Raw genomic sequence first — 225,347 nt, forward strand, 5'->3', positions numbered from 1 at the left:
CTGGTGGGCGAATTGAGCGCGGGCGAGCGCCAGCGGGTCGAGATTATCCGCTGTCTGCTGCAAGACCCCAAACTGCTGATCATGGATGAGCCAACCAGTGTTTTGACCCCTCAGGAGGTCGAGATTCTGTTCCAGACGCTGCGCAAGCTGTCGGCCGAGGGCACGGCGATTTTATATATCTCGCATAAGCTCGAAGAAATCCGCGCGCTCTGCGATGAGGCCACGATCCTGCGGCTTGGCAAGGTTGTGGCGACCTGTACGCCCCGCGATGTATCAGCCGCGCATATGGCCGAATTGATGGTCGGAAAATCACTGGCGACGCCTGCACGCGCGGCCAGCGATGCGGGCGAGGTTTTGCTTGGTGTGTCGGAATTGAGCTTGTCGCCCGCCACCCCTTTTGGCACTCCTTTGCGCGATATCTCCTTTGAGGTGCGCGCGGGCGAGGTTTTGGGGATCGGCGGGGTTGCGGGCAATGGGCAAGATGAATTGCTGGCCGCACTATCTGGCGAGGTGAAAACTAGGGCAGGCGCTGTCAATTTGAATGGCATCTCCATCAGCGGGCTTGGCCCGAATGCGCGCCGCAAGGCGGGGCTGCTTTGCGCGCCCGAGGAAAGGCTTGGCCATGCCGCCGCCCCTGATATGAGCCTGACAGAAAACGCCGTGCTGACGGCGCGGGTCAGGCTGGGTTTGGACCAGAAGGGTTTTGTGAACTGGGCAGGCGCGAAGAGTTTCGCACAGCAGGTTATCCAGCAATTCGACGTGCGCACGCCAAGTGCTGATGTGGCGGCACGGGCCTTATCTGGCGGCAATTTGCAGAAATTCGTGATTGGGCGAGAAATCTTGCAGAACCCAACGGTTCTGATTGTGAACCAGCCGACATGGGGCGTCGATGCAAGTGCCGCGGCCGCGATCCGACAGGCCCTGCTGGATCTGGCGCAAGGTGGCGCGGCGGTTGTTGTGATCAGCCAAGACCTTGATGAATTGCTGGAGGTCTCCGACAGGTTCTGTGCGCTGAATGAAGGGCGGCTATCCGAGCCGCGCCCTGCACGTGGGCTGACCATGGAAGAGATCGGGCTGATGCTTGGCGGCGCGCATGACTTGCAAGGCGTCGAGAGCGGGGTGGTCGCATGATCAGGCTTGTCAAACGCCCCGCCCCCTCGCGGCTTTGGAGCCTTGCCACCCCCGTTGTAGCGGTGATCCTGACAATGATCGCGGGCGGCATCATGTTTGCGGCTTTGGGCAAAGACCCGTTCGAGGCGATCCGCGTGATCTTCTGGGACCCTCTGTTTCATGAACGCTTTGCCAGTTATTCGCGCCCGCAGCTTTTGATCAAGGCAGGGCCGCTGATCCTTATCGCAATCGGTTTGAGCCTCGGGTTTCGGGCGGGCATCTGGAATATTGGGGCCGAGGGGCAATATATCATCGGCGCGATTTGTGGCGCGGGTTTCGGGCTGGCCTTCTACCCCTCCGAGAACCCACTGATCTTTCCGGGAATGGTGATAGCCGGCGCGCTTGGGGGGTGGGCTTGGGCCATGATCCCTGCGATTTTGAAAACGCGTTTTCGGACGAATGAAATTCTGGTCTCGCTGCTGCTTGTCTATGTGGCGGAGGCCATTCTGGCGACGGCAGCCACTGGCTTTTTACGCAATCCGGAAGGCTCGGGCTTTCCAGGCAGCCGCAATCTGGCGCGCCATGCGGGAACCGACAACCCTGAATTGATCGCCAATACGGGCATGCATTGGGGGGTTGTCGCGGCCTTCATCGCTGTGATCGCGGCCTATGTGCTGCTGAACCGCCATATCTTGGGCTACCAGATCAAGCTTGCGGGCCAAGCCCCGCGCGCGGCCCGTTTTGCGGGTGTGAACCCGACACGCCTGATCATCCTATGCCTTGGCGTCTCGGGGGCTTTGGCGGGCATGGCGGGCTTGTTCGAGGTCTCAGGCCCTGCGGGGCAGATCAGCATTGATTTCGGTGTCGGCTATGGCTTTACGGCGATCATCGTGGCCTTTCTGGGGCGGCTACATCCCGTGGGGATTTTGCTGGCAGGCCTGCTGATGGCGCTGACCTATATCGGCGGTGAGCTGGCGCAATTGATGCTGGGGGTTCCTGCAAGCGCAATTCAGGCCTTTCAGGGGATGCTTTTGTTCTTCCTTCTGGCGCTGGACGTCTTGTCGAATTACCGCATCACATTCGGCGCGGAGGCCAAGGCATGATTGATCCCGTCACGCTTATTGTGGCCCTAATCGCCGCATCTACGCCGATCCTGCTGGCGGCGATCGGGGAATTGGTGGTCGAAAAGTCAGGCGTGCTGAACCTCGGGGTTGAGGGGATGATGATCATGGGCGCGGTCTGCGGTTTTGCGATTGCGGTCAATACAGGCTCACCTTGGATCGGCTTTGTGGCGGGTGCCATTGGCGGGGCGGCCTTATCGATGATTTTTGCCTTCCTGACCCAAGTACTGCTGTCAAATCAGGTGGCGACAGGGCTGGCGCTGACCTTGTTCGGGCTTGGCCTCGCCTCACTGATTGGCGAGGGGTATTCTGGCATCAACCCGCCATTGACGCCCGACCTCTTCCCGCAAGCGATGCGCGAGATCCCTGTGATCGGGCCAATCCTGTTTGGCCATGACATCATCATCTATTTCTCGATCCTCTTGGTCGCGGCGGTGTGGGTCTTTCTGTATTCAACCCGCGCAGGGCTGATCCTGCGTGCGGTTGGCGAAAGCCATGATGCCGCACATGCCTTGGGCTATAAGGTCATCCGCATCCGCTTTATGGCCATCGCTTTTGGCGGAGCCTGTGCGGGGCTTGGCGGGGCCTATCTCAGCCTTGTACGCGTGCCCTCATGGACCGAAGGCATGACCGCAGGCGCAGGCTGGATTGCGCTGGCCATCGTGGTCTTTGCAAGCTGGAAACCATGGCGCGCGCTGATCGGCGCGTATCTGTTTGGCGGCATTGCGGCCCTTCAATTGCGCCTGCAAGCCGCCGAAATCAGCGTGCCCGTCTGGGTGCTGGACTCTTCGCCCTATATCGTGACGATCATCGTTCTTGTGATCATCTCTTCCGACAAAACACGCTCCGCGCTCAATGCGCCTGCCGCTTTGGGGCGTGTTTTCCATTCGACCCGATAACTGCTTTAAACTATCTAAAACACCACAATCCAACTTGGAGGATACTCAATGAAAACCATGACGAAACTTCTTGCCTCAGCCGCGCTGGCCATCGGCGTTGCAGGCAGCGCCACTGCGCAAGACGACCCGTTTCAGGTCGGCTTTGTCTATGTCGGCACAGTCGGTGACCTTGGCTGGACCTATGAGCATGATCAGGGCCGCTTGGCCGTGGAAGAAGCCTATGGCGATGCCGTTGAAACCACATTCGTGGAAGCCGTACCCGAAGGCGCCGATGCCGAGCGTGTGATGACCCAGATGGTGCTTAACGGTGCCGATATGATCTTCACGACATCCTTTGGTTATATGGACCCGACAAATAACGTCGCGGGCCAATTCCCTGATGTCTATTTCGAGCATGCCACAGGCTATCGCCGCGACCATGACAACGTCTCGACCTATTCGGCGCGTTTCTATGAAGGCCGTTCCGTCATCGGCCATATCGCGGGCCATATGACCGAGAGCAATGTCATCGGCTATATCGCGTCCTACCCGATCCCCGAAGTTATCCGTGGCATCAACTCGGCTTATCTCGCAGCCAAAGCGGTGAACCCCGATGTGGAAATGCGCGTTGTGTGGGCCTTCACGTGGTTTGACCCAGCCGCTGAAGCCGATGCAGCACAGGCGCTGATCGATGCAGGCGTCGATGTCATGATGCAGCACACCGACTCCACAGCGCCTCAGACGGTTGCTCAAGAAGCGGGCATCATCTCCTTTGGTCAAGCCTCGGATATGTATCAATTCGCACCTGCGCCACGCGTCTCCTCGATCATCGATGATTGGGGCCCCTATTACGTGCGCCGCGTTGGTGAAGCGATGGAAGGCACCTATGAGCAATCCGATGTCTGGGAAGGCATTGCAGAAGGCATGGTCGAAATCGGCGAGATGACCGAGACCATCCCAGAAGAGGTCCGCGCCTCCGCCACCGCTTTGATGGAAGCGATCGCTGCAGGCGAGGTGCATTCCTTCACTGGCCCGATCCACCGCCAAGACGGCTCGGTCTGGCTGGCCGAAGGCGAGACAGCCGATGACGGCACCTTGCTTGGCATGGATTTCTACGTTGAGGGCATCACTGGCGATATCCCCAACTGAGCCTTCGCCAGATAATGAATTGGAGAGGCCCGCCATCGGCGGGCCTTTTCTTTTTTACGGCGTCTATAGGCTGCGCCGAGGGCAGCTGCGCGGGACGAAGCGCATCGCGCCCGAACCGAGGGGAGGGCGAGAAGCGCCCGCCCCGTGGGGGCGGTTCGGGCGCTGCCCGTGCTTTGCACGGGCAATTTGGATAGTCGCTGCATCCGTCATTCTGACCTCAAGACCAGCCCTTCGCTGCCGTGACACGAATGTTGGGTTTGCCCCCTTGAAACTCCCCCCGCCAGCATGCAGCAGTTCCAGCATGACTTATGATTTCATAATTATCGGCGGCGGCATTGCTGGCACATCTGCGGCGGCGCGGCTTTCGCATTTGGGGACGGTTCTTCTGCTCGAGGCCGAGCCTGCCTTGGCCTATCACGCCTCGGGCCGCTCGGCGGCTTTGTTCGAGGCCAATTACGGACATCCCGTCACGGTCGAGCTGAACAAGGCCTCGAAAGACTATCACATGAGCGTCAATGGCGGCGTGCTGAGCCCGCGTGGTTTGATGTTTCTGGGCGGTGCCGAGGATAGCGCGCAATTCGCACGCGATGTGAAGACCATGCATCTCAACGAGATCACGGTGGATGAAGCGATCGCCATGGTGCCGATCCTCAACCCCGATCATGTGACCCATGCCGCCCATCATCATGCGTCTTGGGATATCGACACTGATTTGCTGATCCAAAATTTTGTCAAAGAAGCGCGTGGCAACGGGGCCGAGATCCTTAGTAGCGCTGAGGTCAGCGCAATCTCCAAGGATGGCGCGCTTTGGCAGGTTACGGCCAAGACAGGCCAATACACCGCGCGCATGCTGGTTAATGCGGCAGGCGCTTGGGTCAATGAAATCGCGCAGATGGCAGGTGTTGCAAGCCCCGGATTTTCGCCTTTGCGCCGCTCCATGGCGCGGATGCCTGCGCCCGGTGGTCATGACGTCAGCGGCTGGCCCATGCTGATCGGCGCAGGCGAGGCTTGGTATGCCAAACCCGATGCAGGCGCTTGGATCGTCTCTCCTGCTGAGGAAGACCCCGTCGATGCCCCGCATGATGCATGGGCCGATGATATGGTCTTGGCCGAGGGGATCGCGCGCTATCAGGAATGTGTGACAGAAGAGGTCACGCGCATCACCTCGACTTGGGCGGGCTTGCGCACCTTTGCGCCCGACAGGGCTTTGGTGATCGGGCGGGCCAATGATGATCCGTCTTTCTTATGGTTCGCAGGGCAAGGCGGCTACGGATTCCAGACAGCCCCCGCAGGCAGCCAGCTTTTGGCCGATATCGTGGCTGAGCGCACCTCCGAGCTTGCGCCAGAGGTCGTGGCGGGGCTGTCGCCCGCGCGCTTCGCATGAGCCGCACGCTAAACCTGCCCGATGCCCCGCAGCCCGAGACGGACGGACGGATGTCTGCCCCCTCAGCCCTGCGAAATCGCGAGAGCATCGCCCATGCCATGAAAGCGCATGCCCCGCACCAAGGACGTGCCTTGGAGATTGCTTCGGGCACGGGCGAGCATGTGATCCATCTGGCAGCAGTAATGCCAGATATCGAGTGGCACCCCACCGATCTGGACGCGCAGCGGCTGGTCTCGATCAAAGCATGGGTAGAGGCCGAGGGGCTGCCCAATATCCTGCCGCCTCAACACCTCGATGCGGCCCAATCGGGTTGGGCGCAAAGGCATGACCCTTTTGACGTGATCTTGATTGTGAACCTGCTGCATCTGATCTCGGACAGCGAAGCAGGTGTCATTCTGAACGAGATCGGGCAGGCTTTGGCCACTGGCGGGGTGGCCTTTATTTACGGGCCGTTCCTGCGCGACGGGATCGCCACCAGCGAAGGCGATGCGGCCTTCGATGCCAGCCTACGCGCGCAGGACCCGATGATCGGCTATAAGGATGTCAGCAATATCGAGGCCCACCTGAACGCGGCGGGCCTTGCGCGGCTGACCCGCCTCGAGATGCCTGCCAATAACCTGATGCTTGCCTTCGAAAAGCCGAGCTAACAGGTCTTAACCATTCACGCGGATGGACGCATTGCTCGGATCATAGGGGCTGTCTTCAACCACCTCGGCATCCCAGAGTTTGGTCTGCATCCGAACTTTCAACTTCGTGCCAGTAACCGCCAGATCAGGCCTGACATAGCCCATGCCGATCTGCTTGCCGAAATGCACCGAATACCCGCCCGAGGTCAGACGCCCAACCTTGGTCTCGCCGTCATAGAGCGCCTCGCGTCCCCATGGGTCGGCATCCTCGGGGCCGTCGATCAGAAGCGTCACGCATTTGGAACGAATGCCCGTTTCCAGCATCGCCTCTTTGCCGTGGAAGTCTTTTTCCAAATCGATGAAACGATCCAGACCTGCCTCAAGCGGGGTCGCGTCGCGGCCAAGTTCGGTGCCAAAGGCGCGATAGGATTTCTCCTGTCGTAGCCAGTTCTGCGCCCGCGCACCCACAAGCTTTAGCCCATGCTTTTCGCCCGCTGCCAAAAGCTGGTCCCAGAGGTAGCCCTGCATCTCGATGGGGTGGTGCAATTCCCAACCCAATTCGCCCGTATAGGCCACGCGGATCGCACGCACAGGGCACATGCCCAACTCGATATTGCGCATGGAAAGCCATGGGAACCGCTTGTTGCTGAGCACGGTTTCGGGCTCGGCATCCTTGACCAATTCATTTAGGATATCGCGGGTTTTCGGACCTGCGATCGCAAAAACGCCCCATTGCGTCGTGACATCATGGATGTCGATATAACCACCCCCCTCGCCCATGAAATCTTCGGCCGCTTTCATCAGGAAATCGGCGTCATAAGCGGTCCACGCCCCTGCGGAGACAAGGTAGTATTCATTCTCGGCCAAGCGCACGATCGTGTATTCGGTGCGCGTTGTGCCATGTGCCGTCAGCGCGTAGGTCAGATTGATCCGACCCACCTTGGGCAGTTTGTTGCAGGTAAAGTGGTCAAGGAAATCCGTGGCGCCCGGACCGCGCACCAGATGTTTGGTAAAGGCTGTGGCATCGATCAAACCCGCACCTTCGCGGATCGCTTGCGCCTCATTCTTGGCATAGTCCCACCAAGCGCCACGGCGGAAGCTGCGGCTGTCATGATCGAAGCTTTCAGGCGCATCTTTGGGGCCGTAGTAATTCGGGCGTTCCCAACCATTCACACAGCCAAATTGCGCACCAAGCGCCTTTTGGCGGTCATAGGCAGGGGCCGTGCGCAAGGGGCGGCAGGCTTCGCGTTCTTCATCGGGGTGGTGCAGAATATAGACATGCTCATAGCATTCTTCATTCTTGCGCGCGGCATATTCTGTGGTCATCCAGCTGCCATAGCGCTTGGGATCAAGCGAGGCCATGTCGATCTCGGCCTCACCCTCGACCATCAATTGCGCAAGGTAATAGCCCGTGCCACCCGCCGCCGTGATGCCAAAGGAGAACCCTTCAGCCAGCCACATATTGCGCAAGCCCGGTGCGGGGCCGACAAGCGGATTGCCATCAGGCGTATAGCAGATCGGGCCGTTATAATCGTCCTTCAAACCCACCGTCTCGGAAGACGGGATGCGGTGGATCATGGACATATATTCTTCCTCGATCCGATCCAGATCGAGCGGGAAGAGATCGGCGCGGAAACTTTCGGGCACATCATAGAGGAAGCGCGCAGGCGCGTTGCGCTCATAGGGGCCAAGGATCCAGCCGCCGCGTTCCTCGCGCACATACCATTTCGCATCAGCATCGCGCAGAACAGGATGCTCAGGCTGGCCCGAATTGCGATACTCGACCAAGGCAGGGTCAGGCTCTGTGACGATAAACTGATGCTCAACGGGGATGGCGGGGATCTTGATCCCCAAAAGCCGCGCGGTGCGTTGCGCGTGGTTGCCTGTTGCGGTCACGACATGCTCGGCTGTGATCACTTGCTGCTCGTCAGACGGGATCAGGTTGCCGCCCTTCTCGACCATCTTGGTGACGGTGACCTCCCATGCCTCACCCGTCCAGTGATAGCCATCAACCTGCCATTTCCGCTCAACGGTGACACCGCGCTGACGGGCACCTTTGGCCATGGCTTGGGTCACATCGGCTGGGTTAATATAGCCATCGGTCGGGTGGTAGATCGCGCCTTTCAAATCTTCGGTGCGCACCAAGGGCCAGCGCTGTTTGATCTCGTCTGGCGTCATCCATTCATAGGGAATGCCCACGGTCTCGGCGGTGGAGGCATAGAGCATATATTCATCCATACGCTCTTGGGTTTGGGCCATCCGCAAATTGCCCACCACGGCAAAGCCTGCATTCAGGCCTGTTTCTTCCTCGAGGGTTTTGTAGAACTTGACCGAATAGTCATGAATATGGGTCGTGGCATAGCCCATATTGAACAAGGGCAGCAGCCCCGCTGCGTGCCATGTCGAGCCCGAGGTCAGCTCGTCACGTTCCAGAAGCATCACATCTTCCCAACCCGCACGTGCAAGGTGATAGGCGATCGAGGTGCCAACGGCACCGCCGCCAACGACAAGGGCTTTTACATTGGTTTTCATCGGGGACTCAGAGCTCCGGCAGAGGGATGTGACGTGATCTTGTCATGCCAGAGAGAGGCCCGCCAAGCCCCACCCGCCCGACGCATATCGGCTGGAAAACGACATCGACAGGCACGCGGTCTCATTCCGCCCTTGGCAGCGCCTTTACAACATGGATGGCAAGACCAGATCGGGCGGCCTATGGCCATCATCAAAGGTCTTGATATTGATCAATACCTTCTCGCCCATCTCCACACGTCCCTCCAAAGTGGCTGAGCCCATATGAGGCAGCAAAACCGCATTGGGCAATTCGCGCAGACGGGGATTGATCTCATGGCCATGCTCGAACACATCAAGGCCCGCACCCGCCAATTCAGAGGCGCGCAGCATCCGCGTCAATGCGTTTTCATCAATCACTTCCCCGCGCGATGTATTCACGATCACCGCTGAGGGCTTCATCAGTTTCAACCGACGCGCATTCATCAAATGGAAGGTTGAAGGCGTATGCGGGCAATTGATCGACAAGACATCGATCCGCGCCAGCATCTGATCAAGGCTTTCCCAATAGGTGGCCTCCAGCGCGCTCTCGATCTCGTCATGAAGGCGGCGGCGGTTGTGATAATGGACCTGCATGCCAAAGGCGGATGCACGGCGCGCAACCGCCTGCCCGATGCGCCCCATCCCCAGAATGCCCAAACGTTTGCCGCCGATACGCCCGCCCATAAAGGCCGTGGGTTCCCACCCCGACCAGCGGCCGCCCTGCATCACGGACATGCCTTCAGGCACGCGGCGCAAGACCGACAGCATCAAAGCCATCGTCATATCAGCCGTATCATCCGTCATCACATCAGGGGTATTGGTAACCAGAACCCCACGCTGGCGCGCGGTGGCCACATCGATGTGATCGATCCCTGCCCCGTAATTGGCAATCAGTTTGAGCCGCTCACCCGCCTGCCCCAGCATGCCCGCATCAATGGTATCGGTGATACAAGGCACCAAGACATCCGCACGCTGCATGGCCGAAACAAGCTCCGCCTTGCTCATCTTGCGGTCATCGGAATTAAGCTCGACATTGAAAAGCTCGCTCATCCGCGTCTCGACCGCCTCGGGCAACCGTCGCGTAACGACAACACTCAAGCGCTGTCCTGGCATGTCGCGTTCTCCCTCGCTAGCATTTTGCCGTTGTTCATGACACTCTCTGATCCGCAGGCGAGGTGCAAGAAGAAGGCGCGCCTGCGACTATGAAAGATTTAGGACGCGGTGGAAAAACGCCGCGCGGGATTTGTAGGCGGTAGAGTAGAATGCAGCGCGTGTACCTTATGGTTCTGGCGGGTGTTTTGGGTGTGATGGCTGTCTCGGCCATGGCGCAAGATGTGTCATCGACCGCCCCCCAACAACGGCCTGAAACCTCCGCCTCCGAGCCATCGCCCATTGATATCGCAGTGGCCTCCATGGCCACGCCCGAGCGGCGGGTTGGCCCCGTCACAGGCTACCCAATTCCCCGCTTTGTCTCGCTTGATGCCTCCACGGGCAATGCAAGGCGCGGCCCTTCGCGAAGCCATCGGATCGATTGGGTCTTCCAGCGCCGCAGCATGCCAATGATGGTCGTAGCCGAGCATGGCCATTGGCGGCGCGTTGTGGATCGTGATGGTGCAGGCGGCTGGATGCATTACGCGTTGCTGTCAGGCGCGCGCTCCGCAATCGTGGAGGTCGATCTGGTCGAGTTGCGCCACCGCCCCAGCGCCGATGGATCGCCCCGCGCCCAAGTCGAGCGCGGCGTGATCGGTCGGCTGGCCGAATGCCAGATCGAGTGGTGCCTGATGGAAGTTGGCGGCTATTCGGGCTGGGTGCCCAAAACAGCGATCTGGGGCGTGGAGCCAGACGAAGTCTTCGAATAACGCCTGCCCCTCACGCCACCTTATCCAAGCCACGCCCTTTCAACAGCGCCTCGACACCGGGCATGCGCCCGCGAAACGCGGTATAAAGCGCGTCTGCCTCTTGGCTGCCGCCCGCTGACAGAATGAATGTCTCAAGCTTCTTGGCCATCTCAGGGTCAAACGCGCCACCCGCTTCCTCAAAGGCGGCAAAGGCATCGGCATCCATAACCTCCGACCACATATAACTGTAATAGCCCGAGGAATATCCATCACCCGCAAAGACATGCGCAAATTGCGGCGTCGCATGGCGCATGGTGATTGCCTTGGGCATCCCAATACGCGCCAAAGTCTCGGCTTGGGCGGCCATCGGATCACTTGGGGCGGCCCCGTCATGGAAATCCAGATCAACAAGGGCCGAGGCCACATATTCGACGGTTGCAAACCCCATATCATAGGTCTGCGCCGCCAAAAGCCGCTCCAGCAAATCGGCCGGCATTGGTGCGCCTGTTTCCGCATGGCGGGCATGCTTTTCCAGAACCTCGGGCACTTCCAGCCAATGCTCATAAAGCTGGCTCGGAAGCTCCACGAAATCCCGCGCCACAGAGGTGCCCGAGATCGAGCCATAGGTCACATCCGAGAGCATCTGATGCAGCGCATGACCAAATTCGTGAAACAGGGTGCGCGCATCATCATAGGATAGAAGCGCAGGATCCCCTTTGGCGAAATTGCATACATTCACCACGATCGGGCGCGTCTCGCCGCCAAGCTTTTTCTGACTGCGCATCGCCGAACACCACGCGCCCGACCGTTTGGAGCCTCGCGCGAAATAATCCCCGATAAACACCGCCACATGCTCACCGCCCCGCGTCACCTCCCATGCACGCGCATCTTCATGGTAAAGGGTGACATCCAAGGGGCGGAATTCCAGACCAAAGAGGCGTCCTGCACAATCAAAGCTCGCCTCAATCATCGCATCAAGTTGCAGATAGGGTTTGAGGGCTGCCTCATCCAGATCATGCTCGGCCTTGCGGCGTTTCTCGGAGTAATAGCGCCAATCCCATGGCTCAAGATCGCCATTGATCCCATCCGCATGCATCATGGATGTCAGCACATCGGCATCCGCCTCGGCTTGGGCTTTTGCAGGCTCCCAAACCTGCATCAAGAGATCACGCACAGCCTCGGGTCGGCCTGCCATTTCGGTCTCGAGTTTATAGGCGGCAAAATTCGGATACCCCAAAAGCTTCGCGCGAGCCTCGCGCAAGGCCAGCGTCTCGGCCGCGATCTCGCGGTTATCCGTCTCCCCACCATTGGCACCGCGCGCGGCCCAATCCTTGAAGGCCCGCTCACGCAAATCACGCCTTGGGGAAAACTGCAAAAACGGCACGATCAAAGACCGTGACAAAGTCACAACTGGGCCATCCACCGCTTTTTCCTTGCCAGCGGCATGGGCTGACGCCACGACGAAATCAGGCAGGCCCTCCAGATCAGCGGGTTCAAGTTCCATGAACCAACTGCGCTCATCCGCCAAAAGGTTTTGCGTGAACTGCGTCCCCAACACCGCCAATCGGCCCTTCACATCGGTCAACTGGCTGCGCGCCTCACCTTTTAGTGCAGCGCCTGACCGTACAAAGCTGCGATGCGTCAGGTATAGCACCCGCTCCTGCTCCGCGCTCAAGCCAAGGCTGTCCTTGCGCTGCCATACATCATCAATCCGCGCCCAAAGCGTCTCATTATTGGTGATCTCGGAGGAAAAGGCCGAAAACTTCGGCGCAAACTCACGCTGCAAAGCTTCGCGCGCAGGCGTCGAGTCTGCCCCCGCCAAATTGAAAAACACCCCCGCCACGCGGTCCAACAAGCCATCCGCCTGTTCCAAAGCCTCAATCGTATTGGCAAAACTCGGAGTGTCCGCCTGTTCCGCAATCACCTTGATCTTCGCGCGCGCCTCTTCAAGGGCTGCATCCATCGCAGGTCCAAAATCCTCATCCGTGATCTGCTCGAAAGGGGGCAGTTCAAACGGGGTTTGCCAGTCTTGCAAAAGCGGGTTTGTCATTGGGTCAAATCTCCTTCTCCCCAGAGATAGAGCCAGACCACCCATCTTGCGAGGCCCGCTCCTTCATCTTTCCAAAAATACGACCCTATTCCGCTCAGATATCACCGCAGACAGGGCAATCGGCCTTACGCTTGAGCGTCAGGATGCGCGTCTCGGCATTCAAGCCATCATAAATCAGCATCCGCCCACGCAAGCCCTCGCCAGCACCCGTCAGGCTTTTTACAGCCTCCAAGGCCATCATTGTGCCCACCACACCGGGCAAAGCCCCGATCACGCCTGTCTCGGAACAGGTCGCGGCCATGCTGGGGTTGGGGGCTTGCGGAAAGACGCAGGCCATACAAGGCGCGCCAGCCGCGGGGTCATACAAGGTCACCTGCCCTTCCCAAGCCGAGATGGCGCCGGCCAGAACAGGCCGCCCCGTCGCCACAGCGGCGCAGTTGATCAAGGCGCGCGCCTCCCATGTATCCGTGCCATCCAACACCAGATCATATTCACCGATCAGGTCTTCGGCGATGTCCTCGCTCAAAGCGCGATTATAGGGGCGGATCTCAACACCCGGGTTCAACGCTTTCATCGACATCTCGGCAGAAAAAACCTTGGGCATATCTTGGCGCGCATCGGTATGGATCACCTGCCTTTGCAGGTTCGACAGGCTCACATGATCGGCATCAATAACCCCGATCCGCCCGACACCCGCCGCCGCAAGATACAGCAGAATGGGCGAGCCCAAACCCCCTGCCCCCACGACCAACACCTTGGCCTCCTTCAGCGCCCGCTGCCCCCGTCCGCCAATATCGGGCAAGGTGATATGGCGGGCATAGCGCTCCAATTCCTGATCCGAAAACAGCCCGCGCGCGCGCGGCTCCACCGCAGCATCCCGCGCGGCTTCAATCGTTTCGGCCCTGCCGCGCACCCGCCGCAACACCGTGCGATACCCCAGAAACACACTGCCCAATACGCCCAAAAGCAGCCATTCCCCAAGCGAGCCACCCGTGCTCTCCAAAAGCGGATGCCCCTCGGGCAAGACGACATGCAGCGCCAAAATCGCCAGATAAAGCAGCCCCAGCATATAGAGCCGCGCTTGAACAGGCGCCTTCATCAGATGCCCCAACCCCCAGATCGCCCCTGCAATGATTGCGATCAACACCATCAGCTGCGACCCGTTGAGCCAAAACCACCGCCTCCGCGCGCGGTATCCTCCAAAACATCAACCCGCTCGAAACCCGCCTGCACAACAGGCGCGATCACGGCTTGCGCAACCCTATCACCATGCTGGATATGAAAAGGCTCTGCCCCGAGATTGATCAAAATCACCCCAAGCGGGCCGCGATAATCGCTATCCACCGTCCCAGGCGCATTCGGAATCGATATTCCATGTTTCAAAGCCAGCCCCGAGCGAGGGCGGATTTGCATCTCATACCCCTCGGGGATCGCAACCCGCAAACCCGTGGGAACCAGCTTCCGCTCCAATGGCGCAAGAACAATCCCCGCTGCCCGCTTCTCGGATGGGAAATTCGCGCGCAAATCCGCGCCCGCCGCCCCATGCGTTGCGTAGCTGGGAAGACCGAGCGCCTGATCGGCCCAATCTTCATGCGTCATATGCAATGTGATGCGCATTCTGGCTCTCTTCTCTATCCCATAAATACTCAAAAAAGAGCTATGCCGAACCCGCGCAGGGTCCAGCACTTTTACTCAAATCGCCTCGGAAATCCGCAGGGCCAATCTGCGGGCAGTTTCCGCTTTTGACAGGCGCGGCCATTCCTCGGCCCCTGCATCATTGACCAATATGACCTTATTCTCGTCCCCGCCCATAATCCCCGTCTCGGGCGAGACATCATTGGCAATGATCCAGTCACAGCCTTTGCGCAAACGCTTGGCGGTTGCATTCTCGACCACATCATTGGTCTCGGCCGCAAAGCCCACAACCAGATCAGGGCGGTTGGAGGCGCGTTGCGCGACAGCCGCCAGAATATCGGGGTTCTCGGCGAAAGCCAAAGCTGGCGCCTTGCCGCTGCCGTCTTTTTTCATCTTCTTGTCAGTTGCATTCTCGACGCGCCAATCTGCAACAGCGGCAGCAAAAACTGCCGCATCCGCAGGCAAAGCTGCCTCAACCGCCTCGGCCATCTCATGCGCGGTTTCCACCTTGATCACCTCAACACCAATGGGGGGCGCGACCGTGGCAGGGCCTGTCACAAAACTCACCCGTGCGCCCAGATCGCGCAACGCCTCGGCCAATGCCGTGCCCTGCGCCCCAGACGAGCGGTTGGCGATATAGCGCACTGGATCAATCGGCTCATGCGTGGGGCCAGAGGTCACCAGAACATGCTTTCCCTTCAGCGGCCCATTCCCCAGAGCGGCATCAACGGAATCTATAATTGCAGGCACCTCGGCCATCCGACCGGGGCCGAATTCACCACAAGCCATATTCCCTTCATCAGGGCCGACCACCAGAACACCATCACCCTGCAAACAGGCCAGATTGCGCTGCGTGGCGGGATGCTCCCACATGCGCACATTCATGGAGGGGGCAATCAGCACCCGCTTGTCTGTCGCCATCAACAGCGTGGAGGCCAGATCATTGGCCAGCCCGCTGGCCATCTTTGCCATCAAATCCGCAGTGGCAGGTGCCACCACGACCAGATCAGCGGCGCGGGACAATTCGATATGGCCCATCTCGGCCTCATCGGTCAGATCGAACAAATCGCGATAGACCTTTTGCGCGGCCAGTGCCGAAACCGAAAGCGGCGTGACAAATTCCTCGGAGGCGCGGGTCAGAACTGGCGTCACTTGCGCACCCTGATCACGCAGACGGCGGATCAGATCGAGCGATTTATAAGCGGCAATGCCACCGCCGATGATCAGAAGAATGCGTTTGCCGCTGAGCATGGCCAGTTGTCCCTTTTCCTGCGGCTAGGTTAGGGGCGGGAGCAATGCGGGGCAATGCCGAAATGCGCCTATCGGAAGACCGCGCAAGGGTCGCCACGCTCGGGCGCTGTGGCACTCAGCCATGCATCATAAAGTGCCGCATCTGGCACGCGCCCGTCTTCTGTCTGGCCAAGGCTGAACACGGAAACCGTCGGTGCGGCAAAGCGCAAAAGGCGCGGCGCGCCGATATAGCGACGCGCATGGCCATTGCCCGTGATCACCAGAACTGGCCCACCGACCGTATCCAGCGCCTCCAACACGCGGGCGGCCAGCTCCGCATCGCGCAGGCGTTGCGCCTCAACGAAAGCGGGCAGGATATCAGCGGGAAGCGCGTCACAATGGGCGGCCATTTGCTCGGCCTCACGTGTGGCTTGTTCTTCAGGCGGCAGCGGCTGGTCCAAACCAAACCGCGCGGCATCCCCGTCAAAAGCTTGCGCCGCCCCAAGATCAAAAGCCGCCCGCGCGCTATCGCGGTCCACCCATGCCCCGTAAATCTCAGCATCCGCGGCCATCTCGAAAAGGGGGGCGTAAAACTCGAAATCGGGCCAGCCGGAATTGTCCCAATCCAACATGGCGCGCAGACCATCACGACCACCCTGCGCAAGGGTTGTCGCAACATCACCAGCGCTCTCAGCCGTGATCATCTCAAAGATAAGGGCGCTTGGCGCAAGGGCCAGTGCAATCTCATGCTGGTTGCGATGATGGGTCGGGTTGTCGTGAATTTCGCCCAGAAAGATGACATCAGGCGCGCGATCGGAAATCTGGCGCAGCACATCCTGAACCGTTCCCTGAGCTGAGGCAGAAAAGGCCAGACACGCACATAAAACCTGAAGAACCAGAAATCTCACCAATAAACCTCCCCACTGCCTTTGGGAAAAACCTAGCCCGCGTCGGGAAAAAGCACGAGAATAATTAAGCGCTAAAGCGGATCAACGGCGCAAAGCACCACGAATCTCAGAAAGGTTGAAGGCCCCCAGCAGACGCCCGAAAAGATAGTAGCTGAGAAGCCCAAGCCCCACCAAAAGGACCAATGCAAGATAGCGCCAGCCTTCGGTGCCAAGGCTTGGCCCCAAGACCAGACCTGCAGCCCATAGCACGCCCCCCATTCCGATTGCAGCAAACGCGATCCGCCACAAACGCCTGCGATAGCGTGCATCAAATTGCGCCACCTCGCCCATGGGCTTTACCCCCCGCCGCAACAGCCAAACCATGACCCAAGCCGCAACAGTTGTGCCAATGGCCGCGCCCACAAATCCCAGCACAAAGGCCAGACCAATGGCCACCGCCGCATTCACAACCATTGCCACCACGGCAAAGCGGAACGGGGATTTGGTATCTTCGCGGGCGAAATATAGGGGCTGCAGAACCTTCTGCATCACAAAAGCGGGCAGGCCCGCCCCATAGACAGCAAGTGCAAGGGCCGTTTCCGCCGTATCATCTGCCCCGAAAGCCCCGCGTTGAAACAGCACCGATACCAAAGGCACCGAGATCACGATGAGGGCCACCGCGGCAGGCAGGGTTAGCGCCATGGAAATCTCGCCTGCGCGGCTGAGCGCATCACGCCCACCTGTTGCGTCTTCGGCGCGCAAACGGCGTGATAGCTCTGGCAGCAGAACCACACCGATTGCGATCCCGACAACCCCCAAGGGCAATTGATAAAGCCTGTCGGCATAGCTGAGCCACGCAATCGCACCATCAAAGAAACTGGCCACTTGGCGGCCAACCAGCAGGTTGATCTGCATCACGCCACCCGCCAGCATGGCAGGTGCAGCAATCATCGCGAGACGTTTGATCTCTGGTGTCAGACGCGGGCGACGCGGGATCAGCCTGACCCCTGCCCGTGCCGCCGCGACCCAAAGCAAGACAAGCTGCGCAACACCTGCAATCGGCACACCCCAAGCAAGGATCAAACCCTGCACTTCCTGCGCATTGGCGACATCGCCCGACGACACCATCAGGTGGCCCGCATAGAGTGCTGCCACAAGGATGACATTCAACAAAACAGGGGCGGCGGCAGCCGCCGCAAACCGCCCCGATGCATTCAAAACGCCCGAGGCAAGCGCTGCCAGCGAAATGAACAGAATATAGGCAAAGGCAATACGGCCATAGCTGACCGCCAGATCAAAACGCGCATCCCCCACAAAGCCTGAGGCCATGGCGAAAACCAGCCACGGCATGGCAAGCTGCGCAATCAGGGTGAAGACAATCAGGATCGAGGCCAGCCCCGAAAACGCATCCCTTGCGAACTCACTCGCGTTTTCCTGCCCTTCCAGTTTTTTGGCATAAAGCGGCACAAAGGCCGTGTTCATCGCACCTTCAGCGAAGAAGCGGCGGAACATATTGGGCAAGGAAAAGGCCACCAGAAACGCCTCGGCCACTGGGCCTGCCCCCAAAAACAGCGCGATCATGATATCGCGGGCAAACCCGAACACACGGCTGAGCAGGGTCCAGACCCCAACGGTCAAAAAGCTCGATGCCAATCGGATCGGGCGCGCTGCCATCCGTTCAGCCCCCCGCCCGTTCCGCCACGCGCGCAATCGCGTCACGCAGCTTGCGCTCTAGGCTTTCCTGCCGCGCGCTCGCATGGAGTTTCAATCCGAACATGTCTTTCACATAGAAGGTATCGACCACCTGAACCCCATAGGTCGCGATCACGGCGCTGGCGATATAGATGTTATTATTGGCAAGCGTGCGCGCCAGATCATAAAGCAGCCCCGGACGGTCGCGGGTATCCACCTCGATAATCGTGTAAATCTCCGAGCCTTCATTATCGAAGGTGATATTGGTTGCCACCTCGAAGGGGCGTTCGCGCTTCTTGATCTTGTCGCGCCCTTCCAGCGCAACCGAGGTCACGACCTCGCCCGCAAGGATCTTGTCGATCATGGATTTCAGGCGGGGCAAACGGGCCTCTTCAAAGGGGTTGCCATCCGCATCCTGCACCCAGAACACCGCCGTGGCATAGCCATCCTTGGATGTATAAGTGCGCGCATCAACAACATTGGCCCCAACAAGGCTGAGAGCGCCCGCCAGACGGCTGAAAATGCCCGGATGATCGGCCAAAGCGAAACAGACGCGGGTTGCGTCGCGGTCACTGTCCAAACGCGTATCAACACGGATTTCATTTTCCGAGATTTCGCGCAGCATATTTGCAAAGGTTACATGGCTGGCCAGATCAAGCCCTTGCCAATAGGGCCCGTAATGGCGGTCGATCTCGGTCTTGAGTGCGGGCTTGGGCCAATCGGCCAACTGCGAGCGCAAGGCCTTCTTGCCCTCGCCCTCCAATTTGTCGCGATTGATATCTTCCAATCCCGTTTCAAGCGCATCAGCCGTGCCACGGTAAAGCCCCCGCAACAGCGTGGCCTTCCAATTGTTCCAGACATTCGGCCCGACACCGCGAATATCGCACACTGTCAAAACCGTCAGCAGATCAAGCCGCGCCTTGGTCTTTACGGCTTTCGCGAAGTCCCTAACGGTGCGTGGATCGGCGATATCGCGCTTTTGCGCCATATCCGACATCAACAGGTGATAGCGCACGAGCCATTCCACCGTTTCGCATTCATCAGGCTTGAGCCCCAATCTCGGGCAAATCGAACGCGCCATGCGTGCGCCCAGAATGGAGTGGTCTTCCTTGCGGCCCTTGCCGATATCATGCAGCAGGCTGGCCACGAAAAGCACCTTGCGGTTCACCCCCTGATCCAGAACACGGCTGGCAACGGGCAATTCCTCAACCAATTCGCCGCGCTCGATCTGCGCCAAGGTCGAGATCACCTGAATGGTATGCTCATCCACGGTATAGCTGTGATACATGTTGAACTGCATCATCGCGACGATCGAGGCAAATTCGGGGATGAAAGCCCCCAGAACATTCAATTCATTCATGCGCCGCAAAGCGCGCTCGGGATTGCCGTTTTTCAGCATCAGATTGAGGAAAATGCGATTGGCCTCGGGGTCGCGCCGCATATCGTCATCAATCAGGTCCAGATTGCTGGCGATCATCCGCATCGCATCGGGGTGCAACAGATACCCCGTGCGCAAGGCCTCCTCGAAAATGCGCAGTAAATTGACCTTATCCGATAGGAACTCAGCCTCATCCGCCACGGTCAGACGGTTCTGTTTGACGTCATAACCCGCCTTGACCTTCTTGCGCCGCGAGCGCCCGCGCAAAAAGCCAAGGATCGCAGGCGCGCGCTTGATATGGCTGGCTTCGAGGGCTGTCAGGAAAATGCGGGTCAATTCGCCAACGCGCGTGGCATGGCGGAAATAATCCTGCATGAAATGCTCGACCCCACGGCGTCCGCCATAATCGACATAGCCCATCCGCTCGGCCACCTGCACCTGCATGTCAAAGCTCAAGATATCCTGCGCGCGCCCTCCAAGGATGTGTAAATGACACCGCACCGACCACAAGAACCGCTCGGCCGCGTCGAAAGTATCGAACTCCTCGCGGGTGAAAACATCGAGGCCCACCAATTCTTCGGCACGCGCCACACCATGCTGGTATTTCGCGATCCAATAGAGGGTTTGCAGATCGCGCAAACCGCCTTTGCCCTCTTTGACATTGGGCTCCAGCATATAGCGCTGGCCGCCCTGTTTTTTATGCCGGTCTGATCGTTCTTCCAGCTTGGCCTCGATGAATTCCGAAACTGTGCCTGAGAACAGATCCTTCTCAAGCGCTGCCCGCAGCTCCTCACCAAGTGCTTCATTGCCGGTCAGAAACCGCATCTCGAGAAGCGCTGTGCGGATCGTGAAATCCTCTCGGCCTAAGCGCAGGCATTCCTTGATCGTGCGGCTGGAATGACCCACCTTCAGCCGCAAATCCCACAGCATATAAAGGCTCGACTCGATCACGGATTCGACCCAGCCCGTGACCTTCCAAGGCGTTAGGAAAAGCAGGTCCACATCCGAATGCGGCGCCATTTCACCCCGACCATATCCGCCCACAGCCATCACAGCCATGCGCTGGCCCTCGGTCGGGTTGGGATTGCGGTGAAGCTTTTCAACCGCCACGCGCAGCACTTGGCGCACAAGGCCATCGGTCAGCAATGTATAGGCGCGCGTGACACGCCGTGCCGAAAGCGGGGTGACCGAGAACGCCTCCTCTATCGCTTGGCGGCCATCCTTTTGTGCCTGCGACAAGACCTGCACGACCGCTGCGCGAATTTTCGAAGGATCTGTTTCATCGGCAATCGAGGCATCGATCGCAGAGGCCATGGCCTCTTCGTCAAAAATAGCATCAGCCGGGCAAATCAATTCGCCCGGCGTGGATGGGATGAGGGGGAGGCTGGGGTTCTGTTCAGAAACCGGCACTTCCAAGGATACCTGGGGCGGGGTCAACGACTACCATCTGATTTTCTTGCACCTGAATGACGGCCATGGCGCGTTCATTTGTACCGTCTGCTATCAGGCGGAATACTCCGTTGGCTCCCCTAAAGCCAGAGGAACTCGTCAATTCCGCTCCGCCAAGTCTTCCTTGGGTTGCAGCCGTTTCAACAACGGCACGCATTGCGTCATAGCCGATTGGCGCAAGCACATGGGCAGTTTCGCCATAAGCCGTGCTATACCGTGCCCTGAAGGCCGCATCTGCATTCGGATCGGGAATGGCGAACCATCCACCTTGAAGGCCCGCAATTTCCAAAGTCGCAGGCGGCGTGTCCCAACGGGTCAGGCCAACAAAACGTGTGGCTTCGGTATCGAGCCCGTTCTCCGGCAACAGCTGCGCAAAAAGCGGCAAGGCCCCTGTTGCGTCCGATGTCAGAACAAGCGCATTTGCATCGCCCGCTTGCACTGTTGAGGACACAGCCTCCAATGCCCCGACAACGCCTGCTTGGCTGAATTCATATCCAACCTCGCCTGTCAAAATAGCGCCCGAGCTGGCCACCGCATCGCGCACTGCGTCGCGTGCAATTTCGCCTGCAAGGTTGCGGGCATGCAGGATCACAAAGCGGTTGCGGCCTTGCAGGGTTGTGTACCCAACCATACGGCGCGCTGTATTGGCAAAGGTATGCCCCAGCACAAATACATTGCCACCCGCGATCTCGGTATTATTGGACAGGCTCAAAACATTGATATTATTGCGCGCAACAGCCACCCCGACAGCGGCCGCCGCATCCGAGCGGAGCGGCCCGATAATCACATCCGCCCCTTCCGAAACCGCTTGCTGTGCCACCGTTGCCGCTTGTGCTGCATCCGCGGCTGTCGGGTAGACCGTCAGATTGACCGTAACGCCTTGCACATCCCCCATGGCGAGCCGCGCGGCATTCTCAAGGCTTCGGGCGACAAGATCATCGCCTGCATTGGGTGAGCCATAGGGCAGCAACATCGCCACCTGCACCGTTTGGCCGACACGCGGGCCAGTCGACCCTGTCGTCCCGCCCATTTGACAGGCGGACAAAACAAAGCCCGCAAAAATGAGCAAGGATATCTGCCACGACTTGCGCAGCGCTGACAAAGCGAAGATCATCAATACGTCTCCTAGGGGCACATCAAAGGGGCAGTTCAAATTCGATGGGCAAAACCTAAAGCTTCACCGTCACCAAGTAAACGCCACCAATGGATCATTCGATGAATAACAGCCCAGATGCCTCTCCAGCGACACGCAATACCTCAGGGGCTGCGCAAAAAACCACGCTTGTTCCGGGGCTGTATTTTGTTGCGACACCTATCGGCTCGGCACGCGATATCACCTTGCGGGCATTGGATATTCTTGCATCCGCCGATGTGATCGCCGCCGAAGATACCCGCACTGCGCGCCATCTGATGGAGATACATGGCGTGCCACTCGGCGACAGACCGCTTGTCGCGTATCACGACCATAACGGGCCAGCAGTGCGGCCAAGACTGATCGCAGCACTCAAAGAGGGAAAATCGGTCGCTTATGTGTCTGAGGCAGGCACGCCTTTGGTCGCCGATCCCGGTTTTCCACTGGGCCGCGCCGTGATCTCGGAGGGTCTTGATGTATTCTCCGCGCCCGGCGCTTCGGCCGTTCTGGCAGCTTTGGCGGTTTCTGGCTTGCCCAGCGACAAATTTCTTTTTGCAGGCTTTGCGCCAACATCAAAAGGCGCGCGGCGGACTTGGCTTAAAGAGGTCACAAATGTCGAGGCGACGGTGATATTGTATGAAAGCCCAAAGCGCATTCATGGTTTGTTAGATGCTTTATGCGATGTGATGGAACATGACAGGCAGATTGCGATCTGCCGTGAACTGACAAAACGATTCGAGGAAATCCTGCGCGGCACATTGCATGACATCCAAGAAGCGATCGCGTCTCGCAGCCTCAAGGGCGAGATTGTCTTGGTGATTGATCGCGCCTCAGCGCGTGAGGCGGACGAAGTCGAGGTCGCGACCGCCCTTCGTGATGCGATGGGGCGATTGCGCCTGAAAGATGCAGCCGCTGAGGTCGCGGCCGAATACGGACTGGCGCGGCGGGATGTGTATCAAATGGGTTTGGCTTTGGAGGATGAGGAATGACTGGGCAGGTATCTTACCTCGCGGGATTGGCCGCCGAAGACCAAGTCGCCGAAGACTATCTACGGCGCGGCCATCAAATACTGTCTCGACGCTGGCGCGGCCCATTGGGCGAGATTGATCTTGTGGCGCAAAAAGACGGTGAAGTGGTCTTTGTAGAAGTGAAAAAGGCGCGCAGTTTTGCAGCCGCAGCCGAGAGTCTAACTGCCCGCCAGATCAAACGCATTTATTCAAGTGCCGAGGATTATCTTGGCCGATTGGCAACAGGTCTGAATACGGCCTGCCGCTTTGACGTGGCCCTGGTGAACAATATCGGCCAGATCGATATTTGCGAGAATGCCATTCAAGGGTGATGCTGCGGCATTGAACTCCCTCGCGTCGCGGGCCATGTAGTCTAGAGCACGCAAAACGGGAGAATGCATATGCCCCTCAAGGTCGCGATCCAGATGGACCCTATCGGTCCAGTTGATATTGAAGCGGATAGCACATTTCGGCTTGCCGAAGAGGCGCAGAGCCGTGGGCATGAGCTTTTCTATTATACGCCTGACAAGCTCGCTTATTCAGAGGGTCGGGTAACGGCACGCGGATGGCCGTTGGAAGTTCGCCGTGTCAAGGGTGACCATTTCAGCCTTGGGGCCGAGACCGAGATTGATCTGGCCGATTGGGATGTGGTCTGGCTCCGCCAAGACCCCCCATTCGATATGGGCTATATCACGACAACTCATATTCTTGAGCGTATTCACCCCGACACTTTGGTCGTGAACGATCCTTTCTGGGTTCGCAACTACCCCGAAAAACTGCTGGTCCTCGACTTCCCAGATTTGACCCCGCCAACCACAATCGCGCGCGATCTCGGCACAATCAAAGCCTTCCGCGAGAAACATGGCGATATCATTCTCAAGCCGCTTTACGGCAATGGCGGAGCAGGTGTGTTCCGCCTCGATCCAAATGACCGCAACCTGAATTCGCTGCATGAGCTTTTCACGGGCATGAACCGCGAGCCATTGATCGGGCAGAAATTTCTGCCCGATGTCTCCTCAGGGGATAAGCGGATCATCCTTGTTGATGGCGAACCCGTCGGAGCGATCAACCGCGTGCCTGCCGCGGGCGAAACCCGCTCGAATATGCATGTCGGAGGGCGCGCCGAGAAAATTGGCCTGACCGAGCGCGAGCATGAGATTTGCGCGCGGATCGGGCCATTATTGCGTGAGAAGGGCCAGATTTTTGTCGGAATCGACGTGATTGGCGATTACCTGACCGAGATCAATGTCACCTCACCAACTGGTATTCAGGAGCTTGAGCGCTTTGATGGCATCAATGTGGCCGCCATGATCTGGGAACGGATCGAAGCGCGCCGCCGTGGTGAGGGCTGATTTGCGCCGCGAACGCCGCTAGTTCGATGCGCCGATGAGGCGGTAGCTGACGGCCTCGGCGATCTGATCTGCCCCCACATTTTCTTGCCCCTCGAGATCGGTAATCGTGCGCGCCACCCGCATGACCCGATGATAGCCGCGCGCAGTCAGGTTCAGCTTTTCTGCGGCCCGCGCAAGAAAGGCCTTTCCCTCTGCATCTGGCATGGCGATCTGGTCGAGCAGCTTGCCTTCGGCATCGGCGTTTACCCGCGCGGACACGCCCAATTTCGCGAAACGCGCGCTCTGGATATCGCGTGCGGCCTTCACCCTTTGGGCAATCTGCGCCGAGGTTTCACCGCCTGCTGGCAAATCCAGATCAAGATAGCTCACAGGCGGCACCTCAAGACGCAGGTCAAATCGATCCATCAAGGGGCCAGAAATCCGACCGAGATAGTCGCCGCCACAAATCGGCGCGCGCCCGCAAGCCTGATTGGCATCATAGAGATACCCGCATTTGCACGGATTGGCCGCCGCAATCAGCAGGAAACGACAGGGATAGGTGACATGGGCATTGGCGCGCGCCACAACCACATCCCCCGTCTCGATCGGTTGGCGCAGGGTTTCGAGCACGGTGCGCGGGTATTCGGGAAACTCGTCCAGAAATAAAATGCCGTTATGGGCAAGGCTGATTTCCCCAGGTTTCGCGCCGCGCCCGCCGCCGACAATGGCGGCCATCGACGCGGTGTGATGCGGCGCACGGTAGGGGCGCGTTCGGGATATCCCGCCTTGCGAGATCAGCCCTGCCAAGGAATGGATCATGGATGTCTCAAGCGCCTCGGCCGCGGTGAGATCAGGTAGAAGTCCCGCCAAGCGGGCGGCCAGCATGGATTTCCCCGACCCGGGAGAGCCGACCATCAGGAAATGATGCCGCCCTGCCGCCGCGATCTCCAAGGCGCGCTTGGCCCGTTCCTGCCCGCGCACCTCAGACATGCATTTGGTGCTTTGCGCCTCAACCACCTCACCCGGAATTGCGGGGGGCAGTGGGTTGCGATCGGTCAAATGCCCCAAAAGCTGTGACATCATCGGCGAATGCGTCAGAATAGATCACGGCCGAGCTGACCTCGACAGGGATGTCGAATATCGCGAAAGGCAACCATCCGCGCAAAGACCAACTGGAGTAGGATTTTTGGCCAATCAATAATTTATACGTCATTTAAAAAATTCCTTTGAGAACTGCGCGCCCTGATAAAACCCAAAACTTTCAAGCAGCGCAAATCTCGTTTTCTGATGGATAGGATCAGGGAAGGTGATTGACCCGCTCGATCCGCCAATTTTCGTTTTCATGGATCAGGCAGGTTACCGAAAGCGGGTCCACGACATGCCCGAGCGCTTTATAGGGCGTCATATTTCCTGCGCGCGCAATCTGGGTCATGATCGTGCCCATATGGGCCACTGCGATGATATCGCGGGGTTTATGCGTGGCCATAAGTCGGTCAACCACGGCGGAGGTGCGGCGTTCCACTGCGTTCCAGCTTTCGCCCTCGGGGGCTGCGATATCGCCAGGATTCTCCCAAAAACTGCGGGACAGATCGGGGTCGCGCTCAGCCACTTGGGTGAAATGCAGCCCATCCCATATGCCGAAATCAAACTCGCGGATATCGGGGTCATGCGGCAAACGATTGCGCCCTTGAGACAACCTATCAGCGGTCGTGACCGCGCGATCCAAATCCGAGGAAATAATCAGTGCCTCGGCTGGCAGAAACGCGTTCAAACGTTCAATCGCAGCACTATCTGACAAATCGGCGGGGACATCGCGCCACCCTGTGAAGGCCTTTTGATGGGTCGGGCCATGCCGCACCCAGAACCAGCGTGTTACCATGGGCCGAAGCCTTCGGGCAGATTGCCTTTGAGCACCATCGGCAAGCCAGCAATCACCAAAACCACCAAATCAGCCTGTGCGGCCAAAATCTGGTTGAGTTGACCATGCGCATCGCGAAATTCGCGGGCGAGTTTATTCTCGGGTACAATTCCATGCCCGACCTCATTGGTGACAATGACAGCGGGGTTGGGCATCAACTCCAAAACTTCGCATAATTCTTCGGCCTCGCCTTCCCAGTTGCGGGTCGCGAACATGATATTGCTCAGCCAGAGGCTGGCGCAATCCACCAAGGCCACCTCGTCGCTATCAAGCTGCGCCAATTCCTTTGCCAGCTCCAGCGGCGTCTCGACCGTGCGCCAGCCAAAGCCTGCGCGCGCTTCGCGATGTGCCTCGATCTTGGCTTTCATCTCATCGTCAAAGGCTTGCGCCGTTGCGAGATAGGTTTTGGCGAGACCACTGTCATGCACCATGGCTTCGGCAAAAGCCGATTTGCCCGAAGACGCGCCACCGATGACGAGGGTTATTGCGGGAAGGGCCAAGTTAATTTTCTCCTGAAAGTGATCCAACTCAATAGTCGCTCCGTAATACTCATAGAACCGCAAATCACGCGGGCCAAGAACATCGCCGACCTTGGGGGGTTCAAAATGGCTTTGGATATGAGTAGTGACCACTCGCTTTCGCGCCGTGCAATGAAAGCCGAGTTACTGGATGCAGAAACCGAACTTCGCCTCGCCTATGCGTGGCGCGATCATCGGGACGAGGCCGCATTACACAGGCTGATTACTGCCTATATGCGGCTTGCGATCTCGATGGCATCAAAGTTCAAGCGCTATGGCGCGCCGATGAATGACCTCATTCAGGAGGCGGGTCTGGGCCTGATGAAGGCCGCTGATAAATTCGACCCCGATCGTGGGGTACGTTTTTCGACCTATGCGGTCTGGTGGATCAAGGCCTCAATCCAAGACTATGTGATGCGCAATTGGTCCATGGTGCGCACTGGGTCGACTTCCTCGCAGAAATCTCTGTTTTTTAATCTGCGCCGCGTTCAAGCCCGCCTTGAGCGTGAGGCCCAAGCCTCGGGCGAGCGGTTGGACAAGCACCAGCTGCGCCAGATGATTGCCACAGAGGTTGGCGTGCCGCTGCATGATGTGGAAATGATGGAAGGGCGTCTTTCGGGTTCGGATTATTCGCTCAATGCGACGCAATCCTCGGATGATGAGGGGCGCGAATGGATCGAAACCCTTGAAGATGATGCCGAGCAGGCCTCGGAAGCGGTTGAGCAATCGCGTGATCGCGAAAAGCTACGCCAATGGCTGCTTAATGCGATGAGCATGCTGAATGACCGCGAACGCTTCATCATTCGGGAACGTAAGTTGTTGGATCAGCCCCGCACCCTCGAAAGCCTTGGCGAGGAATTGAAGCTGTCCAAAGAGCGCGTGCGCCAGTTGGAAGCTGCGGCCTTGACCAAGATGCGCAAATCGCTGGAAGCCCAATCCAAGGAAGTGGTGGCCTTCTTCGACGCCTGAGCGAATGACGGGACTATACTAGAAAATGGCGGCGCTTATGTGCCGCCATTTTTCGTAATGCCTAGCGGTTGCGCAGCTTTGCAACCACGCGCGACCAGCCGCCGGGGCTGACCACAAAGGACATCAAGAAGCCCGCGACAAAGCCGCTTAGGTCCGAGACAACGCTGCCGAAATCCCCCTGCAAAAGCGCAAATAGCACTTGGATCGCCAGTAGAATCCCGATGAAGCTAAAGGCGCGATATTGCGTGGCCCCCGTGCCTGCAAGATTCACCCAAAGCAGAAAGGTAAAAGCGCCGATCAAGCCATAAACACCGGGATAGCCGCCAATCAGCGGATAGGGGCTGTTGAGCAAAAGCGTAAAGCCCAAAGCGCCGATAATGGCTGAACCGAAAAACACCACCAAAACGGCCCAAGCGGCAAACACCTCGGCCACCATTTTGCCAATCGCAAGAATGAAGACCGTCACAAACAGCGCATGCACAAAGCCCTGATGGATCAAGGGATAGGTCACAAAGCGGATCAGGAATTCGCTCGGATAGCCGTTATTGGCAATCATCCAATCCACGATCTCGTTAAATACACCGAAATCATTGATCGCCGCCAAGCGCCACCCAACACCGCCCTGCCCGCCAAGCAGGCCTGCCGTGGCCAGTTGAAACATCATCTCAAGGCCGAAAATCACCACCGCCAAAGCGATGATGACCTTGGGCAATTGGTTGAAAGGCGAGACGTTGTAATCTTGCATGATCAGTCCCTTTGGTTGACGCATCCGCGCCCCGTGGGTAAGCGATGCGGCAAAGATTGGCCAGAGGATTGGCCAAGGCAGCCACAAGGATCCTGTGACATATGGGCGAGACGAGTTTTACACCCCGCGTCTTTTCGGGCATCCAGCCCTCGGGCGGATTGACCCTTGGCAATTATCTGGGCGCAATGAAGCGCTTTGTGGATATGCAGGATGCGGGCACGCATGAAACCATCTTTTGTATGGTTGATCTGCACGCCATCACTACATGGCAGGACCCAGAGGCTCTCAAGCGCAACACGCGTGAGTTATGCGCGGGCTTTATCGCGGCAGGGATCGATCCCGAGAAATCCATTCTCTTCAATCAAAGCCAAGTGCCCGAACATGCGCAGCTTGGCTGGGTGTTCAATTGCGTGGCGCGCATGGGGTGGATGGGGCGCATGACGCAATGGAAGGATAAGGCAGGCAAGAATGCCGAAAATGCCTCGCTCGGGCTGTTTGCCTATCCTGCGCTGATGGCCGCCGACATCCTGACCTATCACGCCACGCATGTGCCTGTCGGCGAGGACCAGAAGCAGCATCTGGAACTGACGCGCGACATTGCAAATAAGTTCAACCATGATTTCGGCGTGGAGTTCTTTCCCGTGACCGAACCTGTGATTGAAGGCGCCGCCACGCGGGTAATGAGCCTAAAGGACGGGTCCAAGAAGATGTCGAAATCCGACCCATCTGACGCCAGCCGTATCAATATGACCGATGATGCCGATGCGATTGCCAAGAAAATTCGCAAAGCCAAGACCGATCCCGACCCACTGCCAGAGGCAATGGACGGTCTGAAGGATCGCGGCGAGGCGCGCAATCTGGTCAATATCTACGCGGCCTTGGCCGAGGTGGAGCCGCAGGTGGTTCTGGACGAGCATGCAGGTGCGCTATTTGGCCATTTCAAAATGGCCTTGGCCGATCTGGCGGTGTCCAAGCTCTCGCCGATTTCATTTGAAATGGCGCGTTTGATGGAAGATCAGGCCGAGATCGACCGCCTTCTTGGCCGAGGGGCCGAGCGCGCCCGCGAGATCGCAGCGCCCATTCTCAAACGGACTTACGACATTGTGGGCATGGTCAGCAGCTAAACCTGATCTGTTCATGAAAGCACAAAAGCCCTGCATCTGCGGGGCTTTTGCTTTTTGACGCGCAACTCCAAGTTAGGTGCATAAGGAGTTTTGACCATGAGCTATTCTGCACCCAAGGCCATGACAATTGGCCATGTTCACCTGAAGGTCTCGAACCTCGAGCGCTCCATTGCGTTTTACCGCGATGTGATGGGGCTGGAGCTTCAGGAACGTTTCGGCGATCAGGCGGCTTTTCTTTCCGCGGGTGGGTATCACCACCATATCGGGCTGAACACATGGTCCAGCCTTGATGGCCCGCCTGCCTCCAGACGCAGCCCCGGGCTCTATCATGTGGCATTTCTCTATCCCGATAGGGCCGATCTCGCCTTGGCCTATGCGAATGTCATCAATTCGGGCGTTCGTATTGAAGGCGCGGCTGATCACGGCGTGTCCGAGGCGATCTATTTCAGCGATCCTGACGGAAATGGCATCGAGATTTATTGGGATCGTCCGATGGAAGACTGGCCGCGCCGTGAGGATGGATCAATCGCCATGACCAATGCGCGCCTTGACCTCGACGCGCTTTTGGGGCAAGTACCGCATCCGGCCTGACACTGGGGTCGTTCCTATTAAATGATCGTTAAGTTTGCCGTTATATCAACGGCACTCAACAGCTTTCCAAACGCTTGATGGCGCGTCCTTGCGGATGTTCGGCCAAAGGGCTCCTTTTTGAACGGAGGCAACAAATGACGAATACGCATACGAAGACCAATTTGCAGCTTGGCATGGATGAAGCCACCAAAGCGCCCAAGCCTGCTGCTGGGAAAACAGAAAAAACAGCGCCCTCGATGCAATATCAGCAGGGTTTTGCGGCTGGACGTTAACACCAGCCTGCCCCTATTGTCGGCGTCAGGAGGAATGATCCATGGCGACCGGCACCAATATCAAAACCTATTTCAATGGCACATGGCATAGCGGCGACATCCCCGTGATGAACGCCGCTGACCATGGGTCATGGCTGGGAAGCACCGTTTTTGACGGCGCGCGCCATATCGATGGTTTGGCCCCTGACCTGATGGCCCATTGCGAGCGGGTCAACCGCTCGGCCGAGGCGCTGATGATCACGCCCAATCACACCGCCCAAGAGATCTTCGATATCGCATGGGCCGGTCTCAAACTTTTTGAAGAGGGCACGCCCGTCTATATCCGCCCGATGTATTGGGCGATCCATGGCGGGCATATGGGAATTCTGCCGCAAGCGGGCTCAACTGGGTTCTGCATCAGCCTTGAAGAAATTCCGATGGCGCAGCCCGACCAAGCCGCCACTTTGACCACCACCCAGTTCCGCCGCCCCGTGCTGGCCGATAATGTCGTCAACGCAAAGGCAGGCTGCCTATACCCCAATAATGCAAGGATGCTGGCCGAGGCTGGCGCCAAAGGCTATTCCAATGCACTGGTCTGTGATGCCGCTGGCAATGTCGCGGAAACGGCCACCGCAAATGTCTTCATGGCCAAGGATGGCGTTGTCTTCACGCCAATCCCCAATGGCACCTTTCTGTCAGGCATCACACGGGCGCGGCACATCAAAAACCTGCGCGAGAACGGGGTCGAGGTGGTCGAAACCGTGATGAGCTATGATCATTTCAGACAGGCCGATGAGGTCTTTTTGTCCGGCAATCTGAATAAGGTCACGCCGGTCTCGGAATTTGATGGCACGCATTACCAGCTTGGCCCGATCACCCGCCTTGTGCGCGAGATGTATTGGGATTGGGCAAAGACAGACGCGGCCTAGAGTGCACGGCGTGCTGCTCAAACCCGTTGCAAGACCCGCCGCTTCACGCCATGCTGCATGGCCGAAGGGATAAATGCCATGCGTAAGTTTCTGGTCGTACTCGACGATACCCGCGAATGCCTCAATGCAATGCGCTTTGCAGCTATGCGCGCTGCCAAAACGGGCGGCGGCGTGGAAATCCTTTCCGTGATCTCGCCCGAGGAATTCAATCATTGGATCGGGGTAGGCGAAGTGATGCGCGCCGAGGCCCGTGAACGGATCGAGGCGCATTTCAATGTATTCGCAAAATGGATGCGCGACCGCCAAGGCGTTGACCCGACCCTTGTGATCCGCGAGGGCGAGCCTGTGCAGGAAATTCTTGGCCAAATTCGCGAAAATCCCGATATCGGCGTGCTGGTCTTGGGCGCTGGCAGCGATAAGGGAGGACCAGGGCCCTTGGTGACGCAATTGACCAAGACAGCGGGCAGCCTTCCAGTGCCGATCACGATAGTTCCAGGCGAATTGTCGAAAGAACAGCTGGAACATATCACGTAAACGCGCTCGTTTAGAATGATTCCAAAACTTGACTTTCGGGCGTTGCGGTCGCATATCTGACAAAACCGCTAAGGAAATGGCATATGTTCATCCAGACCGAATCCACTCCGAACCCCGCAACGCTGAAGTTTCTGCCCGGCCAGACCGTGCTGGAAGCCGGCACCGCTGATTTCCCTTCGGCCGAGGCCGCCGAGAAGTCACCACTTGCTTCGCGTATCTTCGGTGTGAACGGTGTGACGGGTGTTTTCTTTGGCACTGATTTCGTGACTGTGACCAAGGCTGAGACCGTTGAATGGGATCATGTGAAGCCCGCCATTCTGGGCGCGGTGATGGAGCATTTCCAATCTGGCGCCCCCGTGATGGAGGGTGAGGCTGATGCATCCGGCGGCCATGCCGAGCATCACGGCGAAGATGGCGTGATCGTTGAACAGATCAAGGAATTGCTCGACACCCGCGTGCGCCCTGCTGTGGCACAAGATGGGGGTGACATCACCTTCCACGGATTTGATCGCGGCGTGGTTTATTTGCATATGCAGGGGGCTTGCGCTGGCTGCCCATCTTCGACCCTGACGCTGAAAATGGGGATCGAGAACTTGCTGCGCCACTATATTCCAGAAGTGCTCGAAGTTCGCCCCGTCGCGGTCTGACCAGCGATATAGGCCAATGAGCGACCCTATCATTCTTGCCTTTGATACATCGGCCGCGCATTGCGCGGCCGCTTTGCTACGCGGTGACAAGATCATCGCCGAAGCCTTTGAGCCAATGAGCAAAGGTCAGGTTGAACATCTGATCCCCTTGGTCGAAGACATGCTGGCCTCGGCAAGCATTGGCCTGAGTGCGCTATCGGCCATCGGGGTCGGGATCGGGCCTGGCAATTTCACCGGCATTCGGATTTCTGTCTCCGCCGCGCGCGGGCTTGCATTGGCGCTTGGCATTCCAGCCGTTGGTGTCTCCTCGCTTGAGGCATTGGCCCATGGCCAGACTGAGCCAGTTCTAGCCTGTGTTGATGCGCGGCGCGACCATGTCTATCTGCAACGCTTTGGCAAAGATGCCCAACGCGGGCCTGAACTGGCCAGCCTCAATGATATCTCGGATTGGGACAAGGCGGGTTTGCGCGTGATTGGCGGGCCAAGCCCTGACCTGGCAAGCGCACTCGACGCCGTGCAAATCCCCACACCCCTCTCGCCCGCGCCTGCCATCGCGCAGATTGCGGCGATGCGTTACACCCAACCCGATTTGCCACGCCCTGCGCCGCTCTATCTCAGAGCCGCCGATGCCGCACCATCGCGCGATGCACCGGTTGTGATCCTGCCATGACACCGAGCGCGCTGGCCGATATCCACCGCGCGGCTTTTACCCATGGCAGACCATGGCGCGCGTCGGAATTCGAACAATTACTATCGGCCAAGGTCAATCACCTGATCACCACGGACCACGGCTTTGCCGTGATCCAGCTGCTGCCGCCCGAGGTAGAATTACTGACCATCGCCGTTCACCCCGAGCATCAAGGCAAAGGATTGGGTCGCATTTTGATGCGGGAGCTATGCATATTCGCGGCGGCAAAAGGTGCGGCGCATGTCTTTCTTGAGGTGGATGCCCGCAACGAGGCCGCGCGCGCGCTCTATGAAAAAACGGGATTCGCCCAAAGCGGCACGCGCATAGCCTATTACAGCTACCCAGACGGGTCGCGAAGTGATGCAATTCTCATGACCCGCCCTTTGGATGCCGAACAAACAGGCAAACAAGGTAAAAACTAACCCAAGCCCACCCGACGCAACGTAAAGCTGCGAGAGAATCCGGTTGACCCCCAGCCCGCGCTTTGTCCTTATTCACGTGGGGATCTCATGATCTATGTTCAGCGAGGTTTGGCTGCCTTCTTGTGAAGGAAAACGCCGGCCCGCCACCAATCGGGAGTAAGTAAATGACAGTTACTACAAAATTGCTCGGCGCAAGCGCGGCTCTGGCTCTTTCTGCCACGGGCGCTTTGGCCGATCCTGCGCTGGTTTTTGACCTTGGCGGCAAGTTCGACCGCTCGTTCAACGAGGCCGCCTTCAACGGCGCCGAGCGTTGGGCAGAAGAAACAGGCGGCAGCTACCGCGAGATTGAATTGCAATCGGACGCGCAGCGTGAGCAAGCGATCCGCCGTCTGGCCGAGTCCGGCTCCAACCCGATCGTGATGGCAGGCTTTGCTTGGGGCTCCGTCCTTGATGTCTTGGCCGCCGAATACCCCGATACAGATTTCACCATCATCGACTCGGTCGTGGACCAGCCGAATGTGCAATCGGTGATCTTTCAGGAACATGAAGGCTCCTACCTCGTAGGCATGCTGGCGGCTATGGCCTCCGAATCCGGCACGGTCGGCTTTGTTGGCGGCATGGATATCCCGCTGATCTCGCGCTTTGCTTGCGGCTACGCCCAAGGGGCTGTTGCGGTGAACCCTGATGCGGTTGTGATTTCCAACATGACGGGCACAACACCTTCCGCATGGAATGACCCCGTACGCGGCGGCGAATTGACCCGTGGCCAGATCAGCCAAGGCGCGGATGTTGTCTTTGCAGCCGCGGGCGGCACGGGCTTGGGTGTTTTGCAAACCGCAACCGATGAGGGCATCTTGTCCATCGGCGTGGACAGCAACCAGAACTACCTGCATCCAGGCGCGGTTCTGACCTCCATGCTCAAGCGCGTAGACGTAGCCGTCTATAACGCCTTCACCGAAGGTGATGACCTCGTGCCTGGCATCCAAGTTCTGGGCCTTGCCGAAGAAGGCGTGGGCTATGCCCTTGATGACAACAATGCCGAGCTGATCACAGCCGATATGCAGGCCGCTGTTGATGAAGCGCGCGCCCAGATCATCGCAGGCGAGATCGCAGTTCATAACTACACCGAAGACGGCACCTGCCCCGTGCAGATGCAGTAAAACGGACTTGAACGGCGGGTTTGGTCATTGACCGCGCCCGCCGTTTTTGTTCCCACAAGGTCAGAAAGGGCCGCGCCGCAGCAAGGAGGCGGCCCTTTTCAGAGGCAGACTGCTCCGTTGCGGGGCCCTAGCCAAAGATGAGTATCTGAAATGTCCCTCTCCCCCGCGATCGAACTCAAAGGCATCTCGAAAGCCTTCGGGCCTGTTCAGGCCAATAAAGACATCTCGCTTTCGGTTCAGCCCGGAACGATCCACGGTATTGTGGGCGAAAACGGCGCTGGCAAATCAACGCTGATGTCGATCCTTTACGGCTTTTACAAAGCCGATAGTGGTGAAATCTGGATCAACGGAGACCTGACGCCTATCCCCGATAGCCAATCCGCGATCCGCGCGGGCATCGGCATGGTGCATCAGCATTTCAAACTGGTGGAGAATTTCACCGTCGTCGAAAATGTCATTCTCGGGGCCGAAGATGGTGCGCTATTGCGCCCCTCGGTCTCCAAGGCGCGCAGGCTTTTGACCGAGCTGGCCGAAGAATACGGGCTGGATGTCAATCCCGATGCCGTGGTCGAAGACCTGTCCGTCGGGCACCAACAGCGCGTCGAAATCCTCAAACAACTTTACCGCCACGCCGATATCCTAATCCTTGATGAGCCTACGGGCGTGTTGACCCCTGCCGAAGCCGATCAGCTGTTCCGCATTCTGGGGCGGCTAAAGGAAGAGGGGAAGACCATCATCCTGATCACCCATAAATTGCGCGAGATCATGGATGTGACCGATACCGTCAGCGTGATGCGCCGTGGCGAGATGACGGCCACGGTCAGGACCGCAGACACCTCGCCGCAGCAACTGGCGGAATTGATGGTGGGCCGCAAGGTTTTGCTGCGTGTGGACAAAGCGCCGGCCCAACCCAAGGACACCATCTTGACGGTCGAGAACCTCAAGGTCACAGATGAAGCAGGGGTTGAACGGCTGAAAGGCATCTCCCTTGAAATCCGTGCGGGTGAAATCCTCGGGATTGCGGGCGTTGCGGGCAATGGCCAATCCGAGTTGCTGGAAGTTCTGGGCGGCATGATCCCCGCATCGGGCGGCACGGTGACCCTGAATGGTCAATCCATCGACCTGACGGGTAAAGCCTCGGATGCAGGATCACGCCGCGCCCGCGGGATCGCGCATGTGCCCGAAGATCGCCAAGCCGAAGGGCTGATCATGCCCTATGAGGCATGGGAAAACGTGGCCTTCGGTTATCACCATGATCCGAAATACCAGCTCAACAGTTTTTTGATGGATCACGCAGCGATCAAGGCCGATTGCGCCGATAAGATGGAGCGCTACGATGTGCGCCCGCGCAATCCCCGCCTGCCTGCGCGCAATTTCTCGGGTGGAAACCAGCAAAAAATCGTCGTCGCCCGCGAGATGGAGCGCAACCCCGACCTGCTGCTTGTGGGCCAGCCCACGCGTGGCGTCGATATCGGGGCGATTGAATTCATCCACCAACAGATCATCGCCTTGCGCGATCAGGGCAAGGCGATCTTGCTGGTCTCGGTGGAGCTTGATGAAATTCTGGGGCTGAGCGACAGGATCGCCGTGATGTTCGATGGCCAAATCATGGGCGAGCGCTTGCCCGATCAGACTGATGAAAAAGAACTGGGCTTGCTGATGGCCGGCATGAAAGAGGGGGCCGCGTAATGGAACGTATGCCAAAATGGGCGGATGTGGTTCTGGTTCCCTTGGTCTCTGTGCTGCTGGCACTGATCGTATCGGGATTGGTGGTTCTCTATATCGGGGAAAACCCGCTTGAGGCGATGGCAGTCATGGTGCGCGGTGCGGTCGGGTCCAGCTATGGCTGGGGCTATACGCTGTTTTACGCCACGAATTTCATCTTCACAGGGCTGGCCGTTGCCGTGGCCTTTCACGCGCGCCTGTTCAATATCGGCGGCGAGGGGCAAGCAGCCTTGGGTGGCCTCGGGGTGGCTGTCGTGTGTTTGTCAGTGCCTTGGCCGCATTGGTCCATTGCCTTGCTGGCGGCCACGCTTGGCGCAGCCGTTTTCGGGGCGGCATGGGCGGCGGTGCCTGCATGGCTTCAAGCCAAACGCGGCAGCCATATCGTGATCACCACGATCATGTTCAACTTCATCGCCTCGGCGCTCTTGGTCTATCTACTTGTGAATGTCTTCCGCGTTCCGGGTTCCATGGCGCCTGAGACCGCGCGGTTTGCCGAAACCATGCATCTGCCCAATGCCTCGCAATTTGCGGGCTTTCTGGGTTTCCGCCCCTCAACCCCTTTGAATGTTTCCTTTTTCCTTGCGCTTCTGGCATGTCTATCTGTCTGGCTTTTGATCTGGCGCACGCGTCTTGGCTATGAAATCCGCGCCTATGGCCATTCCGAGACTGCCGCCGTTTATGCAGGCATCAATCCCGTCAAGATCGTGATGGTGACGATGCTGATCTCGGGAGCGCTTTCGGGGTTGATGGCGACCAATGCCGTGATGGGCGAGGCCGAGCGTCTGGTCATCGACAATGTCCAAGGTGCGGGCTTTGTGGGGATCGCCGTGGCCTTGATGGGCCGCTCGCATCCCGTTGGGGTAATTTTGGCGGCCCTTCTATTCGGGGCCTTGTATCAGGGCGGTGCCGAGCTTGAGTTCGAGATGCCCGCCATCAGCCGCGAGATGATCGTGGTGATCCAAGCGCTGGTGATCCTGTTCACAGGCGCGCTGGATGCGATGGTGCGCATGCCGATGGAGAAGATTTTCCAAAGCCTGCGCTTGCGGCGCGAAGCAGATACACGCGTGGCGGGGGAGTAATCGACATGGATTTTCTGACCATCCTTCAAATCCTCGATTCAACCGTCCGACTGGCCACGCCGCTTCTGCTGGCCTGCCTTGCGGGGCTGTATTCCGAGCGCGCAGGCGTTTTCGATATCGGGCTGGAAGGCAAAATGCTGGCGGCGGCTTTCTTTTCGGCAGCCGTGGCCTTCACCTCGGGTTCGGTCTGGGTGGGGCTACTGGCGGGGATCGCGGCCTCCATGGTGCTGGCGGCTTTGCATGGGGTGGCCTCGATCACCTTCCGTGGGAACCAACTGATCTCAGGCGTTGCGATCAATTTTCTGGCCGCTGGCCTGACAGTCGTGATTGCGCAGACTTGGTTCAACCAAGGCGGCCGCACCCCATCGCTGAGCGGGGCTGCGCGCTTTCAGGAAATCACCCTTCCAGGAGCTGAGGCGCTCTCATCCATGCCCGTAATCGGGCCGATCTATTCCGAGCTGATCTCGGGCCATTCCATTCTGGTCTATGTGGCGCTGCTGATCGTGCCTTTGACATGGTGGATCCTGTTCCAGACCCGTTTCGGCCTGCGCCTGCGCGCGGTCGGGGAAAACCCTGCGGCGGTGGATACGGCAGGCGTTTCTGTGGTGGCGATGCGCTATGCGGCCGTGCTGATTTGCGGGCTGCTCTGCGGCTTGGCGGGGGCCTATCTGGCCACGGGGCTTGCCGCAGGCTTTGTCAAAGACATGAGCGCGGGGCGCGGATTTATTGCGCTGGCCGCTTTGATCTTTGCGAAATGGCGGCCTTGGTATGCGCTGATGGCCTGCCTGCTCTTCGGCTTTCTTGATGCAGCCGGCAGCCGCTTCCAGAATATCGAGACCTCCTCGACCCTGATCCTGATCCTGCTTATCGCGGCCGCTGCTGCCCTGATCTGGACGGCGCGCAAATCCAAGCTTGATCTGGCCATCTTGGGCGGTTTGGCCGCGATCCTGCTGGTCGTTGCAGCCCTTGTCATGGTTGGCATTGGAATGGGCGGCATCGTGATCATTCCAGTCCAGTTCATGCAGGCGCTTCCTTATATTCTGACCGTGATCATTCTGGCGGGCTTTGTCGGCAAAGCCATCCCACCGCGCGCAGGAGGCGAGCCCTATGTCAAAGAACGTTGAGACGCTGGCAGATGTCATCCGCGCAAAAGCGGGGGATGAACCGCCCGTTTTAGGCTTGGTTCTAGGGTCGGGGCTTGGCCATCTGGCCGAGGCTGTTGACGGTGTCGCGATCGACTATTCCGACCTGCCCGGTTTCCCGCATGCAGGCGTTTCGGGGCATAACCCCAAACTGGTGATCGGCGATCTGGAAGGCGTCCGCGTTGCCGTCTTTGGCGGGCGCGCGCATTATTACGAAAGCGGCAAGGGCGACGCGATGCGCTTTCCCCTTGAGGTGCTCAAGGCGCTTGGCGGGCAATCCCTGATTCTGACCAATGCGGCAGGCTCGATGCGGGATGATCTTCAACCTGGTGAGTTGATGCTGCTCAGCGATCATATCAATTTCTCGGGCCTAAACCCGCTGATCGGTGAGCCGACAGATGCGCGTTTTGTGCCGATGAAAGACGCCTATGACCCCGCGATGCGTGCGGGGCTAATGGCCGCCGCAAAGGCCGAGGATCTGCCGCTCGAGAGCGGCGTTTATGCGTGGTATTCAGGCCCCTCCTTCGAGACCCCTGCCGAGATCCGCGCGATCAATATGCTGGGGGCCGATGCGGTTGGCATGTCGACGGTGCCCGAAGTTATCCTTGCGCGATTCCTTGGGCTGAATGTGGCCGCGATCTCAACCATCACCAATATGGCGGCGGGTCTCTCGGATGAGAATATCAGCCACGAGCATACCAAAGCGATGGCCCCTCTGGGTGCAGCCAAACTGGAACGCATTCTCAGGCGCTATTTACGAGACCTTTAAATCGATCCGATATGTCGCATGGTTTGACAATGGGCGTGATGCACTGTCTTTGATAGAGCGAACGCCTTCACAACGGTTTCCCATAGTTCGCAAATGCAAATTTACCTTCCCATCGCCGAGGTCAGCGTCAATGCCTTCCTGCTGCTTGGCATCGGGGGGATTGTTGGCATTCTGTCGGGCATGTTCGGCGTGGGTGGCGGCTTTCTGATCACGCCACTGTTGTTTTTCGTTGGGATCCCCCCCGCGGTGGCTGTGGCGACATCGGCAAATCAGGTTGTGGCCTCCTCGGTCTCGGGGGTGCTGGCCCATCTCAAACGGCGCACGGTTGACCTGAAAATGGGCGGTGTGCTTTTGGCAGGCGGCCTGATCGGGGCGGCTGCGGGTGTGCAGGTTTTCAACATTCTGCGGCAAAGGGGCCAAGTCGATCTGTTGGTCGAGCTTTGTTATGTGGTTTTCTTGGGCATTATCGGCAGCTTGATGTTTGTCGAAAGCCTGAGGGCCCTGCGCAAGACACGCGCGGGCGGGGTTGCCCCGCGCCGCAAGCATAATTGGGTTCACAACCTTCCCCTAAAGATGAAGTTTCGGACATCCGGTCTTTATATCTCGGTGATCCCGCCGCTACTGGTGGGGCTATTGGTCGGGGTATTATCGGCCATTATGGGGGTTGGCGGCGGGTTTATTATGGTGCCCGCGATGATCTACCTGCTTGGCATGCCCACCAAGGTCGTGATCGGCACATCGCTGTTCCAGATCATCTTTGTCACGGGCTTTGCCACGATCATGCATGCCACCACCAATCGCACGGTTGATCTGATCCTTGCGCTGTTCTTGCTACTTGGCGGGGTGATCGGCGCGCAAATCGGCACGCAGCTTGGCACCAAATTGCGGGCCGAGCAGCTTCGCATTCTGCTGGCCGCAATCGTTCTGGCGGTTTGCGCAAAAATCGCCCTCGACCTGCTCTTGCAACCGACCGAGTTGTTCTCGCTCTCCAATTCTCTGGGAGGGATGTGAGCATGCGCCGCCTAGCCCTTGCCCTGTTATTGTTCTTGGCCGCGCCTGTGGCGGCAGAAGATGTCGTGGCCAGCCTCAGCAGCAATGAAGTGGCCATCACCACAAATTTCAACGGCTCGGAGATTCTGATCTTTGGGGCTGTGCGCCGCGAAGCGCCAATCCCGCTTGATGCCCCTCTTGAGGTGATCATCACGGTTGAGGGGCCAAGCCGCCCTGTTGTGGTGCGCCGCAAGGATCGCGTGTTGGGGATTTGGGCCAATACCGAGATGGTGGATGTAGCGGCAGCCCCCACCTTTTACGCCGTCTCAACCACCAGCCCGTTTGAGGAGGTTTTGAGCGATGACAATGACCAGCGCCACCGCATCTCGGTGCCGCGCGCGATCCGCGCAGTCAGCTCTGGTGTGGAAGATCAAAGCGCATTCATTGAGGCCCTCATTCGCATCCGTCAGGACGAAGACCTTTACCAATATAACGAAGCTGCGGTGACATTGCGCCAATCAACCCTGTTCGATACGGCCGTTCAATTGCCCGCCAATCTGGTCGAAGGCGATTACCGCATGCGCATTTTCCTGACCCGCAGTGGTGAAGTGATCAGCCAATTGGAAAGCGATATCAGCGTGCGCAAAGTAGGCCTTGAGCGGCTGACCTATAATCTCGCACAGAACCAGCCGCTGCTCTACGGTATCTTGTCTCTGCTGATCGCAATCGCGGCGGGCTGGTTGGCCTCAGCCGCCTTCCGCTTGATCAGAACCTAGCGCTAGCCTCGCCCGACAAAGGGCATTTGGGTGGCCATGATCGTCTGGAACAACACATTGGCCGAAAGCGGCAAATCCGCCATTGCCAGAACCGCATCGGCCACATGGGACACATCCATGCTTGGTGGCGGGGTTTCACCGCGGGCTTTCGCGGCCTCGACGATACCTTCCAGAAGGTCTGTCATCGCATTGCCGATATCGATCTGGCCACAGGCCACATCAAAGGCGCGCCCATCCAATGCCAACTGCCGTGTCAGCCCTGTGATCGCGTGTTTGGTTGCTGTGTAGGGTGCGGCCCCCTCTCGCGGGGCATGGGCCGAAACCGAGCCATTATTGATGATACGCCCGCCGCGGGGATCTTGATGGCGCATGATCCCGAAGGCTTGACGTGCGCATAAAAACATCCCCGTCAGGTTCACATCCACAGCCTTTTTCCAATCGGCCACTGGCATTTCATCAATCATCGCAGCAAGCACGAAAACACCTGCATTATTGAACAAACAATCCAGCCTGCCTGTCTCGGCCACAAAGCCCTGAAACGCGGCCTCAACCGCCTCTTCATCCGTGACATCGGCTGGCAGGGCGAACGCCGCACCTTCATAACGGTCGGCGATATCTTCGAGCATCTCGGCGCGGCGGGCAATCAGGCCCACTTGCCAGCCAGCATCCAGAAGCTTTTCGGCGACCGCACGGCCAATTCCAGCGCTGGCCCCTGTGACAATTGCTGTTTTCATTCCGAATTCTCCGCTTCCAAAGTCAAAGGGGCAACAGGTGCTTCCAGATCATCCGCCGAGAGAGGGGTTGAGGGTTTCGACAGCATGTATCGCTGCACCCAGATCAACCGTTCCTCGGCACGGGTGATGGCGACATAGGCCAAGCGTTTCCACAAGGCCTGCCCCGCCTCGATCCGCCCTGCCCGAGACGCCGCGTAAAGATCAGGTGCAAAGACCTGCACATCGCGCCACTGGCTGCCCTGTGCCTTGTGGATTGTCACAGCCGCGCCATGCAGAAAGGCAGCCCCCATACGGGCGGCATAGGGGATGAAGGGTTCTTCCTCATCGGGCTTTTCGATCTTCACAATCGAGGCGGCGGACAGGCGCGGGCTTTCGGCCCCCACCACATGCAATTTCGAAAATCCAGGCTTGGAGCCTGCCCCGAGATAGACAACCTGCGCGCCCTTGATCAAACCGCGCGCCTCAAGATCAATGCGCTTCTTGCGGTGTTTGATCGGCAATTCGATCCCGTCACAGATCAGCGGCTCGCCCGATAAAAGCTCGGTATCGGAGGCACCATGCACGCGGCGAAACCCGTTAATCAGGCGAACGCGCGTGGCATTGCGCCAAACCAGCACGGGGCTGCGCGCCATCAGATCGCTATTGGCACGCGGCGAGACGACCACCCGCTCATCACGGCGGGCGGCGTCTTCGATCATCCGCTCGAACTCCTCGAAGCTGAGATTTGGGTCCGCCAAAGCATGGGCCAGATCAAGGATCGGGTTATCGGCCTCTTGGCGGTGGATGCGCCCCAATTCAAGACGCCGCTCGGCCCCGAGCTTGTCAAACACCATCTCGCCCGATTGCCCGACAGGGGCCAATTGCGCAGGGTCTCCGAACAGGATCAGTGTTGGAAAAATCTCGCGCAAATCATCGAATTGCTTTTGATCGAGCATCGAGCTTTCATCGACCAGACCAATATCCAGCGGGTCCTCGCGCCGTTTCCAGCCTGTGATAAAATCCGAGCCGCGCACCCCCGCCGAGGCCAAGGCCGCAGGCACCGATTTATGCGCCTCATAGACCGCCTTTGCGCGGTCCAGCATCTCATCGCTCAGGCCCTCAATCTCAGGGCGTTCCCCTTGGCCTGCCAACCATTCAGCGACCTTTTCATATTCGGGATCATAGACTGGCGTGTAAAGAATGCGGTGGATCGTGGTGGCGGGCACACCGCGCGTGCGCAAAACGCTGGCCGCTTTATTGGTGGGGGCCAGCACGGCGACTGTGCGGCGATCCTTGCGTTTGCGCCCCTCCCAATCCCCTGAAATCAGATCAATCCGCGCGCCTTCCAAGGCTTTGACCAAATGCGCCAGCAGCAGGGTTTTGCCCGAGCCTGCCTTGCCGACAACCGCCACAACACTGGCCTTGCCCTCACTTGCGGGTTGGGTCGTTTCATTGTCCAGATCAATCCCCATTCCCAGCAGCATTTCGGTGATGCGGTCATAGGCTTCGGCCTGATCGGGAGAGAAGGTCACAGCAGGTAATGTCATGGCCAGACCCTACCTCGTGGCCATGACACACGCCACGCGAAAACGCGCCTGCGCGGCCCGTTAACCAAGTCATCAAAACAGATCGTTTCAAATTCTAACATTTTTTGTATGCGCGGGGCCTAGTATGACCCTGTCTCGGTCCGTTGGAGAGGAAAACCCCTCTAACCAAGGCCCGGAGAATCCGGCCAACACCCTTATTGCCGGAAGATTTTCATGGAACATGAACAAGAACGGCTCACCGAAGCCGTGCTCGAAGCGATTATGACATCGGGCGCATCGGAAAGCAGCGCTGTGACATCGCTTGCGCGTGATTGGCCAGATCTGCCTGCGGCCGAAGCGATCCGCGGCTGTCTGATCGCCTGTGACAACATCTTATCGACCTTCACAGGCGGTGAAGACCGCAAGGATGTGGGGCTGGCGCGCAAAACCGCCCTCGAGATCGCAACCCGCATGTCGACGGCTGTGGCCGAAGGCAAGCACCCCGTATTGATGCGCGATATCGCCGAGCAGGGTTAACCCTGCGGAACAGCCAGAACAGCGGCGCAATCGCCCGAGGCGATCAATCCAGGCCAATGGCGCGCTACCAATATGCCATCGCGGCCCGCAAATAGCTTGCGCGGGGCAGCACCTGTGCAATCCAGCGGCCAGATATGGGCAATATCCTGCCCCTCGCTAACCTCTGCCCCCAGATCGACCAATGGCTCATACATTCCGTCCGTTTCGGCGAAGGTGAAGCAGCTGGCATCGGGCATATCCAGATGCTGGGTGGGGGTCATCATGACCTCGCCCCCAAGAATGCCCGCATGTTTCAGCAGATTGCGTACGCCCCGTTTGGCAATGGCCACGGTTTGGGCGCGCGCCGCCCCTGTGCCGCCCAATTCGGTGGTCACAAAGGTTTTGCCCGCGCGCTCCACCGCGCCGTCATACATGCCGCTATCATCAATCTCGAGCATCTTGACCGTATAGGGCGCGCTGAAGGCCAAGGCGGCTTCGGCGCATCGGGTCTCCTGCGCCTTGTCATCAAGCACATGCGAGGCCGCAAAGGGCAGAAAATCGAGGGTTTTGCCGCCCGAGTGAAAATCCAGCACCAGATCCGCCATCGGGATCAGCGTTTGCGTGAAATAGGCCGCGATCTTTTGGGTCATGCTGCCCCGCGCATCGCCGGGAAAGGCGCGGTTCATATTGCCTTGATCAATGGGCGAGACACGCGCGCCAGCCCGAAATGCTGGCGTATTCATTTGCGGCAAGATGATCACCCTGCCCTCGATCTCGCTTGGCTCAAGCGTCAGGGCCAGATCACTAAGCGCAATCGGCCCTTCATATTCATCGCCATGATTGCCGCCCGTCAAAAGGGCTGTAGGGCCGTCCCCGTTGCGGATCACACAGATCGGCACCATGACATGCCCCCATGCGCTGTCATCGCGGCTATGGGGGAATTTCAGGAAGCCGTGATGCTTGCCATCACGCTCCAAAGGGATTGTGGGGGTCATTTGACGAACAGCTCCCGTGGCAGGCTCGACAGGCATTCGACGCCAGTTTCAGTGATCAAGATCGGCTCGGTGATTTCCAGTCCACCATCATCGAGCCAAAGCGCGGGCATGAAATGGAAGGTCATTCCGGGCTGCAAAACCGATTTATCGCCACGCCGAAAGCTCATCGTGCGCTCGCCCCAATCGGGCGGGTAGCTCAGCCCAATGGCATAGCCGCAGCGGCTGTCCTTCTCGAAGCCCAATGCATTAAGTTTGGCATTGAAAGCATTGGCGATATCTTCACAAAAATTTCCGGGCTTGGCTTGGGCAAGACCCGCTTCAACCGCCTCAAGAACGGCGGCCTCGGCGCGGCGGTAGGTCTCGGGCGGCTCACCCAGAAACAGGGTGCGCGATTGCGGGCAATGATAGCGACGATAGCAGCCCGCGATCTCGAAGAAAGTCGCCTCGCCTGACGCCATCGGCTTGTCATCCCATGTCAGATGTGGCGCGGTCGCATCCATGCCCGAAGGCGTCAAAGGCACAATGGCGGGGTAATCCCCCCAATGCCCATCCGCGCCTTGAATGCTCGCATGCGATATATCGGCGACAAGCGCGTTTTTCGGCAAGCCCGGCTCGGCCTTGTCGAGGATCACCTGATGCATCCGCTCAACAATCTTGGCCGCGCGGCGCATATAGGTGATCTCTTGCTCGGATTTCACCGCGCGCTGCCAGTTCACAAGGCCTGTGGCATCGCGCAATTCCGCCTCGGGCAAGCCCGCCTCGAGCGTTTTATGCGCAGCGGCTGAATAATAGTAATTGTCCAACTCCACCCCGATCCGCGCCGTTTCACCGCCCCTTTGGCGGATCAGTTCAGCCAAGGTTTCATGCGGATGCTTTGCAGGGTTCTGGACATAGGTATCATCATATCCAATCACGGCCTCATCGCGCATCCAGACAGTTCTGAGCGCGCCAAGCCCGTCCATGGCCCGCCCCCACCACAATGGCTCGCCGCTATGCCCCAACAGCACCGCTTGATGGACATAAAAGGACCAGCCGTCATAGCCCGTCAGCCACGCCATATTGGACGGGTCGGTAACGATCAGAAAATCCAGATCGCGCTTGGCCATCTCGGCGCGGGTGCGCTCAATACGCGCGAGGTATTCCTCGGTCGGGAAATTGACGATGCGGGACATGGGCGCGGACCTCCTTGTTTTGCCCCACTCTGGCAGCAAGCCCGCAGCGAAGTATGTGAAGACACGTCATAGAAGGGTCAAAAAGCGTCGCGATAAAACAATCGAAGTCGTAGTTAAAAATGCTAGACTGGTCGCAATAGCGGGACAGGAGGAAAGACCATGCTCACCAATGACACACTTTCGAAATGGGATCGGGAGAGCTTTTTCCACCCCTCGACACATCTGGCCCAACATGCGCGCGGCGAAACACCCAGCAAGATCATGAAAACCGCAAAGGGCTGTTTCATCACCGACCGTGATGGCAACAAAATGCTGGATGCTTTTGCGGGGCTTTATTGTGTGAATATCGGCTATGGGCGCATGGAAGTGGCCGAGGCGATTGCCGATCAAGCCCGCGAGCTGGCCTATTACCACGCCTATGTCGGACATGGCACCGAGGTGTCGATCACCTTGGCGCAGATGGTCATGGACCGCGCGCCGGATCATATGTCGAAGGTCTATTTCGGCTTGGGTGGCTCGGATGCCAACGAGACCAACATCAAGATGGTCTGGTATTACAATAATATCCGTGGGATGCCGCAAAAGAAAAAGATCATCAGCCGCTGGCGCGCCTATCACGGCTCGGGTCTGGTGAGCGGGTCTTTGACGGGCTTGGCGCTGTTTCATAAGAAATTCGACCTGCCGCTGGAAAACATCCTGCACACCACATCGCCCTATTATTTCCGCCGCGATGACCTTTCGCTGAGCGAGGCGCAATTCACCGCCAAATGCGCCGCCGATCTTGAAGAGATGATCGAGCGCGAAGGCGCAGATACAATCGCTGCCTTCATTGCCGAGCCGATGTTGGGCACAGGTGGCATCGTGCCCCCGCCTGCGGGCTATTGGGACGCGATCCAACCGATCCTTGCCAAGCATGATATCCTGCTGATCGCCGATGAAGTGGTCACAGGTTTTGGCCGTCTTGGCAGCATGTTCGGCTCACCCCATTACGGATTGAAGCCCGATATCATGACCATCGCCAAGGGTCTGACCTCGGCCTATGCGCCGCTTTCGGGGTCGATCATCTCGGATAAGGTCTGGAAGGTTCTGGAACAAGGCACCGATGAAAACGGCCCGATCGGCCATGGCTGGACCTATTCGGCCCATCCCATCGGGGCGGCTGCGGGTGTGGCCAATCTCAAACTGGTCGATAGCCTCAATCTGGTCGAGAATGCGGGCGATGTCGGCCCTTATCTGACCGAACAGATGCGCCAAGCCGTGGGCGAGCATGCCTGTGTTGGCGAAGTGCGCGGCGAAGGCATGCTGACAGCCGTGGAACTGGTCGAAGATCGCGACAGCAGAACCTTCTTTGACCCCGCAAAGAAAATCACACCACAGATCGTGGCGGCCATGGGGCGGCGCGGCGTGATTGCACGCGCCATGCCGCAAGGTGATATCTTGGGCTATGCGCCACCGCTTTGCCTGACCCGTAAGGAAGCCGATACCGTGGTTTCGGCCACCAAGGACGCACTCACAGAAGTGCTTGGCTGATCATATGAAAACGGGCGGCCCAACGCGACGCGAAGCGCGCGATGGGGCTGCTCAAGCCAGCTTGATCGGGGGTAACACCTGCTCCAACTCGGCGCGACGGGCCTCATATTGGGGCGGCAGTTTCAGTGCCTCGCCCAAGCTGGATGGATCTTCATCCACTGCAAATCCTGGCGGATCGGTTGCGATCTCGAACAACACACCTCCGGGTTCACGGAAATAGATTGCATTGAAATACTGGCGGTCACGCACCTCGGTGACGGCATGGCCTTGCGCCAGCAATGCGTCACGCCAATGCAGCTGCACCTCGTCTGTTTCCGCGCGGAAGGCGATATGGTGGATCGACCCCGCCCCTTGCTTGGCCTTGGTCGCACCATCCTTGCGGATCACATCGATGATCCGCGCGCGCGCGTCACCCGGGGCTTGAAGGCGCAGGCGTTCCTCGCCCGCCTCGTTAACATGGCCCGCTTCCTCATAGCCGAAAACCTCGGTCAGCACCTTGGCCGTGGGCGCAATATCTTCCACCCAGAGCGTTGCGGAATGAAACCCATCAAGCGCGCTTGAGGCTGTGCTATCTGTTTCAATCAATTCGACAATTGCATCATCGGGATCGCTGAGCCTGATGACCCGCGCGCCAAAGCGGTCGGGCTGCACATCAAACTGCGCACCGCTTGCCTGCAAACGGGCAACCCATTCATCGAATTTCCCCTTTGGCACCGCATAGGCATAGGTATCGGTCGTGCCGAACCCCGCACTGCCCTTCTTGGCATTCACGAAGGGGAAAAAGGTCATGATCGTGCCGGGAGAGCCCGCCTCATCCCCGTAATAGAGATGATAGACATCAGGCGCGTCGAAATTCACGGTTTTCTTGACCAGCCGCTGACCAAGTGTGCCCGTGAAGAAATCAACATTGGGTTGCGGCGGGCCGGAAATCGCCGTGATGTGATGAAGCCCTGGGATCGTCTTGGTCATTGGATTACCTGCGGGTAGGTTACGAGGACGTGCAGGCCTCTAAATGGAGCCCGATTGCCTGTGTAATCAACCCGCAGAAATCATCATGTTCTGTGCGTCAGCTCACACAGCGCAAGTTCAATCGATCAGATAAGCCAAACGCAGACCACCCCAATGGCGTCCATTCACAGTGATCGGAGCCGAGACATCCTTCATCATCCGGAAATCGCCATTGCCCATATCGCGGCGATAAGCCTGCAAAAGGAAAGGCCGCTGGCTTCTGCCCGCTTCAAGGCCGACACGGTCATCAAAAATCCGACGGTTCCGCGAATTGGCCGCGTTCCAAGCTGGCTCGCCCGCACGCTGGGGCTGGCTGAACTTGAGGTTATGGCTCGGGATATAGCCGTTGCGATCAATCGCTGCACAAAAGACCACTTTTGGCGAGAATTGCAGCATCGGCTCCTGGATGGCGGGCAGAACTGCATCGGTGAAATGCGCGAATTGCGTCATATGCTGGAGCGGCTCACTGCCTTGGATTGGCTTGTAGCGCTCGTCAAACAGGGCCACGATCGAGATCTGCCCTTTGGAAACCGCCTCTTCGAAAATATTCGAGACCAAACCCGCCATTTTCTTTACGGCTTCCACATAAGGCGTGTCGACAGTTTCAACACCCAGACGTGCGAACATGCCTGTGATCGCTTCCGAGCTATCGGTGATATCAAGCAGCTTTGACGTTGCCTGCGTGATGCTCTGGGTGGAGCGCTCCACCATATCGGTCAACTCGCCCACTTCATCTTGGGTCGTCGTGATGGACTGCTCGATATGGGTTGCTTCCTCAACGATCTGTTCCTGCGACACGCGCACCTCATGCAGCGTACTCGGCAGAGACGTGACTTCGCCACCAACGGTGTCGGTCTGCTCGCGGATGCCCGTGGCCAGTTCCGTGGCCGAGGTCACATAGCTCATGACGCGCTGCACTTCTGCGGTCAAAGCCTCGATCGTCTGGCCAATATCAGCGGTCGCGCTGCTGGCCTGTGTGGAGAGGTTCTTTACCTCGCCCGCAACAACCGCGAAACCACGCCCATGCGCGCCCGCCCGAGCGGCCTCAACAGCGGCGTTGAGCGACAGAAGGTTGGTGTGGCGTGCAATACCCGCGACATGATCAGACACTTTGGCCACGCGGCCCAAGGTTTCGGTCACTTTGGCAAGGTGGTCATTGATCAGCGAGACTTGCTCGGTCAATTGGGTCACATCATCAACCATGCGCGTCAGGCTTTTGGTCGTGCCGATGATACGCTCTTCGGCTTGGCTCGATGTCTCCAATGCAGACGAGGCCGAGACAATGACATGCGCACCGCTATCTGCCATGCGCGCCATGCGGTCGCGGATCGTGCGGAACCCGTCGCGCTGATGGACAGAAACGGCCGAGACATCCTGAACATCCCCACTGACGGCAGCAATCGAAACCGCGAGGTCTCCGATCTTGCGCGCGATCTTGGTGATCGTCTCGGACTCCTGCGCGGCATCTGTCGCTGCTTGTACATCACGAATATCGTCTGAACGAACTTGCTTCATGCCGGTCTCTTTTTTGCTGAATTGTCTAGGTGTAGAACGTCACGCAGACGCCATCCTTTAGGATCACGCTCCATTTAGAGAAAGAATTTGCAACATTCAGGCCAAGGAGGGAGCGGCGCGCGCAATCTCGGGAGGTCGCAATGACACGAGGCCAAAGTGACAGGATAAACCACCGCGTCGCTGTGGCGCGCGCAGGCGCGGAAGCTCGGATTTTTTTGGGATAGAGGATGATGGTGGAGCCTAGCGGGATCGAACCGCTGACCTCCTGCATGCCATGCAGGCGCTCTCCCAGCTGAGCTAAGGCCCCATCATTGGTCACCAAAACTCCGTTTCAGCAACGGGTGCGGTGTAGGGTTTCGCGTGGGGCAGATCAAGCGAAAAATCCGCCCGACGCGTCATCAATTAAAAACGAAGATCAATCGTCGTCATTGCTGGCAACATCTGCCAGATCGTCAAGGGCGACGGTATCATCATCGTCATCCTCAAGCACATCATCGCCGTCGATATCTACATCGTCTTCTACGTCGATTTCGATATCGTCGTCTTCAAGTACGATTTCTTCGTCATCAGACTTTGTTTCTTTGGCCGCGGACGCAGCAGCAGGTTTCTCAGCCATAAGGCTGCGAGAGCCTTTGCCTGTGTCCAAGGTCACTACTTCGCCAGTATAGGGACTGACGATCGGGTCTTTGTTAAGGTCGTAGAAGCGCTTGCCAGTTGTTGGGCACAAGCGTTTAACGCCCCATTCCTCTTTGGGCATGACACCCCCTTCAATCATAGGTATCGAGAGAATTGCGGTCACCTGCCACAATGTGCTTGGGGTGTCAAAGGCTTTTGGCCCTGATCCACCCCGATCAGGCTTGCCGCTATATAGGTGTGTGATGACGACAGGGAAAGAGCTTAAATTGCATGTCTTGTCAGGTGACCCGCCTGTCGAGGTAAAATTGCGCCGCTCGCCGCGTGCAAGGCGGTTTTCTTTGCGTGTGTCCCATGCAGATGGGCAAGTCAGCCTGAGCCTGCCCAAATGGGCCCCCGAACGCGAAGCTTTGGAGTTCTTGCACAGCCGCGAGGATTGGGTGCGCGCGCAATTGGCCAAGCGGCCCGATGTGAAACGCCCCGAAATAGGCGGAACGATTCCCGTTTGTGGAACCCTGAGGTCGATCTTGCCCGCAACAGGGCGGGTGGCCCGATTCGTTGATGGCCAGATCACAGTGCCAAATACACATCGCACGGCCCCTTTGGTGGCGGCTTTGCTCAAATCCCTCGCCCGCGAGCGGCTGATCGAGGCCAGCGACCGATATTCCGCAATGCTCGGCCTGCCCTATGCGCGCCTTGCGCTCAGGGATACCAAGAGCCGTTGGGGCAGCTGCTCAACAGCGGGGCATTTGATGTATTCATGGCGGCTGATCATGGCACCGACCGAGGTGCTCGATTATGTGGCCGCCCATGAGGTCGCGCATTTGGCAGAGATGAACCATTCTGACAGGTTCTGGGAAACCTGCGCTTCGCTTTATCCTGATTACAAGGCTCAGCGGGCTTGGCTGCGCAAACATGGCTCGGAATTGCTGGCATGGCGATTTGACAGCTTGCCAGAGACACCCAAAATGTGATCACATTTCGCCATGCTATTAAACCCTCGCCCCCATGAAACTGGCGCAGCCGTTGCGCATGAACGTGTGTACCGCACATTGCGCACCCGCATCATGCATGGAGAAATCATGCCCGGCCAAGCGCTAACCTTGCGCGGCCTTGGCAAGGAATTCGACGTCTCCATGACACCCGCCCGCGAGGCGGTGCGCCGGTTGGTCAGCGAAGGGGCTTTGTCTTTCTCGGCCTCGGGGCGCGTCTCGACGCCGGAATTGAGCAATGAACGGATCGAGGAACTGGCCGCTATTCGTGCCCTGCTTGAGCCTGAGCTGTCAGCCCGTGCGCTGCCGCGCGCCCATATGGCGTTGATCGAGCGTATGGAGGCCACCAATGCCACCATCTCGACCGCCATCGCGCGGCGCGATGCTGTTGGGTATCTGAAATCCAACCTCGAATTCCACCGCACCTTATATTTGCGCGCCCAAGCGCCTGCGATGCTGGCTTTGGCTGAAACAGTCTGGCTGCAACTCGGGCCAACAATGCGCGCGCTTTATGGGCGGCTGAACAGAACAGAAGCGCCCAATCACCATCGCCTGATCCTCGCAGCACTCAAAGCCGGTGATGAGCCCGGTTTGAGGCTGGCAGTTCGGGCAGATGTAACCCAAGGGCTGCGTTTGCTGGCCAGCTAAAAAACATCGTGTTTGTTATTAACGCGCCGTTAACCGTAATGCTGTTTATTGAGGGGGCGGTTATATAGCGTTCCCTATTTGATACAGCGTTCCCCAGTCTAAGCCGCGCACTGGATATTTGGCTCTGGTCGGGTCCCCTACCCCACCAAAATGGCCAGCTCCAGCAATCGATGCCGGATGCCGACCCTGCATCCGGCATCGCCCCCTTTTGGAGAATGGGGAGTAGACATTGGGTTTCTCGCAATGGGAGCGCATCGGCGGGCCGCGGTGCGACGATCCACCCTCACCACTGCGCCCTTTATGTCAGCCAAGCCCCTCTATGTGTCATGATCCGCAATAGCATTCGCCAAATCGTCGTGCCGTGGGGCGGCCCGCCGATGCGCGGCGGCCTGCGGCCTTTATTCCGCGCGGGAAATACCCAGATCGGAACCAAGACAACATCACACGCCACGAAAAAACGCCTCCCGTTTTGAACGGAAGGCGCTCTAGGTTTAGCAATCCTGCCTTAATCAGGAGTGGATCGCCCCATCACCGCAGGCAAGTGCCGCTTCTCGCACCGCTTCCGAATAGGTCGGGTGCGCGTGGCATGTCAGGGCAAGGTCTTGGGCCGAAGCGCCAAATTCCATCGCAACACACACCTCATGGATCAGATCGCCCGCCATTGGCCCGATGATATGCGCGCCCAGAATGCGGTCCGTATCTTTATCCGCCAGAATTTTCACAAAGCCATCGCCTGCAAAATTCGCTTTGGCGCGGCCATTGCCCATGAAGGAGAACTTGCCAACCTTATAGGCATGGCCCTCTTCCTTCAGTTGTTCTTCGGTTTTGCCAACCGTGGAGACCTCGGGATGGGTGTAGATCACACCAGGGATGACGCCATAATTCACATGGCCATGCTTGCCGGCGACCACCTCGGCCACGGCCATGCCCTCATCCTCGGCCTTATGCGCCAGCATGGGACCCGCGATACAATCGCCGATCGCATAGACACCTTTTACATTGGTCGCCCAATGCGCATCGGTCTTGATCTGGCCGCGCTCGGTCATCTCAACGCCAAGATCGGCAAGTCCCAGACCATCAACATAAGGCTTTCGCCCTGTCGCCACCAAGACAACATCGGCATCAACCACATGCTCGCTGTCATCTTTGCGCAGTTTATAGGTCACTTTGGCCTTGGACTTCGTCGCATCCACCTTCTGAACCGCAGCGCCCAGTGTGAAGGACAAGCCCTGTTTGGTCAGCAAGCGCTGGAATTGCTTGGCGGTTTCACCATCCATGCCCGGAGTGATGTGATCAAGGAATTCGATAACCGACACCTCGGTGCCAAGCCGCGCATAGACCGAGCCAAGCTCGAGGCCGATGACGCCTGCACCGATCACAACCATTTTCTTTGGGATCTTCGGCAGGCTCAACGCGCCTTCCGAAGTGACAACAACCTTCTCATCTATCTCGATGCCAGGCAGGGCCGAAGGCTCGGAGCCGGATGCGATGATGATATTCTTGGCCTCATGGACCTCATCACCGACTTTCACTTTTCCAGCCTCAGGCACCGATCCCCAGCCTTTCAGCCAGTCGATCTTGTTCTTTTTAAACAAGAACTCGATGCCCTTGGTGTTCTGACCAATGACGTCATCCTTATAGGACTGCATCTGGGTCCAATCGACCGAGGGGCTTTTGCCCTTGAGGCCCATTTTTGCAAAATTATGCTCGGCTTCATGCAATTGATGGCTGGCATGGAGCAGCGCCTTGGAGGGGATACAGCCGATATTCAGGCAGGTTCCGCCAAGCGTATCGCGCCCTTCGACACAAGCTGTTTTCAGGCCAAGCTGTGCACACCGAATGGCACAAACATAGCCGCCTGGTCCGCTGCCGATTACGATCACGTCATAGCTTGCCATATCTGGCCTCCTTTAGGCTTTGCATATTTGGCGGAATACGCTTGTGACAACGCACAAACAACCCGCTTTTATAGTGCTTATGGCCGATTTGCTTCAAAAAATCCAATTTGAAACGGCTTGTGATCACAAATTAGAAAAGGGCCGCGAATGTCATCACAACGGTGGCACCGAACCCCAGCATCCAGATCACCGAGCGCCAAGGTGCCAAACCCTGCGCATAAGCGGGGACATAGAGGATACGAGCGCCGAGATAAATATGCGCGCAGGTCTGAGTCACGGTATTTGTGCCCTCGCCCAAAGTGACCACCAAGACCGCGATGGCGAACATGATCAGGCTCTCAAAATGATTATCCATCGCCCGCTTCAATCGGCCTGCAAGCCCTGTGAGCAGGCGCTGCTCATCCCGCGCGCTCATGGCGTATTTCGGTCCGACCTGCAGATTTGCCGAAATGGAATAAAGGATGAATTGAACAAATTGCAGGATCAGGGCGAGGCCCAAGACATGGATTTCAACAGGCATGACGCATAACTTTCCTTGGCTGCTTACCGCAATTTCGGCGGTTTTGATGGGTCCATACCAGGGGCAGAGCCTGGCACGTGATTTGTCTGTTCAGGCTCGGGCAAATCAAAGCGCAAGCCAACGCGGGCCAAGCTGGCTGCGACCTGGTCGCTCGCCTTGAAAAACGCGACATCAAGGCTGCCTGCCTCAATACCCGAAAAGGTCAAGGCTTCGGCAACCGCGCGGGCCAGCGCGGGTTCAGCCCCGGGAAGCGGGTTGATAAAGGCCACCAGATGCGCTTTTCGCCCGCCTGAATATTGCGCCAAAGCCAGATAGGCCATCTTGGCCAAGCCGCCTGCGGCGGCAAGCTTGGCATCAATCGCTGTCAGCACGGCTTCGGGCACACCCGCAGGCGCGCTGAGTTCTTCGGGGGCCTCTTCGATCTCATCGGGGCGGGCAGAGAGGGTTTCCGCAAGCCAAACCATCGCGTCACCATCCAGAATGATCGACGAGGGCGCGACGCCGAGATTAAGGCCAAGCCCCATGGATTGGGGCGCCAGCATCTGGGCCAAAGACCTCCCCGACAAAACCGCATAAGGCGCGGCCGCCCCTTCGACAAAAGCCGAAAGGCGCTCCTCCTGATCAAAGGCCAAGACAAGCGATTGCCCATCAACGGGAAACACCTGCGGGCGGATATTGTCGCCCTCAGGCTCCTCGGCCAGCAGCAGAAACAACTCCACCCCTGCCAGTCGGTCATAGAAACGCAGCCGCGCTGCATCATCCTGAGGGGCGGCCTCCATGGCCTCATGGGCGGCATCAAGCGGCGTGATCAAGAAAGCACCTCCTTCAGTCGGGTGCGCAGAGCGGGCAAAAGCTCCTCGGCGAACCACGGGTTTTTCTTCAGCCAAGCCGTATTGCGCCAAGACGGATGGGGCAAGGGAAAGACATCGGGCGCATATGCGCGCCAATCAGCCACGGTTTGGGTAACGGCCGCTTTTCCGCCCAGATGCCATTTTTGGGCGTATCCGCCGACCAACAACGTCAGTTCTATGTCTTTAAGCTGTTCCAAGACCTGCGCGCGCCATGTTGCGGCGCAAATGGGCGGTGGCGGCAGATCACTACCTTTGGCGTCATAACCCGGAAAACAAAACGCCATGGGCAAAATGGCGATGCGGGCGCGATCATAGAAAACATCCGCCCCCAGCCCCATCCAGTCGCGCAGCCTATCGCCTGACGGGTCCGAGAAGGGCCGCCCTGATTGATGCACCCGCAGCCCCGGAGCCTGCCCTGCAATCAAGACCCGCGCTTCGGGCCTGACCCAGAAAACAGGCCGCGGGATATGGGCCGTTGCTGTCTGCTCAAAACGCTCCGCACAGAGCGTGCAGTTGGCGATGGCCTCGGAAAGATCGGATTGATCACGCATACCCTTTGCTAAATCAACATCCCAGCAGGTTCAAACGCAGCGGGATCAAGCCGCCAAAGGTCGTGCCAAGACCCTGTGGCAGGGCCAAAGCCCGATCTTATATCGGAAACTTGATCAAAGTTTAGAAACATGGCGAAAAGCCAGCGCTTGCGGGCTGCATTTGGCCCATTACTTGCAGGCTTTGGGGCGTGCCAGACGGCGTCTAGAGCGGCATTTCGTTATTTCCTTGGAACATTTGATACCATTGGACATAATGGTGACAAATTAGTTCTTTAGATACATCGAGTCAGCCGCGCGCTAAGACACGGCACTCACGTAGCAGTTGTACTGGCATAAACATCCGATGCTTGAATTCATCAATGTCTCGAAGTCCTTCTGGACCGGAACGCAGCGCAAGGTCATCCTTGATCGCGCGTCCTTTCGCGTTGAGGTCGGAGCATCGCTTGGCATCCTCGCACCCAATGGCACGGGTAAGACCACGCTTATCAATATGATGGCGGGCCTTGAAAAGCCCGATGAGGGCGAGATCGTGCGCACCTCACGCGTGTCTTTCCCGCTTGGCTTCATGGGGGGTGTGAATGGCAAGCTTAGCGGCACCGAAAACTCCCGCTATATCGCTGAGCTTTACGGCCTTGATCCTGATTATGTCGAAGCCTTCTGCCGCTGGCTCTGCGGTATTGAGGAATATTTCGACATGCCCTTGGGCACCTATAGCTCGGGCATGCGCGCGCGGTTCAGCTTTGCGCTGATGCTGGCGCTGGAGTTCGAGATTTACCTTATCGACGAGGGGATGCCGCAAACCACGGACCCCGAATTCAATCGCCGCGCTGGCAGTATCCTTGCCGACCGCTTGCAGAAATCGACTGTGATCATCGTATCGCACCAAGCACAAACAATTGAAAAATTTGCCAAACAAGCCGCCGTCCTGAGGGATGGAAAGGTCTATGTGTTTGACACCCTCGAAGAGGCTCAGCAGCTCTATGACTACGCCACCTAAAGCCAGAAAATATCGCATTCGCAGAAGCGCCAGCTCCCTCCCTCAGGGCGGTGCGGCGCAGCCAATTGCCGATCCCGCTGGCGCTCCACAGCCTGCACAACAGCCCGCAGCAAACGTCGCCTCCGCGCAGCCCGAGATTTTCGCGCCAACCGAGGATGGTTTTGGCAATCAGAGCTTTCCCGGCTCGGCCGCGCATGCACGCGCGCAGGCTCGACCTCAAGCTCAAACTCAGGCTCAGGCTCAGTCTCAGGCGCAACCGCAGGCTCAAGCGGCCCAAGACGGTATGGAAATCTCTCCCGAGCAGGAATTGGCCGCTATTCGCCAAGAAGGCCTGACAGGCCGCCAATTGAGAATGGCGCGCCGCGCCGCACAGAAACAGGGCCTGTCGCCTGCATCCGATTTCGACGCTGTCAGGCTTCTGCGCAAACGGGGCATCGACCCGTTTGGCCGCAGCAATATGTTGGAGCTGATCCAGACTGAAAGCGGCCTTGGCGCATCCAATGCGGGCGGTGCTGGAGGCGGCGGAGGTGCCCCCTTGGGACGCATCGCAGCGCCTGCGCCTGACAACGGGCCACAAAACCTGCCCGCGACTGTGCGCCAGCCCCAATTGCCCTCAACCCAAGTCGGCGCCCCGCCCATGCCCATGGACGAGGCCAGCCGCGCGATGGAAATCATGCGCGTGCAACGCGATATTGCCAGCCGCCGCCGCAAACGTTTGGCGCTGCTCGGTGTGCGACTGCTGTTCTTTGTTTTGCTGCCAACGCTCATCGTGGGCTATTATTTCTTTGCCGTGGCGACACCAATGTATGCCACGAATTCGGAATTCATCATTCAGAAAGCCGAAGCCCCCAGCCCCAGCACAGGCGGGCTTGGCGGTTTGATGGCGGGGGGCGGCTTTGCCACCGTGCAGGAAAGCATCACCGTTCAGAGCTACCTGACAAGCCGCGAAGCGATGTTACGCCTCGACGAAGAGCTTGGCTTCCGAGCGCATTTCTCCGGCCCTGACATGGACCCTCTGACGCGGCTGGCCCCCGATGCCACCGATGAGGAAGTCTATAAAACCTATCTCCGCCATCTCACGATCGGCTATGACCCGACCGAGGGTTTGGTGCGCATGGAAGTGCAAGCCGCCGATCCTGTGGTAAGCCAAGGCTTCTCGGAGGCCCTGATCCAATATGCCGAGGAACGCGTTGACCAGATGAGCCAGCGTCTGCGTGAAGACCAGATGGCAGGCGCGCGCGAAGGCTATGACGAAGCCGAGCAGCGCATGCGCGAGGCGCAGGATCGTGTGCTAGAATTGCAAGAACGGCGCGGCGTTCTTTCCGCAGATGCCGAAGTATCCACCGTCTTCCAACAAATCTCGAATTTCGAGATGCAGGCACAAGAAGAACGCCTGCGCTTGTCGGAACTGAATTCCAATGCACGGCCAAACGCGACCCGCGTCGAGGTGGCTGAACGCAATATCGCGCGGCTTGATGCCTTGATCGAGCAATTGCGCTCGGGCCTCGTCGAATCTGAGACAGGGGGCGCGTCTTTGGCGCGCGTCCAATCGGAACTCATTATCGCCGAATCCGATTTGCAGACCCGTCAGGATATGCTGGGTCAGGCTCTGCAACAGATGGAAACCTCTCGGGTTGAAGCAAACCGCCAGACACTATACCTGTCGACAGGCGTGTTTCCGGTTGCTCCGGATGAGGCGGCCTATCCACGGTCCCTTGAAAATACGCTGCTTGCCTTCTTGGTTTTCGCTGGCATCTACCTCATGGTGTCAATGACGGCCTCAATCCTTAAAGAACAGGTTTCAGCCTAAGACCCATGCATGATGTTTCAGTCGGAAAACTCACGGTTGGCAATTCCCAGCCGCTGACCCTAATCGCCGGTCCCTGCCAATTGGAAAGCGCAGATCATGCGCAGATGATTGCAGGTGTCATGAAAGAAGCCTGTGACAAGGCGGGCGCGCAATATATCTTCAAGGGCAGCTTTGATAAAGCGAACCGCACGTCGCTGAATGCGGCCCCACCTTTGGGACTCGAAAAGGGGCTAGACGTTCTGGCCTCGGTCAAATCCGCAATCGGCGTGCCTGTCCTGACCGATATCCACGAGAAAGAGCAATGCGCCCCCGTGGCCGAGGTTGCAGATGTGCTGCAAATCCCTGCATTCTTGTGTCGCCAGACAGCGCTGCTTTTGGCGGCGGGTGAAACGGGCGCGGTAATCAATGTCAAAAAGGGGCAGTTTCTGGCCCCTTGGGATATGCCCAATGTGGTCGCGAAAATCACCAGCACAGGCAATGAGCGTATTTTGCTAACCGAACGCGGTGTCAGCTTTGGCTACAACCGCTTGGTGGTTGATATGCAATCCCTGCCCGAGATGGCCAAAACAGGCTATCCGGTCGTGATGGATGCCACCCATGCCGTCGCACAACCCGGTGGATTGGGCGGCGCATCGGGCGGGCAGCGCGAATTTGCGCCTGTCCTTGCACGGGCTGCCGTTGCCATTGGCGTGGCCGCTTTGTTTACCGAGACCCATCAGGACCCTGACAATGCCCCCTGCGACGGGCCAAATATGATCCGCCTATCGGATATGCCCGATTTGATCAGCATGCTTATGGAGCTTGACCGTTTGGCCAAGGCCAACCCAATTCGAATTTAATTAAGAGATAGCGAGATACTCATGGCGAAACCGCAGAACACCGTCACCCAAAACACATGGGAGTTCTTGCGAGACCCGATGATCACGCCGACAGGGTTTCGCGAATATGACGCGCGCTGGCAGTTTCCCGATGAGATCAACCTACCGGGCATCACAGCCCTCGGCCTCGGGCTTGGCACCCAGATGCATGAAGCGGGCATCGAGCCGGTAATCTCGGTCGGCAACGACTATCGCGACTATTCCCTCTCGGTGAAAAACGCACTGATGCTTGGCCTGATGCAAGCAGGCATTCAGGTGAAGGATATTGGCCCCGCCGTCAGCCCGATGGCCTATTTCTCGCAATTCCATCTCAACACCCCCGCTGTGGCGATGGTCACGGCCTCCCATAATCCGAATGGCTGGACGGGCGTGAAAATGGGCTTCCAGCGCCCCTTGACCCACGGCCCCGCCGAGATGGGCAGGCTGCGCGATATCGTGCTGAACGGCGAAGGCGTTGCGCGTGAGGGTGGCGGGTATGAATTTGTCGAGGGCGTGCGCGAGGCCTATCTTGACGATCTGGTCGGTGATTTCCGCATGACCCGCAAATTGCGCGTGGTCTGCGCCACTGGAAATGGCACGGCCTCTGCCTTTGGGCCTGAGCTGTTCGAGCGGATCGGCGTTGAGGTTGTGCCCTCGCATAACCAGCTTGACTACACCTTCCCCAATTACAATCCGAACCCCGAAGCGATGGAAATGCTCCATGACATGTCGGCATCGGTGAAAGAAAGTGGCGCGGATTTCGCGCTTGGCTTTGATGGCGATGGCGACCGCTGCGGCGTGGTCGATGACGAGGGCGAGGAGATTTTCGCCGATAAGGTCGGCGTGATCATGGCCCGCGATTTGGCCAAACTCTACCCTGGCTCGACCTTCGTGGCGGATGTGAAATCAACGGGCCTGTTCGCCTCGGATCCCGAATTGCTAAAGCATGGGGCTAAGGCCGATTACTGGAAGACCGGCCATAGCCATATGAAGCGCCGCGTTCATGAGTTAGGGGCTTTGGCAGGGTTCGAGAAGTCGGGGCATTACTTCCTCGCCGAGCCTATTGGGCGTGGGTATGATTGCGGCCTGCGGGTGGCAGTGGAAATTTGCAAGCTGATGGATCGGAACCCCGATAAATCCATGTCGGACCTGCGCCGCGCCCTGCCCCAGACTTGGGCGACACCCACCATGTCGCCCTATTGCGCCGATACCGAGAAATACGACGTGTTGGAGCGGTTGGTCGCAAAGCTGGTGGCACGGCATGAAGATGGCGGCAGCCTTGGCGGCCGCAAGATTTCAGGCGTTGTGACCGTCAATGGCGCACGCGTCATGCTGGAAAATGGCGCGTGGGGCCTTGTGCGGGCCTCCTCGAATACGCCCAATCTTGTGGTGGTCTGTGAAAGCCCCGAAAGCGAAGCCGAAATGCGCGCGATTTTCGCCGATATCGATGCCGTTATTCGCACCGAACCCTCTGTCGGAGCCTATGATCAAACGATCTGAGTTCGGCAGATAAAAAAACCGATAAAAATTAAAGGTGAGGCCTTGATCCTAACCCAAGCCCAGCGTAACTAGCGCGGCACGGTTGGGGTGTAGCCAAGCGGTAAGGCATCGGTTTTTGGTACCGTGTATCGTAGGTTCGAATCCTACCACCCCAGCCAGATTACCACTAAGTCATTGATTTGATTGAGGCGCGATGCGCGTTTGGGAAAAAGATTCCCAGCTGCATCTCGTAGGTGCATCTCGTCTATGCATCTCACTCGGTTTGCGACTGAAAATTTCGACACCTTCGAATCCGAGGGGAAGTTGAGATGACTGGCCTAAATTATGTCACCCGCCGCGGCGCCATCTATGTCTGGCGCAGGCGCCTGCCCGCCTGGGTGTCCAAAACGTCGTATCTGCAAATCAGCCTTCGGACGCCGAAGTTTTCCACAGCTCAGATTCTCGCCAATCTTGTGAACGCCGGTTTCGCGACCTGTATAAAAGGCATGAAGAGCCAGCGGATCACTCAAGCAGAGGCGCAGCGCTTCTTGTCTGATTTGGTCGTGCAGCAGCTCGAAAAAATTGAAGAAGAACGCTACTATGAGCCGGATGCCCCATCGCCAGAAGATTGGCGACAGCGATATCTCGATGAGAGAGGTCGCGCTGTTGCTGCGCGCCTCGTGGCCGCCCGTGGGGGCGCTGCCGATCTCTTTCCAGAAGATGTCGCTGACTTAGAGAAAGACGGGTTCTCAGGGCGTGACATCGACAATGTCCGGAATGAAGTCGCCGTTCTGAAGGCCGAGATCGCGTCGCAAGCCTACAAGGACGAGAGCCGGTCAATGGCTGACATCGCTTTGGGACGTCCTGATTGTGACGCCTTCGCACTGCGCAAAGTGGGCGCGTTGCGTCTCTTGGCAGAAGCGGAAGCCTTGGAACAGTCTGACCGTTTGAAAACCAACACACTGGCTCCGGTTTGGGAGCCCGCTATGAGAGAGAGGCAGGAGCCTCAGGCAGCATCAAAACCACAGCAGGCGGAGACCAACAAACGGTACAGCGCTGTGATGACCTCGATCGTGGCCGACTACATTTCCAGCCGAGACCGTTCCGTAGATGATCCAGCGGAACAGAAGAAAATCGCCAAGGATGTAACGCAGCAGAGGGCAATCTTGTCTCAATTTGCTGAAGCGACATAGGTCGAAAAGTTCACAGACCTGCGCCAAAAAGACCTGTATTACTATGTCAGCGTTTTGGAGAGACTGCCGAAAATCTACCGTAAGAACGCTGAGGACCAAGCCCGGAAATTGGAAGAGATCTTGGAGCGTGCCGAGGAACTGCCTGCAGACCAAGTCGGCCTTGCTCCAGCAACGATCAATCGGAACGTCACAGCACTTCAGGGCTTTTTGAAGTTCGCAAAGTCGCGTGGGACAAAGCCTGCTGAAACTTTGGACCTATCGTGTTTGCGCAAGCCCTGCGACGATGACGAACGAAGTGCGCGGCTGGCATTCTCAGAAAATGACATGGCAAGTATTGCCCGTCACCCCGTTTGGACAGGATGTCAAAGCTCAGTTCGTCGAAACGAAAAGGGGGCGATGGTCATCAAGGATGGGCTTTATTGGGGGCCGATTGTTGCCAGCCTGTCCGGGACCCGGCGGGAAGAGATCATGGGGATGACCCTGGATGAGGTTGACCTGACGCATAAATATCCGCACCTCCATATTCGGAAAAACCGCAATAGGCGGCTCAAGAATGCAGCTTCGGAACGATTGGTCCCCTTGCATGACGCACTGGCTCAACTGGGCTTCCACGATTACGTGGCTGATCTCAAGGCGCGCGGCGAGGTTGACCTCTTTCCGGAGCTGAAACCGCAGACCGAGAAAGGCAGTTTTGGAGATGTATTTTACGGCAAGTGGAAGCAGATTACAGACAGCCAACTTGGCGAGCGTGCGCAACGCCGGACATTCCACAGTTTCCGCCACCGCTTCATCTCTGTGTTGCGTCATGAAACGGATGCGCCAAAAGACCTCGTTAAAGATCTGGTCGGTCATAAACATCATGATGAAACCGATGGACGGTATCGTAAGATGACCGATTTTCGGGATCAAATCCTCGGAAAACTCGTACCGGTCGTGAACCAATTACCTGCCGATACTTGGCTGGACCAGTTGAAGTAGGACACATCAATTTCCGGGCAGCACGGGTTTCCAAAGGGGCAGCGCATCCTCTTTGGTGGGGATTTGAAAGGGGCGAAGCCTCTTCACCGGATCGGGATAACGTAAGTTATGCCGAGTAGGTTATGTGATCAAGCCGTCCTTCATTAAGTATATGACAAACATAATTTATTTGGGAATGATTTTGAACTTTCATGAAAGGCGCGAATGCTTGCCCCATGACAGATACAAAACCCAAAATTGTCCGAGATGCGACGGCATCCAATCCAAATGCCGTGTCCGTTCGGATCGAGCCCAAACCGATGTCGAAAGCAAAGTTTCAACGGCGGCATGATTTCCGGATCGGCGCCCAGCCTGATTACGTGGATGGCGACCGGACGGCGTTGAACCGCAACCTTATGAAACTGCGTCCCTTACCGGACATCCAGCGCGAGAACGAAGCGCTGCGGAAGCGCGCGGGCCGAACCCGCAAGATGAAATCCAATGCGGCTGTGGTCACGGCGGGCATCATCACCTTTGGCCACAATGCGCAGGACGTGTTCAATCGGTTGCCGATTGAAGTCCAAGACCGGGCCTTCACGGAACTGGCCCAAGAGATCGCAGCGCAGCTGAACACGCAGTTGGAAGCACTGGTGGTGCATCTCGATGAAACCGCGATCCACGCGCATTTTACGATGCGGGCGTTTAACGACGATGGCGAGCCCATCAGCAACGCGACACGGCTCGGTGACATGGCGGCGTTGCAGGATTTGGCGGCCGAGGTGATGCAGCGCTACGCTCCGGAAATCGAGCGCGGAAACAGAAAGAAAGCCCGGCTGGACGCCGGGGCCAATTACCCAGACACGCTGCACCGGACGGTGAAGCAGTTGCATGAGGATCTGCCGCGGGAAAAGGCCGCGCTGGAGGCTGAGATCGAGGACAGCGAAGCGAAGGTCGCGGAGCAGAGGGCGTCTTTGGAAAAGACCCAAAGGCTCTTAGAAAAGTTGGAAGCAAAAAAGGAGCTGACGGAAAAAGAGGTCAAAAGAAAAGAAACCTATAGCCGAAGGCTGGAAAAGAAGCAGGCGAAGATGGCTGTCGAAATGGAAGCGCTGGAAGTCCGCAGGATCGCGTTGGAAACAGCCATGGCGCGAGGCGCAGAAAACATCGAAAGAGAAAAAGAAGCGGTGAAGGTGGCGCGGCAAAAATCTCAGGATGAAATGGCCGCTGCGCAGGGGGCCAAAGAGGCATATGAACAGGGCGTGAAGGCACTCGAAGCGGTCCTGAGCGAGGCAGACGCCGAAACGCTCATCTATGATCCCGATAGCGGCAAGACCACGATGGACGATCCGACACCGTTGAAAGCGGCACCGCCAAAACTGCGGACACAGATCGTGGCCTTGGCGAAACGTCTTGCATTTGTTGAAAGCAATCTGTTCGCGCGGATTTTCCGGCTAGACGTGCAGATCTACCGGATCAAGACGTTCCTCGCGCGGACTGACATCGCCCCTGATACGCGGCAGGAGGCTAACGCCATTGTCCGGGATGTGGCTGAGAACGGGCCCGGTCTCGGCTAAGACACAAAAAACGACGATAGAGCTTGAACCGGAACAGCAACGCGCAGATATAAGTCCCATGACTTTGATACACACACCAATGATTATCGCAGCGTTCAAGCTGTAAACCAGGCTGATCGGCCTGGCCGATCAACGTGTGTTCCATACATCCCTAGATCCATTGCGCCGATTGAGCCTTAGTTTTTGGCCCTCAAAAGGCATGGACAGATGACACATCACCTAGAAACATTCACCGAACTTCTTCCCAAACGACCCGACCTCGAAGAGCTTGTCTGACGTCAGCGCCTATGGGTCCAAATAGGGTTATTTGCCAAGAGAGGGTTTGTTGCTCATCGTAACCACCGAGGAGTGGGTGATGAGAAAGACAACAAAGACACCTGGCGAGATCAACCACTTTCCCTATGATGTGTCAGTTGATGTTGACGGTTTTTCCCGGGTTCATGATATTCTCCGGATCCACCGCACGCTTCAACGTCGCCATTAGCGCATAGGCTGCGCCGTGTTCTTCGACCATGTATTTCTTCTTGCCCGTACCGACGCCATGCTCGCCGGTTACGGTCCCGCCAAAAGACAATGCGACTCGGTTTACATCAGATGCAAGCTGCTTGGCTTTTGTCAGTTCTTCGGGATCGTTGGGGTCAAACAGGATCAACAGGTGAAAATTGCCGTCCCCCACATGCCCAACGATTGGGGCGATCAAACCAGCCTCGTCGACAATCTCCTTGGTGCGAGCGATGCAGTCCGCCAGTTCAGAGATGGGGACACAGCAATCAGTGACAACGCTCTCGCAGCCTTTGCGAAGGGACTTCCCCGCGTAATAGGCGTTATGCCGCGCCGCCCACAGGCGCGCGCGGTCCTCGGCCTTTGTGGCCCACGCGAAGTCCGAAGCGCCAAATTCCTCACCGACACCTTCGAAAAGCTCCACCTGCTCCTTCACGCTGGCGTCTGAACCATGAAATTCCAGAAAAAGATGGGGTTTTTCTGGCAGATTCAGATCCGGATTGAAGATGTTCATCCCTTTCATCTGGACCTCATCCAGCAATTCGATCCTGGCCATTGGAATACCCATCTGGATGGCCATGATGACGCTATTAACGGCGGCGTCGACCGTTTCAAATCCGCAGGTGGCGGCAAGTATCGTCTCTGGTTGGCCGAACAGGCGCACTGTCAGCCGTGTAATGATCCCAAGCGTGCCTTCTGAGCCAACAAAGAGATGCGTAAGATCATAGCCGGCCGAGGATTTTCGCGCCCGCGATCCAGTTTCGATTATCGTGCCATCGGGCAAAACAACTTCTAGCGCCAAGACATTCTCGCGCATCGTGCCGTAGCGAACCGTGTTCGTGCCTGATGCGCGTGTGGCAGCCATCCCGCCAAGCGTTGCATCGGCGCCAGGGTCGACGGTGAACATCAAACCGGTGGCGCGCAGTTCCTGGTTTAGCTGTGTGCGTGAAACCCCAGGCTGCACAATCGCGTCGAGATCGCTTTCATGGATTTCAAGAATCTTGTTCATCCGGCTGGTATCAACACTGATCCCGCCATGGGTCGGGATGACGTGACCCTCCAGTGATGTGCCGATACCGAACGGCACAACCGGCACCCTATGTTGCGCGCAAATCTTCACGATCGCCGAAACCTCTTGGGTGCTTTCCGGAAACGCGACTGCGTCCGGCAAAGCGGGTTCGGAATAGGCCTCATCCCTGCCGTGGATTTCCCGGATGGACTCGCCGGTGGACAGACGATCTCCGAGCAGGTCTTTCAAGGCGGCAATAGCCAAAGCCGTATTGTGCTGTGTCATACCAATTCCCTATTTCTCATTTTAATGTTCGATCAGCTTTGTCGGCGCGCTTTACTGGAAAACCCCGTCATAAGCCTCGCGCAGAACGTTTTTCTGCACTTTGCCCATGGCGTTGCGTGGCAGGGCTTGGACAAACTCGATGCGCTTGGGTTGTTTGAAGCGGGCCAGATCATCTTTGATCGAGTTCGAGATGTCTTGCGCCGAAATCTCGACACCATCCTGGGCGACAATGACTGCCACGACAGCTTCGCCAAAATCCTTGTGCGGGACACCAATGACCGCGCTTTCAACGACGCCCGGCAGATCGTCGATCACCAGTTCGATCTCTTTGGGATAAATGTTGTAGCCGCCCGAGATGATCAGGTCTTTTCCGCGTCCAACGATGTGAACATAACCGTCTGCGTCGATGCGCCCAAGATCCCCAGTGATGAAAAACCCATTGTCGCGCAACTCTTCCGCAGTTTTATCAGGCATCTTCCAATAACCTGCAAATACGTTGGGCCCGCGCACTTCCAACACGCCGATTTCGCCCTGCGGCAAGGGCGCGCCAGTTGCCGGATCGGTGACGATCACCTCAACCCCTGGCAAGGGGAACCCCACCGTTCCGGCGCGTCTATCGCCGTCATATGGGTTCGAGGTGTTCATGTTGGTTTCGGTCATCCCATAGCGCTCCAAAATCGCGTGTCCGGTCACATCGCGCCAGCGATCATGTGTTTCGGCCAGCAATGGAGCCGAGCCGGATACGAACAGACGCATGTTGGCTGAAGCCTTGCCCAGCCCTTCGGTTTCAAGAAGGCGCACATAAAAGGTCGGCACGCCCATCAAAACCGTGGCGTCCGGCATGTAACCAAGGATGTCATCGGCATCGAACTTGGACATGAAGATGCAGGACGATCCGGCCAAAAGCGTGATATTTGTTGCAACGAATAATCCGTGCGTGTGAAAAATCGGCAAGGCGTGGATCAGGACATCATCCGCGCTGAAGTGCCAGCTGTCTTTGAGTGTCTGCGCGTTCGACGCCAACGCCCGATGCGTCAGCATGGCCCCTTTGGAGCGTCCCGTCGTGCCCGAGGTATAGAGGATTGCGGCCAGATCGTCGGGCCCGCGCGGGGCGGGCGTGAACCCGGGGGCTGCTGCATCGCGTCGCTCTGGCAGCGATCCGCCTTCATCAGCGCCAATGGTCAGAACTTTGGCCACACCTGCGTCTTTTGCGACAGCTGATAGCTCATCTTCGCACTTTGGATCGCAGACAAAAATCCACGGCTTCGCATCGGTCAGGAAATAGGTGATCTCGGAAGCAGTATAAGCTGTGTTGAGGGGCAGAAACACGCCCCCTGCCAGAACTGTTGCAACGTAAAGCTCTAACATTGCCTGCGTCTTTGGGGCCTGCACGGCCACGCGGTCGCCGGGCTTAACGCCTGCGTCCACCAAGGCCTGCGCCATACGTTCGGCGTTGGCGAAAAACGCCTTGTACGAGACCTCTTCGCCGGTCTGATGATTGTGCAGAAACAGGCTGTTTTCAGCGCCTAGGCTTGCTGCACGCAATTTCGCGGCCAAGTGGTTTCCGTGATACATGGGACGTCCTTTTACCCTTTGCTTAGTGCGGTGACACTGGGTGATGCCGAAACATCGTTTTTGCTTGCGTAGGCCTGATGGTTTTGTTCGATCGTCTCACCGTCATAGAGATAGTTGACCATCACACCCCACGAATTGGCGATGCCGCGCGGGCTTTGATCGGCGCCCGGATGAACGCGCAACAGGGTCGCCCCGTTGCCGAGGTGAAAATGGGCCACCGGGTCGGCTACCGTGCCCGACGCCCTTTTGGCTTGCGTCAGAAAACGCGCTGCAAGCTGGGTGATGAAGTCATCTTGCGGCAGGTCGTGTTCGCCAAGCTCGCTTAGCGTCTCCTTGTCGGTATCGCTTAGCAAGGCGTCACCGTTCTGCAGGGATTGCGCGACCCACTTCCTAAAGCCCGGAACAGGCGACAGCGTCACGAATGTCTTGAGGTTCGGGCGCAGTTTTTGCAGTTCCGCCACAACCTGTTTAATCAGGAAGTTCCCGAACGAGACCCCGCGCAAGCCCGCGTGGCAATTGGAAATCGAATAAAAAGTTGCGACCGTGGCCGTGTCGAGATCGGTCCGCTTGCGATCGGCCGCAAGGATCGGCCCGATTGCATCCGGAACCTCGCTCAGCAAAGCGACTTCAACAAAGATCAGCGGATCGTCCAGCATCGCGGGGTGGAAAAAGGCAAAGAGCATCCGGTCGGGATCACCAACGCGCTGGCGCAAATCATCCCAGTCAGCGATTTCGTGAACCGCCTCGTAAGTGATGACCTTTTCCAGAATTTGCGCCGAGGTTGACCAATTGATCTGCCGCATCTCCAGAAAGCCGCGGTTGAACCAAGACGCAAAAAGGTGCTGAAAGTCCGAATCCAGCCCGCGCAGCTGTGGGTTCTGTTTCGCATGCGCGAGCAAATCAGCCCGCATCGCGACCAATTCAGCAGTTGCCCCGGGGACGCGGTTGATGGTGCGGATCAACTCTTGGGTTTGCGGCTCAGCCACGAAATGCAGTGCGCGTGCAGCGTCGATGTCTCCGGGGGTCCAATCGGCGACGGCTGCGGTCAACGCTGCATCATCGGGCCCGAATTCTTGGCTGACAGCGGAAAAGAACGCCGCCTTCTCTGCGACGTCTGCCGCCGCGTAAATGTCGAGGATCTGACGCGATATCTTCAGCCCCTCAGCCTCGCTTACGTCGCGAAGCAGTGAATGACACAGCGACACTAGGCTGTTTGCGGTGTCTTCTGCGGCCTGTGGCCGGCTGCGACCGGCACCAGCAATTCTTGCAAGGATTTCGCTTAGAAAGCTCTGCTGCGCCATCGAAATCAGTCCCGTGAATGGGTCAGGTTCGGATCAAGGGTCAAAACGGCCCCCGACGATCGCTCCACCATGTTCTTGTGCTTGAATAATCAAAGCATTCAATCGAGCGGAGCACCTGTTTTCTCCACACCGTCATCCCCGGCCCAGCGGGCGAATAGATGGATAAGGATGATGATCATAGACAAGGGCACCGCCACCGAGATCCAAACCATTGGAATCCCGAGCGTGTCGGCGGTTAAACCTGACTGACGGGCAAGGTATCCTCTGGCAAACCCGCCACGCAGGCCGATGAAGCAAAAGTAGATGACCGGCAGGATAAAGGTCAGCACCGCGGCGCTTTGGACACCCTTTGCGAACAGTGCCAGCACATGCGGGGCGCTGGGAAAAACGCTGTCCATAAGGACGGCATCCGATTTAGTCTTGAACGACAAGGTCGCGCCCAACAATCCGGTCCAGACCATTGCATAGCGTGCGACATCTTCGGTCCAGACAGGGGGAGAAGAGAAGCCATAGCGCGCGATAATCTGCACGACGACCGTCAGGAACATCACACTTACCGCAAACACGGCCACGCGGCGCATCATCAAGTGCAGGCGGTCGCTGGTGCTGATGATGAAATGTTGCATCTGTCTTCTCCGGTTGTGCAATGGGCGAGCCACGTCACGCGGGGCTCGCCCATATCGGTTTAGCGGTTCTCTTCAGAGAGTGTCTGCCACAGGGCTGTATCTTCGGCCGACATCAGGTCCGACTGGTATACAGCCAAAGAAGCCTCGCGGAACACCGCACGCTCTTCATCTGTCAAGCGCTGTACAGTCACGCCGTTCTCTTCAAGCGCTGTTAATCCATTTTCTGACGCTTCTTCGAGCCATGCACGTGCAGAGGCGTCTGCTGTCACAACGGCGGCGTCAACAGTCGCGCGTTCTTCGTCTGACAAACCATCATACCAATCCTTTGACGCCAGTACGGCACGCAAAGGCCAGATCACATCCGCGGTTGCGAAGTTCCTCACGAAATCTGTTTGACCGAACATCACAGGTACGAACGGTGAATTCAGGTAACCGTCGATCACGCCTGTTTGGAGACCAGCGGGTACTTCGCCCCAAGGCACAATCGTGCCGCTAGAGCCCCATGCCTCGTACATAGCGATTTGTGCATCGTCCAAAGCGCGCATACGCAGGTCAGCCATGTCAGATGGGGAACGCACGGCCTGAGTTGTCGTGATCACACCAGATGCTGGCCCAAGCGGTGCCAAAGCAAGTAAAATGGCGTTCTGCTCAGCAAGACTTTCGTTGATACGTGCGTAGAAGTCACCGGCTGCCAAAGTGCGATCCATGTGCGCGATATCAGTAAAGATATATGGCAGGCGGATGCCATATATGAACGGGTCCACTTGCGCGACGGCGCGCACGTCTGACAGGGAAATTTCTAACAAACCTGTCGAGACTTGATCAAATTTCTCGGCCTCATCACCAACGGAGCCGCGAGGTAACTCACGCACGTCCATGCCCGCCTCGGTCAGGGCTTGGCCGAAAGCGAATGCCCAATTGTACGAGCCCGATGTGTCCAGTTCTGGCGCGCTATCGAGCGCAATTTTCACTTCTGCTGAAGCGGACGTACTCATCGCGAGTAGTGCTGCAATTGTAAGTGCCTTAAGTTTCATTGGTGGTCCTCCCTTTGGATTGGTTAGTTCACGGAAAACCCGAACAGGCGTGGCAACGTGAGGCTGATTGCGGGCCAATAGACCAGCGCCAGCAAGAGCAGCACCTGAACGAGAATGAAGGGCAGCACAGCGTAGGCCAGCCGCCAGTAGTTAAGATTTGTCAGCGCCGAGACGACCACAAGGCATTTGCCCAAAGGCGGCGTGATCAGACCGATGCACAGATTGAAGCACAGCACGATACCAAGCTGGATCGAGCTGATGCCTTGCTCCATCGCCTGTGGAGCGAAAAGCGGGATCAACAGAGTGAGGGCGACGGGCGTGTCCATGAACATGCCCGCGATGAGGAAGATGAACACGAGGAAAAACAGGTATTTCGTACCTGTCAGCCCGAAGGACTCCACCCAATTTGCCAGCGCCTGAGACCAGCCAAGCTGTCCCGCCAGATAGCCCAGCACCGAAATCGCAGCGAGAATAATAAAGATCGTTCCGGTCATTTTTGCCGTGGCCTCGATCGCATCAACGATCATGCGCCAGTTGAGGCCCTTGTAGAATTGCCCCGCCACGAGCGCGAAAAACACGGCGATGGCCGACCCTTCGGTTGGTGTGGCCAAACCGAAGACCAGAGAGCCAAGGATCACAATCGGCAGGCACAAGGCGGGCGCGGCATTTAGCAGGCTTGGCACGAACCGCGGGAGGTCATCTGACCGCCCGCCGGGATGGCCTTTGAACCGCGCAATGATCGCGTTCAACCCCATGAGCGCGGTAGCGAGCAACAGTCCCGGCACAACCCCAGCGATGAACAGGGCCGCGACGGAGGCGCCCGTCAACCCGCCGTAGATGATCATGATGATCGAGGGTGGAATGATCGGACCGATCATAGAAGAGGCTGCTGTGATCGCCCCCGCGTAGTATGGGTCATAGCCGCGTGCCTTCATCTCGGGTACGAATGTGCGCGACAGGGCTGCACTATCGGCAATGGCGGATCCGGAGATGCCCGCGAAGAAAACGCTGGTGAGGATATTGACGTGCCCAAGGCCTCCCCGGAACCGGCCCACGATGGACATGGCAAAATCAATCAGGCTGCGCGTGACACCGGCGCGGCTCATAATCTCAGCGGTCAGAATAAACAGCGGCATTGCCATGAAGGCAAAGACGTCAAGCTGCGAAAAGATTCGCTGCGGCAGAACTGAAAGGAACTGGGTTTTATCAACGGCAACGAAGGTCAGAACCGACACCGCCCCCATCAGATAGGCAAAGGCCGTGCCGCTGATAAGTAGAAGAATAAAGATTATTGGTATCAGCCACATATCAAACCGCCGTGCGCAAATCGTGTGAATTGGGATCGTTGGGTTTTGTCAGATCCGATGGATGGGTCACGATCGAGCGCAAATCGATTTCCGAGGGGGCAAGGGTCTCCATATCGGCCAAGGGACGGGCCGTTTCTGTATTGGCAGCAAACAGACCTTCGGCCGCCTTGGCTGCGCTGAGAAGCTGTGCGTCGCCTCGCACCGCTCCCAGTATCTGAAGCCCAAAGGGCATCCCATACGCATCGCGTCCGCAAGGCAACGTAATCGCGGGGCCGCCGCTAAGCGAGCCGCGATAGCACAGTGCCAGCCAGCGATAGTAGATGTCCAAGCCCCGCCCGTCGATATGGGTAGGGTGTGATTGAGTCCACGCAAAGGGAGACACCGGCGAAGTCGGCAGCACAATCACATCAACCTCGCGCATCAGCGCATTGAAGCGGCGCAGAATGCGGGTCTGCTCATTGTGCGCCCAACCGCGATCCGCCAAGGACATGGTCTGACCGAGCGCAACATTCTCTTTGATATGCGGGCCGAAGCTGTCGGGGTCTTCTTGGACACCCGAACCAAAGGCGACACCAAAGCTTTCAGCGCGCAGGATGTCAAAACAGCGATCCATGTCCCCAAGATTAAGATCCACGGGGCGGCACTCTTTGACGTGCGGGCGCAGGGTTTCAACACGGGCTTTAAAAGTCTCGCGAATGGCGGGGTCGACAGGGGCACCGCCAAAGTCTTCGCTGTACCCGACACGCAAGCCCTGCAAAGGCACTTCGGGCAAGTCGTCAAAGCGAGCCTGCACTGGAACCGACAAAGGATCATCAAGGTCGTGCCCGCGGCACACCTCTAACATCAATGCCAAGTCATCAATCGTACGTGCCATTGGACCCAGCACCGAAATTCCAGACCACCCCAAGGGGCGCGTAGGGTGGGCGATTACACCAACTGACGGGCGATAGCCAACGATGCCGCAAAGGGCCGCGGGCATCCGGAGCGAGCCACCCGTATCAGAGCCGGTGCACAGCGGCAGCAGGTTGGCCGCCAGCGCCGCTGCCGAGCCACCCGACGAGCCACCCGCAACCAAATTGGCGTCAAACGGGTTACCCGTCGCACCCCAGACGGGATTACGACTGTTTCCTCCGGCCCCCACCTCGGGAACATTTGTCTTGGCAAGAATCATGGCGCCCGCTGCGCGCAGACGTGCGACCATTGGCATATCCTCGTCAGGCACATGGCTTCGTGCGCGGATACTGCCATGTGTGGTCAGCAGCCCCTTCGTGTCCTGCAAATCCTTGACGCCAATTGGCAGGCCGTCCAAAGGCCCCATCGGCGCGCCAGACCGCCAGCGCTTTGTCGCACCTTCGGCACGGGCAATGGCCCCTTTGACGTCCATCGCCGCCAAGGCATTAATTTTAGGATTGTACTGCTTTATCTGCTCTAGACAAGCTGTCAGGTATTCAACCGGAGTCAGGGTTTTGGCCGCAAAAGCAGCTAGAACCTCACACGCGGAGAGAGCGCAAAGCCTAGAGCCGCTCACGAGCGCGCACGATGCATTGAGGTGAAACGAATAGACACAATAGCCCTCCCAAGCCGTGTGTTTGGTTAAGGTAAGAGAGGATCTTGGCAATTAAAAATGAAAAATTCGCCGGAAACATTAACCAAATGGAATGTTTTTGATGTCTTGCGTTGCTTGCTCCAGACACTTCAGGAACAAGATAAGCGCCGCATTCTGTGCGAAATGCTCCTTGCGCCAAAAGCACCGCGCCTCTGATAGCAAATCATGTGTATCCAGCGGCAGCGTGACGAGCTCGCCTCGCCTCGCCTGTGTCTGCGCCAGCCGCTGTGGCAGCAACCCAAGGGCAGGCATGACCCGCAATAGCTCGACATTCAGCGCCAGCGACAGGGATGAAATTGTATTCGTGGGTGGTGATAGCCCATTGGCGGCAAAAAGCGCGTCCACGGCCTGTCGGGCTACCGAGTTTGGTTTCGGGAGTATCCAAGGGAAATTTGCAACATCCGCCCACTTGACGGCCGTCTCTTGTGCTAGCGGGTGATTAGGCCCTGCGACAACGACGACAGGCTCGGAGAACAAGGCCATTTGGTTAATACCGGCCAGCTCCTGAGGCTGCCAAACCCGTGCTATCAACAGATCCAGGGCGCCAGCTTCGAGTTGCGGCAATAGTTCGACGAAATGTCCTTCGGACACTGAAACGTTTGCCTGTGGTGTGCTGCGCTTGAACAAGGAAATCGTGCTGGGCAAGAGTGTCGACGCAACCGAACTGACGACACCAACCCCAACAGAACCTGACACACCGCTTGTCATCGCTTCGATATCAAAGGCGGCGCGATCAAGTTGCCCAAGCGCTTGACGCGCATGTTCAGCAAGCCTCGTGCCAATTGGCGTCAGGTAAAGCCTGTTGCGATCCCGGGTCACGACGGGCAAGCCAACTATCTTTTCCAACTCGGCAATTTGTTTTGACACGGCGGGCTGGGTCACCCCAAGCGCTTCGGAAACCCGCGCGACGAGTTTCAGATCCGACAACGCAACAAGAGCACGCAAGTGACGAAGTGTAATCCCCTGTTGAAAACCCTTACGCAAAACTTGCGCTACCTCCGCATCCATAATTTGTGCCAACGCCGCATCTATACTGCCATATGTTACCTTGGACAGGCAAATGATTGGCTTTCAAAACTCTGGAACCAACCATGTCTAATAGAACGAAGTTCAGCAGCACACATGCGTTGCCAGCGCTTAGTTTATAACTCTCCTTGCTACATCTTCTTAGGCGACAGCTGATGCAAGGCATCGTTTGTGGATTTTCCCCTTCGCTCTACATGATGCATTGGGTCAAGGTGTCGAGGCAGTCGCTATGCCACTGCGGGCCGTGGCCGAAGGTACCAATACCAGACGCGGTAGGCTTCAAGCGCGATCAGGGGGCCAAAGTGGATGAGGGCTGGTCCCGCGCCGTTCCAATCGTTCAAAGCGGCCCAGTGCACCAGTGTCAACACAGCTGCGGCATAGGTCCAGCGTTGCAACCACTTCCACCACGTGCCCATTTTGCGCACGAAGTAATCCATTGATGTAAGCGCCAGCGGTACGAAAATGATAAACGCGATCCAGCCTGTCCAAATGTAAAGACGTGGCAGTTCATCGACGACTGTTGTCAGTGACGCCTTATCCAGAAGGTAGAAAATTGTGTGCCCCGCCACGGCGATTGATTGCGGCGATACTCTTTTGCGCTCCGACAGTGACAATCTGGAGATTGTGGGGATCGGGCTGAACAATATTATGGCGGTTGCGATGAATGACGCGGTTCTGGTGGCCGATATGTTGCGCGCTCAGGATGTGAAAATGGCGGTTGATGCGCTCAAGGCCAAGGACGCGGCACAGGCAACAGATTTCCCCAAAGATCACCGCCCTTGGGGCTGGTTTGAGAGCCTTGCAATCGGCAATCGGTTTCAGGTCAAACGCATCCATGTCCATCCTGGTGCAGCGCTGTCTTTGCAAAGCCATCATCACCGCGCTGAGCATTGGATTGTGGTATCGGGCACCGCAGAGGTGACGATTGATGATCATGTCCAATTGGTCAGCGAAAACCAATCCGTCTATATCCCGCTTGGGGCTGTTCACCGAATGCGCAACCCCGGCAAGGTGCCAATGATCCTGATCGAGGTTCAGACAGGGGCCTATCTGGGTGAGGATGATATCACCCGCTATGAAGATGCATATGCAAGGGATGATCGGCCAAAAGGATCAGGCCGCATGTCTTGCGCCCGCGCGCTATTTCTACGTCGCTGCGTTGACCTCTGTGGCGCTCGGTTCATAGGTTGCCTGATGTCTCAGTTTCCGATTCTTTGGTCATTCCGTCGCTGCCCCTATGCCATGCGCGCGCGCTTGGCACTGTGTAGCGCAGGGCTTTGTGTTGAACTGCGCGAGATATTGCTGCGCGACAAGCCACAGGCCTTTCTTGAGACGTCTCCTTCGGGAACAGTTCCCGCCCTTCGCCTGCCTGACCGTGTCTTGGATGAAAGCCTCGATATCCTGACTTGGGCGCTTGGCTGCAATGACCCCGAAGGACTGTTGGACATGCCAGATGAGGGCTGGCAGCTAATCAAGGCCAATGACGGGCCGTTCAAGGCCGCGTTGGACCATACCAAATATGCCTCCCGCTTTCCTGACCTCGACCCTGAGGCAGAGCGCGCGAAGGCGGCCAGCTATCTTATCGATCTCAACCAACGGCTTGCAGGCCAGTCAGCCCTTTTCAGCGACCGCTACACGCTTGCCGATCTTGCTATTTTGCCCTTTGTTCGCCAATTCGCAAATTCGGACCGCGCATGGTTTGACGCGCAGGCTTGGCCCGATCTGATCACTTGGCTGGATGGCTTTCTGCAAAGCCCTCGCTTCGCCGCGATCATGACCAAATATGAACCTTGGTCAGACGGGGATGCGCCAGTGTTTTTCGGCGCAACGAAAGACCAGCCCAACGGTAAGGTAATATGACGGAATTCGACCTTACCCCAAGCTGGAGCTATGTCGCTGACGGGGTCATGGGCGGTGTCTCCAAAGGGGGGATGACGCAGGAAATCTATAACGGGCGCATGGCCTGCGTATTGCGCGGCGCGGTCTCGCTTGAGAATAACGGCGGCTTTGTTCAAATCGCCTTTGATCTGAACCCTAAGGGCAGCAGTTTCGATGCAAGCGCTTGGAGCGGTTTGGTGCTGGATGTTTGTGGCAATGATGAAAGCTATGATCTGCGCCTGCGCACGTCCGATCTGATCCGCCCTTGGCAGTCCTTTCGCACTGGGTTTGAGGCCACGCCCCTGTGGCAAAGCAAGCGCATTCCGTTTGAGGCCTTTGAGCCACACCGCACGGATGCCGAATTTCACGCATCAAAGCTCAAACGGATCGGTATTCTTGCCATTGGTCGGGCCTTTCAGGCGGAGGTCGCGATTGCATCTTTGCGGCTTTATCGCGACTAGCCTGCTTGCCCTGACAAGGCCGCCCGCTATTTGATCGCCAATGAACAAGCTACAATCCCTCCCGCAAGAGCATATCAGCGACATCGTGCAGATGGCTTTGTCTGATCATATCAGCTTTGCCGATATCGAACGCGAATACGGGATCGGCGAAAAACATGTCAAATCGCTGATGCGCAGCACGCTTAAAACCGGAAGCTACAAGGCTTGGCGCAAGCGCGTGCGCGATTTCTCGGATCGCCGCGCGCAATATAAATAGCCGCGACAGGTCGTTCCGCCCTTGGATCATGGACAAGAGGCGGGGAGCGGCTATCTCCTGACCATGAGCATAAAACCAGATGATAGAAGCCCCCTCGCCGTGCCTGCAAAGCGGCTGACGCGCTTGGGCCAATTGGGCGCGATGACGGCGGGCGTGGCAGGCAATATGGCCGCCAATGGCGTTGTCCAATTGGGGCGCGGGCAGCGGCCGTCGATGCGGGGGCTTTTGCTCACCCCAAGTAATATATCCCGCGTGGCCGACCAATTGGCAAAGATGCGCGGCGCGGCGATGAAAATCGGGCAGCTGATGTCGATGGATACGGGCGATGTTCTGCCGCCCGAGTTGGCCCAGATCATGGCGCGGCTCAGGGATAATGCGCATTCCATGCCCCCTGCCCAACTCAAGCAGGTTCTCAATACCGAGTGGAAAGAGCGCTGGCTGGCCGATTTTGCCAAATTTGATGTCCACCCAATTGCCGCGGCCTCCATCGGGCAGGTCCATCGCGCGCAACTCAAAGACGGGCGCGATATGGCCATCAAGGTACAATATCCGGGCGTCGCCAAAAGCATCGATAGCGATGTGGCCAATGTGGGCGTGCTTATGCGGATGTCTGGCCTGCTGCCCAAAGGGTTCGAGCTTGCCCCCTATCTTGAAGAGGCACGAGGGCAGCTGCACCAAGAGACGGATTATACGCGCGAAGGTCAGCAGCTGAACCAATTTGCAGATCTATTGGCGGATGAACTGAGATTCACGGTCCCCCAGCTCTATAGCGATTGGTCCACGCGCCATATCCTTGCGATGAGCTATGTCGCGGGCATCCCGATTGAACAGGCCGTGGATGAGCAACAGGAAACGCGCAACCAGATTGCGCATGACCTGATCGAGCTGACCTTGAAGGAGTTATTCGTTTTTGGCGTGATGCAGACCGATCCGAATTTCGCCAATTACCTCTATGATCGCGATACGGGGCGGATCGTGTTGCTGGATTTCGGGGCCGCGCGTGATCTCGACCCTGTCATCACCGAGCAATATCGCAGATTATTGCGCGCGGGGTTGAAGGGCGATGAGGCGACGCTGGGGCAGGTCGCGACCGAGATCGGCTTCGTGACCCAAGATACCGCGCCGCGCCATCGCGCGAAAGTCATCCAGCTAATTGGGCTTGTCTTTCAGGCCCTCAAGGCCGAGCCATTGGTCGATTTCACCAAAACCGACATGTCGCGCGAAATGCAGGCCGAAGGGTTGGCCTTGGCCGAGGACGGCTTTGTTCTACCGCCCTTGCCGATTGATGTGCTCCTGCTGCAGCGCAAATTTGGTGGGGTGTTCCTGCTGGCCGCGCGGCTCGGGGCCAAGCTGGATGTGATCGGCCTGTTGGAGCAGTATCTGGAAGAGAATTGAGCAGTAGGGATACGGTGCGCCACACCCCGACCGCAGTTTTTGCGCAGCGTCAGAACCGTATCTGGATGCCGAAAACACCTGCGGTTTCACTGCGTCCCGCAACATTGCCGCGATTTGTGCTGCGCACCAGACGCATCGCAAATTCGGCATTGTCGGAAATCGGCGCATTATAGCCAATCGAGAAATCCCGCTGCCTGTCACGTGGTGAAAGATCGACGGCAAAGCCTTGTGTCACCGACCCGCCCGATGCAGTGCGAACACCTACATTCATCAGCCCCACGCCCGAATTGATTGCGGCGGGCAAGGATAGCCCAAGGCTCAACCGATCCCCATTCTGGAAGATATCGCGCTGTTCCAGCCGCAGATCAAAACTGTTGAAACTGACCGAGATCGGGGCGGAGAAGATCATCGACTGGTCAATATCAACCAAACCGTATTCCGCATTGAAATGCAGGCTTGTGCCTTGGCCAAAATCCTGATTGAGCCCGAGAGAGACTGATTGCACCGCAGCCCCAGATTGGCCCGAGAGACCACTGAAACCGAACAGGCTTCCGTCATCTTCATAGACAGCGGCCCCAAGGCTCAGGCTGGCGCCATCACCGATATCGAAGCTGCTTTGCACACCAAGGCCAAGGTTCGACAGTGATGCCACATTTTCTGGCGCGACCAGTGATGCGGACCAAACAGAGTCTCCAAGATCAAAGGCCATGAGGCTTTCAAAGGTCGGGCTGACATAATCAGGGCCTGTGGTCGGCGCCAGCCGCTGCACGGCGTAATCAGTCGACATGCTTTGACGCTGCATCTGGGTTCCAGCACTTTCAGGCGCTATGCTGACAAAAAGCGCGGACGCATCCAATGAAAACTGGCCCGCCATACGGTCTTGCACAGCTACGCCAACCCCTTCGAGGCTGCGCTGAACCGCGTCACCAATGGCACTGCCCGTGGCATGCACAAGCGTCTCGACCTCAACAGAGGAGCCATCGGAGAATTGCGCGGTCGGTGGTCCGATCGGCAGCAAGGCCGCACGCACATTCAAAAACCCATGCCCGAATTCATTGGAATAGGCATGCATGAACGTGTCCTCACCTGGCAGCAGGTCCATCTCGCCATCAGGGGTGAAGAAGCTGTTATCAGCTGTCGCCAGCAATCGCGTGCGCAATTGATGCGGCGTCAAATCTGGGAAGGCTTCCGCCAAAAGCGCCATCGCGCCCGCGACTTGAGGTGCGGCAAAGGAGGAGCCTGTCACAAATTCATAGGACCGGCTGCCGCCCGAACTTGCCGCATTCCACGCCCCATCAGCAACAAGGCACCAGCGCGCCGAAATCCCGCATGGCTCAGACACCATGGTTGCCGACAAAATCCGTTCATCATCGAAAACAGGCACAGCGTTGCCTACGGCCAACCAGCCTCGCTCGAGGGAGGGACGCAGCGAGGGCAGCGCCTCCATCAGATCTGCGCGTCCAGCGGAATTGTCATTCGAGACCGCAAAAACCGCAACGTTATTGGCGGTATAGCTATCAAGGGCAGCGAGGTATTGCTGGCCGGAACTGGTTCCGAAAACGCTGTTGAACCCGCTGACGGTTGCAGGCGCGATAAAGCCCCATGAGTTGTTTTGCACAATGGCGCCTGCTTGGTTTGCCGCGCGGGTGGCAGCGGCAAGGCTGGCCGTCGAGTTATAGCTGCCAAACAGCAAATCAGCGCCAGGGGCCACACCGATCATCCGACTAGAGGACCCTGCCGCCACGGAGGCAACCGAAGTGCCATGGCTGGCCACAGGCACGGAACCGCTGGTTGAAACCGAGTTGGAGGCGAAGGCCTCATGCGAGGTCAGGAACCCTGAATCCACGATTGCGATGGTTTCACCTGCACCGCTCAGCCCGACTGTATGCGCATATTCAACACGCGAGGAGGCAAGGGGATAGCTGCTATACACCGTGGAGGGCGCATTATTGAACCACCAGTTATTCTGCTGGAAGGTATATCGTTGGTCGCCCACACGCAGGGCCTCGGCAAAGGCCTCAAACGGCTCAAAGCTTTGGACGAAGTAACTTGTCAGAGTGCTCGCGCTTTGCGGCACAATGGTAAACGAAACAGAAGTCGGAGTGTCCTTGCCAGCATCACCACCCCCGCCACCGCCATTGCAACCGGACAGAACCAGCGCGGCGGCCAAGGCAATTGGCAACCCTCCGATCGAAGAACGATCAGACATAATGAACCTACAATGTTAAGAAGCCTTTTGGCTCGCTATTGCCCTGAACAACCCATCTGCGAGTGACCGATTTCTCCGGTCAAAACCGGCTCTTGGCCGGCGGGTCGAACATCCGTAAAGCCGGATGGTGCATATTCAGCTTTAGGAAGCTTTTCCTAATGCGAGGTAAATGCGACGCCTGTTTCGATCTGTTGCGAACGGCGTGAATTTGGGGCGTTGGCGCTGAAAAACGGTCATAATACGATACTCACTACTGAAGACTATGTAGTAAGACCTGCAATCATCATGCCAAAACTCGAAACAATCATGAAGATAAAGTTTCTTCGGCACATCCGTTAAAAACCGTTAATTCACATAGTGTTAAATCTTGCGCCAAGGTCTGGAGAGGCAAACGGCTGCGGAAACAGGCTGCAGTATCGTGGCCTTACAGAAAACGAAAAGGCCCGCCATGAATACCAGGCGGGCCTTTTGCCAAAATCGTTAAACTTTTGCGAATTTACAGAATTGCGCGTTCACGACTGATGATCGCCGCATGCGCGCGGTTCCTTGCGCCAAGCTTTTTACAGACCGAGCGCATATGCATTTTCACGGTCACCTCGGTGGTGCCCATATCGCGCGCGATTTCTTTGTTGGTCATGCCATCAGCGGCAAGGCGGAGAACGAAATGCTCTTTCTCCGTCAATTGCGCCGCGGCGGCCTGTTCGCCACCCGATGTGGGCGTGATCTCTTGCATCGGCACGAAAATCTGGCCCGAGTCGATAAGCTGAATGACACTGATCAAGGATTGAAGCGGCATCGTTTTGGGGATGAGCCCCTTAACACCCAGATCAAGCGCACTGTTGAGGAAATGGCGGTCCACCTGCCCCGTGAATAGGACAACCTTTGCGTCGCCTGCTTTCTCGATCACGGTGCGCACGCTGGCCAATCCAACCATTCCGGGCATTTTGAGATCAAGAAGCACAATATCATGCTTATGGGCGGCCAAAGCGCTGATCGTTGTATCGAAGGTTTCAGCAGTGCCGACTGTATACCCTGCCCCTGTGCGGAGCAAATTGGCCACAGCTTCACCGAGTAGCCGGTGATCATCAGCGATCAGGACTCTCAATTCTTCACTATTATCTTTGCCGTCGGCTATCATTACGTTATCCCATCTTTAAAAATGCGCAGCGTGTGAAAACTTAGCTTCCGCAGAACCGTAAAAACGAAAGTATCACATCGGCTGTGATCCTTAGTGACCTAAAGCATCAATCGGACCAAATTCCTAGATGCGGGCCAAAGCCACATACGAAGTGGTGTTTCGTTCTACGTTAGATACACTAAAATACCTTTCGATAAAACAATTCCTCACGACTGAGTGATATCCGCACTTCTCGGACATAGTAGGAATCCCCAATAAAACGCAGAAATTTTTTAACAATCGCCGCCGCTTCCGGCCTTTACGCAACTTCTGGCTTCCGAGCTTCTGCACAGACCTCGATTTTATCGCTGACCGGTGATTTGGCATCGGGCGCGCGTAGTTTTTCCGATCAAGATCTTCTCGACCTCCCGCAGGTTTCTTTCGAGACATCCACCCTGTGGACCGAAGGTGTTTTGGAGTTTTCCGGCCCCAGCCTGAAATCGGTTCTCGCGTCCTCAGGCGCGGGACAGGGCAATATTGTTATGACGGCCGTGAACGATTACTCGGTTGAAATGCCTCAAGACATTGTCAGTGACGAGCTGCCGATCATCGCCAACCGTATGAATGGCGAACCCTTCTCAGTGCGCGATAAAGGCCCGCTATGGGTTGTCTTCCCATATGACAGCGATACTGAATTGCAGCAGGAACTTATTTATTCCTACAGTATCTGGCAGCTGAACCGAATTGAGGTTCTTGGCTGATGAGCTCCAAGTTGAAGCCGCTTTCCCTTTTGGAAGGGCTTCAAGGAAGAACCCGGAGAAACACCGGGTTCATCCTTCTTGTGCTATTGCTGGTCTCTTGCATCGGCTTGCTGGCCAGCGCGCTGAAATTCGATGATCGCTTGGTTGCGGTCCGCGCAGCCGATAGCGACAATCAGGGCTGGCTGGTCGCCCAGTTGGAGGTTGATTATCAGGCCTTCATTATCGCACTCGGCGCGGTAACACAGAATGCCGATCTGGATTCAGGCGCAAATCTGGTTGAGCTGCATAATGATGCGGTTCTGCGGTTCGACATTTTCTATTCCCGCACATCCGTTTTAACGGCATCGCTTGCCGACGAGCTACTACCAACGCGCCTCGAGACAATGCTTCAGAGCTTGGTCGCGGTCAGGAACGAGCTGGCGCAGCAAATTGACGCCATCGAGCCCGGCGATGTTGAAGCAATGCGCGCGCTCGCTGCCGAAGTCGGCCTCCATGAGCCGCTTGTGCGTGATGTTTCGACCATGGCGATGCAACAATTTATCGATATCGCACAAGATGCGCGTCTGGCCGAGAAATCGCTTTGGCAGCGCTTCTTGCTCGAGTCGCTGATTTTGCTGTCGATGACCTCTATCGCGGCCTTTCTGGCTGTGCGTTTGTGGCTTGATCTGGAGCGCCGCACCCTACAGGCCGAGAGGGCCGCGCTTACGGTTTCCAAGGCTTATGAAGCATCTCTCAGCGCTGTTATTGTGACCGATTTGGAAGGGCGCATCCTGCTATGCAACCGCGCGGCCGAGCGCATCTTTGGCCGCTCGACAGATGAACTGGTCGGCTCTTTGGTGGAAACGACCATTGTTCCAAGAACCCTTTTGCGCGTGTATCGCCGCGCTTTGGAACGAACACGCAAGCTTGACCCGACCAAACTCCTTGGAAGCTCCCCCTATCCCAGCGAAGGCCGCCGCGCCAATGGCGAGATCTTTCCGATCGAGCTGAGCCATGCTTTGGATATGGACCTTGAGGGCGACCCGATCCTGATCTCATTTGTGCGAGATATCTCGGATCAGGTGGCCGCTGAGAACAAATTGCGGAGCGCCGTGGAAGAAGCCCAGAAATATGCGGTCGCGCGTGGAATGTTCCTTGCCAGCATGAGCCATGAAATGCGCACACCGCTCCATGGCCTGATCGCCTCGCTGGAGCTGATCGACAAGTCAGGTCTGGATGACGCAAATCTCAAACTTCTCAGCACCGCACGCGATTGTAGTGAACGCGCTCTGACCCAGATTAATGATGTTTTGAACCTGACACGCCTGAACGAGAATAAAGAGCGCAAAAACGCGTTCTCGGCCGCCAAGGTGGCCCGCGATGTGGTCAATGAAATGCAATCCATCGCGCGGGAACGCGGCAATGTGTTGAACGTTACAATCCAAGACCCCGCCTGTGAGCAACAGGTCGTGGGATACCCCTCCGCCTTTTCCCGCGTGCTCTATAACCTTGTCGGAAATGCCGTGAAATTTACCGAGGACGGCAGTATCTCCGTCGAAATCGGGTCACGCAAGCAGGACAATGACGCCCTTGAGATTACGGTATCGGTCACCGATGAAGGGCCCGGCATTCCCAAAGAAGATCACGAGCGCATTTTCGAGATGTTCGAGACATCGCGCTCTGCCCAAAATAACGGGGATGCTGGCACGGGTCTGGGCCTGCCGATTGCTAAACTTGCCGTTGAGCGTATGGGCGGCGAGCTGAGCCTGACAAGCGCGCTTGGTCAAGGCAGCCGTTTCGAATTCAAGATTTTGGTTGAACAAGAGAACGAACACGTCCTCCAGATCTCCGAAAGCGATACAAAGGCCTTTGACACAGCGCGGTCCAATCTTCCGCTGGCAACGGGTGTCCCGCGCGAAATCCTTATTGTGGATGATAACGAGGTGAACCTGACCGTCATGTCGGAAATGGTCAAACGCCTCGGCTATGTGCCCCATTTCGCGCGCAATGGCCAAGAGGCCGTTGATTTGGCCAATGAGAAAGCCTTCGAGATCATTTTGATGGATGTCAGCATGCCCGTCATGGACGGGCGCGATGCAACCATGCATATTCGCAAGGGCGGTGCCTCAAGCGATGCTTTCATCCTAGGCGTCACAGCCTTGATCGAAGCGGAAGACCCTGACTGGTATGAAGAATTTGGAATGGATTCCGTTTTGGTGAAACCTGTCTCGCAATATGACCTGACCAAGACATTGGCCGAAATCGAGGATGGTATTCTCGAAACGGCCGAGCCAGAGCCACAATCACAGCCTGAGATTGTCGCCGATTTCGTTGATGCAAGCGCACCTCAAGAAGAGGCAGGCACTGACAATTTCGATTTCACTCAACTCCGCGGTCTTGTTGGCGAAGACACGGCACCAAGGCTGGTCGCTGCAACGCTGAATGATGTGCGCACCGCGCTGCTTGCCCTGCGTGTCAGGGATAATGAGACCGCCGTTCTGGCGCATCGGGCTGCGGGTTCAACCGCCGTGGTCGGATGGTCGGGGTTGAGTTCCAATTTGCGAAAAATCGAAGATGCCGCCCATGCAGGGCGCGGTCGTGAATTGACCGATCTGGAACCGCAACTGGAGCAGCTTTTAATGCATGCGGAACAGCAAACCCAGACAGCAAATGTTCCCAGCGTGCACTAAATGATCGCGCAAAGGCCCACGGATACCCGAGGGCCGCTGTTCTATTCCAGCGCGTCACTCATCATATCGCGCAGCCGCATGATCGCGGCCTTCTTGATCTGCGAGACCCGCCCCGTGGTAACATCGAGAACCGCCGCCACCTCATGAGCTTGGCGCAGGCCCAGACGCACGCCTTGACCTCTTGGTTGTCAAACTCGACCAGCTGCGCGCTGAATTTGATTGGGTTGTTGGCGAGAGCCTGATCACCCAAGCCGTTGTGCTGGCGCAAACTGGCCATTCCGAGACAGAAGTGGCGAAATCCACAGGCATCTCGGGCGATGAAGTTGAAGCCATCCAGCGCTTCCGCCGCGTACGCCGCCACTAATTTCTTTCGCCGTTAGCTATCTGCGGCGTCGCAGGACTCGATCCGTGCAGAGCTTGGCAGGCGGTCACACCAATCAACAAACATCACCCGCGCTCTGGCCTGTGCCTCGGCGCGGGCTTCTGTATCCAGCTCCATCGATAATGCATCGCGCAAGGCGGCACCGTATTCGACATTGAAGGCGGCCGAAATCATGAACCAGGCCAGCGCTTGTGTGCGATCTCGCGGCAAAGCAGCACGGTTTTAGGCGCGCGGGCGGAATCACATTTCGTCCGAATGCTTCGCAAGATGGCTGATCCAGCAGGCGCGCTTCAGGCGGTGATTTCCACCAAGTCGAAATCCCGCCCGTTCTTGAGATTGGGAATTTGCGCGCGGGCGCGCTCGACCTCGGTCAGATCGAGCTCAAGGATCGCGCAGCTTGGCGCAGCATGAGGCCCGAGATCGGCCAAAACCTCGCCCCAAGGCGAGATGACCAATGAATGGCCCCATGTCTCCCGCCCGTCTTCATGCTGGCCCGCTTGGGCGGCAGCAATAACGAAAGCGCCTGTCTCAATGGCGCGCGCGCGCAACAGCACCTCCCAATGGGCGCGCCCTGTGGGCACGGTGAAGGCTGCTGGAATGAACATGACCCGCGCCCCAAGCTGGCCATAGCTATGATAGAGATTGGCAAAGCGCAGATCGTAGCAAATGCTCATCCCCCATGGCCCCCATGGCGTGTGCACCAGAACCGCGCGATCCCCGGGTGCAAAGCGTTTGGACTCCCCGATCGGAGCCTGCCCTTCAAGCGCGACATCAAACAGATGTATCTTGTCATAGGCCGCCACCTCGCGTCCCTCAGGGTCGATCAGCACCGAATGATTGAGAAAGCGCCCGTCAGGCCCCAGCACAGGGGTCGAGCCAGGATGGAGCCATATTCCCGCTTGTTGTGCCGCGTTGCGCGCAGCCGCCAGATAGGGATCAGCCTCGGCAGGGCCGACCATTTCGGCAGCTGCTTTGCCATCGCGGTTCATCAAACCCGCCACTTCGGGCAGGCAGAGAAGCTCCGCCCCTGATGCAGCGGCCTCCTGTACCAACCGTTCCATCACCGCGATATTGGGGACATGGCTGGCCGCCGAGCACATCTGCCCGATGGCGAGTTTAAGCGTGGGTTTGAGCTCGGTCATGGGGCTAAGATTGCGGCAAGCCTGCGCAAAGGGGAAGCATCAATTTGCGCGACGTCTTTCAGCCCTCCCGCGTCAATGTCCGCTCTACTGCGTCCTTCCACCCTGCATAGCGAGCGTCACGAAGGGCGCTGTCCATGTTTGGCATAAAGTGGCGATCCAGCGCCCATGTTTTGGCGAAACCGGCTTGATCAGGATAAACGCCCGCCTGCATCCCCGCGACCCAAGCCGCGCCCTGCGCGGTTGTCTCCAGCACTTTCGGGCGGTCGACAGGGGCGCCCAGAATATCGGCCAGAAACTGCATCGTCCAATCCGAGGCGCTCATCCCGCCATCGACGCGCAAGACCTGCTCGCCCCCCTCGCCTTGCCAATCAGCGCGCATCGCTTCCCACAAGTCGCGGGTTTGGAAGCCCACGCTTTCCAAGGCGGCGCGTGCAAATTCAGCGGGGCCAGAATTCCGTGTCAGCCCATAGATCGCGCCTCGGCAATCAGGGTCCCAATAGGGCGCGCCGAGCCCTGTGAAGGCAGGCACCAGATAGAGCGATTGTTCTGGGTCCGCGGCTTCCGCCAAGCCTTGGGTCTCGCCCGCTTCACGGATGATCTTGAGGCCATCACGCAGCCATTGCACCACAGCGCCCGCAATAAAGATCGAGCCTTCCAAGGCATAGGTTGGCTTGCCATCGAATTGATAGGCGATGGTTCCCAAAAGGCGGTTCTGGCTTTCGACCAGGTTGGCGCCGGTATTGAGCAGCGCAAAACAGCCCGTGCCATAGGTTGATTTCAGCATACCAGGCTCGAAACAGGCCTGACCAAGCGTGGCGGCCTGTTGGTCGCCCGCAACGCCCAGAATGGGCAACGGCGCGCCAAAAAGATCGGGGCGGGTCATGCCGAATTCCGCACCTGTGTTTTTCACCTCGGGCAGGAGCGACATCGGGATATTCAGAAGCGCGCAAATCTCTTCATCCCATTTTCCCTCGCGGATATTATACAACAAAGTCCGCGCGGCATTTGTGGCATCCGTCACATGCGAATTGCCCCCCGTCAGCCGCCATATCAGAAAGCTGTCCACCGTCCCAAAAGCCAGATCACCCGCCTCGGCCTTGGCGCGCATGCCATCAACATTGTCCAGAAGCCAAGCCAGTTTGGTGCCCGAGAAATAGGGATCCAGCAGCAGCCCCGTTTTCTGGCGGACCATCGCCTCATGGCCCTCGGCCTTCAGACGCGCGCAAAGATCCGAGGTGCGGCGGTCCTGCCAGACGATGGCGTTATGCACAGGCTTGCCCGTGGCACGATCCCAGACCACCACGGTTTCGCGTTGGTTTGTAATGCCGATGGCAGCAATATCCGATGGCCCCAGCCCTGCCCGTTCAATCGCTCCGCGGCAGGTGCCCGCCGTAGAGGACCAGATATCCTCTGGGTCATGTTCGACCCAGCCAGAATGGGGGAAATGCTGTGTGAACTCTTCCTGAGCCGATGCAATCGGTGTGAGCGATTTATCAAAGATGATCGCGCGGCTCGACGTGGTTCCCTGATCGATGGCCAGAATATGGGTCATCGCTTTTCCCTCCCGTTATCTCTTTCGCAAAGCCTACCCCAGTTTACGGGGCGGGCAAGTCATTGCGCATGCATAAACGCGTCGATCGCCGCGATCTGTTCAGGCGAGAGCCGCAACCCCAACTTCGAGCGGCGCCAGACCACATCTTCAGCCGTGCGGGCATATTCCTTGTCCATCAGCCAGCGCAGCTCTGCCTCGGTCAGCGTCGCGCCGAAATCAGTGCCAAGTGCATCGGCAGAGGTCGCATCCCCCAAAATCGTCCAAGCATCGGTGCCATAAGCCCGCACAAGACGCTTGGCCCATCTGTCAGACAGGAAGCCGTGTTTCGCGCACAAAGCCGCAACCAGATCATCCACGCCATCGACAGGGAAATCACCACCAGGCAGGGGCACGCCTGCGCTCCAATCCCCTTTTGCCTTTGGTAGGAACGGGGCCAGTTCGGCAAAGGCGCTTTCGGCCAGACGCCTATAGGTTGTGATCTTGCCGCCAAAGATATTGAGCATTGGCGCGCCTGCATCATCAAGCGAGAGAACATAATCGCGCGTTGCTTCCGTCGCGCTGCTGGCGCCGTCATCATATAGGGGGCGCACGCCAGAATAGGTCCAGACGATATCCTGTTCCTTAATCGGCGTTTTGAAATACTCACCCGCGAAACGGCGCAGATAGTCGCTTTCCTCAGGCGTGCAGACAGCATCGCGCGCGCTGCCCTGATGCTCCTGATCGGTGGTGCCGATCAGGGTGAAATCGGTCTCATAGGGAATGGCAAAGATGATACGCCCATCCCCACCTTGGAAGAAGTAGCATTTGTCATGATCAAACAGGCGCTTGGTCACAATATGGGAGCCACGCACCAAGCGTACCCCTTCCGAGGAGTTCTGCCGCGCAACATTCTGCACAATATCGGCCACCCAAGGCCCGCCGGCATTGACCAAAGCGCGCGCCATATAATCCTTTGTTTCGCCCTCCGTCTCGACGGTGATGCGCCACAGATCATCCACGCGCTCGGCGCTGACCACCTTGGAACGCGTCATGATTTCCGCGCCCCGCGCCTCAGCATCACGCGCATTCAGCACGACAAGGCGGGAATCCTCGACCCAGCAATCCGAATACTCAAACGCGCGGGAAAAGCTCTCCTTGAGGGGGGCCCCCTCAGGCGTGTTGCGCAGCGAAATCGTTTTCGTGGCAGGCAGAATTTTGCGTCCTCCCAGATTGTCATAAAGGAACAATCCCAAACGGATCAGCCACCAAGGCCTGAGCCCCGTGTGATGGGGCAGCACAAAGCGCATCGGCCATGAGATATGAGGCATCGCACGCAGCAGCGTTTCACGCTCGATCAAGGCCTCGCGCACCAGTCGGAATTCGTAATATTCAAGATAGCGCAGCCCGCCATGAAACAGCTTGGTCGAGGCACTGGAGGTCGCACCTGCCAAATCTTCCATCTCGGCCAAGGCAACGCTCAAACCCCTGCCCGCTGCATCCCGCGCGATCCCGCAGCCATTGATGCCGCCACCGATGACGAAAATATCGAATACTTTGCCCAAACGCTCACTCCTGATCTTGTTTGGTGTGTTTCAAGTCATGTTCGCTTTGTCAATTTTCAGCGTGGCGCTTCGCGGCTTTATGGTCTGGGAAGCACATCAGACGCGGCCGCCCGCGTGCCGATATCGAATGTGAAACCGATATTTATGAACAGAAACCGAAAGGGTTTCCGCAATCAGGGCTGCCCGACCCGCGCAATAAGCGCCTCCACCTCTGGCCCAACAGCCTCGACGATCAGCGCCACACCCTCCCGCGTGGGATGGAGACCATCGCCTTGCATATAGCTCTGGTCCAAGCGGCTGTCTGACGCTTGAGTCTCCAATGCGCCCAAGAAGCTCTCGATATAAAGGGTGCCAAATTGCGCGGCGAGGTCAGGATACATCGCGTTGAAATCGCGCTGGAACTCGGGGCCATAATTTCCGGGCGCATTCAGCCCGATCAACAAGACCTCAACCTCCGCCTCCTGTGCGGCGCGAAGGATGCCCGCAAGGTTCTCGCGCGAGGCCTCGGGCAGGATACCGCGCAAAAGGTCATTGCCGCCAAGCGCCACGATCATCGCATCCACATCAGGCGTCAGCGTCCATGCCGCGCGCGCCAGACCGCCCGCCGTGGTATCGCCCGAGACGCCTGCATTGAGGATCACAACTTCGTGGCCCCGCTCGGCCAGCCAGCCCTCAAGCTGGGGCACGAACCCGTCTTCCTGTATCAGGCCATAGCCTTGGGTCAGGCTATCGCCCAAGGCCGCAATGGTGACGGGTTGGGCAACAGCCATGCCTGTTCCGAACAGAATTCCCAAGAAAACCTTGTTGATCCAGCGCGCAACACCATATGCCTTTACAGGCATAGAGGCAGTGAATTTGAACATGGCAAACCCGATCCTTTCTCTCTCCGAGGCCGCGCTTTCCCTAGATGGCAATGCAGGCCGCGTTGATATCCTACATGGCATTTCCCTGTCGATCGACAAGGGTGAAACCGTTGGATTGGTGGGGCCGTCTGGCTCGGGCAAGTCATCGCTGCTGATGTTGATGGGCGGGCTTGAGCGGGCCACGGGCGGGCAGGTGCTGGCCTTGGACCATGACCTCACCAGCCTATCCGAGGATCAGCTCGCGCGGTTTCGCAGGCAGCATATGGGGGTGGTGTTCCAATCCTTTCACCTCATCCCGACGATGACAGCCCTAGAAAATATTGCCACTCCGCTGGAATTGGCGGGCCATAGGGACGCGTTCGAGCGGGCCGAGGCGGAACTGGAGGCCGTGGGGTTGGCGCATCGCGCAGATCATTATCCAAGCCAGATGTCGGGAGGCGAGCAACAGCGCGTGGCCTTGGCCCGCGCCGCAGCCCCGCGCCCGTCGATCCTTTTGGCCGATGAACCCACGGGCAATCTGGACGAGACAACAGGCGCGCAGATCATGGATTTGCTACTGGGGCTGCGCGACAAATACGGCTCGACCCTTGTTCTGGTGACCCATTCGCGTGAATTGGCCACGCGCTGTGACCGTGTGATCCGGCTCCGCGATGGCCGGATTGACGATACCGATATGAAAGCTGCCGAATGAGGATGGCGTGGCGCATCGCGCGACGGGAACTCCGAGGCGGCATTCGCGGCTTTCGGATTTTTCTGGCCTGTCTCGCCCTCGGTGTAGCCGCGATTGCGGCTGTGGGCACGGTGCGTCAATCCATCGAGGAAGGCTTGGCCCGCGAGGGGGCGGTGATCCTTGGGGGCGATGCCGAGATGGAGTTCACCTATCGCTTCGCCAGCGAGGATGAGCGCAGCCATATAGCCCGCATCGCCGAGGCTGTTTCCGAGACGGTGGATTTCCGCTCAATGGCGGTGATGGATACCGAAGAAGGACCCGAACGCGCGCTAACCCAAATCCGTGGTGTCGATGGGGCCTACCCTCTTTATGGCAGCGTGATGCTTGGCCCCGAGATGCCGCTGGCCGAGGCCTTGGCACAGCAAGACGAACGCCATGGCGCGGTGATGCAGCAGGTTCTGATCGACCGTATGGGGATGGAGATTGGCGATATCTTCCGCCTTGGCACGCAGGAATTCGAGCTGCGCGCCGCTTTGCTGACCGAGCCTGATGGCGCCTCGGGTGGATTCTCGCTCGGGCCGCGCACGATTGTCTCACTGGCAGGGCTGGAAGGCACAGGCCTGCTGGAGCCGGGCACCCTGTTTAACACCGAATACAGGTTGCGCCTGCCCCAGGGGGCCGATCTTGCGGCCCTTGAAGATGAAGCGGAGCAATTGTTCCGCGACCAAGGCATGCGCTGGCAGGATGCACGCAATGGCGCACCGGGCGTGCAGCGCTTTGTCGAACGCATCGGGGCCTTTCTGGTGCTGGTCGGGCTGGCGGGGCTTGCCGTGGGCGGGGTCGGGGTGTCCTCGGCGGTGCGGGCCTATCTTGAGGGCAAGGTCACCACCATCGCAACGCTCAAAACCCTTGGCGCATCCTCGGGCACAATCCTTGCGGCCTATTTCCTGCAAATAGGGGTTTTGACGCTGATCGGGCTGGCGCTTGGACTTGTGCTTGGCGCGCTGGCACCCTTGGCGCTGTTTCCAGTCATTTCCGCACAGCTGCCCGTGCCCGTGGCCTTCAGTCTTTACCCCGCCCCCTTGGCCGAAGCCGCGCTGTACGGTGCACTGACCGCCCTGATTTTCACGCTCCTGCCTTTGGCACGCACCGAACAGGTCCGTGCGGCCTCGCTGTTTCGCGATGCAGGCGGCGCATTCATGACATGGCCGCGCCTGCCCTATCTGTTGGTCATCGGGTTTTTGGCCGTAGGGTTATCTGCGGCGGCCATTGGCTTTTCGGGCACGACCTTCCTTGCCACTTGGACCATCGGCGGAATTTTGGGTGCGCTGCTGCTTCTGGCGCTTGCCGCTTGGGGGATCAAATCCCTCGCACGGCGGCTTGGAAAATCGCGGGCCTTACGGGGGCGCACGGCGCTGCGGCTGGCCCTTGGATCGGTTGGCGGTCGCGGCTCGGAGGCGGCTTCGGTTGTGCTCTCGCTTGGCTTGGGGTTGAGCGTTCTGGCCGCCGTGGGGCAGATCGACTCGAACCTGCGCGCCGCGATCCAAGCTGATCTGCCTGATGTTGCGCCCTCATATTTCTTCGTCGATATCCAAACCGACCAATTGCAGCCCTTCCTTGACCGCGTCGAAGCCGACCCCGCTGTCAGCCGCGTCGAAACGGCACCCATGCTGCGGGGCGTTGTAACGCAAATCAACGGGCAGCCTGCCCGTGAGGTTGCGGGCAATCATTGGGTGCTGCGCGGAGATCGCGGGGTGACCTATTCCACCACCGCCCCGCCCGCCGATCAGATCACGCAAGGCCAATGGTGGCCCGATGACTATTCAGGCCCACCCTTGATGGCCTTCGCCGCCGAGGAAGCCGCCGAAATCGGGCTGTCTCTCGGAGATGAGATAACAGTCAATATTCTGGGGCGCGATATCACCGCCAGTTTGGCTGCCTTTCGCGAAGTTGATTTCTCGAATGCGGGGATCGGCTTTGTGCTGACCCTGAACGAGGCTGCCTTGGCAGGGGCGCCCCATACCCATATCGCTACCGTCTATGCCGAGCAGGAGGCAGAGGCCGCCATTTTGCGCGATGTCGCGGGTGATGCGCGCAATATCACCGCGATCCGTGTGCGCGACGCGCTGGACAATGTGGCCGATGCGTTGCGCGGGATCGCGGCGGCAACCTCCTATGGCGCGCTGGCCACCTTGATCACGGGCTTTGTCGTGCTGATCGGGGCGGCTGCCGCAGGCGAACGGGCGCGCGTCTTTGAAGCGGCGGTTTTGAAAACCCTCGGAGCGGTGCGCGGCACTGTCTTGGCCAGTTTTGCCATCCGTTCCGCCATTCTGGGTGGGGCCGCAGGTTTGGTGGCCATCGCCACGGGCGCACTTGGCGGGTGGGCCGTAATGACCTTCGTGATGGAAACAACCTATCGGTTTGAGCCCGTATCTGCCTTTGCCATCGTTATCGGGGGCGCTTTGGCCACCCTGATCGCAGGGCTGGCCTTTGCGCTGCGACCTTTGGCGGCCCGTCCTGCGCGCATTCTGCGTGCCCGCGAATAGAGCCATTGCGAAACCCGCGCCGAGAGCGCAGATAAGATCACATGATCAAGGGTATCAAATCCGTCTTTGGCAGCTCCAAGCCATCCCAGCCTGCGGCTGAGCAAGCCGCCTCGGTGGATGCGCCGCGCCCTGAAAAACCCAGCTATCTTGTGGGGGATATTCATGGTCGGGCCGATTTGCTGGAGCAGATGCTCGAAAAGATTGACGCCCATATCGGAGCCATCCGCGCCACGGACCCGCAGCTTGTCTTTTTGGGTGACTACATTGATTTCGGGCCAGACAGCCTTGAGGTGTTAAAGCGGCTTCATGAACTCAGCACCAGCTTTCACGAAAATGTCACCTGCCTGATGGGCAATCACGAACGGATGCTGCTGGATACATTGGAAAATCCCGCAAAGCGCGGCCCGCGTTGGTTGCGCTCAGGCGGGGTTGAAACCCTCAGATCGCTTGGCCTTGATCCTGTTTCGGATGGTGAGCAATCAGACGGGCTGGCCAATGCCCTTGCCCGTGCCCTTCCCGATGGCGTGGCCGATTGGCTGGCGCAGCTTCCTCTTACATGGGTGTCAGGCAATCTCTGCGCGACCCATGCAGGTGCCGACCCCTATCGCTCGCTCGAGACACAAAGCGCGCGGATTCTGCTTTGGGGGCATCCCGAATTGGAAAGCCGTGCACGGGTGGATGGAAACTGGATCGCCTATGGGCATCACAGGGTCACGATCCCCTTTCTGGGCGAAGGGCGTGTGGCCCTGAACACAGGTGCGCATGAAACGGGCAAACTGGCGGCCTGCGCCTGCCTGCCCGATGGCCATTTCGATTTTCTGATGACCTGAGCGCCTCAGCGTTTGAGGTTTTCCTCAGCCCCGTCCTCGATCTTGATTCGCCAGAGCGGCACCCGCGACCGAAAGGCCGCGCGCCCGATCATATGGGCGGCCACTGGCGCTGTAAGCAGCAAGAAAACGATGGTCAGCACCGCGCGCGTGGTTGTCGCGAGATCGCCGAAATATATCGCCACCGCAATCAGCAATAGCCCCGAACCCAATGTGCCAGCCTTGGTCGAGGCATGCATGCGGATCAAAACATCGGGCAGTCGCAAAATGCCAAGCCCTGCCACAAAGCAGAAGAACCCGCCAAGAAGAACCAGAACAGACAGAAGCAATTCGATGATCATTGGTCTTGCTCCTTCGATGTCTCGGCCTGTTCATCTTGAACAGTGGCCTGCCTGCGTTCCACAAAGCGCGCCAGCGCGACAGTGGCCAGAAAGCCGATCAGCGCCAATACAATGGCCACATCGATGAAGGTCTGGTCATCTGATCGCAGCGCGAAAAGGCCACAAAATGAAACGATCAGAACCGTCATCATATCCAGCGCCACGACCCTGTCAGGAAGGCTCGGGCCTTTGACGAGGCGGATGAAGGCGAAGACCACCCCCAGCATGACGAGGATAAAGGCGATCTCGATGGATATTTCCAGAATACTCATATCTCTACTCCATCGCCTCTTTGACCCAGCGCTCCATGCCCTGTTTGATCTGCCTGCGAATTTCATCAGGGTCGTCGCCGAACATCGCGTGGATATAGAGCGTTTTGCCATCCTCGGTGACATCAAGGCAGAGCGTACCGGGTGTCAGCGAGATCATATTGGTCAGAAGAAGCACCTCCATCTCGCTTTGAACATCCAGCGGCATCGAGATAATTCTGGGGCGCGCTCTATGTCCGATCCGAGATCGAAGGCCGCGCCCGTGATGTGGTGGTGCGCCCCTTCAATAATCGGCATTTCTCGCGCTCGATTGGTTTGGCTTGGCGCAAATCCAGCGGTGCTGGCCCCGTATATGAGCGGATCGCAAGCTTGATCCGCGAAAATGTGCGCAACATCCCTGAGCTGATCGTCGAAAGTTAAGCCGTTCAATCCTTCTATAGGGTTGCGCCAACCGCCATGATCTGACCCAATCCCATTAACAATGAAAGTGACGGAACAGGGATGGATTATCGTATCGACGGTTTACAATACGCGAATTGGTCACGCGGAGTGTTCGAGGAAATGCGCGCAGGCGGTATGGACTGCGTGCATGTCACGATTGCCTATCACGAAACTTTTCGCGAAACCGTTGCGCGGATTGAGGAATGGAACCGCCATTTCGCAGCCCATGGTGATCTGATCCGTATGGCCTATGGCGCGGATGATATTCGCCAAGCCAAGCAAGAGGGCCGCACCGCGATCATCTTTGGCGCGCAAAACCCCTCGCCCATGGAAGACGATATCTACCTGCTCGAAATTCTGCACAGGCTGGGTCTTCGGGTCATGCAACTGACCTATAACAACCAAAGCCTTCTGGCGACGGGCTGTTATGAAAGCCATGATACAGGCCTCACACGGATGGGTCATGAAGTGGTCGCGGAGATGAACCGCTTGGGGCTTTTGATCGATATGAGCCATTCCGCTGACCGCTCGACCTTGGAGGCGATCGAGGCCTCAAACCAACCCATCGCAATCACCCATGCCAATCCCGATTGGTGGCACCCCGCCCTGCGCAACAAACCCGATGAGGTGCTGCGCGCTTTGACCGATGCGGGCGGGATGTTGGGCTTTTCACTCTATCCACATCACCTGAAAGATGGGCCGGCCTGCACGCTGCAAAGCTTTTGCGAGATGATCGCGGAGGCCGCCAATCGCTATGGGGCCGAGCATCTGGGTATCGGGTCTGATCTGTGCCAAGACCAGCCCGACAGCGTCGTCGAATGGATGCGCAACGGGCGTTGGACCAAAAGCACCGATTTTGGCGAAGGCTCGGCCGACCGCCCAGGTTTTCCACCCCAGCCCGAATTCTTCCGCAACAACAGCGATTTTCCGCGACTGGCCGAGGGTTTAGCCGCAGCAGGATTCGACAATTCTGAAATCGCTGGCATCATGGGGAATAACTGGCTCGGGTTTTTCGAGCGGGTATTCGGCGGTGCTGATGGATGATCTGACAACACATGCGCCTCTGAGAGGTCAAATGCGCAGGCCCGAACAGGTCATGCAATTGGATCGCATGGGGTCCAGTTTTCCCACACGGCTGAGTTTCCTACGCGCGCTAATACGGCGGCTCCACCGCAACAAGGTCAGGCTGGAACGGTCTGTTTGGGAGATGGATACCCAAGGATTTGGCCATGCTGTCTATTCGCTCGAATTGCTCGGGCATCACTATTCGCTGATCTGCTTTTCCCATGACCTGCCTAGCGAAGACCGCACCGACCGCGTTATTGCCGAGCGGTGGGATGCAACCTTCACCCTGTTTGACGGCACCCCCGATGCCGATGATATCGCCCGCCTGAAAACCCAAGTGCCCCTTCAGGAGGCAGGCCGCGTTTCCATGCGCGAATTGGTCATGAGCCGCGCGAATAAAAGCCTCCGCCTGTTCGAGCATGTCGCGCAATCGCTTGCGCAAGGCCATGCGCCAGATGCCAAGCTGCTTTGTGAAACGGGCTATCTGATGCGCACCACGGCTGTGTATGGCAATGGCAAATTCGGCTTGGCAGATCGCAATGATATCGCGCAACGCGATGGCATGTCGGGCCCCTTCGCGGTCGAGATGCTGACCGTCTGGATGATCCGCGAATTCTCCCTTGATCTGGTTGAGCATGTCGCGCGCGCCTTGAACCCCGACAAAGCAATCCCTTTGCCGATCGATTTGCGCCGGAGCCTCGGGATCGGCAATGCAACGGGGCTTGGCATGGCCCCTTTCCTGATCACCCATCCCGAATTGATCCATAAATGGGTCACGGCGCGCGAAACCGCAATTGCGCGTGTCCGCGAGGTCGTCAGCGCCACAGATCAAGAGATTAAGACGTTTTTACGTGTCCTTGGCAAAGCCCGCCAACATGCCGAAACTTGGCAGGTCGACGATGCCACCCAATCCAACAGGATCGCTGGTTTGCGCGCGGAATTGGCCCAGATCTCGGAACGGCTGACTCAAGACTGGCTGCGCGCCCCGCATCCGTGGGAAAGGCTAATCCATCTCACCGAAGATCTCGGGCTTGAGGCGCAAGAATGTTTGATCTCGGCAATGCTTGAGCCCTATGGCGACATGATCGACGCTTTGACCCAAGACATGGCCTTTGGCCCGCCCTTGCGGCTCGATCCCTCCATGAGGGTTGGGGCCCTGACTGATACATTGCAGAGCCATTACGATTGGGCGCTGCAAATCGATTTCACTTCGCCCGAGATGACGCATCAATTCTGGTATGTCTCGGAAGACAAGGCCGAGCCACGTTTGGGTGTTCGCGCCACGGAGCCCGGTTCTGATCTGGAATTGCCACTGGATATCGCGCGGCAAGTCCAAGGCCTGATGCAGTGCTTGGGCGGCACGCCCCCCGCCACCACAATTGGTGATTTCGTGGCAGCACATCCTGACCAGCGCCATATCGTTGAACGCATTCAATCCATCGCCTCACATCCCTATGGCGAAGTCCGCGCCAACCTGCTTGGCGAGGGCTGCCTTCCGATTGATCTGCTGCGCTTCAAGCTGGCCTTTTTCGGCGCGTCCCGCTTTGATCCGAAATCCGACCGCTGGACACGGGTGACCTTGTGCCAAGGCGCGCCACTGGCCAGTGAAATCGCTGAATGCGACCCTGATGCATGGGCCTTTTTTGCGCCTCCGCATGGGGCTGCTGCATGACACCGCCCTCGCTCAACGAAATCGCACGCAAGGTTGAGGCGGCGGCGAAGGGCAAGGGCTGGTCAATTGGGCAAGCCGCTGATCTTGGCTCTGCCGCGGCATGGCTCTCGGCGCAGGGCATTGATGGCATCCCAGCAAGCCTTGCCGCGATAAATGAGCCTCAGACCGAACCAACCAACACCATTGCGCAGTCGATCGCGGCGATTGACGCGGCACTGGCCAGCGGGGACGGGAGTGCCAAGATTCCCCTTATCTCACAACCATTGGTCCTGCTTGGACTATGTGGTTGGGCCGCGACGCAAAGCGCAAAGGCCTTTTCGCTGACAGGGCAGATCAGAGCAGAAATCGAGGCCGCGTCCCTTTCCTTCGGACCTGATTTCGCGCCCGATCAAACAGGCACTTACCTTTGCGCCAGATCAGATGACACAGCCCGCAAGACATCACGCCAGAGAACCCCACCAGACAGCCAAGCTTGGGATGAGATATCGGGTTTGGCCAGCAGAATTCTTGTTCCTGCAACCGAAGCCTCACGGGCCTTTGGGGCTGGCGAGGGTGGCCGAGAAAGCGAGACATTTTAACGATGAAAGACCTTGATATGAAGAATGCCGAAACCCTCAGCCTAGACGATGTGGAGGCACTTGCGCGCGATAGCTTGATGCGGGCTGGCGCATCAGATCAGGCCGCCGCCTCGGTCGCACGCTCGACCAGAGCCGCTGAGCGGGACGGTATGCGCAGTCATGGTCTGCTCTATATCCCGATCTATGCCGAGCATCTGCGCTGCGGAAAGGTTGATGGCGCGGCATCACCCGAGGTCGAGAAAACGCGGGCCTCCGCGCTGCGCGTTGATGCAAAATCGGGCTTTGCGCATCCTGCGATTGATAAGGGCCTTCCCGATTTGCTGGAGGCGGCTTCGCAAACTGGGCTAGCCGCGATGACCTTGCATAACAGCTATAATTGCGGGATTCTCGGCTATCATTCCGAACGCATTGCGGCACAAGGCATGCTTGCGCTTTGCTTCACCAATGCGCCCGCCTCGATTGCACCAACGGGTGGCCGCAAGCCCGTGATCGGCACCAACCCGTTTTCCTTGGCTGTTCCAGATGGCAAAGGCGGCGCGCAATTCGTGATTGACCAATCCGCCAGCGCCATCGCCAAATCCGAAATTATGCTGCGCGCGCGCGAAGGCCATATCCTTGAGGACGGGTGGGCCTTTGATGCAGATGGCCAGCCCACCACAGACCCCGCCCGCGCCCTTGAGGGGACGATGGCCCCTGCGGGTGGCCAAAAAGGGTTTGGCGCGGGCCTGATGGTCGAGGTTTTTGCCGCGGCTTTGTCAGGGGCAACCTTGGGAAAAGACGCCTCGCCCTTCTCGGGGCCGATTGGCGGACCACCCCGAACGGGCCAGTGTTTTTTCGCCATTGATCCCGGCGCCTTTTCTGGCGCTGACTTTGCGCAACGCATGGGCGCGCTGTGTCAGGCCTTGACCGAACAAGACGGAACCCGCCTGCCTGGAAGCCGCAAATTCAACCACCGCGCCAAGGCCGAGCGGGACGGGGTTGCGGTGCCAACATCCCTTCTGGAGCGGATCATCAACTCATGAAATCTCACGACCTCAAAGGGCTCAGCCTGAAAGGGCTGGAGGTGTTCGAAGCACTTGCGCGCACCGGATCAGTGGCGGATGCGGCAGAGATCACGGGCTTGTCGGCACCCGCCGCCTCGCAACAATTGCGCAACCTTGATGCCGCCTTGGGTGTCCAATTGGTGGATCACACACGCCGCCCCATGGTGCTTACCCCTGCTGGCAGAACCTTTTTAGCGCGGGTTGAAATGGCGCTGAATGCGCTGCGCTTGGGGCAACGTGATCTAAGCTCTCTCGACCTTTCCGAGATATCTTCGCTGCGGCTTGGGGTGATCGAGGATTTCGAGAATGAGGTTCTGCCCGAACTGGTGCCGCAGCTTGCCACGACCATGCGAAACTGCGCTTTCAGCCTGCAGTCAGGGGCCAGCCATGATCTGGCAGAGCAGGTCGCACGGCGTGATATGGATATCGCAATCTGCGCCGCCGTCCGGGAAACGCCTGAGCGAACGCTGACATATCCCCTTTTGAATGATCCCTATATTCTGGCACTGCCAAAGGGACGGTCGACCAAGGGCGGGTTCGATGAGCTGGCGGATCTGGCCTTTTTGCGCCGCGACCCCAATCAGGTTATGGGCCAGCAAATTGAGGCCTATCTGGACCGCCACAAGATCACGCTGCCGAAGAAATTCGAACTCAGCTCAAACCAGTCGATCAGCGCATTGGTTGCCTCTGGCAAGGGCTGGACGATCACGACACCCTTGAGCCTGTTGCGCGCCGCGCGGTTCTCAAACGAGATTGACGCCTTTCCACTGCCAATCGGGGCCATGTCACGCCAGATTGTGCTTTATGCGACGGATGACTGGACGGGCGACATCCCCAAGCAGATCGCCGCAAATTTTCGAGACCTGATTGAGCGTCATTTCACCCAAAGCGCGCGCCACGAGATGCCTTGGCTTGGTGAGAGTTTTGGCGTCATTTCAGAGTGAACGGCTTGAGCGCCATGCCCCTTGAAACCGCCCAAAACACCCGCCGCGGCGCAGTATCCATGGGCTCTGAACATTAATTTTCTCTCAGGCTGAAAAACAGAGAAGAGATTAAGCATTTGTATTTAAACAAATTAAAGCTCCAATGGTAAATAAATTTACTATTTCCGCGCTGCCGCGTGAATATTCCTTACAGAAATCCTGAGCCCAAGATTACAAACAGTTCTGGGCCCAGCGCTTTGCTGTAAGGTTGCCACAGGCGCGTGAAGGCTCACGAAACTGTGAGGGAGGACCGGTACCGCGTCAATCTGCTGTTTGAGGGGACGCAGATGAAGAGGAGGGGAAGAGGCAATCTCAAGCTAACATGACAGTACTCTTTTCCGTTGCGGAACAGAGTGCGGATCAAGTGCACGACCGCGCCCATGATCCCCATTGAGATAGCATATGTTCAAGCTGCAAAACCCTTAAAGTTGTGATGGAAAGCGAAAGCTCCAACACCGAATAGTCGCAGTTTGAATACAAAATGAGCCGTAATGCTTTAGGGAGCAATAACTTGCCAAACGACACGAATTTCCCCGACCTTTTGCAGGATGCACATATTGATCCGTCCAAATATGACGAAATGTATGCAGCATCCATCAATGACCCCGAAGCGTTCTGGGGTGAGCATGGGAAGCGGATTGACTGGATCAAACCTTACACCAAGGTCAAAGATACCTCCTTTGACCATGACGATGTTCATGCACGTTGGTTCGAAGACGGCACCCTCAATGTCTCGGCGAATTGCATAGACCGCCATCTGGCCACACGCGGCGATCAGACCGCGATCCTCTTCGAGCCTGATGAGCCGACAGACCCCGCACAGCACATTACCTATAACCAGCTGGCCGATGAGGTCGGGCGGTTTGCGAATTCCCTCAAGGAATTGGGCGTCTCCAAGGGTGACCGCGTCGTGCTCTATTTGCCGATGATCCCCGAAGCCGCATATGCGATGCTTGCCTGTACACGCATCGGCGCGATCCATTCGATCGTGTTTGCAGGGTTCAGCCCTGATGCGCTTGCGGCCCGTATCAATGGCTGTGATGCAGCTTTGGTCATTACATCCGATGGCGCGCCGCGCGGCGGCCGTGTCACGGACCTTAAGGAAAATGTGAACAAGGCCCTGTCCCATTGTGAAGACAGCGTGAAATGCCTTGTGGTCAAGCGGACGGGTCAGGATGTGGCTTGGACCGAGGGGCGCGATTTCTGGTATCACGATCTGGCCGATAAGGTCTCGACCGACTGCCCCCCTGAGGAAATGGCCGCCGAAGACCCGCTGTTCATCCTGTATACCTCTGGCTCCACGGGTCAGCCTAAAGGTGTGGTTCACACCACGGGCGGATATCTCGTCTATGCGTCGATGACCCATGAATATGTTTTCGACTACAAAGATGGCGATATCTTCTGGTGTACCGCCGATGTCGGTTGGGTCACTGGCCACAGCTATATCGTCTATGGGCCACTGGCCAATGGCGCGACCACTTTGATGTTTGAAGGTGTGCCGACCTATCCAGATGCAGGGCGTTTCTGGGAAGTCTGCGAGAAGCACAAGGTCAACCAGTTCTACACTGCGCCAACTGCGATCCGCGCGCTGATGGGCAAAGGCCCCGCTTTCGTCGAGAAATACGACCTCTCCAGCCTCAAGCTGTTGGGAACCGTGGGCGAGCCGATCAACCCAGAGGCTTGGAACTGGTATAACACCCATGTCGGCAAGGGACGCTGCCCGATCGTTGACACATGGTGGCAGACCGAAACTGGCGGCCATATGATGACCCCGCTTCCGGGTGCACATGCTCTCAAGCCCGGCGCGGCGCAAAGGCCTTTCTTTGGCGTGAAGCCGCTGGTGCTTGAGCCCACAACGGGCGAGATCATCGAAGGCAATGATGTAGAAGGTGTTCTGGTGATCGCAGATAGCTGGCCTGGCCAGATGCGCACCGTATGGGGCGACCATGATCGCTTCGTGAAAACCTACTTCTCCGACTACAAAGGCTATTACTTCTCGGGCGATGGCTGCCGCCGCGATGCCGAGGGCGATTACTGGATCACAGGCCGTGTGGATGACGTGATCAACGTATCGGGCCACCGCATGGGCACCGCCGAAGTCGAAAGCGCGCTTGTTGCGCATGAGACCGTCTCGGAAGCCGCTGTTGTCGGGTATCCGCATCCGATCAAAGGTCAGGGCATCTATTGCTATGTCACCCTGATGGCCGATCAAGAGCCAAGCGACGAGCTGAAAAAGACGCTCTCCGATTGGGTCCGTCAGGAAATCGGGCCGATTGCGAAGCCCGATGTTGTTCAATGGGCCCCTGGCCTGCCGAAAACCCGCTCGGGCAAGATCATGCGCCGCATTCTGCGCAAGATCGCCGAGAATGATTTCGGCAGCCTTGGCGACACCTCGACTTTGGCCGATCCATCCGTTGTGGATGATCTGATCGCCAATCGAGCTGGCAACTAAGCGGGCAGCGATCATGACAACACAAACCATGACCCAGCGCATCAACCTCATCCTTCTCGGCCCTCCGGGTGCCGGGAAGGGTACTCAGGCACGTATGCTTGAGGAGGAATTCGGTCTTGTTCAACTCTCCACCGGCGATCTGCTGCGTGGGGCGGTTGCGGCTGGAAGCCCTGCAGGTTTGGCCGCAAAGGCTGTGATGGAAAAGGGCGAGCTTGTCTCGGACGAGATCGTTCTTGCCGTTTTGAAAGAGCGGCTTGACCAGCCTGATGTCGCCGCTGGCACCATCCTTGACGGCTTTCCCCGCACCGCAGCACAAGCGGCGGCGCTGGATACCCTTTTGTCCGAGCGTGGGCAAAAGATTGATGCCGCCATCAGCCTGAAAGTCGATGACGCTGCAATGGTGACGCGCGTATCGGGCCGCTACACCTGCGGCTCTTGCGGCGAAGGCTATCATGACAAATTCAAACAACCCGCAACTGAGGGTGTTTGCGACAAATGCCAGAGCACCGAATTCAAACGGCGCGCTGACGACAATGCCGAAACGGTGCGCACGCGCCTTGAGGCATACCACGCACAAACGGCCCCCCTGATCGATTACTACGGTGCGCGCGACGCGCTTACCGAAGTGCCGGCCATGGGTGCCATTGACGAGATCGCTACATCACTCAGCGAGATCGTTTCCCGTCTAAAGGGGCGTGCGAGGGAATAAGAATTTCGTCATCCTTTTCTGGAGAAGGGTGGCGAATGGACTCGGTCAGTCGGGAGGGCAGGCTGGGTGGATAAACCGAAGGGAGAAAATCATGGCAGACAAGCCTGATAACAACGCATACTGGGCCGCGAACCTGCGCCTTATCACCATTTGTTTGGTGATCTGGGCGCTGGCGTCTTACGGCTTTGCAATTTTGCTCCGTCCGTTGATCAGTGGCATCGCGGTTGGGGGAACGGACCTTGGATTCTGGTTCGCACAGCAAGGCTCAATCCTCGTGTTTCTTGGTCTGATCTTTTTCTACGCATGGCGTATGAACAAGCTCGACAAGGAACATGGTGTGGACGAAGAATAAGGGACGGACCAAACCATGGATCAAACAACACTCAATTTTATCGTAGTGGGGCTGTCGTTTGCGCTCTACTTCGGTATCGCGATCTGGGCCCGCGCGGGTTCCACATCTGAATTCTACGCCGCCGGGCGTGGTGTACACCCAGTCATCAACGGTATGGCGACTGCGGCTGACTGGATGTCGGCGGCTTCGTTCATCTCGATGGCCGGTCTTATTGCCTTTGTTGGCTATAACAACTCGCTGTTCTTGATGGGTTGGACAGGCGGCTATGTGCTTATGGCCATGCTGCTCGCGCCTTACCTGCGCAAGTTCGGCAAATACACGGTTCCTGAGTTCATCGGCGACCGTTACTACAGCCAAACAGCACGTATCGTGGCAGTTGTCTGCCTCATCACCATCTCCGTAACTTACGTTATCGGTCAGATGGCTGGTGCTGGCGTTGCCTTCTCGCGCTTCCTCGAAGTTGAGCGTGATACCGGTCTTTGGATCGCTTCCGGCGTTGTTTTCGTCTATGCGGTTCTCGGCGGTATGAAGGGCATTACCTATACGCAGGTTGCTCAGTACTGTGTTCTGATCATCGCCTACACAATTCCGGCGATCTTCATCTCGCTGCAACTGACTGGTAACCCAATTCCGGGTCTTGGTCTGTTCTCCGAGCACACTGCAACTGGTCAGCCTCTGCTGGTGACACTTGACGGTCTTCTGACTGATCTGGGCTTCAATGAGTACACCGCAACCACGAACCCGTGGCTGATGGCGCTTTACACATTGTCGCTGATGATCGGTACAGCTGGTCTGCCACACGTGATCATCCGCTTCTTCACCGTTCCCAAAGTGTCTGACGCACGTTGGTCCGCGGGTTGGGCGCTGGTCTTCATCGCGCTTCTTTACCTCACAGCTCCTGCTGTTGGTGCCATGGCGCGTCTGAACATCATCACCACAATGTGGCCAGAAGGCGTTCAGGGTGAAGCGGTTGCAGAAGCTGATTTGCCTGATTGGTTCAACACTTGGGAGGTCACTGGCCTTCTTGCGGTTGAAGACAAGAACGGCGACGGAATGATCCAGTACTACAACGAAAATAACGCGGACATGCAGGCCCTCGCGGCTGAGCGTGGTTGGTCGGGCAACGAGCTTGTGACCTTCAACCGTGACATTCTCGTTCTGGCGAACCCTGAAATTGCACAGCTTCCAGGCTGGGTTATCGCTTTGATCGCTGCTGGTGGTCTGGCGGCGGCTCTGTCCACTGCGGCGGGTCTGTTGCTTGCGATTTCGTCGGCTGTGTCTCATGATCTCATCAAATCGACCTTCAATCCGAACATCTCGGAAAAAGGCGAATTGCTCGCTGCTCGTATTTCTATGGCAGGTGCGATTTTGGTGGCAACCTATCTTGGTCTTAACCCTCCTGGCTTCGCGGCTCAGGTTGTGGCTCTGGCCTTCGGTCTGGCGGCGGCAACGCTCTTCCCAGCCCTGATGATGGGTATCTTCTCCAAGCGGATGAACTCCACTGGTGCGACAGCAGGTATGCTGGCCGGTCTCGTAGCGACCTGTCTCTATCTCTTCACGTATCTGGGTTGGTTCTTCATTCCAGGCACAAACATGCTCGACTCGAGCCAGTATCTGTTCGGCATCCCGCCGACCCATTTCGGCCCGATCGGCGCATTGGCAAACTTCGTTGTCGCATACTTCGTATCGCGTGCAACTGCCGAGCCTCCGCAGGAGATCCAAGATCTCGTGGAATCCGTACGTACTCCCCGCGGCGCGGGCGGTGCGACCGGACACTAAGTCCTGAAACGTTCGGGGCCTGCAGCGTGCAGGCCCTGTTCACGACAAGGCGCATCTCCTATGATCGGGGTGCGCCTTTTTTAATCCTCGATGATGACTGGACCCATGCCGAGCGATCTCACCAGCTTTCTGTCTCAGATACGTCCCTATGACAGCCTGACGGCTGAGCAGTTTGCGCGCCTGACAGACGGGGCCGCCTTTATCGAGAAACAGGCGGGTGAGGTTGTTTACGCCTATAACGAACCTGTCGACGCGCTCTATGTGATTGAAGCTGGCCACATCGATATCACGACCGCCGAAGGTGAGATAATCTCGATCCTAGGGCCACAAAGCTCCTTCGGGCAGCGCGGCTTGTTGCGCGAAGGGATTGCCCCTTTCACTGCCACGGCCTCCGAGCGGACCCGCATGATCGCGATCCCCGGCAAGACATTCCACGCGCTGCGGCAAGAAAACTCCGTCTTTCAGCGGTTCTTTGAACGCCCCCGCACGGTGCAGGCACGGGCAGATGATCTGACCACCATGGAACTTGGTGATCTGATGACCAGCAATCCGGTCACCTGCGCGCCAGATACCCCCTTGATCGAGGCGGCCCGCCTGATGCGCGACCGCAATATCGCCAGCGTTGTGGTCACCGAAAATGAAAAACTCACTGGCATTCTGACAACCCGTGATTTGGCCAAAAACGCTTTGGCCGAAGGCTTGGGCTACGACAGGCCAGTTTCGCAAGTCATGACGAGCGCGCCTGTGACTTTGCCGCCATCGGCCTTGGTCTCGGACGCGCTACACGAAATGATGGAACGCAGCATTCCCTATATGCCTGTGCTCGACGGTGACCGCTTGGTCGGCATCCTGAGCCAGACCGATCTGACCCGCTTCCAAGCCCTGTCATCAGCCACCATCATTCAAGACATCACCCAAGCCACAACTCCTGCCGAGCTTGCAACCATCGTCCACCGCATCCCGCGGCTTCTGGTCCAATTGGTCGGGGCGCATCATGCCCATCAGGTGGTGACCCGCCTGATCACGGATGTGGGCGATGCCACAACACGGCGCCTTTTGAAACTGGCCGAGGACAAATTGGGCCCACCCCCTGTTCCCTATCTATGGCTGGCCTGTGGCAGCCAAGGGCGGCAGGAACAAACGGGCGTCTCGGATCAGGACAATTGCATGATCATCGATGATGCCATGACCCCTGAGGATGATGCCTATTTCAAAGCGCTCGCCACCTTTGTCTGTGACGGCTTGGACGAGGCAGGCTATTTCTATTGTCCGGGCGAGATGATGGCCACCACGGATCGCTGGCGGCAGCCCTTGCGGATCTGGCGCGAGTATTTTCAGGGCTGGATTCAGAAACCTGACCCCATGGCGCAAATGCTGGCCTCCGTGATGTTCGACCTTAGGGCCATAGGCGGCGAGGCTGAGCTGTTCAGCGGGCTTCAGAAAGACATTCTTGAGAATGCCTCGAAGAACTCGATTTTTGTGGCGCATATGGTGTCAAATTCGCTCAAACACACCCCGCCATTGGGGTTGTTCCGCGGCTTTGCGACCGAGCGTTCGGGCGAGCATAAAAATGCCATCGACCTCAAACACAACGGCGTCGTGCCTGTGGTTGATCTGGGGCGGATTTACGCTTTGCAGGGTCAAACAACCCAAGTGAACACCTTCGCGCGGTTGACCGCAGCAATTGAAACGGGGGCCGTTTCCCATTCGGGCGGGCGCGATTTGATTGATGCCTATGACGTCATCGCGGAAACCCGCCTCATCCACCAAGCCGCGCAAATTCGGCGGGGCGAAAAGCCCGATAATTTCATGAACCCGACGGACCTCTCCGAATTTGAACGCAGCCATCTGCGGGATGCTTTCGTCATCATCAAAACCATGCAATCTGCCGCCGCATCGCGCGGTGGTTATATGTCCTAACCAGAAAGACACCCATTCAATGCAAATGTTCCTGACGCTGATCGCCGTTTTTATTGCTGGTCTTGGAGGTGCGGGTATCGCACTTGCCTTGCGCAAGCTAACGCGCCTGAACTTGCCAGGCTGGATTACACCCGTGGCCGTTGGCGGCTCGATGCTTTTTGCAACCGTGTCGATGGAATATAGTTGGGCAGGCGCCACTCTGGATGCGATGCCTGAGGATACAATTGTCGTCAGCGAACGCCTCCAGCAGACATGGTGGCAACCATGGACTTTCGTGCGCCCATGGACAAAAGGCTTTATCGCCTTCAGCCCCTCCGAGACCCGAGAGACGGCTGAAAATTCAGGCATCCTTGTTGTTCAAACCCAATTCCGCGAACGCTGGCAGCCCGGCCTTGTGAAGCCTGTCTTGGTGGATTGCGCAGGGCTGCGCCGCGCGGAAATCCTGCCAGAGACCGTATTTGACGAGGCAGGCCAACCCACCAATGCCGACTGGCGTGATGTCGATAGCGATGATGGGTTTTTGGCACCTGTTTGCGAGGGGCAATAGCGCAAAGACCAATTGATGCATGCGGGAAGGAGGAGGCCCGCTGCTTATGTTCACTCACCTTAGTCTTCGCCTGCGGATATTTCTATTCTTCGCGCTGATCGCCATCGGCGGCTCGGTCCTTCTGATCGTGGGCTTGGTCTATGGCTATATGCGCCTTGGCGAGCAGCATGCGCTCTCCTCCTTTGTCATCGCAGGGCTTGTGGGTGTGCTTGCCGTCATTGGTCTATCCGCGTGGATTTGGACCCTTTTTGATGACCATATCGCCCGCCCCGTAGAGCGTTTGGCCGCCGATTTACGCGCCCGCGCACATGCCGATGTTGAAGGCGCAATCGATCAAGGTGCGGCCCGTTATCTGGGGGATTTGGGGCCCGCTGCCTCGGCCGTGGCCACCTATCTCACCGAAACCAAGAACGCGATGGCGCTTGCCGTGGGGCGTGAAACCGCACGCCTCAGCCTCGAAAAATCACGATTGGAAGCCCTTCTGGCCGAGATGCCCGATGGCGTTCTGTTTTGCACGGCTGACCATAAAATCGCCCTTTATAACGGGCAGGCGCGCGACATTCTGGGCAATCGGGTGACCTTTGGTTTGAACCGCCATGTGTCAGGCCTCCTCCATCCCGAACCGATCGAGATGGCCTATCGCCGATTGCTTGCCTCCAATGACCGCCACGGGGCCGATATTCTGGTGGCCACAATCAAAGGCGCGCGCTTGCTCGAGGCAAGAATACGGCTGATGTGGCTCGACGGTCAGGAAACCGCGCAGCCCGGCTATGTGCTGAATTTGCGCGATGTCAGCACGGGCCTGTCCGTTCAGGCCGAACGCGCCCATCTTCTTAATGAACTCCTAGACGGCGTCAGCGATATGGCGGCTGGTTTGCCGCAAGACGACGCAACTTCACAGCGCCTGACCGAACTGGCCGCGCGCATAACAGCCCGCAAAACACCCACGGACACGCAATGGTGGCCTCTTGAAGCTTTGGCCGCCAATGATCTGGGCATTGCCCTCGCCGCGCGATTAGAACGCAAGGGACTGTCGCTGCGGGCCGATCTGCCAAGCACCCGCATCCGCTGCGATGGCTTTGCCATGACACGCCTTTTAGAACGCTTGGTTCTCGGCTGGTCGGGAAAAGGCGCAGCAGAATTCGCGCTCGGCATGGCCTCCTCAGACGCGCAAAATCTGACCCTCACCCTCACGGCCAAGGGCAGCTGCCCTGACCAAGCCAGCCTGCAGACATGGCTGGATCAACCCCTCTCACCGGGAATGTCAGGGTTTTCGGGGCGCGATGTGTTGATCACCCATGCCACATCCGCAACCCCCCAAGACATCAAACCAGATCACGCGCGCATCAGCATCGCCCTTGCGCTTGCGCAAGTCACACCCATCGCCGCCCCGCCCCTTGTGCAATATGATTTCGACCTGCTCCAAGCCGAAATCCCCGAAGCCCTATCGGCAACCCCGCTGCGCCAGCTACCCTTCGTGGTCTTTGATACCGAAACGACAGGCCTCAATCCGCAAGTGGATGAGATTTGCCAAATCGCCGCCATTCGCATCGTCAATGGCCGGATTGTGGATAGCGAACGCTTCGATATGCTCGTCAATCCGGGGCGGTCCATCCCCCCGGCCTCAACTCGGGTGCACCATATCACCAATGACATGGTCCAAGACGCCCCCCCCGTTTCCGACGCGCTTGCTCGTTTCCACCGTTTCGCCGATGGTGCGGTTCTCGTGGCCCATAATGCGCCTTTTGACATGAGCTTTCTGCGCAGGCGCGAAACCGAGATCAAAGCCCGATTTGATCAACCCATTCTTGATACGGTGCTCTGCTCGGCCATCCTGTTTGGGCAATCGGCAGATCATACGCTGGATGCCCTGTGCGACCGCCTCGGGATCGTCATTCCAGAACAGGATCGCCACACCGCCCTTGGCGATACCATTGGCACAGCCGAGGCCTTCCGCAAGATGATCCCGATGCTTGAAGCAGCAGAATTGCCCAGATTAGGGGCATTGATCAAAGCATTTGACCGCCATGCGCGGCTTCTGGAACACCTGAATTGACGCCTGCCCGAACTTGCCCCAGCATCATGGCGTCAAGTTGGGGGATGATGGGAATGGCACGAGAACCGCTCTACCGCAAAACAGAAGAAGAAATGTTGCGCCGCATCCGCAGCGGAGACTGGGAAATCAGCCGCCGCCTTCCCAATGAATTCTCTCTCGCCGATGAATTCGGTGTCAGCCAAGGCACCATGCGGCGGGCGTTGATCACGCTGGAAGGCATGGGGCTGCTGACCCGCAAACCCGGTCGCGGAACCATAGTCGCCAAAGCCACACCCGCCCCTGACAAGACGGCAGGCCTGCTGCTGACCGATCTGGCAGGTGCCCCGCTGCAATTGACCGTCATGCGCGCCACATTCTCAACGGCCCAAGCAAGTCTTGGCCCCTCCCCCGCAATGCGCGTGGCCAAATTAGAGCGTATCCTCAAACGGGGCTCGGCACGGTTTGCCTTAGAGGAAACGCTCGTCTCAGCTGCGCTCTGCCCGAAACTGAAAGAAACCGCCTCACCCGATTTCGAGGCGCTGCTCACCGAGCATGATATCGGCTTTGAGCAGATCACGGCCACGGCAAGCGCGGCTGTAACCACAATGGGCCAGTCCGTGGCACTCGCCTGCGACCGCTACACCGCGCTTCTTTGCCTGACGCGCACCGCTTACGACGCCCAAGGCCAAGCCATAGCCCAGCAAAATTTGTGCATCATCTCGGAAGAGCTGCGCCTCTCAGCCAGCTGACGCGCCTCACACCATCTTTGCTTTCAAAATACTTCGGGGGTCTGGGGGCAGAGCCCCCAGCCGCATCCCTCAAATGCCATCGATACAGGCATATTTCGTATCGAGATAATCCTCGAGCCCTTGGCTCCCGCCTTCTTTGCCCATCCCCGATTGCTTGACGCCCCCGAACGGGGCCTCAACCGTTGTGATCAGGCCCGAATTGATCCCGATCATCCCGTATTGCAGCGCATCATTCAGGCGGAAGGCACGACCCAGATCATTAGTATAGGCATAGGCCGCAAGGCCGAACACCGTATCATTGGCCATCGCAACCGCCTCTTCTTCAGTGTCGAATTTGAACACAGGCGCAAGCGGTCCGAAAATCTCTTCCTTGGCAAAAACCATGTCTTGGGTCGCGCCCGTGACAATGGTCGGCATGAAGAAGGTGCCTCCCAATTGATGCCGTGATCCGCCCGTGGCCACCTCCGCCCCCTTGGACTTGGCATCGTCGAGCATTTCTTCGACCTTCTGGACAGCCTTATCGGTGATCAGCGGGCCTTGCGTGACCCCCTCTTCCATCCCATCGCCAACCTTCAGGGCGCGGGTCTTCTCAACCAGTTTTTCTACAAATGCATCATGGATGCCCGCTTGGACATAGACACGGTTGGCGCAGACACAGGTCTGCCCCGAATTTCGGTATTTCGAGATCATGGCCCCTTCAACCGCTGCATCCAGATCGGCATCGTCAAACACAATAAACGGCGCATTGCCGCCCAATTCCATCGAGACTTTCTTAACGGTATCAGAGGCTTGGCTAAGCAACAGCTTGCCCACAGGGGTCGAGCCCGTGAAGGTGATTTTGCGGACTTCCTCGCGCGCCATCATCGCGCCACCAATCGGCGGGGCATCGCCCGTCACAATATTGATCACCCCTTTGGGATAGCCCACCTCTTCGGCCAAAGCGGCCCATGCCAGACCGGAATAGGGCGTCTCGGCGGCGGGTTTGGCAACAACGGTACAACCAACCGAAAGCGCGGGCGCGATCTTGCGCGCCAGCATCGAGGACGGGAAATTCCATGGCGAGATCATCCCCACCACACCGACAGGGTGCTTCGTCACAAGAATGCGACGTCCATTGGCCCCTGCGGGCACGACCTCACCCTTGGCGCGGCGCACCTCTTCGGCAAACCAGCGCACATATTGCGCACCAATGGCGATCTCGCCTTTCGCCTCGGCCAGTGGCTTGCCCATCTCGATGGTCAACAGCTCGGCCAGCGATTGCTGGTTATCCATCAAAGCATCATGAAGCTTCCACAACAGGCCAACGCGGCTCATCAAATCCATGGCGGCAAATTCGGGAAATGCGGCATGGGCTGCATCGATTGCGCGCATCGTCTCGGCCTCACCCACATTGGGGATATGGCCGATCACCTCGTGGGTGGCGGGATTGGTAACCTCAATCGTCTTGCCGCTATCGGCTTGCACCCAAGCGCCATCAATAAAGACGGCTTCGCGCATCCAGGCTTTCCAATCACTCATGATCACTCTCCCAATTATGTTTCGAAGGACTACAGCGCGCCCATGATGCGGGCAACATCCAGCATCCGACACGAAAAGCCCCATTCATTGTCATACCAGCCAAAGACCCGCAGCATCCCGCCCTTGGAGCGCTTGATCTCGGGCCCTGCCACGATCAGCGATTCAGGCCGCGCGCGCAGGTCCGAGGAAACCAGCGGTTTCTCGGTAAAACCAAGGATCGGGCCCGCCGCCTCGCGCAACAGCGCGCAAGCATGCTCGGCCGAAGGGGCCTCACGGGTGATTACGGCCAGATCAATACAAGAGACGCTGGCCGTCGGCACCCGAATGGCCGAGCCCGTGATCCGCCCCGCAAGATGTGGCAGAACCAAATCAACCAGTTTCTCGGCGCTGGTGGTTGTGGGCACCATCGACAAGGCCGCCGCCCGCGAGCGCACCAAATCCCCCATCGGCATATCCACCGTGGGCTGGCTGCCCGTATAGCAATGCACGGTTGTCATCAGCGCCGTCTCAAGCCCGAAGGCCTCATCAAGCACGCGCACCAAAGGGGCGGCCGCATTGGTTGTGCAGGACGCATTTGAAATGATCTGATGGGCGGGCGACAACTCGGCCTCATTGGCCCCCAAGACAAGCGTCAAATCCGCCTGCGGCGATGGCCCCGAGATCAGGACCCGTTTCGCACCCGCCTGCAATCCCTGTTCGGCAACCGAACGGTCCACCGCGCGGCCTGTGCATTCCATCAAGATATCGACACCATCCAGTGCCAGCTTGGTCAGGTCACGCTCTTGCGTGAAGGGGATGCGGCGGCCATCAATGATCAGCTCCCGCCGCTCCGTCTCGACCGAGCCGGAATAGGGGCCAAAAACACTGTCATACTCGAACAGATGGGCGCAGGTCTCCAGCGGTGCAATATCGTTGATTGCGACCACGTCGATCTCGGGCCAAGCCGCAGCACCCCGCGCAGATTGCGACCAAGCCCGAAGGATGGAACGCCCGATCCGTCCGAACCCGTTGATGGCAATTTTGATCGGCGCTGGCATACGACTCTCTCTGGTCTGGTTTGGCTGCAGTCATGCACTTGCCACAGCCATGTGCAAGCGGTTGTGACGGCCCTTGGGCGCAGCATCACCAGCTTGCATCAAATAGCCGCCATTTATCGCCAGTTGATCAGGGGGGCGAGCTGGACACCGTAACGGTGCTCTTTCTCGAAGGAATTGGATAAGCCAAACAAAAAAAGCGCTAGAGGCTCAGAAAGACCCTCTAGCGCTTGTTTTCAATACACTGCCGATCAGGCTTTGGCGACAGCCTCAGCGGTGAGTTCGGCAAGGCTGATCCCTGCCTGCGTCATGGTCAGATAGGTGTAATCAGCCCCAGCATCGCGGATTTGCTGCAAGTGATCTTCATGCAGAGCATGCGCAACAATCGGGCCAGTGAAACCCCTTTGACGCAGCGAACGTGCGGCAATCAGCTTGGCCTCAAGATCGTCCATCGCAAGGATCGCGGCTTTGATCTGGCCCAAATTACAGCTGCGCAGGAAGTTGGCATCCTCGGCATCTGCGAAGAACACATTGCGCCCTGCTTTTTGATGCGCCTCGGCCTTGTAGTTATCGGCATCAAGGCCAAGCGGCTTCAGCCCTTGCTCCTGCATGAAGTCGTAGGAGGCGCTGCCTGTCCGACCCATGCCGAAAATCATCACATCCGCATCGCCCATATCGCGGGGCTGTTCATCGGGGTGGATGGTGTCCAGCTCAAGACGGCGCAGCTTGGCCTCGTAGCGTTCATAGAGAGGATGCGCAAAACGGTTGAGCGGGGCCGAGATCACGAAGGAGATCGACACGGCAATCGCCAAAGGCACGACATATTCAGGCAGAACGCCCGCGGCAACAATCAGGCCGAATTCGGAATAGGCCGTCAGGCTAAGGGCTGTCAGGAAGGCACTGCGCGCGCGCAGCTTGAACAACACCAAAAGCCCGAAGAACAAAATGCCCTTCAGCGCAAGCGCGATGCCCACACCGATGGCAAAGATCATCGCATTCCAATCGGGCAGACCCATCAGACCGATCTGCAGGAAGAAACCCACAAGGAAGACTTCCTTGAGCGACCAGAGCGAGTCGCTCAACTCTTTGGCGCGGGTATGGGTCGACAAAAGCACACCCATAACCAAAGCACCGATTTCCGAGGACAGACCCATCGCCTCAAAGCCCATGCCGCCGATCACCAGCGAGAGCAGCATGCCCATCAAAACCATCAATTCGTCATGGCCTGCGAAATCCAGAAGCCAGTGCAAAGCAGGGCGCAGAAGCGGCAGGCCAAACAAGAGAAGCGCCCAGATATTTGGTGTCTGACCAGACCAGACCGCCAGCACGATCAAGGCAATGATATCTTGCACAATCAGGATACCAATCGCCGTGCGGCCGTGAAACGCACTCAGCTCACGCTTGTTTTCCAGCAGCTTGGCCGCCAGCACCGTCGAGGAGAAGGACAAGGCGATCCCCAAGAGCAATGCGGTATTCCAATCAAGCCCCATGATCAGCTTGAGGCCAGCCACAAAGACCGCAACAGAAATCGCGAAATGCAAAACCGCACCGCCCAGAACCTGTGGCTGCGCGATCTGCTTGAGTTTGAGTTTCAGGCCAACGGCAAACAGCAGCATAAGCACACCCAGATGGGCGACATGCTCAAGGGTCTTGCCTGCATAGGAGGGCAAACCAAAAGAGGGACCAAAGATATTGATCGCGAAACCTGCGGCCAGAAAGCCCACAAGCGGTGGCAATCCAACCTGTCGGACGGCAAGCCCGAAAAAGAACGCAAAGCTGATTGTAACGACTTCAAACACAACAAAACTCCTATAACGCCCGCAAGCAGACAGGAGAGCGGTGTTATGGGCCTTCTCCGTCGGTCACGATCTCGATTTGCCGAAGATGTGCAAAAATCATGCCAAGGCTAAAGGCAGGAAGCCAGCCGCCGCTTGTGGCAAGGCCACGTTCTTTTCTGGGGTGGGATGGTAGCGGAGGAGGGACTTGAACCCCCGACACGCGGATTATGATTCCGCTGCTCTAACCAACTGAGCTACTCCGCCAAAGCCAGTCGCGGAACTAAGACAGGCGTCTTCGCGCGTCAACAGGAAAAATGCATCACCCTTGCACTCTGATGACACCTGCGGGCGGGATTACCTGCCCGCCATAGGTCACAGGCTCGGCCCGATGGTTGAAGATAAAGCGTGTCGAGCCAGATTGGCGAATGCGGATACCCTCGGGCAAGAGCTCGGACGTGATCCCCTCTGCCTCGCATGCGCGCGACAAGATGCGCTGGAACAGCACCTCATCGGGCCAACCCGCGAGGTAGTGCAGCTTGCCCGTGCGCAGCAAAACGGGCGCGCCTGTTGGTGTTTTCTCGATGACCTCTGCGCGGCTCTCAAGCTCCTCCAGCCAGAGCTTCACAGCACCCCCGCCCTCAACTGCAACGGGCATATCGGGCCGCATGGTTTCAACCCGCGCCACCAAAGCCTCCAACCCCGGAAGGTTCGGCGGCAAAGGATCAGGGATCGAAAGATGCTCGGTCTTGGCATTGGCGCGCGGGCCGATGATCAAGGTGCCTTCCGCTTGTTCCAACGCGCGCAGTAAATCCGCGCTCAGCGTGATTGCACCGGGAATAAGGACCAGCTTATAGCCTGACAGGTCCTGCGTATCAGGCGGCAGGATATCCAGCGACAGGCCCAATTTGCGCGCCGCGCGATAAGTCTCGAACACCAGACGGAAATAATCCAGCCCACGGCCCTGCGGCTGCACCTCCCAGCCCCAAGCCGAGGCATAATCAAAGACAAGCGCGACGGGGGCTTGAGACGCCTCAACATCGGGGGCTTGGGCCAGTTCTGCCATGACCTCGGCCGCTTCATGGAAGGCGGGGGCCTCAACGCTATCAGGGCGCAGCATGCCAGCATGATATTGCTCTTGCGCGAAAGGGGCCTGCCGCCAGCGGAAATAGCTGACCACCTCGGCCCCATGGGCAAAAGCCTCCCAAGTCCAGAAACGCACCATTCCGGGAAGGGGCGCAGGGTTATGCGGGGCCCAGTTTACGGGGCCAGGTTGTTGTTCCATCACCCACCAACGGCCCTGCCCCACCGCACGGTAGAGATCATGATGCAGAGCCTGAAAATCAGGGTCGCCCTGACGAGCATAGGCGCGCTTATGTTCGGGCGTTTCTTCCAAGCGGTCTTCGAGGAAGCCCAAAGGGTAGCTGTCCCAAGTGGCGATCTCCATCTGGCGGCCAAGCTCGAAATGGTCAAACTCGGTGATCCTGCCCATATAGTTATGGCTGACAGGCGCATCGGAGTAGCGGCGGATGATATCAACCTGCCCTTTATTGAACCGCGCGACCTGATCTGATGAGTAGCGTTTGAAATCCAGCGCGTGGGCAGGGTTCGGCTCGGTCACTGTCAGGTTTGGCAATTCGATCTGGTCAAAGCTGTCATACTCCATCGACCAAAAGACATTACCCCAAGCACGGTTCAGCGCCTGTGTGCTTTGATATGTCTGCGCCAGCCAATCGCGAAACCCTTGGCGCGCGGCATCAGAATAGGAAATCACCGTATCATGGCAGCCATATTCATTATCGGTCTGCCATGCGGCGACATGCGGGTTAGCGCCATAGCGTTTGGCCACCTCTTCGGTGATACGCATCGCCTCGGCGAAATAGCCTTGATGGCTGAAACAGTAATGACGCCGTGAGCCGAAGCCGCGTGGATGTCCCATGACATCAACTGCCAGCATATCAGGATGGGCATCAACAACCCAACGCGGCGGCGTGGCGGTAGGTGTACCCAGCACAACCTTGAGGCCAGCCTGCCCCAGCACTTCAATCGCGCGGTCCATCCAGCCCCAATCGAACTGACCGCGCGCAGGCTCCAGCCGCGACCACGCAAATTCACCGATCCGCACCCATGTCAGGCCCAGATCAGCCATGCGCGCGGCATCTTCGCGCCAGATATCCTCGGACCAATGCTCGGGGTAGTAGCAGGTTCCAAGCGCACGTTTCAGGGTCATAGGATCACCCGATATTCTTTCTGACCCCGTATCAGAGAGGGGACCGCAAAGGTGCAGCCCGCATCAGGTTCGGCCCCTTCGGCCAAATCTTGCGCCGCGCTGGTCACAAATAGCGTAGCAAGCTCATCACCGCCGAATGCGGGACAGGTTGGCTGGCTGGCGCTCAGCGGCACGGCTTTGAGCAAGCCACCTTCAGCGCTGTAGCACGCGACCCGCGCGCTACCCCATTCCGCGCACCACAGATTGCCCTGAGCATCGACAACCGCGCCATCGGGGTTGATGCCTGATTGACGGTGATCCAGAAAAACCTCCGCCTCGCCTATCGGCCAACCTTCCCCATCCAGCGCATAGCGCCAGATAAGATTTTCAGCTGTATCGGCGAAATAGGCGGTCTTGCCATCTGGTGCGAAACAGGTGGCGTTGGGGATCGTCACCTGCGCACGAAGCTGGCGTATTTCGCCGCGATAATAGCGATAGAGAGCGCCCGCCCCGCTTTCACAATTGATCCCCATGGTCCCGATCCAGAAGCCACCCTTTGGGTCAGCGCGGCCATCATTGGAACGAGTGACGGGGTTGTCAGATTCCAATGGAACCACCTGCCGAGAGCTGCCCGTTGCAATATCAAATCGGGTCAGATCCGTCTGGGTCGCGATCAGAAGGGTTTCTTCATCAATCCAGCCCGCCGCCGAGACATGACGATCAAACTGCCAGTCCAGCGGTCCATCCGCCGTGCGGCTGAGCAGCTTGCGGCCCGTGATGTCGAACCAGAATAATTGCCCCCGCACGGGATGCCAAAGCGGGCCCTCCCCAAGGGTGCAGGCCCGATCATCGAATATGGCCGCAGCGCTCACGCCGCCGCCCCGTCATAGGCACGGATCGTATCGCGCGCACGCGTGGCAACCTCCCCCACCCCCAAACCGGGCGCATAAAGCGAGGTTCCCAGCCCGAACCCATCCGCAGTGGCGCGTAGCCAATCGGCGAAATTTGCGGGGCCCACGCCGCCCACCATATAGACCTGCGTGCCGTGCGGCAGCACAGCGCGCAGCGCCTTGAGACCTTCAAACCCCATCAAATGGCTGGGGAAAACCTTCAGCCCATCCGCCCCCGCATTCAGCGCGGCGAAACACTCAGTCGGTGTCAAAACACCGGGCCAGCTTTGCAGGCCAAGACGCTTGGTCTCGGCCACAACCTCAGGGTCGAAATTGGGTGAGACGATCAGCTTGCCCCCCACCTCTGCCACCGCGCGGACATCAGCGGCACTCAGAACCGTACCTGCCCCGATCAACGCTTCCTGCCCGCAGGCTTCGGCCATGCGGCCAATGCTGTCGATCGGATCGGGTGAGTTCAACGGCACCTCGATCTTGGTGATCCCCGCTTCAATCAGGGCCTGCGCCACTGGCACGGCCTCATCAGGGGTGATGCCACGCAGGATCGCAATGATTGGTCGGCTCATGCAATGGTCTCCGACATGGAATGATAAACGGCTGTCAGCCCTTTCAAGGTCAGGGCATCGGCGGGCGAACGGCTCACGAAAACGCCTTGGCTCTCGAGGGCGCGCGCATAGAGATCAACCAGTAAAGGCGCACCGACAACCGCTACATTCTGACCCAGCCAATAGGGTTTTGCAGCAGCAAGCTCAGCGCCGATCAGCAAGCCCGACAGACGCGCGCGGGCCGCATCAGGTTCAAGCCCCGCCAAGACGCTTTCAGCACGGATCGAGAACATCATCTGCGCGATTTTCTCGGGCCGCGAGAGGGTCTCGCTCAAGGCCGCATCAAAAGCATCTGCCGCCAGCCCATCGGCCGCCAAGCAATGGCGCAGCACCGATTGGCGCGACAGCAAATCAAACATCTCACCCGTCATATAGGTCTGGAAGCTGACAACCTCGCCCGCGCTGATATGGACCCATTTCGTATGCGTGCCAGGCAGGCAGATCACCCCGTCAAATTCGGGCGTATCCGCCAGAAACCCTGCAATCTGGGTTTCCTCGCCACGCATGACATCGGCGGAGGGTTTGGATTGCGACAAACCCGGCTGGATGAAAAGGCGGATGCGCGGATCGGTGCCCGCAACGCGGTGGGGCGCCAGCGCAGAGGGCTTGGCAGGCACCGCGATATAGGGCGCCTCGGACCAGCCTTGGCGCGACCCGATCATGCCACAGGCCAGAACGGGCATAGGCCGCGCCCCAAGCCAAGGCTCGATCAGCGATAAAAGTGCAGGCTGAAACGCCTGCGCGGAGGTCATGCGCGCCATGCCATCATCGGATCGCGCTTCAACTTTCACGCTGCCATCGGCTTGCATCGCCCAGGCCCGCAGATGCGAGGTGCCCCAATCCACAGCGATCCAATCCGCATAATTCATCGCATCCCTCATCCTGTGGTCACCACCCCGCCATCGACCACCAAGGCCTGACCCGTCATCATACGGCTGGCCTTTGAGGCGAGGAACAAAGTGGGCGCGATGATGTCTTCGGGCTTGAGATGTTCCTTCAAGCTCATCTTGGCCATATGCGCATCCAGATCATCGGGATTGGCCCACATCTCCAGCTGTTTATCCGTCAGCACCCATCCGGGCATCAGGGCATTCACGCGGATATTGTCAGGCCCGAACTCACGCGCCAGACCACGTGTCATGGCCGTGATCCCGCCATTCGCCGTCATATATGAGGTATAGCCTGCCTGCCCCATCATATAGGAAATCGACGAGAAATTGATGATCGCGCCACCGCCCGCGCCCTTCATTCCGTCAATCACCGCCTGACAGGCAAAGAAATACGCTTTGAGATTGATCGCTTGCGACCAGTCCCAGAATTCTTCGGTGACCTCTTCGGCCTTATGCCTTTGATCATTGGCCGCGTTATTGACCAAAACCGTGATCGGGCCATGGGCCGTTGCAGCCTCGGCAAAGGCCGCGCGCAGGGCCTCAATATCAGTGATATCGCAGGGCAGGAAAAGTGGGCGTTGGCCCGTCTTTGCCTCCATCTGCTCAACAAAATCCGATGCATCCGAGCGCTGGACAAAGGCCACTTTCGCCCCTTGGTGCAAGAACCCCTCGGTCAGGGCTGCGCCGATGCCCGAGCCTCCACCCGTGATGAATACAGATTGCCCCGCAAGATCGGGGAAGGTGGCGGTCGTGCTCATGCGGCTCTCCTGTTGCGGCACCAAGTCGGCAGCATATCGCCATGCGCGGCAATCAGATCATCAATCAAGGATCGGATTTGGCGCAAATCAAGCTCGGCTGCGGTATGCGGGTCCATATAGGCAGCGTGATAGATATGGGACGGGTCTTCGTCCAGCAGGGCCCGCACCACCAATTCCTGAACATTGATCTGGCTGCGCATGATCCCCACCAGTTGAGGCGGGATATCGGAAACCACCGTTGGTTGGCAGCCATTGCGATCAACCAGCGTTGGCGTCTCAACCGCCGCACCCAAGGGCAATTGCGGGATTTGTCCGCGATTTGGAAGGTTCGCATAGACCGTCACAGGGGCGTTGGTGACAACGGCATTCATCATTTCAGCCGCAAATTCATGGCTTTTCGCAACCTCGATTCCAGCCGCAGTTTGCAAGGCCTTGGCCTGTGCCGCCCATCCTGCGGCCTGCTCAACGCAGCGCTTGGGGTATTCATCCAGCGGGATCGCGAAATCCTCGATCAAATCCTCACGGCCTTCCTTGATGAACCAAGGCACATATTCGGCCAGATGCTCGGAGCTTTCGGTACAGAAATAGCCGAAATGCTCCAGCACCTCATAGCGCACCTTATTGCCACAACGCGGCATCAAAAGCGGCGGCTTGGGCAAGCGTCCTGTTTGGTAGCCCTCCTGCAGCGCGGGATAGAGCGATTTGCCCTGATGGCTCAACTCCAGAAAGAAGGCCACATGGTTCACGCCCGCGACGCGATGCTTGATCTCATGTTTGGGCAGGTCGAGATCATGGGCGATTTCCTCGACGGTGTTTTGCACCGAATGACATAGACCCGCCTGTTTGAGACGCGGAAAACGCTCGGCCAATGCCCAAGTGTTGATTGCCATCGGGTTCACATATTGCATCAACAAGGCATCCGGACACAGCCGCATCATATCCTCGGCCACCTCCCACAGATGCGGCACAGTGCGCAAGCCACGCATGATGCCGCCCACGCCAAGCGTATCAGCAATGGTTTGTCTCAGCCCGTATTTGGCAGGAATATCAAAATCGATCACGGTTGAAGGGCCGTAGCCGCCTGTCTGAAACGCCGTGACTACGAAATCGGCCCCATCCAGCGCGCGGGCGCGGTCGGTCGTGGCCTCGACGCGCGCATCCGTTCCCATGGTTGCGATCATCTTGCGCGCCACCATTTCGCTTTCGGCCAAACGGGTGGCGTCAATATCCATCAAGGCAATATGGGCATCCGCCAAGGCCGGAAAATGAAGCATGTCACCCACGATATTCTTCATGAAAATCGTGGAGCCTGCTCCGATGAAGGCAAGTTTAACCATTGCGTTGCGCCCCTCCGTGGCGGCTTTACTTGACTGCGCCGAGGGTCAGCCCCGCGATGAAGTGTTTTTGCATAAGAAAGAACATCGCCACAGGCGGGATGGCGGCAACAATGCTGCCAGCGCTCATCAAATGATACTGCGCGACGAACTGGCTGTTGAAGGATGTAATCCCCGCCGTCACGGGTTGTGCATTGGGGCCTTGGGTCAGCACGATGGCCCAGAAATAATCATTCCAGATGAAGGTGAAAACCAAAACGCTGAGGGCAGCAATTGCAGGCCGCATCAAGGGCAGGACGATGAACCAGAATATCTGCCATTCCCGTACGCCTTCAACGCGGGCCGCCTCGATCAATTCATAGGGCAGCGCGCGGATGAAATTGCGCATGAACAGGGTGCAAAACCCCGTCTGGAACGCAATATGGAAAAGGATCAACCCCGTCTTGGTGTCATAAAGCCCCGTTGAAACCGTCAAATCGCGGACAGGCACCATCAGGATCTGGAAGGGCACGAAATTGCCCGCGATGAACATGAAGAAGATCAGCAGATTGCCCCGAAAGCGATACACACCAAGCGCAAAGCCCGTCATGCAAGACAGCGCCACCGCGCCGAGAACCGTTGGCACCGTGATCATCACCGAATTGAGCAAATAGCGCGGCATATCAGACTCGAAAAACACGCGGCCATAATTGGCAAAGAACTCGAAACTCGATGGCATGCCCCAGTAATTGCCTTGGGTGAAATCGCTCAACGGGCGGACGGAAAACAGCATCACCGCGATCAGCGGTAGGAGCCACATGATCAAGGCCAAGGGCAGGAATGCCTGATAGGCAAGCTGCGTGGAACGGGCGCGTTTCTGAATCGGGGTCGGGAACATCTGGTCTCTTCCCCCTAATGCCGCGCGTCGCGGTCATCGCGCCACATCTGCCACAAGAAATAGGCGATGAAGACCAGCATGATCATGAACAACACCACCGCAATCGCAGAACCATATCCCATGCGGAAACCGAACTCCGACAGCGCCTTTTCGAACATGTAAAAGCTCAACACGCGGGTCGAGCCGAAAGGCCCGCCATTGGTCATGATCGAGATCAGATCAAAGCTGCGCAACGCCCCGATGATGGTCACGACAAAGGCAATGAAGGTGGCGGGTTTAAGCTGTGGCAAAACCACATGCCACAGCATCTTCCAGCCCTTGGCCCCATCCAGCCGTCCCGCCTCGATCTGTTCGGGATCAACGGCGTTCAACCCCGTAAGATAAAGGATCATGCAATAAGCCGTTTGCGGCCAGAGCCCTGCAGCAATGATGCCATACGTGGCCAGCGCGGGGTCTCCCAGAACATTGATCGTGTCAAACCCGAAAAAGACCAAGATCGCGTTCAGCAACCCTTCTCGCGGCAGGTAGAACCATGAAAACACAAGGCCCACGACAACTTGGCTGAGCACAAAGGGAAAAAAGAAGAGTGATTTATAAAGGCGTATGCCCATGACCGTCTGGTTCAGGAACAACGCGATAAACAGGCCCGCAGGGATCGCCAGCAGATAGAGCGCCAGCCATCTCAGATTGTTCCAGATCGAGGTTTCAAATTGACGGTCGGTCGCTAATTCGCGGTAATTCTCAAGGCCGATATAGGTGGCCTCACCCAATCCATCCCAGCGATAGAGCGAGATATTGAAGCTCTGGAAAATCGGGATGATCACATAGACCGAAAAAAACAGGACACCCGGCAACAAGAACAGAAATGGCGTTACCGTCATGCGGTTGCGCTGGAGCCATGTTGCAGTAGGGGGAGAGGCGATCATCGGCCCTGTTTCCTGTAAGAGGCGCGCACCCCGCCGCAGGGCGGGATGCGCAATAGATTAGATGACTTTACTGGTAGATCCGCTCACGTGCGGCTTCCAGACGGGTCAGGATATCCTCAAGGTTATCGGGGAATACCATGAATTCCTGCAAACCTTCCATTCCCATGGATGCCATCTCGGCAGGGAAATCACGGTCGAAGAACTGCGCGATACCACCAGTGGCATTTTGCGACAGCATCTCAAAGCCCTGAAGGGTGAACTCGTCATCGGCAACGCTTGCATTGGCGTTGATCGGCAACTGGCCCAAGCCATCTGGCCCGTTGATCGCCGTTTGCACATCAGGCGAGGTCACATATTGCAGGAAGGCACGGGCTGCCTCGACATTCTGGGCGCCTGCGGGCACGTGGAATGTATCGGTCGGCGCGTCTTCACCCATGGCCATTCCGTCAACGATGGCAGGGAACTGGTAGAAGTCGATCTGCTCATCCGTCAGACCTGCTTCGCGCAGATGCGGCACCACAAAATTGCCCATCAGATAGGCGGTCGCTTCCCCATTGACGAAGAAGGGCAGCGCTTCCTGCCAGCTATAGGTCTGGTGATCTTCGATGAAGGCACCCATATCGATCAGGCGACGCCAGTTTGCGAAGGTCTCGCGCACGCGGTCATCGGTCCATGCAATCTCGCCCAAGGCAAGCTGCATATGGAAGTCAAAACCATTGGTGCGCATGTTGAGATAGTCGAACCAGCCACCGGCCGTCCAAAGGAATTTGGTGCCGATTGTGTAGCAGGCACGACCCGAATCCACGATCACTTGGCAATTGGCGATTTCTTCTTCGAAGGTTGCAGGCTCGCTGAGGCCTAATTCGTTGAAGATATCTTCACGGTAATACACACCCCATTGGTAGTAGGTGTACGGTACGCCCCATTGACGGTCATCCATGGTCATCGCGCCACGAACCGAATCGAGCCCTTCAAAATCGCCCGCATCCCACCAATCGGTGATATCCATGAACAGGCCCGCATCAACAAAGGGGCCCATGCGGTTCGCCGCATACCAGTTCACAACATCAGGCGCATTCGCAGAGAGCGAGTTACGGATCTGCGTCTTCCAAGCTTCGCGGTCGACAACGGTCAATTCAACAGTCAGGTCGGGATGCATGGCGTCAAAGTCAGCCGCCAAACCTTCCATGATGGCCCGCGGTGCGGGGTTCGACATATCCGATGTGATCCGGAGTGTGCCGGATAGAGGCGCCGAATGCGAATCTGCCAAAGCCATGCCAGACAACATCGTCGCGGCAGCCAGTGCAGCCGCACCAGTTTTGAAAATGGAAACCATAGTATCCTCCCTTTGGTTCCAGTATGTGAAACTTAGTTTCTTATATTGAAAACATAACGCGACTCGGGTTACCCTTGTCAACACATTCTGGCAGCGCTTTATGCGGGAATGGCAGCAACAAGGGAGGCAGGGTCGCAATGAACGCCAATAGCGGCTTGGAGAAATCAGGCGATGGAACAGTCGGTAAGGCTCTGGCTGTGCTCGATCATGTTGCGGGCTTTGGCCGCCCCGTGAGATTTGGCGAATTGCTCGATCAAAGCCCGTTTCCAAAAGCCACGCTCTATCGCTTTTTGCAGACGCTCACCAATCAGGGGATGCTGGGGTATGACCCCGAAAGGCAGACCTATAGCCCCGGAATTCGGCTGGTGCGTCTTGCCCATTCCGCATGGCAATCCGCGTCTCTTGCGCCAATCGCGCGGCCCCATATCGATGCGCTATCGGCCGAACTTGGTGCGACCGTGCATTTGGCGCAGCTTGATAATGCGCAGGTCCTTTATGTCGATAAACGCAACGCGCGTGACCCAATCCCGATGTATAGTCAGGCGGGCAAGGTGGGGCCTGCCTATTGCACGGGCGTCGGCAAAGCCATGATGGCCTATCTGCCCGAGGACACGCTGGAGCACGTTATCGCGCAGCAGAGCTTTCACCGCTTTACGCCACATACCCTCGCGACTGAAGCTGACCTGCGCGCCGAGCTGACAGCCATCCGCGCGCGCGGCTATGCCTATGACCGAGAAGAGCACGAGCCTGGAATTATTTGCGTGGCCGTGCCCATCCTGACCCGATCAAACCGTGTCTTGGGAGCGCTCTCGGTGACGTCTTCTACTGAACGCACATCACTGGACGCGCTCGACAAACAAGTCCCACAAATCCGAAGCACCGCTGATGCCATCGCAACGGAAACCCAAAGCTGGCAATTCCCTGACAGTGCCACTGGATAATTTTCATTAAAGGAGTGCCGCCATGTCTGGCGTGACGCTGAACAATGTCATCAAGAAATACGGGGCCACGCAGGTGATCCATGGCATCGATCTGGAGATCGAGGATGGCGAATTTTGTGTCTTCGTTGGCCCCTCGGGCTGCGGCAAATCCACCTTGTTGCGCATGGTGGCAGGGCTTGAGGAAACCACCGAGGGCAAGATCAATATCGGCGCGCGCGATGTCACCCATCTTGACCCCTCTGAGCGTGGCGTGGCCATGGTATTCCAGACCTATGCGCTTTATCCGCATATGACCGTCGCCGAGAATATGGGCTTTGGCCTGAAGATGAACGGCCACCCCAAGGCCGATGTCAAAGCCAAGGTCGATGAGGCCGCGCGCGTCCTCAAGCTGGAGCCTTATCTCTCCAGAAAACCCAAAGCCCTGTCAGGCGGACAGCGCCAACGCGTGGCGATCGGGCGGGCCATTGTGCGCGGCCCCGAGGTATTTTTGTTCGACGAGCCGTTGTCCAATCTCGACGCCGAATTGCGGGTGGAAATGCGGGTGGAAATCGCCCGCCTACATCAAGAGATCGGTGCCACGATGATCTATGTCACCCATGATCAGGTCGAAGCGATGACCTTGGCCGATAAGATTGTGGTTCTGCGCAGCGGCCGCGTCGAACAGGCAGGCCGCCCCTTGGAGCTGTATAACGACCCAGATAATCAATTCGTTGCAGGCTTTATCGGCAGCCCCGCGATGAATTTCTTCGATGCAAATGCCAAAGATGGCGTAATCGCAGTGCCCGCCTTCACGGGCCTTGAGATCCCCGCGCCGAAATCATTGGTTGGTGATCGGCAGATCAAGATCGGTCTGCGCCCGCATCATATGAGCCTGACGGAAGGCGAGACACACCGTGTCGAGCTATCGGAGCAATTGGGCGGGGTCAGCTATCATTATCTGGTCGCCCCTGATGGTGCAAAACTGATCGTTGAGGCCCATGACCAGCACGCCCCGAGGCCTGGAAGCATGACGGGCCTCACCATCAAAGGCGATCAAGCCCTGTTTTTCGATGCCGAAACGGGCCTGCGTATCCGCTAAAGCGTTAGGCGCTAATCCTAAGCTGAGCCTTCCGCCAAATCCCTAAGGATCGGGCAATCGGGCCTGTCATCACCCGCGCATTGATGGACAAGATCAGACAGCGTCTCGCGCATCGCGGCGAGTTCATGCATTTTGGCATCAATCTCGCTCAGATGGTGAAGCGCGATTGCCTTCACATCTGAACTGGCCCGCGCGCGGTCCTCGTACAGCGCCAAGAGCGCTCTGCATTCCTCAATGGAGAATCCCAAACGCCGCGCCCGTCCCAGAAAGGCGAGCTTGTGAATATGGCTCTGCTCGAAACTGCGATACCCGTTCTCCGAGCGCAACGGCGTGATCAGACCGATATCCTCGTAATAGCGGATGGTTTTTGACGGCAATCCCGTCAGGTTTGAAGCATCCGAGATATTCATGCCCCCAGCCCCACATGCCGAAGGCGCAGCGCATTCATCACCACAAGGACCGAGCTTGCCGCCATCGCACCCGCCGCCAGCATCGGGCTGAGCAGTGGTCCGCCAAACAGCGCCAAAGCGCCAGCCGCAACGGGGATCAGCGCGACATTATAGCCAAAGGCCCAGAACAGGTTTTGCGCAATATTGGCCATGGTCGCGCGTGAGATATCAATTGCATTGGCCACCGCCGAAGGCGCGCCCGAGACAAGCACTACATCTGCCGCCTCCATCGCAACATCCGTGCCTGAGCCAAGCGCCACACCAACATCAGCCGCCGCCAGAACAGGGGCATCATTGATCCCGTCTCCGACAAACGCCACCCGCAGCCCCTCGGCGCGCCATGCAGTCACGCGGGCCAGCTTGTCCTCAGGCCGCATCCGCGCCTCGAAGGTCGCGATCCCCAATTCCTTCGCCACCGCCTGAACAGGCCCCGCCGCATCCCCTGAGAGCATCGCAACGCGCTTGCCCATGGCGGTCAGCATCGCAACCGCCTGTGCTGCGTCATGCTTAATGGTATCCGCCAGCGCGATAGACCCAAGAAGCATATCGTCCTTGGCCACATAGATCAGCGTCTCGGCCCCCGAACCATCCTCAATATCAAAACCCTGTGCGCGCAGCATCACGGCAGAGCCAACAGTTACAGTCGCGCCCTTGATGATGCCTTTGGCTCCTTGGCCCGTGACACTTTCGAACGCATCGACCTGTTCTAGCACGAGGTCGCGCTGCTGCGCCTCGACCAGAATGGCGCGGCCCAAAGGATGCTCGGATTGCGCCTCGATACTAGCCGCCAATGTTAAAAGCGCTGTTTCATCCTCGGCCTCAATCCGCGTGACCTGCGGGCGGCCTTCGGTCAGCGTGCCCGTTTTGTCAAAAACCACCAAATCCACGTCTCGTAGGGCTTGCAAGGCATCCCCCTTGCGGAACAAGACACCAAGCTCGGCCGCGCGCCCCGTGCCCGCCATGATCGAGACAGGCGTTGCCAACCCCATCGCACAGGGGCAGGCGATGATCAGCACGGACACACCAATCACTAAGGCACTGGCCAGATCAGGCCCAAAGGCCCACCACCCAAAGGCCGCGGCCACAGCAATCGTCATCACAACAGGCACAAAGATCGCAGTAACCTTGTTGATCAAGCTCTGGATCGGAAGCCGCGTGGCTTGCGCGTTCTCAACCATCTTCACAATCTTGGCGAGGACGGTTCCCGCCCCCACCGCCGTTGCACGGTAAACCAAGGCCCCCGTTCCATTGACGGTGCCGCCTGTGACCACAGCGCCCGCTTCCTTGGCGACAGGCATGGGCTCACCTGTGATCATGCTCTCATCGATATAGCTCCCGCCCTCAATCACCTCACCATCAACCGCCACCCGTTCACCGGGGCGAAGGCGGAGAAGGTCCCCGACCCGCAATTGAAAGACCTTCACCTCACGCTCAGCGCCATCTTCAAGCCGCGTCGCGGTATCGGGGCGCAGGCCCATCAGCTTGGAAATAGCCGCCCCCGCCTGCCCGCGCGCACGCGCCTCAAGATAGCGCCCCAACAAGATCAGCGTCACAATCACAGCAGCCGCTTCGAAATACACAAAGCGGCTATTCTCAGGAATGATCGCAGGCGCAAAGGTCACCACGCTCGAGAAGGCCCAAGCCGCCGTTGTCCCCAGAACGACCAGCGAATTCATCTCGGGCGCGCCGCGTTTGAGCGCGGGCAATCCATGGCGAAAAAACACGCGGCCGGGGCCTGCCAGAACAGCGGTGGTCAAGACAAACTGAATAAGCCGCGCGGGGAAACTGCCGATATTGGCCATCACCCAATGATGAAAGGCGGGAAAAACATGCCCCCCCATTTCCAGAATGAAAACTGGCAAGGTCAGCACCAAGGCGATCAGAAAATTACGCTTGAGCAGCGCAACCTCATCCGCCCCATCCTGTTTGGGCATCTCAAGATCAAGCGGCGTCGCGGGATAGCCCGATTTTTCCGATATACTGGCCAAGGCTTGCCGATCCAGCGCACCTTCTGTCCAGATATCGGCCTGTTTGGTCGCAAGATTGACATGCGCCTCAACCACCCCTGGAACGGTTAGCAAGGCCTTCTCGGCCCGCGAGGCACAGCCGCCGCAGGTCATATTCGCAACCTCAAGCCGCGTTTCAATCAAGGGTATGTCTTTCGCCATTCGAAGCGGGCCTTTTATGAGTTCCCACTCCAGATAAGGGTTCCAGTGACGGGAAGGTCAAGGCCTTCAGATCAGGGAGAGCAAATATTCCCCATAGGCATTCTTGCCAAAAAGTGCTGCGCGGCTTTCAAGCTCGGCTGCCGTGATCCAACCTTGGGCAAAGGCGATCTCATCGGGGCTGCCCGTTTGCAAACCTTGGCGTGTCTGCAGGACCTGCACAAATTCCGCCGCTTCCAAAAGGCTGGCATGGGTTCCAGTATCAAGCCATGCATAGCCGCGCCCCATACGGCTTACGGTCAATTCCCCATCCGCGAGATAGCTTTCCAGAAGCGAGGTGATCTCCAACTCGCCACGCGCCGATGGCGTCACTGCGGCCGCCCGTTCAGACGCTGTTCCATCCAGAAAATAAAGCCCAGTCACGGCATAATTCGAAGGGGGGTCTTGCGGCTTTTCAATGATCGTTTCGGCACGGCCATCGGCATCAAAGCCAACAACCCCGTAGCGGCGCGGATCAGCTACATGATAGCCAAACACGGTGCCCCCCGTGGCTTGCTGATCGGCCTCGGCCATCAGCTCTGGCAATCCATGCCCGAAAAACAGGTTATCCCCAAGGATCATCGCAGAAGGCCCGCCTGCCAGAAAATCCTCGGCCAGCAGATAGGCCTGCGCCAGACCATCGGGCGAGGGCTGCTCGATGAAGGTCAAGCTCAGGCCCCATTGGCTACCATCGCCCAGTGTGCGGATAAATTGCGCCTGATCCTCGGGCGTTGTGATGATCGCAATATCGCGGATACCCGCCAGCATCAAAACCGAAAGCGGATAATAGATCATCGGCTTGTCATAGATCGGCAAAAGCTGCTTCGATAGCCCAATTGTTATCGGATAAAGACGTGTACCCGAACCACCTGCCAGAATGATACCTTTGCGCGCGCCCATCAGATCCCCGTTTCCCGTTGTTCTGGGCCGAGTGTTACCTGCGAATTCCACTCAGTGCCACATCCCGATGCGCAAGGCGTCATAGATTCCTGCATGAATGTTGCGCGAAGCCACCGCATCGCCAATCCGGTAGAGCGTAAATGTGCCATTCGGGTTTCTATGCGGAAACAACTCCCCCTTTCCCGAAGTCAGCGTGGAATAATCCACTTCGCCGCCATTCACCGCCTCGGTTTTGAGGGCGTGATACAGCTCATCCAAAGCCGATGTGCCATGCTCCACCACGATCTGGTCAACAATCCGCTCCTCATGCCAATCTTCCGCGAAATCCGACCCCAGAGTGGCTTTCAGGCGGTTTCCCTCGCGCGTGACCGAGACGACCCGCGTATTGATCGTGACCTTTGTGCCCGTTTCATGAAACGCGCGCATATAGGGCACATGGTTCATCCCACCGATCTCGGGGGCGAAGAATCTCTCGGGGCTGATCAGTTCCAGCTTAGCGCCTGCCCGCGCGATGACCTCGGCGGCACTCATCCCCTGATGGCCCCCATTGTCGTCATAAAGCAGAACCTCGGCCCCGGGCTTGACCGCCCCTGAAAGGATATCCCAAGACGAAACGGTCAGATCATCCCCCTCCATCTGTGGCGCTTGTGGCAAACCACCGGTTGCGATCACCACGATATCAGGGCTCAGGGCCTTAACATCTTCGGCCTCTGCATAGAGATTATAGGTGATCTTTGCGCCCATCCGCTCCAGCTCGGCCAAGCGCCAATCAACAATCCCCACCAGATCACGGCGGCGCGGATTAGCGACCAGCAGGTTCACCTGCCCGCCCGCCCGATCCGAGGCCTCCAACACCTCCACCTCATGCCCACGCTCGGCCGCAACCCTTGCGGCTTCCAAGCCCGCAGGCCCAGCCCCGACCACAACAACCTTTTTCGGCATGTCGGATTTCGGAATATCATGCGGGATATGCGCTTCCCGCCCCGTGGCCGCATTATGGATACACAGCGCCTCGCCGCCCTCGTAAATCCGGTCCAAACAATAGGTCGCGCCGACACAGGGACGGATACGGTCCTCCTGCCCCAAGGCGATCTTGCGCGCGATATGAGGCTCGGCAATATGGGCGCGCGTCATCCCGACCATATCCAGCTTTCCGCTGGCCACTGCATGGCGCGCAGTGGCGACATCGGCGATTTTGGCGGCATGGAATACTGGGAAATTCACGGCCTCACGGACCTCGCCCGCAAAATCGATATGAGGTGCCGAGGCCTGGCCCTGAATGGGGATCACGCGGGTCAAAAGCGCATCGCTGGCAATCCGGCCGCGGATCAGGTTCAGAAAATCAACCTTGCCCGAGGCCGCAAAGCGCCGCGCGATCTCCACACCCATCTCGCGGGTTATGCCCTTGTCAAATTCTTCATCGGCCGCCATCCGCAAACCCATGATGAAATCAGGGCCACAAGCCGCGCGGATCGCATCGATCACGGCCCATGCAAACCCCATGCGGTTCTCAAGCGACCCGCCCCATTCATCCTCACGCCGGTTCTGGTGCGGTGACCAAAAGGCGTCCACCAAATGCCCATAGGCTTCCAATTCGATCCCATCCAGCCCCGCCTCCTGCATACGCTGCGCGGCCGAGGCGTAATCGGAAATGATGCGCTCTATATCCCAAGCCTCCATCTCCTTGGGAAAAGCCCGATGCGCTGGCTCGCGCAATGCAGATGGGGCCACCACAGGCAACCAATCGCCCTTATTCCAATTCGTCCGCCACCCCAAATGGGTCAACTGGATCATCACTTTGCAATCATGCTCGTGACAGCTTTCAACCAAATCGCGCAAAGGCTGGACAATCTCGTCGCGATAGGCATGTAGATTGCCAAAAGCCTCGGGGCTATCAGCCGATACAATCGCCGAGCCCGCCGTCATGGTAAGGGCAAGCCCGCCCTTGGCCTTTTCCGCATGGTAGAGCCTGTATCTCTCCCCCGGCAGACCTGCTTCCGAATAAGACGGCTCATGCGCCGTCGACATCAAACGGTTCTTGAACGTCAGATGTTTCAGGTGAAACGGCTGCATCAATGGATCATCAGACATCAAAGCCCTCCCTATTGGCCCCAGCCTAGCGCAGCCCTTCCGCTAGCCCCAAGTCCAAACCCGACCAATATCGTCCCATTCCCACCACCCCCATCTTTGCTTGGTAAATACTTTGGGGGTCTGGGGGCAGAGCCCCCATCGCGGGCCGCGCGAAGCGGCCCGCCACTCTCACCTATTCACGCAATAACGTTATGCTCAGGCCCATAGGGGAAGCCCGTGATATTCTCGGCCCCGTCCTGCGTGATGATCAAGATATCATGTTCCCGATATCCACCCGCACCAGCCTGCCCCTCAGGGATGGTCAGCATCGGCTCCATCGAGATAACCATGCCCTCTTCCAGCACGGTGTCGATATCTTCACGCAGCTCTAACCCTGCCTCGCGCCCATAGTAATGGCTCAACACCCCGAAGGAATGCCCATAGCCAAAGCTGCGATATTGTAACATCCCGCGTTCCTCGAAAAACGCGTTGATGGCATGGGTGATCTCGGCGCAACTCACCTCGGGTTTCATCAGGCTCATGCCCAATTCATGCGCCTCAATATTGGCCTCCCAAAACTTCAAGCTCGCCGCGTCGACCTCCCCCACAAACAAGGTGCGCTCCAGCGCGGTGTAATAGCCCGAGATCATCGGAAAGGTATTGAGGCTCAGAATATCGCCATGCCGCAAAATCCGCGACGTCACAGGGTTATGCGCGCCATCCGTGTTCAGCCCCGATTGGAACCACACCCAAGTGTCGCGATATTCCGCATCGGGAAAGCGTTTTGCGATTTCCAACTCCATCGCGTCCCGTCCTGCCATGGCCACGTCAATCTCGCGCACACCCTCACGGATCGCATCACGAATGGCATAGCCGCCGATATCTGCCACAGCAGCACCTGCGCGGATCAGATCACGCTCAGCCTCGGATTTGACCATCCTTTGGCGCATCGTAAGCCCCGCAATATCGACCGAGGCTTTGGGGCTGAGAAACGCCTCCAGCTTGTGCTGTTGCGCCAAAGTCAGGTGATCGCCTTCGATGCCAAGCACCCGCCCCTCACCTGAGACATGCGCCACCGCCCGCCAGAAATTATCACCTTGCCAATCGGTATAGGTGATCGCCTCGCAGGCACAGCGCCGCCATGGCTGGCCCGCATCAATCCCCGCCGAGATCACCACCGCCTGAGAGGCCGTGACAACCAAGCCATAGGGGCGGCCGAAGCTGCAATATAGAAAGCCAGAATAATAGGCCACATTATGCATCGAGGTCAGAACAACCGCCTCAAGACCATGGCCATCCATGATCGCGCGCAATCCCATCAGCCGCGTTTCATATTCGGCCTGCGAGAACGGAAGTGCTGCTTTGTCGCCATTATGGAAGTGAAAAAATTCAGGTCGCATCATCGCCGACCCTCCTTTGACAGAAGACCCCGGCGTTCAGGGCGATAGGGTTCTTTTCAAGGTGACGCCATCACCCGAACCCACATCGTCTTTCTTGCCTGATTTCGTGATCCGCGCAAGTCCCCTCTGGTCCAATCGCGGGCTCCTGTCTAACGTCACATCCATGCTGCGATATATTTTCAAACGCGCCCTGTCCCTGTCGCTCTCCCTTGTGGTGGCGAGCCTTGTGATTTTCTTCCTGATCGAGGTGATCCCAGGCGATACTGCCAGCTTCATGCTGGGGCTGAACGCCACCGAAGAAGCCGTTGCCAATCTGCGCGCAGATCTTGGCCTCGATGGAACAGCCCTGCAGCGCTACCTGTCTTGGACAGGCGGCATGCTTCGGGGCGATTTCGGGATATCCTATACCTACCGCGTGCCAGTATCCGAGTTGATCCTTGATCGTCTCTGGGTCTCGCTGCCGCTGGCGGGTTTTGCGCTGCTGCTCTCCACGGCAATCGCGTTTCCCATCGGCCTGATCGCCGCCGCCAATCGCGGGCGCGCCGCCGATTACGGCATTATCGGCGGCACACAGCTTGGCATTGCGGTGCCGAATTTCTGGTTTGCGATGTTATTGGTGCTGGTTTTTGCAGTGAAACTGCAATGGTTCTCGGCAGGCGGGTTTCCGGGGTGGTCCAACCCTGCCGCAGCGCTCAAGGCTTTGGTTTTGCCCTCGATCGCACTGGCCCTGCCGCAAGCCGCCATCCTTGCCCGCGTGATGCGCTCGGCCCTGATCGAGACCTTGTCGCAAGACTATATCCGCACTGCCCGCGCCAAGGGCCTGTCGCGCCGCCAAGCCGTTCTGCGCTATGCATTGCGCAATGCCCTGATCCCTGTTCTCACAATCATCGGGCTGCAATTTTCCTTCCTGCTGGCAGGGGCCATCATCATCGAGAACGTCTTTTTCCTTCCGGGGCTGGGACGGCTGATTTTCCAAGGCATCACGCAACGCGATCTGATCGTGGTGGAAAGCGTGACCATGCTTTTGGTCTTCGCGGTGATCCTTGTGACCTTCCTTGTTGATATCGCCTATGCCATTGCCGATCCGAGGCTGCGCCGCCGATGAAACATTTTCCCATTTCCCTAATCTGGGGCGCTGCCCTGTCGCTGTTCTTCGTGCTTGTCGCCGCGCTGAGCCTGATCTGGGTGCCCTATGACGTAACCAGCCTGTCCATTGCCGACCGTCTGCAAGCCGCCAGCGCGGAACACTGGCTTGGCACCGATCAATTCGGGCGGGACCTGCTTTCGATGCTGATGGTGGGCGCGCGCACATCGATTGCGGTCGCGCTTGTGGCGGTTGGCATTGGCATTGTGATCGGCGTGCCCTTGGGGCTGACTGCTGCCGCCAATCGCGGCAGTCTGCTGGATGAGGTGATCATGCGCGGCAATGATCTGATCTTTGCCTTCCCTTCGCTGGTCATCGCGATCCTGATCACAGCCGTGTTCGGCCCCTCGGCGATCAATGCGATCATTGCGATCGGTATTTTCAACATCCCCGTTTTTGCTCGCGTGGCCCGAGGTGGGGCGCTCAGCCTCTGGACGCTGGATTACATTCTGGCCGCGCGTGTGGCGGGCAAGGGTAAGGCGCGGATCAGTGCCGAACATATCCTGCCCAATCTGGGCAATCTGCTGATCGTACAGGCGACCATCCAATTCTCACTTGGCATTCTCGCCGAGGCGGCGCTCTCCTATGTCGGGCTTGGCGCGCAGCCGCCAACACCGTCTTGGGGCCGCATGTTGGCCGAGGCACAGACGATGATTTACACCCATCCAATGCTAGCAATCCTGCCTGGTGTGACGATCATCTTGATGGTTCTTGGCTTGAACCTGATGGGGGACGGGCTTCGCGATGCGCTTGATCCAAGGCTGCGGAGGGCGCGGCAATGATGGATCTGTGCGCGCTGTCCCTGGCCATCCATGGTACGCCCATCCTGCGAGAAGTCTCGCTGGAGATCGCGCAGGGCGTGGTGTTTGGGCTAGTGGGCGAAAGCGGCTCGGGCAAATCCATGACGGCGCTTGCGCTCATGCAGCTTGCGCCTGACGGCTCCCAGATCACAGGCCAAGCTCTTCTGGATGAGACCGACCTTCTGGCCTTGCCCGAAGCGGATATGTGCGCGCTGCGCGGCAATGACATCGCGATGATCTTCCAAGAGCCGATGACTGCGCTCAACCCTGTCCAAACCATCGGAGATCAAGTGGCCGAAACCCTTCTGATCCATGGCGCGGCCACAAGGGCCGAGGCGCACAAAATCGCGCGCGACAAGCTGGACCGCGTGGGGCTGGCCCATATCGGAGCGGATCGCTACCCGCATGAGCTATCTGGCGGGCAACGCCAGCGGGTCTGCATTGCGGCAGCCATTGCGCTGCGACCGCGCCTATTAATCGCGGATGAGCCGACCACCGCACTTGATGTCACAACACAGGCCGAGATTTTGGACCTTTTGCGCGGGTTGGTTGATGAGGACGGGATGAGCCTGCTGCTCATCACCCATGATCTCGCGGTGATCTCGGAAACCGCTGATCATGTTGCGGTGATGCAAAAGGGTGAAATCGTCGAACAAGGCCCTGTGGCCAAGGTTCTGGCCGAGCAATCCCACCCCTATACCCGCGCGTTATTTGCAGCCTCCAAGCATCAACCCCTACGCGCGCAGCACTTGGCACCTGAGCCGCTCTTATCAGTACAGAATGCGGTCCGAACCTATGCGGGGCCTCGCATCGGGCTCAAACGCGGGCCTGCTTTGCGCGCCGTGGATGGGGTGAGTTTTGAGCTTCATAGGGGCGAGAGCCTTGGGCTGGTTGGGGAATCGGGTTGCGGTAAATCCACTTTGACGCGCGCCATTCTGGGGCTTGATCCGCTGCAAGGCGGCGATATCCATATTTTTGGGGAAAGCATAACCCCCGTGATGCCCGCCCATCTGCGCCAAGGTATCTCGGTCGTGTTTCAAGACCCCTATGGCAGCTTTAACCCCCGCTGGAAGGTGGACCATCTGGTGGCCGAGCCCTTCCATTTGCTCAAGGAAAAACCAACCCCCACCCAAGCCCGAGAGCGCGTGGCCGAGGCCTTGCGCGCCGTGCAGCTTTCGCCCGATGACATGGAGAAATATCCGCATGAATTTTCAGGCGGGCAACGCCAGCGCATCGCCATCGCGCGCGCTTTGATCACCGAGCCGCATATCCTTGTGCTGGATGAGGCCGTCTCGGCACTGGATGTCTCGGTGCGCGCGCGCATCCTTGATCTTCTGGCCGATCTACAGGCGCGCTTGGGGCTGAGCTATCTGTTTATCAGCCATGATCTGAGCGTCGTGCGTAGCCTGACCGACCGTGTCTTGATCATGCAAAAGGGCAAGATCGTGGAAGAGGGCCCGACCGAGACAGTTTTCACATCGCCGCGCGCGGCCTACACTCAAAGCTTGCTGGAGGCTGCACCAAAACTGTCTGCAGCTATGGGAGGATAGCATGAAACTCTGGTTCGATCCGTCTTTGGTGTTGATCAATGGCACATGGCAACACTCTGCCTCGGGGCAAAGCGTGGCCCTGCAAGACCCGTCCACTGGCAAGCAGATCGCGCAGATCGCCCGTGGCAACGCCGATGATATAGACGCAGCCGTTGCAGCCGCCCATGCCAGCCTTGAAGGGGAATGGGGGAAGATGCCTGCCTTTGAACGGGGCCGCATCCTTGAACGCCTTGGCAAATTGGTACTGGAACATGCCGATGAGTTGGCCTTGATGGAGGCCCATGACGTTGGCAAGCCGCTGCAACAGGCGAAAAACGATGTGACCGCACTGGCGCGGTATTGCGAATTCTATGCAGGCGCGGCGGATAAATTGATGGGCGAGACGATTCCCTTTCAACAGGGTTTTACCGTCTATACCCTGCGCGAACCCCATGGCGTCACGGGCCATATCGTGCCGTGGAATTACCCGATGCAGATCATTGGCCGCTCGGTCGGGGCGGCGCTGGCCACGGGGAATGCCTGTGTCCTCAAACCCGCCGAAGAGGCCTGCCTCACCGCGCTGGCCTTTGGGGATCTGGCCATGAAGGCAGGGCTTCCTGCGGGTGCCTTGAATGTGGTCACGGGCCTTGGGGCCGAGGCAGGCGCTGCCCTATCGGCGCATCGCGGCGTGCAGCATCTGTCTTTCACGGGCTCGGTGGCCACGGGGCGGCTTGTGCAGCGCGCGGCCTCAGAAAACCTTATCCCTGTTACGTTGGAATTGGGGGGCAAATCCCCGCAACTGTTCTTTGAAGATGCCGATCTGGACCGCGCCCTACCCTTCCTTGTGAATTCGGGCATCCAGAATGCAGGGCAGACCTGTTCGGCGGCCTCGCGCATTCTTGTCCATAAATCGCGTTTTGACGAAGTGACCCAAGCCATGGCCGAACGCTACAGCGCCTTGCGCGCGGGGCCTGCACTGGATGATCTGGATCTCGGGCCGCTGATCTCGGCGCGGCAGAAGGAGATTGTGCAAGGCTATCTCGCCCTCGCCAAACCAGAGCAAATCGCGGCCCAAGGCGTTATCTCCGAAAGCGCCTCTGAGGGTGGGCATTATGTGGCACCCACCCTTCTCAAAGGGGTGCACCCCGATGACCGATTGGCCCGCGAGGAGATATTCGGCCCCGTTCAAACCCTTCTGCCATTTGAGGATGACGAGGAGGCAGTGCGCATCGCCAATGGAACCGATTACGGGTTGGTCGCCTCGATCTGGTCCGCCGATGGCGGGCGGCAGATGCGGCTGGCCAAACGGCTGCGCGCGGGCCAAGTCTTCGTGAACAATTACGGGGCGGCTGGCGGGGTCGAGCTGCCCTTTGGCGGGGTTGGGCATTCAGGCCATGGGCGCGAAAAAGGGTTCGAGGCGCTCTATGGGTTTACAAGTTTGAAAACGGTGGCGGCGCATCATGGGTAAGTTTCCTGTCTTTTTCCTACTTCTGGCGCTGTCGGCATTGGCCGCCTCGGCCTTTGGTGCGGCGCATAACCAGTTGAGCTATTCTGTCGGGCCTGATTATTTCCTTAGCCTGAAATTCCCGCAGTTCGGCATCGCCGATGACACCGCCCCAAGATTGGGCGCGGCGATTGTCGGGGTTCAGGCCAGTTGGTGGATGGGCGTGATGGTTGGCCTGCCCGCTTTCCTTTACGGTTTGCTGAGCGTGCCAACCGCGCGCAGCTATTTTGCGGCAGGTCTTGGCGCGATCGGGCTGGTATTCCTGCTGAGCATGGCCGCTGCCTTCAACGGATTGATCCTTGGCCTTGTCGCGACAAGCACGGGTTTTCTGGACAATGCCATCGCCATACCCGACCCTGTTGATCGCGCGGATTTCCTGCGCGCTGGCCTGATGCATGAGGCCAGTTATCTGGGCGGTGGCCTTGGCGCGCTTCTGGCCTTTTGGCCGATGACCCGCGCCAAACGGCGGGATACAGAAATTTCAGCGGGAGCGGGCGCATGAGACTTGCAGGCAAAACAGCGATTGTGACGGGTGGCGGTTCGGGCTTTGGCGCGGGTATCCTGCGCAAGTTTGCAGAGGAAGGCGCAACCATCATGGTTGCCGATATCAATGCAGACGCGGCGCATGAAACTGCCAAGGATCTGGGCGGGATCGCACAAGTTGTGGATGTTGCCAATGGCAGCAGCGTGGCGGCCATGACCCAAGCCGCGATGACGGCATGGGGCCAGATCGATATCTTGGTGAATAATGCAGGCATTACCCATCTGCCAACGCCACTGGAAGATGTCAGCGAAGAAGAGTTCGACCGCGTCCTCGCCGTGAATGCGAAATCGGTTTATCTAACCGCGCGCGAAATCGTGCCCCTGATGAAAGCTGCAAAAACGGGTGCGATCCTGAACATCGCCTCTACGGCGGGTCTTTCGCCGCGGCCAAGGCTCAATTGGTATAATGCCTCCAAGGGCTGGATGATCACCGCGACCAAAGCCATGGCGGTCGAATTGGCCCCAGACGGCATCCGCGTAAACGCGCTCTGCCCTGTGGCGGGCGAGACGCCGCTTTTGTCCAGCTTCATGGGTGAAGACACGCCCGAGATGCGGGCGAAATTCATCTCGACCATCCCGCTCGGGCGCTTCTCGACACCTCAGGATATGGGCAATGCCGCCTGTTTCCTATGCTCGGATGAGGCCAGCATGGTCACAGGCGTTGCCATGGAAGTCGATGGAGGACGCTGCATTTGATAGGCTTCACCCGCCATAGCCTGCCTGCCGAGATCGAGGTTTTCGCAGGCTGTTTTCAAAGCCAGCCACTCGCCTTTGCCTACCTGCAGGACGCCGCCCCTGATCTTGATCTCGACCATGTCGAGGTGATCAGGGCCACCGACCCAAGGCAACGCCTGCGCGCCCATTTCGGCGATGAGGTCATCGACACGCTGACGGCGCAAACGGATGCTATGGATTCGATCATTCTGATCCTGCCTGCAGCTTATGAGGGCCTGAATTGCCCCCTTATCGGAAGCGAGACGCTCACCGCTCTGGGGGCTTGGCGAGGCGTTGTCACGCGGCTTGTCGCGATACCGGAGGGCTAGATCATGATGAAACCCGGACCACGCAATTCCATCACCGATGTGGCAGGCCTGTTGGTCGGCAATGCGCAGGACGATGACATCAAAACAGGGGCAACCGTTCTGGTCGGCGACAAGCCTTTCGTTGCCGCGGCCCATGTGATGGGTGGTGCGCCCGGAACGCGTGAGACCGATTTGCTGGCCCCCGATAAAACAGTGCAGGAGGTGGATGCGCTTGTACTTTCTGGTGGCTCGGCCTTTGGGCTTGATGCGGCCTCAGGCGTTGCAGATGCGTTGCGGGCGCAGGGGCGCGGATTTGCGGTCGGTGATCAGCGTGTCCCAATCGTGCCAAGCGCAATCCTGTTCGACCTGATCAATGGCGGGAACAAGGCGTGGAGCCAAAACCCCTACAAAGCTTTGGGTACCGCCGCGCTGTCAGCCGCAGCACAGGAGTTCGACCTTGGCTCATATGGCGCGGGCACGGGTGCTTTGACGGCCGATCTGAAAGGCGGGCTTGGCTCAGCCTCGGTCACGATCGGCGGCTTTACGGTGGGGGCGCTGGTGGCCGTGAACGCACTTGGCCGCGTGACCATGGGGGACAGCCCGCATTTCTGGGCCGCGCCTTTTGAGATGGCAGCCGAGTTTGGCGGGAAGGGCATGGGCCGCTCCTTTGACCCGCAAGCCGCCTTTCCCGTCAAAGGCGGGGATCAGCGCAATACGACAATTGCCATCGTCGCCACGGATGCCGCGCTAACCCAAGCGCAAGCAACCCGCATGGCCACCGCCGCCCATGACGGCATGGCGCGCGCGATCTACCCGTCCCATACCCCGATGGACGGGGATTTGGTGTTTTCCGCCGCAACGGGCGCGCAGCCCCTCGCCTCACCCGAGGCCGAGTTGCTGCAACTGGGCAATGCGGCCGCCCTTTGTCTGGCGCGCGCCATTGCGCGCGGGGTGTATCATGCGCAGCCAAAACCCTCGGATGTCATGCCGACTTGGTCCGAAAAATTCGGGATACAGGGGTAGGTTTCCGTTTTCGAACCATAAAACCGAAAAGGCCCCGACATTTCTGTCAGGGCCTTTCGTATTTCATGCGAAACCGGCTTTAGTGAAAGCGGGTCTGAACCTCGGCAATCGATGCGTCGATCATTTTGCCTGCGGAGCTGGCAGTCATCTGATCGGCGATCACTTTGGAGGCTGCGGCAATGGCCACATCCACGGCAGTGTCACGCACATCTTTAACAGCTTTCTGCTCGGCGCTTTCGATCTGTTCTTCCGCAGCTTTCAGGCGGCGGTCGATCGATATTTGCAGATCAAGCTTTGCCTGCTCGGCAGCCGCTTTCGCGTCTTCCCGTGCATGGGCAATGATACGCTCGGATTGCTCAGCCACTTCGCGCTGTTTGCGCTGGTAGGAGGCCAAGAGCTTTTGCGCTTCTTCCCGCAGGCTCCGCGCTTCATCAAGCTCGGATTGGATGCCTGCCGCGCGGCTGTCGAGCATGCCCATCAGCGTTGCAGGAACGTTCATGTAGAACAGCAACGCCAAGAACAGCAGGAAGCCGATCAGCACCACATAGTCGGTGTTGAACAGCGACGTGAAGTCATATCCGCCATAGCCAGCCGCAAGGGCGGGGCTGCCAGCGAAAGTCAGGATCAGGGCAAGACGTAGCATATTTCTCATCCTTTCATCCGATCGCTTACAGCGGCTGTAATCGCTTTTGCATCCGCATCGGCCGACCCGAAGGCAGACACGATCTCGGAGGCAGTATCACGCGCCACTTCTTCAACGCTTTGCAATGCACCTGCACGGATCTCGGCGATACGTGCCGCCGATTCCTCGGCTTTCGCATTGATCTGGACATCCGCCGCAGCCGTGGCTTCTGCGAGAGAGTCAGCAATCTCGGCACGGGTGGCCGCGATGATCTCTTGCGCCTCGGCACGGGCATCGGCCAGCGCTTTGGTATAAGCATTCTCGGCCTCGGCGGCCTGACGCTTCAAATCTTCCGCAGCAGCAAGATCATTGGTGATCGAGCCCTGCCGCTCAGCCAAGACGGCTGCAATTCTGGGCAAAGCCATGCGGCTTAGGACCAGGTAGATAACCACCAAGCTTACAACGAGCCAGAAAATCTGGTTCGGGAAGGTGGCGAAATCGAGCTGAGGCATACCGCCAGAAGCGGCTTCTGCGCCATGAGCAGCATCGACAACAGTTTGGGCTTCGTCGGCCATCATGTCCTCCTGGAACCTGGTTTACATCGGGCCATGCTGCCTATGCGCATGGCCCGACCGTAAGGATGGTTCTCGTAAGGCTTAAACGGCGAACATCAGCAGCAGAGCAACGAGGAATGCGAAGATCCCCAGCGCTTCTGCGAACGCGATGCCGATGAAGAGCGTTGCTGTCTGACCAGCTGCTGCAGATGGGTTGCGCAATGCGCCGGCGAGGAAGTTGCCTGCGACATGGCCCACACCGATAGCTGCTGCGCCCGAACCGATAGCTGCGAGGCCTGCACCGATGAATTGACCGAGTTCTGCGATATTGCCTTCCATTTCCGTGTCTCCTTACGTGGGAATTGGCTGAATTAGAAATCCTGTGCAGAGCCGCGTTAGTGATGCGGATGCAGCGCGTCTTTCAAGTAGACGCATGTCAGGATGGTGAACACATAGGCCTGAATGGCGCTTACCAGCACTTCCAGACCATAGATTGCGATGATGCCGAAGATCGGCGCGATGCCTGCAACGCCCAATGCGCCTGCGAAGCCCGCAAAAACTTTCAGAACCGCGTGGCCCGCCATGACGTTACCCGCAAGGCGGATCGAATGGCTGACGGGGCGAACGAAATACGAGATGATCTCGATGATCGCCAAAATAGGGCGCAGTGGCAGCGGTGCCGAGCTGACCCAGAACAAGCTCAGGAAGCCTGCACCGTTTTTGATGAAACCGACCAAGGTAACCGTGATGAACACGGCCGCCGCCAAGATCGCTGTAACAGCGATATGCGAGGTCGATGTAAAGCTCATCGGGATCAGGCCAAGGAAATTGGCAAGAAGGATGAACATGAACAATGTGAAGATATAGGGGAAGAAAGGCAGGGCATCTTTGCCAGCCACATCTTCAACCATTTTCCGAACAAAGCCGTATAGCAGCTCGGCGATCGACTGGCTGCGCGATGGAACAACCGCGCGACCGCGTGTGCCGAACACCATCAGTGCAAAGATCGCGATAATCGCCAGCGCCATCCAAAGTGTGGAATTGGTGGGCGTGTACCAGTGGATGTCACCTGCGCCAAAAAGCGGCTTGATTACGAATTGGTCCATCGGGTGGATGGCGAGGCTGCCCTCATAGTCATCAGCCACACCGAGAATGAACAGAACGGCTGCAATCGCGATCAGAACATAAGCGATAAGCTTGCCCGAACCAGCAGGCTTGTTCTCAACCGAGTTGGTGCTTTCCGATGCCACGTTCTAATCCTCTTCGTTCTTCGCCCGCTCATGGGCTTCAGCTTGCCGCTGAAGTTCTTGCGCTGATCGGATCATGGTTTTGACCCCCGCAACAAACCCCAACAGTATAAACACAATCATCAACCAAGGTTTGGTGCCAAACAGCACATCAAGCCCGAGGCCAATGCCGAAACCGATCAAAAGGCCGGTCACGAGTTCTATCACCATCCGCCACGCATGCTGCGCTTGGGAATAATGTTCCTCCATATGGGGTGCGTCTGGATCCAGCCGCGCCTTTGCTTGAGCCAGCTTTTCGTCCAGCGCCTTTAGGCGGTCGGTTTCAAGCTGATCAGACATAGGCCTGCCCCATCAAGGTTCACGGCAGGGTTTAGGCAGCCATGGCCTCGGAGTCAACGCGCGATCTGTATCTGCGTGCACCCACCAAGCCACTGTTAAATAATGATAAAATATCCATGCGACAAAACATGCCTAGCACCAAACCCAGCTTATGCCCCCCAAAGCGGCCATTCAGCTATATTCAACCATCTGGTTGACGATCCCCGCAAAGCCGCGTTTAGGCTATGCGCCATGCGCCCTGACCTCGATACCGTCTTCTCTGCCTTGGCTGATCCGACCCGTCGGGCGATCCTTGCCATGCTCTTGGAAGACGATATGGCCGTCACCGATGTGGCCGAGCCTTTCGAGATGTCGCTTGCCGCGATCTCGAAACATCTCACGATCCTTGCTGGCGCTGGTTTGATCAGTCAGGAAAAGCGCGGGCGGGTGAAATGGTGCAAGCTTGAGCCTGACGCGCTGAAACAGGCCTCGGTCTGGATGCAGGGCTTTGGCCAGTTCGAGCCTGTGAATCTGGATGCTTTTGAAGCCTTCCTTGCGAAAGAACTTGGCGAGGATGAGCGGCCCTAGGCCTCGCGCTTGAGCAAAAGCAATAGGGCAATCATCGTCAGGCCGATCCCGCCCAATACGATCACAGGCGGCACACCTTGGCCCATGCCGATTTCCCACAAGATCACCCATGTCGGCGTCAGATAGGTATAGGCCATCACCTTGGAAGAGGGCAGCCGCATCGAGGCAAACTGGATCAGGAACACCGTGGCAGCGCTTGCAAAGATGGCAATGTAGGCCAGCGTCACCCAAACAAGCGGGCGCAGGTTTGCGATATCGGTGGCCATGATATCCCCCGCCCCCCAGATCAAAAGGATCACGGCACAGGCCAGAAGCGTCAAAAGCGCGAAGACCAGAACAGGCTCACCTCGGTTGAGATAGCGCACAGCGGGCGTATAGAGCGCATGCGCGATACAGCCCCAGAAATAGATGAACTCGCCTTGGCCGATCTCGAACCCCAAAAGCGCCCCGAGATCACCGCGGAAAATCACCCATAGCGCGCCACTGGCACCGATAGCCAAGCCAAGCGCCATCCGCGTTGTGGTGACCTGTTTCAAAAGGAAATAGCCAAAAATCGCGCTCATTACAGGTGTCAGCGTAAATACGGCGGCCGCCGAGACGGGTGGGGCAGTTTTCAACCCCTCGAACATCATTACGAAGTAAAACGAGAACAGCCCGCCAAGAATAAGGTAGCGCCATGGTGCGCGCAGTGCATCCCGGGGGACGCCGCCCCGCGTAAAAACAATTGCCGCCATGACCGCGCTGGCAATCACAAACCGAAACGCATTTAGGGCGGAGGGTGCGATTTCATTGGCCACCTGTCCCCCCAACGAGAAGGACCCCGCGACCAAAGCGGAAAACAACAACATGGCCAGATGGCCTTGCCCCGCCTGATCGGATTGCAGGCTATGTGGCACTAATGCACCGGCCAAGTGGCGGCTTGCTCTTTCAAGTAGCGCAAGAAGGTCTGGACCTTCGCCGTGCGGTGCAAATCCATATGTGTGACCAGCCAGACCTTGGCCGACCATTCCTCCATCGAGGGCAGCATTTCGACCAGATCATCATCCTGATCAAAATGCCATTTGGCAACAAAGCCGATACCGATGCCGGATTTAACCGCCGCCGAAAGGCCTGTGAAATCACTGGTTCGGAAATAGATCGCGCTTTCAGGCACGTTATCATTCAGCCATCTGTAGAAAGCGGCGCGTGGCGGGTCTTGGGTGGCACCGATAAACCTGTGTTTCTCGACATCGCTTCCATCGAAGCGGCCGAAGCGCTCCACGTAGGCTTTGCTGGCACAAAGAACCATATTTTGCGTGAAGAACGGTTGCACGACATTGTCGGGCTCGTCGGGCGCGGCACCCGCACGGATCGCGACATGGGCCTCGCCATATTCCAGACGGAAGATGCGTTCATCCGTCATCAACCGCACTCGCAGATCGGGATGCGCCTCCTGAAACCCTGCAATCGCGGGCATGAAGAGAGGGGATAAAAACCCCAGAGAGGTGATCAGCAATTCCCCCGTGACCTCATCACCACGGCCCTTGATCCGCCCCGCAAGCTGGGTGAACTGATCCTCCGCCGCGCCTGCAACCTTCAAGAGGTCATGGCCCGCTTCGGTCGCGGTATAGCCGCGCGCATGTCGCTGAAACAGCTTTGCGCCCAAACGTTGCTCAAGCGCGTCGATATGGCGGATCACGGTGGCATGATGCACGCCCAAAACCTCGGCCGCGCCTGACACAGTTCCCATTCGTGCCACCTGATAGGCGGTTCGAATTTCATCCCAATGGTCAAAAGACATTTATGTGCACCCTTACACAGATCACCTGCAGTTTGGCGCAATTGTGTTTGGTCATGCAAGAACCATTTCTGGTCTCATATGTTAACCGCCCCCATAGGACATGACCAATGACCCATACCATTTTACGCATCGACGCCTCTGCCCGCCGCACAGGCTCGGTTTCCCGCGATCTTCTGGACCGCATCGTTTCACGCTTTGGCGACGACACAACTGTCATCACCCGCGATCCTGCCGAAGGCCTGCCTTTCTTGAATGAGGAATGGGTTGGCGCAACCTTCACTCCTTCTGAGCAGCGCAGCGCGGCACAAAACGATGTGCTCAGCCTGTCTGATACCTTGATCGAGGAAGTGAAGGCTGCAGATACCCTGCTTTTTGGCATTCCCATGTATAATTTCGGGGTGCCCGCCACCTTGAAAGCATGGATCGACCAGATCGCGCGTGTTGGCGTGACATTCCGATACACCGAGGCGGGGCCAGTGGGTCAATTAACAGGAAAACGCGCCATTGTGGCCTTTGCCTCGGGCGGTGCAAAAGCGGGTTCGGAGTTTGATTTTGCCACGGGCTATATGCGCCATATGCTGGCCTTTATCGGGATCACAGATGTCGAATTCGTCTTGGCAGACGGCATGAGCATTGATGCCGAAGGCACGATAGCTGCCGCTTTGGAACAGGTCGAAAAACTGGATATCGCGGCCTGATTTCACACGCGCCGTGAGGATTTTGACCAAACGATGTTCTGTGCTAGGCTCAAACCATGCACAGGCTGGCGATCCTCACGGCGGCAATACTGGCGCCTCTCTTTGCGCCCTCCCCTGCGGAGGCGCGCGATTGCGCGATTGAGTTCACAATCGAAATCACACAAGGCGTAGGCTCCATCCGCCCCGGGACCGAGCTTGCAGGTCAGGCCGAATTCAGCACACGCGGGCAACCCATCAGACAGGAAGGCGGCGCAACGGCCCATCTTGCGTCAGGTCAGATGCATCTTGGTCATGGGATTTCAGGCCAGATCTGGACTTTGATCACCACAACACGTGGTCATGCGGCCGAATTGGTGGGGATTTATGCCATTGATGTTGAAGGGCTCTCCTATGGCGGGATCGCCTATGAGGGGCCGATGGCCATCACCCTGTTCGGGCAAGCAGGATCACGGGACACCGCCGCAGCGCCCGTTACCCAAAGCGAATGGGACGCGTTGGATTTGCGCCGCGCCTTTACATTACACGCCCATGGCCGCGACATGCTGGCAGGCGATGTGACCCGTCTGGATGCGCGCTGCACTTGACTCCAGCCCGCCTGCGCGCGTAAACGGCCTCTAAATATCCGGAAGCACCAGCATTCCGGTCCTGCACTGTAAGTCAGGATCGCCCCCCGTCAGCGAGGTTTCGCCCACGGGGGCTTGTTGCGCTTTGCGGATCGGTTCCTACCTTTGGAGCCAGTTGAGATTGGATGAAAGGGCTGCGGCCAATGTTCGAGAATCTGTCAGAACGCCTTTCTGGTGTGTTCGAGCGCCTTACCAAACAGGGGGCGCTCTCCGAGGATGATGTGCGCACCGCAATGCGCGAAGTGCGTGTGGCCCTTCTCGAAGCCGATGTGTCCCTTCCTGTGGCCCGCAGCTTCATCAAAGCCGTTGAAAAGAAAGCCACAGGCGCTGCCGTCACCAAATCGGTGACCCCCGGCCAGCAGGTCATCAAAATCGTCCATGACGAATTGATCCATGTGCTGGCGGGCGACGAGGATGCGGGCACTCTGAAAATCGACAACCCGCCCGCGCCGATCCTGATGGTCGGTCTGCAAGGCTCGGGTAAGACGACCACGACTGCTAAGCTTGCCAAACGGTTGAAAGACCGCGAAGGCAAGCGCGTCTTGATGGCCTCGCTCGACACCAACCGCCCCGCCGCGATGGAACAATTGGCCATTCTGGGCCAGCAGATCGGCGTCGATACCCTTCCGATCATCAAGGGCGAAGACCCTGTGACCATCGCCAAGCGGGCCAAGACGCAAGCCAGCCTTGGTGGCTATGATGTCTATATGCTCGATACAGCTGGGCGTCTGCATATCGATGAAGAACTGATCGCACAGGCCGCAGCCGTGCGCGATGTCGCCAACCCGCGCGAGACACTTTTGGTGGTCGATGGCCTGACAGGTCAGGATGCCGTGAATGTGGCGCAGGAATTCGACGACAAGATCGGCGTCTCGGGCGTTGTTCTGACCCGTATGGATGGCGATGGACGTGGCGGTGCCGCCCTGTCGATGCGCGCCATCACGGGCAAGCCGATCCGCTTTGTGGGTCTGGGCGAGAAGATGGACGCCATCGAGACCTTCGAGGCGCAGCGCATCGCGGGCCGTATCCTTGGCATGGGCGATATCGTTGCCTTGGTCGAGAAAGCGCAGGAAAGCTTTGAGGCCGAACAGGCCGAGCGGATGATGAAACGCTTCCAGAAGGGTATGTTCAATATGAACGACCTGCGGACGCAGCTGGAACAAATGCTCAAGATGGGCGGCATGCAGGGCATGATGTCGATGATGCCGGGCATGGGCAAAATGCAAAAGCAGATCGAGGATGCGGGCTTTGACGATAGCGTCATCCGCCGCCAGATCGCGCTGATCAATTCGATGACCAAACGCGAGCGCGCCAACCCTGCGCTGCTTCAGGCCAGCCGCAAAAAGCGGATCGCCGCTGGCTCGGGCCAAGAGGTCTCGGAGATCAACAAGCTGTTGAAAATGCATCGCCAGATGGCAGATGCGATGAAGAAGATGGGTAAAATGGGCAAGGCTGGCATGCTCAAAGGCGGGCTTGGCGCGCTGATGGGCAAAGGCGGTGGCGGCATGCCTGCGGGCATGGACCCCAGCCAGATGGACCCCAAGGCCTTGGAAGAGGCCGCACGCAAAATGGGTATGGGCGGCATGCCTGGAATGGGTGGCGGCGGCTTGCCGCCCTTGTCAGGGCTCGGGAAAAAGAAATGACAGCCCGCCTGATCGACACCCCAATCCTTGAGACCGAGCGCCTGACGCTGCGTGCACCGCAGGCGTCGGATTTCGATTCAATCGTGCCTTTTGTGACGTCCGAGCGGGCGCAATATATCGGCGGCGGTGCGGATAAGGATATGGGCCATGCATGGCGCATTCTGGCGATCCTGACGGGTCATTGGCATTTGCGCGGCTATGGCAGCTTTGTTCTGGTGGATAAGGCAACAAGCGAAACCATTGGCTCGGCAGGCCCATGGCACCCCGGCGACTGGCCCGAGACAGAACTGGGTTGGACCATTTGGTCCGCCACGGCCGAAGGCAAAGGCTTTGCACATGAGGCCGTGCTTGCCTTGCGCCGCCATGCCTATGCCGATCTCGGGTGGACGACAGCCGTGTCCTATATCGATGTGCGCAACACTCGCTCGCTGGCTCTGGCTGCACGTCTTGATTGCTGGCATGACAAGGCCGCCGCCAAGCCCGAGCGCGACGAGGACATCCAAGTCTGGCGCCACCCCGCCCCGTCGGAGGTCTTGGCAGCATGACCCCCTTGCTTCCCCAAAGCATCGACACCGCGCGTCTGCATCTGCGCCTGCCACAGCTTTGCGATCTGGAGGCCTATGTCGCCTATTATACAGGGCCACGCACAGGCGGGGTTGGCGGGCCTAAACCGCGTAGACAGGTTGTTGATCGTTTCTTGTCCATGGCAGGCCAATGGCCTTTGCGCGGATTTGGACGCTATACGATCACCCATAACTCCGATGGTATTGGCCATGTCGGCGTGATGCAGGCCGATAACACCGACCCGATCGAGCTGACTTGGACGCTTTGGGATGGCCAACATGAAGGCCAAGGCATCGCCACCGAGGCCGCGCAGGCCGTGCTTGATGCATGGCAAGGACCTGAGCTGATTGTCACGGTGCATCCTGAAAATCACGCCTCTGCCCGCGTTGCCGAAAAACTGGGCTTTGTTCCCGATGAGACATCAGAGGCCTCACCAATTGGCATGAGGCCATTCCGCCACGCAGGGAGATTGCAATGACTGATCCCGTCACCCAAGCAGCCGAGGTGCTCAAGGAGCATCGCGAGTCGATCGACCGTCTCGATGCGATCCTCGTCTACACGCTCGGTGAGCGGTTCAAACACACACAGGCCGTTGGCAAGCTCAAGGCCGAACATGCCCTTCCCCCGTCCGATCCCTCGCGCGAGACCGCGCAGATCGCACGGCTAGAAGACCTTGCGAAACGGGCCGATCTCGACCCCGAATTCGCCAAGAAATTCCTGAAATTCGTTATTCGGGAAGTGATCCAGCATCACGAAGAACACCAAGAAAACGGGCAATGACATCAACGCCCAACCCAATGCCTTCAAAGGAGAACTAAACCCATGGCAATGAAAATTCGTCTCGCACGCGGCGGCTCCAAAAAGCGCCCCTTCTACTCGATCGTGGCTTCCGACAGCCGCATGCCACGTGATGGCCGCTTCATCGAGAAGCTCGGCACATATAACCCGCTCCTGCCCAAGGACAGCGAAGAGCGCGTGAAAATGAACATGGAGCGTGTTCAGTACTGGCTCGGAGAAGGCGCACAGCCAACCGACCGTGTATCGCGCTTCCTCGAAGCCGCAGGCGTTCTCGAGAAGAAAGAGCGTAACAACGCCAAGAAAGCCGTTCCTGGCAAGAAGGCGACCGAGCGCGCTGAAGAAAAAGCTGCGAAAATCGCTGCTGCTGAAGAAGCTGCAAAGGCCCCTGCTGAAGAGCCTGCAGTAGAAGAAGCACCTGCTGAAGAAGCTCCCGCCGAGGAAGCCGCGGCAGAAGAAGTAACCGAGTAATTTCGGGCTGCTATGATATCTCCGTCATCCGGCCCTTGGGGTCGGGTGGCGCCTTCCCCAAAAGGGAAACCCCTTCGCATCTGGTGAGAGCATGACCGAAAAAGTCTGCGTAGGCGCAATTGCAGGATCTTTCGGAGTGCGCGGTGAAGTGCGCCTCAAGAGCTTCTGTGCCGACCCCGGCGCGATCGGGGATTATGGCCCCCTGTCTTCCGAAGATGGCAGCCGCCAATTCACCGTGAAAATCACGCGTTCGGTCAAAACGGGCTTTGCCGCGCGGCTATCGGGCATTTCCAGCAAAGAAGAGGCCGATGCCATGCGCGGTGTCAGGCTGTTCGCGCCCCGCGATATGCTGCCCAATTTGCCCGATGATGAATTTTACTATGCCGATCTGATCGGCCTCTCTGTCATGGATACGGGCGGTGAGGATTGCGGACGCGTGCATGCGGTCCATAACCATGGTGCAACCGATCTGCTGGAGGTTCGCGCCAAAGGCCAAAAAGGCACGGTTCTTGTGCCCTTCACCAAAGAGATCGTGCCAACCGTCGATCTGGCAAGCAGCCGCATCATCATCGATCCGCCTGAGGGGTTGTTCGATGAGTGATGCGCCGAACCGATCCCATGGACGGATGTCGATTTCGGCAAACCTGAAACCGCGCGATCTGATGGCGGAAACACCCCGCCTCAAAGGGGCTTGGTGCGCCAAGGTGCTGACCTTGTTTCCCGAAGCCTTCCCCGGTGTTTTGGGCGCATCACTGACAGGCAAGGCACTGCAACACGGGCTTTGGGCGCTTGAGCCGATTGATCTGCGCATCTTTGGTGCGGGCAAGCATCGCAATGTGGATGATACGCCCGCAGGCGGCGGTGCGGGCCTTGTCATGCGCCCTGATGTGCTTGGCCGTGCCTTGGATATGGCCATGGCAGGAACGCCTGATGATCCAGCCCGCTGGCCGCGCGTTTACCTTTCCCCACGCGGCAAACCCCTGACCCAAGCCGATGCAGCCCGCTTTGCCAAAGCCGAAGGGATGACATTGCTCTGTGGTCGCTTTGAAGGCGTGGACCAACGTGTGATCGACCATTACGCGCTGGAAGAAGTCTCGATTGGTGATTTCGTCCTGACTGGCGGCGAGATTGCAGCCCAAGCCCTGATTGACGCCACCGTGCGCCTGATCCCCGGTGTTTTGGGGAATGCCGCCTCCACCGAGGAGGAGAGCTTTTCCAGCGGTTTGCTGGAACATCCGCAATATACCAAACCTGCCGAATGGCGGGGCTTGGAGATACCAGACGTGTTGCTCTCGGGGCATCACGGCGAGATCGAGAAATGGCGCTGCGCCGAGGGTGAGAAACTGACCCGTGAGCGCAGGCCTGATCTTTGGCAGGATTATCTGCAAAACAATGGCAAAGCCCCGCCTACAAAGGGTTGATCGCACCCCCATTCCCGCTTATACGCCACCCATCCGCAGCCGGAATCGGTTGATCGGATCTGCTATCTGTTTGCCCATGCGAAACTTCGGCGCAAGGCGCGGGCGGGATAACAGGCTAAAAAGAATAGTTTGCCGGACCTCTGGCGGGCGCCCCCGAATGGGACATAGGCGGACCCGGTCGAAGACCAGAGCTCTCGAGAGCACGAACCACTTCGCGGGAAAACCGTGAGCATATCAAAGGAGATGGTCCATGGACCTGATCGCACAAATCGAGGCGGATCAAATCGCCGCCCTCGGGAAAGACATTCCCGATTTCAAAGCTGGCGACACCATTCGCGTTGGCTTCAAAGTGACCGAAGGCAGCCGTAGCCGCGTACAGATGTATGAAGGCGTTTGCATCAGCCGTAAGAACGGCACTGGCATTGCCGGCAGCTTCACAGTCCGCAAGATTTCTTTCGGCGAAGGCGTTGAACGCGTTTTCCCGCTTTATTCGACCAATATCGACTCGATCGAAGTTGTTCGTCGCGGTAAAGTTCGCCGTGCCAAGCTGTACTACTTGCGTGAGCGTCGCGGTAAGTCCGCACGTATCGCCGAGAAGACAAACTATCGCGCACCCGGCGCCAAAGCCGCCAAAGCCTGAGGAGAGACACGATGAAAAAGGATATCCATCCCGATTATCACGTCATCGACGTCAAAATGACCGATGGCACCGTGCTGCAGATGAAATCGACTTGGGGCGCCGAGGGCGACATGCTCGCACTCGATATCGACCCGACCGCACACCCTGCTTGGACAGGTGGCGGCGCACGTCTGCTGGATACTGGCGGCCGTGTATCGAAGTTCAAAAAGAAATACGAAGGCCTCGGCTTCTAAGCCCAAGCTTTTTCGAGATGCAAAACGCCGCTCCTTTGGGGGCGGCGTTTTTCGTTTGCCCCCCCGCAGCAAGCAGATCTGCAACGACTGTCCCGATTGGGCTGTTTCCCGCTTAACACCGAGCGACACCTCCCTTATATTGGGTGAAAATCTGCTGTCCCTACAATATAGGGCAAAGCATAGGGATCAGGGGTCAGGCCGTGGCGCATATTATAGTTTTTGGAAACGAAAAGGGTGGCTCGGGCAAATCGACCACTGCAATGCATGTTGCAACAGCCCTGTCGCGGATGGGGCATACGGTTGGCGGGCTTGATCTCGACCTGCGCCAGCGCAGCTTTCACCGCTATATCGAAAACCGCCAAAATACGATCAAGACCAAGGGCTTGGACATTGCCTGCCCGATCTTGATGGAATTGCCCAATATCGAGCCTGATCAGTTATCCGAGGGCGAGAATATCTATGATCGCCGCCTTTCGGCCGCTGTGGCTGAATTGGAATCGAATTGCGATTTCATCATCATCGATTGCCCCGGCTCGCATACCCGCCTGAGCCAAGTGGCCCATTCCCTTGCGGATACTCTGGTCACGCCGATGAATGACAGCTTTGTGGATTTCGATTTGCTGGCGCGGATCAATCCCGAAACCTATGAGATCGCAGGCCCTAGTGTGTATTCCGAGATGGTCTGGCATTCGCGCAAGCTGCGCGCCAAGGCAGGCCTTCAGGCTTTCGATTGGATCGTGGTGCGCAACCGTTTGGGCGCACAGCAGATGCATAACAAACGCAAGGTCGGCAAAGCGCTCGAGAACCTGTCCAAGCGGATCGGGTTTCGCGTCGCTGCAGGTTTTTCCGAGCGCGTGATCTTCCGAGAATTATTCCCAACGGGCATGACATTGCTTGATCTGCGCGAATTGGGCGTTGATCGGTTGAACATGTCGAATGTGGCCGCCCGTCAGGAATTGCGTGACCTGATCAAAGAGATCAACCTACCCGGTGTTGAGGTGGATTTTTAGAACGCCCCGCCTTTGACCTGAAACATCGGATAGCGGCGGAACGCTTTAATCATAGCGCAGCTCGGTCGCCTTGCCGCGGAAGATTGTATAGGCCAGCACCGAATAGCCCGCGATAATGGGCACCACAAACATCGCCCCGATCAGGATGATAAACAGGCTCTCAGGCGCGGCTGCCGCCTCGTAGATGGTTAGCTGCTCTGGCACGACATAGGGGTAGAAGCTGTATGCCAAGCCGATATAGGCCAGTATGAACAGCCCCGTTGCCATGGCAAAAGGCAGCCATGATTTTGCGTCATTCTCAAAAGGCATACGGCGCAGCATAACCCAGAGCGCGGCAATCAGCGCAAAGGAGACCAAGGGCAGCGGCGCCAGCCAAAACACCTCGGGATAGGTAAACCATTTATCGAAGATACGGGTGCTGACAAAAGGTGTGGCCGCCGAGACGGCACCGATACCGATGATTGCCCCCCACAAGCTGCGCTTGGCCCAATCGATGGATTTGAACTGCAACTGCCCTTCGGTTTTATGCACCAGCCAGACCGACCCGATAAAACTATAGCCGACCACAAGGCATCCTGCGGTCAGAACCGAAAACAGGATATGCAAAGGGGTCGATGTCAGCCCCATGATATACATGCCAAGCATGTAACCCTGCGCCAAAGCCGTCATCAAAGACCCTGTAAAGAAGGCCCTGTTCCACAAACCCTTATGCTTGATGCTGGCCTTGGCGCGAAACTCGAACGCGACCCCACGCAAGATCAGCCCGATCAGCATGACGAATACGGGCAGATAAAGTGCTGTCAGGATCATGCCATGCGCAGTCGGGAAGGCCACCAACAGCAGCCCCACCGCCAAGACCAGCCATGTTTCATTGGCATCCCAAAAGGGGCCAATAGAGCCAATCATGCGGTCTTTCTCCTCGGCGCTGGCAAAGGGGAATAACAGCCCCACCCCAAGATCGAACCCGTCCAGAACCACATAGACGAGGATCGAAAACCCCATCAGAGAGGCAAAGGCCCATGGCAACCAGATGGTCGGCTCGCCGAACATATCAATCATGTTCTTACTCTCCAGGCATGAGGGCAATTGTGCCCGCGTCATTAATGATTTGTCCGTCTTCATGCTGCGGCTTCACATCTCCACGCGCAGCTTTGCGCGCGAGATAGACTAAGACCCCGATATAGGCCGCGAGCAGGGCTGCATAGACCATCAGGTAAATAACCAGCGTGCTCAGCACCATTGGCGCGGGCACATCGGCCACAGCCATTTCGATGGTCATAACACCTTGGACCAACCATGGTTGGCGGCCGATCTCGGTGGTGTACCAGCCAGCAAGCGTGGCCACCCAGCCCGAGAAGGCCATCGGCACAAGCACATAGAGCATGATTTTCGGCAGTCCCTCGACAGACAGGCTTTCCCCGTTTTGACGGCGCAAGCGCATCAGGGCAAAGCCCCCCCAGCTGAGCAAGAGCATCGCCATGCCCGTGCCGACCATCACGCGGAAGGACCAGAAGACGGGGGCCACAGGCGGGTGCAAAACTGTCCCGTCCTCGGCCACAAAATCATTCAAACCCGGCACTTCCCCATCCGCATGATGGGTCAGGATCAACGAGGCGAGGTTTGGAATACCGATCTCAAACTTGTTTTCGCGCGCCTCTTCATCGGGCAGAGCGAATAGGAGCAGGGGAACATGTGTCTGGGTCTCCCAGTTGCCCTCCATCGCGGCGACCTTCTGAGGCTGATATTCCAGCGTGTTCAACCCGTGCATATCGCCAGCATAAATCTGAATCGGGATCAGGACGGCCCCAAGAACAACGCCAAGCTTGAGCGTCGCCTTCACATCTTCCTTGCGGTCCCCCATCAGCCAGCGCAGCGCCGAGAGACCCGCCACCAGAAAGGCAACCGTCAGGCCCGAGGCCAGCAACATATGCACAAAGCGATAGGGCAAGGAGGGGTTGAAGATGATGGCAACCCAATCGGTGGCATGGGCAACGCCATCAATCATCTCGAAACCTGCGGGCGTGTGCATCCAACTGTTCAGGACCAAAATCCAGAAGGCCGACATCGTAGTCCCGAAGGCCACCAAACCTGTCGCGAGGATATGCAGCCAGCCTGGCACACGGGAAAAGCCAAACAGCATGATCCCGATAAACACCGCTTCTAGGAAGAAGGCCGTCAGCACCTCATAGGCCAAAAGCGGGCCTGCAATATTGCCGACTGTCTCCATGAAACCGGGCCAGTTGGTGCCGAATTGGAAAGACATCGTGATGCCAGATACCACACCCATCGCAAAGGTCAGGGCAAAGACCTTCACCCAGAACCGATAGGCAGCCATCCATTTCTCATCACGGCTGCGCGCAAAACGCACCCTGAGATAAAGCAGCACCCAACCAAGGGCGATGGTGATGGTCGGAAACAGGATATGGAATGAGATATTGGCCGCAAATTGGATGCGGGACAGCAGGAGGGTCTCCATGGATCAATCCTTCCTCTATTTGGCGGATTTGGTCTTGGCGCTCAGAAACGGGTTCAAATCCCGCCCCTTGGCCAGAAAATTGCGAAGCTTATTGCCTAAGGTCAGCAATTGGATCAGGCGGTCTGTCTCGAGCTTCTCCATCTCGTCATAAAAGCCCGTCAGCATTTCGATGAGTTCGCGCAGCTCCGATATCCGCGCCTCGGCATAATCATCACCCATCGGGCCATTCATCTCCAACTCACGCAGCTTGGTCAGCGTGGGGTCAATCTCGCGCTTTTTGCGCTCCTCCACGAGGATACGAACGATTTCCCACAGATCATCAGGGGTGGTGAAGTGGTCCTTCCGCTCGCCTTGGATATGGCGCAGCCGCACGAGGTTCCATGCCTGCAACTCTTTCAAACCCATACTGGTATTGGAGCGGGAGATGCCCAAGCCAGAGGTGATCTGATCAGCATTCAGAGGGTCAGCCGAGATAAACAGCAGCGCATAAATCTGGCCAACCGTGCGGTTGATCCCCCAACGGCTACCCATTTCGCCAAAATGGAGAACGAATTCCTGCTGAAGCGGAGTTAAGGTCATGTTTGTCACTATTTCCAAATTTTCAGTAATTTCTGAAATTACATATAACCTAGAAGTAGAAAGGGGAAGCCCCCTGCGGCAGCATGTCCAAAACTTGGGCGAGCGATATGCTCAAAAGAAAAGGCCCCGCTTCCGCAGGGCCTTTCCAAAACTTATTTGAAGAACGATTACTCGTCTTTCTTGAGGGCTGCGCCCAAGATATCACCGAGCGACGCGCCGGAGTCAGAGGAGCCATACTGCTCAACTGCTTCCTTCTCTTCCGCGATCTCACGTGCCTTGATCGACAGACCCAGCTTACGGGTCTTGCTGTCAACATTGGTCACACGAACGTCGATCTTGTTGCCCACGCCAAAGCGCTCAGGGCGCTGCTCGGCACGGTCACGGCTAAGGTCCGAGCGACGGATGAAGGATTTCATGCCTTCATACTCAACCTCGATACCGCCATCTTCGATCGCAGTGACTTCAACAGTGATGATCGAACCGCGCTTGACGCCGTCAACGGCACCAGGGAACGGATCGCCGTCAATAGCTTTGATCGAGAGCGAGATACGCTCTTTCTCGACATCCACTTCGGTGACGACCGCTTTGACCATATCGCCCTTGCGGAACTCGCCGATCACGTCTTCGCCACGGCCTTCCCATGTCAGATCCGACAGGTGAACCATGCCGTCGATGTCGTTGTCGAGGCCAACAAACAGACCGAATTCGGTGATGTTCTTGATCTCGCCTTCGACAGGCGTGTTAACGGGATGCGTTTCCGCGAAGACTTCCCATGGGTTGCGCATGGTCTGCTTGAGGCCAAGCGAAACGCGGCGCTTCGTGGTGTCGATCTCGAGGACCATGACTTCGACTTCTTGCGAGGTCGACACGATCTTGCCGGGATGAACGTTCTTCTTGGTCCAAGACATCTCGGAGACGTGGACCAGACCTTCAACACCAGGCTCCAGCTCCACGAATGCACCGTAATCGGTGATGTTCGTCACACGACCAGTGTGGTTCGATTCAAGCGGATACTTGGTTTCCACGGAATCCCAAGGATCGGCCTGCAACTGCTTCATGCCAAGGCTGATACGGTGGGTATCTTTGTTGACCTTGATGACCTGCACTTTGACGGTTTCGCCAATGGTCAGGACTTCTTTCGGGTCATTCACACGGCGCCATGCCATGTCAGTGACGTGCAGAAGGCCGTCGACACCACCAAGGTCCACGAAGGCACCATATTCGGTGATGTTCTTGACGACACCATCCACCACATCGCCTTCGGCCAGCTTGCCGATAACTTCGGCACGCTGCTCGGCGCGGGACTCTTCAAGGATCGCACGACGCGAGACAACGATATTGCCACGACGACGGTCCATCTTGAGGATCTGGAACGGCTGCTTGAGACCCATCAATGGGCCTGCGTCACGCACGGGGCGCACGTCAACTTGGCTGCCGGGCAAGAAGGCCACAGCGCCACCAAGATCGACGGTGAAACCACCTTTTACGCGACCGAAGATTGCACCATCCACACGCTCTTCAGCGGCATAGGCTTTCTCCAGACGGTCCCACGCGGCTTCGCGGCGGGCCATCTCGCGGCTAAGCACGGCTTCACCACGCGCGTTTTCGACATTGCGAAGATACACTTCGACTTCGTCGCCAACTGCGATTTCAGGTGCTTCACCAGGATTAGCGAATTCTTTAAGGTCGATCCGGCCTTCCATTTTGTAGCCGACATCGATGATGGCTTGGCCCGCTTCAATCGCGATGACCTTGCCTTTGACAACAGAGCCCTCATCGGGCGTGTCGATTTCGAAGCTTTCATTCAGGAGGGCTTCGAATTCCTCCATGGTTGCTTTAGCGCACATATAAGTTTCAGTTCCTTTACAAACGTTTATTCGGGCCAAGCGGTTGTCTCCGCTGGTCTTTGTGAAGTCTTGCGACGCAAAACAAAGAGGGCCGGAGGTTTCCGACCCTGCTCGATACTGCGTCCACGGGTGTTTCCCCGCCTTAGACAGGGCGCATTTAGCCCAGTTTCCTCAACAGAGCAAGGGGATTCGCGGGGGCTAGCCTTGTCCGGCTGCGTGCCTCTCGGCCACCACCGCCACGGCTTGGGCCACGGCCTGCTCGATGCTCAAGGTCGAGGTGTCGATCAAGATAGCATCCTCAGCGGGCTTCAGCGGCGCTTCGCTACGCTCCATATCACGCGCGTCGCGTTCTCGGACATCGGCAAGCACCGTCTCGAAGACGGCATCATGACCATTGCCCAACAATTCATTATAGCGCCGCTCGGCCCGCACTTCAGCACTGGCCGTCACAAAAAGTTTCACAGGCGCATCCACACAGATCACCGTGCCGATATCCCGCCCGTCCAGAACAGCACCACCCGCGCGCATGGCAAAGGCGCGTTGAAAATCGACCAAAGCCGCGCGCACTTCGGAAATGACGGCAACCTTGGAGGCCGCCTGCGCCACATCAGGGCCTCGCAAACTCTCAGGCTCGGCCAGATCATCGGCACTTAGCGTCGTGGCGGCCTCAATGGCGGGCAGCCCTGCGAGAACTTTCTTGCCCACGGCCCGATAGAGCAGCCCCGTATCAAGATGTTCAAAGCCGAAATGCAAAGCGACCGCACGGCTGATCGTGCCTTTGCCTGCAGCGGCGGGGCCATCAATGGCAACGGTAAAACTCATGGCAAAACCTGCGTGGTCAATTGCGGGTCATCCTGATCCGCGGTCGGAACATCCTCAAGGATGTCATAATAGCTGCCTTTATCGGCGCAGAAAATATGGCCTGCAATCTTGAGCGTGGTCTCGCTATCCAGTGTCCCCGCCATGATCGAAAGGTTCTCCCCCTGCCCATCCCAGAACAGGCTCGACCCACAAACCCTGCAAAACCCGCGCTGCGCCGTCTCGGAGGAGCGGTACCACGCCACATCCCCCTCAACGGCGATCTCTTCCCGCTTGCACGAGGTTGCTGCCACGAAATGCCCGCTGGTCTTGCGACATTGCACGCAATGGCAGGCAATCACCGGCCGCAAAGCCCCTGTGACGCTATAGCGAATAGCGCCACATAGGCAGGAGCCGGTCGCCCCGCCCATCAGGCAGCGCCTCTCTCAACCTTCGCACCAAGCTGCGACATGAGAGGCTCGAAAATAGGGAAGCTGGTTACAATAGGGCCGCCATCATCAATGCGGACGGGCTCCTTGCTGGACATGCCAAGGCATAGGAAAGACATGGCAATGCGGTGGTCCAGATGGGTCGCGCACACCGCCCCGCCCTGAACGCCGCCCGCGCCCCTGCCCTGTACGATCCACCAGTCAGGGCCATCCTCGACCTCAACGCCATTGGCGCGCAGCCCCACGGCCATCGCCTCGATCCGGTCGCTCTCCTTGACGCGCAGCTCCTTCACACCGCGCATGACGGTCTGACCTTCAGCATTTGCAGCCACAACCGACAGGATCGGATATTCATCAATCATCGAGGCCGCGCGCTCAGGCGGGACTTCGATCCCCTTCATCGCGGGCGAATATTTGGCCCGCAAATCTGCAACGGGTTCTCCCCCTTCACTGCGCAGGTTCTCATAGGTCAGATCAGCGCCCATCTCGATCAAGGTCTCAAACAAACCCGCTCGGGTCGGGTTAAGGCCGATATTTGGCACCAAAACATCCGAGCCTTCCACAATCAGAGCCGCACAAACAGGAAAGGCCGCCGAGGAAGGATCGCGCGGAACTGCAATGGTTTGCGCCTGCAATTCAGGCTGCCCCTTCAAGGTAATCACGCGCCCCTCAGGCGTCACCTCAGTGCTGATCTCGGCACCAAAACCTTCCAACATCCGCTCGGTATGATCGCGGGTGGCTTCTTTCTCAATCACCACCGTTTCACCGGGCGCATTCAAACCCGCCAGCAAGAGCGCCGATTTCACCTGAGCCGATGGCACAGGCACCTCATAGCGCACAGGCACAGGCTCCGCCGCCCCCATAATCGTCATGGGCAAACGCCCACCCGAACGCCCAAAAGAGCGCGCGCCAAACAAGGCCAATGGGTCGGTCACCCGCGCCATGGGGCGCTTGTTCAAACTGGCATCCCCCGTAAAGGTCACGGTAATCGGCGATGTCGCCATCACCCCCATAATCAACCGCACACCTGTACCGGAATTGCCGCAATCAATCACATTATCAGGCTCGGCAAAGCCGCCCACACCCACGCCTTGCACAGCCCAACTCCCATCCTCATGCCGTGTGACCTGCGCGCCAAAAGCCTGCATCGCCTTGGCCGTATCAAGCACATCCTGACCTTCCAACAGTCCTGTGATCTTGGTCTCACCCACAGCCATAGCGCCAAGAATCAAACTGCGATGCGAGATTGACTTGTCACCCGGAACCTCGGCCTCCCCAGCCAATGGGCCAGATTTATGCGAGATCATCGGGACAGGATCACCATGGGACGACATGCGATATTCCTCAATTTAAACGTCATCAGCCTGATAGACCGCGGCGGCAATCCCGTCCACACCCCTGACTTCATCTTTCCAAAATACGAGCGGGGGAAATGGCCCAAGGCCATTGGGGGCGGCATGCCCCCGCCTCAACGCTTGCGGAATGTCAGATAATGTGGCGAGCGGCCTTCGCGCAAAGCCTTTTGCTCGTAGCGGGTCGAAATCCAGTCATCCCAAGGCACGCGCCAATCTGATGGGCCTTCCGCCAACCACTCAAAGCCCTGTTTTGGCACTTCTTCCAGCGTCTGGCGGACATAATCGGCAATATCCGTGGCCACGCGAAAAATCGCACCGGGCTTGAGCACGCGGTTCAAAGGCTCCAAATGCTCAGCCGTGACAAAACGGCGGCGGTGATGGCGCGCTTTGGGCCATGGGTCGGGATAGAGCAAGAAGGCTTTCGAGATCGAGGCATCAGGCAAGACATCAAACATGTCCCGCACATCTCCGGGATAGACCCGCAGGTTTTCGACACCCGCCGTTCTGATCTTGCCAAGCAGCATTGCCACGCCGTTGATATAAGGCTCACATCCGATGATCCCGATATCGGGGTTTTGCTCGGCCTGATGAACCATATGCTCACCCCCGCCAAAACCAACCTCCAGCCAGACATCCTTGCCACCAAATATCTCATCCGTGCGCAGCGGTTGGCGCTCGGGGTTCACATCCCAATCCACAAGGCCCGGCGAGAGAGCTGCGAGGTCTTCTTCGAGATAGACCTCTTGGCTGTCTCGCAGATGTTTGCCCTTGCGGCGTCCGTAGAAATTTCGATGTGGTCGTTTCATGCTCATCACAAATGTTAAGGCCCCAACAAATATGTCGGGGCCTTTAGAGTCTATCTAGATCACAGCGCGCTTAAACAGCCGCTTTCAGGGCATCAACCAGATCGGTCTTTTCCCATGAGAAGCCACCATCAGCCTCGGGCTCACGCCCGAAATGGCCATAGGCTGCAGTGCGTGCATAGATCGGCTTGTTCATGCCCAGATGCAGACGGATACCGCGTGGCGTCAGATCCATCGCTTGCGCAACAGCACGCTCGATCGCAGCCTCATCAACTTGGCCCGTGCCATGCGTATCGGCATAGATGGACAAAGGCTTGGACACACCAATCGCATAAGACAGCTGGATCGTGCAGCGGCTGGCCATACCAGCAGCAACTACGTTCTTAGCCAGATAACGCGCGGCATAAGCCGCCGAGCGGTCAACCTTGGTCGGGTCTTTACCCGAGAAGGCACCACCACCATGCGGGGCCGCGCCACCATAGGTATCAACGATGATCTTACGACCCGTGAGGCCTGCATCCCCATCGGGGCCGCCGATTACAAATTTACCGGTCGGATTCACATGCCATTCGGTCTCGGCAGTCAGCCAGCCCTCGGGCAGGACTTCGGTGATGTAAGGCTCAACCACAGCGCGCACATCGGCAGATGTCATGGCAGGATCAAGATGCTGTGTCGACAAAACCAGCGAGGTCACACCAACAGGCTTGCCATTTTCATAGCGCACCGAAAGCTGTGATTTCGCATCAGGCCCGAGGGTCGGCTCGGCACCTGATTTCCGAACTTCTGCCAAACGGCGCAGGATCGCATGCGAATACTGGATCGGCGCAGGCATCAGGGCATCAGTCTCGTCAGTAGCGAAACCGAACATGATCCCTTGGTCACCAGCCCCTTCATCCTTGTCGCTTGCCGCATCCACGCCCTGCGCGATATGGGCAGATTGCTCATGCAAGAGGTTGGTTACTTCACAGGTGTTCCAATGGAACTTATCCTGCTCATAACCGATATCTTTGATACAAGCGCGTGTGATATCTTCGATCCGGCCCATATAGTCTTTCAGGGTTTCAGGATTGGACAGGCCAACCTCACCGCCGATAACAACGCGGTTCGTGGTGGCGAATGTTTCGCAAGCAACGCGCGCTTCGGGCTCTTCCGCGAGGAAAGCGTCCAGAACGGCGTCGGAAATACGGTCACAGACTTTATCGGGGTGTCCTTCCGAGACGGACTCGGAAGTGAAAACGTAGTCTTTACGGGCCATGAATTGCTCCATTTATGTTATGCACCCACGCCAGGAAGCCGTTGTGGGGCCTTGATTGGACCGCCTTACGCAGAACTGCCCAAAGGATCAATGGGGGTTTTGCGCCGAGCAATTGCGTATAGGCCAAGTGTTGCAAAAACAATGATCAATATCGGCCAATCCGATAGCCGCGCATACAGCGTAGGCGGCAAAGCGGGCGGCACAGAGACATCCAGAAACCTTGCCTGCCCCAAGGGTATCGACGCTCTGATCTGCCCGCGTGCATCAATCACGCCTGAAATGCCTGTATTGGCCGCGCGCAGCACTGGGATGCCTTGCTCGGCCGCGCGCAACCGCGTGATAGCAAGATGTTGATAAGGCCCCGAAAAAGTACCGAACCACGCATCATTGGTGATGTGCAGCATCCAGTCCGGCCGCTCGGTCTGGCGGATATATCCCGGAAAAATCGCTTCATAGCAGATCATCGGGAAAATCTCGCCAAGCCCGTCGCCCATATCAATGAGGCGCGGCCCGCTACCTGATGAATAGCCACCGCCCATCATTTCCGCGAGGCCACGCAATCCAAAACGCTGCGCAAGTGGTCGAAGCGGCATGTATTCCCCGAAGGGCACAAGATGGTGCTTGTCGTAAATATCGACGATTGCACCCATCTCATCCAGAACCGCCAAGGTGTTGAAGCCGCCGCTCTCCCCCAAACGCTGGCCACCAAGGATAACGGGCGCAGGGCCAGCGGCCTCCGAGATGTCACTGCGGGCTTGCTCGGACTGGTTGAGAATTGCGGCAAGCGCCGTCTCGGGCCAGACCACAAGATCAATGGCCGACCCGTCTTCTGCGCCGCGCGTCAACTCCACTGCGCGTTCATAAAAGACGGGGATCATATCTGCGCGCCATTTCAAATGCTGGGGCGCATTGGGCTGAACCAGCCGCACGCGGGAAGGTTGCTCAACCGCCCCGTCCTCTGCGGGCGCGGCGTAGGGAACCAGCCCGATCGCCGTGAAACCCGCCACCAAAACCGCCGCCCAAATCCGTGCAGCACGTCGCTGTCCCAACCATGCCACAACAGCCGCCGCCCCAAGCAGATAGGCGTTCAATCCGTGTGGCCCCAAGACGGCCGCCAGCCGCAAACTGCCTGTATCAATCAACACATGACCGGGATGGGCCCAAGGAAACCCCGTCAAAACAGTGGCGCGGGCATATTCCCCAAGCACCATGAGGCACGCAAAAGCGGCCAAGCGGATAGGCAGAGCAGCGTTTGAGAAAAAGCGCGCAGCCCCCCAAGCGGGAGCCGCCCAGAACAGAGCCAAGCCAAAGGCCATAAAGATCAGCGCAAAAGGCGCCATCCAGCCATGGCGGGCGGCGTCGACAAAGAAGGGCTCAACAATCCAATGCAGGCTTATCGCGAAATAGGCAGCCCCACCGACCCAAGCGCACAATACCGTTTGGCGCGTGGGTGCGGATTGAACAACCAAAGCCATAAGGGCCGCAAAGGCCGGCAGGCTGATATACCACAGATCAAAAGGGGCCTGCCCCAACCCCGCCAAAGCGCCTGCAAGGGCGCAAAGCAAAACCATGAAAGCCGTGGATCGCATTCCAAAACCCGCCACGCGATCCACCCTCGGGCTCAAGCGGTCAGCCCTTTGGGGATACGCACACGCAAGCGCTTGATACGGCGCGGATCTGCGTCGATGACCTCGAATTCGGCGCCTGAACTGTGGCGCACAACTTCACCACGGGTCGGCACGCGGCCCGTCAGTTTGAAGACCAACCCGCCGAGTGTGTCGATTTCCTCGTCCTCACCCTCTTCCAGAAGGCGCAATCCGATTTCAGCTTCGAACTCGTCCAAAGGCGCGCGTGCCAAAGCAAGGTAGGAGCCTTCTTTCTCAAGGGACCACGGACGGTCTTCTTCCACGTCATGTTCATCCTCGATCTCACCGATTACTTGTTCGATAAGATCTTCGATAGTGACGAGACCATCAACACCGCCATATTCATCAATGACCAATGCCATATGCGTGCGATCATTCTGCATTTTTTGCAGTAGCACACCGATTGGCATGGAGGGCGGCGCATAGAGCAAAGGGCGCATATTCTTGCACACGTCAAATTCATCTGGCTTGCCATTGAAGCCATGCTTGAGCGCGATATCCTTCAGGTGGACCAGCCCAATCGGGTTGTCCAATTCACCATCATAGACAGGAAGACGCGTATTCCCGCTTTCGCGGAAGACGGCAACGAGATCATCAAGCGATGTATCGCTGCCAATGGCAGTAATCTCGACGCGGGGAATCGATACATCTTCAACCCGCAACCTGCGCAGATTGGACATGCCGAACGAGGTCGGACCACTTGGCCTGCCCTCAGTCAGGGCGGCACCATTGGCTACGCTTACAGCAGTGTTGATCGTTGAATGGGGTGACGTGCCGAATAAGCGGGCCAGAAAGCCGGGCCTTTCAACAAGTGTCTCATCTTGGTCAGGCGCGCTCTGCGCCGCGATAGACGAGGGATCAGGATTTGAGCTCATGGCTCCTTTCCGATGAAAACAACCGGGCCTAAAGAACACCCGTTGCATTCAATATGGGTCAGGCACACCCAGTTTTGCAAGGATGCGTGTCTCCAAACCTTCCATCAATTGGGCGTCTTCGTCATTTATGTGATCAAAACCCAACAGATGGAGGGTGGAATGCACCAAAAGATGGGTGACATGCTGCGCCACCGGCTTGGATTGCTCGGCCGCTTCGCGCGCGCATGTCTCATAGGCGATGGCGATATCACCCAATTCATGCGGGGGGCCTGCGGTGTCAGGCTCAGGCAAGGCAGGGCGCTGACCCAAGGGCAGATCAATCTCCTCGGACGGCCATGACAGAACATTTGTGGGAACAGGTTTTGCGCGAAATTCAGTATTCAGTTCAGAAATTCGCGCATCATTGCAGGCCAGAATGCTGATACAAAAACCGCTCGGATCAAGCCCGAATTCTTCCAAAGCGGCGGGGCATGCGATCTCGGCCAAAGCCTCGATATCAACGCCTTCCCATCCGGCGGCCTCGATCAGAAGATCAACCTCCATCGCGCGGCTTAACGCTCGACCGTGTCGGAATCATAGGCCTGAATGATTTTCGCAACCATCGCATGGCGCACAACATCCTTGGCCGTGAAGTAATTGAAGCTGATGCCCGAGATACCATCGAGAATGCGTTCCGCATCTGATAGGCCCGATGTCACACCACGGGGCAAATCCACCTGACTTCGGTCGCCCGTGATCACCATCTTACTGCCTTGTCCCAGACGGGTCAGGAACATCTTCATTTGCATCGATGTCGCATTCTGCGCCTCATCCAGAACCACATAGGCATTTGCCAAGGTTCGGCCCCGCATAAAGGCCAGAGGCGCGATTTCGATGGTTTTCTCCTCGATCAGCTTTTGAAGCTGTTTGCCCGGAAGAAAATCATTCAGCGCATCGTAAAGCGGCTGCATATAAGGATCGACCTTGTCCTTCATATCGCCGGGCAGAAAGCCCAAACGCTCCCCCGCTTCAACGGCGGGACGCGACAGGATGATGCGATCCACATGCCCGTTGATCAGGCTGTTCACAGCCACAGCAACTGCCAGATAGGTCTTGCCCGTACCAGCAGGCCCGATCCCGAATGACAGCTCATGCGAGAAAAGATTGCGCACATAGTCTTGCTGCGCCTCGGTACGCGGTTCCACGGTTTTCTTGCGGGTCCCGATCTCGATATCCGAGCCTTTGAACATCTCGATCTGGTCGCCAGAGCGTGCACCCGTACCTTCGGCCGAGCTGCCCATTCGAATCACGGCATCAATATCGCCCGCTTCAATGGTCTTGCCACGTTCAAGCCGCGCATAGAGTTGGGAAAGCACCTTTTCGGCCTGCTCTTTCGCATCGCCGAAAACCGCAAGTTCATTGCCCCGCCGCATGATCTGGACAGAGAGTAACAGTTCGATTTGTGATAGGTTTCGGTCAAACTCGCCGCAGAGATCGATCAATAAGCGATTATCGGGAAAGGCGAGCGTAAGCTCGGCGGATGCATCGGGTGCCGTTGGCGGCAGGGTGGACAATGCCAAACAAGGTCTCCCAGAAAAATGTGGCCTAAACCGAGTGTGGCAAGCTCGGCAGCAGGACGCAACACCTAGATTGTCACAACTCTCGAAACATCAAAAAAGGGCGGTCCAAATCCTCGGACCGCCCAAATTCTAAACTCGGTTAAGCTGCTTCCAGCTTATCAGTTGGGTCTGAAATCCCGAATACCGCCGCCGCGGCCAATATCACCGACCACAGAATTGGTTGGCGCGATTGGCGTACAAACTGGCAGACCCGATACGGGGTCGCGCCGACGCGACCAATAGCCTTCAAAGCCGTCGTCAATCATCCAGATATGGCAACCATCGGGGTCAACATAGATGCCAGCTTGCAAGGTGGACAAGCTGCCCGCATCAAAACCTCTATCCTCACCGATTGCCAAGGCGCCGCCGTTACCAAGGCCGAGGCCCTCAACACCACAGGCCGACAAGAAAAAAGCGCAGCCGAGAAGGGTTGAGGCTTTTGCAATATGTCTCATGCTCATCAATCCTCTCATCGGTAGCACACGATTTCAACGCGGCGGTTTTGCTGCATATTTCCGGCGCTGTTATTCGGAGCCACGGGACGACGTTCGCCATATCCTATCTGGCGGGCAACCCGCGCCCCGACCGAGCGTGCTACACCCGCGACAGATTCGGCGCGGCGCTGCGAAAGGCGAATATTATATTCATCTGAGGCGCGGCTATCGGTGTGACCGTAAATGGCATAGGCAAACGCCCCTGCGCCACGGAAGAAGTTCTCAAGCTGCTGGCGACCTGCATGGGTCAACCTTGCGCTATCGGTTGCGAATAGAACATCAGCATTGGCTGTCGCGCAGGTGTTGACCGCCATGCAAACAGGCATCCCCGTCTGCGGGTTTACGCGGCCTTCCATATAGCCTTTCAACACCACCATCCGCGGCCCAGTGCATGCAACCATCGGGATCAATCCAGATGGTCGGGTTTACAGTGCCTGTCACGGTCACAGTCGTTTGCGCCTGAGCATGCTCGGTCGACAGCAAGGTCAAGCACGCAGCAACAGAGGCCAGAGCCACCGCGCCACGTCCAACTTTGCGGAGCTTCAAAAATTTCACGGCATCCCCCGTCCAGTAGCGATCAATGCGTTTCAGAGATCAAAAGTTTCAACACGTCACATCCCGATGAGCACGCGCTGCCATAAGATACCCTAGTTTATGTGCAATGGAAGGGGTTAATTACAACATATAGTCAATCAAATCGAAACAGATCACATCGAATCACGAAATCGTTTCGGGTTTTTGGTGCTCGAGCGGCCCTATTGGGCGCCTTAGAGCAGACGGCCTGCCAAAGAATTGACGGCAGTCGACTCAATCCTGACGGGCACAACTTGACCGATCAAATGCTCGGGCGCGTCAACATGGACGGAATGCAGGTATTCGGATTTGCCAACCAACTGGCCCTCATTCCGTCCACGCTTTTCAAATAGAACGGTAACATCCCGCCCGATCATCGAGCCCTGAACACTATATTGCTGTTTGGTGATCAGGGCCTGAACTCGCTGCAATCGATCATCTGCCTCGGCTTGATCAACCTCAGCGCGCTCGGCCGCAGGCGTGCCGGGTCGCGAGGAGTATTTGAAGGAATAGGCCTGCCCGTAGCCGACCGTTTCGATCAGATCGAGTGTGGCCTGAAAATCCTCTTCCGTCTCACCGGGGAAGCCCACGATAAAATCGCTCGAAAGCAGCAAATCAGGCCGTGCCGCGCGAATCCGCTCAATCAGGCGGATATAGCTTTCAGCGGTATGTTTGCGGTTCATCGCCTTCAAGATGCGGTCTGAGCCCGATTGCACAGGCAAATGGAGATAGGGCATCAGCTTGTCGCAATCTCCATGGGCGGCAATCAGGTCATCTTCCATGTCATTGGGATGCGAGGTGGTGAAACGAATGCGCTTGAGGTAATCCATCTTCGACATTTCACGGATCAAACGGGCAAGGCCCCATTCGCCCCCCTCACCTTCGCCGTGATACGCGTTCACATTCTGGCCCAGAAGGGTGATTTCACGCACGCCGCGCTCAACAAGATCACGCGCTTCATTCAGCAGGCGATCCACTGGGCGGCTGACCTCCGCGCCACGGGTATAGGGCACAACGCAAAAGGCACAGAATTTATCGCACCCCTCCTGAACTGTCAGAAACGCCGTCGGACCACGCGTGGGTTTGCGGCTTTTTGGCAGGTGGAGGAACTTGTCTTCTTCAGGAAAATCCGTATCGAGCGCTGTCTCGCCCCGATCCAGCGCTTCCATCATCTTGGGCAAGCGGTGATAGGTTTGGGGGCCTACCACAAGGTCCACCAAAGGCTGGCGGCGCATGATCTCGGCCCCTTCGGCCTGTGCTACACAGCCTGCAACCGCAATCTTCAAATCGGGCTTTTCATCATGCAAGGGGCGCAGACGGCCAAGGTCGGAATAGAGCTTCTCGGCCGCTTTCTCGCGGATATGGCAAGTGTTCAGAAGCACCATATCAGCCTCTTCGGCGGTGCCGACCTGTTCATAGCCTTGCGTGCCAAGCGTTTCCACCATCCGCTCGGAGTCGTAGACATTCATCTGACAACCATAGGTTTTGACAAATAGCTTTTTCGGTTCGGACATCGGAATACGCCTTGGGTGGAGATCAGAGGCCATGTATCCCATGTGCGACGGCTCTTCAACGGTTGGACATCTTGCGCCGCGCGCGGAATTGCTTTTTTAACCATTGCGCAGCACTGTATGCGCTGCACCACAAGACAAATCAGGCAAGGCTGTTACAAGAGCATGGAGCTTCAGGAATTTCCCGACATCAATTCGGTCCGGCAAATGCGTGCCGGCAGCTTCGGGAAAGGCCCTTTCGCGATTGTCATTGCCGAGGATAAAAGCGAGACGGCCGCGACGCTGCAACACGTGATCCAACTGGGCTTTCGCAAGGCCTTCCTCTTTGCGCCTGAGGGCATGACCCTTGATCCCGAGATGGAAGAACTGGCCGAGAAACTGGTCGTCATCCGTGATCGCACCCGTCGCCCGAATGCCGCGCGCGACGCCGTGAACGCCGTGATGGACGCTGTCTCGGGGGAATGGATCCATTACTGCTTTAATGGTGAATTCCTGTTCTATCCCTTTTGCGAAGACCGCTCGGTTGCCGAGGTTGCGACCTTTATCACCGAGGAACGCCGCGCTTCGGCCCTAAGCTATGTCATTGATCTCTATGCGGGCGATTTGCACACCTATCCCGATGCAGTTTCGCTGGATAATGCGCTGCTTGACGCCTCTGGCTATTACGCCGAGCCGCGGCGTGACGCGAATGATCAGGATATGGACCGCCAATATAACTTTTTCGGCGGATTGCGCTGGCGGTTTGAAGAGCATGTCACTGAATCAAAGCGCAAGATCGACAGGATCGGCCTGTTCCGCGCCGAGGCTGGTCTGCGGCTGCGCGATGACCACACGCTCAGCAATGAGGAAATGAATACCTATGCCTGTCCTTGGCACCATTCCCTGACCACAGCGATCTGTTCATTCCGCGTGGCCAAAGCGCTGCGCTCCAACCCCGGGTCGCGGGATGACATCCATGATTTCCGCTGGCACCGCTCCATGCGCTTCCAATGGTCCAGTCAGCAATTGATGGATTTGGGCCTGATGGAGCCAGGTCAATGGTTCTAGCACCAGCCAAAGGGCAAAGCTGAATGCGGCAGGCCCTTAGCGATGGACCGATGCTTGCCATGATGGCGATGCAAATGGTGATTTGGGCGGCGCTTTTTTACAGCTTTCCCGCAAGCATCCTGTATTGGCAAGCCGAATTTGGCTGGAGCACGGGCCAAACCATGGGAGCCTTCACGCTTGCCATTGCCATCTCGGCCCTTGGTGCCCCCGTGGCAGGGCGGCTGATTGATCGCGGCTTTAGCCCTTTGATCTTTCCGCTTGGCGCTGTGACTGGCGCGGCCCTTTTGATCGCGCTGACCCATGTGGAAACTTTAGGCCAGTTCTACGTGATCTGGGCGCTGATCGGCATCTGCATGAGCGTCACGCTCTATGAGCCATGTTTTGCCCTTCTCACCCGTGCCCGAGGGGCGCGTGCACGCGGGACAATCACTGCCGTGACATTGCTTGCGGGCTTTGCCTCGACCTTGGCCTATCCGATGATCTATGCCCTTGCCGAGCCTTTTGGCTGGCGCATTGCGATCTTGGCGATGGTGGGGCTTGTATTGGCCATCAACCTGCCACTGAGCCTGTTTGCCGTGAAACGCTTTGAGGTCGAAGCCCGCGCACGACAACAGCAGGAACCTGCACAGCCCAAATCCGCGGCAGCCCCCAAAGTGCTTTTGCGGGACAAGCGATATTGGTTGATCGCTGGCAGTTTCGCAGCCGCAACCCTGACCACAGGGGTCTTTATCAACCTGCTTTTGCCCTTGATGGCCGCACAAGGTGTTCCAAGCTCGCTATCCATTCTGGCAGCGTCCATGATCGGGCCGTCCCAAGTTTTGGGTCGCCTTTTGATGTTGGGGGCAGGCGCGCGGCTCTCCTCGATCAGGATCGCGCAAATCGCGATGGTCTCAATCGCATTTGGCGCGTTCATGTTTGCAGCCTCAGGGCAATTTGCGCTTTTGGTGCTTGTCTTTGCCCTTGCCCAAGGCGTGGGCTTTGGGGTGGCGGGCATTGTGCGCGCAGTGGTCACGCGGGACTATCTGGGTGAGGAAAATTACGGCGCAGTCGCAGGCGCGGTCGCGCTTCCCTCGCTGATGATCTCGGCCTTGGCACCCGCTTTGGGGGCCTTTGCACTGGATCAAAGCGGGCCATTGCCTGTGATCCTGCTTTGCCTGATTGCCCCTATTCTTGGCGCAATTGGCCTCGGGCGTTTGGGCAAGTCAGCATAAAAAAGGCGCAGCCCGAAGACTGCGCCTTGTCTGATACCCGAAAGGGAGGGATCTCAAGTTCAGACGGTTTCGGCCTCTTCTGCCTTTTTCGCGGCCTCAATCGTCTGAGGCGCGGCAGCGGTGATTGCGATCTGGCGCGGTTTCAGGGCCTCAGGCACTTCGCGCACAAGGTCCACATGCAAGATACCGTTTTCATAAACGGCCCCTGTCACGCGCACATGATCGGCAAGCTGGAAGCGTTTTTCAAAGGCGCGCGTGGCGATGCCGCGATGCAAATAGGTGCGAACGGTCTCGTCCTTGCCTTTGCGGGCCGCGACGACAAGCTCGGTCTCGCGCTGCTCAATCGACAGCTCCTCTTCCGAGAAGCCCGCCAGAGCGATCGAAATCCGATAGGCATCTTCATCGGTCTTTTCGATATTATAAGGGGGGTAGGTGCTGGGGCCCGCATCCTTGGTCATAACCTGATCAAGCAGATCTGCCATTCGGTCAAAGCCAACAGTGGCACGGTAAAGTGGTGAAAGATCATAGCTGCGCATAAGTCATCCTCCTAGAGAAGCGATAACGCGTTGTAATCAAAGGCGGTCTGGTCATAGACCCGCCAAGGGTTCATGCTCCGGCCCGCTTGGCGGCACCGTCACCTGACAGATATGTGGTGGGGATTTGGGCCTTTCAAGACCCTAAGCGTTACGACCCTGAGCGTTACGGGCGAATAAAACGTGCGCCTGTCGTTTCACGCCCATCCGAGAGGCCTGCTCCGATCCGCCTGATTTGCGGAAGCGAGCGCACGGCTTGCAGGTCTCGCTGGCCGAATTGCGCCAGAAGCATCGGCAAAGTCTCCTCAACGGGCACAGTAATCGCGACCTGTTGGTCCCCAAGCGTGCCAACCGCAGATACCACGGCAACAATATTCATCTGCCCGTCACGATCCAACATCACCGGCGCACCAGAGGAGCCCTGCACAACATGGCAGGAGAAGATATGGATGCCCTCCTCGTCGCGCAGCATGGCGCAATCATCCTCATGGGAGGCATGGTTTTCCCGCCCGCGCCCATAAGAGACGACTTCAACCATATCCCCTTCAACCGCCTGCCCGCGCGTTGCCATGGGCCGCACAAACGCAGTGGTGATCGGCGCCTCAAGCTGCAAGAGGGCGATATCTGTTCGAACCCTGTCATCAGTGATGGCTTCGCCATAGGTATATTCAGGGTGAATGACCGAGCGGCGCACTTTGCGCTGCGCCTCGGCAATGCCATCACGCAGGCCTGCGTTGAAGGTCAAAGCGCTATCAGGCAGCTGGTCCGAGCCGCTTTCCCCAAAGAGGCAATGGGCCGCTGTCAGGACGAGATCAGGCGAAATCAGCGTGGCCGTGCAATATCCGATGCCCGTATCGAGCCGTCCGATTGCCTCCCAGCCCCGCGCCTCCGAAGCGCTATCAAGGGCTTGCAAAGGGGTGTCAGGCTCCATGGTGGGCAGGCCAAAGCCCACCTCCGCATGAAGCGGCGTGGCGGAGAGAACAAATGCCAGTATTCCTGTGGGAAGAGAGCGCATCCCGATGCCCAGTCCTGCTATTGATCCTAAGCCTGACTACCCCATCAAAAGGGCAAAAATGGGACGTGGTGATGGCAGTTTTAGCGCAGGATCGGCACGGGCGTTTCACGCTTGCCTTTGGCGCTGAGCGCGGGCGGCTTTGGCCCGCCTGTCACCCAATCCAGCAATTCAACGGTATGAACAATCGGCACGTCGCTGCCCGAGCCGATCTGCATCATACATCCGATATTGCCCGCCGCGATGATATCGGGGGATTTCGCCTCCAGCGTGCGGATTTTACGTTCCTTTAACTGCGCCGAAATCTCGGGCTGCATCAGGTTATAGGTGCCCGCCGAGCCGCAGCACAAATGGCTATCGGCAGGCTCGACCACTGTGAAACCCGCACGCTTGAGAAGGTCTTTGGGATAGGTCTTGATCTGCTGCCCATGCTGGAGCGAACAAGCCGCGTGATAGGCCACAGTCAGATCGGGCGCGCCGCCTTCAGGCAGATCAAGCTGCATCAACAGCTCCGAGATATCCATCGCCTTGTCCGAGACCGCCGCCGCCTGTGCGGCCAAAGGATCATTGCGGAACATATGCCCGTAATCCTTGATCGTGGTGCCGCAGCCCGAGGTGTTGATCACAATTGCATCAAGCCCTGCGCCGTCCATCTCGGCGCTCCATGCGCGGATGTTTTTCGCGGCAGATGCATGGCTCTCATCGGTTTTGCCCATGTGATGGGTCAGCGCACCGCAACAGCCCGCACCTTCGGCCACCACAACCTCGCATCCCAACCGCGTCAGAAGGCGGATCGTGGCATCATTGATATCGGTATTCAGCGCCTTTTGCGCGCAGCCCGTCATCAGCGCCACCCGCTTTTTGCGCGCACCTTGTGGCGCAAAACTTTGCGGGTCATCGTTGCGGCTGACAGGTGGAATGGTCTTCGGGGCCATATCCAGCATCGCCTTGAGCCGTGCATCGGGCATCAAGAACCGAAACGGTCGTCCGAGCTTGGCCCCCAAAAGCGCCAGCCTGAAACGGGTGGGATAGGGCAGGATATTGGCCAACAGCCAGCGCAAGGCACGATCACTGAAGGGGCGTTTATAGGTCTTCTCGATATGGTCGCGCGCATGATCCACCAGATGCATGTAATGCACGCCTGAAGGGCAGGTGGTCATGCAGGCCAGACAGGACAGGCAGCGGTCTATATGTTTGACCGTTTTCGCATCGGCAGGGCGGTCATTCTCAAGCATATCCTTGATCAGGTAAATCCGCCCGCGCGGGCTGTCCAATTCATCCCCCAAAACCTGATAGGTCGGGCAGGTCGCCGTGCAGAAGCCACAATGCACACAGGCCCGCAAAATTTCGTTTGAGCGTTCAATTGCGGGGTTCTTAAGCTGCTCGGGCGTAAATGTGGTTTGCATAATCTCGTGGTCCTTCAGCCCATCAGGCCGGGGTTCAAAATGCCGCGCGGGTCAAATTTCGCGCGCAATCCTTGGGTGAGTTTGGCCAATGGCGCAGGCTCGGGCTGGAATACGGACATGCTGGCGCGCGTATCCTCGCTAGCGCGGATCAGGGTCGCGTGGCCCGCGAAAGTACCCAGCTTGGCTCTGATATCAGCCCCTTCAGGTGCCAAAGCCCAAATCAGACCCCCGCCCCAGTCATAAATCACCTCACCCCCGATACGTGCCGCGATGTCCGGGCCATCGGTCGGCTTGACCGAGATGCGCCAGACATCGCCCGCGCGATCTGCAAAATCCTCAACATCGCGTATGGCGCGCCAGATTGATTTGACCTGCTCCGCCTCCGTCTCGACCCGCGTTTGGCCAAACCTGCCCAGCAGCGCGCAGAGTTGCGCAGTGCGGTAGGCCACGCTTTCCGCGAAACCCTCCAAGCGCAGCAGTGTTACAGGCTGCCCCTCAGGCCCTTTCGGCAGATGCGCGGCGCCTGTCACCTCAAAGGGGGAGGCAAGCGCCAAGCACATCGCCTCAACCGCCTGCGCATCACCAAGCCCGTCCAGCATCACGCAAGCGCGGCTTTCAACATCAGGCAAGACCTTGAAAGACACCTCCGAGAGCACGCCAAGCGTGCCCCAGCTACCCGCCATCAACTTGACGAGATCATAGCCCGTAACGTTTTTCATCACGCGACCACCGTTTTTAACGGCTGTGCCCTGACCATCCACGAAACGCACGCCAATCAAACTGTCCCGCGCCGCGCCCACCTGAATACGTCTGGGACCCGACGCATTCGAGGCCACAACGCCACCGATTGTAGGGGCGCCATCACTGCCCAAAAGCTTGCGGTGATCCATCGGCTCAAAGGGCAAACGCTGGTTATCGGCGGCCAAAGCGGCTTCGATTTCTGCCAAAGGCGTGCCTGCTTGCGCCACGATTGTCAGCGATCCGGGTTCATAGAGTGTGATCCCCGACATCTCCGCCACCGACAGCACCTCCCCCGCGAGAGGTTTGCCAATGGGCCGTGTTCCGCCACCCATCACGCGAAGCGGTCCTTTGGCCGAGGCGATGGCATCTTGCAGGTCTTTTTCGGTGGTCGGGCTCAACACGGAACCTGCTCCTTCATCTTGGCAGACATAGCTTGGGGAATGGGCCGTGCCGTCAGGCCGCGACATCCCTGCGGGGCTGGGAGACGGCCAGCGGGAAGACCTTGGCGGGGTTCAGCAGCCATTGCGGGTCAAAGACATCCTTCACCTGCATCTGCGCCTCGAGGTCTTCTGGGGCGAATTGCGTGGTCATCAGATCGCGTTTTTCGATCCCAACGCCATGCTCGCCCGTCAGACAGCCACCCACCTCGACACAAAGCTTCAGGATATCCGCGCCAAAGGCTTCACAAAGCTCCAGATCGCCCTCTTTATTGGCATCAAACAGGATCAGCGGGTGCATATTGCCGTCGCCCGCATGGAACACATTGGCCACATCCAGCCCGTAATCCTTCGACATCTCGCCAATGCGCCGCAGCACATATGGCAGGCTGGAGACAGGGATCGTGCCATCAAGGCACATATAATCATTGATCTGACCCATCGCCCCAAAGGCCGATTTGCGGCCCAACCAGATGCGCGCGGCCTGATCGGCATCTTCTGCCTCGCGGAATTCGACAGGGTTGTGGCGCAGGGCGATCTGCTTGATCAGGCCCAGTTGCTCGACGATCTCGGCCTCCGAGCCTTCGACCTCGACGATCAAAAGGGCCTCGCACATCGGATAGCCCGCTTTGGCGAACGCCTCGGTCGCCTCGATGCAGGGTCTGTCCATGAACTCGATCGCCACGGGCAACACACCCGCTTTGATGATGTCAGAGACGCATTCACCCGCGACCTCATTGCTGTCAAAGGCGATCAGAACGGGGCGCGCGCCTTCGGGTTTGCGCAGGATGCGCAGGGTCGCTTCGGTCACCACGCCCAACTGGCCCTCGCTGCCGCAAATCACCCCCAGCAGATCAAGCCCGCCTGCATCCAGATGCGCGCCGCCAATTTCGACGATGCTGCCATCCATCATCACCATGGTAACGCCGAGCAGGTTATTGGTGGTCACACCGTATTTCAGGCAATGCGCACCGCCCGAATTCATCCCGATATTGCCCGCAATGGCACAGGCCAACTGGCTGGACGGGTCAGGCGCATAGAAGAAATCATTCTCCTCGACAGCGCCCGTCACACTTAGATTGGTGCGCCCCGTTTGAACGCGGATAAAGCGGTTATCATAATCAGTCTCAAGCACGTCACTCAGACGCGCCACCCCAAGGATCACGCAATCCGCCGTGGGCAAAGCCCCACCCGCAAGCGAGGTTCCCGACCCGCGCGGCACAACAGGCACGCCTTCCTCATGACAAATCTTGAGAACAGCCGAGACCTTTTGCGTCGAGGAGGGCAGCACAGCCGCCAAGGGCGGGCAGCGATAGGCGGTCAGCGCATCACATTCATAGGCGCGCGTCTCGATATCTTCATGGATGACGGCATCAGCGGGGAGCACAGATAGCAAACGCTCAACAATCCTTGGCTTGCGCGCAAGAATGGCCGGATTGGGGGCTGGCATATCCATGATTCCGTCTCCTCCTCAGGTATTGGTAATATTTCTAGACCAATTTAACAAATCCGACAAGCAAAAGCCAAAAGCCTTTCGGCACCGATTGCACAAGCCCGACATTCAAGGCAGGAAGTCGGCATGGAATGGGTCAAAGTTCTTCATCTGCTTTGTGTCCTTGGATGGATGACCGGCATCTTCGCGGTGCCGCGCGCAATCATTTACTGGAAACGGGAATGGGCGCGTTTGGGCGAATTTGGCCCGACGGGCGATCTCACGATCCGCATCTACCGCTTTTCGCTCGGCCTTGGCGTCATCGCGATCCTGTCGGGGATTTGGCTCGGCTGGTATTGGGGCTTTCCCGCTTGGGTCTGGGTCAAACTGGCGGTGGTGGCACTGCTTGCGGCCCATTACGGCTGGACAGGGCGCTTGGTTCTGCGCGCCCGCAAAGGCCTTTTCACCGAAAGCGACTTCTATCTGCGCGTCTATAACGAGCTGAGTGTATTGGGCGCGATCGGCGTGCTGTTCATTGTGGTGTTCAAGCCGTTTTAGAGGGCGGATGTGCAGAACTTGACTTTCTGCCAACGCAATCAGACGGTATCGAAAACGCGGAGCCAAACTTATGTCGCTTGAATTCCTTCTGACCTCACTGGTTGTCGTGCTCTTGCCTGGAACTGGGGTTATCTACACGCTCGCCATCGGTCTCGGTCATGGGTTCAAGGCAAGTGTCGCGGCTGCATTTGGGTGCACGTTTGGCATTGTGCCTGCGGCTGTGGCCAGCATCATCGGATTGGCAGCGCTGCTACACACCAGCGCGCTTGCCTTCCAAGTCATCAAGTTCTTGGGCGTCGCCTATCTGTTCTACATGGCGTGGAAAATTCTCACAGACGATACAGATATGCAGGTATCTGAAAACAAGGAACGTGCGGGCTACATTCGCATCGCGACAAACGGCATTTTGCTGAACGTCCTGAACCCCAAGCTATCCTTGTTTTTCTTGGCCTTCCTGCCCCAGTTTATCTCCCCCGCTGCAACCAATGCGACGGCGCAGCTTGTGGGGTTGGCTCTTGTCTTTATGGCGATGACCTTTGTGGTTTTTCTGGGCTATGGCGCCTTCGCGTCCTATGCGCGTGACTATGTCATCCAAAGGCCATCCGTCATGAACTGGATCAAACGTTGCTTCGCTGGAACCTTTGCGTTTCTGGGCGCAAAACTGGCTTTTTCAAACTGAGGCATGCGGGCGCGGCCACCGCCCAAACCCTATCGACGCCCCTCGCGCAGCCAAGCGCGAATCATCAGCATCGCGGCCAGCAGCAGATAGAGCCATGATGACACCAATGGCATCACCGTCACATCCGTTGTTAGATAGGCATTGCGCGGGGTCAGCCCGATCCAACCGCGCCCCGAAGCATTGCGCCCCTCTGCCACCAAACGAAGATCGGGAATGCCCTCCTCCATCCGCATGATCCCGCCATCGCGCTGATCGACAACTGGGTTCAGGCGCTCGGCACTGGCCACCGTTTCCTCGAATTCGCGCGGGGCGGCGGGGCCAAGGGCCACCACAGCCTCCTGATCGCCTTCGCGCAATCTATAGAGGCCCTGCTCGGGGCCGATAAATTCCGCCGTGAACCGACCGGGCGCGGTTTCCTCAAGTGGCAGGGTCACCACTGTGCCATCAGGCCCCGTGATCGTGACCTCACCCACCTCTTCCGAAAGGCTTTGCCGCGTAATGAACATGGTCTGGCCATCCGCATCGGCGCGCAGGGCTTCTTCTTCAAGATCAGGCTCGCCCATCATCCAATGGGCAAGGCGGCGCAACATCTCAAGCTGGGGTCCACCGCCTTCATAGCCACGATCCCACAACCATGCGTGATCCGAGGCCAAAAGCGCCACGCGCCCGTCACCAACGCGGTTCACCATCACAAGCGGCGCGTCATTGACGCCTGTCATCACCACTTCGCTATCGGGCGCGGCCAGAACCTCGATCTGACGGAACCACCGCCCCCAAGGCTCGTCGCTATCAGGCAATGGGGTATGGGCCCCTTCAAGCCCTGTCGTGACGGGGTGACGCTGGCCCAATTCCGAGATCATGGGCAGGAACGGCTCTTCGATCACGCGGGCCGTGGGGCTTCCGGGCAGGATTTCGGCCAGAGGCGAGCGAAAGAGCGAATCCGCGCTTGCATAGTCAGGTCCAGCGGCCAGCAATAACGCGCCGCCGTTTTCGACATAGCGACGGATATTATCGAGATAGACCATCGGCAGGATGCCACGGCGCGGATAGCGGTCAAAGATGATCAGGTCAAAATCCTCGACCGATTCCATGAACAATTCCCGCGTTGGAAAGGCGATCAGGGACAGCTCGGTCACGGGCACGCCATCTTGCTTATCAGGGGGCCTGAGGATCGTGAAATGCACCAGATCAACCGATGGGTCGGATTTCAGCAGGTTGCGCCATGTCCGCTGGCCCGTATGGGGCTGGCCCGAGACGAGAAGCACGCTCAAGCGGTCACGCACACCATTGATCTGGACCACGGCGGCATTATTGCGATCGGTCAATTCGCCCTCTGCCTCGGGCAGGGTGAACTGGATGACATTCATCCCCCCGCGCGTCAGCGTCAGCGGAACATCCAGCGTCCGCCCAATCGGCACCATCACGGTGAAGGGGGGATCGCCATCAAGCGAGACGACCATTTCTGTCATGCCGCCCTGTTCAGACGCGGGAACGGCGCCTTGGTCTTCAACCCGAATGCGCAGGGTCACTTCTTCATCAAGAATGGCGAAGGCGGGCGCATTCTCGACCAAGAGGCGGCGGTCCCAATCCTGCTCGCGCCCTGTCAGCAGTGCATGGATCGGGGCAGGCAGATCGGGGGCAAGGCCTGCATCATGAAGCTGGCCATCGCTGAGCACCACAGCCCCCGCGATCCGCGCGCGCGGGACCTCGGCCACCAGTTCATTCAGGGCCGTCATCACCAAGCTGCCCTGATTATCGGGCGCATCCGTAACGCGGATCTGGCGCAATTCCATCCCGAGCGCTGCAATCTCGCCCTCAAGCGTTTCCAACGCTTGCGCCATCTGATCGGGCCTGTCCGAAATCCGCTGGCTGGCGCTGTCATCGACCACCAGCAACACGATATCAGACAGCGGCTCGCGGTCTTCCTCCTGCAAAGCAGGATTGGCCAGAGCCGCCAACAAAACCACACCCGCCAAAAGCCGCAGCGGCCAACCTTTCAGGCCACGCCAGACAGCGATTGCGGTGATCACGACCAGCGCCGCAGCAAGGCTGTAGATAACATTCCATGACAAAAGCGGGTCAAAAAGGATGGTATCGGTCATGCCTATTGCCCCAATCTATCAAGCAGGGCAGGCACATGGACCTGATCAGATTTATAATTGCCCGACAGAACATGCATCACGAGGTTCACACCGAAACGGTTCGCGATCTCGCGCTGTCGCTCGCCGGTGAAGCCGCGCCCCACAGGCAGCAGCGGGCGGTTGAACCCGTCCACGGCCCAAGCCGCCGCCCAGTCATTTCCGCCGATCACCACTGGTGTCACGCCATCATTGAGGTTTCGAAACGGCATGCCCTCGATCTGTTCGGCATCCGCTTCTGATGCTTCAACCCACACATCGCGGGACGCATGACGGCCCGGAAAATCCTGCAACAGGTAGAAGGTGCGCGTCAGCACATGATCAGCGGGCACAGGCTCAAGCGGGGGAATATCCAAGGGTGCCGCAATCTCGCGCAAGCGACGCCCTGCGGGCGTGGCCGCGCCGAAGCCACCCAGATCAGCATCGCGCGTATCGAATACGATCATCCCGCCCGAGCGCAGATAGGCATTCAGCCGCGCATAGGCCTCAGGCGAGGGCAGCGCCTGACGGGCTGAAATGGGCCAGTAGATCATCGGGAAAAAGGCCAGCTCATCACTCTCGAGATTCACGCCAATCGGCTCGGCAGGTTCAATGGTTGTGCGCGCCCAAAGCGTATTGCTCAAGCCGCGCAGCCCCGCATGAGACACCTCATCAAGCTGTGCATCCCCTGTGCGGACATAGGCCAAGGTGATCTCGCTTGTGGCCAGCAGGCCAAACTCATCCTCGACGCTTGGGGGTTGTGATTGCGCTTGGGCCTGCGGGGCGATCATCATCGCCAAGGCAAGAACCGCCGCCGCGCGCGCAAGCCCCGAGAGCCGCCCCGAAAGCGCAAGCGCTGCCAGCGCGTCGATCAACAACAGCGCGAAAGCCCCTGTCAGGAACGCCGCCATCAAATCCGTCGGCTGGATAACCGACATGCCTTCCACAGGAATATTCGCAGGCCAAACCGCAGGGGCAAGCTGCGTATCCGCCGCGATGACATTGCGCGCCACGCGCCGCTCACCACCTGAATAAAGGCCCGGCAATAACGCGGCCGAGAGGGGCGCTTCGGCCAGATCAGCCCCTTCCACACCCGCCATAGCGCCCGCATCCCGCGAGCTCCCAAAGCCGTCCAGCACCAATTCGGGCACCCAAGTCACTCCGTCCAGCTCTGACGCATCAGGGCTTATGGGACGGGTCGAAATTGCCAGTCGCTCTAGCATCTGCACGAATAATCCCGAGAGCGGCAGGCTGGACCATTCGGCATTGGCGGTCACATGGAACAGCACAACCGCCCCCTGCCCCAGCCCCGCGCGCGTGACCAAAGGTGTGCCATCGGCCAAAGCGGCGATGCTGCGCTCGGACAGGTCAGGATCGGGTTGCGCCAAAACCTGTGAGGTCACTTCGACATCCTCGGGTATGCCAAGGCCAAAAAAGGGCGAGGTCTCATCGAAGGGGCGCAGGCGTTTCGGCTCACCCCAACTCATCGCGCCCCCCACCGTACGACCGCCTTCGCGCAGGCGCACGGGCATCAGGGGCTCGGCCTCGGCGCGGGCGATATCAGAGGCTGCAAGCCGCGGCCCCGCGAAACGCACCAAGAGGCCACCTGCCTCAACCCATTCGATCAATTGCGCCTCTTCATCGGGGCTCAGCTGCGCGATATCGGCCAGAATGATCACATCGGGGCTGGCCAAAAGCAGATCGGCCAGATCCCCTTCCAGAAGATCAGCGGTCGGAGCCAAGGCCTGCCGCAGGTAATGCAAAGGCGAGAGAAGTTGTTGCTCTTCCTGCTCGGTGCCGCCCGCAATCAAGGCAACCTCGCGCCGCTGCAAGGCATCATCGGTCAGGCTGACCGCGCCCGCATTGCGCGCGCCGCCAATCTCGAAGCGTGTGATCCTGTTGCGAAGCTCGGCAGGCAAGGAAAGCGAAAACTCGGCCCGATCCTCGCCTGCGGCAAACCTTATCGTCTCACGCGCCAATTCACGTGGCACGCCAGCAGGGTCCAACCCATGGCCTGCCACGGTAACCTCGCGCGCGGTGCCGCTGCCAAGGCGCAAAGCCGCGATCTGGATCGCACCATCAACAAATTGCGGCGGCGCAAGGGCGAGGACATCGCGCGCACCCTGAAACACGGCCACGGGCCCAAGGGTTTCAAAACGTGCGGTCAACGCATCCGTGCCTTCGCGCGCCAGCCCGTCCGAGAACCAGAAAACCTCTATCCCGCTTTCCAACGCGGCTGCCCATTCAAGGGCTGCATCCATATCAGGCTCGAATGCTGCGGGGGTGAAACTGGGGAGACGGGCGGCCCATGCATCGGCCGAGAGGAACTGCGCCTCTCCCGCTGGAAGATCAGTCAGGGCGGCCACCGATACCGTGCGGCCTGCGCGGCCTGCCTCCTCCAGCAGCAGCGTCAAACGCTCCTGCCTTGCGGACCAATCGCCAGCAGAGGCCCAAGACGCATCCATCACGACCAAAAGCGGCCCCTCGCCAGCGCGTTCCTGTTGGGGGTTCAGAACGGGGCCCGCAAAGCCGATAATGGCGGCGGCCACAGCCAGCATCCGCAAAAGCAGCAACCACCACGGGGTCTTGTCGCTTTCGCTGTCATCATCCTTCAGGCCAAGCAGCAGCGCGACACCGGGGAAACGCCGCCGGATCGGGGCGGGTGGCACCGCGCGCAGCAAAATCCACAGGATCGGCAGCGCGATCAGCGCAAGCAGTAAAAGCGGCGTGGTGAAGGCCAGATTGCCAATCATGCGCGCACCTGTTCGATCGCGCGATACATCCACATCAGTGCAGGCTCTGCAGCGGCATCGCTATGGTGGCAATGAAAGCTCCAACCCGTGCGCTGGCAGATATCGCGCAGATGCGCTTTTCGGGCTGCCAGACGGTCGAGATATTCCTCGCGCAAAGATTTGGCCTTGAGCGTTTCAAATCGGATCGCGCCTGACATGGATTCAAACACCGTGCGCCCGTCAAAAGGAAAGGCCTCCTCATCGGGGTCGAGAACCTGCACCAGCGCCCCTTTCACGCCGCGATCAGCCGATTGCGTCAGGATACGGTCAATCGCTTCCGTTGGCCCAAGGAAATCCGACAGGAACACAGCCCGTGCGCCCGCAGGCATCATTTGCGGCTTGGGCGCGCCGTAATCCCCTGTTTCATGCCCGTCCAATAAGGCCCCCGCAATCCGCATAAGCTGCGCCTTGCCCGAGCGCGGCGGCTCAGCCAGATGGGTCAACCCCACCCTTTCCCCGCCGCGAATGGCAAGAACGGCCAAAGCCATGGCCAAAGTCTGGGCACGGCGCAATTTCGACGGGCGGGAGTTAGCGCCTGTGAAACTCATCGAGGCGGCATCATCCACACCGATCATCACAGATTGCGCAGCCTGCCATTCGGATTGGCGCACAAAATGCCCCTCGGATCGGGCCGAGCGGCGCCAGTCAATCGCGCGAAAGGGATCTCCCGCCTCGGCGGGACGGTATTGCCAGAACTCATCCCCCATGCCTGCGCGTTTGCGCCCATGCTCTCCCAACAGGATCGTGGCGGCCAAATGCTGTGCATCAACCAAGAGTGCGGGCAGACTGGCTGCAACCGCCTCGGACCTTGCGCGCAGGGTCTGGGAATTATGAAGGGCGGCTTCGTTCAAGCGGCAGCCTCGATACGGGTGATGCGGGCTGTGACCTCGTCAATCACCTGCTCCAAGGCCGCGCCTTCCGCGCGCGCTGCAAAGGACAATGCCATACGGTGCGAAAGAACAGGGCGCGCAAGGGCCGCGACATCCTCAGCCGAAGGTGCCAATCTGCCATCCAGAAGCGCGCGCGCACGCACCGTCAACATCAAGGCCTGAGCCGCACGCGGGCCGGGGCCCCAAGCGACCGTATCTTTAACGATTTTCGGCGCATCACTTTCGGCAGGACGACAGGCGCGGACCAGATCAAGGATCATATCCACCACCGCGTCCCCCACAGGCATCTGGCGCACAACCTGCTGCGCCGCGATCAGCGCCTCGGGCGAGAACACCGTTTTCGCCTCGGCACTCTGGGTGCCTGTGGTGGCCAGCAGGATACCGCGCTCGGTCTCACGGTCAGGATAGGGCACATCGATCTTGACGAGGAAACGGTCAAGCTGCGCTTCGGGCAGCGGATAGGTGCCTTCCTGTTCAATCGGGTTCTGTGTGGCCAGCACGTGGAAAGGCGCGGGCAGCGGGCGATGTTCGCCTGCGATGGTAACCTCGCGTTCCTGCATGGCCTGTAACAGGGCCGATTGCGTCCGAGGGGAGGCTCGGTTGATCTCATCGGCCATCAGAAGCTGGCAGAAAATCGGGCCTTCGATAAAGCGGAAGGAGCGTGTGCCGTCCTTGCCCGTTTCCAGAACTTCCGAGCCCAGAATATCGGCAGGCATCAAATCAGGCGTAAACTGGATGCGGTTGCCCTTGAGGCCCATCACCGTCGAGAGCGTATCAACCAAAAGCGTCTTTCCAAGACCGGGCAAACCCATCAAAAGCGCATGACCGCCCGACAGCATCGCCGCCAAGCTGAGGTCGACAACATCGTCTTGGCCGATGATCTTAGTGGCGATACTGGTTTTGGCATCAGCCAGCTTCGCGCCAAGCTCTTCTATCTCGGCAACAAGGTTTTCAGGGGCGGACATGGCAAAGCTCCATCGAAGGAATATGTTAGACAAGTAAATCGAAACTTCGCGCCGACCACAAATGACAAAACAGATGTCAGGACAAAACATCGTGACACCCACACCCGAAACCTTGCTGAGCGCCGCCAAGACCGCCCAGAAAAACGGCAAACTCCCGCCCGTTCATCTTTGGAACCCGCCCTTTTGCGGCGATCTGGATATGGAGATCAAACGCGACGGCACATGGTTTTATAATGGCACACCCATCGGACGCGCGCCTTTGGTGCGGCTGTTTTCCACGATCCTCAAGCTGGAGGATGGCAAATACTTCCTTGTCACACCTGTCGAAAAGGTCGGCATCCGCGTGCAGGATGCACCCTTTGTCGCGCAGGATTTCGAGACCGAGGGCATAGGCGAGGCGCAAAGCATCACCTTCACCACCAATGTCGGCGATAGCGTCACGGCAGGCCCCGAGGCCCCGATCCGTGTGATCCGCGATGAAAATGGCGAGCCGTCACCCTATGTGATGATCCGCGCGGGGCTTGAGGCGCTTATTGATCGCAAGAGCTTCTACCGTCTGGTTGATCTGGGCGAGGCGCATCGCGTGGATGGCGTCGAGTGGTTCGGGCTGTGGTCCTCGGGGCAGTTCTTTCCCTTTATTCCCGTGGCCGAGTTGCAAAACGGCTAAGGGCAGCCTGTGGCATGACTTGCGGCAAGGCTTGAGCTAGGACCCTTTTCGGCTATGGTTCGGGCGCCCACCCCTTCCCCGACCGGAGCCTTCCACATGATCCCCGCAAAATTCGCCCCGATTGTCTTCGGCTTCATTCTGTCAGGGCTAATGTCTTGCATGGTCTCAGGCATCGCCACAGCACGGGCCCTTGGGCTAGGAGAGGGCTTTTTCTTGGAATGGATGGGGCATGGGGCAATTCATGGCTCGTCGCCTTTCCCGCAGTGCTGGTGGTCGCCCCGATCACACGGAAATTGGTCGCCAAGATGGTCAGGAATGCATGACGGGAGACGCTTTCTGAGGTGGGAGCAGTGACAGTTTCCAGCCCTCTTTAGGCAATTGCTCCACGCGCGGTTTGACACCGTGCTTTAGCAGAAGGTGGAGAGCAGACGTTCGCTGTGGTCTCCGCCGAGGTCTGCTATGCGGACAGAAACGGGCATTGGCTTTGCTAGGGCAAATGTCCGCTTTTCACCTCCGGGGATGCTTGCAACGACAGTTAGTCAATCCCAAACTGCAACGCAAATGGGTCGTTTTTGGGGTCCCGCTGCCGCTCATATTCCGAATGGGTTGCCGAGAAGTCAGCTTGTTCTGGGCCGAGTAAGTGTTCAATGACAGCAAGGCTCATATCCATTCCAGCAGACACGCCGGACGATGTGAAGTACGCTCCATCCTCGACCCAACGGGCCCGCCCTTGCCAGTCCACATTCGGGCCAAATTGGGTGACCCAATCAAAGTTCAGTTTGTTCGTCGTTGCGGCCCGCCCATTTAATAATCCAGCTTTCGCTAGAAACGCCGCTCCGGTGCAAACCGATAAGACATGTTCAGACTTAGGCGCGATTTCTTGCAGCCAATCGAGAAGGCGATTGTTATTAATCTGATCCCAAGTGCCCGGCCCCCCAGGGACCAATATGAGATCATACGACTGATAATCATCAAATGCATGTTCCACAGAGAGCTTCTGGCCATGCCTGCTGGTCACCAAGCCTTGCTGCTCCGCGACAATGGAAATGCCAAAATGATCTGTCAGTGTTCCAAACATTTGCAGGGGTCCAAATAAATCGAGGGTCTCAAAACCGTCAAAAACGACCGCACCAATTGAACGAACCGCGCTCATGACTGACCTCGCACCGCGACACAAACGGCCTGCTGACCGATCACTCTACTGTCTGATGCGGGACTGTTCACTAAGTTTTCGCGCGACCGGATCGGACGCGGCACAAAGTTTCCACCACAATTGGGACAGGCACCGCCGAGATGGTTATCAACGCAGTTTGCGCAGAAAGTGCACTCGTAAGAACATATTCTGGCATCACTAGCACTTGGTGGCAGGTCTTTGTCGCAACATTCGCAATTGGGTTTAAGTAACAGCATCTGGAGACTCCTTTGGTTTCCCCTAGTGTAAGGTTCTTGCTTCTGTCATGAATGACAATATGACCTCGAATCCTGCCAAAACCGTTCTTTTTGTTGTTTTTCCCAACGTTAAACTCCTAGACCTTGCTGGCCCGATGCAGGTGTTTGCGGATACCACTCTTAGATCGACTCAGGTCTACGACATCGTGGTCGCATCATTCGACGGGGGTACGGTCTCTTCTGACGCCCATTTGCCCGTTGAAACGGTCGTCTTATCCAAGCTGCGGAATCTGGACATCGATACGCTTATTGTTGCTGGGGGACCGGGAGCGTTTGCAGCCTCTGAAAACGCGAACTTTCGAGATGAGGTTCAGCATCTTGCTGCGCAAAGCAGGCGCGTTGGATCCGTGTGCACAGGTGCATTTATATTAGCAAAAGCTGGACTCTTGGACGGTCGGCGGGTGGTGACACATTGGGAATACTGCGATTTATTTCACGATAGTTTTGATGAAGCCCGCGTTGAGGAAGACGCAATTTTTATCAAAGATGGAAACATCTGGACCTCGGCAGGCGTGACGGCAGGGATCGACATGAGCCTTGCAATGGTGACAGAAGATGTTGGAAGAAAGGCCGCGTTAGAAGTCGCTCAATCTCTGGTTTGCTATTTGGTACGTCCCGGCGGACAGTCCCAATTCAGCACCACCCTAAAGCACCAATACCAAACATCGTCTGGTCGATTTGATGAATTGAATGCTTGGATTGCAGACAACTTGACGGCCCCCCTTTCTGTCGATGACTTGGCTAACCAAGCGGCAATGAGCCCACGCCATTTTGCACGCCTTTACACGGCTCAAACGGGCGCTACTCCTGCAAAAGCGGTGGAAGCGATCCGCTTGAAAGCGGCTTGTCTACTGTTAGAAGAAACAGACATGCCTCTAGGCATGATAGTGAAGCAGTGTGGTTTTGCTGACAGCGAAAGATTGCGCAGGGCCATGATGAGATCCTTCAAAGTTGCTCCAGGAGCATATCGGAAGAGGTTTGGTCAGGCTCAGGCCAACATCAAAAAGAACATAAATTCTGGGTGGTAAAGTGGTGGCTGTAACTTGAATGCCTTTCCTAAGAGCAGTCATTCGCGCCCTTGCAGCATCTGGAACTTCGGCCTCCTTGCCGCCCTTAGCTGCAACAGGCACCAATTTCAGCTTCGGACCGCATGCAAAAAATAAGCTACATCTGAGGTAATTTGCGATTGTCTCGCGTTGCCTCAACAACTTTCGCGATGCGTGTGGCCCTCGTCGCAGGCGTTTTTGCGATCTTGACCCAACGCAATACGTTGCGTCTGTAGGACGGTGCGAAAGCGTCCCACAAAGCTTGATCCAAATCCTGTGAAAGGTCCTGCGGAACAATGAGCGCGTCAACATCGTCAAAGAATGACCAAAGCCCAGTGGCCTTCCCCATCTCAACCATTGCCTCACCAGCTGGATGCATACGACCCTCTCGTCGCAGACGCTCAACCCTGTCTTTGTAAGTCTTTGACCAAGCCTGTTGCTTGCGACGCGTAATCAGTTGAGCCGTTCGATCATCATCCACAACAAACCGCCGACCATCAATCCAGCCATGCGCAATAAGGGCATCTAGCACGTCTTCCCGACCAACATAATTGTCGGGATGTGCTGCCCTCCACGTGATCAGCCGAATGCTTTCATCCGACGCGTGGTTTTCAGCAAGCCAGCCCCAAAGTTCAGCAGGTGATTTAACTTCCAAATCTTTCATACAGCGGAAAATAGATGCGGCTGAGCGAGTGTCCAACCTTACCAGCCAGAAATGAACTTAGAGCTTCGGCTGCTACTGGAGCGACAGTTCGATATCCGCCGTCAATACCCACCGCAGCACCCATCACTCTGGCCTCAAGCAAGACCTTCCCCGCAATTTCGCAGATCACCGCCGGCCACTTCAAACCCGCAGGTTCCTAAAAACACAAGCGCGCAATCAGCGGCGTTAATCATCTGAAATGGGGGAAGTGGCGCGCTGGGGAGGATTCGAACCCCCGACCCCTTGATTCGTAGTCAAGTACTCTATCCAACTGAGCTACCAGCGCGTGGGGGGCGTATTAGCGCCGTGATGATGGGGGTGCAAGAGCGAAATCAGCTTGCTGTGCCCGATGGCAGATAAATCTCGAAACGCGTGCCCTCGGGCCCTGTCTCGCTCAACTCCAGCTTGCCGCCATGGCCACGGATCAATTCCGCCGCAATCGCAAGCCCGAGCCCCGACCCGCCTGCACGCGCGCCGCCCTGAAATGGCGTGAACAAATGATCGAGCGCTTTCTTGGGCAAACCAGGCCCCGTATCTGCCACTTGGATCATCCAGCCCTCCTCATTGGAGTGTGCCTTGATCGAGATCGTCCCGCCCTTGCCCGTGGCAAGGATTGCTTGGCGGGCATTGCGCACCAGATTGGACAAGACGCGGTAGATTTGCTCAGAGTCGCAACGCACCAGCAAGGCGTCTTCGACCTCTGCCGCGTATGACACAGCGTCTTCCGAGATTTCGATCCGTTCATTTTCGATCACATCACTGATCACACAGCCTAGATCAACACGATCTAGGGCGGGGGGCGGCTCCTCGGCGCGGCCAAAGGCCAGCGTGCCTTCGCATAGGTTCACCGCGCGCGAGAGGGAATTCACCAGTTTCGGCGTGATCCGTTTGACGGTCGGGTCGGCGCTGCCTTCCAGCCTGTCGGCCATCAAGGTCGCAACGGTCAGGATATTGCGCAGATCATGGCTGATCTTGGCCACGGCCTCGCCCAATTGCGCAAGGCGTTCGCGTTGCTTCAGCGCCCCTGTCAATTGCGTCTGGAGCGATTGGAGCGCAAGCTCGGCCTCATGCAATTCGGTCACCCCTGCCTGCGGGGTAATGATACCGTCAGGGTTTTCGGGAGCATCGGCATATTCCGTCATATGCCTCACCACCCTGCGGATCGGCGAGACAAGGAACCGCCGCACAGCCAGAAACAATAGCCCCGCCGTAAAGACCGAGATTACCGCCGAGAGCAGCAAAATCCGTAGCCCGTAATCAAGCATTGCAGCGCGCAGCATGCGGGTATCAATCGTCACCTCGATCAAGAGACCTGCTTGACGCACCGGCTCGCCGATCACACGGATGGTTTGGTCCTGCGTTGTCCAAAGCCGCCGCATCGCATCACGGATCAATACCATGGCCGAGGCATCGCGTAGATCAAAACTGTCAGAGATCGGCGGGATAACATCCGCCGACAGGATCAGTTGGCGAATCTCGTCGCGGCGCAGAACGACGTTGAAGACTTCGGCATTCTCAAGCAGCTCGGCCTCCAGCTCGTCATCAATCATGCCTTCGGTTGCCAAAAGGGCGAGGGATGCGATCTGCGCCCGCTCAAGCCTGTTCAGCAGGTAATCTTCACGAAACCGCGCGATGGAGGGCACGAAAATAAGCACCTCCGCCAGCATGACGAAAATGACAGTCAGAATAAGGAAGCGGCCTGAAAGCGAATTCAACAATGACTTGGCCTTTATAATCTTCCGTCACGTCCTTTGGACTAGGCGTACAATACGTTTCACCCAAGGGTTCTTAAACAGTCTTGGAGAGAAATAAGCACCCGCAGCGCGTTTGTTAATCTCTCCCAGTGTCGGATACGGCGAAATCATGCCAGCGACCGCACTCATCTTCAGGCCATTGGCGATAGCAAGGCCCCAAATTTGGATCAAGTCACCCGCGCGCGCGCCAACAATTGTTGCCCCGATTGGCTTGCCGCGCAGAACCATGACCTTGATGAACCCCTCGGTCTGGCCTGTGGCAATTGCGCGATCATTCTCGGAATAGGGAAAGCGCACAACCTCGAGCTTGGCCCCATGGGCTGTTCTGGCCTCGGCCTCGGTCAGGCCGACCTGCGCCAGTTCGGGGTCGGTATAGGTGACCCAAGGCACATGATCATTGCGCGCCTTGGCAGGCAAGCCAAACAGCATGGGCCGAATGATCACACCCGCATGATAGCCTGCGACATGGGTAAATTGCAGCCCGCCCGCAACATCGCCCACGGCATAGACGCGCTTATTGGTGGTCGAACGCAGGCCCGCATCCACCGTGACGCCCTTGCGGGAATGGGCAATGCCGCCGCGATCAAGGTCTAGCTTGTCGACATTGACCTGCCGTCCAACCGCAAGCAGCAGATGTGATCCGTCAAATTCGCGCCCGTCTGTCGTGATAACCTTGATTGCGCCTGCTTGGCCCGAGACGCGCGGGACTTCAGCACCTTCCTCGATGGTGATCCCTTCGGCGCGCAATTTGTCCAGAACCACAGCAGCCGCTTCGGGGTCATCCTTGCCCAAAGCTTTTTGCCCCTCGATCACCGTGACCTGCGAGCCGAGCCTGCGATGCGCTTGCGCCATCTCCATCCCGATCGGGCCACCGCCGATCACAATCAAATGCTCGGGCCGATCCCTCAGATCAAACAGCGATTCATTCGTAAGATAGGGGGTGTCTTCGATGCCTGCGATCGGGGGCACAAAAGGGCGCGAGCCTGTGGCAATCACAAAGCGGCGCGCCGAGATCACGTGATCGCCTGCCTGAACTTCTGTGGGCGAGATAAAATGCGCCGTTTCGCGGATGACATGAACGCCCAACCCCTCAAAGCGCTCTTGGCTATCAACGGGTTCGATGGTCTCGACCACCTGCGTTACATGATCTTTGGCAGCGGCGAAATCAGGCAAAGGGTCATGGCCCGCCACACCGAAACGCGCCTGCGATGTTTCATGTGCCTTATGGCCCGCCGCCAAAAGCGCCTTGGAGGGGACACAGCCAAAATTCAGGCAATCACCGCCCATCAGATGCGCCTCGATCAGCACAACCTTTGCGCCCATCTGCACCGCACCCGCCGCAACCGAAAGCCCACCCGAGCCTGCACCGATCACGCAAATATCTGTCTTGATCCGTTCCATAGTTCAGAGACCTTTCTTGCCGCGCAGGGCCTTGAGAAGGAGAGGAAGTGCGGCCAGCGCGCAAAGCCCGAGGATTGGAAGCAATATCTGCGGCTCAAAGAAAATACCCAGATCGGGGGTTTCGCCACGCTCGAACACCCCGCCAAGCCCCGCCCCGACCGAGGTCAGCACAACTGTTCCCGGAATAATGCCAAGGAAGGTCGTGATCGCGAAACGGTAGAGCGGCACGCCCACCAACGCGGGCACCAGATTGGCAACGAAGAACGGCACCGCTGGCACAAGACGGATCAGAAACAGCATCGACCATTGGTTTTCATCAATGCCTTGCTTGATGCGCCGCACATTGCCTTGCGAGGCATCCATCCTTGCGCTCAACCTCTCTCCCAGCCCCCAGCGGGCGGCCAGGAAGATCAAGCTCGCCCCGACGGTTGCGGCCGCGATATTGAATAAGGCGCCTGGGAATGTGGCAAATAGGAACCCGCCTGTCAGCGTGGCAATCGTGGCCCCGGGAAGCGAGAAGGCGACAATCAGGATATAGATGGCCATGAAGACCAGAACTGTTTGCACATAATTGGCATCCCGAAAGGCCAAGAGCGCCTCACGGTTTTCCCGCAAGGTTTCGAAGGTCAGGATATCGCGCAGCAAAAACCAGCCCAGCGCGGCCCCGAGGGCAATCAAGGCAAGCGGCAGCGCGCGTGCCAAAGGGTTTTTCTTCGATTCTGTGACTGTGTCGGCCATTTCAACCTCTTTCCCGCTGTTACGCCCAGTACATGCCCCGCAAAGCCTCGCCACAAAAGCCCTGTCACGGCTGCTTGATCACACGTGACAAAAATAAGGGGGTTTGTTACGAAAACCCGTCCGAGCCGTAACAATCGCAGAAAAACTGTTTCAGCGGTAAAGATTCACTCTTCCATTTGTTGACAGGCTGGGTGGGAGTGCGTATTGCGCAGGCCTTACAGAGATTCCGATACTGTTGAGTGCTGCGCTCCTGCACGCTCCGGTATGACGATGGAGACATAAGATGACGAAACGTACTTTTCAGCCTTCGAACCTCGTTCGCAAGCACCGCCACGGCTTCCGTGCGCGCATGGCGACCAAAGCTGGCCGCAAGATCCTGAACGCACGTCGTGCTCGTGGCCGGAAGTCGCTCAGCGCGTGAGGCTAACGTGATGGCGGACGCCACGGCGTCCGACACGCCCCTGTCTTCGGCAGGGGCTTTTTGCGTTCTTCGCAAACGATCCGATTTTCTTCGGGCCGCCAAAGCAAAACGCGCACCCGCCCCCGCCTTTCTTTTGCAAGCGCGCAAACGCGCCGCGCAAGAAGAGGTCACGGGTATCCGTGTTGGATATACCTGCTCCAAAAAGGTCGGGAATGCCGTGGCCCGCAACCGCGCCAAGCGCCGCTTGCGCGAAATCGCGCGGGCTGTGATTGCCAGCCAAGGCCGCGAAGGCTGGGATTATGTGCTGATCGGGCGGGCCGAGTTAACAGCTTCGCGCCCTTTGGAAGACATGAAGGCCGACCTCAAGGCCGCCTTGAAAAAGGTGCATGGATGAAACCTCTGGCTTTTATGATCTCGCTGCCGATACGCGCCTATCGCTTGATCTTTTCGCCTTGGGTCGGGTTCAACTGCCGATATCAGCCCACCTGTTCGGCCTATGCCCTAGAGGCCTTGGAAACCCATGGCGCCCTGAAAGGCACATGGCTGACCCTGCGCCGGATCGGGCGCTGTCACCCTTGGGGCAAGTCAGGTTATGATCCTGTGCCCAAACAGCATGATCATGAGCACTGAGAGTTAGAGCTTTTCGAAGGTGATGATAACCTCACCTACGGTGATCCCGAACCGCTCCATATAGGCGCGGTTCAGCAATCGGCCATCTGACAGCAGCCACATCCAGTCATCAAAGGTAAAGCGCATTGTCTCGCCATCTCCCAAGGGGAGATCGATCGTATATTGCCAATTGAACGTATCGCCCCGTTCCTCACCGCTGGCCTGCCCGATCACACCAGGGGCGGTGCCGACCCATGTCTGCTCGCCCGTTTTCTCGAGCGTCCAGATGCGTTGTTCAGTCGAGCCGTCTTCATAAACGAAATCCTCAATCAGCGTCAGGGTCTGGCCATCCCACTCGCCTTCGATTTGAACATCGAAGCGGCGGCGCACCGTGCCGAACACATCTTGAAATTGCCCGCGCGCAACCAGAGAGCCACTGAAATATTCCTCAAGGTTCAAGGCCTGATCACTGAGTTGCGGGTCATCCAGCGATGGACGACCAGAACAGGCCGCAAGGGCCAGAAAAATGGCGAGGGCAAGAAAACGCATGGATCAAACTCCTTTGCATTACAGACGTAAGCCGGATGCGGCCTCATGCAAGCGCGCTTGACGCATATGGCCCTGCTCTTCTATGGCAAGGCGCAACGCCAGAACCCTTCGGAGGCCAGCCCATGCTGGATGATGCAGACGATATCCACCCGCTGTTTCACGGCGCCCCCTCAAGCACGGAGTTCAAGAAACTCCGCAAACGTTTGATCCGCGACACCCGCGAAGCAATCGAGCGTTACGGCATGATCGAGCGTGGCACGAAATGGCTGGTCTGCCTGTCTGGCGGCAAGGATAGCTACACCCTTCTGGCCGTGCTGACCGAGTTGCAATGGCGCGGGCTTTTGCCGGTGGAATTGCTGGCCTGCAATCTCGATCAGGGCCAACCGGGGTTTCCCGCGACTGTCCTACCTGAGTTCTTGGAGAAAATGGGTGTCCCGCACCGCATCGAGTATCAGGATACCTATTCCATCGTGATGGATAAGGTCCCGCAGGGCCGCACCTATTGCGCGCTATGTTCACGGTTGCGGCGTGGCAATCTCTACCGCATTGCCCGCGAAGAGGGATGCTCGGCGGTTGTGTTGGGGCATCACCGCGATGATATCCTCGAGACGTTTTTCTTGAACCTTTTCCATGGCGGCAAGCTGGCAACCATGCCACCCAAGCTGCTCAATGATGAGGGTGATCTTTTCGTCTACCGCCCCTTGGCCCATGTCGCCGAGGCCGATTGCGAGAAATTCGCGACGGCGATGAATTATCCCATCATCCCTTGTGATCTTTGCGGGTCTCAAGATGGGTTGCAGCGTCAGGTGATCAAACGGATGTTGGATGAATGGGAGGCCAAAATCCCCGGTCGTCGGCAAAAAATCTTCTCGGCCCTGATGACCGCGCGCCCCTCGCATTTGCTTGACCCCGAGCTGTTTGATTTCGCAGGTCTGATGCGCGCAGCAGGCGACCAAGACAGCGGCGCTGAATGAACATTCCTTGGCAGGAATCACGCTTCAAAGCCGCGCAGGCCTGAAAACTGGCATAAACTCCATGTCAGATCGGCGCAGATAGGGCTCAAAAAGGGTGAAAGCCCTTGACCTTTGCCCCCCCAATCTGTTGAACCCACGTGACTTCAACCAAGGGGCAAGAAGCGATCATGAACGATCAGAACAAGAACCTGATCTTGGCCACGGCCTTGAGCTTTATTGTCATTCTCGTGTGGTTCCTGCTGTTCCCACCAGAAGAGGTGGCACCAGTTGATCCCAACGCGGTCACACAAAGCGAGACTGGCGCAGCACCCGATATGGCGCTGACACCTCCGGGCACGGATGCGCCTGTGCTGATCGACCCCGAAGCAACCCGCGAAGTGGCCCTTGCCACAGCCGAGCGTGTGACCATCGAAACCGATACGGTTCTGGGCTCCATCTCGCTGGTTGGTGGTCGCATCGATGACCTTTCCTTGCGCGACTACCGCGAAACGCTTGATGAAGATTCAGAGATTGTGCGCCTGTTCTCCCCCGTGGGCGGCCCCGAGGCGTTTTATGCGCTCTATGGCTGGGCACCTGGCGGCGCGCTGGATTTTGAAGATGTTCCCGGTGCCAATACCCAGTGGTCCGTTGAAAGCGGCGACACATTGGGTATCGACAGCCCTGTCACGCTTGTTTGGGACAATGGCGCTGGCCTGATCTTCCGCCGCACCATCGCGATTGATGAGCATTTCCTGTTCACCGTGACCCAATCCATTGAAAACACGACCGCCGATGCGCAGCGCGTGGCCCCTTATGGCATCGTCGCGCGGCACGGCCTGCCCTCGGACCTGCAGAACTTCTTCATCCTGCATGAAGGCGTGGTGCAGCACACCGATGGCACATTGGGCGAGGTCGGCTATTCCGATATCCCCGATCTCGATTTCATCCAGCGTGAAGGCGCAAATGCCGAGATCACCGAGGTTACCGAAGAAGGCTGGATCGGCTTTACCGATAAATACTGGATGGCCACGCTCATCCCCGAAGAGCTTCAGCCCTTCACGGCCGTCACCCGCTATGTGGCAACTGCCGATATCTACCAAACCGAAGCGCGCCTTCCTGCTCTGGATGTCGCCCCGGGTGAGACGGTGGAGCGGACAACGCGGCTCTTTGCTGGTGCGAAGGAATGGGAAACCATCCGCGACTACCAGAATGTGAACGGCATTGCAGGCTTCCTCGACTCGATCGATTGGGGTTGGTTCTATTTCATCACCAAGCCGATGTTCTGGTTGCTGCATTACCTTGGCATTGCAATCGGCAATATGGGCCTTGCGATCATTGCCTTGACCTTCATCGTCAAAGCAGCGCTTTTCCCGCTTGCGTATAAATCCTATGTATCGATGGCCAAAATGCGCGAGCTTCAGCCAGAGATGGAGAAGCTCAAAGAAAGCGCGGGCGATGACCGCGAAAAGCTCCAGCGCGGCATGATGGAGATGTACAAGAAGAACAAGGTCAATCCAGCCTCGGGGTGTTTGCCGATCCTGCTGCAGGTTCCGATCTTCTTCTCGCTCTATAAGGTGATCTTCGTCACGCTGGAATTGCGCCACGCGCCCTTCTTCGGCTGGCTGAATGACCTGTCGATGCCCGACACCTCATCGCTGATCAACCTGTTCGGTCTGCTGCCCATCCCATCGCCTGAGCCGGGCTCGATCCTTGCGCTGGTGTTTATCGGTGTCCTGCCGATCCTGCTGGGTATCTCGATGTGGCTGCAGCAAAAGCTGAACCCACAGCCCACTGATCCGACACAGGCCATGATCTTTGCATGGTTGCCATGGGTGTTCATGTTCATGCTTGGAAGCTTTGCATCGGGCCTGTTGGTCTACTGGATTGCGAACAACACGCTGACCTTCATCCAGCAATATACCATCATGCGCAGCCAAGGGTATAAACCCGACCTGTTCGGCAATATACGCTCCAGCTTCCAGCGCAGTGCATCGGATAAGAAGTGACAATCTCGCTTGCCCATATCTGGCGCCACCCGATCAAAGGTATCGGGGCCGAAGCGCTGGAACGGGCTGATCTGAAAATCGGCCGCCCTGTCCCCATGGACAGGGCGTTCGCCGTTCTGGAAGCAGGCGGTGACGCGGCTGACGGGTGGCGCTCCTGCCGCAACTTCCTGCGCGGGGCCAAGGGGCCATCGCTTATGGCGATCACCGCCAAGACCGAAGGCGAGCTTATCCATCTTTCCCATCCTGAACGGCCTGACATCTCCATCAACCCCGCGACAGACGCCGCCGAGCTGTTCAAATGGCTGGCCGCGATTTACCCTGACAACCGCAATCCACCCGTCGAGCTTGTCACCGCCCCGCCCGAAGGGATGTCGGATGCACCATTTGCCTCGGTCTCGATCCTCAATCTCACCTCGCTTGCAGCTCTGTCAGCCGATGCGGGCATGGATCTTGATATGCGCCGCTTTCGCGGGAATCTCTGGCTCAACGGGGCCGCGCCTTGGGAGGAATTCGACCTGATCGGAAAGACCGTGCAGATCGGCGGGGCACAGCTTAAAATCGTGGAACCCATAGGCCGCTGCCGCGCCACCGAAGGGAACCCTGAAACCGGAAAGCGCGATGTAAACACGCTATCCCTTCTTGAACAGGGTTGGGGTCACACGAATTTTGGTGTTTACGCTGAGGTCATATCCTCCGGTGCGATCGCATTGGGCAATTCTGTCGAGGTCATCTCATGAGTGCGCCACTTCCCTTCCCCCTTGCCGAAGACCCTGACGAGATCACCACCGAAAAGGGCCGCATGCTTTTTGCGCGCGGGGCCGAGTTCCTTAAAGGTGTGGTCGCTATGAATGGCCTGCCCCCCGCCGACCGCTTGGAGGTTTGCTTTGCGGGTCGCTCCAATGTGGGCAAATCCACCTTGATCAATGCGCTGACGGGCCGCAAAGCCCTCGCTCGCGCCTCGAACACCCCTGGCCGGACGCAGGAAATCAACTTCTTTACCCTGTCCGATGCGCATTACCTCGTCGACCTTCCGGGCTATGGCTATGCCGAGGCACCCGTGGCCGTGGTCAAGCAATGGCAGGCTCTGCTCAAATCCTATCTCTCGGGTCGCCAGACCCTGCGCCGCGCCTTTGTTCTGATCGATACCCGCCATGGCGTGAAGGCCGTGGATGACGAGATCATGACCCTGCTTGATCAATCCGCCGTCACCTTTCAGGTCGTGATGACCAAAGCCGATAAGGTGAAGGATGCCGACCGCGAAAAGACGCTTGATCAGGTGCGCAAAGCGCTCTCCAAACACCCCGCCGCCTTCCCCGAGATCGTGCTGACCTCCTCCGAGAAGGGCGACGGGATACCAACCTTGCGCTCGATCATTTCTTCGCTGGTCTAGCGACAGCGCCTGTAATTTCTTCAGCTTCTTTTTGCGCTTATGCTTCACAGCCTGATGCTGCTGGCATAACAAGGCATATCTCTTGGCCAAAAGGTCGCCTCGCAATGAAGAAACAAACCGCCATGACCCGTGATTACGTCGCCACCGCGCGTACGCTGAACGAAGCGCTTCCCTATCTGCAACGCTATGATGATGCGATTGTTGTCATCAAACTGGGCGGGCATGCGATGGGGTCTGATGAGGGCATGGCCAGTTTTGCACGCGATGTGATGTTGATGCGCACTGTGGGGTTGAACCCTGTGGTGGTGCATGGCGGCGGTCCGATGATCAACAGCCTGCTGGACAGGCTTGGCGTCACCTCCAGCTTCTCGCGCGGCAAACGCATCACCGATGCCGCGACCATGGAAGTGGTGGAAATGGTCCTGTCAGGTCAGGTGAACAAGCGGATCGTTCAAGCCATCAACAGCCAAGGCGGCAAAGCCGTTGGCCTGTCGGGCAAGGATGCCAATCTGATGATCTGTGACCCGTCCGACCCCGAACTTGGCTTTGTCGGCGACCCCGCCGAGGTGGACCCGACGCTTCTGCATCAATTGTTCCAAGCCGAGATGATCCCTGTGATCGCGCCAATCGGCGCAGGCCGCAATGGCGAGACATTCAACGTCAATGGTGACACCGCCGCGGGTGCGATCGCTGCCGCTCTCACCGCTGATCGCCTGCTCCTGCTGACCGATGTCGCGGGCGTCAAGAATGCCTCAGGCGAAGTCGTCACCGAATTGCGCGCAGCCGATGTCGAGGAATTGACCAAAACAGGCGTCATCGCAGGCGGCATGATCCCCAAGACCGAGACCGCGCTGAACGCGGTGCGCGCGGGCGTGCGCGCGGCCGTGATCCTTGACGGACGCTCACCCAATGCCTGCCTGCTGGAGCTGTTCACCGATCACGGCGCAGGCTCGATTATTCGGGCATGAGCCTTACCTTAATCCTCATCCGGCACGCCAAATCCGACTGGGGGGATCCCAGCCTGCCCGACCATGACCGCCCCCTCAATATGCGCGGCCTCGCGGCAGCCCCCCTGATTGGCGGCTGGTTAAACGAAAAGGGCTTCACGCCCGACAGCGTGCTCTGCTCCACGGCCCGCAGAACCCAAGAGACATGGTCAGGGATCGCCACACAACTCAGCGCCGCCTCCGCACCGATCTTAACCCGCGCGCTCTACCATGCAGCGCCTAGTGACATCCTACAGGCTCTGCGCGGCTGTGAGGGGCGCAAGGTAGCCGTCATCGGCCATAATCCAGGGATCGGCGCTCTCGCATGGTCTCTCGCGGCAACACCGCCCGACCATCCAAGCTTTGGCAGCTATCCAACAGGGGCCTGTTTGGTGCTTGAATTCCAAGCCGAGACTTGGGCAGAGATTACCGAAGGCACTGGCCAACTCCAAGGCTTTGTCACCCCACGCGATCTGTCCAACCCGACATAACCGCGCTGCTTCTCTTTGCTTCAAAAATACTTTCGCCGAAGGCAAAGGGGCGCGCATGGGGTCAATCCCCATGCGCGCCCCTGCCTCGCCAATAGCGCTAATCCGTCGATCAATGACCGAGGATCTGGCTCAAGAACAGCTTGGTCCGATCGCTTTGCGGATTGGTAAAGAACTGCTCTGGCTCGTTCTGCTCAACAATCTGGCCTGCATCCATGAAGATCACGCGGTTTGCCACCTGACGGGCAAAGCCCATTTCATGGGTCACACAAATCATCGTCATGCCTTCTTCCGCCAGTTGGATCATCGTATCCAGAACTTCCTTGATCATCTCGGGGTCAAGCGCCGATGTCGGCTCGTCAAACAACATGATCCGTGGGCGCATGCACAGCGAACGGGCAATCGCCACACGCTGCTGCTGACCACCGGAAAGCTGACCGGGGTATTTATCGGCCTGCTCGGGGATCTTGACCTTCTCAAGGAAATACATCGCCGTTTCTTCAGCTTCCTTCTTAGGGGTCTTGCGGACCCAGATCGGAGCCAAAGTGCAGTTTTCCAAAATCGTGAGATGCGGAAACAGGTTGAAATGCTGAAAGCACATCCCGACCTCTGAGCGGATCTTGTCGATGTTCTTCAAATCATTCGACAGCAAGGTCCCATCAACGGTGATCGAGCCTTTCTGATGCTCCTCCAACGCATTGATGCAGCGGATCAGGGTCGATTTACCCGAGCCTGAGGGCCCGCACACAACGATCCGTTCGCCACGGTTCACCGTCAGGTCGATGTCGCGCAGAACATGGAAGGTGCCATACCATTTGTTCATGTTCTGGATTTCAATGGCCACCTCATCGGAGACCTTCATCTTCGAGCGGTCAATCTCGCGGTCTTCCACCAAATGTGCAGTATCTGACATGGTTGAGCTCTCCTTAGCGGTGATCGGTCCGGAGCTTGCGCTCCAGGTGTTGCGAATATTTGGACATCGAGAAGCAGCACACGAAGAACAACAGCCCGACAAAAATGAACAATTCCCAGTAAATCCCGTTCCAATCCGTATCAGCGCGGATCGCATTGATCAGACCGATCGTATCGAAAAGGCCAATGAACACGACCAGCGTCGTATCTTTGAACAGGCCGATAAAGGTATTCACAATTCCCGGGATCGAGATCTTGAGCGATTGCGGCAGGATGATCAGGCGCATGGATTGCCAGTAATCCAGCCCCAGACTATCCGCGCCCTCATATTGGCCACGCGGCAGGGCCGCCAAGCCACCACGGATCACTTCCGCGATATAGGCCGAGGCAAAGAGCGTCACCATGATCACAACCCGCAACAAAAGGTCAAAGGTCGTGCCCGGGGGCAGGAAGTAATTCAGCAAAAGCTGCGCTGTGAACAGCCATACAATCAGTGGAACACCACGGATCGTCTCGATAAAGGCCACGCAGAACATCTTGATGATCAAGAGGTCCGATTGGCGGCCCAAAGCAAGCGCGATGCCGATCGGGAAGGAAAGAACGATCCCCGCAACACCGATGATGATCGCCAGCATGAACCCACCGATGGCACGGCTTTCGACGAATTCCAGCCCTGTCAGGCCAAGAATGCCATAGGTATCATCGATCCGACGCTCAACCGCCGAGACAGCATCTTCGGCTGAAGCCACCTCATCGGCAGTCGCATTCGGGTCGCGGGCAATAGCACGGGCTTCATCCCGCAGCATTGGCAGATCCGCTTGATCCACACGCAGAGTGTCGAGTTGCGAAAGCGTCCGCGTGGCATCCGACAGCTCGGAATTCAGACTGTTCAGCTCGATATTATGCGCATTCATTTCATTGCGCATTGAGGCGAGCGTTTCCTGATAGCTTGCGAATTCGTCTTGCAGAGTTTCCAACTCGTCAACCGAAGGCAAAACGCTTCCAGCCGCGTCAATGGTTGCCTGCGCCTCGGAAATCTCGCTTTCCAATTGCAAGACATCACCGCGCAGCCTAGCCGCCTCTTCGCTCTCAGGGTCCGAGATCGCGTCCAATTCAGCAGAGGCTTCGGCCAGTTCAGGCGTCCATTCATCGATATTAAGCCGCGCCCAGATCAATGCGATCTGTTCCGCAACCGCATCACGCTCGGCCGATATGACGGTGATCTCTTCCCCAACCGCGTCACGCGCAGCCTCGGAGGCGGCAATCTGCGGTGGCAGGGCTTCGATTTGCGCGGTGCTTTCCGCCATGACCGTCTCGAACCGCGGCTCACCGATCATGCGGTTCAGCGCCGTATCAACAGCCCCCCAACCCACAATCCACCACAAGGCCGCCGCAACAATGGCCGCTGCAATCGCAAGACCACTGAAGGCATATTTGCCGACGATCTTGAAGGCCAGATAGCCAATCGGGAAACCCGCAATCATCAAGACGGGAGACCAGACCGATCCGCCCCAAATCAGCCAGACCGCAATGAAGGGATAGACCATCGAGAACCAGATCAGCTTGGCTGGAACCTTGTCCGAGAACAGGACGGGTGCCAAAGCGACAAACATCAAGATCAAAGCAAGGATCGGGCGCCAATATTGATCGGACGGATAGAAGCCGAACATCAATTGCAACCAGCGATCTTCGATCACCGCCCAACAGGCCCCGCTTTCGCGGCCAAAGGCGGCAAGCACAGTGCGGCAATCATTCAGGGAACTTGCATTCCAAACGCCCAAGAACAACCAGCCAATCACATGGCTGAGGACCCAATAGATCACATAGACCGATATGATGGTCATGATCGCGTTGGGAACGCTCGAGAACAGGTTCTCGCGCATCCAGCGGATGGGGCCAGCCGCCGTGGCAGGCGGGGCCTGCTCGGCCAGCATTTCCTTGCGGACGAAAGAGGCGTGAGGGCTTGTGTCGGACATCTCAGCGCTCCTTCAGCTTAACGGAATTATTATAGACATTCATCACGCCCGAAATGATCAGCGAGGTGATGAGATAGAACAATCCGAGCAGCAACATCCCCTCAAGCTCACGGCCTGTCTGGTTGATGGTGATGCCCCCCAAGGTGGAGCGCACATCCATGTAACCCACAGCAATAGCCAGCGAGGAGTTTTTGGTCAGGTTGAGGTATTGCGAAATCAGCGGCGGGACGATGACGCGCATCGCCTGTGGCAGCACCACAAGGTTCATGACGCGATTGGTGCGCAGGCCAAGGGCCGATGCGGCCTCAGTCTGTCCCTTGGAGATCGCAAGGATACCACCGCGCACGTTCTCGGCGATGAACGCGCCCGTATAAAGCGCCAAAGCGAGGGTCAGCGCGATGAACGAGCCGCGCAAATGCGTGCCACCTTGGAAATTGAAGCCCTGCAAAGTTGGGTAGTCCAGCGTGACAGGCGCGCCCAGCAGGAAATAGAAGATGAAGGTTGGCACAAAGAAGATGCCAAGCGAAATCCAGAACACCGGCAGGATTTGGCCAGTGGCGGCTTGCCGTTTCCGCGCAAAGCTGCGGAAGGCGAACATGCCGATGATCGACAATACGAAGACGAGACCCAGAACAAGCGAGCCGTCCCCGAAAACAGGTGCTGGCGTGTAGACGCCGCGATTGGTCACAGCGATTGTGTCGAACAACGCCATTGAGGCCTCGGGCGCGTCTCCTCGGAAGTCGCGCGGGCTCGGTGTAGATTCGGTGAGGATCGCGAAGACAACGATGATCCACAAAAGGGTTGGGATATTGCGGAAGGTCTCGACATAGACGCCCATGATGCGCGCCACGATCCAGTTATTGGACAGGCGCAGCACACCCGCGACCACGCCGAAAATGGTTGCCAAAATACAGCCGACAAAAGCCACCAGCAATGTGTTCAGAATGCCAACAAATGCCGCGCGCCCATGCGTCGAAGCGCTGGTATATTCGACTAGGCGTTGGTTGATATCATACCCCGCCCGCGAGCTCAAAAAGCCGAAATTGAAATCCTTACCAAGCGTGGCAAGGTTCTGCACCGTATTGTTCACGAGCCAGTACAGCCCCGCCATGATCAGGATGAAAGCAACAACCTGAATGGTCATTGAGCGGTAACGTGTGTCGTAAATCAGCTGGCTGAGTCGAAATGACTCTGCGGGTGGTTCCGAGATCGAAGCCATAGCGGACGCCCCTGCTTTTTGAATATACCCGACCCTTGGACAGCGCCGTTACAGTGATTGGCCTGCCTTGAAGAGGTCTTTGATTTTGGTGTGTGTTTTGTAAGTGCGAAGGGCGCGACAGCGCCGCGCCCTTCAAAAAGACTTAGCGGAATGGTGGGCTGTAAAGCAGGCCGCCATCAGTCCACTGAGCGTTCAGACCACGTGCGAGACCGATTGGAGTTGTCTCACCGATATTGCCTTCGAACAGCTCGCCATAGTTACCACCAACGGAGATCGCGTTGACGGCCCAGTCAGCGGACAGACCGAGCATTGCGCCCAGTTCGCCTTCTGTGCCGAGCAGACGGTTGATCTCAGGGTTGTTGCCAGGTGCTGCTGCAAGCTCAGCAATATTCGCGGAGGTCACGCCAAGCTCTTCTGCGGAGATCAGAGCGTTGAGTGTCCAGCGAACGATATCACCCCATTCGTGGTCGCCGTGGCGAACAAGTGGGCCGAGTGGCTCTTTGGAGATGATTTCAGGCAGAACAACATGCGCGCCGGGCTCTTCGAAGGTCGCGCGTGTTGCGGCAAGACCGGAAGCGTCTGTTGTGTAAACGTCGCAAGCACCAGCAAGGTACTGCTGCTGCGCTTCAGCATTCGTTTCGATTGGCACGGGCTCATAGCTCATGTTGTTCGACGCGAAGAAGTCAGCAAGGTTCAGTTCTGTGGTTGTACCAGTTTGGATACAAACGGTTGCACCGTCGAGTTCCAAAGCCGAAGCAACGCCCAGTTCACTTGGAACCATGAAGCCCTGACCGTCATAGTAGTTGACGCCTACGAATTCAAAACGCAGGTCAACGTCACGGCTGAAGGTCCATGTCGTGTTACGTGCGAGCATGTCGATCTCGCCAGAAGCCAGCGCGGTGAAGCGTGTCTGGCCAGTGGTTGGAACAAACTCAACTGCAGTCCCGTCGCCGAGAACGGCAGCGGCAACAGCACGACATACGCCAACGTCAAAACCTTCCCATTCGCCATTGGCGTCTGGTGCAGCGAAGCCGGTCAAGCCGGTGGTTACGCCACAGTTAAGCGTGCCGCGAGCCTGCACTTCGGCCAAAGTTTGCGCCGAAGCGAAACCAGCCGCGAGACCAGCGATGGCCAAGGTGCCGAGAAATACGGATTTGTTCATATTTACCTCTTCCTGATGGAACGCCCGTTTAGGGCTGTTTCCCTCAGCCATTAGGCTTCGGGTTGTTTGTGGAGAACGGCATGCGCCGATCAACGCCTTTTAATTGGGCAAATCTGGCCGCATAGGTCAAGGCCAAGACCTAAGGTTTTCGCTATTTCCGCAATAAAAATGAGCATTTCTTGGGCTAATGCGCATTCTCTACGCTACGTCAACCTTTGTGGAGAGGCGCAAAATCTAATGGCCCTGCGCGAGTCTCAAAAAGCGCTCGGCATGGCGAAAAGCCTGCTGCTTCAAGGCGGCGGCTTCCATGGCGTCTTCATCCTCGCCCCATTGCTCAATCTGGAACGTCTCATCGATTCGCGAAATAGCCCATGCCTCATCGGCTTGGATACGTCTTGCAGCCACCGCCAGCCCCAGAACCAAAGACCCCGAGAGCATGATCAAATCATGCAAAGCTGTCAGCGAGAAGGGCCTGAATTCAGCGATCCGTTTGCGGTAGCTATCAAGGCTGTTTTGGGGCTGCATTGCAGGCAGGATACCCGTGGTCACGACCAATGGCGCGTTATGGGTCTGCGCCCCCCAATCCAAAAGCGGTTGCCAATGCTGATGCTGACGGGCAACCAGTGCCTCAGGGCCATCTGCACGATGGCACAGAAGGTCGGTTTCGGCATAAGCCGCGAGCATATCAACAACATCCCCATGCTGAAGGCTGACCTTGTCAATTGCGGCATTGGCCGAGCGGGTTACTGGCATGCTTGTCGGGTCAATCACGTCGTCCTGCGCATCCCATTCCAGTGCGATCGCCTGCGCCATCTCCTGCGAGGGCAGAACAAGCGGCGCTTTCAAAGGCGTCTTTACTGCCCGCCCATCCAGCGTAACGCTAAACCCTGCCTCATCCGAGACAACATCCGCCGCTTTCCAGAACCGTTTTGCCGCCCACTCGCTCATGTCTCACTCCAAATCTCGTCCAACTGGTCTGGCAATGCCCCGAAATCGGGCAGAACCTGCCGCGCGCCTGCTGCCATCAACATATCTGCGCTGTGATAGCCCCAATTCACACCAAGCGCATGAATGCCTGCCGCACGGCCCATTTCAATATCATAGGTCGTATCGCCGACAATAACCGCGCGCTGCGCCGCGACACCTGTTTGCTTCAAACAGGTCTCAACCATGGATGGATGCGGCTTGGAGGGATGATCATCAGCCACTTGGACCGTATGAAAGATCGGGCCAAAGCCGTGAAGATCGAACAAGTGATCAAGCCCGCGACGGGATTTGCCCGTGGCGATGCCCAGAAAGACTTCATCGCGTGCTGCCAATTGCCCCAGCACCTCCAGAGCCTGCGGATAGAGCGGCGATATCGCATCCCCCCCGCCTGAATGACGCAAGGCGTTAAAGCCCGCCTTATACCCCTCGACCAGACGGGCCTGTGTGGCGGCATCCTGTTCGGGGGCCAAGCGCGCCATGACCACAGGCAAAGACAGACCGACAACCGAGAGGGTTTCTTCCCGCGTAGGAACTGGCAGATCCAGCCCCGTAAAAGCGCTTTTCATCGAAGCGAGGATAGAGGCCTGACTGTCGATTAAAGTGCCATCAACATCAAAGATGACGAGGCAGATATCGCTGCTCATTCGTCCCCCTCGAAAGGGTCATCAAGCACATCGGAGGCGCGCCAATCCAGCGTGTCCCAAGTGCGGGTCATATGATCGGGCAATTGTGCCGTGACATTCAGCATATTGCCGGTGATCGGATGTTTCACTTGGATGCTGCGGGCATGCAGATGCAGCTTGCGGCTCATCTCGCCGCCCAATTGCGCGCCCCAGCCATCGCCAAGGTTTTCCTGACCCGAGCCGCCATATTTGCCATCCCCGATAATGGGATGGCCAAGCTCGGCCATATGCGCGCGCAGCTGATGGGTGCGGCCTGTGATCGGCTCCATTGCCACCCAAGACACGCGCCCGCCCAGTGCCGCCAGCACGGCGTAATCAGTGGCCGCGCGTTTGGCCCCTTCGATCTTGTCGACCTCGGCGGGGTGGATGCAAACCATCTTTTCGCCCTCGCCGCCCCTGCCATGGCCCGAGGCCTTGACCAGACCATAGCGAATGGTGCCCTTGCGCGGCACAGGGGCGCCCGCGACAGCGGCCCAGTAAATCTTGCGGGTGCCACGATGGCGGAACGCCTCGGTCAGGCCCTTCGCGGCAAGGCGCGTGCGCGCCAATAACAAAACACCCGAGGTATCCTTATCAAGGCGGTGCACCAGACGCGGCTTTTCCTCGGCGTCAAAGATCAAAGCCTCGGATAGGCCATCAATATGGCGGGTCACGCCGCTGCCGCCTTGCGTGGGTAGGCCTGCGGGTTTGTTCAGCGCAATGATGTGATCATCGCGGTACAAAACGCAGGCTCGGATCATGGCAGCATCCTGATCAGAGACTTTGGTCTTTGCGGGATAGATCGGCGCATCGGTATCAGGCAAAGGCGGGATGCGGACCTTCTGGCCTGCTTCAAGCCGCGAGGCGGCCTTGACGCGGCCCCCATCGACACGGATTTCACCTTTGCGGCACATCTTCTCGACGCGGCCTTGCGGGATATGGGGGAAGTGTTTCCTGAACCAGCGATCAAGGCGCTGATCGCCATCATCGGGCGTTACTTCAATGGTCTGTACAGCGCTCATGTCAATATCACCCGAGCTACCCAAAGCCCCGCAAAAAGTCCAAGGATTGAGAAGATCACCGAGGCGCCAACATAGATCGCGGCCTGCCCCAAATCTCCCCGTTGATAGAGCGTTACCGCCTCAAGCGAGAACGCCGAAAAGGTCGTGAAGCCCCCCAAAAGCCCCGTCATCACGAAAGGTGACAGATGGGTCAGCCCTTTTTGGGCGGCGGTGACGACGAAGAGGCCCATCAGGAAAGACCCCAAGATATTCACTGACATGATCGCAACGGGAAATTGCGCCTGCCCGACAAGGCGCAACATCCCGAACCCCGCCAAAAAGCGAAGCGAGGCGCCGATAGCGCCGCCAAGTGCAACTTGAAAAAGGGTCCAGACCATGGCCCGCGTCTTTCTGCCCTAAGGGGCGGCTTGTCAACTGCGCTGCCGTTCCGCGCGCAGTTTCGCGAAATAGGCAACCCGTTTGGCGAGGTCGCGTTCAAAACCCCGCTCGACAGGGGTGTAGAATTGCGTGCGTTCCATATCATCGGGGAAGAAATTCTGCCCCGAAAAACCATCCTCGGCATCATGGTCATAGGCATAGCCCGCGCCATAGCCCTGCTCTTTCATCATCTTGGTCGGCGCGTTCAGAATATGCTTGGGCGGGGGTTTTGAGCCCGTTTCTCGTGCCGCATTGCGCGCAGCCTTGTAGGCCACGTAAGCCGCGTTGGATTTCGGCGCGAGCGCGAGATAGACAATCGCCTGTGCAAGCGCCAATTCCCCCTCAGGACTTCCCAGACGCTCATATGTTTCCCAAGCATCCAGACACACGCGATGCGCCTGCGGATCGGCAAGGCCCACATCCTCAACAGCCATGCGCGTGATGCGGCGGGCCAGATAGCGCGGGTCTTCTCCCCCCTCCAGCATGCGCGCAAACCAATAGAGGCAGGCATCAGGATCCGAGCCGCGCATAGATTTATGCAAGGCCGAGATCAGGTTGTAATGCGCATCGCCCGATTTGTCGTATTGCGCGGCGCGGCGTTGCAACCGCGTGGACAATTGCGCGGTATCAAGCGGGGTATCTGATTTCCACGCCGCCACCTGCTCGGCCAGATTGAGCATGGCGCGGCCATCACCATCGGCCATTTCGCGCAAAGCGGCGCGGGCGGCCTCGGTCAACGGAAGGGTTTTGCCAAGCTCGGCCTCTGCGCGCAGCAAAAGCTGCTCAAGCGCATCGTCATCCAGACGCTCCAATACCAGAACCTGCGACCGCGACATAAGCGCTGCGTTCAACTCGAAACTGGGGTTCTCGGTGGTGGCGCCCACCAGAAGGATGGTGCCATCCTCCATATGGGGAAGAAAACCATCCTGTTGGGCTTTGTTGAACCGATGGATTTCATCCACGAATAACAATGTGCCCTTGCCGTTTTGATGGCGCAGGCGCGCGGCCTCAAACACTTTGCGCAAGTCAGGCACGCCTGTGAAGATTGCGCTGATCTGGACGAAATGCAGATCGGTCTCATGGGCCAGAAGCCGTGCCAGCGTGGTCTTTCCAACGCCCGGCGGCCCCCAAAACACCAGCGATGACAAAGCTCCGCTATCCAGCATCACCCGAAGGCTGCCTTCCTCCCCCAGAAGATGGGTTTGGCCGATCACATCGGCGAGGCTTGCAGGCCGCAAACGATCCGCCAATGGCCTTGGGCCAGCGGGAGTTTGCGCGGTCGCAGCCGTGGATGTTCCGAACAAATCAGCCATATCTCGAGGCTACCCCAAAAAGAAAAGTCCCGCCACTGGCGGGACCTTCCAAAGTTTTCGCAAAGCTGCGGGCTTAAGACCCTGCAGGCTTATTCTGCGCTATCGGCCATTGCTTCTTCAGCTTCAACGCGCGCGCGGTCTGCGGCGCCTTTTGCTTCTGGGTCGCGGTCGACGAATTCGATGATCGCCATTGGCGCCATGTCACCATAGCGGAAGCCAGCTTTCAGGACCCGGACATAGCCACCCTGACGCTCGGCATAGCGTGGTCCCAGCACTTCAAACAGCTTGGCAACATAAGCGTCCTGCTTAAGCTGCGATGCGGCCTGACGGCGGGCATGCAGATCGCCACGCTTACCAAGAGTGATAAGCTTTTCCACAATGCGACGAAGTTCTTTCGCCTTGGGCAGAGTGGTTTTGATCTGTTCGTGTTCAATAAGTGAGCCTGCCATATTCGCGAACAGCGCTTTGCGGTGCTCATGGGTGCGATTCAGGCGGCGGTAGCCTCGTGCGTGACGCATGATAAAAACTCCATTTTGCGTTGTCTGGGGCGCCGTGCGTGCGGAGCCCACCCTATTGGGGCGTTGTTGCCCAGTATGTTCCCCGGCAAAACCCGGGCATTTTTAGTTAGGGGGCGGCGAACCGCCCCCCATATAGATTAGAAGTTATCTTCGTATTTCTTGGCCAGTTCCTCGATGTTATCGGGCGGCCAATCAACGATATCCATACCGAGATGGAGACCCATCCCAGACAGAACTTCCTTGATCTCGTTCAGCGACTTGCGGCCGAAGTTCGGAGTGCGGAGCATCTCGGCTTCGGTTTTCTGGATCAGGTCACCGATATAAACGATATTGTCGTTCTTCAGGCAGTTTGCCGAACGAACAGACAATTCCAACTCGTCCACCTTCTTGAGAAGGAGCGGGTTGAATTCCAGATCATCTTCATCGTCCTGACGACCAGCCGCTTCGGGCTCATCGAAGTTCACGAAGATCGACAGCTGGTCCTGAAGGATGCGCGCGGCATAAGCCACAGCATCATCAGGGGTCAGCGAGCCATCTGTTTCCAGCTTCAGCGTCAGCTTGTCATAATCAAGCACCTGACCTTCACGGGTCGGCTGCACTTCATAGGACACTTTCTTGACCGGCGAGAAAATCGCATCAATCGGCATAAGGCCGATAGGGGCATCTTCTGGGCGGTTCTTGTCAGCCGAAACATAGCCCTTACCGGTGTTAACGGTCAGTTCCATGAAGAGGTCTGCGCCATCGTCGAGGTGGCAGATCACGTGATCCTTGTTGAGGACCTCGATGCCTGCGCTTTCCGAGATATCACCAGCTGTGACAACCTTGGGGCCCTTGACCGAAATCGAGAGGCGCTTGGGCCCTTCAACTTCCATCCGCAGAGCAACGCCTTTGAGGTTCAAGACGATGTCGGTGACGTCTTCACGCACACCTGCAACGCTCGAAAACTCGTGCAAGACATTGTCGATTTGAACGCTGGTAACTGCAGCGCCTTGTAGCGAACTCATCAAAACACGACGCAGGGCATTGCCCAAGGTCAGACCGAAACCGCGCTCGAGCGGTTCAGCAATCACAGTGGCTTTGCGTGCCGGATCAGTGCCCGGGTTCACGACCAGTTGCGTCGGTTTAATGAGTTCTTGCCAGTTCTTATGGATCATGTGTCGCCTCCATTCCTGTCGCCAACCGATCCAAGGTAGGCAACGCTCGAGGATCAAAATGACGTAAGCGGGCTGCGCAAAATTACGCAGCCCGCCAATTTCTATACTGCCTCAGACGCGACGGCGCTTCGGAGGACGGCATCCGTTATGAGCCATCGGAGTCACGTCGCGGATGGACGAGATCTGAAAGCCAGCTGCAGCCAATGCGCGGAGTGCCGATTCACGACCCGAACCAGGGCCCTGAACTTCGACTTCCAGCGTCTTCACACCATGTTCCTGCGCCTTACGGCCCGCATCTTCTGCGGCCATCTGAGCGGCATAGGGGGTGGATTTACGGCTGCCCTTGAAACCCATCGTGCCCGCAGAGGACCACGCAATCGCGTTGCCCTGTACGTCGGAGATGAGGATCTTGGTGTTGTTGAACGAGCTGTTCACATGCGCCACACCTGCGGCGATGTTCTTGCGCTCTTTGCGCTTAGTGCGTGTCTTATCGCGTGCCATTGGTCCTGCGCTCCCTTACTTCTTCTTGCCAGCGATGGCTTTTGCGGGGCCCTTGCGGGTACGCGCGTTGGTATGGGTACGCTGACCGCGGACGGGCAGGTTACGACGATGACGCAGGCCACGGTAGCAGCCGAGATCCATCAAACGCTTCACGTTCATCTGGACTTCGCGGCGAAGGTCGCCTTCTACCATATAGGTTGCGTCGATATGCTCACGGATCTGGAGCACTTCAGCGTCGGAGAGTTCGTTCACACGGCGTGTGAAATCGATGCCTACAGCTTCGCAAATCTGACGAGCCGAGGTGTTTCCGATGCCAGTGATATATGTCAGCGCGATCGGTACGCGCTTGGAAGTGGGGATGTTGACCCCTGCAATACGTGCCACGTAGTCTTTCCTTCGGTTGCGGTTCCGTAACGCCAGAACCTTTTTTCACAACATCAGGGGCCAAGCGACATGTGCCGTAAGGCCCCGAAACGTTAATCCATCAAACGCCCATAGAATCGGCGTAAATAAACTTCTTCCTATACAGGAAGCCGCCAGTTAGGCGGTTTTTCACCAGTCGTCAAGAGGGTCTCAGGCGCCGGACAGTACAGCCTTGATTTCAGCCGCGACATCCTCGATCTCGCCCAAGCCGTTAACCGGATTGAGATTGCCTTTGGCATAATAGTAACCAAGAAGCGGCGAGGTCTTTTTGTAATACTCCATGAGGCGCTGTTTCAGGCTATCCTCATTGTCATCGGCACGGCGTTTGAACTCCGTTCCACCACAATTGGAGCATGTGCCATCGGCTGGAATGGGCTTGGTGATGTCGTTATACACCTCACCGCAATTCCCGCAGGTCGAGCGCGCCGTGATGCGCTGCACCAAAGCATCGTCATCAACCCGCATCTCGACGACAGCGTCGAGGGTCTTGCCCGTGGCGTCGAGCAGTTCACCCAAAGCATCAGCCTGCGCCAACGTGCGGGGGAAGCCGTCAAAAATGAAGCCGCCGCGATTGTCACCTTCGAGCTTTTCACGGATCAGGCCGATCACGATCTCATCGGTGACCAGTTCACCACGCGCCATAACTTCGGCCACGCGATTGCCCATCTCGGTGCCCGAGTCTTTCGCTTCGCGCAGCATATCACCTGTCGAGAGCTGCACCATGTCGCGCTCATCCACCAAGCGGCGGGCTTGAGTGCCTTTACCAGCACCCGGTGGTCCAAGCAGAATAATATTGATCATCGACGAGCAGGCCCCTTGCGAGGCTTGGCAGAGGAACGACCCTTACGGCCACGCAGCTGCGATTTCTCGATCAAGCCTTCATATTGATGTGCCAGCAAATGCGACTGGATTTGCTGAACCGTATCCATACCCACCGACACAATAATCAGGATGGACGTACCACCGAAATAGGCCGTAATGGCAAGGTTCGTGCGCACGATCTCAGGCAGGAGCGCCACGAGTGCCAGATAACCCGCGCCCAAGACAAGAACGCGGTAAACCACATATTCCAGATATTCGGATGTCCGCTTGCCTGGACGGATGCCAGGAATGAAGCCGTTCTGGTTCTTGAGGTTATCGGCCACGTCATCGGTCTTGAAGGACACGTTCAGCGTATAGAAATACGTGAAGAACACGATCATCGAGGCAAAGAACAACAGATAAAGCGGCTGGCCAGGGCCAAAATTGGCAAGCACCCAAGACATCACGGGGCCTGCGGTATCGCCGCCCGAGAATGTTGTGAGAGTTGTGGGCAGCAACAGAAGCGAGGAGGCGAAAATCGCAGGGATAACACCGGCGGGATTCACCTTGATCGGCAGGTGGCTGGCACCGCCATCATAAACCTTCATCCCCACCTGACGGCGCGGGTATTGAATATGGATCTTGCGCAGGCTCCGCTCCATGAAGACCACAAAGAGCAGTGTCGCGAAGAGCATCACAATCACACCGAGGATCGCGGGGGTCGCCAGCGCGCCTGTGCGGCCTTGCTCGAAGAATTGTGCAAGCGCTGCGGGGATTTCCGCAATGATGCCTACAAAGATGATCAAGGAGATACCGTTGCCGATGCCGCGTGCGGTGATCTGCTCACCCAGCCACATCAGGAACATCGTGCCGCCAACCAGCGTAATCACGCAAGCCGCGCGGAAGAACCAACCGGGATCAGAGGCAAGGCCACCCGATTCCATGCTGACCGCAAGGCCATAAGCCTGCGCTGTGGCCAGAACCACGGTGCCGTAGCGCGTATATTGGTTGAGCTTTTTGCGCCCCTGCTCGCCTTCTTTCTTGATGGCTTCCAGTGCGGGCACCATCGAAGACATAAGCTGGACGATAATCGAGGCCGAGATATAGGGCATGATACCGAGAGCAAACACGCCCATACGGCTAAGCGCACCGCCCGTGAACATGTTCAAAACGCCGCCAAGGCCAGCTGCCGCTTGATCAAAGAAGGCCCGCAGCTCGTTCCCATCGATTCCCGGGACTGGAATATAGGTACCAATGCGGTAAATGATCAGAAGACCAAGGGTGAACCAAATGCGCTGGCGCAGTTCGGACGCTTTGCCGAATGCCTTCCAGCTCATGTTTGCAGCCATTTGCTCAGCAGCCGATGCCATGCCATCTCTCTTATGCAAGGCGCCGCGCGATCGGGTTTCGATCTCGCGGCGCGGTAAAACCTTGGGGGAACATGTAAGCGGCGATAGCACCGCTCACAAGCACCCATCTCGTCACATTAGCTTGTGACGGGTTATTCTGCCGAAGCCGCTTCAGCTACTGTCAGGCTGCCACCAGCCTTTTCAACAGCTTCAATCGCCGATTTCGAAGCGCCAGTCACCACGAGGTTGACCTTTTTCGAGATCTCGCCTTTGGCCAGAATACGAACGCCATCGAGCTTACGACGGACGAGACCCGACGCGATCAATGCGTCTTCGTTGATCTCTGCTTTGATGTCGAGCTTGCCCGCTTCGATGAACTTCTCGATCAGGCCGAGGTTCACAACAGCATATTGCTTGCGGTTTGGCTTGTTGAAGCCACGCTTTGGCAAACGCTGATAGAGCGGCATCTGGCCGCCTTCATAGCCTTTGATAGCTACACCCGAGCGGGATTTTTGACCTTTGATACCACGGCCACCCATTTTACCGGTGCCGGAGCCAGGACCACGTGCAACGCGCTTGCGCTTTTTGGTGGCACCTGGATTGTCGTGCAGTTCATTCAGTTTCATTGTCGCTTCTCCTTGCCGGATGTGCCCCTCAGCGACCGATGGGACAAACGCGGCTTACAATTTCGATTCACGGGCCTTCAAATAGGCCACCGGCGGCGTATAGACGGGCAAGAGCAAAGGATCAAGAGGGCTGTCGCGGCCTTTTCCCTGAACTCTCAAAGCCAATTTATGCCCAAATTACCACGCGACCCCCGAGGGAAACGCAAAACGCCTCGGTCTGTGACCGAGGCGTTTGCAATTTTGTGCAAAGCGGGCTGGTTTAGCCGCGCTCCTCCACGATCTCGACCATATGCGAGACCTTGCGGATCATACCGCGCACGGAAGGGGTATCTTCCAGCTCACGGGTTTTGTGCATTTTGTTCAAGCCCAAACCGATCAGCGTTGCACGCTGGTCTTCGGGGCGACGGATCGGCGAGCCGATCTGCTTAATCACGATTGTTTTTGCCATCGGTCAGTCTCCTCAGGCTTCTGCTGGTTCAGCAGCCGCTTCACCATCCGGCTTGCGCAGGATGTCGGCTACTTTTTTGCCACGACGTGCAGCAACCTGACGAGGCGAAGATTCGCTCCGGAGGCCGTCCAGCGTCGCGCGGATCATGTTGTAAGGGTTCTGCGAGCCAGTGGATTTCGCGACCACGTCCTTGATGCCGAGCATCTCGAACACAGCACGCATTGGACCACCTGCAATGATACCCGTACCTTCAGGGGCTGTGCGCATCACAACCGAACCCGCGCCGTGATGGCCCTTGGTGTCGTGGTGCAGCGTGCGGCCTTCGCGCAGAGGCACGCGGATCAGGTTACGCTTGGCTTGCTCTGTTGCCTTGCGGATCGCCTCGGGGACCTCTTTGGCCTTACCCTTGCCGAAACCTACACGGCCACGCTGATCGCCGACAACCACGAGGGCTGCGAAACCAAAGCGCTTACCGCCTTTTACAGTCTTGGACACGCGGTTGATTGCGACCAGACGGTCTGCGAATTCTGGGGTTTCTTCGCGTTCTTCGCGACGGCGTCCCCGACGTTGTTCACGTTCTGCCATTGGTGGCATCCTTCTTTGATTTGCGCGGCCAGCCGCGACGATTGTCTTCAATCACAGTGAGGGGCGCCTGCCCGCTCCTTGATCATCGAGGCGGCGCAGATACTGCGCCGCCTTCATTTGATTAGAACTTCAGACCGCCTTCGCGGGCTGCTTCGGCAAGTGCTTTCACACGGCCGTGGAAAAGGAAGCCACCACGGTCGAAATAGCAGCTTTCGACACCGGCCTTCTTTGCACGTTCGGCGATCGCGGCGCCCACCTTGCTGGCGGCCTCCACGTTGTTCTTGCCCACAACGCCCAGATCTTTTTCGAGCGAGGACGCAGCCGCAAGGGTTACGCCATTCACATCGTCGATCAGCTGGACGCTGATGTTCTTGTTCGAGCGGTGGACCGAGAGGCGCGCGCGCCCGTCTGCCATTTTCCGCAATTTGTTCCGCACGCGCAGGCGGCGTTTCTGGAACAGTTGTAGTTTGCTGTTTGCCATTTTCGTCGCCCTTACTTCTTCTTACCTTCCTTACGGAAGATATACTCGCCTTTGTAACGGATGCCTTTGCCCTTATAGGGCTCTGGCGCACGCCACTCACGGATGTTTGCCGCGACTTGACCGACGAGTTGCTGATCGATGCCTTCAATGACCACTTCGGTCTGCTTCGGGCATGTAACGGTAACCCCTGCGGGCACCTCGAAATCAACTTCGTGGCTATAGCCGAGAGACAGCTTCAAGGTGTTGCCCTGGATCGCGGCGCGGTAACCCACACCTTGGATCTCAAGCTCTTTCTTGAAGCCATCCGTCACACCATTGACGAGGTTTTGAACCATAGTGCGGCTCATACCCCATTGCTGGCGTGCCCGCTTGGACTTGCCGCGCGGCACAATGCGCACAACATTGTCTTCAACGGTCAGATTGACGTCGTCGGTTGCGGTAAAGCTGCGGGTCCCTTTGGGGCCTTTCACTTCGATGGTCTGGCCAGATACTGCGGCGGAAACTCCACCAGGCAGGTCGACCGGTCTTTTGCCAATACGAGACATTCTTCAGGTCTCCTTAGAACACGGTGCAGAGCACTTCGCCGCCGACATTGGCCTGACGAGCATTCGCATCGGACATCACACCTTTGGAGGTGGATACGATGGAAACGCCGAGACCCTGACGGACTTGCGGAATGTCCTGCACGCTCATGTAAACGCGACGACCGGGTTTAGATACGCGCTTGATTTCGCGGATCACCGGAGTGCCTTCATAGTATTTCAGGCTGATTTCAATGGCGGGGTGGCCATTGGCATCGGTTGTGCGCTCGTAGCCACGAATGTAGCCTTCATCAAGCAACACATCGAGTACCCAAGCACGTACCTTAGATGCGGGCGTCATCACTGTGGATTTGCCACGCATTTGAGAGTTACGGATACGGGTGAGCATATCACCTAGAGGATCGTTCATCGTATGACCTCCTACCAGCTCGACTTTACCATGCCGGGGATCTGACCATTCGAGGCCAGTTCACGCAGCATGATACGCGACATTTTTAGCTTGCGGTAATACGCCTTGGGGCGACCGGTCAGCTGGCAACGGTTATGAAGACGAGTAGCGGAGCTGTTACGAGGCAGTTTCGCCAGTTTAAGGCGGGCCTTGAAACGCTCTTCCATCGGCTTCGATTCATCTTTCGCGATTTCTTTAAGTGCCGCGCGCTTGGTGGCGTACTTATCCACCAGCTTTTGGCGCTTAACTTCGCGTGCGACCATGGACTTTTTAGCCATTGTTCATTCTCCTCCCGCGATCACGAGTTGAAAGGCATGTTGAAATGCTTCAACAGCGCCTTCGCTTCCGCGTCGGTCTTCGCGGTGGTGCAGATGATGATATCCATGCCCCAAACCTCATCGACTTTGTCGAATTCGATTTCTGGGAATACGATATGCTCTTTCATGCCCATGGCGTAGTTGCCACGGCCATCGAACGACTTACCCGAAACGCCACGGAAGTCACGGATGCGAGGCATCGCGATCGTTGTGAGGCGGTCGAGGAATTCATACATGCGGTCGCCGCGCAGTGTGACCTTGGTACCAAGGGGCATTTCCTCACGAACGCGGAAGCCAGCGATGGACTTCTTTGCTTTGGTGACGACAGCCAATTGGCCAGCGATGGCGGTCAGATCTTCCTGAGCCGACTTCACTTTCTTGGAGTCACGAACTGCTTCAGCACCAGCGCCGATGTTCAGGACGATTTTGTCCAGACGCGGGATCTGCATGTCGTTTTTGTAGCCGAACTCTTCTTTCATGGCAGCGCGGATGCTGTCCTTGAAAGCGGCCTTCAGGCGTGGGGTATAATTTGCTGTATCCAACATTAGACCACATCCCCCGTTGTCTTGGCGAAACGCACTTTCTTGCCGTCTTCAGTTTTGAAGCCGACGCGTGTGGCTTTGCCATTGGCGTCCAGAAGAGCCAAGTTCGACAGAGCGATTGGCATGGCTTTTGGAATGCGGCCACCCTGATCTGTCTGACTTTGGCGTGTGTGACGGATGGCAATATTGATGCCTTCCACGACGGCCTTGTTATCCGCAGGCAATACGCGCGAAATCTCGCCCTGCTTGCCTTTGTCTTTGCCGGCCAAAACGACGACCTTGTCGCCTTTTTTCAACTTAGCAGCCATCTTACAGCACCTCCGGCGCGAGCGAGATGATCTTCATGAAGTTCTTGGCGCGAAGCTCACGAACAACTGGCCCGAAGATACGGGTGCCCATAGGCTCGTTGCTGTTGTTGAGGATCACTGCCGCATTCCGGTCAAAACGGATTGCGGTGCCGTCTTCACGACGAACTTCTTTAGCGGTGCGTACGACGACGGCCTTACGGACGTCACCTTTCTTTACGCGACCACGTGGGATGGCTTCTTTCACGGAAACGACGATGATATCACCCACCGAAGCGTATTTCCGCTTGGAACCACCCAGAACCTTGATGCACTGAACACGGCGAGCGCCGCTGTTGTCAGCAACATCCAGATTAGTCTGCATCTGGATCATAGAGTTTCTCCCGACCTTGAGGGCCACCTTGCAGTTAGGACGTGGACCCCCGGGTTTCGATAAACTGTTGGCTACCGCTTAGCTTGCGATAACTTCCCAGCGTTTCGTCTTCGACATTGGCGCACATTCCTGAATGCGGACTGTATCGCCAACCTTGAACTGGTTATCCGCGTCATGTGCGCGGTATTTCTTCGACTTCCGGATCGTCTTTTGAAGAACCGGATGCTTGAAACGACGCTCAACCGAGACGGTTACGGTCTGTGCGTTGGCGTCGGATGTAACGGTACCTTGCAGGATACGTTTGGGCATTAGTTGGCCTCCCCTGCGGCGGCAGTTGCCTTTTCGTTCAGAATTGTCAGGACACGAGCAGCCTCGCGCTTGACGTTGCGCATACGCGCAGTGTTTTCGAGCTGGCCTGTGGCCTGCTGGAAGCGGAGGTTGAAGGCCTCCTTCTTGAGCACGAGCAGCTGATCACGCAGCTGGTCGGGCGTCTTATCACGCAGTTCTTGGGCGTTCATCGCCTTATTTCCTTTCAACATCACCGGAGGGCCCACAAAGCGGGTCACCCTGATTCCAGTGGAGTAGGTGAATGAAGGGGCCGTATAGGCCTGCTATTGCTACTTGGCAAGCGATTTTCGTGAATCATTTCCGAGCGGTGTCAAGCGCCACCCGCAAGACAGGAGGATTACGCCCCCCCTAGCCTTCCCATGAATAGTTAAAGCTCACGCTCACGCGGTCATCCTCGTCCATATTCATCGGCACTTCATGGCGCAGCCAGCTTTCCCACAACAGAACATCGCCCGTCTCGGGATTGGGGTAGATGAAGGCCCGCAATTCATCACGCGCATCCTTGCGGCGGTTGGGGGCCGCCATCATCATGGCGTGGCGCGGATCTTCCAGCTTGATGGAACGTGCATTGGGGGGAACCTGCACATAGGTCGTGCCCGAAATCACCGAATGAGGGTGGATATGACTGGTATGAATCCCGCCCTCGGGCAGAATATTGATCCAGATATCTTCCAGCTTTAGCGCGCGACCATCGAGATCGAATTCCAAATCCTCCACGAAACGCGCCACATGCGCATCAAGGGCCTCAACCACGGAGGCAAAGATTGGAAAGCGCCAAGGCAGATCGGTCAGCGACGCATAGGAGGTATAGCCAGGAAAGCCGTTTTCCTCACACCAATCCTGCCCTGCTTCATCATCCTCGGCGATGGAAAAACAGGAGGCGGATAGCTCGTCATCATCAATCTTTGGACCAAGCTCGGACAGCTTGGCGTGATACAGACGCGTCGCGAAAAGGGATTTGATATTGGCCATGGTGAAAACCTATTCGGGAAGGGATTGTGCTGCAATAAGCAAAGAAAAAGCCCCCAGAAACTCTGGAGGCTTTTGAATTCTTGGCGACAGGCGCCCGCGTGATGCGGACTTACCAGTCTTCGCGAACGACTGTGCGTGTCTTCACCGGAAGCTTCATCGCGGCAAGGCGCAGGGCCTCACGTGCGATTGGCTCGGATACACCGTCAATCTCGAACATAACGCGGCCTGGCTTGACCTTGCATGCCCAGTAATCAACGGAACCCTTACCTTTACCCATACGAACTTCGACGGGCTTGGAGGTTACCGGAGTATCTGGGAAAATGCGGATCCAGACACGACCCTGACGCTTCATGTGACGCGTCATGGCACGACGTGCAGCTTCGATCTGACGTGCAGTTACACGCTCAGGCTGAAGAGCCTTCAGGCCAAAGGTGCCAAAGTTGAGGTCAGACCCGCCCTTTGCCAGACCTTTAATACGGCCCTTTTGCATCTTGCGGAATTTAGTGCGCTTTGGTTGCAGCATCTTTCAAACTCCTCAGCGATCACGGCGGGGACGCGACGGACCACCACCTTCTTGAAGCTCAGCCGAACGACGATCACGTGCAGCAGGATCATGCTCCATGATCTCGCCTTTGAAGATCCACGTTTTGATACCGATGATACCATAAGGTGTCATGGCTTCAGCATGTGCATAATCGATATCGGCACGCAGGGTGTGGAGTGGCACGCGGCCCTCACGGTACCATTCGGTCCGCGCGATTTCCGCGCCGCCAAGACGGCCCGCAACATTCACACGAATACCGAGCGAACCCATACGCATTGCGTTCTGCACGGCGCGCTTCATGGCACGAC

Annotated in this window: 228 protein-coding genes, 4 tRNA genes, 5 pseudogenes and 1 riboswitch (2 of these 238 only partly in view); of the genes and pseudogenes, 102 read left to right on the top strand and 135 right to left on the bottom strand. The window is 57.8% G+C overall.

Annotated features, from left to right (window positions below; translation table 11 throughout):
* The 6 genes from ACTYEO_RS03775 to ACTYEO_RS03800 all read left to right on the top strand — a co-directional run.
* Nucleotides 1–1,131, top strand: partial view of an ABC transporter ATP-binding protein gene (locus tag ACTYEO_RS03775; RefSeq protein WP_449322382.1) — the 3' portion only. The gene continues 399 nt to the left of window position 1, outside the view; only the last 1,131 of its 1,530 coding nucleotides appear in the window; the start codon falls outside the window, past its left edge; the stop codon is at nucleotides 1,129–1,131.
* Nucleotides 1,128–2,213 (top strand): ABC transporter permease, encoded by a 1,086-nt coding sequence (locus ACTYEO_RS03780; RefSeq protein ID WP_449322383.1) that lies wholly within the window; start codon nucleotides 1,128–1,130, stop codon nucleotides 2,211–2,213. The genes ACTYEO_RS03775 and ACTYEO_RS03780 overlap by 4 nt, the downstream gene beginning before the upstream one ends.
* Nucleotides 2,210–3,130 (top strand): ABC transporter permease, encoded by a 921-nt coding sequence (locus ACTYEO_RS03785; protein ID WP_449322384.1) that lies wholly within the window; start codon nucleotides 2,210–2,212, stop codon nucleotides 3,128–3,130. Before ACTYEO_RS03780 ends, ACTYEO_RS03785 begins: the two co-directional genes overlap by 4 nt.
* Before the next feature lie 48 nt (nucleotides 3,131–3,178).
* Complete coding sequence (locus ACTYEO_RS03790; RefSeq protein WP_449322385.1) at nucleotides 3,179–4,258, top strand: BMP family ABC transporter substrate-binding protein; 1,080 nt, start codon at nucleotides 3,179–3,181, stop codon at nucleotides 4,256–4,258.
* 301 nt (nucleotides 4,259–4,559) lie between these two features.
* A complete protein-coding gene (locus ACTYEO_RS03795) occupies nucleotides 4,560–5,642 on the top strand; it encodes an NAD(P)/FAD-dependent oxidoreductase (protein WP_449322386.1) in 1,083 nt (360 codons plus the stop codon).
* Nucleotides 5,639–6,289, top strand: a complete 651-nt coding sequence (locus ACTYEO_RS03800; protein WP_449322387.1) for a DUF938 domain-containing protein — start codon at nucleotides 5,639–5,641, stop codon at nucleotides 6,287–6,289. The genes ACTYEO_RS03795 and ACTYEO_RS03800 overlap by 4 nt, the downstream gene beginning before the upstream one ends.
* Nucleotides 6,290–6,295: 6 nt before the next feature.
* On the opposite strand, the gene ACTYEO_RS03805 is transcribed toward ACTYEO_RS03800, so the two are convergent.
* Both ACTYEO_RS03805 and ACTYEO_RS03810 read right to left on the bottom strand, forming a co-directional pair.
* Entirely contained in the window at nucleotides 6,296–8,800 is a 2,505-nt protein-coding gene (locus ACTYEO_RS03805; protein ID WP_449322388.1) for a GcvT family protein, read from the bottom strand.
* Nucleotides 8,801–8,944: 144 nt separating this feature from the next.
* Entirely contained in the window at nucleotides 8,945–9,931 is a 987-nt protein-coding gene (locus tag ACTYEO_RS03810) for a 2-hydroxyacid dehydrogenase (RefSeq protein WP_449322389.1), read from the bottom strand.
* 149 nt (nucleotides 9,932–10,080) lie between these two features.
* Here ACTYEO_RS03810 and ACTYEO_RS03815 point away from each other — a divergent pair, with 149 nt between their 5' ends.
* Nucleotides 10,081–10,677: an SH3 domain-containing protein gene (locus ACTYEO_RS03815; protein WP_449322390.1), complete on the top strand. Its 597-nt coding sequence runs from the start codon at nucleotides 10,081–10,083 to the stop codon at nucleotides 10,675–10,677.
* A gap of 10 nt (nucleotides 10,678–10,687) precedes the next feature.
* Here ACTYEO_RS03815 and ACTYEO_RS03820 read toward each other — a convergent pair whose 3' ends face one another.
* The 8 genes from ACTYEO_RS03820 to ACTYEO_RS03855 form a co-directional block, all read right to left on the bottom strand.
* Complete coding sequence (locus tag ACTYEO_RS03820) at nucleotides 10,688–12,706, bottom strand: M3 family metallopeptidase (RefSeq protein WP_449322391.1); 2,019 nt, start codon at nucleotides 12,704–12,706, stop codon at nucleotides 10,688–10,690.
* A 94-nt stretch (nucleotides 12,707–12,800) separates the two neighbouring features.
* The gene (locus ACTYEO_RS03825; protein ID WP_449322392.1) at nucleotides 12,801–13,856 is read right to left on the bottom strand and encodes a HesA/MoeB/ThiF family protein; all 1,056 of its coding nucleotides are present in this window, start codon (nucleotides 13,854–13,856) and stop codon (nucleotides 12,801–12,803) included.
* Nucleotides 13,856–14,323, bottom strand: a complete 468-nt coding sequence (gene dut, locus ACTYEO_RS03830) for a dUTP diphosphatase (protein ID WP_449322393.1) — start codon at nucleotides 14,321–14,323, stop codon at nucleotides 13,856–13,858. Before dut ends, ACTYEO_RS03825 begins: the two co-directional genes overlap by 1 nt.
* 75 nt (nucleotides 14,324–14,398) lie before the next feature.
* Nucleotides 14,399–15,592 (bottom strand): bifunctional phosphopantothenoylcysteine decarboxylase/phosphopantothenate--cysteine ligase CoaBC, encoded by a 1,194-nt coding sequence (gene coaBC / locus ACTYEO_RS03835; RefSeq protein ID WP_449322394.1) that lies wholly within the window; start codon nucleotides 15,590–15,592, stop codon nucleotides 14,399–14,401.
* Nucleotides 15,593–15,660: 68 nt separating this feature from the next.
* The gene (locus tag ACTYEO_RS03840) at nucleotides 15,661–16,479 is read right to left on the bottom strand and encodes a ChaN family lipoprotein (protein ID WP_449322395.1); all 819 of its coding nucleotides are present in this window, start codon (nucleotides 16,477–16,479) and stop codon (nucleotides 15,661–15,663) included.
* A gap of 81 nt (nucleotides 16,480–16,560) precedes the next feature.
* Nucleotides 16,561–18,132 (bottom strand): murein biosynthesis integral membrane protein MurJ, encoded by a 1,572-nt coding sequence (gene murJ / locus ACTYEO_RS03845; protein WP_449322396.1) that lies wholly within the window; start codon nucleotides 18,130–18,132, stop codon nucleotides 16,561–16,563.
* A gap of 4 nt (nucleotides 18,133–18,136) precedes the next feature.
* Nucleotides 18,137–20,965: a [protein-PII] uridylyltransferase gene (locus tag ACTYEO_RS03850; RefSeq protein WP_449322397.1), complete on the bottom strand. Its 2,829-nt coding sequence runs from the start codon at nucleotides 20,963–20,965 to the stop codon at nucleotides 18,137–18,139.
* Complete coding sequence (locus ACTYEO_RS03855) at nucleotides 20,925–22,091, bottom strand: penicillin-binding protein activator (RefSeq protein WP_449322398.1); 1,167 nt, start codon at nucleotides 22,089–22,091, stop codon at nucleotides 20,925–20,927. The genes ACTYEO_RS03850 and ACTYEO_RS03855 overlap by 41 nt, the downstream gene beginning before the upstream one ends.
* Before the next feature lie 101 nt (nucleotides 22,092–22,192).
* On the opposite strand from ACTYEO_RS03855, the gene rsmI reads away from it, so the two are divergent.
* The 3 genes from rsmI to gshB all read left to right on the top strand — a co-directional run bounded on the left by rsmI (nucleotide 22,193) and on the right by gshB (nucleotide 24,468).
* On the top strand, nucleotides 22,193–23,098 hold the full coding sequence (rsmI, locus tag ACTYEO_RS03860) for a 16S rRNA (cytidine(1402)-2'-O)-methyltransferase (protein ID WP_449322399.1): 906 nt from the start codon (nucleotides 22,193–22,195) through the stop codon (nucleotides 23,096–23,098).
* On the top strand, nucleotides 23,095–23,448 hold the full coding sequence (locus tag ACTYEO_RS03865; RefSeq protein ID WP_449322400.1) for a YraN family protein: 354 nt from the start codon (nucleotides 23,095–23,097) through the stop codon (nucleotides 23,446–23,448). The genes rsmI and ACTYEO_RS03865 overlap by 4 nt, the downstream gene beginning before the upstream one ends.
* Nucleotides 23,449–23,517: 69 nt before the next feature.
* A complete protein-coding gene (gene gshB / locus ACTYEO_RS03870; protein WP_449322656.1) occupies nucleotides 23,518–24,468 on the top strand; it encodes a glutathione synthase in 951 nt (316 codons plus the stop codon).
* Nucleotides 24,469–24,486: 18 nt separating this feature from the next.
* Here gshB and ACTYEO_RS03875 read toward each other — a convergent pair.
* The 3 genes and pseudogenes from ACTYEO_RS03875 to cobU form a co-directional block, all read right to left on the bottom strand.
* A pseudogene (locus tag ACTYEO_RS03875) lies at nucleotides 24,487–25,494 on the bottom strand (YifB family Mg chelatase-like AAA ATPase); the annotation flags it as partial.
* Nucleotides 25,495–25,744: 250 nt separating this feature from the next.
* Nucleotides 25,745–26,326 (bottom strand): histidine phosphatase family protein, encoded by a 582-nt coding sequence (locus ACTYEO_RS03880; protein ID WP_449322401.1) that lies wholly within the window; start codon nucleotides 26,324–26,326, stop codon nucleotides 25,745–25,747.
* Nucleotides 26,320–26,997 carry a bifunctional adenosylcobinamide kinase/adenosylcobinamide-phosphate guanylyltransferase gene (gene cobU, locus ACTYEO_RS03885; RefSeq protein ID WP_449322402.1) on the bottom strand — a complete coding sequence of 226 codons (678 nt, stop codon included), beginning with the start codon at nucleotides 26,995–26,997 and terminating at the stop codon, nucleotides 26,320–26,322. Before cobU ends, ACTYEO_RS03880 begins: the two co-directional genes overlap by 7 nt.
* On the opposite strand from cobU, the gene ACTYEO_RS03890 reads away from it, so the two are divergent.
* Nucleotides 26,971–27,852 carry an RNA polymerase factor sigma-32 gene (locus ACTYEO_RS03890; protein WP_449322403.1) on the top strand — a complete coding sequence of 294 codons (882 nt, stop codon included), beginning with the start codon at nucleotides 26,971–26,973 and terminating at the stop codon, nucleotides 27,850–27,852. The genes cobU and ACTYEO_RS03890 overlap by 27 nt on opposite strands.
* A gap of 61 nt (nucleotides 27,853–27,913) precedes the next feature.
* On the opposite strand, the gene ACTYEO_RS03895 is transcribed toward ACTYEO_RS03890, so the two are convergent.
* Nucleotides 27,914–28,597 (bottom strand): rhomboid family intramembrane serine protease, encoded by a 684-nt coding sequence (locus tag ACTYEO_RS03895; protein ID WP_449322404.1) that lies wholly within the window; start codon nucleotides 28,595–28,597, stop codon nucleotides 27,914–27,916.
* A gap of 101 nt (nucleotides 28,598–28,698) precedes the next feature.
* Here ACTYEO_RS03895 and trpS point away from each other — a divergent pair, with 101 nt between their 5' ends.
* The 15 genes from trpS (at nucleotide 28,699) to ACTYEO_RS03970 (ending at nucleotide 41,424) form a co-directional block, all read left to right on the top strand.
* Complete coding sequence (gene trpS, locus ACTYEO_RS03900) at nucleotides 28,699–29,721, top strand: tryptophan--tRNA ligase (protein WP_449322405.1); 1,023 nt, start codon at nucleotides 28,699–28,701, stop codon at nucleotides 29,719–29,721.
* A gap of 96 nt (nucleotides 29,722–29,817) precedes the next feature.
* A complete protein-coding gene (locus ACTYEO_RS03905) occupies nucleotides 29,818–30,312 on the top strand; it encodes a VOC family protein (RefSeq protein WP_449322406.1) in 495 nt (164 codons plus the stop codon).
* 134 nt (nucleotides 30,313–30,446) lie between these two features.
* Nucleotides 30,447–30,584: a hypothetical protein gene (locus ACTYEO_RS03910; protein WP_449322407.1), complete on the top strand. Its 138-nt coding sequence runs from the start codon at nucleotides 30,447–30,449 to the stop codon at nucleotides 30,582–30,584.
* A 41-nt stretch (nucleotides 30,585–30,625) separates the two neighbouring features.
* Nucleotides 30,626–31,492 carry a branched-chain amino acid aminotransferase gene (locus ACTYEO_RS03915; protein WP_449322408.1) on the top strand — a complete coding sequence of 289 codons (867 nt, stop codon included), beginning with the start codon at nucleotides 30,626–30,628 and terminating at the stop codon, nucleotides 31,490–31,492.
* A 78-nt stretch (nucleotides 31,493–31,570) separates the two neighbouring features.
* A complete protein-coding gene (locus ACTYEO_RS03920; RefSeq protein ID WP_449322409.1) occupies nucleotides 31,571–32,026 on the top strand; it encodes a universal stress protein in 456 nt (151 codons plus the stop codon).
* Between the two features lie 83 nt (nucleotides 32,027–32,109).
* Nucleotides 32,110–32,673, top strand: a complete 564-nt coding sequence (locus ACTYEO_RS03925; RefSeq protein ID WP_449322410.1) for a NifU family protein — start codon at nucleotides 32,110–32,112, stop codon at nucleotides 32,671–32,673.
* Nucleotides 32,674–32,689: 16 nt separating this feature from the next.
* Nucleotides 32,690–33,343 carry a tRNA (adenosine(37)-N6)-threonylcarbamoyltransferase complex dimerization subunit type 1 TsaB gene (gene tsaB, locus ACTYEO_RS03930; RefSeq protein ID WP_449322411.1) on the top strand — a complete coding sequence of 218 codons (654 nt, stop codon included), beginning with the start codon at nucleotides 32,690–32,692 and terminating at the stop codon, nucleotides 33,341–33,343.
* Nucleotides 33,340–33,783 carry a ribosomal protein S18-alanine N-acetyltransferase gene (gene rimI / locus ACTYEO_RS03935; protein ID WP_449322412.1) on the top strand — a complete coding sequence of 148 codons (444 nt, stop codon included), beginning with the start codon at nucleotides 33,340–33,342 and terminating at the stop codon, nucleotides 33,781–33,783. Before tsaB ends, rimI begins: the two co-directional genes overlap by 4 nt.
* A gap of 164 nt (nucleotides 33,784–33,947) precedes the next feature.
* Entirely contained in the window at nucleotides 33,948–34,943 is a 996-nt protein-coding gene (locus ACTYEO_RS03940; protein ID WP_449322413.1) for a BMP family lipoprotein, read from the top strand.
* A gap of 150 nt (nucleotides 34,944–35,093) precedes the next feature.
* Nucleotides 35,094–36,632, top strand: coding sequence for an ABC transporter ATP-binding protein (locus tag ACTYEO_RS03945; RefSeq protein WP_449322414.1), 1,539 nt, complete (start codon nucleotides 35,094–35,096; stop codon nucleotides 36,630–36,632).
* Nucleotides 36,632–37,747, top strand: a complete 1,116-nt coding sequence (locus tag ACTYEO_RS03950) for an ABC transporter permease (RefSeq protein ID WP_449322415.1) — start codon at nucleotides 36,632–36,634, stop codon at nucleotides 37,745–37,747. Before ACTYEO_RS03945 ends, ACTYEO_RS03950 begins: the two co-directional genes overlap by 1 nt.
* 5 nt (nucleotides 37,748–37,752) lie before the next feature.
* Nucleotides 37,753–38,871 (top strand): ABC transporter permease, encoded by a 1,119-nt coding sequence (locus ACTYEO_RS03955; RefSeq protein ID WP_449322416.1) that lies wholly within the window; start codon nucleotides 37,753–37,755, stop codon nucleotides 38,869–38,871.
* The gene (locus ACTYEO_RS03960; protein ID WP_449322417.1) at nucleotides 38,855–39,658 is read left to right on the top strand and encodes a purine-nucleoside phosphorylase; all 804 of its coding nucleotides are present in this window, start codon (nucleotides 38,855–38,857) and stop codon (nucleotides 39,656–39,658) included. The genes ACTYEO_RS03955 and ACTYEO_RS03960 overlap by 17 nt, the downstream gene beginning before the upstream one ends.
* Nucleotides 39,659–39,751: 93 nt before the next feature.
* Entirely contained in the window at nucleotides 39,752–40,669 is a 918-nt protein-coding gene (locus tag ACTYEO_RS03965) for a sulfite exporter TauE/SafE family protein (RefSeq protein WP_449322418.1), read from the top strand.
* A 2-nt stretch (nucleotides 40,670–40,671) separates the two neighbouring features.
* Entirely contained in the window at nucleotides 40,672–41,424 is a 753-nt protein-coding gene (locus ACTYEO_RS03970) for a TIGR02186 family protein (protein WP_449322419.1), read from the top strand.
* Between the two features lie 2 nt (nucleotides 41,425–41,426).
* On the opposite strand, the gene ACTYEO_RS03975 is transcribed toward ACTYEO_RS03970, so the two are convergent.
* Together ACTYEO_RS03975 and ACTYEO_RS03980 are read right to left on the bottom strand one after the other, a co-directional pair.
* Complete coding sequence (locus tag ACTYEO_RS03975; protein ID WP_449322420.1) at nucleotides 41,427–42,158, bottom strand: SDR family oxidoreductase; 732 nt, start codon at nucleotides 42,156–42,158, stop codon at nucleotides 41,427–41,429.
* Nucleotides 42,155–43,684, bottom strand: a complete 1,530-nt coding sequence (locus ACTYEO_RS03980) for an ATP-dependent DNA helicase (protein ID WP_449322421.1) — start codon at nucleotides 43,682–43,684, stop codon at nucleotides 42,155–42,157. Before ACTYEO_RS03980 ends, ACTYEO_RS03975 begins: the two co-directional genes overlap by 4 nt.
* Nucleotides 43,685–43,897: 213 nt before the next feature.
* Here ACTYEO_RS03980 and ACTYEO_RS03985 point away from each other — a divergent pair, with 213 nt between their 5' ends.
* On the top strand, nucleotides 43,898–44,200 hold the full coding sequence (locus tag ACTYEO_RS03985; RefSeq protein ID WP_449322422.1) for a hypothetical protein: 303 nt from the start codon (nucleotides 43,898–43,900) through the stop codon (nucleotides 44,198–44,200).
* Here the strand turns inward: ACTYEO_RS03985 and doeB are convergent.
* Together doeB and doeA are read right to left on the bottom strand one after the other, a co-directional pair.
* A complete protein-coding gene (gene doeB, locus ACTYEO_RS03990; RefSeq protein ID WP_449322423.1) occupies nucleotides 44,197–45,174 on the bottom strand; it encodes a N(2)-acetyl-L-2,4-diaminobutanoate deacetylase DoeB in 978 nt (325 codons plus the stop codon). The genes ACTYEO_RS03985 and doeB overlap by 4 nt on opposite strands.
* Complete coding sequence (doeA, locus tag ACTYEO_RS03995) at nucleotides 45,171–46,346, bottom strand: ectoine hydrolase DoeA (RefSeq protein WP_449322424.1); 1,176 nt, start codon at nucleotides 46,344–46,346, stop codon at nucleotides 45,171–45,173. The genes doeB and doeA overlap by 4 nt, the downstream gene beginning before the upstream one ends.
* Nucleotides 46,347–46,505: 159 nt before the next feature.
* Between doeA and ACTYEO_RS04000 the strand changes: the two genes are divergently transcribed.
* A complete protein-coding gene (locus tag ACTYEO_RS04000) occupies nucleotides 46,506–47,876 on the top strand; it encodes an aminotransferase class III-fold pyridoxal phosphate-dependent enzyme (protein ID WP_449322425.1) in 1,371 nt (456 codons plus the stop codon).
* Between the two features lie 51 nt (nucleotides 47,877–47,927).
* Here the strand turns inward: ACTYEO_RS04000 and ACTYEO_RS04005 are convergent, their stop codons facing one another.
* The 4 genes from ACTYEO_RS04005 to ACTYEO_RS04020 all read right to left on the bottom strand — a co-directional run bounded on the left by ACTYEO_RS04005 (nucleotide 47,928) and on the right by ACTYEO_RS04020 (nucleotide 51,156).
* Complete coding sequence (locus tag ACTYEO_RS04005) at nucleotides 47,928–48,845, bottom strand: ring-cleaving dioxygenase (protein ID WP_449322426.1); 918 nt, start codon at nucleotides 48,843–48,845, stop codon at nucleotides 47,928–47,930.
* 117 nt (nucleotides 48,846–48,962) lie between these two features.
* The gene (locus ACTYEO_RS04010; RefSeq protein WP_449322427.1) at nucleotides 48,963–50,399 is read right to left on the bottom strand and encodes a methyl-accepting chemotaxis protein; all 1,437 of its coding nucleotides are present in this window, start codon (nucleotides 50,397–50,399) and stop codon (nucleotides 48,963–48,965) included.
* Between the two features lie 231 nt (nucleotides 50,400–50,630).
* A tRNA-Ala gene (locus ACTYEO_RS04015) sits at nucleotides 50,631–50,706 on the bottom strand.
* A 108-nt stretch (nucleotides 50,707–50,814) separates the two neighbouring features.
* Nucleotides 50,815–51,156 carry a TIGR02300 family protein gene (locus ACTYEO_RS04020; protein ID WP_449322428.1) on the bottom strand — a complete coding sequence of 114 codons (342 nt, stop codon included), beginning with the start codon at nucleotides 51,154–51,156 and terminating at the stop codon, nucleotides 50,815–50,817.
* Between the two features lie 121 nt (nucleotides 51,157–51,277).
* Between ACTYEO_RS04020 and ACTYEO_RS04025 the strand changes: the two genes are divergently transcribed.
* Complete coding sequence (locus tag ACTYEO_RS04025; protein ID WP_449322429.1) at nucleotides 51,278–52,006, top strand: M48 family metallopeptidase; 729 nt, start codon at nucleotides 51,278–51,280, stop codon at nucleotides 52,004–52,006.
* A 12-nt stretch (nucleotides 52,007–52,018) separates the two neighbouring features.
* Entirely contained in the window at nucleotides 52,019–52,672 is a 654-nt protein-coding gene (locus ACTYEO_RS04030) for a GntR family transcriptional regulator (RefSeq protein ID WP_449322430.1), read from the top strand.
* A gap of 509 nt (nucleotides 52,673–53,181) precedes the next feature.
* Here the strand turns inward: ACTYEO_RS04030 and lpdA are convergent.
* The 4 genes from lpdA to ACTYEO_RS04050 all read right to left on the bottom strand — a co-directional run bounded on the left by lpdA (nucleotide 53,182) and on the right by ACTYEO_RS04050 (nucleotide 56,492).
* Entirely contained in the window at nucleotides 53,182–54,570 is a 1,389-nt protein-coding gene (gene lpdA, locus ACTYEO_RS04035) for a dihydrolipoyl dehydrogenase (RefSeq protein WP_449322431.1), read from the bottom strand.
* 130 nt (nucleotides 54,571–54,700) lie between these two features.
* Nucleotides 54,701–55,090, bottom strand: coding sequence for an MAPEG family protein (locus ACTYEO_RS04040; RefSeq protein ID WP_449322432.1), 390 nt, complete (start codon nucleotides 55,088–55,090; stop codon nucleotides 54,701–54,703).
* Between the two features lie 23 nt (nucleotides 55,091–55,113).
* The gene (locus tag ACTYEO_RS04045) at nucleotides 55,114–55,869 is read right to left on the bottom strand and encodes an SseB family protein (RefSeq protein ID WP_449322657.1); all 756 of its coding nucleotides are present in this window, start codon (nucleotides 55,867–55,869) and stop codon (nucleotides 55,114–55,116) included.
* A gap of 29 nt (nucleotides 55,870–55,898) precedes the next feature.
* The gene (locus ACTYEO_RS04050; RefSeq protein WP_449322433.1) at nucleotides 55,899–56,492 is read right to left on the bottom strand and encodes a uracil-DNA glycosylase family protein; all 594 of its coding nucleotides are present in this window, start codon (nucleotides 56,490–56,492) and stop codon (nucleotides 55,899–55,901) included.
* Between the two features lie 343 nt (nucleotides 56,493–56,835).
* Here ACTYEO_RS04050 and ACTYEO_RS04055 point away from each other — a divergent pair, with 343 nt between their 5' ends.
* From ACTYEO_RS04055 to ACTYEO_RS04090, 8 genes are all read left to right on the top strand, one after another.
* Nucleotides 56,836–57,489, top strand: a complete 654-nt coding sequence (locus tag ACTYEO_RS04055) for an ABC transporter ATP-binding protein (RefSeq protein ID WP_449322434.1) — start codon at nucleotides 56,836–56,838, stop codon at nucleotides 57,487–57,489.
* Nucleotides 57,473–59,299, top strand: coding sequence for a capsule biosynthesis protein (locus ACTYEO_RS04060; protein WP_449322435.1), 1,827 nt, complete (start codon nucleotides 57,473–57,475; stop codon nucleotides 59,297–59,299). The genes ACTYEO_RS04055 and ACTYEO_RS04060 overlap by 17 nt, the downstream gene beginning before the upstream one ends.
* A 5-nt stretch (nucleotides 59,300–59,304) precedes the next feature.
* Entirely contained in the window at nucleotides 59,305–60,138 is an 834-nt protein-coding gene (gene kdsA, locus ACTYEO_RS04065) for a 3-deoxy-8-phosphooctulonate synthase (protein WP_449322436.1), read from the top strand.
* 21 nt (nucleotides 60,139–60,159) lie between these two features.
* Complete coding sequence (locus ACTYEO_RS04070) at nucleotides 60,160–61,656, top strand: phosphomannomutase/phosphoglucomutase (RefSeq protein WP_449322437.1); 1,497 nt, start codon at nucleotides 60,160–60,162, stop codon at nucleotides 61,654–61,656.
* Nucleotides 61,657–61,739: 83 nt separating this feature from the next.
* Nucleotides 61,740–61,814: transfer RNA gene (locus ACTYEO_RS04075), tRNA-Gln, on the top strand.
* A 150-nt stretch (nucleotides 61,815–61,964) separates the two neighbouring features.
* On the top strand, nucleotides 61,965–62,828 hold the full coding sequence (locus ACTYEO_RS04080; protein WP_449322438.1) for a DUF6538 domain-containing protein: 864 nt from the start codon (nucleotides 61,965–61,967) through the stop codon (nucleotides 62,826–62,828).
* A 108-nt stretch (nucleotides 62,829–62,936) separates the two neighbouring features.
* Nucleotides 62,937–63,806 (top strand): tyrosine-type recombinase/integrase, encoded by an 870-nt coding sequence (locus tag ACTYEO_RS04085; protein ID WP_449322439.1) that lies wholly within the window; start codon nucleotides 62,937–62,939, stop codon nucleotides 63,804–63,806.
* A gap of 215 nt (nucleotides 63,807–64,021) precedes the next feature.
* Nucleotides 64,022–65,356: a plasmid recombination protein gene (locus ACTYEO_RS04090; protein WP_449322440.1), complete on the top strand. Its 1,335-nt coding sequence runs from the start codon at nucleotides 64,022–64,024 to the stop codon at nucleotides 65,354–65,356.
* 409 nt (nucleotides 65,357–65,765) lie between these two features.
* On the opposite strand, the gene ACTYEO_RS04095 is transcribed toward ACTYEO_RS04090, so the two are convergent.
* From ACTYEO_RS04095 to ACTYEO_RS04135, 9 genes are all read right to left on the bottom strand, one after another.
* On the bottom strand, nucleotides 65,766–67,151 hold the full coding sequence (locus ACTYEO_RS04095) for an FAD-binding oxidoreductase (RefSeq protein WP_449322441.1): 1,386 nt from the start codon (nucleotides 67,149–67,151) through the stop codon (nucleotides 65,766–65,768).
* A 51-nt stretch (nucleotides 67,152–67,202) separates the two neighbouring features.
* Nucleotides 67,203–68,726, bottom strand: coding sequence for a malonate--CoA ligase (locus tag ACTYEO_RS04100; protein WP_449322442.1), 1,524 nt, complete (start codon nucleotides 68,724–68,726; stop codon nucleotides 67,203–67,205).
* Between the two features lie 11 nt (nucleotides 68,727–68,737).
* Nucleotides 68,738–70,027 (bottom strand): malonyl-CoA decarboxylase, encoded by a 1,290-nt coding sequence (locus ACTYEO_RS04105; RefSeq protein ID WP_449322443.1) that lies wholly within the window; start codon nucleotides 70,025–70,027, stop codon nucleotides 68,738–68,740.
* Nucleotides 70,028–70,125: 98 nt separating this feature from the next.
* Entirely contained in the window at nucleotides 70,126–70,653 is a 528-nt protein-coding gene (locus tag ACTYEO_RS04110) for a TRAP transporter small permease (RefSeq protein WP_449322444.1), read from the bottom strand.
* Nucleotides 70,654–70,712: 59 nt separating this feature from the next.
* Nucleotides 70,713–71,687: a TRAP transporter substrate-binding protein gene (locus ACTYEO_RS04115; RefSeq protein WP_449322445.1), complete on the bottom strand. Its 975-nt coding sequence runs from the start codon at nucleotides 71,685–71,687 to the stop codon at nucleotides 70,713–70,715.
* 23 nt (nucleotides 71,688–71,710) lie between these two features.
* Nucleotides 71,711–72,994: a TRAP transporter large permease gene (locus tag ACTYEO_RS04120; RefSeq protein ID WP_449322446.1), complete on the bottom strand. Its 1,284-nt coding sequence runs from the start codon at nucleotides 72,992–72,994 to the stop codon at nucleotides 71,711–71,713.
* A 1-nt stretch (nucleotide 72,995) separates the two neighbouring features.
* The gene (locus ACTYEO_RS04125) at nucleotides 72,996–74,522 is read right to left on the bottom strand and encodes an amidase (protein WP_449322447.1); all 1,527 of its coding nucleotides are present in this window, start codon (nucleotides 74,520–74,522) and stop codon (nucleotides 72,996–72,998) included.
* Nucleotides 74,523–74,639: 117 nt separating this feature from the next.
* Nucleotides 74,640–75,620, bottom strand: coding sequence for a LysR substrate-binding domain-containing protein (locus ACTYEO_RS04130; protein WP_449322448.1), 981 nt, complete (start codon nucleotides 75,618–75,620; stop codon nucleotides 74,640–74,642).
* 233 nt (nucleotides 75,621–75,853) lie between these two features.
* On the bottom strand, nucleotides 75,854–76,195 hold the full coding sequence (locus ACTYEO_RS04135; RefSeq protein ID WP_449322449.1) for a ferric reductase-like transmembrane domain-containing protein: 342 nt from the start codon (nucleotides 76,193–76,195) through the stop codon (nucleotides 75,854–75,856).
* On the opposite strand from ACTYEO_RS04135, the pseudogene ACTYEO_RS04140 reads away from it, so the two are divergent.
* From ACTYEO_RS04140 to ACTYEO_RS04160, 5 genes and pseudogenes are all read left to right on the top strand, one after another.
* Nucleotides 76,191–76,721 (top strand): annotated as a pseudogene (locus ACTYEO_RS04140) (cupin domain-containing protein); the annotation flags it as partial. The gene ACTYEO_RS04135 and the pseudogene ACTYEO_RS04140 overlap by 5 nt on opposite strands.
* A 99-nt stretch (nucleotides 76,722–76,820) precedes the next feature.
* Nucleotides 76,821–77,486 (top strand): glutathione S-transferase, encoded by a 666-nt coding sequence (locus ACTYEO_RS04145; RefSeq protein WP_449322658.1) that lies wholly within the window; start codon nucleotides 76,821–76,823, stop codon nucleotides 77,484–77,486.
* The gene (locus tag ACTYEO_RS04150) at nucleotides 77,483–77,965 is read left to right on the top strand and encodes a CIA30 family protein (RefSeq protein ID WP_449322450.1); all 483 of its coding nucleotides are present in this window, start codon (nucleotides 77,483–77,485) and stop codon (nucleotides 77,963–77,965) included. The genes ACTYEO_RS04145 and ACTYEO_RS04150 overlap by 4 nt, the downstream gene beginning before the upstream one ends.
* A gap of 40 nt (nucleotides 77,966–78,005) precedes the next feature.
* Entirely contained in the window at nucleotides 78,006–78,221 is a 216-nt protein-coding gene (locus ACTYEO_RS04155) for a DUF2805 domain-containing protein (RefSeq protein WP_449322451.1), read from the top strand.
* 63 nt (nucleotides 78,222–78,284) lie between these two features.
* Nucleotides 78,285–79,616: an ABC1 kinase family protein gene (locus tag ACTYEO_RS04160; RefSeq protein WP_449322452.1), complete on the top strand. Its 1,332-nt coding sequence runs from the start codon at nucleotides 78,285–78,287 to the stop codon at nucleotides 79,614–79,616.
* A gap of 49 nt (nucleotides 79,617–79,665) precedes the next feature.
* Here ACTYEO_RS04160 and ACTYEO_RS04165 read toward each other — a convergent pair whose 3' ends face one another.
* Both ACTYEO_RS04165 and ACTYEO_RS04170 read right to left on the bottom strand, forming a co-directional pair.
* Nucleotides 79,666–81,825, bottom strand: a complete 2,160-nt coding sequence (locus ACTYEO_RS04165) for a S8 family peptidase (RefSeq protein WP_449322453.1) — start codon at nucleotides 81,823–81,825, stop codon at nucleotides 79,666–79,668.
* 496 nt (nucleotides 81,826–82,321) lie between these two features.
* Nucleotides 82,322–82,930 carry a response regulator gene (locus ACTYEO_RS04170; RefSeq protein WP_449322454.1) on the bottom strand — a complete coding sequence of 203 codons (609 nt, stop codon included), beginning with the start codon at nucleotides 82,928–82,930 and terminating at the stop codon, nucleotides 82,322–82,324.
* 392 nt (nucleotides 82,931–83,322) lie between these two features.
* On the opposite strand from ACTYEO_RS04170, the gene ACTYEO_RS04175 reads away from it, so the two are divergent.
* Together ACTYEO_RS04175 and ACTYEO_RS04180 are read left to right on the top strand one after the other, a co-directional pair.
* Entirely contained in the window at nucleotides 83,323–83,703 is a 381-nt protein-coding gene (locus ACTYEO_RS04175; RefSeq protein ID WP_449322455.1) for an oxidoreductase, read from the top strand.
* An 86-nt stretch (nucleotides 83,704–83,789) separates the two neighbouring features.
* Entirely contained in the window at nucleotides 83,790–86,372 is a 2,583-nt protein-coding gene (locus ACTYEO_RS04180) for an ATP-binding protein (protein ID WP_449322456.1), read from the top strand.
* A 41-nt stretch (nucleotides 86,373–86,413) separates the two neighbouring features.
* Here ACTYEO_RS04180 and ACTYEO_RS04185 read toward each other — a convergent pair whose 3' ends face one another.
* Nucleotides 86,414–86,542: a sigma factor-like helix-turn-helix DNA-binding protein gene (locus tag ACTYEO_RS04185; RefSeq protein WP_449322457.1), complete on the bottom strand. Its 129-nt coding sequence runs from the start codon at nucleotides 86,540–86,542 to the stop codon at nucleotides 86,414–86,416.
* An 11-nt stretch (nucleotides 86,543–86,553) separates the two neighbouring features.
* On the opposite strand from ACTYEO_RS04185, the gene ACTYEO_RS04190 reads away from it, so the two are divergent.
* Entirely contained in the window at nucleotides 86,554–86,736 is a 183-nt protein-coding gene (locus tag ACTYEO_RS04190) for a hypothetical protein (RefSeq protein ID WP_449322458.1), read from the top strand.
* Between the two features lie 12 nt (nucleotides 86,737–86,748).
* Here the strand turns inward: ACTYEO_RS04190 and ACTYEO_RS04195 are convergent, their stop codons facing one another.
* The 5 genes from ACTYEO_RS04195 to ACTYEO_RS04215 all read right to left on the bottom strand — a co-directional run bounded on the left by ACTYEO_RS04195 (nucleotide 86,749) and on the right by ACTYEO_RS04215 (nucleotide 91,852).
* On the bottom strand, nucleotides 86,749–86,928 hold the full coding sequence (locus ACTYEO_RS04195) for a hypothetical protein (protein ID WP_449322459.1): 180 nt from the start codon (nucleotides 86,926–86,928) through the stop codon (nucleotides 86,749–86,751).
* A 116-nt stretch (nucleotides 86,929–87,044) separates the two neighbouring features.
* On the bottom strand, nucleotides 87,045–87,896 hold the full coding sequence (locus tag ACTYEO_RS04200) for a carbon-nitrogen hydrolase family protein (protein WP_449322460.1): 852 nt from the start codon (nucleotides 87,894–87,896) through the stop codon (nucleotides 87,045–87,047).
* Nucleotides 87,897–87,954: 58 nt separating this feature from the next.
* Nucleotides 87,955–89,448, bottom strand: coding sequence for a glycerol kinase GlpK (glpK, locus tag ACTYEO_RS04205; protein WP_449322461.1), 1,494 nt, complete (start codon nucleotides 89,446–89,448; stop codon nucleotides 87,955–87,957).
* Nucleotides 89,449–89,507: 59 nt separating this feature from the next.
* Entirely contained in the window at nucleotides 89,508–90,989 is a 1,482-nt protein-coding gene (gene glpD / locus ACTYEO_RS04210) for a glycerol-3-phosphate dehydrogenase (protein WP_449322462.1), read from the bottom strand.
* A 173-nt stretch (nucleotides 90,990–91,162) separates the two neighbouring features.
* Entirely contained in the window at nucleotides 91,163–91,852 is a 690-nt protein-coding gene (locus ACTYEO_RS04215; protein ID WP_449322463.1) for an arylesterase, read from the bottom strand.
* Here ACTYEO_RS04215 and ACTYEO_RS04220 point away from each other — a divergent pair.
* The 3 genes from ACTYEO_RS04220 to ACTYEO_RS04230 are packed head-to-tail and all read left to right on the top strand — an operon-like array spanning nucleotide 91,851 to nucleotide 95,898.
* Nucleotides 91,851–92,543, top strand: coding sequence for an ABC transporter ATP-binding protein (locus ACTYEO_RS04220; protein ID WP_449322464.1), 693 nt, complete (start codon nucleotides 91,851–91,853; stop codon nucleotides 92,541–92,543). The genes ACTYEO_RS04215 and ACTYEO_RS04220 overlap by 2 nt on opposite strands.
* On the top strand, nucleotides 92,540–95,068 hold the full coding sequence (locus tag ACTYEO_RS04225) for an ABC transporter permease (protein WP_449322465.1): 2,529 nt from the start codon (nucleotides 92,540–92,542) through the stop codon (nucleotides 95,066–95,068). The genes ACTYEO_RS04220 and ACTYEO_RS04225 overlap by 4 nt, the downstream gene beginning before the upstream one ends.
* 41 nt (nucleotides 95,069–95,109) lie before the next feature.
* Nucleotides 95,110–95,898 carry a metallophosphoesterase family protein gene (locus ACTYEO_RS04230; protein WP_449322466.1) on the top strand — a complete coding sequence of 263 codons (789 nt, stop codon included), beginning with the start codon at nucleotides 95,110–95,112 and terminating at the stop codon, nucleotides 95,896–95,898.
* A gap of 5 nt (nucleotides 95,899–95,903) precedes the next feature.
* On the opposite strand, the gene mnhG is transcribed toward ACTYEO_RS04230, so the two are convergent.
* The 4 genes from mnhG to ACTYEO_RS04250 are packed head-to-tail and all read right to left on the bottom strand — an operon-like array spanning nucleotide 95,904 to nucleotide 96,939.
* A complete protein-coding gene (gene mnhG, locus ACTYEO_RS04235) occupies nucleotides 95,904–96,236 on the bottom strand; it encodes a monovalent cation/H(+) antiporter subunit G (protein WP_449322467.1) in 333 nt (110 codons plus the stop codon).
* Nucleotides 96,233–96,547: a monovalent cation/H+ antiporter complex subunit F gene (locus ACTYEO_RS04240; RefSeq protein ID WP_449322468.1), complete on the bottom strand. Its 315-nt coding sequence runs from the start codon at nucleotides 96,545–96,547 to the stop codon at nucleotides 96,233–96,235. The genes mnhG and ACTYEO_RS04240 overlap by 4 nt, the downstream gene beginning before the upstream one ends.
* A gap of 4 nt (nucleotides 96,548–96,551) precedes the next feature.
* Nucleotides 96,552–96,752, bottom strand: a complete 201-nt coding sequence (locus ACTYEO_RS04245; protein ID WP_449322469.1) for a Na+/H+ antiporter subunit E — start codon at nucleotides 96,750–96,752, stop codon at nucleotides 96,552–96,554.
* 22 nt (nucleotides 96,753–96,774) lie between these two features.
* Complete coding sequence (locus ACTYEO_RS04250) at nucleotides 96,775–96,939, bottom strand: hypothetical protein (protein WP_449322470.1); 165 nt, start codon at nucleotides 96,937–96,939, stop codon at nucleotides 96,775–96,777.
* 106 nt (nucleotides 96,940–97,045) lie between these two features.
* Here ACTYEO_RS04250 and ACTYEO_RS04255 point away from each other — a divergent pair, with 106 nt between their 5' ends.
* The 13 genes from ACTYEO_RS04255 (at nucleotide 97,046) to ACTYEO_RS04315 (ending at nucleotide 112,869) form a co-directional block, all read left to right on the top strand.
* Nucleotides 97,046–98,029: a membrane dipeptidase gene (locus ACTYEO_RS04255; RefSeq protein ID WP_449322471.1), complete on the top strand. Its 984-nt coding sequence runs from the start codon at nucleotides 97,046–97,048 to the stop codon at nucleotides 98,027–98,029.
* A complete protein-coding gene (locus tag ACTYEO_RS04260; protein ID WP_449322472.1) occupies nucleotides 98,022–99,722 on the top strand; it encodes a hypothetical protein in 1,701 nt (566 codons plus the stop codon). Before ACTYEO_RS04255 ends, ACTYEO_RS04260 begins: the two co-directional genes overlap by 8 nt.
* Complete coding sequence (locus tag ACTYEO_RS04265) at nucleotides 99,719–100,300, top strand: DUF3726 domain-containing protein (RefSeq protein WP_449322473.1); 582 nt, start codon at nucleotides 99,719–99,721, stop codon at nucleotides 100,298–100,300. Before ACTYEO_RS04260 ends, ACTYEO_RS04265 begins: the two co-directional genes overlap by 4 nt.
* A gap of 2 nt (nucleotides 100,301–100,302) precedes the next feature.
* Entirely contained in the window at nucleotides 100,303–101,322 is a 1,020-nt protein-coding gene (locus ACTYEO_RS04270) for an Ldh family oxidoreductase (RefSeq protein WP_449322474.1), read from the top strand.
* Complete coding sequence (locus tag ACTYEO_RS04275; RefSeq protein ID WP_449322475.1) at nucleotides 101,319–102,287, top strand: LysR family transcriptional regulator; 969 nt, start codon at nucleotides 101,319–101,321, stop codon at nucleotides 102,285–102,287. The genes ACTYEO_RS04270 and ACTYEO_RS04275 overlap by 4 nt, the downstream gene beginning before the upstream one ends.
* Before the next feature lie 550 nt (nucleotides 102,288–102,837).
* Nucleotides 102,838–104,778: an acetate--CoA ligase gene (gene acs, locus ACTYEO_RS04280; RefSeq protein ID WP_449322476.1), complete on the top strand. Its 1,941-nt coding sequence runs from the start codon at nucleotides 102,838–102,840 to the stop codon at nucleotides 104,776–104,778.
* A 13-nt stretch (nucleotides 104,779–104,791) separates the two neighbouring features.
* Nucleotides 104,792–105,487, top strand: a complete 696-nt coding sequence (locus ACTYEO_RS04285; RefSeq protein WP_449322477.1) for an adenylate kinase — start codon at nucleotides 104,792–104,794, stop codon at nucleotides 105,485–105,487.
* A 91-nt stretch (nucleotides 105,488–105,578) separates the two neighbouring features.
* Nucleotides 105,579–105,839 carry a DUF4212 domain-containing protein gene (locus tag ACTYEO_RS04290; protein WP_449322478.1) on the top strand — a complete coding sequence of 87 codons (261 nt, stop codon included), beginning with the start codon at nucleotides 105,579–105,581 and terminating at the stop codon, nucleotides 105,837–105,839.
* Nucleotides 105,840–105,854: 15 nt separating this feature from the next.
* A complete protein-coding gene (locus ACTYEO_RS04295; RefSeq protein WP_449322479.1) occupies nucleotides 105,855–107,618 on the top strand; it encodes a sodium:solute symporter family protein in 1,764 nt (587 codons plus the stop codon).
* A gap of 105 nt (nucleotides 107,619–107,723) precedes the next feature.
* The gene (locus tag ACTYEO_RS04300; RefSeq protein ID WP_449322480.1) at nucleotides 107,724–109,538 is read left to right on the top strand and encodes a DUF294 nucleotidyltransferase-like domain-containing protein; all 1,815 of its coding nucleotides are present in this window, start codon (nucleotides 107,724–107,726) and stop codon (nucleotides 109,536–109,538) included.
* A gap of 19 nt (nucleotides 109,539–109,557) precedes the next feature.
* Nucleotides 109,558–110,085 carry a hypothetical protein gene (locus ACTYEO_RS04305; RefSeq protein ID WP_449322481.1) on the top strand — a complete coding sequence of 176 codons (528 nt, stop codon included), beginning with the start codon at nucleotides 109,558–109,560 and terminating at the stop codon, nucleotides 110,083–110,085.
* Nucleotides 110,086–110,131: 46 nt separating this feature from the next.
* Nucleotides 110,132–112,141, top strand: coding sequence for an exonuclease domain-containing protein (locus ACTYEO_RS04310; RefSeq protein WP_449322482.1), 2,010 nt, complete (start codon nucleotides 110,132–110,134; stop codon nucleotides 112,139–112,141).
* Nucleotides 112,142–112,194: 53 nt separating this feature from the next.
* Nucleotides 112,195–112,869 (top strand): GntR family transcriptional regulator, encoded by a 675-nt coding sequence (locus tag ACTYEO_RS04315; RefSeq protein ID WP_449322483.1) that lies wholly within the window; start codon nucleotides 112,195–112,197, stop codon nucleotides 112,867–112,869.
* Nucleotides 112,870–112,938: 69 nt separating this feature from the next.
* Here the strand turns inward: ACTYEO_RS04315 and ACTYEO_RS04320 are convergent, their stop codons facing one another.
* The 13 genes from ACTYEO_RS04320 to ACTYEO_RS04380 form a co-directional block, all read right to left on the bottom strand.
* Nucleotides 112,939–114,387 carry an NAD-dependent succinate-semialdehyde dehydrogenase gene (locus tag ACTYEO_RS04320; RefSeq protein ID WP_449322484.1) on the bottom strand — a complete coding sequence of 483 codons (1,449 nt, stop codon included), beginning with the start codon at nucleotides 114,385–114,387 and terminating at the stop codon, nucleotides 112,939–112,941.
* 29 nt (nucleotides 114,388–114,416) lie between these two features.
* A complete protein-coding gene (locus ACTYEO_RS04325) occupies nucleotides 114,417–115,424 on the bottom strand; it encodes a type I glyceraldehyde-3-phosphate dehydrogenase (RefSeq protein WP_449322485.1) in 1,008 nt (335 codons plus the stop codon).
* A 248-nt stretch (nucleotides 115,425–115,672) separates the two neighbouring features.
* The gene (locus ACTYEO_RS04330) at nucleotides 115,673–117,220 is read right to left on the bottom strand and encodes a cation:proton antiporter domain-containing protein (protein ID WP_449322486.1); all 1,548 of its coding nucleotides are present in this window, start codon (nucleotides 117,218–117,220) and stop codon (nucleotides 115,673–115,675) included.
* 166 nt (nucleotides 117,221–117,386) lie between these two features.
* Nucleotides 117,387–117,463 (bottom strand) — tRNA-Met (locus ACTYEO_RS04335).
* A 55-nt stretch (nucleotides 117,464–117,518) separates the two neighbouring features.
* Entirely contained in the window at nucleotides 117,519–119,426 is a 1,908-nt protein-coding gene (locus ACTYEO_RS04340; protein WP_449322487.1) for a beta-galactosidase, read from the bottom strand.
* Nucleotides 119,423–120,277: an SMP-30/gluconolactonase/LRE family protein gene (locus tag ACTYEO_RS04345; protein WP_449322488.1), complete on the bottom strand. Its 855-nt coding sequence runs from the start codon at nucleotides 120,275–120,277 to the stop codon at nucleotides 119,423–119,425. Before ACTYEO_RS04345 ends, ACTYEO_RS04340 begins: the two co-directional genes overlap by 4 nt.
* Nucleotides 120,274–120,879, bottom strand: a complete 606-nt coding sequence (locus tag ACTYEO_RS04350; protein WP_449322489.1) for a 2-dehydro-3-deoxy-6-phosphogalactonate aldolase — start codon at nucleotides 120,877–120,879, stop codon at nucleotides 120,274–120,276. Before ACTYEO_RS04350 ends, ACTYEO_RS04345 begins: the two co-directional genes overlap by 4 nt.
* The gene (locus tag ACTYEO_RS04355; protein ID WP_449322490.1) at nucleotides 120,876–121,787 is read right to left on the bottom strand and encodes a 2-dehydro-3-deoxygalactonokinase; all 912 of its coding nucleotides are present in this window, start codon (nucleotides 121,785–121,787) and stop codon (nucleotides 120,876–120,878) included. Before ACTYEO_RS04355 ends, ACTYEO_RS04350 begins: the two co-directional genes overlap by 4 nt.
* An 8-nt stretch (nucleotides 121,788–121,795) precedes the next feature.
* Nucleotides 121,796–122,566, bottom strand: a complete 771-nt coding sequence (locus ACTYEO_RS04360; protein ID WP_449322491.1) for an SDR family NAD(P)-dependent oxidoreductase — start codon at nucleotides 122,564–122,566, stop codon at nucleotides 121,796–121,798.
* On the bottom strand, nucleotides 122,563–123,903 hold the full coding sequence (melA, locus tag ACTYEO_RS04365) for an alpha-galactosidase (protein WP_449322492.1): 1,341 nt from the start codon (nucleotides 123,901–123,903) through the stop codon (nucleotides 122,563–122,565). The genes ACTYEO_RS04360 and melA overlap by 4 nt, the downstream gene beginning before the upstream one ends.
* 25 nt (nucleotides 123,904–123,928) lie before the next feature.
* A complete protein-coding gene (locus ACTYEO_RS04370; protein WP_449322493.1) occupies nucleotides 123,929–124,777 on the bottom strand; it encodes a carbohydrate ABC transporter permease in 849 nt (282 codons plus the stop codon).
* Between the two features lie 14 nt (nucleotides 124,778–124,791).
* The gene (locus ACTYEO_RS04375; RefSeq protein WP_449322494.1) at nucleotides 124,792–125,703 is read right to left on the bottom strand and encodes a carbohydrate ABC transporter permease; all 912 of its coding nucleotides are present in this window, start codon (nucleotides 125,701–125,703) and stop codon (nucleotides 124,792–124,794) included.
* Between the two features lie 67 nt (nucleotides 125,704–125,770).
* Nucleotides 125,771–127,039: an ABC transporter substrate-binding protein gene (locus tag ACTYEO_RS04380; protein ID WP_449322495.1), complete on the bottom strand. Its 1,269-nt coding sequence runs from the start codon at nucleotides 127,037–127,039 to the stop codon at nucleotides 125,771–125,773.
* Between the two features lie 81 nt (nucleotides 127,040–127,120).
* Between ACTYEO_RS04380 and ACTYEO_RS04385 the strand changes: the two are divergent.
* The 3 genes and pseudogenes from ACTYEO_RS04385 to ACTYEO_RS04395 form a co-directional block, all read left to right on the top strand.
* Nucleotides 127,121–127,180 (top strand): annotated as a pseudogene (locus ACTYEO_RS04385) (hypothetical protein); the annotation flags it as partial.
* Complete coding sequence (locus ACTYEO_RS04390) at nucleotides 127,177–127,980, top strand: IclR family transcriptional regulator (RefSeq protein WP_449322496.1); 804 nt, start codon at nucleotides 127,177–127,179, stop codon at nucleotides 127,978–127,980. The pseudogene ACTYEO_RS04385 and the gene ACTYEO_RS04390, both read left to right, overlap by 4 nt.
* 22 nt (nucleotides 127,981–128,002) lie before the next feature.
* Nucleotides 128,003–129,058 carry an ABC transporter ATP-binding protein gene (locus ACTYEO_RS04395; RefSeq protein WP_449322497.1) on the top strand — a complete coding sequence of 352 codons (1,056 nt, stop codon included), beginning with the start codon at nucleotides 128,003–128,005 and terminating at the stop codon, nucleotides 129,056–129,058.
* A 17-nt stretch (nucleotides 129,059–129,075) separates the two neighbouring features.
* Here ACTYEO_RS04395 and cueR read toward each other — a convergent pair whose 3' ends face one another.
* The 5 genes from cueR to ACTYEO_RS04420 form a co-directional block, all read right to left on the bottom strand.
* Nucleotides 129,076–129,468: a Cu(I)-responsive transcriptional regulator gene (gene cueR, locus ACTYEO_RS04400; RefSeq protein WP_449322498.1), complete on the bottom strand. Its 393-nt coding sequence runs from the start codon at nucleotides 129,466–129,468 to the stop codon at nucleotides 129,076–129,078.
* Complete coding sequence (locus ACTYEO_RS04405) at nucleotides 129,465–131,675, bottom strand: heavy metal translocating P-type ATPase (RefSeq protein WP_449322499.1); 2,211 nt, start codon at nucleotides 131,673–131,675, stop codon at nucleotides 129,465–129,467. The genes cueR and ACTYEO_RS04405 overlap by 4 nt, the downstream gene beginning before the upstream one ends.
* Before the next feature lie 66 nt (nucleotides 131,676–131,741).
* Nucleotides 131,742–132,611, bottom strand: coding sequence for a glucose-1-phosphate thymidylyltransferase RfbA (rfbA, locus tag ACTYEO_RS04410; protein ID WP_449322500.1), 870 nt, complete (start codon nucleotides 132,609–132,611; stop codon nucleotides 131,742–131,744).
* A gap of 51 nt (nucleotides 132,612–132,662) precedes the next feature.
* Nucleotides 132,663–134,702 carry an FAD-dependent oxidoreductase gene (locus tag ACTYEO_RS04415; protein WP_449322501.1) on the bottom strand — a complete coding sequence of 680 codons (2,040 nt, stop codon included), beginning with the start codon at nucleotides 134,700–134,702 and terminating at the stop codon, nucleotides 132,663–132,665.
* A gap of 176 nt (nucleotides 134,703–134,878) precedes the next feature.
* Complete coding sequence (locus ACTYEO_RS04420; protein ID WP_449322502.1) at nucleotides 134,879–136,084, bottom strand: aminopeptidase P family protein; 1,206 nt, start codon at nucleotides 136,082–136,084, stop codon at nucleotides 134,879–134,881.
* Between the two features lie 160 nt (nucleotides 136,085–136,244).
* Here ACTYEO_RS04420 and ACTYEO_RS04425 point away from each other — a divergent pair, with 160 nt between their 5' ends.
* Genes ACTYEO_RS04425 through ACTYEO_RS04460 form a run of 8 tightly spaced genes read left to right on the top strand, consistent with a single transcriptional unit; the run spans nucleotide 136,245 to nucleotide 143,646 of the window.
* Entirely contained in the window at nucleotides 136,245–137,186 is a 942-nt protein-coding gene (locus ACTYEO_RS04425) for an ABC transporter permease (RefSeq protein WP_449322503.1), read from the top strand.
* Nucleotides 137,183–138,007: an ABC transporter permease gene (locus ACTYEO_RS04430; protein ID WP_449322504.1), complete on the top strand. Its 825-nt coding sequence runs from the start codon at nucleotides 137,183–137,185 to the stop codon at nucleotides 138,005–138,007. The genes ACTYEO_RS04425 and ACTYEO_RS04430 overlap by 4 nt, the downstream gene beginning before the upstream one ends.
* On the top strand, nucleotides 138,004–139,575 hold the full coding sequence (locus ACTYEO_RS04435; RefSeq protein ID WP_449322505.1) for an ABC transporter ATP-binding protein: 1,572 nt from the start codon (nucleotides 138,004–138,006) through the stop codon (nucleotides 139,573–139,575). The genes ACTYEO_RS04430 and ACTYEO_RS04435 overlap by 4 nt, the downstream gene beginning before the upstream one ends.
* Nucleotide 139,576: 1 nt before the next feature.
* Nucleotides 139,577–141,022 (top strand): aldehyde dehydrogenase family protein, encoded by a 1,446-nt coding sequence (locus ACTYEO_RS04440; RefSeq protein ID WP_449322506.1) that lies wholly within the window; start codon nucleotides 139,577–139,579, stop codon nucleotides 141,020–141,022.
* A complete protein-coding gene (locus tag ACTYEO_RS04445) occupies nucleotides 141,015–141,560 on the top strand; it encodes a hypothetical protein (RefSeq protein WP_449322507.1) in 546 nt (181 codons plus the stop codon). The genes ACTYEO_RS04440 and ACTYEO_RS04445 overlap by 8 nt, the downstream gene beginning before the upstream one ends.
* On the top strand, nucleotides 141,557–142,297 hold the full coding sequence (locus ACTYEO_RS04450) for a glucose 1-dehydrogenase (RefSeq protein ID WP_449322508.1): 741 nt from the start codon (nucleotides 141,557–141,559) through the stop codon (nucleotides 142,295–142,297). The genes ACTYEO_RS04445 and ACTYEO_RS04450 overlap by 4 nt, the downstream gene beginning before the upstream one ends.
* The gene (locus tag ACTYEO_RS04455; RefSeq protein WP_449322509.1) at nucleotides 142,294–142,644 is read left to right on the top strand and encodes a hypothetical protein; all 351 of its coding nucleotides are present in this window, start codon (nucleotides 142,294–142,296) and stop codon (nucleotides 142,642–142,644) included. Before ACTYEO_RS04450 ends, ACTYEO_RS04455 begins: the two co-directional genes overlap by 4 nt.
* A gap of 6 nt (nucleotides 142,645–142,650) precedes the next feature.
* The gene (locus ACTYEO_RS04460; RefSeq protein ID WP_449322659.1) at nucleotides 142,651–143,646 is read left to right on the top strand and encodes a P1 family peptidase; all 996 of its coding nucleotides are present in this window, start codon (nucleotides 142,651–142,653) and stop codon (nucleotides 143,644–143,646) included.
* A gap of 79 nt (nucleotides 143,647–143,725) precedes the next feature.
* On the opposite strand, the gene ACTYEO_RS04465 is transcribed toward ACTYEO_RS04460, so the two are convergent.
* The 5 genes from ACTYEO_RS04465 to ACTYEO_RS04485 all read right to left on the bottom strand — a co-directional run bounded on the left by ACTYEO_RS04465 (nucleotide 143,726) and on the right by ACTYEO_RS04485 (nucleotide 146,408).
* Nucleotides 143,726–144,298 (bottom strand): F0F1 ATP synthase subunit B, encoded by a 573-nt coding sequence (locus ACTYEO_RS04465; RefSeq protein WP_449322510.1) that lies wholly within the window; start codon nucleotides 144,296–144,298, stop codon nucleotides 143,726–143,728.
* Entirely contained in the window at nucleotides 144,295–144,843 is a 549-nt protein-coding gene (locus ACTYEO_RS04470; protein ID WP_449322511.1) for a F0F1 ATP synthase subunit B', read from the bottom strand. Before ACTYEO_RS04470 ends, ACTYEO_RS04465 begins: the two co-directional genes overlap by 4 nt.
* 81 nt (nucleotides 144,844–144,924) lie before the next feature.
* Nucleotides 144,925–145,161: a F0F1 ATP synthase subunit C gene (locus ACTYEO_RS04475; protein WP_050928673.1), complete on the bottom strand. Its 237-nt coding sequence runs from the start codon at nucleotides 145,159–145,161 to the stop codon at nucleotides 144,925–144,927.
* 56 nt (nucleotides 145,162–145,217) lie between these two features.
* Entirely contained in the window at nucleotides 145,218–146,003 is a 786-nt protein-coding gene (locus ACTYEO_RS04480; RefSeq protein ID WP_449322660.1) for a F0F1 ATP synthase subunit A, read from the bottom strand.
* 72 nt (nucleotides 146,004–146,075) lie between these two features.
* A complete protein-coding gene (locus ACTYEO_RS04485) occupies nucleotides 146,076–146,408 on the bottom strand; it encodes an AtpZ/AtpI family protein (RefSeq protein ID WP_449322512.1) in 333 nt (110 codons plus the stop codon).
* A 231-nt stretch (nucleotides 146,409–146,639) separates the two neighbouring features.
* On the opposite strand from ACTYEO_RS04485, the gene ACTYEO_RS04490 reads away from it, so the two are divergent.
* Complete coding sequence (locus ACTYEO_RS04490) at nucleotides 146,640–146,975, top strand: ArsR/SmtB family transcription factor (RefSeq protein ID WP_449322513.1); 336 nt, start codon at nucleotides 146,640–146,642, stop codon at nucleotides 146,973–146,975.
* Here ACTYEO_RS04490 and ACTYEO_RS04495 read toward each other — a convergent pair.
* On the bottom strand, nucleotides 146,972–147,823 hold the full coding sequence (locus ACTYEO_RS04495) for a DMT family transporter (protein ID WP_449322661.1): 852 nt from the start codon (nucleotides 147,821–147,823) through the stop codon (nucleotides 146,972–146,974). The genes ACTYEO_RS04490 and ACTYEO_RS04495 overlap by 4 nt on opposite strands.
* A 47-nt stretch (nucleotides 147,824–147,870) precedes the next feature.
* The gene (locus tag ACTYEO_RS04500; RefSeq protein WP_449322514.1) at nucleotides 147,871–148,755 is read right to left on the bottom strand and encodes a LysR family transcriptional regulator; all 885 of its coding nucleotides are present in this window, start codon (nucleotides 148,753–148,755) and stop codon (nucleotides 147,871–147,873) included.
* A gap of 107 nt (nucleotides 148,756–148,862) precedes the next feature.
* On the opposite strand from ACTYEO_RS04500, the gene ACTYEO_RS04505 reads away from it, so the two are divergent.
* The 12 genes from ACTYEO_RS04505 (at nucleotide 148,863) to ACTYEO_RS04560 (ending at nucleotide 156,853) form a co-directional block, all read left to right on the top strand.
* Nucleotides 148,863–149,453, top strand: a complete 591-nt coding sequence (locus ACTYEO_RS04505; RefSeq protein ID WP_449322515.1) for an FMN-dependent NADH-azoreductase — start codon at nucleotides 148,863–148,865, stop codon at nucleotides 149,451–149,453.
* Between the two features lie 56 nt (nucleotides 149,454–149,509).
* The gene (locus tag ACTYEO_RS04510) at nucleotides 149,510–150,037 is read left to right on the top strand and encodes a hypothetical protein (RefSeq protein WP_449322516.1); all 528 of its coding nucleotides are present in this window, start codon (nucleotides 149,510–149,512) and stop codon (nucleotides 150,035–150,037) included.
* Nucleotides 150,038–150,219: 182 nt separating this feature from the next.
* On the top strand, nucleotides 150,220–151,719 hold the full coding sequence (gene ffh / locus ACTYEO_RS04515; protein WP_449322517.1) for a signal recognition particle protein: 1,500 nt from the start codon (nucleotides 150,220–150,222) through the stop codon (nucleotides 151,717–151,719).
* Entirely contained in the window at nucleotides 151,716–152,264 is a 549-nt protein-coding gene (locus ACTYEO_RS04520; RefSeq protein WP_449322518.1) for a GNAT family N-acetyltransferase, read from the top strand. The genes ffh and ACTYEO_RS04520 overlap by 4 nt, the downstream gene beginning before the upstream one ends.
* Nucleotides 152,261–152,761, top strand: coding sequence for a GNAT family N-acetyltransferase (locus ACTYEO_RS04525; protein ID WP_449322519.1), 501 nt, complete (start codon nucleotides 152,261–152,263; stop codon nucleotides 152,759–152,761). The genes ACTYEO_RS04520 and ACTYEO_RS04525 overlap by 4 nt, the downstream gene beginning before the upstream one ends.
* Entirely contained in the window at nucleotides 152,758–153,063 is a 306-nt protein-coding gene (locus ACTYEO_RS04530; RefSeq protein WP_449322520.1) for a chorismate mutase, read from the top strand. Before ACTYEO_RS04525 ends, ACTYEO_RS04530 begins: the two co-directional genes overlap by 4 nt.
* Nucleotides 153,064–153,105: 42 nt before the next feature.
* Nucleotides 153,106–153,549, top strand: a complete 444-nt coding sequence (gene rpsP / locus ACTYEO_RS04535) for a 30S ribosomal protein S16 (protein WP_449322521.1) — start codon at nucleotides 153,106–153,108, stop codon at nucleotides 153,547–153,549.
* Nucleotides 153,550–153,640: 91 nt separating this feature from the next.
* Entirely contained in the window at nucleotides 153,641–154,150 is a 510-nt protein-coding gene (gene rimM, locus ACTYEO_RS04540; protein ID WP_449322522.1) for a ribosome maturation factor RimM, read from the top strand.
* Nucleotides 154,143–154,970 (top strand): tRNA (guanosine(37)-N1)-methyltransferase TrmD, encoded by an 828-nt coding sequence (trmD, locus tag ACTYEO_RS04545; protein WP_449322523.1) that lies wholly within the window; start codon nucleotides 154,143–154,145, stop codon nucleotides 154,968–154,970. Before rimM ends, trmD begins: the two co-directional genes overlap by 8 nt.
* A 250-nt stretch (nucleotides 154,971–155,220) precedes the next feature.
* Nucleotides 155,221–155,610 (top strand): 50S ribosomal protein L19, encoded by a 390-nt coding sequence (rplS, locus tag ACTYEO_RS04550; RefSeq protein WP_449322524.1) that lies wholly within the window; start codon nucleotides 155,221–155,223, stop codon nucleotides 155,608–155,610.
* Nucleotides 155,611–155,621: 11 nt separating this feature from the next.
* Entirely contained in the window at nucleotides 155,622–155,843 is a 222-nt protein-coding gene (gene rpmE / locus ACTYEO_RS04555) for a 50S ribosomal protein L31 (protein WP_449322525.1), read from the top strand.
* Between the two features lie 200 nt (nucleotides 155,844–156,043).
* Nucleotides 156,044–156,853 (top strand): division plane positioning ATPase MipZ, encoded by an 810-nt coding sequence (locus tag ACTYEO_RS04560; RefSeq protein ID WP_449322526.1) that lies wholly within the window; start codon nucleotides 156,044–156,046, stop codon nucleotides 156,851–156,853.
* A gap of 45 nt (nucleotides 156,854–156,898) precedes the next feature.
* Here the strand turns inward: ACTYEO_RS04560 and ACTYEO_RS04565 are convergent, their stop codons facing one another.
* The 16 genes from ACTYEO_RS04565 to miaB form a co-directional block, all read right to left on the bottom strand.
* Nucleotides 156,899–157,912 carry a cytochrome d ubiquinol oxidase subunit II gene (locus ACTYEO_RS04565; RefSeq protein WP_449322527.1) on the bottom strand — a complete coding sequence of 338 codons (1,014 nt, stop codon included), beginning with the start codon at nucleotides 157,910–157,912 and terminating at the stop codon, nucleotides 156,899–156,901.
* Between the two features lie 4 nt (nucleotides 157,913–157,916).
* Nucleotides 157,917–159,329: a cytochrome ubiquinol oxidase subunit I gene (locus ACTYEO_RS04570; protein WP_449322528.1), complete on the bottom strand. Its 1,413-nt coding sequence runs from the start codon at nucleotides 159,327–159,329 to the stop codon at nucleotides 157,917–157,919.
* Between the two features lie 15 nt (nucleotides 159,330–159,344).
* Nucleotides 159,345–159,908 (bottom strand): GbsR/MarR family transcriptional regulator, encoded by a 564-nt coding sequence (locus ACTYEO_RS04575; protein WP_449322529.1) that lies wholly within the window; start codon nucleotides 159,906–159,908, stop codon nucleotides 159,345–159,347.
* Nucleotides 159,909–160,075: 167 nt separating this feature from the next.
* Nucleotides 160,076–161,755 (bottom strand): 30S ribosomal protein S1, encoded by a 1,680-nt coding sequence (rpsA, locus tag ACTYEO_RS04580; protein WP_449322530.1) that lies wholly within the window; start codon nucleotides 161,753–161,755, stop codon nucleotides 160,076–160,078.
* A gap of 198 nt (nucleotides 161,756–161,953) precedes the next feature.
* Nucleotides 161,954–162,577 carry a (d)CMP kinase gene (locus ACTYEO_RS04585; protein ID WP_449322531.1) on the bottom strand — a complete coding sequence of 208 codons (624 nt, stop codon included), beginning with the start codon at nucleotides 162,575–162,577 and terminating at the stop codon, nucleotides 161,954–161,956.
* Entirely contained in the window at nucleotides 162,574–162,984 is a 411-nt protein-coding gene (locus ACTYEO_RS04590; RefSeq protein ID WP_449322532.1) for a GFA family protein, read from the bottom strand. The genes ACTYEO_RS04585 and ACTYEO_RS04590 overlap by 4 nt, the downstream gene beginning before the upstream one ends.
* Nucleotides 162,984–164,336 (bottom strand): 3-phosphoshikimate 1-carboxyvinyltransferase, encoded by a 1,353-nt coding sequence (aroA, locus tag ACTYEO_RS04595; RefSeq protein WP_449322533.1) that lies wholly within the window; start codon nucleotides 164,334–164,336, stop codon nucleotides 162,984–162,986. The genes ACTYEO_RS04590 and aroA overlap by 1 nt, the downstream gene beginning before the upstream one ends.
* A gap of 134 nt (nucleotides 164,337–164,470) precedes the next feature.
* Complete coding sequence (gene trmB / locus ACTYEO_RS04600; protein ID WP_449322534.1) at nucleotides 164,471–165,169, bottom strand: tRNA (guanine(46)-N(7))-methyltransferase TrmB; 699 nt, start codon at nucleotides 165,167–165,169, stop codon at nucleotides 164,471–164,473.
* A gap of 64 nt (nucleotides 165,170–165,233) precedes the next feature.
* On the bottom strand, nucleotides 165,234–166,415 hold the full coding sequence (metK, locus tag ACTYEO_RS04605) for a methionine adenosyltransferase (RefSeq protein WP_449322535.1): 1,182 nt from the start codon (nucleotides 166,413–166,415) through the stop codon (nucleotides 165,234–165,236).
* Between the two features lie 4 nt (nucleotides 166,416–166,419).
* Nucleotides 166,420–166,468, bottom strand: a riboswitch (SAM-SAH riboswitch).
* Nucleotides 166,469–166,480: 12 nt separating this feature from the next.
* A complete protein-coding gene (gene lnt / locus ACTYEO_RS04610) occupies nucleotides 166,481–168,040 on the bottom strand; it encodes an apolipoprotein N-acyltransferase (RefSeq protein ID WP_449322536.1) in 1,560 nt (519 codons plus the stop codon).
* Nucleotides 168,037–168,936 (bottom strand): hemolysin family protein, encoded by a 900-nt coding sequence (locus ACTYEO_RS04615; protein ID WP_449322537.1) that lies wholly within the window; start codon nucleotides 168,934–168,936, stop codon nucleotides 168,037–168,039. Before ACTYEO_RS04615 ends, lnt begins: the two co-directional genes overlap by 4 nt.
* 48 nt (nucleotides 168,937–168,984) lie before the next feature.
* Nucleotides 168,985–169,479 carry an rRNA maturation RNase YbeY gene (ybeY, locus tag ACTYEO_RS04620; RefSeq protein ID WP_449322538.1) on the bottom strand — a complete coding sequence of 165 codons (495 nt, stop codon included), beginning with the start codon at nucleotides 169,477–169,479 and terminating at the stop codon, nucleotides 168,985–168,987.
* Nucleotides 169,480–169,487: 8 nt separating this feature from the next.
* The gene (locus ACTYEO_RS04625) at nucleotides 169,488–170,495 is read right to left on the bottom strand and encodes a PhoH family protein (protein WP_449322539.1); all 1,008 of its coding nucleotides are present in this window, start codon (nucleotides 170,493–170,495) and stop codon (nucleotides 169,488–169,490) included.
* Nucleotides 170,496–170,653: 158 nt separating this feature from the next.
* A complete protein-coding gene (locus ACTYEO_RS04630) occupies nucleotides 170,654–170,989 on the bottom strand; it encodes a hypothetical protein (RefSeq protein ID WP_449322540.1) in 336 nt (111 codons plus the stop codon).
* Nucleotides 170,990–171,003: 14 nt separating this feature from the next.
* The gene (locus tag ACTYEO_RS04635; protein WP_449322541.1) at nucleotides 171,004–171,429 is read right to left on the bottom strand and encodes an OmpA family protein; all 426 of its coding nucleotides are present in this window, start codon (nucleotides 171,427–171,429) and stop codon (nucleotides 171,004–171,006) included.
* Between the two features lie 366 nt (nucleotides 171,430–171,795).
* A complete protein-coding gene (miaB, locus tag ACTYEO_RS04640; protein WP_449322542.1) occupies nucleotides 171,796–173,115 on the bottom strand; it encodes a tRNA (N6-isopentenyl adenosine(37)-C2)-methylthiotransferase MiaB in 1,320 nt (439 codons plus the stop codon).
* A 162-nt stretch (nucleotides 173,116–173,277) separates the two neighbouring features.
* Between miaB and ACTYEO_RS04645 the strand changes: the two genes are divergently transcribed.
* On the top strand, nucleotides 173,278–174,159 hold the full coding sequence (locus tag ACTYEO_RS04645) for a hypothetical protein (RefSeq protein ID WP_449322543.1): 882 nt from the start codon (nucleotides 173,278–173,280) through the stop codon (nucleotides 174,157–174,159).
* A 23-nt stretch (nucleotides 174,160–174,182) separates the two neighbouring features.
* The gene (locus ACTYEO_RS04650) at nucleotides 174,183–175,370 is read left to right on the top strand and encodes an MFS transporter (protein WP_449322544.1); all 1,188 of its coding nucleotides are present in this window, start codon (nucleotides 174,183–174,185) and stop codon (nucleotides 175,368–175,370) included.
* A 59-nt stretch (nucleotides 175,371–175,429) separates the two neighbouring features.
* Here the strand turns inward: ACTYEO_RS04650 and ACTYEO_RS04655 are convergent, their stop codons facing one another.
* The 5 genes from ACTYEO_RS04655 to ACTYEO_RS04675 all read right to left on the bottom strand — a co-directional run bounded on the left by ACTYEO_RS04655 (nucleotide 175,430) and on the right by ACTYEO_RS04675 (nucleotide 180,955).
* Complete coding sequence (locus tag ACTYEO_RS04655; RefSeq protein ID WP_449322545.1) at nucleotides 175,430–175,906, bottom strand: Hsp20 family protein; 477 nt, start codon at nucleotides 175,904–175,906, stop codon at nucleotides 175,430–175,432.
* Nucleotides 175,907–176,069: 163 nt separating this feature from the next.
* Entirely contained in the window at nucleotides 176,070–176,918 is an 849-nt protein-coding gene (locus ACTYEO_RS04660) for a trypsin-like serine peptidase (protein WP_449322546.1), read from the bottom strand.
* A gap of 80 nt (nucleotides 176,919–176,998) precedes the next feature.
* Entirely contained in the window at nucleotides 176,999–178,321 is a 1,323-nt protein-coding gene (gene glcF, locus ACTYEO_RS04665; RefSeq protein WP_449322547.1) for a glycolate oxidase subunit GlcF, read from the bottom strand.
* Between the two features lie 14 nt (nucleotides 178,322–178,335).
* Entirely contained in the window at nucleotides 178,336–179,460 is a 1,125-nt protein-coding gene (locus tag ACTYEO_RS04670) for an FAD-binding protein (RefSeq protein ID WP_449322662.1), read from the bottom strand.
* A 55-nt stretch (nucleotides 179,461–179,515) separates the two neighbouring features.
* Nucleotides 179,516–180,955, bottom strand: coding sequence for an FAD-linked oxidase C-terminal domain-containing protein (locus tag ACTYEO_RS04675; protein ID WP_449322548.1), 1,440 nt, complete (start codon nucleotides 180,953–180,955; stop codon nucleotides 179,516–179,518).
* A 123-nt stretch (nucleotides 180,956–181,078) separates the two neighbouring features.
* On the opposite strand from ACTYEO_RS04675, the gene ACTYEO_RS04680 reads away from it, so the two are divergent.
* Both ACTYEO_RS04680 and ACTYEO_RS04685 read left to right on the top strand, forming a co-directional pair.
* The gene (locus tag ACTYEO_RS04680; RefSeq protein WP_449322549.1) at nucleotides 181,079–181,489 is read left to right on the top strand and encodes a CopD family protein; all 411 of its coding nucleotides are present in this window, start codon (nucleotides 181,079–181,081) and stop codon (nucleotides 181,487–181,489) included.
* 70 nt (nucleotides 181,490–181,559) lie between these two features.
* A complete protein-coding gene (locus ACTYEO_RS04685) occupies nucleotides 181,560–182,168 on the top strand; it encodes a LysE family translocator (protein ID WP_449322550.1) in 609 nt (202 codons plus the stop codon).
* A gap of 29 nt (nucleotides 182,169–182,197) precedes the next feature.
* Here ACTYEO_RS04685 and ACTYEO_RS04690 read toward each other — a convergent pair whose 3' ends face one another.
* Genes ACTYEO_RS04690 through ACTYEO_RS04705 form a run of 4 tightly spaced genes read right to left on the bottom strand, consistent with a single transcriptional unit; the run spans nucleotide 182,198 to nucleotide 188,932 of the window.
* Nucleotides 182,198–184,270 carry a hypothetical protein gene (locus ACTYEO_RS04690; protein WP_449322551.1) on the bottom strand — a complete coding sequence of 691 codons (2,073 nt, stop codon included), beginning with the start codon at nucleotides 184,268–184,270 and terminating at the stop codon, nucleotides 182,198–182,200.
* A gap of 2 nt (nucleotides 184,271–184,272) precedes the next feature.
* Entirely contained in the window at nucleotides 184,273–187,038 is a 2,766-nt protein-coding gene (locus ACTYEO_RS04695) for a DUF4159 domain-containing protein (protein ID WP_449322663.1), read from the bottom strand.
* Complete coding sequence (locus ACTYEO_RS04700) at nucleotides 187,035–187,928, bottom strand: DUF58 domain-containing protein (protein ID WP_449322552.1); 894 nt, start codon at nucleotides 187,926–187,928, stop codon at nucleotides 187,035–187,037. Before ACTYEO_RS04700 ends, ACTYEO_RS04695 begins: the two co-directional genes overlap by 4 nt.
* On the bottom strand, nucleotides 187,925–188,932 hold the full coding sequence (locus ACTYEO_RS04705) for an AAA family ATPase (protein ID WP_449322553.1): 1,008 nt from the start codon (nucleotides 188,930–188,932) through the stop codon (nucleotides 187,925–187,927). Before ACTYEO_RS04705 ends, ACTYEO_RS04700 begins: the two co-directional genes overlap by 4 nt.
* 73 nt (nucleotides 188,933–189,005) lie before the next feature.
* Between ACTYEO_RS04705 and ACTYEO_RS04710 the strand changes: the two genes are divergently transcribed.
* Nucleotides 189,006–189,599, top strand: coding sequence for a DUF1285 domain-containing protein (locus ACTYEO_RS04710; protein ID WP_449322554.1), 594 nt, complete (start codon nucleotides 189,006–189,008; stop codon nucleotides 189,597–189,599).
* A gap of 159 nt (nucleotides 189,600–189,758) precedes the next feature.
* A pseudogene (locus ACTYEO_RS04715) lies at nucleotides 189,759–189,922 on the top strand (DUF2798 domain-containing protein).
* Between the two features lie 212 nt (nucleotides 189,923–190,134).
* Here ACTYEO_RS04715 and ACTYEO_RS04720 read toward each other — a convergent pair.
* Entirely contained in the window at nucleotides 190,135–190,752 is a 618-nt protein-coding gene (locus ACTYEO_RS04720; RefSeq protein WP_449322555.1) for a DJ-1/PfpI family protein, read from the bottom strand.
* Nucleotides 190,749–191,009, bottom strand: a complete 261-nt coding sequence (locus ACTYEO_RS04725; protein ID WP_449322556.1) for a DUF1272 domain-containing protein — start codon at nucleotides 191,007–191,009, stop codon at nucleotides 190,749–190,751. The genes ACTYEO_RS04720 and ACTYEO_RS04725 overlap by 4 nt, the downstream gene beginning before the upstream one ends.
* 47 nt (nucleotides 191,010–191,056) lie before the next feature.
* Here ACTYEO_RS04725 and ACTYEO_RS04730 point away from each other — a divergent pair, with 47 nt between their 5' ends.
* Nucleotides 191,057–192,076, top strand: coding sequence for a GlxA family transcriptional regulator (locus ACTYEO_RS04730; RefSeq protein ID WP_449322557.1), 1,020 nt, complete (start codon nucleotides 191,057–191,059; stop codon nucleotides 192,074–192,076).
* 136 nt (nucleotides 192,077–192,212) lie between these two features.
* On the opposite strand, the gene ACTYEO_RS04735 is transcribed toward ACTYEO_RS04730, so the two are convergent.
* From ACTYEO_RS04735 to ACTYEO_RS04755, 5 genes are all read right to left on the bottom strand, one after another.
* Complete coding sequence (locus ACTYEO_RS04735) at nucleotides 192,213–192,758, bottom strand: YdeI/OmpD-associated family protein (protein WP_449322558.1); 546 nt, start codon at nucleotides 192,756–192,758, stop codon at nucleotides 192,213–192,215.
* A 248-nt stretch (nucleotides 192,759–193,006) separates the two neighbouring features.
* A tRNA-Arg gene (locus tag ACTYEO_RS04740) sits at nucleotides 193,007–193,083 on the bottom strand.
* Nucleotides 193,084–193,129: 46 nt separating this feature from the next.
* Nucleotides 193,130–194,515, bottom strand: coding sequence for a sensor histidine kinase (locus ACTYEO_RS04745; protein ID WP_449322559.1), 1,386 nt, complete (start codon nucleotides 194,513–194,515; stop codon nucleotides 193,130–193,132).
* A gap of 24 nt (nucleotides 194,516–194,539) precedes the next feature.
* Entirely contained in the window at nucleotides 194,540–195,952 is a 1,413-nt protein-coding gene (locus tag ACTYEO_RS04750; protein ID WP_449322560.1) for a dihydrolipoyl dehydrogenase family protein, read from the bottom strand.
* 3 nt (nucleotides 195,953–195,955) lie between these two features.
* Entirely contained in the window at nucleotides 195,956–196,690 is a 735-nt protein-coding gene (locus ACTYEO_RS04755; RefSeq protein WP_449322561.1) for a TVP38/TMEM64 family protein, read from the bottom strand.
* Nucleotides 196,691–196,973: 283 nt separating this feature from the next.
* Here ACTYEO_RS04755 and rpmH point away from each other — a divergent pair, with 283 nt between their 5' ends.
* The 3 genes from rpmH to yidD are packed head-to-tail and all read left to right on the top strand — an operon-like array spanning nucleotide 196,974 to nucleotide 197,741.
* Nucleotides 196,974–197,111 (top strand): 50S ribosomal protein L34, encoded by a 138-nt coding sequence (rpmH, locus tag ACTYEO_RS04760; RefSeq protein ID WP_089270676.1) that lies wholly within the window; start codon nucleotides 196,974–196,976, stop codon nucleotides 197,109–197,111.
* A 10-nt stretch (nucleotides 197,112–197,121) separates the two neighbouring features.
* Nucleotides 197,122–197,505, top strand: a complete 384-nt coding sequence (gene rnpA / locus ACTYEO_RS04765; protein ID WP_449322562.1) for a ribonuclease P protein component — start codon at nucleotides 197,122–197,124, stop codon at nucleotides 197,503–197,505.
* Nucleotides 197,502–197,741 (top strand): membrane protein insertion efficiency factor YidD, encoded by a 240-nt coding sequence (gene yidD, locus ACTYEO_RS04770; protein ID WP_449322563.1) that lies wholly within the window; start codon nucleotides 197,502–197,504, stop codon nucleotides 197,739–197,741. Before rnpA ends, yidD begins: the two co-directional genes overlap by 4 nt.
* A 3-nt stretch (nucleotides 197,742–197,744) precedes the next feature.
* Here yidD and ACTYEO_RS04775 read toward each other — a convergent pair whose 3' ends face one another.
* A complete protein-coding gene (locus ACTYEO_RS04775; RefSeq protein ID WP_449322564.1) occupies nucleotides 197,745–198,269 on the bottom strand; it encodes a DUF3833 domain-containing protein in 525 nt (174 codons plus the stop codon).
* A 122-nt stretch (nucleotides 198,270–198,391) separates the two neighbouring features.
* Between ACTYEO_RS04775 and ttcA the strand changes: the two genes are divergently transcribed.
* From ttcA to ACTYEO_RS04805, 6 genes are all read left to right on the top strand, one after another.
* Nucleotides 198,392–199,243: a tRNA 2-thiocytidine(32) synthetase TtcA gene (gene ttcA / locus ACTYEO_RS04780; RefSeq protein WP_449322565.1), complete on the top strand. Its 852-nt coding sequence runs from the start codon at nucleotides 198,392–198,394 to the stop codon at nucleotides 199,241–199,243.
* Nucleotides 199,244–199,410: 167 nt separating this feature from the next.
* The gene (gene yidC / locus ACTYEO_RS04785; protein WP_449322566.1) at nucleotides 199,411–201,228 is read left to right on the top strand and encodes a membrane protein insertase YidC; all 1,818 of its coding nucleotides are present in this window, start codon (nucleotides 199,411–199,413) and stop codon (nucleotides 201,226–201,228) included.
* Complete coding sequence (locus tag ACTYEO_RS04790; RefSeq protein WP_449322567.1) at nucleotides 201,225–201,965, top strand: MOSC domain-containing protein; 741 nt, start codon at nucleotides 201,225–201,227, stop codon at nucleotides 201,963–201,965. The genes yidC and ACTYEO_RS04790 overlap by 4 nt, the downstream gene beginning before the upstream one ends.
* Nucleotides 201,962–202,618 (top strand): ribosome biogenesis GTP-binding protein YihA/YsxC, encoded by a 657-nt coding sequence (gene yihA / locus ACTYEO_RS04795; protein WP_449322568.1) that lies wholly within the window; start codon nucleotides 201,962–201,964, stop codon nucleotides 202,616–202,618. The genes ACTYEO_RS04790 and yihA overlap by 4 nt, the downstream gene beginning before the upstream one ends.
* A 104-nt stretch (nucleotides 202,619–202,722) precedes the next feature.
* On the top strand, nucleotides 202,723–203,586 hold the full coding sequence (argB, locus tag ACTYEO_RS04800) for an acetylglutamate kinase (RefSeq protein ID WP_449322569.1): 864 nt from the start codon (nucleotides 202,723–202,725) through the stop codon (nucleotides 203,584–203,586).
* Nucleotides 203,583–204,095, top strand: coding sequence for a SixA phosphatase family protein (locus tag ACTYEO_RS04805; RefSeq protein WP_449322570.1), 513 nt, complete (start codon nucleotides 203,583–203,585; stop codon nucleotides 204,093–204,095). The genes argB and ACTYEO_RS04805 overlap by 4 nt, the downstream gene beginning before the upstream one ends.
* A 109-nt stretch (nucleotides 204,096–204,204) precedes the next feature.
* On the opposite strand, the gene ACTYEO_RS04810 is transcribed toward ACTYEO_RS04805, so the two are convergent.
* The 30 genes and pseudogenes from ACTYEO_RS04810 to rpsC form a co-directional block, all read right to left on the bottom strand.
* A complete protein-coding gene (locus ACTYEO_RS04810; protein ID WP_449322571.1) occupies nucleotides 204,205–205,005 on the bottom strand; it encodes an amino acid ABC transporter ATP-binding protein in 801 nt (266 codons plus the stop codon).
* Between the two features lie 13 nt (nucleotides 205,006–205,018).
* Nucleotides 205,019–205,678, bottom strand: a pseudogene (locus ACTYEO_RS04815) (amino acid ABC transporter permease); the annotation flags it as partial.
* 1,303 nt (nucleotides 205,679–206,981) lie between these two features.
* Nucleotides 206,982–208,199 (bottom strand): amino acid ABC transporter permease, encoded by a 1,218-nt coding sequence (locus ACTYEO_RS04820; protein WP_449322572.1) that lies wholly within the window; start codon nucleotides 208,197–208,199, stop codon nucleotides 206,982–206,984.
* Between the two features lie 142 nt (nucleotides 208,200–208,341).
* Nucleotides 208,342–209,361 (bottom strand): amino acid ABC transporter substrate-binding protein, encoded by a 1,020-nt coding sequence (locus ACTYEO_RS04825; RefSeq protein WP_449322573.1) that lies wholly within the window; start codon nucleotides 209,359–209,361, stop codon nucleotides 208,342–208,344.
* A 234-nt stretch (nucleotides 209,362–209,595) separates the two neighbouring features.
* Complete coding sequence (locus ACTYEO_RS04830) at nucleotides 209,596–210,309, bottom strand: ATP12 family chaperone protein (RefSeq protein WP_449322574.1); 714 nt, start codon at nucleotides 210,307–210,309, stop codon at nucleotides 209,596–209,598.
* Nucleotides 210,306–210,992, bottom strand: a complete 687-nt coding sequence (locus tag ACTYEO_RS04835) for an HAD-IA family hydrolase (protein ID WP_449322575.1) — start codon at nucleotides 210,990–210,992, stop codon at nucleotides 210,306–210,308. Before ACTYEO_RS04835 ends, ACTYEO_RS04830 begins: the two co-directional genes overlap by 4 nt.
* Nucleotides 210,989–212,032, bottom strand: a complete 1,044-nt coding sequence (locus tag ACTYEO_RS04840; protein ID WP_449322576.1) for an RluA family pseudouridine synthase — start codon at nucleotides 212,030–212,032, stop codon at nucleotides 210,989–210,991. The genes ACTYEO_RS04835 and ACTYEO_RS04840 overlap by 4 nt, the downstream gene beginning before the upstream one ends.
* Nucleotides 212,029–212,409 (bottom strand): fluoride efflux transporter CrcB, encoded by a 381-nt coding sequence (crcB, locus tag ACTYEO_RS04845; RefSeq protein WP_449322577.1) that lies wholly within the window; start codon nucleotides 212,407–212,409, stop codon nucleotides 212,029–212,031. The genes ACTYEO_RS04840 and crcB overlap by 4 nt, the downstream gene beginning before the upstream one ends.
* A 33-nt stretch (nucleotides 212,410–212,442) precedes the next feature.
* Nucleotides 212,443–213,762, bottom strand: a complete 1,320-nt coding sequence (locus tag ACTYEO_RS04850; protein WP_449322578.1) for a replication-associated recombination protein A — start codon at nucleotides 213,760–213,762, stop codon at nucleotides 212,443–212,445.
* Nucleotides 213,763–213,851: 89 nt separating this feature from the next.
* Nucleotides 213,852–214,280 (bottom strand): 50S ribosomal protein L17, encoded by a 429-nt coding sequence (rplQ, locus tag ACTYEO_RS04855; RefSeq protein ID WP_449322579.1) that lies wholly within the window; start codon nucleotides 214,278–214,280, stop codon nucleotides 213,852–213,854.
* A gap of 137 nt (nucleotides 214,281–214,417) precedes the next feature.
* Nucleotides 214,418–215,434 (bottom strand): DNA-directed RNA polymerase subunit alpha, encoded by a 1,017-nt coding sequence (locus ACTYEO_RS04860; RefSeq protein ID WP_449322580.1) that lies wholly within the window; start codon nucleotides 215,432–215,434, stop codon nucleotides 214,418–214,420.
* 111 nt (nucleotides 215,435–215,545) lie between these two features.
* Nucleotides 215,546–215,935 (bottom strand): 30S ribosomal protein S11, encoded by a 390-nt coding sequence (rpsK, locus tag ACTYEO_RS04865; protein ID WP_449322581.1) that lies wholly within the window; start codon nucleotides 215,933–215,935, stop codon nucleotides 215,546–215,548.
* Nucleotides 215,936–215,950: 15 nt separating this feature from the next.
* Entirely contained in the window at nucleotides 215,951–216,319 is a 369-nt protein-coding gene (gene rpsM, locus ACTYEO_RS04870) for a 30S ribosomal protein S13 (RefSeq protein WP_449322582.1), read from the bottom strand.
* 189 nt (nucleotides 216,320–216,508) lie between these two features.
* Nucleotides 216,509–217,156 (bottom strand): adenylate kinase, encoded by a 648-nt coding sequence (locus ACTYEO_RS04875; protein ID WP_449322664.1) that lies wholly within the window; start codon nucleotides 217,154–217,156, stop codon nucleotides 216,509–216,511.
* Nucleotides 217,156–218,529 (bottom strand): preprotein translocase subunit SecY, encoded by a 1,374-nt coding sequence (gene secY / locus ACTYEO_RS04880; protein WP_449322583.1) that lies wholly within the window; start codon nucleotides 218,527–218,529, stop codon nucleotides 217,156–217,158. Before secY ends, ACTYEO_RS04875 begins: the two co-directional genes overlap by 1 nt.
* A 131-nt stretch (nucleotides 218,530–218,660) precedes the next feature.
* A complete protein-coding gene (gene rplO, locus ACTYEO_RS04885; RefSeq protein WP_449322584.1) occupies nucleotides 218,661–219,134 on the bottom strand; it encodes a 50S ribosomal protein L15 in 474 nt (157 codons plus the stop codon).
* Nucleotides 219,135–219,393: 259 nt separating this feature from the next.
* Entirely contained in the window at nucleotides 219,394–219,582 is a 189-nt protein-coding gene (rpmD, locus tag ACTYEO_RS04890; protein WP_449322585.1) for a 50S ribosomal protein L30, read from the bottom strand.
* A gap of 12 nt (nucleotides 219,583–219,594) precedes the next feature.
* Nucleotides 219,595–220,167 (bottom strand): 30S ribosomal protein S5, encoded by a 573-nt coding sequence (rpsE, locus tag ACTYEO_RS04895; protein ID WP_449322586.1) that lies wholly within the window; start codon nucleotides 220,165–220,167, stop codon nucleotides 219,595–219,597.
* A 121-nt stretch (nucleotides 220,168–220,288) separates the two neighbouring features.
* Nucleotides 220,289–220,648 carry a 50S ribosomal protein L18 gene (gene rplR / locus ACTYEO_RS04900; RefSeq protein ID WP_449322587.1) on the bottom strand — a complete coding sequence of 120 codons (360 nt, stop codon included), beginning with the start codon at nucleotides 220,646–220,648 and terminating at the stop codon, nucleotides 220,289–220,291.
* An 11-nt stretch (nucleotides 220,649–220,659) separates the two neighbouring features.
* On the bottom strand, nucleotides 220,660–221,193 hold the full coding sequence (gene rplF, locus ACTYEO_RS04905) for a 50S ribosomal protein L6 (protein ID WP_449322588.1): 534 nt from the start codon (nucleotides 221,191–221,193) through the stop codon (nucleotides 220,660–220,662).
* A gap of 13 nt (nucleotides 221,194–221,206) precedes the next feature.
* Entirely contained in the window at nucleotides 221,207–221,599 is a 393-nt protein-coding gene (gene rpsH / locus ACTYEO_RS04910) for a 30S ribosomal protein S8 (protein WP_449322589.1), read from the bottom strand.
* Between the two features lie 11 nt (nucleotides 221,600–221,610).
* Nucleotides 221,611–221,916 (bottom strand): 30S ribosomal protein S14, encoded by a 306-nt coding sequence (gene rpsN, locus ACTYEO_RS04915; RefSeq protein WP_449322590.1) that lies wholly within the window; start codon nucleotides 221,914–221,916, stop codon nucleotides 221,611–221,613.
* Between the two features lie 20 nt (nucleotides 221,917–221,936).
* Nucleotides 221,937–222,500: a 50S ribosomal protein L5 gene (gene rplE, locus ACTYEO_RS04920; protein WP_449322591.1), complete on the bottom strand. Its 564-nt coding sequence runs from the start codon at nucleotides 222,498–222,500 to the stop codon at nucleotides 221,937–221,939.
* Complete coding sequence (gene rplX, locus ACTYEO_RS04925; protein WP_449322592.1) at nucleotides 222,500–222,805, bottom strand: 50S ribosomal protein L24; 306 nt, start codon at nucleotides 222,803–222,805, stop codon at nucleotides 222,500–222,502. Before rplX ends, rplE begins: the two co-directional genes overlap by 1 nt.
* Before the next feature lies 1 nt (nucleotide 222,806).
* A complete protein-coding gene (gene rplN, locus ACTYEO_RS04930) occupies nucleotides 222,807–223,175 on the bottom strand; it encodes a 50S ribosomal protein L14 (protein WP_449322593.1) in 369 nt (122 codons plus the stop codon).
* Between the two features lie 78 nt (nucleotides 223,176–223,253).
* The gene (rpsQ, locus tag ACTYEO_RS04935; RefSeq protein ID WP_449322594.1) at nucleotides 223,254–223,484 is read right to left on the bottom strand and encodes a 30S ribosomal protein S17; all 231 of its coding nucleotides are present in this window, start codon (nucleotides 223,482–223,484) and stop codon (nucleotides 223,254–223,256) included.
* On the bottom strand, nucleotides 223,484–223,693 hold the full coding sequence (gene rpmC, locus ACTYEO_RS04940) for a 50S ribosomal protein L29 (RefSeq protein WP_449322595.1): 210 nt from the start codon (nucleotides 223,691–223,693) through the stop codon (nucleotides 223,484–223,486). Before rpmC ends, rpsQ begins: the two co-directional genes overlap by 1 nt.
* A gap of 178 nt (nucleotides 223,694–223,871) precedes the next feature.
* Nucleotides 223,872–224,495 carry a TIGR02466 family protein gene (locus tag ACTYEO_RS04945; protein WP_449322596.1) on the bottom strand — a complete coding sequence of 208 codons (624 nt, stop codon included), beginning with the start codon at nucleotides 224,493–224,495 and terminating at the stop codon, nucleotides 223,872–223,874.
* A gap of 109 nt (nucleotides 224,496–224,604) precedes the next feature.
* A complete protein-coding gene (gene rplP, locus ACTYEO_RS04950) occupies nucleotides 224,605–225,018 on the bottom strand; it encodes a 50S ribosomal protein L16 (protein WP_449322597.1) in 414 nt (137 codons plus the stop codon).
* 12 nt (nucleotides 225,019–225,030) lie between these two features.
* Nucleotides 225,031–225,347: the 3' portion of a 30S ribosomal protein S3 gene (gene rpsC, locus ACTYEO_RS04955; RefSeq protein WP_449322598.1), read on the bottom strand. 391 nt of this gene lie beyond the right edge of the window; 317 of the gene's 708 nt are visible here — the last part of the coding sequence; the start codon falls outside the window, past its right edge; it ends in the stop codon at nucleotides 225,031–225,033.

The organism is Rhodophyticola sp. SM2404 (assembly GCF_053570515.1).

Coding starts and splice junctions, on each gene's coding strand:
- ACTYEO_RS04265 (WP_449322473.1), top strand. CDS start 99,719: ATGACACCGCCCTCGCTCAACGAAATCGCACGCAAGGTTGAGGCGGCG.
- ACTYEO_RS04000 (WP_449322425.1), top strand. CDS start 46,506: ATGCTCACCAATGACACACTTTCGAAATGGGATCGGGAGAGCTTTTTC.
- ACTYEO_RS04725 (WP_449322556.1), bottom strand. CDS start 191,009: ATGCTGTTACTTAAACCCAATTGCGAATGTTGCGACAAAGACCTGCCA.
- ACTYEO_RS03790 (WP_449322385.1), top strand. CDS start 3,179: ATGAAAACCATGACGAAACTTCTTGCCTCAGCCGCGCTGGCCATCGGC.
- ACTYEO_RS04380 (WP_449322495.1), bottom strand. CDS start 127,039: ATGGTTTCCATTTTCAAAACTGGTGCGGCTGCACTGGCTGCCGCGACG.
- ACTYEO_RS03915 (WP_449322408.1), top strand. CDS start 30,626: ATGGCGACCGGCACCAATATCAAAACCTATTTCAATGGCACATGGCAT.
- crcB (WP_449322577.1), bottom strand. CDS start 212,409: ATGGTCTGGACCCTTTTTCAAGTTGCACTTGGCGGCGCTATCGGCGCC.
- ACTYEO_RS04450 (WP_449322508.1), top strand. CDS start 141,557: ATGAGACTTGCAGGCAAAACAGCGATTGTGACGGGTGGCGGTTCGGGC.
- rpmD (WP_449322585.1), bottom strand. CDS start 219,582: ATGGCAAAAACAATCGTGATTAAGCAGATCGGCTCGCCGATCCGTCGC.
- ybeY (WP_449322538.1), bottom strand. CDS start 169,479: ATGGAGGTTGATCTTCTGATCGAGGCCGCCGGATGGGAAGGCGTTGAT.
- trpS (WP_449322405.1), top strand. CDS start 28,699: ATGGGCGAGACGAGTTTTACACCCCGCGTCTTTTCGGGCATCCAGCCC.
- kdsA (WP_449322436.1), top strand. CDS start 59,305: ATGCATGATGTTTCAGTCGGAAAACTCACGGTTGGCAATTCCCAGCCG.
- ACTYEO_RS04460 (WP_449322659.1), top strand. CDS start 142,651: ATGAAACCCGGACCACGCAATTCCATCACCGATGTGGCAGGCCTGTTG.
- ACTYEO_RS03945 (WP_449322414.1), top strand. CDS start 35,094: ATGTCCCTCTCCCCCGCGATCGAACTCAAAGGCATCTCGAAAGCCTTC.
- ACTYEO_RS04390 (WP_449322496.1), top strand. CDS start 127,177: ATGAACGCCAATAGCGGCTTGGAGAAATCAGGCGATGGAACAGTCGGT.
- rpsH (WP_449322589.1), bottom strand. CDS start 221,599: ATGAACGATCCTCTAGGTGATATGCTCACCCGTATCCGTAACTCTCAA.
- ACTYEO_RS03980 (WP_449322421.1), bottom strand. CDS start 43,684: ATGACATTACCTGCTGTGACCTTCTCTCCCGATCAGGCCGAAGCCTAT.
- ACTYEO_RS03795 (WP_449322386.1), top strand. CDS start 4,560: ATGACTTATGATTTCATAATTATCGGCGGCGGCATTGCTGGCACATCT.
- ACTYEO_RS04360 (WP_449322491.1), bottom strand. CDS start 122,566: ATGAGCACGACCGCCACCTTCCCCGATCTTGCGGGGCAATCTGTATTC.
- ACTYEO_RS03910 (WP_449322407.1), top strand. CDS start 30,447: ATGACGAATACGCATACGAAGACCAATTTGCAGCTTGGCATGGATGAA.
- ACTYEO_RS04115 (WP_449322445.1), bottom strand. CDS start 71,687: ATGAAACTTAAGGCACTTACAATTGCAGCACTACTCGCGATGAGTACG.
- ACTYEO_RS04025 (WP_449322429.1), top strand. CDS start 51,278: ATGACGACAGGGAAAGAGCTTAAATTGCATGTCTTGTCAGGTGACCCG.
- ACTYEO_RS04485 (WP_449322512.1), bottom strand. CDS start 146,408: ATGTCTGATCAGCTTGAAACCGACCGCCTAAAGGCGCTGGACGAAAAG.
- ACTYEO_RS04565 (WP_449322527.1), bottom strand. CDS start 157,912: ATGATTGATATGTTCGGCGAGCCGACCATCTGGTTGCCATGGGCCTTT.
- ACTYEO_RS04405 (WP_449322499.1), bottom strand. CDS start 131,675: ATGGCGAAAGACATACCCTTGATTGAAACGCGGCTTGAGGTTGCGAAT.
- ACTYEO_RS04245 (WP_449322469.1), bottom strand. CDS start 96,752: ATGCCGCTGGATGTTCAAAGCGAGATGGAGGTGCTTCTTCTGACCAAT.
- ACTYEO_RS04805 (WP_449322570.1), top strand. CDS start 203,583: ATGAGCCTTACCTTAATCCTCATCCGGCACGCCAAATCCGACTGGGGG.
- ACTYEO_RS04045 (WP_449322657.1), bottom strand. CDS start 55,869: ATGGAGGCCGCCCCTCAGGATGATGCAGCGCGGCTGCGTTTCTATGAC.
- ACTYEO_RS04575 (WP_449322529.1), bottom strand. CDS start 159,908: ATGACCTTAACTCCGCTTCAGCAGGAATTCGTTCTCCATTTTGGCGAA.
- ACTYEO_RS04465 (WP_449322510.1), bottom strand. CDS start 144,298: ATGAGAAATATGCTACGTCTTGCCCTGATCCTGACTTTCGCTGGCAGC.
- ACTYEO_RS04215 (WP_449322463.1), bottom strand. CDS start 91,852: ATGTTCAAATTCACTGCCTCTATGCCTGTAAAGGCATATGGTGTTGCG.
- trmD (WP_449322523.1), top strand. CDS start 154,143: ATGAGTGATGCGCCGAACCGATCCCATGGACGGATGTCGATTTCGGCA.
- ACTYEO_RS04395 (WP_449322497.1), top strand. CDS start 128,003: ATGTCTGGCGTGACGCTGAACAATGTCATCAAGAAATACGGGGCCACG.
- ACTYEO_RS04155 (WP_449322451.1), top strand. CDS start 78,006: ATGAACAAGCTACAATCCCTCCCGCAAGAGCATATCAGCGACATCGTG.
- ACTYEO_RS04100 (WP_449322442.1), bottom strand. CDS start 68,726: ATGTATCACGGAAACCACTTGGCCGCGAAATTGCGTGCAGCAAGCCTA.
- ACTYEO_RS04270 (WP_449322474.1), top strand. CDS start 100,303: ATGAAAGACCTTGATATGAAGAATGCCGAAACCCTCAGCCTAGACGAT.
- ACTYEO_RS04530 (WP_449322520.1), top strand. CDS start 152,758: ATGACTGATCCCGTCACCCAAGCAGCCGAGGTGCTCAAGGAGCATCGC.
- ACTYEO_RS03855 (WP_449322398.1), bottom strand. CDS start 22,091: ATGATCTTCGCTTTGTCAGCGCTGCGCAAGTCGTGGCAGATATCCTTG.
- rimM (WP_449322522.1), top strand. CDS start 153,641: ATGACCGAAAAAGTCTGCGTAGGCGCAATTGCAGGATCTTTCGGAGTG.
- ACTYEO_RS04675 (WP_449322548.1), bottom strand. CDS start 180,955: ATGGATATGCCAGCCCCCAATCCGGCCATTCTTGCGCGCAAGCCAAGG.
- dut (WP_449322393.1), bottom strand. CDS start 14,323: ATGCGCATCACATTGCATATGACGCATGAAGATTGGGCCGATCAGGCG.
- ACTYEO_RS04680 (WP_449322549.1), top strand. CDS start 181,079: ATGGAATGGGTCAAAGTTCTTCATCTGCTTTGTGTCCTTGGATGGATG.
- rsmI (WP_449322399.1), top strand. CDS start 22,193: ATGAATAACAGCCCAGATGCCTCTCCAGCGACACGCAATACCTCAGGG.
- yidD (WP_449322563.1), top strand. CDS start 197,502: ATGAAACCTCTGGCTTTTATGATCTCGCTGCCGATACGCGCCTATCGC.
- rpsK (WP_449322581.1), bottom strand. CDS start 215,935: ATGGCACGCGATAAGACACGCACTAAGCGCAAAGAGCGCAAGAACATC.
- ACTYEO_RS04370 (WP_449322493.1), bottom strand. CDS start 124,777: ATGTTCCCGACCCCGATTCAGAAACGCGCCCGTTCCACGCAGCTTGCC.
- ACTYEO_RS04525 (WP_449322519.1), top strand. CDS start 152,261: ATGACCCCCTTGCTTCCCCAAAGCATCGACACCGCGCGTCTGCATCTG.
- rplP (WP_449322597.1), bottom strand. CDS start 225,018: ATGCTGCAACCAAAGCGCACTAAATTCCGCAAGATGCAAAAGGGCCGT.
- ACTYEO_RS04750 (WP_449322560.1), bottom strand. CDS start 195,952: ATGGAACGGATCAAGACAGATATTTGCGTGATCGGTGCAGGCTCGGGT.
- rpsQ (WP_449322594.1), bottom strand. CDS start 223,484: ATGCCCAAACGTATCCTGCAAGGTACCGTTACATCCGACGCCAACGCA.
- ACTYEO_RS04020 (WP_449322428.1), bottom strand. CDS start 51,156: ATGCCCAAAGAGGAATGGGGCGTTAAACGCTTGTGCCCAACAACTGGC.
- ACTYEO_RS04295 (WP_449322479.1), top strand. CDS start 105,855: ATGGATCAAACAACACTCAATTTTATCGTAGTGGGGCTGTCGTTTGCG.
- ACTYEO_RS04320 (WP_449322484.1), bottom strand. CDS start 114,387: ATGAGTGATTGGAAAGCCTGGATGCGCGAAGCCGTCTTTATTGATGGC.
- ACTYEO_RS04260 (WP_449322472.1), top strand. CDS start 98,022: ATGGATGATCTGACAACACATGCGCCTCTGAGAGGTCAAATGCGCAGG.
- yihA (WP_449322568.1), top strand. CDS start 201,962: ATGAGTGCGCCACTTCCCTTCCCCCTTGCCGAAGACCCTGACGAGATC.
- rfbA (WP_449322500.1), bottom strand. CDS start 132,611: ATGGGCGCGCGCAAAGGTATCATTCTGGCAGGTGGTTCGGGTACACGT.
- ACTYEO_RS04225 (WP_449322465.1), top strand. CDS start 92,540: ATGAGGATGGCGTGGCGCATCGCGCGACGGGAACTCCGAGGCGGCATT.
- trmB (WP_449322534.1), bottom strand. CDS start 165,169: ATGAGCATGAAACGACCACATCGAAATTTCTACGGACGCCGCAAGGGC.
- secY (WP_449322583.1), bottom strand. CDS start 218,529: ATGGCATCGGCTGCTGAGCAAATGGCTGCAAACATGAGCTGGAAGGCA.
- ACTYEO_RS04305 (WP_449322481.1), top strand. CDS start 109,558: ATGCAAATGTTCCTGACGCTGATCGCCGTTTTTATTGCTGGTCTTGGA.
- ACTYEO_RS04010 (WP_449322427.1), bottom strand. CDS start 50,399: ATGAAGCAAGTTCGTTCAGACGATATTCGTGATGTACAAGCAGCGACA.
- rplX (WP_449322592.1), bottom strand. CDS start 222,805: ATGGCTGCTAAGTTGAAAAAAGGCGACAAGGTCGTCGTTTTGGCCGGC.
- rplQ (WP_449322579.1), bottom strand. CDS start 214,280: ATGCGTCACGCACGAGGCTACCGCCGCCTGAATCGCACCCATGAGCAC.
- ACTYEO_RS03985 (WP_449322422.1), top strand. CDS start 43,898: ATGGAACATGAACAAGAACGGCTCACCGAAGCCGTGCTCGAAGCGATT.
- ACTYEO_RS04695 (WP_449322663.1), bottom strand. CDS start 187,038: ATGATTGGCAATCTGGCCTTCACCACGCCGCTTTTACTGCTTGCGCTG.
- ACTYEO_RS03960 (WP_449322417.1), top strand. CDS start 38,855: ATGTCAAAGAACGTTGAGACGCTGGCAGATGTCATCCGCGCAAAAGCG.
- ACTYEO_RS04470 (WP_449322511.1), bottom strand. CDS start 144,843: ATGGCCGACGAAGCCCAAACTGTTGTCGATGCTGCTCATGGCGCAGAA.
- rpmE (WP_449322525.1), top strand. CDS start 155,622: ATGAAAAAGGATATCCATCCCGATTATCACGTCATCGACGTCAAAATG.
- tsaB (WP_449322411.1), top strand. CDS start 32,690: ATGAGCGACCCTATCATTCTTGCCTTTGATACATCGGCCGCGCATTGC.
- ACTYEO_RS04860 (WP_449322580.1), bottom strand. CDS start 215,434: ATGATCCATAAGAACTGGCAAGAACTCATTAAACCGACGCAACTGGTC.
- ACTYEO_RS04830 (WP_449322574.1), bottom strand. CDS start 210,309: ATGAGCGAGTGGGCGGCAAAACGGTTCTGGAAAGCGGCGGATGTTGTC.
- ACTYEO_RS04505 (WP_449322515.1), top strand. CDS start 148,863: ATGACCCATACCATTTTACGCATCGACGCCTCTGCCCGCCGCACAGGC.
- rpmC (WP_449322595.1), bottom strand. CDS start 223,693: ATGAACGCCCAAGAACTGCGTGATAAGACGCCCGACCAGCTGCGTGAT.
- ACTYEO_RS03785 (WP_449322384.1), top strand. CDS start 2,210: ATGATTGATCCCGTCACGCTTATTGTGGCCCTAATCGCCGCATCTACG.
- ACTYEO_RS04650 (WP_449322544.1), top strand. CDS start 174,183: ATGCGGCAGGCCCTTAGCGATGGACCGATGCTTGCCATGATGGCGATG.
- lpdA (WP_449322431.1), bottom strand. CDS start 54,570: ATGGCAAGCTATGACGTGATCGTAATCGGCAGCGGACCAGGCGGCTAT.
- ACTYEO_RS03925 (WP_449322410.1), top strand. CDS start 32,110: ATGTTCATCCAGACCGAATCCACTCCGAACCCCGCAACGCTGAAGTTT.
- ACTYEO_RS04495 (WP_449322661.1), bottom strand. CDS start 147,823: ATGTTGTTGTTTTCCGCTTTGGTCGCGGGGTCCTTCTCGTTGGGGGGA.
- murJ (WP_449322396.1), bottom strand. CDS start 18,132: ATGGCAGCGCGCCCGATCCGATTGGCATCGAGCTTTTTGACCGTTGGG.
- ACTYEO_RS04165 (WP_449322453.1), bottom strand. CDS start 81,825: ATGTCTGATCGTTCTTCGATCGGAGGGTTGCCAATTGCCTTGGCCGCC.
- ACTYEO_RS04635 (WP_449322541.1), bottom strand. CDS start 171,429: ATGGTTGCATGCACTGGGCCGCGGATGGTGGTGTTGAAAGGCTATATG.
- ACTYEO_RS04340 (WP_449322487.1), bottom strand. CDS start 119,426: ATGACCCTGAAACGTGCGCTTGGAACCTGCTACTACCCCGAGCATTGG.
- ACTYEO_RS04440 (WP_449322506.1), top strand. CDS start 139,577: ATGAAACTCTGGTTCGATCCGTCTTTGGTGTTGATCAATGGCACATGG.
- gshB (WP_449322656.1), top strand. CDS start 23,518: ATGCCCCTCAAGGTCGCGATCCAGATGGACCCTATCGGTCCAGTTGAT.
- ACTYEO_RS04195 (WP_449322459.1), bottom strand. CDS start 86,928: ATGATTTCGGCCGCCTTCAATGTCGAATACGGTGCCGCCTTGCGCGAT.
- ACTYEO_RS04060 (WP_449322435.1), top strand. CDS start 57,473: ATGACTACGCCACCTAAAGCCAGAAAATATCGCATTCGCAGAAGCGCC.
- ACTYEO_RS04570 (WP_449322528.1), bottom strand. CDS start 159,329: ATGGAGACCCTCCTGCTGTCCCGCATCCAATTTGCGGCCAATATCTCA.
- doeB (WP_449322423.1), bottom strand. CDS start 45,174: ATGACCCCCACAATCCCTTTGGAGCGTGATGGCAAGCATCACGGCTTC.
- ACTYEO_RS04325 (WP_449322485.1), bottom strand. CDS start 115,424: ATGCCAGCGCCGATCAAAATTGCCATCAACGGGTTCGGACGGATCGGG.
- ACTYEO_RS04435 (WP_449322505.1), top strand. CDS start 138,004: ATGATGGATCTGTGCGCGCTGTCCCTGGCCATCCATGGTACGCCCATC.
- ACTYEO_RS04080 (WP_449322438.1), top strand. CDS start 61,965: ATGACTGGCCTAAATTATGTCACCCGCCGCGGCGCCATCTATGTCTGG.
- ttcA (WP_449322565.1), top strand. CDS start 198,392: ATGCTGGATGATGCAGACGATATCCACCCGCTGTTTCACGGCGCCCCC.
- ACTYEO_RS04945 (WP_449322596.1), bottom strand. CDS start 224,495: ATGGCCAATATCAAATCCCTTTTCGCGACGCGTCTGTATCACGCCAAG.
- ACTYEO_RS04310 (WP_449322482.1), top strand. CDS start 110,132: ATGTTCACTCACCTTAGTCTTCGCCTGCGGATATTTCTATTCTTCGCG.
- ACTYEO_RS04590 (WP_449322532.1), bottom strand. CDS start 162,984: ATGGGCGGGGCGACCGGCTCCTGCCTATGTGGCGCTATTCGCTATAGC.
- rplS (WP_449322524.1), top strand. CDS start 155,221: ATGGACCTGATCGCACAAATCGAGGCGGATCAAATCGCCGCCCTCGGG.
- ACTYEO_RS04255 (WP_449322471.1), top strand. CDS start 97,046: ATGGATTATCGTATCGACGGTTTACAATACGCGAATTGGTCACGCGGA.
- ACTYEO_RS03820 (WP_449322391.1), bottom strand. CDS start 12,706: ATGACAAACCCGCTTTTGCAAGACTGGCAAACCCCGTTTGAACTGCCC.
- ACTYEO_RS04730 (WP_449322557.1), top strand. CDS start 191,057: ATGAATGACAATATGACCTCGAATCCTGCCAAAACCGTTCTTTTTGTT.
- ACTYEO_RS04040 (WP_449322432.1), bottom strand. CDS start 55,090: ATGCCTGTTGAAATCCATGTCTTGGGCCTCGCCCTGATCCTGCAATTT.
- ACTYEO_RS04240 (WP_449322468.1), bottom strand. CDS start 96,547: ATGAGTATTCTGGAAATATCCATCGAGATCGCCTTTATCCTCGTCATG.
- ACTYEO_RS04095 (WP_449322441.1), bottom strand. CDS start 67,151: ATGACACAGCACAATACGGCTTTGGCTATTGCCGCCTTGAAAGACCTG.
- ACTYEO_RS04820 (WP_449322572.1), bottom strand. CDS start 208,199: ATGGCTTCGATCTCGGAACCACCCGCAGAGTCATTTCGACTCAGCCAG.
- ACTYEO_RS04150 (WP_449322450.1), top strand. CDS start 77,483: ATGACGGAATTCGACCTTACCCCAAGCTGGAGCTATGTCGCTGACGGG.
- rnpA (WP_449322562.1), top strand. CDS start 197,122: ATGGCGGACGCCACGGCGTCCGACACGCCCCTGTCTTCGGCAGGGGCT.
- ACTYEO_RS04300 (WP_449322480.1), top strand. CDS start 107,724: ATGCCGAGCGATCTCACCAGCTTTCTGTCTCAGATACGTCCCTATGAC.
- coaBC (WP_449322394.1), bottom strand. CDS start 15,592: ATGCTCAGCGGCAAACGCATTCTTCTGATCATCGGCGGTGGCATTGCC.
- argB (WP_449322569.1), top strand. CDS start 202,723: ATGAAGAAACAAACCGCCATGACCCGTGATTACGTCGCCACCGCGCGT.
- ACTYEO_RS04655 (WP_449322545.1), bottom strand. CDS start 175,906: ATGCGCAGCTATGATCTTTCACCACTTTACCGTGCCACTGTTGGCTTT.
- metK (WP_449322535.1), bottom strand. CDS start 166,415: ATGGCCCGTAAAGACTACGTTTTCACTTCCGAGTCCGTCTCGGAAGGA.
- ACTYEO_RS04415 (WP_449322501.1), bottom strand. CDS start 134,702: ATGTCTGATGATCCATTGATGCAGCCGTTTCACCTGAAACATCTGACG.
- ACTYEO_RS04720 (WP_449322555.1), bottom strand. CDS start 190,752: ATGAGCGCGGTTCGTTCAATTGGTGCGGTCGTTTTTGACGGTTTTGAG.
- ACTYEO_RS04615 (WP_449322537.1), bottom strand. CDS start 168,936: ATGAGCTCAAATCCTGATCCCTCGTCTATCGCGGCGCAGAGCGCGCCT.
- ACTYEO_RS04055 (WP_449322434.1), top strand. CDS start 56,836: ATGCTTGAATTCATCAATGTCTCGAAGTCCTTCTGGACCGGAACGCAG.
- mnhG (WP_449322467.1), bottom strand. CDS start 96,236: ATGATCATCGAATTGCTTCTGTCTGTTCTGGTTCTTCTTGGCGGGTTC.
- ACTYEO_RS04825 (WP_449322573.1), bottom strand. CDS start 209,361: ATGAACAAATCCGTATTTCTCGGCACCTTGGCCATCGCTGGTCTCGCG.
- ACTYEO_RS04230 (WP_449322466.1), top strand. CDS start 95,110: ATGATCAAGGGTATCAAATCCGTCTTTGGCAGCTCCAAGCCATCCCAG.
- rpsE (WP_449322586.1), bottom strand. CDS start 220,167: ATGGCAGAACGTGAACAACGTCGGGGACGCCGTCGCGAAGAACGCGAA.
- ACTYEO_RS04350 (WP_449322489.1), bottom strand. CDS start 120,879: ATGAGCCGACCAATCATTGCGATCCTGCGTGGCATCACCCCTGATGAG.
- ACTYEO_RS04690 (WP_449322551.1), bottom strand. CDS start 184,270: ATGACCGATACCATCCTTTTTGACCCGCTTTTGTCATGGAATGTTATC.
- doeA (WP_449322424.1), bottom strand. CDS start 46,346: ATGTCCCGCATCGTCAATTTCCCGACCGAGGAATACCTCGCGCGTATT.
- melA (WP_449322492.1), bottom strand. CDS start 123,903: ATGGTTAAACTTGCCTTCATCGGAGCAGGCTCCACGATTTTCATGAAG.
- ACTYEO_RS04810 (WP_449322571.1), bottom strand. CDS start 205,005: ATGTCAGATACTGCACATTTGGTGGAAGACCGCGAGATTGACCGCTCG.
- ACTYEO_RS04105 (WP_449322443.1), bottom strand. CDS start 70,027: ATGGCGCAGCAGAGCTTTCTAAGCGAAATCCTTGCAAGAATTGCTGGT.
- cueR (WP_449322498.1), bottom strand. CDS start 129,468: ATGAATATCTCGGATGCTTCAAACCTGACGGGATTGCCGTCAAAAACC.
- ACTYEO_RS04250 (WP_449322470.1), bottom strand. CDS start 96,939: ATGTTGCGCACATTTTCGCGGATCAAGCTTGCGATCCGCTCATATACG.
- ACTYEO_RS03975 (WP_449322420.1), bottom strand. CDS start 42,158: ATGAAAACAGCAATTGTCACAGGGGCCAGCGCTGGAATTGGCCGTGCG.
- ACTYEO_RS04290 (WP_449322478.1), top strand. CDS start 105,579: ATGGCAGACAAGCCTGATAACAACGCATACTGGGCCGCGAACCTGCGC.
- ACTYEO_RS03895 (WP_449322404.1), bottom strand. CDS start 28,597: ATGCAAGATTACAACGTCTCGCCTTTCAACCAATTGCCCAAGGTCATC.
- ACTYEO_RS04030 (WP_449322430.1), top strand. CDS start 52,019: ATGCTATTAAACCCTCGCCCCCATGAAACTGGCGCAGCCGTTGCGCAT.
- ACTYEO_RS04585 (WP_449322531.1), bottom strand. CDS start 162,577: ATGAGTTTTACCGTTGCCATTGATGGCCCCGCCGCTGCAGGCAAAGGC.
- ACTYEO_RS04275 (WP_449322475.1), top strand. CDS start 101,319: ATGAAATCTCACGACCTCAAAGGGCTCAGCCTGAAAGGGCTGGAGGTG.
- ACTYEO_RS03920 (WP_449322409.1), top strand. CDS start 31,571: ATGCGTAAGTTTCTGGTCGTACTCGACGATACCCGCGAATGCCTCAAT.
- ACTYEO_RS03810 (WP_449322389.1), bottom strand. CDS start 9,931: ATGCCAGGACAGCGCTTGAGTGTTGTCGTTACGCGACGGTTGCCCGAG.
- ACTYEO_RS03865 (WP_449322400.1), top strand. CDS start 23,095: ATGACTGGGCAGGTATCTTACCTCGCGGGATTGGCCGCCGAAGACCAA.
- ACTYEO_RS04850 (WP_449322578.1), bottom strand. CDS start 213,762: ATGGCTGATTTGTTCGGAACATCCACGGCTGCGACCGCGCAAACTCCC.
- ACTYEO_RS04355 (WP_449322490.1), bottom strand. CDS start 121,787: ATGAATTATGCGGATTGGATCGCTGTGGATTGGGGCACCTCGCATCTG.
- ACTYEO_RS04475 (WP_050928673.1), bottom strand. CDS start 145,161: ATGGAAGGCAATATCGCAGAACTCGGTCAATTCATCGGTGCAGGCCTC.
- ACTYEO_RS03940 (WP_449322413.1), top strand. CDS start 33,948: ATGACAGTTACTACAAAATTGCTCGGCGCAAGCGCGGCTCTGGCTCTT.
- ACTYEO_RS04735 (WP_449322558.1), bottom strand. CDS start 192,758: ATGAAAGATTTGGAAGTTAAATCACCTGCTGAACTTTGGGGCTGGCTT.
- ACTYEO_RS03950 (WP_449322415.1), top strand. CDS start 36,632: ATGGAACGTATGCCAAAATGGGCGGATGTGGTTCTGGTTCCCTTGGTC.
- ACTYEO_RS04050 (WP_449322433.1), bottom strand. CDS start 56,492: ATGCGTGATCAATCCGATCTTTCCGAGGCCATCGCCAACTGCACGCTC.
- ACTYEO_RS04500 (WP_449322514.1), bottom strand. CDS start 148,755: ATGTCTTTTGACCATTGGGATGAAATTCGAACCGCCTATCAGGTGGCA.
- rplO (WP_449322584.1), bottom strand. CDS start 219,134: ATGAAACTGAATGAACTGCACGACAATCCAGGTGCCACCAAAAAGCGC.
- ACTYEO_RS04285 (WP_449322477.1), top strand. CDS start 104,792: ATGACAACACAAACCATGACCCAGCGCATCAACCTCATCCTTCTCGGC.
- ACTYEO_RS04145 (WP_449322658.1), top strand. CDS start 76,821: ATGTCTCAGTTTCCGATTCTTTGGTCATTCCGTCGCTGCCCCTATGCC.
- ACTYEO_RS04200 (WP_449322460.1), bottom strand. CDS start 87,896: ATGACCGAGCTCAAACCCACGCTTAAACTCGCCATCGGGCAGATGTGC.
- ACTYEO_RS04775 (WP_449322564.1), bottom strand. CDS start 198,269: ATGCGTTTTCTTGCCCTCGCCATTTTTCTGGCCCTTGCGGCCTGTTCT.
- rplF (WP_449322588.1), bottom strand. CDS start 221,193: ATGTCTCGTATTGGCAAAAGACCGGTCGACCTGCCTGGTGGAGTTTCC.
- ACTYEO_RS03970 (WP_449322419.1), top strand. CDS start 40,672: ATGCGCCGCCTAGCCCTTGCCCTGTTATTGTTCTTGGCCGCGCCTGTG.
- ACTYEO_RS04755 (WP_449322561.1), bottom strand. CDS start 196,690: ATGGCCGACACAGTCACAGAATCGAAGAAAAACCCTTTGGCACGCGCG.
- glpK (WP_449322461.1), bottom strand. CDS start 89,448: ATGACCCATATTCTGGCCATCGATCAGGGAACCACGTCGAGCCGCGCG.
- ACTYEO_RS04070 (WP_449322437.1), top strand. CDS start 60,160: ATGGCGAAACCGCAGAACACCGTCACCCAAAACACATGGGAGTTCTTG.
- ACTYEO_RS04520 (WP_449322518.1), top strand. CDS start 151,716: ATGACAGCCCGCCTGATCGACACCCCAATCCTTGAGACCGAGCGCCTG.
- ACTYEO_RS03800 (WP_449322387.1), top strand. CDS start 5,639: ATGAGCCGCACGCTAAACCTGCCCGATGCCCCGCAGCCCGAGACGGAC.
- ACTYEO_RS04705 (WP_449322553.1), bottom strand. CDS start 188,932: ATGTCCGCCCCTGAAAACCTTGTTGCCGAGATAGAAGAGCTTGGCGCG.
- yidC (WP_449322566.1), top strand. CDS start 199,411: ATGAACGATCAGAACAAGAACCTGATCTTGGCCACGGCCTTGAGCTTT.
- ACTYEO_RS04490 (WP_449322513.1), top strand. CDS start 146,640: ATGCGCCCTGACCTCGATACCGTCTTCTCTGCCTTGGCTGATCCGACC.
- ACTYEO_RS04315 (WP_449322483.1), top strand. CDS start 112,195: ATGGCACGAGAACCGCTCTACCGCAAAACAGAAGAAGAAATGTTGCGC.
- ACTYEO_RS04425 (WP_449322503.1), top strand. CDS start 136,245: ATGCTGCGATATATTTTCAAACGCGCCCTGTCCCTGTCGCTCTCCCTT.
- rplN (WP_449322593.1), bottom strand. CDS start 223,175: ATGATCCAGATGCAGACTAATCTGGATGTTGCTGACAACAGCGGCGCT.
- ACTYEO_RS03780 (WP_449322383.1), top strand. CDS start 1,128: ATGATCAGGCTTGTCAAACGCCCCGCCCCCTCGCGGCTTTGGAGCCTT.
- ACTYEO_RS03955 (WP_449322416.1), top strand. CDS start 37,753: ATGGATTTTCTGACCATCCTTCAAATCCTCGATTCAACCGTCCGACTG.
- ACTYEO_RS04375 (WP_449322494.1), bottom strand. CDS start 125,703: ATGATCGCCTCTCCCCCTACTGCAACATGGCTCCAGCGCAACCGCATG.
- rplR (WP_449322587.1), bottom strand. CDS start 220,648: ATGGCAAACAGCAAACTACAACTGTTCCAGAAACGCCGCCTGCGCGTG.
- ACTYEO_RS04005 (WP_449322426.1), bottom strand. CDS start 48,845: ATGACCAAGACGATCCCAGGGCTTCATCACATCACGGCGATTTCCGGC.
- ffh (WP_449322517.1), top strand. CDS start 150,220: ATGTTCGAGAATCTGTCAGAACGCCTTTCTGGTGTGTTCGAGCGCCTT.
- aroA (WP_449322533.1), bottom strand. CDS start 164,336: ATGTCGTCCCATGGTGATCCTGTCCCGATGATCTCGCATAAATCTGGC.
- ACTYEO_RS03880 (WP_449322401.1), bottom strand. CDS start 26,326: ATGGTAACACGCTGGTTCTGGGTGCGGCATGGCCCGACCCATCAAAAG.
- ACTYEO_RS03905 (WP_449322406.1), top strand. CDS start 29,818: ATGAGCTATTCTGCACCCAAGGCCATGACAATTGGCCATGTTCACCTG.
- rimI (WP_449322412.1), top strand. CDS start 33,340: ATGACACCGAGCGCGCTGGCCGATATCCACCGCGCGGCTTTTACCCAT.
- miaB (WP_449322542.1), bottom strand. CDS start 173,115: ATGTCCGAACCGAAAAAGCTATTTGTCAAAACCTATGGTTGTCAGATG.
- ACTYEO_RS04160 (WP_449322452.1), top strand. CDS start 78,285: ATGAGCATAAAACCAGATGATAGAAGCCCCCTCGCCGTGCCTGCAAAG.
- ACTYEO_RS03805 (WP_449322388.1), bottom strand. CDS start 8,800: ATGAAAACCAATGTAAAAGCCCTTGTCGTTGGCGGCGGTGCCGTTGGC.
- rpmH (WP_089270676.1), top strand. CDS start 196,974: ATGACGAAACGTACTTTTCAGCCTTCGAACCTCGTTCGCAAGCACCGC.
- ACTYEO_RS04710 (WP_449322554.1), top strand. CDS start 189,006: ATGTCAGGACAAAACATCGTGACACCCACACCCGAAACCTTGCTGAGC.
- ACTYEO_RS04645 (WP_449322543.1), top strand. CDS start 173,278: ATGGAGCTTCAGGAATTTCCCGACATCAATTCGGTCCGGCAAATGCGT.
- ACTYEO_RS04430 (WP_449322504.1), top strand. CDS start 137,183: ATGAAACATTTTCCCATTTCCCTAATCTGGGGCGCTGCCCTGTCGCTG.
- ACTYEO_RS04420 (WP_449322502.1), bottom strand. CDS start 136,084: ATGATGCGACCTGAATTTTTTCACTTCCATAATGGCGACAAAGCAGCA.
- ACTYEO_RS04630 (WP_449322540.1), bottom strand. CDS start 170,989: ATGAGACATATTGCAAAAGCCTCAACCCTTCTCGGCTGCGCTTTTTTC.
- ACTYEO_RS04110 (WP_449322444.1), bottom strand. CDS start 70,653: ATGCAACATTTCATCATCAGCACCAGCGACCGCCTGCACTTGATGATG.
- ACTYEO_RS04220 (WP_449322464.1), top strand. CDS start 91,851: ATGGCAAACCCGATCCTTTCTCTCTCCGAGGCCGCGCTTTCCCTAGAT.
- ACTYEO_RS03815 (WP_449322390.1), top strand. CDS start 10,081: ATGCAGCGCGTGTACCTTATGGTTCTGGCGGGTGTTTTGGGTGTGATG.
- ACTYEO_RS03965 (WP_449322418.1), top strand. CDS start 39,752: ATGCAAATTTACCTTCCCATCGCCGAGGTCAGCGTCAATGCCTTCCTG.
- rpsP (WP_449322521.1), top strand. CDS start 153,106: ATGGCAATGAAAATTCGTCTCGCACGCGGCGGCTCCAAAAAGCGCCCC.
- ACTYEO_RS04445 (WP_449322507.1), top strand. CDS start 141,015: ATGGGTAAGTTTCCTGTCTTTTTCCTACTTCTGGCGCTGTCGGCATTG.
- ACTYEO_RS03890 (WP_449322403.1), top strand. CDS start 26,971: ATGGCTTTGGATATGAGTAGTGACCACTCGCTTTCGCGCCGTGCAATG.
- ACTYEO_RS04510 (WP_449322516.1), top strand. CDS start 149,510: ATGCACAGGCTGGCGATCCTCACGGCGGCAATACTGGCGCCTCTCTTT.
- ACTYEO_RS04090 (WP_449322440.1), top strand. CDS start 64,022: ATGACAGATACAAAACCCAAAATTGTCCGAGATGCGACGGCATCCAAT.
- ACTYEO_RS04840 (WP_449322576.1), bottom strand. CDS start 212,032: ATGAGCGCTGTACAGACCATTGAAGTAACGCCCGATGATGGCGATCAG.
- rplE (WP_449322591.1), bottom strand. CDS start 222,500: ATGTTGGATACAGCAAATTATACCCCACGCCTGAAGGCCGCTTTCAAG.
- rpsN (WP_449322590.1), bottom strand. CDS start 221,916: ATGGCTAAAAAGTCCATGGTCGCACGCGAAGTTAAGCGCCAAAAGCTG.
- ACTYEO_RS04120 (WP_449322446.1), bottom strand. CDS start 72,994: ATGTGGCTGATACCAATAATCTTTATTCTTCTACTTATCAGCGGCACG.
- ACTYEO_RS04685 (WP_449322550.1), top strand. CDS start 181,560: ATGTCGCTTGAATTCCTTCTGACCTCACTGGTTGTCGTGCTCTTGCCT.
- ACTYEO_RS04660 (WP_449322546.1), bottom strand. CDS start 176,918: ATGCGCTCTCTTCCCACAGGAATACTGGCATTTGTTCTCTCCGCCACG.
- ACTYEO_RS03825 (WP_449322392.1), bottom strand. CDS start 13,856: ATGGTGTTGATCGCAATCATTGCAGGGGCGATCTGGGGGTTGGGGCAT.
- glcF (WP_449322547.1), bottom strand. CDS start 178,321: ATGCAAACCACATTTACGCCCGAGCAGCTTAAGAACCCCGCAATTGAA.
- rpsA (WP_449322530.1), bottom strand. CDS start 161,755: ATGTGCGCTAAAGCAACCATGGAGGAATTCGAAGCCCTCCTGAATGAA.
- ACTYEO_RS04835 (WP_449322575.1), bottom strand. CDS start 210,992: ATGAGCAGCGATATCTGCCTCGTCATCTTTGATGTTGATGGCACTTTA.